The organism is Agrobacterium sp. T29, assembly GCF_006970545.1.
Taxonomy (GTDB): domain Bacteria; phylum Pseudomonadota; class Alphaproteobacteria; order Rhizobiales; family Rhizobiaceae; genus Agrobacterium; species Agrobacterium leguminum.
In genome coordinates this window covers 2,099,334-2,326,258 of the sequence record NZ_CP040640.1, presented here as the reverse complement: position 1 = coordinate 2,326,258, position 226,925 = coordinate 2,099,334, and the positions used below count along the sequence as shown (strand labels likewise).

The 226,925-nt window shown below is 60.6% G+C and carries 221 protein-coding genes, 1 tRNA gene, 1 pseudogene and 1 riboswitch (2 of these 224 cut by a window edge); of the genes and pseudogenes, 125 read left to right on the top strand and 98 right to left on the bottom strand.

The annotated features are described in order from the left end of the window. The 5 genes in view from FGF54_RS11775 to FGF54_RS11755 are tightly spaced (at most 24 nt apart) and all read left to right on the top strand, a layout consistent with a single transcriptional unit that may run on beyond the window. Positions 1-262: the final stretch of an ABC transporter substrate-binding protein gene (locus FGF54_RS11775; protein ID WP_142779756.1), read on the top strand. It extends 779 nt beyond the left edge of the window; only the last 262 of its 1,041 coding nucleotides appear in the window; the start codon falls outside the window, past its left edge; it ends in the stop codon at positions 260-262. Positions 263-286: 24 nt separating this feature from the next. Further along, positions 287-1,159, top strand: a complete 873-nt coding sequence (locus tag FGF54_RS11770; RefSeq protein ID WP_142779755.1) for an ABC transporter permease — start codon at positions 287-289, stop codon at positions 1,157-1,159. A 3-nt stretch (positions 1,160-1,162) separates the two neighbouring features. Next, positions 1,163-1,960: an ABC transporter permease gene (locus FGF54_RS11765; protein ID WP_142779754.1), complete on the top strand. Its 798-nt coding sequence runs from the start codon at positions 1,163-1,165 to the stop codon at positions 1,958-1,960. Beyond that, positions 1,957-3,651, top strand: coding sequence for a GMC family oxidoreductase (locus tag FGF54_RS11760; RefSeq protein WP_142779753.1), 1,695 nt, complete (start codon positions 1,957-1,959; stop codon positions 3,649-3,651). The genes FGF54_RS11765 and FGF54_RS11760 overlap by 4 nt, the downstream gene beginning before the upstream one ends. A 17-nt stretch (positions 3,652-3,668) precedes the next feature. Next, positions 3,669-5,093, top strand: coding sequence for an aldehyde dehydrogenase family protein (locus FGF54_RS11755; RefSeq protein WP_142779752.1), 1,425 nt, complete (start codon positions 3,669-3,671; stop codon positions 5,091-5,093). A 70-nt stretch (positions 5,094-5,163) separates the two neighbouring features. Here the strand turns inward: FGF54_RS11755 and FGF54_RS11750 are convergent, their stop codons facing one another. The 7 genes from FGF54_RS11750 to FGF54_RS11720 all read right to left on the bottom strand — a co-directional run bounded on the left by FGF54_RS11750 (position 5,164) and on the right by FGF54_RS11720 (position 10,853). Then, positions 5,164-5,874 (bottom strand): anti-sigma factor domain-containing protein, encoded by a 711-nt coding sequence (locus FGF54_RS11750; RefSeq protein ID WP_142779751.1) that lies wholly within the window; start codon positions 5,872-5,874, stop codon positions 5,164-5,166. Beyond that, the gene (locus FGF54_RS11745; protein WP_142779750.1) at positions 5,871-6,413 is read right to left on the bottom strand and encodes a sigma-70 family RNA polymerase sigma factor; all 543 of its coding nucleotides are present in this window, start codon (positions 6,411-6,413) and stop codon (positions 5,871-5,873) included. The genes FGF54_RS11750 and FGF54_RS11745 overlap by 4 nt, the downstream gene beginning before the upstream one ends. A 140-nt stretch (positions 6,414-6,553) precedes the next feature. Continuing rightward, positions 6,554-6,982, bottom strand: a complete 429-nt coding sequence (locus FGF54_RS11740) for a DUF2177 family protein (RefSeq protein ID WP_142779749.1) — start codon at positions 6,980-6,982, stop codon at positions 6,554-6,556. A 61-nt stretch (positions 6,983-7,043) separates the two neighbouring features. Next, positions 7,044-7,421, bottom strand: a complete 378-nt coding sequence (locus tag FGF54_RS11735) for a DUF2147 domain-containing protein (protein WP_059755206.1) — start codon at positions 7,419-7,421, stop codon at positions 7,044-7,046. 27 nt (positions 7,422-7,448) lie between these two features. After that, positions 7,449-8,681 (bottom strand): cyclopropane-fatty-acyl-phospholipid synthase family protein, encoded by a 1,233-nt coding sequence (locus tag FGF54_RS11730; protein ID WP_142779748.1) that lies wholly within the window; start codon positions 8,679-8,681, stop codon positions 7,449-7,451. Next, positions 8,668-9,486, bottom strand: coding sequence for a DUF1365 domain-containing protein (locus tag FGF54_RS11725; protein ID WP_142779747.1), 819 nt, complete (start codon positions 9,484-9,486; stop codon positions 8,668-8,670). Before FGF54_RS11725 ends, FGF54_RS11730 begins: the two co-directional genes overlap by 14 nt. Next, positions 9,483-10,853, bottom strand: a complete 1,371-nt coding sequence (locus tag FGF54_RS11720) for an NAD(P)/FAD-dependent oxidoreductase (RefSeq protein ID WP_142779746.1) — start codon at positions 10,851-10,853, stop codon at positions 9,483-9,485. The genes FGF54_RS11725 and FGF54_RS11720 overlap by 4 nt, the downstream gene beginning before the upstream one ends. Before the next feature lie 192 nt (positions 10,854-11,045). Here FGF54_RS11720 and FGF54_RS11715 point away from each other — a divergent pair, with 192 nt between their 5' ends. From FGF54_RS11715 to FGF54_RS27790, 3 genes are all read left to right on the top strand, one after another. Beyond that, entirely contained in the window at positions 11,046-11,831 is a 786-nt protein-coding gene (locus tag FGF54_RS11715; RefSeq protein ID WP_142779745.1) for a DUF1295 domain-containing protein, read from the top strand. Further along, complete coding sequence (locus FGF54_RS11710) at positions 11,828-12,853, top strand: cyclopropane-fatty-acyl-phospholipid synthase family protein (protein ID WP_142779744.1); 1,026 nt, start codon at positions 11,828-11,830, stop codon at positions 12,851-12,853. The genes FGF54_RS11715 and FGF54_RS11710 overlap by 4 nt, the downstream gene beginning before the upstream one ends. Before the next feature lie 359 nt (positions 12,854-13,212). Then, positions 13,213-13,566 carry a hypothetical protein gene (locus FGF54_RS27790; RefSeq protein ID WP_168207950.1) on the top strand — a complete coding sequence of 118 codons (354 nt, stop codon included), beginning with the start codon at positions 13,213-13,215 and terminating at the stop codon, positions 13,564-13,566. A 276-nt stretch (positions 13,567-13,842) separates the two neighbouring features. Here FGF54_RS27790 and dsbG read toward each other — a convergent pair whose 3' ends face one another. The 3 genes from dsbG to dsbD form a co-directional block, all read right to left on the bottom strand. Further along, a complete protein-coding gene (dsbG, locus tag FGF54_RS11700; RefSeq protein WP_142779742.1) occupies positions 13,843-14,646 on the bottom strand; it encodes a thiol:disulfide interchange protein DsbG in 804 nt (267 codons plus the stop codon). Between the two features lie 87 nt (positions 14,647-14,733). Next, complete coding sequence (locus FGF54_RS11695) at positions 14,734-15,342, bottom strand: DsbA family protein (protein WP_371733887.1); 609 nt, start codon at positions 15,340-15,342, stop codon at positions 14,734-14,736. Positions 15,343-15,404: 62 nt separating this feature from the next. Beyond that, positions 15,405-17,216, bottom strand: a complete 1,812-nt coding sequence (gene dsbD / locus FGF54_RS11690; protein WP_246666945.1) for a protein-disulfide reductase DsbD — start codon at positions 17,214-17,216, stop codon at positions 15,405-15,407. A gap of 125 nt (positions 17,217-17,341) precedes the next feature. Here dsbD and FGF54_RS11685 point away from each other — a divergent pair, with 125 nt between their 5' ends. The 3 genes from FGF54_RS11685 to FGF54_RS11675 all read left to right on the top strand — a co-directional run bounded on the left by FGF54_RS11685 (position 17,342) and on the right by FGF54_RS11675 (position 20,141). Then, entirely contained in the window at positions 17,342-18,001 is a 660-nt protein-coding gene (locus FGF54_RS11685) for a response regulator transcription factor (RefSeq protein ID WP_065656201.1), read from the top strand. Further along, positions 18,001-19,359, top strand: coding sequence for an ATP-binding protein (locus FGF54_RS11680; RefSeq protein ID WP_142779740.1), 1,359 nt, complete (start codon positions 18,001-18,003; stop codon positions 19,357-19,359). The genes FGF54_RS11685 and FGF54_RS11680 overlap by 1 nt, the downstream gene beginning before the upstream one ends. Positions 19,360-19,439: 80 nt before the next feature. Beyond that, on the top strand, positions 19,440-20,141 hold the full coding sequence (locus FGF54_RS11675; protein ID WP_246666944.1) for a L,D-transpeptidase: 702 nt from the start codon (positions 19,440-19,442) through the stop codon (positions 20,139-20,141). A gap of 62 nt (positions 20,142-20,203) precedes the next feature. On the opposite strand, the gene FGF54_RS11670 is transcribed toward FGF54_RS11675, so the two are convergent. Then, complete coding sequence (locus tag FGF54_RS11670; RefSeq protein ID WP_168208075.1) at positions 20,204-21,052, bottom strand: LysR family transcriptional regulator; 849 nt, start codon at positions 21,050-21,052, stop codon at positions 20,204-20,206. Positions 21,053-21,155: 103 nt separating this feature from the next. Between FGF54_RS11670 and FGF54_RS11665 the strand changes: the two genes are divergently transcribed. After that, positions 21,156-22,490, top strand: a complete 1,335-nt coding sequence (locus FGF54_RS11665; RefSeq protein WP_142779738.1) for an aspartate aminotransferase family protein — start codon at positions 21,156-21,158, stop codon at positions 22,488-22,490. Here the strand turns inward: FGF54_RS11665 and FGF54_RS11660 are convergent. Beyond that, positions 22,487-24,592, bottom strand: coding sequence for a PAS domain-containing sensor histidine kinase (locus tag FGF54_RS11660; RefSeq protein ID WP_142779737.1), 2,106 nt, complete (start codon positions 24,590-24,592; stop codon positions 22,487-22,489). The genes FGF54_RS11665 and FGF54_RS11660 overlap by 4 nt on opposite strands. Beyond that, entirely contained in the window at positions 24,589-25,323 is a 735-nt protein-coding gene (locus FGF54_RS11655; RefSeq protein WP_142779736.1) for a response regulator transcription factor, read from the bottom strand. Before FGF54_RS11655 ends, FGF54_RS11660 begins: the two co-directional genes overlap by 4 nt. A gap of 239 nt (positions 25,324-25,562) precedes the next feature. Here FGF54_RS11655 and FGF54_RS11650 point away from each other — a divergent pair, with 239 nt between their 5' ends. The 4 genes from FGF54_RS11650 (at position 25,563) to FGF54_RS11635 (ending at position 31,089) form a co-directional block, all read left to right on the top strand. Then, on the top strand, positions 25,563-26,561 hold the full coding sequence (locus FGF54_RS11650) for an ABC transporter substrate-binding protein (RefSeq protein WP_142780226.1): 999 nt from the start codon (positions 25,563-25,565) through the stop codon (positions 26,559-26,561). A 114-nt stretch (positions 26,562-26,675) separates the two neighbouring features. After that, on the top strand, positions 26,676-27,701 hold the full coding sequence (locus tag FGF54_RS11645) for an ABC transporter substrate-binding protein (protein WP_003503939.1): 1,026 nt from the start codon (positions 26,676-26,678) through the stop codon (positions 27,699-27,701). Between the two features lie 98 nt (positions 27,702-27,799). Continuing rightward, the gene (locus FGF54_RS11640) at positions 27,800-30,031 is read left to right on the top strand and encodes an iron ABC transporter permease (protein ID WP_142779735.1); all 2,232 of its coding nucleotides are present in this window, start codon (positions 27,800-27,802) and stop codon (positions 30,029-30,031) included. Beyond that, entirely contained in the window at positions 30,028-31,089 is a 1,062-nt protein-coding gene (locus FGF54_RS11635; protein ID WP_142779734.1) for an ABC transporter ATP-binding protein, read from the top strand. The genes FGF54_RS11640 and FGF54_RS11635 overlap by 4 nt, the downstream gene beginning before the upstream one ends. 75 nt (positions 31,090-31,164) lie before the next feature. Here the strand turns inward: FGF54_RS11635 and FGF54_RS11630 are convergent, their stop codons facing one another. Next, on the bottom strand, positions 31,165-33,201 hold the full coding sequence (locus tag FGF54_RS11630) for an NADH:flavin oxidoreductase (protein ID WP_142779733.1): 2,037 nt from the start codon (positions 33,199-33,201) through the stop codon (positions 31,165-31,167). Positions 33,202-33,342: 141 nt separating this feature from the next. Here FGF54_RS11630 and FGF54_RS11625 point away from each other — a divergent pair, with 141 nt between their 5' ends. The 4 genes from FGF54_RS11625 to FGF54_RS11610 all read left to right on the top strand — a co-directional run bounded on the left by FGF54_RS11625 (position 33,343) and on the right by FGF54_RS11610 (position 37,132). Next, entirely contained in the window at positions 33,343-33,984 is a 642-nt protein-coding gene (locus tag FGF54_RS11625) for a TetR/AcrR family transcriptional regulator (RefSeq protein WP_168208074.1), read from the top strand. A gap of 160 nt (positions 33,985-34,144) precedes the next feature. Then, a complete protein-coding gene (locus FGF54_RS11620; protein ID WP_142779732.1) occupies positions 34,145-34,819 on the top strand; it encodes a response regulator transcription factor in 675 nt (224 codons plus the stop codon). 35 nt (positions 34,820-34,854) lie between these two features. Then, positions 34,855-36,252 carry a HAMP domain-containing sensor histidine kinase gene (locus tag FGF54_RS11615; protein ID WP_210247415.1) on the top strand — a complete coding sequence of 466 codons (1,398 nt, stop codon included), beginning with the start codon at positions 34,855-34,857 and terminating at the stop codon, positions 36,250-36,252. Positions 36,253-36,502: 250 nt separating this feature from the next. After that, on the top strand, positions 36,503-37,132 hold the full coding sequence (locus tag FGF54_RS11610; protein WP_142779730.1) for an outer membrane protein: 630 nt from the start codon (positions 36,503-36,505) through the stop codon (positions 37,130-37,132). A gap of 132 nt (positions 37,133-37,264) precedes the next feature. Here FGF54_RS11610 and FGF54_RS11605 read toward each other — a convergent pair whose 3' ends face one another. Together FGF54_RS11605 and FGF54_RS11600 are read right to left on the bottom strand one after the other, a co-directional pair. Continuing rightward, the gene (locus FGF54_RS11605) at positions 37,265-37,654 is read right to left on the bottom strand and encodes a hypothetical protein (protein ID WP_020810134.1); all 390 of its coding nucleotides are present in this window, start codon (positions 37,652-37,654) and stop codon (positions 37,265-37,267) included. Positions 37,655-37,777: 123 nt separating this feature from the next. Next, positions 37,778-38,209 (bottom strand): MarR family winged helix-turn-helix transcriptional regulator, encoded by a 432-nt coding sequence (locus FGF54_RS11600; RefSeq protein WP_004433168.1) that lies wholly within the window; start codon positions 38,207-38,209, stop codon positions 37,778-37,780. Between the two features lie 206 nt (positions 38,210-38,415). On the opposite strand from FGF54_RS11600, the gene graD reads away from it, so the two are divergent. The 7 genes from graD to FGF54_RS11565 all read left to right on the top strand — a co-directional run bounded on the left by graD (position 38,416) and on the right by FGF54_RS11565 (position 45,107). Beyond that, positions 38,416-38,955, top strand: a complete 540-nt coding sequence (graD, locus tag FGF54_RS11595) for an FADH(2)-dependent resorcinol hydroxylase reductase component (protein ID WP_020810141.1) — start codon at positions 38,416-38,418, stop codon at positions 38,953-38,955. A 93-nt stretch (positions 38,956-39,048) separates the two neighbouring features. Further along, complete coding sequence (graA, locus tag FGF54_RS11590; protein WP_137003987.1) at positions 39,049-40,278, top strand: FADH(2)-dependent resorcinol hydroxylase oxygenase component; 1,230 nt, start codon at positions 39,049-39,051, stop codon at positions 40,276-40,278. Positions 40,279-40,324: 46 nt separating this feature from the next. Then, positions 40,325-41,308 carry a gamma-resorcylate decarboxylase gene (tsdA, locus tag FGF54_RS11585; protein WP_059755140.1) on the top strand — a complete coding sequence of 328 codons (984 nt, stop codon included), beginning with the start codon at positions 40,325-40,327 and terminating at the stop codon, positions 41,306-41,308. A gap of 3 nt (positions 41,309-41,311) precedes the next feature. Further along, entirely contained in the window at positions 41,312-42,367 is a 1,056-nt protein-coding gene (graC, locus tag FGF54_RS11580; RefSeq protein WP_142779729.1) for a maleylacetate reductase, read from the top strand. A 12-nt stretch (positions 42,368-42,379) separates the two neighbouring features. After that, positions 42,380-43,267, top strand: coding sequence for a hydroxyquinol 1,2-dioxygenase (graB, locus tag FGF54_RS11575; RefSeq protein WP_142779728.1), 888 nt, complete (start codon positions 42,380-42,382; stop codon positions 43,265-43,267). Next, the gene (locus FGF54_RS11570) at positions 43,264-43,602 is read left to right on the top strand and encodes a YciI family protein (RefSeq protein WP_142779727.1); all 339 of its coding nucleotides are present in this window, start codon (positions 43,264-43,266) and stop codon (positions 43,600-43,602) included. Before graB ends, FGF54_RS11570 begins: the two co-directional genes overlap by 4 nt. 218 nt (positions 43,603-43,820) lie before the next feature. Beyond that, on the top strand, positions 43,821-45,107 hold the full coding sequence (locus FGF54_RS11565; RefSeq protein ID WP_168208073.1) for an aromatic acid/H+ symport family MFS transporter: 1,287 nt from the start codon (positions 43,821-43,823) through the stop codon (positions 45,105-45,107). 99 nt (positions 45,108-45,206) lie between these two features. Here the strand turns inward: FGF54_RS11565 and FGF54_RS11560 are convergent, their stop codons facing one another. The 3 genes from FGF54_RS11560 to mprF all read right to left on the bottom strand — a co-directional run bounded on the left by FGF54_RS11560 (position 45,207) and on the right by mprF (position 50,739). Further along, on the bottom strand, positions 45,207-46,535 hold the full coding sequence (locus FGF54_RS11560; RefSeq protein ID WP_142779725.1) for a telomere resolvase: 1,329 nt from the start codon (positions 46,533-46,535) through the stop codon (positions 45,207-45,209). Positions 46,536-46,756: 221 nt separating this feature from the next. Further along, positions 46,757-48,142 carry a virulence factor gene (locus FGF54_RS11555; protein WP_059755126.1) on the bottom strand — a complete coding sequence of 462 codons (1,386 nt, stop codon included), beginning with the start codon at positions 48,140-48,142 and terminating at the stop codon, positions 46,757-46,759. Continuing rightward, on the bottom strand, positions 48,139-50,739 hold the full coding sequence (gene mprF / locus FGF54_RS11550) for a bifunctional lysylphosphatidylglycerol flippase/synthetase MprF (RefSeq protein ID WP_142779724.1): 2,601 nt from the start codon (positions 50,737-50,739) through the stop codon (positions 48,139-48,141). Before mprF ends, FGF54_RS11555 begins: the two co-directional genes overlap by 4 nt. A gap of 274 nt (positions 50,740-51,013) precedes the next feature. Between mprF and FGF54_RS11545 the strand changes: the two genes are divergently transcribed. Then, positions 51,014-51,307 (top strand): hypothetical protein, encoded by a 294-nt coding sequence (locus tag FGF54_RS11545; protein WP_020810151.1) that lies wholly within the window; start codon positions 51,014-51,016, stop codon positions 51,305-51,307. Positions 51,308-51,362: 55 nt separating this feature from the next. On the opposite strand, the gene FGF54_RS11540 is transcribed toward FGF54_RS11545, so the two are convergent. Then, positions 51,363-52,403, bottom strand: coding sequence for a dipeptidase (locus FGF54_RS11540; protein WP_142779723.1), 1,041 nt, complete (start codon positions 52,401-52,403; stop codon positions 51,363-51,365). Between the two features lie 235 nt (positions 52,404-52,638). Here FGF54_RS11540 and FGF54_RS11535 point away from each other — a divergent pair, with 235 nt between their 5' ends. From FGF54_RS11535 to FGF54_RS11505, 7 genes are all read left to right on the top strand, one after another. Next, a complete protein-coding gene (locus tag FGF54_RS11535) occupies positions 52,639-54,234 on the top strand; it encodes an ABC transporter substrate-binding protein (protein WP_142779722.1) in 1,596 nt (531 codons plus the stop codon). 2 nt (positions 54,235-54,236) lie between these two features. Next, the gene (locus tag FGF54_RS11530) at positions 54,237-55,250 is read left to right on the top strand and encodes an ABC transporter permease (RefSeq protein WP_168208133.1); all 1,014 of its coding nucleotides are present in this window, start codon (positions 54,237-54,239) and stop codon (positions 55,248-55,250) included. After that, on the top strand, positions 55,247-56,149 hold the full coding sequence (gene nikC / locus FGF54_RS11525; protein WP_004433196.1) for a nickel transporter permease: 903 nt from the start codon (positions 55,247-55,249) through the stop codon (positions 56,147-56,149). Before FGF54_RS11530 ends, nikC begins: the two co-directional genes overlap by 4 nt. A 3-nt stretch (positions 56,150-56,152) precedes the next feature. Further along, on the top strand, positions 56,153-56,983 hold the full coding sequence (locus FGF54_RS11520; RefSeq protein WP_080835913.1) for an ABC transporter ATP-binding protein: 831 nt from the start codon (positions 56,153-56,155) through the stop codon (positions 56,981-56,983). Next, complete coding sequence (locus tag FGF54_RS11515; protein WP_142779720.1) at positions 56,980-57,720, top strand: ABC transporter ATP-binding protein; 741 nt, start codon at positions 56,980-56,982, stop codon at positions 57,718-57,720. Before FGF54_RS11520 ends, FGF54_RS11515 begins: the two co-directional genes overlap by 4 nt. A gap of 227 nt (positions 57,721-57,947) precedes the next feature. Then, positions 57,948-59,459 carry a serine hydrolase gene (locus FGF54_RS11510; RefSeq protein ID WP_142779719.1) on the top strand — a complete coding sequence of 504 codons (1,512 nt, stop codon included), beginning with the start codon at positions 57,948-57,950 and terminating at the stop codon, positions 59,457-59,459. 84 nt (positions 59,460-59,543) lie between these two features. Further along, positions 59,544-60,440, top strand: coding sequence for a LysR substrate-binding domain-containing protein (locus tag FGF54_RS11505; RefSeq protein WP_142779718.1), 897 nt, complete (start codon positions 59,544-59,546; stop codon positions 60,438-60,440). Positions 60,441-60,447: 7 nt separating this feature from the next. Here FGF54_RS11505 and FGF54_RS11500 read toward each other — a convergent pair whose 3' ends face one another. The 9 genes from FGF54_RS11500 to FGF54_RS11460 form a co-directional block, all read right to left on the bottom strand. Further along, a complete protein-coding gene (locus FGF54_RS11500) occupies positions 60,448-61,314 on the bottom strand; it encodes a D-amino-acid transaminase (protein ID WP_142779717.1) in 867 nt (288 codons plus the stop codon). A gap of 20 nt (positions 61,315-61,334) precedes the next feature. Continuing rightward, positions 61,335-62,393 carry a P1 family peptidase gene (locus FGF54_RS11495; RefSeq protein ID WP_142779716.1) on the bottom strand — a complete coding sequence of 353 codons (1,059 nt, stop codon included), beginning with the start codon at positions 62,391-62,393 and terminating at the stop codon, positions 61,335-61,337. A gap of 142 nt (positions 62,394-62,535) precedes the next feature. Next, positions 62,536-63,495 (bottom strand): sugar kinase, encoded by a 960-nt coding sequence (locus FGF54_RS11490; protein ID WP_142779715.1) that lies wholly within the window; start codon positions 63,493-63,495, stop codon positions 62,536-62,538. Positions 63,496-63,516: 21 nt separating this feature from the next. After that, on the bottom strand, positions 63,517-64,575 hold the full coding sequence (locus FGF54_RS11485; protein WP_142779714.1) for an ABC transporter ATP-binding protein: 1,059 nt from the start codon (positions 64,573-64,575) through the stop codon (positions 63,517-63,519). Between the two features lie 100 nt (positions 64,576-64,675). After that, positions 64,676-65,497 carry a carbohydrate ABC transporter permease gene (locus tag FGF54_RS11480; RefSeq protein WP_026363927.1) on the bottom strand — a complete coding sequence of 274 codons (822 nt, stop codon included), beginning with the start codon at positions 65,495-65,497 and terminating at the stop codon, positions 64,676-64,678. 14 nt (positions 65,498-65,511) lie between these two features. Further along, a complete protein-coding gene (locus FGF54_RS11475; protein WP_142779712.1) occupies positions 65,512-66,450 on the bottom strand; it encodes a carbohydrate ABC transporter permease in 939 nt (312 codons plus the stop codon). Continuing rightward, the gene (locus FGF54_RS11470; RefSeq protein WP_142779711.1) at positions 66,450-67,781 is read right to left on the bottom strand and encodes a sugar ABC transporter substrate-binding protein; all 1,332 of its coding nucleotides are present in this window, start codon (positions 67,779-67,781) and stop codon (positions 66,450-66,452) included. The genes FGF54_RS11475 and FGF54_RS11470 overlap by 1 nt, the downstream gene beginning before the upstream one ends. A gap of 105 nt (positions 67,782-67,886) precedes the next feature. After that, a complete protein-coding gene (locus FGF54_RS11465; protein ID WP_020810165.1) occupies positions 67,887-68,543 on the bottom strand; it encodes a GntR family transcriptional regulator in 657 nt (218 codons plus the stop codon). A gap of 21 nt (positions 68,544-68,564) precedes the next feature. Then, the gene (locus FGF54_RS11460; RefSeq protein WP_142779710.1) at positions 68,565-69,449 is read right to left on the bottom strand and encodes a dihydrodipicolinate synthase family protein; all 885 of its coding nucleotides are present in this window, start codon (positions 69,447-69,449) and stop codon (positions 68,565-68,567) included. A gap of 307 nt (positions 69,450-69,756) precedes the next feature. Between FGF54_RS11460 and FGF54_RS11455 the strand changes: the two genes are divergently transcribed. From FGF54_RS11455 to rutF, 7 genes are all read left to right on the top strand, one after another. Next, positions 69,757-70,368 (top strand): biliverdin-producing heme oxygenase, encoded by a 612-nt coding sequence (locus tag FGF54_RS11455; protein ID WP_080850922.1) that lies wholly within the window; start codon positions 69,757-69,759, stop codon positions 70,366-70,368. A 461-nt stretch (positions 70,369-70,829) separates the two neighbouring features. Continuing rightward, on the top strand, positions 70,830-71,921 hold the full coding sequence (rutA, locus tag FGF54_RS11450; protein WP_059760061.1) for a pyrimidine utilization protein A: 1,092 nt from the start codon (positions 70,830-70,832) through the stop codon (positions 71,919-71,921). After that, complete coding sequence (gene rutB / locus FGF54_RS11445; RefSeq protein WP_003492071.1) at positions 71,918-72,658, top strand: pyrimidine utilization protein B; 741 nt, start codon at positions 71,918-71,920, stop codon at positions 72,656-72,658. Before rutA ends, rutB begins: the two co-directional genes overlap by 4 nt. 25 nt (positions 72,659-72,683) lie before the next feature. Continuing rightward, positions 72,684-73,070 carry a pyrimidine utilization protein C gene (gene rutC, locus FGF54_RS11440; protein WP_003492069.1) on the top strand — a complete coding sequence of 129 codons (387 nt, stop codon included), beginning with the start codon at positions 72,684-72,686 and terminating at the stop codon, positions 73,068-73,070. A gap of 13 nt (positions 73,071-73,083) precedes the next feature. Further along, positions 73,084-73,875 carry a pyrimidine utilization protein D gene (gene rutD, locus FGF54_RS11435; protein WP_168208072.1) on the top strand — a complete coding sequence of 264 codons (792 nt, stop codon included), beginning with the start codon at positions 73,084-73,086 and terminating at the stop codon, positions 73,873-73,875. Between the two features lie 16 nt (positions 73,876-73,891). Continuing rightward, positions 73,892-74,482 (top strand): malonic semialdehyde reductase, encoded by a 591-nt coding sequence (locus FGF54_RS11430; RefSeq protein WP_020810327.1) that lies wholly within the window; start codon positions 73,892-73,894, stop codon positions 74,480-74,482. Positions 74,483-74,508: 26 nt separating this feature from the next. After that, the gene (rutF, locus tag FGF54_RS11425; RefSeq protein ID WP_142779709.1) at positions 74,509-75,033 is read left to right on the top strand and encodes an NADH-dependent FMN reductase RutF; all 525 of its coding nucleotides are present in this window, start codon (positions 74,509-74,511) and stop codon (positions 75,031-75,033) included. Between the two features lie 272 nt (positions 75,034-75,305). Here the strand turns inward: rutF and FGF54_RS11420 are convergent, their stop codons facing one another. From FGF54_RS11420 to FGF54_RS11410, 3 genes are all read right to left on the bottom strand, one after another. Continuing rightward, entirely contained in the window at positions 75,306-76,751 is a 1,446-nt protein-coding gene (locus FGF54_RS11420) for an NAD(P)(+) transhydrogenase (Re/Si-specific) subunit beta (protein WP_003522629.1), read from the bottom strand. A 19-nt stretch (positions 76,752-76,770) separates the two neighbouring features. After that, positions 76,771-78,345: a Re/Si-specific NAD(P)(+) transhydrogenase subunit alpha gene (locus FGF54_RS11415; protein ID WP_142779708.1), complete on the bottom strand. Its 1,575-nt coding sequence runs from the start codon at positions 78,343-78,345 to the stop codon at positions 76,771-76,773. 197 nt (positions 78,346-78,542) lie between these two features. Beyond that, on the bottom strand, positions 78,543-80,426 hold the full coding sequence (locus tag FGF54_RS11410) for an MFS transporter (RefSeq protein WP_020809333.1): 1,884 nt from the start codon (positions 80,424-80,426) through the stop codon (positions 78,543-78,545). A 508-nt stretch (positions 80,427-80,934) separates the two neighbouring features. Here FGF54_RS11410 and FGF54_RS11400 point away from each other — a divergent pair. Together FGF54_RS11400 and FGF54_RS11395 are read left to right on the top strand one after the other, a co-directional pair. Next, complete coding sequence (locus FGF54_RS11400) at positions 80,935-81,969, top strand: aspartate-semialdehyde dehydrogenase (protein ID WP_003522626.1); 1,035 nt, start codon at positions 80,935-80,937, stop codon at positions 81,967-81,969. Between the two features lie 215 nt (positions 81,970-82,184). After that, a complete protein-coding gene (locus tag FGF54_RS11395) occupies positions 82,185-83,000 on the top strand; it encodes a lytic transglycosylase domain-containing protein (RefSeq protein WP_003522625.1) in 816 nt (271 codons plus the stop codon). A 157-nt stretch (positions 83,001-83,157) separates the two neighbouring features. Here the strand turns inward: FGF54_RS11395 and FGF54_RS11390 are convergent, their stop codons facing one another. Together FGF54_RS11390 and pdxY are read right to left on the bottom strand one after the other, a co-directional pair. Beyond that, positions 83,158-83,799, bottom strand: coding sequence for a carbonic anhydrase (locus FGF54_RS11390; protein WP_142779707.1), 642 nt, complete (start codon positions 83,797-83,799; stop codon positions 83,158-83,160). 175 nt (positions 83,800-83,974) lie between these two features. Next, entirely contained in the window at positions 83,975-84,850 is an 876-nt protein-coding gene (gene pdxY / locus FGF54_RS11385; RefSeq protein ID WP_142779706.1) for a pyridoxal kinase PdxY, read from the bottom strand. A gap of 225 nt (positions 84,851-85,075) precedes the next feature. Between pdxY and FGF54_RS11380 the strand changes: the two genes are divergently transcribed. After that, entirely contained in the window at positions 85,076-86,536 is a 1,461-nt protein-coding gene (locus FGF54_RS11380; protein ID WP_142779705.1) for a phosphatidylserine/phosphatidylglycerophosphate/cardiolipin synthase family protein, read from the top strand. Positions 86,537-86,585: 49 nt separating this feature from the next. Beyond that, complete coding sequence (locus tag FGF54_RS11375; RefSeq protein WP_078051654.1) at positions 86,586-87,431, top strand: endonuclease/exonuclease/phosphatase family protein; 846 nt, start codon at positions 86,586-86,588, stop codon at positions 87,429-87,431. A 46-nt stretch (positions 87,432-87,477) separates the two neighbouring features. On the opposite strand, the gene FGF54_RS11370 is transcribed toward FGF54_RS11375, so the two are convergent. The 4 genes from FGF54_RS11370 to FGF54_RS11355 all read right to left on the bottom strand — a co-directional run bounded on the left by FGF54_RS11370 (position 87,478) and on the right by FGF54_RS11355 (position 93,353). After that, positions 87,478-87,681 (bottom strand): hypothetical protein, encoded by a 204-nt coding sequence (locus tag FGF54_RS11370; RefSeq protein WP_065655566.1) that lies wholly within the window; start codon positions 87,679-87,681, stop codon positions 87,478-87,480. Positions 87,682-87,972: 291 nt separating this feature from the next. After that, positions 87,973-91,167 (bottom strand): efflux RND transporter permease subunit, encoded by a 3,195-nt coding sequence (locus tag FGF54_RS11365; protein WP_020809338.1) that lies wholly within the window; start codon positions 91,165-91,167, stop codon positions 87,973-87,975. Between the two features lie 131 nt (positions 91,168-91,298). Further along, positions 91,299-92,489 (bottom strand): efflux RND transporter periplasmic adaptor subunit, encoded by a 1,191-nt coding sequence (locus tag FGF54_RS11360; RefSeq protein ID WP_142779704.1) that lies wholly within the window; start codon positions 92,487-92,489, stop codon positions 91,299-91,301. A gap of 57 nt (positions 92,490-92,546) precedes the next feature. Continuing rightward, a complete protein-coding gene (locus FGF54_RS11355) occupies positions 92,547-93,353 on the bottom strand; it encodes an alpha/beta hydrolase fold domain-containing protein (RefSeq protein ID WP_142779703.1) in 807 nt (268 codons plus the stop codon). Between the two features lie 147 nt (positions 93,354-93,500). Between FGF54_RS11355 and FGF54_RS11350 the strand changes: the two genes are divergently transcribed. Continuing rightward, the gene (locus tag FGF54_RS11350) at positions 93,501-94,400 is read left to right on the top strand and encodes a LysR family transcriptional regulator (RefSeq protein WP_003522616.1); all 900 of its coding nucleotides are present in this window, start codon (positions 93,501-93,503) and stop codon (positions 94,398-94,400) included. Between the two features lie 9 nt (positions 94,401-94,409). Here the strand turns inward: FGF54_RS11350 and FGF54_RS11345 are convergent, their stop codons facing one another. After that, entirely contained in the window at positions 94,410-95,309 is a 900-nt protein-coding gene (locus FGF54_RS11345) for a LysR family transcriptional regulator (protein WP_142779702.1), read from the bottom strand. Between the two features lie 191 nt (positions 95,310-95,500). Between FGF54_RS11345 and FGF54_RS11340 the strand changes: the two genes are divergently transcribed. Both FGF54_RS11340 and FGF54_RS11335 read left to right on the top strand, forming a co-directional pair. After that, positions 95,501-96,682: an MFS transporter gene (locus tag FGF54_RS11340; RefSeq protein WP_142780222.1), complete on the top strand. Its 1,182-nt coding sequence runs from the start codon at positions 95,501-95,503 to the stop codon at positions 96,680-96,682. A 61-nt stretch (positions 96,683-96,743) separates the two neighbouring features. After that, entirely contained in the window at positions 96,744-97,577 is an 834-nt protein-coding gene (locus FGF54_RS11335) for an aldo/keto reductase (protein WP_065655562.1), read from the top strand. A 150-nt stretch (positions 97,578-97,727) separates the two neighbouring features. Here FGF54_RS11335 and FGF54_RS11330 read toward each other — a convergent pair. Continuing rightward, positions 97,728-97,802: transfer RNA gene (locus tag FGF54_RS11330), tRNA-Gly, on the bottom strand. Between the two features lie 385 nt (positions 97,803-98,187). On the opposite strand from FGF54_RS11330, the gene FGF54_RS27215 reads away from it, so the two are divergent. After that, the gene (locus tag FGF54_RS27215; protein WP_004443464.1) at positions 98,188-98,409 is read left to right on the top strand and encodes a hypothetical protein; all 222 of its coding nucleotides are present in this window, start codon (positions 98,188-98,190) and stop codon (positions 98,407-98,409) included. A 78-nt stretch (positions 98,410-98,487) separates the two neighbouring features. Here the strand turns inward: FGF54_RS27215 and dps are convergent, their stop codons facing one another. From dps to FGF54_RS11280, 9 genes are all read right to left on the bottom strand, one after another. Next, complete coding sequence (gene dps / locus FGF54_RS11320; protein WP_059758872.1) at positions 98,488-98,976, bottom strand: DNA starvation/stationary phase protection protein Dps; 489 nt, start codon at positions 98,974-98,976, stop codon at positions 98,488-98,490. A gap of 122 nt (positions 98,977-99,098) precedes the next feature. Continuing rightward, a complete protein-coding gene (locus FGF54_RS11315; protein WP_142779701.1) occupies positions 99,099-99,857 on the bottom strand; it encodes an ABC transporter ATP-binding protein in 759 nt (252 codons plus the stop codon). Then, positions 99,854-100,822 carry an iron chelate uptake ABC transporter family permease subunit gene (locus FGF54_RS11310; protein WP_142779700.1) on the bottom strand — a complete coding sequence of 323 codons (969 nt, stop codon included), beginning with the start codon at positions 100,820-100,822 and terminating at the stop codon, positions 99,854-99,856. Before FGF54_RS11310 ends, FGF54_RS11315 begins: the two co-directional genes overlap by 4 nt. Continuing rightward, positions 100,815-101,780 carry an ABC transporter permease gene (locus tag FGF54_RS11305; protein WP_142779699.1) on the bottom strand — a complete coding sequence of 322 codons (966 nt, stop codon included), beginning with the start codon at positions 101,778-101,780 and terminating at the stop codon, positions 100,815-100,817. Before FGF54_RS11305 ends, FGF54_RS11310 begins: the two co-directional genes overlap by 8 nt. A gap of 76 nt (positions 101,781-101,856) precedes the next feature. Continuing rightward, positions 101,857-102,792, bottom strand: coding sequence for a siderophore ABC transporter substrate-binding protein (locus FGF54_RS11300; RefSeq protein ID WP_142779698.1), 936 nt, complete (start codon positions 102,790-102,792; stop codon positions 101,857-101,859). Positions 102,793-103,151: 359 nt separating this feature from the next. Continuing rightward, positions 103,152-103,409: a hypothetical protein gene (locus FGF54_RS11295; protein WP_003522606.1), complete on the bottom strand. Its 258-nt coding sequence runs from the start codon at positions 103,407-103,409 to the stop codon at positions 103,152-103,154. Between the two features lie 127 nt (positions 103,410-103,536). Further along, a complete protein-coding gene (locus tag FGF54_RS11290) occupies positions 103,537-105,054 on the bottom strand; it encodes a tripartite tricarboxylate transporter permease (protein ID WP_020809148.1) in 1,518 nt (505 codons plus the stop codon). A 106-nt stretch (positions 105,055-105,160) separates the two neighbouring features. Then, on the bottom strand, positions 105,161-105,655 hold the full coding sequence (locus FGF54_RS11285) for a tripartite tricarboxylate transporter TctB family protein (RefSeq protein WP_142779697.1): 495 nt from the start codon (positions 105,653-105,655) through the stop codon (positions 105,161-105,163). Further along, a complete protein-coding gene (locus FGF54_RS11280; RefSeq protein ID WP_020809150.1) occupies positions 105,652-106,596 on the bottom strand; it encodes a tripartite tricarboxylate transporter substrate binding protein in 945 nt (314 codons plus the stop codon). Before FGF54_RS11280 ends, FGF54_RS11285 begins: the two co-directional genes overlap by 4 nt. A gap of 296 nt (positions 106,597-106,892) precedes the next feature. On the opposite strand from FGF54_RS11280, the gene FGF54_RS11275 reads away from it, so the two are divergent. Continuing rightward, entirely contained in the window at positions 106,893-107,861 is a 969-nt protein-coding gene (locus FGF54_RS11275; RefSeq protein WP_142779696.1) for an alpha/beta hydrolase, read from the top strand. Positions 107,862-107,873: 12 nt separating this feature from the next. On the opposite strand, the gene FGF54_RS11270 is transcribed toward FGF54_RS11275, so the two are convergent. Next, the gene (locus FGF54_RS11270; protein WP_371733885.1) at positions 107,874-108,971 is read right to left on the bottom strand and encodes an ABC transporter substrate-binding protein; all 1,098 of its coding nucleotides are present in this window, start codon (positions 108,969-108,971) and stop codon (positions 107,874-107,876) included. Between the two features lie 52 nt (positions 108,972-109,023). Here FGF54_RS11270 and FGF54_RS11265 point away from each other — a divergent pair, with 52 nt between their 5' ends. Together FGF54_RS11265 and FGF54_RS11260 are read left to right on the top strand one after the other, a co-directional pair. After that, positions 109,024-109,704, top strand: a complete 681-nt coding sequence (locus FGF54_RS11265) for a response regulator transcription factor (RefSeq protein WP_003491888.1) — start codon at positions 109,024-109,026, stop codon at positions 109,702-109,704. Beyond that, positions 109,701-111,095 (top strand): sensor histidine kinase, encoded by a 1,395-nt coding sequence (locus FGF54_RS11260; RefSeq protein ID WP_142779694.1) that lies wholly within the window; start codon positions 109,701-109,703, stop codon positions 111,093-111,095. The genes FGF54_RS11265 and FGF54_RS11260 overlap by 4 nt, the downstream gene beginning before the upstream one ends. A gap of 13 nt (positions 111,096-111,108) precedes the next feature. Here the strand turns inward: FGF54_RS11260 and FGF54_RS11255 are convergent, their stop codons facing one another. The 6 genes from FGF54_RS11255 to FGF54_RS11225 form a co-directional block, all read right to left on the bottom strand. Continuing rightward, positions 111,109-111,414, bottom strand: coding sequence for an addiction module antidote protein (locus FGF54_RS11255; RefSeq protein ID WP_065655553.1), 306 nt, complete (start codon positions 111,412-111,414; stop codon positions 111,109-111,111). A gap of 4 nt (positions 111,415-111,418) precedes the next feature. Next, positions 111,419-111,715, bottom strand: a complete 297-nt coding sequence (locus tag FGF54_RS11250) for a type II toxin-antitoxin system RelE/ParE family toxin (protein ID WP_035263680.1) — start codon at positions 111,713-111,715, stop codon at positions 111,419-111,421. 44 nt (positions 111,716-111,759) lie between these two features. Then, complete coding sequence (purU, locus tag FGF54_RS11245) at positions 111,760-112,644, bottom strand: formyltetrahydrofolate deformylase (protein ID WP_142779693.1); 885 nt, start codon at positions 112,642-112,644, stop codon at positions 111,760-111,762. Positions 112,645-112,861: 217 nt separating this feature from the next. Continuing rightward, positions 112,862-113,638: a YbaY family lipoprotein gene (locus FGF54_RS11235; RefSeq protein ID WP_059754584.1), complete on the bottom strand. Its 777-nt coding sequence runs from the start codon at positions 113,636-113,638 to the stop codon at positions 112,862-112,864. Positions 113,639-113,814: 176 nt separating this feature from the next. Next, positions 113,815-114,339: a heme utilization cystosolic carrier protein HutX gene (gene hutX, locus FGF54_RS11230; protein ID WP_142779692.1), complete on the bottom strand. Its 525-nt coding sequence runs from the start codon at positions 114,337-114,339 to the stop codon at positions 113,815-113,817. 9 nt (positions 114,340-114,348) lie between these two features. Further along, the gene (locus tag FGF54_RS11225; RefSeq protein WP_003522597.1) at positions 114,349-114,696 is read right to left on the bottom strand and encodes an antibiotic biosynthesis monooxygenase; all 348 of its coding nucleotides are present in this window, start codon (positions 114,694-114,696) and stop codon (positions 114,349-114,351) included. Positions 114,697-114,883: 187 nt separating this feature from the next. Between FGF54_RS11225 and FGF54_RS11220 the strand changes: the two genes are divergently transcribed. The 3 genes from FGF54_RS11220 to FGF54_RS11210 are packed head-to-tail and all read left to right on the top strand — an operon-like array spanning position 114,884 to position 117,641. Next, a complete protein-coding gene (locus FGF54_RS11220; protein WP_125145461.1) occupies positions 114,884-115,777 on the top strand; it encodes a hemin ABC transporter substrate-binding protein in 894 nt (297 codons plus the stop codon). Beyond that, a complete protein-coding gene (locus tag FGF54_RS11215; RefSeq protein WP_142779691.1) occupies positions 115,774-116,862 on the top strand; it encodes an iron ABC transporter permease in 1,089 nt (362 codons plus the stop codon). The genes FGF54_RS11220 and FGF54_RS11215 overlap by 4 nt, the downstream gene beginning before the upstream one ends. Continuing rightward, on the top strand, positions 116,859-117,641 hold the full coding sequence (locus FGF54_RS11210) for a heme ABC transporter ATP-binding protein (protein WP_065655547.1): 783 nt from the start codon (positions 116,859-116,861) through the stop codon (positions 117,639-117,641). The genes FGF54_RS11215 and FGF54_RS11210 overlap by 4 nt, the downstream gene beginning before the upstream one ends. A 16-nt stretch (positions 117,642-117,657) precedes the next feature. On the opposite strand, the gene FGF54_RS11205 is transcribed toward FGF54_RS11210, so the two are convergent. Beyond that, positions 117,658-118,014 carry a YbaN family protein gene (locus tag FGF54_RS11205; protein ID WP_142779690.1) on the bottom strand — a complete coding sequence of 119 codons (357 nt, stop codon included), beginning with the start codon at positions 118,012-118,014 and terminating at the stop codon, positions 117,658-117,660. Between the two features lie 269 nt (positions 118,015-118,283). Between FGF54_RS11205 and FGF54_RS11200 the strand changes: the two genes are divergently transcribed. The 5 genes from FGF54_RS11200 to FGF54_RS11180 all read left to right on the top strand — a co-directional run bounded on the left by FGF54_RS11200 (position 118,284) and on the right by FGF54_RS11180 (position 122,542). Continuing rightward, positions 118,284-118,679, top strand: coding sequence for a VOC family protein (locus tag FGF54_RS11200; RefSeq protein WP_003522591.1), 396 nt, complete (start codon positions 118,284-118,286; stop codon positions 118,677-118,679). Positions 118,680-118,702: 23 nt separating this feature from the next. After that, positions 118,703-119,416, top strand: coding sequence for a uracil-DNA glycosylase (gene ung / locus FGF54_RS11195; RefSeq protein WP_080850962.1), 714 nt, complete (start codon positions 118,703-118,705; stop codon positions 119,414-119,416). Positions 119,417-119,487: 71 nt separating this feature from the next. Next, entirely contained in the window at positions 119,488-120,564 is a 1,077-nt protein-coding gene (locus FGF54_RS11190; RefSeq protein ID WP_142779689.1) for a siderophore-interacting protein, read from the top strand. Positions 120,565-120,727: 163 nt separating this feature from the next. Beyond that, positions 120,728-121,672 carry a VOC family protein gene (locus FGF54_RS11185; protein ID WP_142779688.1) on the top strand — a complete coding sequence of 315 codons (945 nt, stop codon included), beginning with the start codon at positions 120,728-120,730 and terminating at the stop codon, positions 121,670-121,672. Between the two features lie 255 nt (positions 121,673-121,927). Continuing rightward, positions 121,928-122,542: an alpha/beta hydrolase gene (locus tag FGF54_RS11180; RefSeq protein ID WP_142779687.1), complete on the top strand. Its 615-nt coding sequence runs from the start codon at positions 121,928-121,930 to the stop codon at positions 122,540-122,542. A 200-nt stretch (positions 122,543-122,742) separates the two neighbouring features. On the opposite strand, the gene FGF54_RS11175 is transcribed toward FGF54_RS11180, so the two are convergent. Then, complete coding sequence (locus tag FGF54_RS11175; RefSeq protein ID WP_142779686.1) at positions 122,743-123,327, bottom strand: transglycosylase SLT domain-containing protein; 585 nt, start codon at positions 123,325-123,327, stop codon at positions 122,743-122,745. A gap of 599 nt (positions 123,328-123,926) precedes the next feature. Between FGF54_RS11175 and FGF54_RS11170 the strand changes: the two genes are divergently transcribed. The 3 genes from FGF54_RS11170 to FGF54_RS11160 all read left to right on the top strand — a co-directional run bounded on the left by FGF54_RS11170 (position 123,927) and on the right by FGF54_RS11160 (position 127,378). Then, complete coding sequence (locus FGF54_RS11170; RefSeq protein ID WP_142779685.1) at positions 123,927-124,778, top strand: acetoacetate--CoA ligase family protein; 852 nt, start codon at positions 123,927-123,929, stop codon at positions 124,776-124,778. Positions 124,779-124,794: 16 nt separating this feature from the next. Next, positions 124,795-126,570 carry a peptidoglycan-binding protein gene (locus FGF54_RS11165; protein WP_142779684.1) on the top strand — a complete coding sequence of 592 codons (1,776 nt, stop codon included), beginning with the start codon at positions 124,795-124,797 and terminating at the stop codon, positions 126,568-126,570. Positions 126,571-126,844: 274 nt separating this feature from the next. Next, positions 126,845-127,378 (top strand): transglutaminase-like cysteine peptidase, encoded by a 534-nt coding sequence (locus tag FGF54_RS11160; protein ID WP_142779683.1) that lies wholly within the window; start codon positions 126,845-126,847, stop codon positions 127,376-127,378. A gap of 91 nt (positions 127,379-127,469) precedes the next feature. On the opposite strand, the gene FGF54_RS11155 is transcribed toward FGF54_RS11160, so the two are convergent. Continuing rightward, positions 127,470-128,357, bottom strand: coding sequence for a DMT family transporter (locus FGF54_RS11155; protein WP_168208132.1), 888 nt, complete (start codon positions 128,355-128,357; stop codon positions 127,470-127,472). A gap of 241 nt (positions 128,358-128,598) precedes the next feature. On the opposite strand from FGF54_RS11155, the gene FGF54_RS11150 reads away from it, so the two are divergent. Both FGF54_RS11150 and FGF54_RS11145 read left to right on the top strand, forming a co-directional pair. Then, on the top strand, positions 128,599-129,897 hold the full coding sequence (locus FGF54_RS11150; protein ID WP_003522583.1) for an adenylosuccinate synthase: 1,299 nt from the start codon (positions 128,599-128,601) through the stop codon (positions 129,895-129,897). 70 nt (positions 129,898-129,967) lie between these two features. Further along, complete coding sequence (locus tag FGF54_RS11145; RefSeq protein ID WP_168208071.1) at positions 129,968-132,262, top strand: hypothetical protein; 2,295 nt, start codon at positions 129,968-129,970, stop codon at positions 132,260-132,262. A 438-nt stretch (positions 132,263-132,700) separates the two neighbouring features. Here FGF54_RS11145 and rpoH read toward each other — a convergent pair whose 3' ends face one another. From rpoH to FGF54_RS11125, 3 genes are all read right to left on the bottom strand, one after another. Next, on the bottom strand, positions 132,701-133,603 hold the full coding sequence (rpoH, locus tag FGF54_RS11135) for an RNA polymerase sigma factor RpoH (protein ID WP_003522581.1): 903 nt from the start codon (positions 133,601-133,603) through the stop codon (positions 132,701-132,703). 166 nt (positions 133,604-133,769) lie between these two features. Further along, positions 133,770-134,594 carry a class I SAM-dependent methyltransferase gene (locus FGF54_RS11130; RefSeq protein ID WP_142779680.1) on the bottom strand — a complete coding sequence of 275 codons (825 nt, stop codon included), beginning with the start codon at positions 134,592-134,594 and terminating at the stop codon, positions 133,770-133,772. A 274-nt stretch (positions 134,595-134,868) separates the two neighbouring features. Further along, positions 134,869-135,891, bottom strand: a complete 1,023-nt coding sequence (locus tag FGF54_RS11125) for an RluA family pseudouridine synthase (protein WP_035259711.1) — start codon at positions 135,889-135,891, stop codon at positions 134,869-134,871. A gap of 38 nt (positions 135,892-135,929) precedes the next feature. Here FGF54_RS11125 and FGF54_RS11120 point away from each other — a divergent pair, with 38 nt between their 5' ends. Next, positions 135,930-136,322, top strand: a complete 393-nt coding sequence (locus tag FGF54_RS11120; protein ID WP_035228055.1) for a hypothetical protein — start codon at positions 135,930-135,932, stop codon at positions 136,320-136,322. Then, positions 136,312-137,166, top strand: coding sequence for an RNA methyltransferase (locus tag FGF54_RS11115; protein WP_142779679.1), 855 nt, complete (start codon positions 136,312-136,314; stop codon positions 137,164-137,166). The genes FGF54_RS11120 and FGF54_RS11115 overlap by 11 nt, the downstream gene beginning before the upstream one ends. Before the next feature lie 219 nt (positions 137,167-137,385). On the opposite strand, the gene FGF54_RS11105 is transcribed toward FGF54_RS11115, so the two are convergent. Together FGF54_RS11105 and FGF54_RS11100 are read right to left on the bottom strand one after the other, a co-directional pair. Continuing rightward, complete coding sequence (locus FGF54_RS11105; RefSeq protein ID WP_065655533.1) at positions 137,386-138,615, bottom strand: hypothetical protein; 1,230 nt, start codon at positions 138,613-138,615, stop codon at positions 137,386-137,388. A 143-nt stretch (positions 138,616-138,758) separates the two neighbouring features. Continuing rightward, positions 138,759-139,355: a DUF1134 domain-containing protein gene (locus tag FGF54_RS11100; RefSeq protein ID WP_003522931.1), complete on the bottom strand. Its 597-nt coding sequence runs from the start codon at positions 139,353-139,355 to the stop codon at positions 138,759-138,761. A gap of 251 nt (positions 139,356-139,606) precedes the next feature. Here FGF54_RS11100 and chpT point away from each other — a divergent pair, with 251 nt between their 5' ends. The 4 genes from chpT (at position 139,607) to FGF54_RS11085 (ending at position 142,129) form a co-directional block, all read left to right on the top strand. Then, complete coding sequence (chpT, locus tag FGF54_RS11095; RefSeq protein ID WP_003522930.1) at positions 139,607-140,254, top strand: histidine phosphotransferase ChpT; 648 nt, start codon at positions 139,607-139,609, stop codon at positions 140,252-140,254. A gap of 87 nt (positions 140,255-140,341) precedes the next feature. Next, complete coding sequence (locus FGF54_RS11090; RefSeq protein ID WP_142779678.1) at positions 140,342-140,869, top strand: GNAT family N-acetyltransferase; 528 nt, start codon at positions 140,342-140,344, stop codon at positions 140,867-140,869. 213 nt (positions 140,870-141,082) lie between these two features. Beyond that, entirely contained in the window at positions 141,083-141,217 is a 135-nt protein-coding gene (locus tag FGF54_RS27730; RefSeq protein ID WP_256366663.1) for a hypothetical protein, read from the top strand. Between the two features lie 30 nt (positions 141,218-141,247). Beyond that, positions 141,248-142,129 (top strand): alpha/beta fold hydrolase, encoded by an 882-nt coding sequence (locus FGF54_RS11085; protein WP_142779677.1) that lies wholly within the window; start codon positions 141,248-141,250, stop codon positions 142,127-142,129. Between the two features lie 52 nt (positions 142,130-142,181). On the opposite strand, the gene FGF54_RS11080 is transcribed toward FGF54_RS11085, so the two are convergent. Then, positions 142,182-142,697, bottom strand: a complete 516-nt coding sequence (locus FGF54_RS11080) for a GNAT family N-acetyltransferase (protein ID WP_142779676.1) — start codon at positions 142,695-142,697, stop codon at positions 142,182-142,184. A 290-nt stretch (positions 142,698-142,987) separates the two neighbouring features. Next, complete coding sequence (gene ctrA / locus FGF54_RS11070) at positions 142,988-143,692, bottom strand: response regulator transcription factor CtrA (protein ID WP_003522926.1); 705 nt, start codon at positions 143,690-143,692, stop codon at positions 142,988-142,990. Positions 143,693-144,172: 480 nt separating this feature from the next. On the opposite strand from ctrA, the gene FGF54_RS11065 reads away from it, so the two are divergent. Together FGF54_RS11065 and FGF54_RS11060 are read left to right on the top strand one after the other, a co-directional pair. Further along, positions 144,173-144,523, top strand: coding sequence for a flagellar export protein FliJ (locus tag FGF54_RS11065; RefSeq protein ID WP_003491821.1), 351 nt, complete (start codon positions 144,173-144,175; stop codon positions 144,521-144,523). Between the two features lie 287 nt (positions 144,524-144,810). Continuing rightward, on the top strand, positions 144,811-145,014 hold the full coding sequence (locus tag FGF54_RS11060) for a DUF1059 domain-containing protein (protein WP_003522925.1): 204 nt from the start codon (positions 144,811-144,813) through the stop codon (positions 145,012-145,014). Positions 145,015-145,231: 217 nt separating this feature from the next. Here the strand turns inward: FGF54_RS11060 and FGF54_RS11055 are convergent, their stop codons facing one another. From FGF54_RS11055 to cysQ, 4 genes are all read right to left on the bottom strand, one after another. Beyond that, positions 145,232-145,513, bottom strand: coding sequence for a GNAT family N-acetyltransferase (locus FGF54_RS11055; RefSeq protein WP_142779675.1), 282 nt, complete (start codon positions 145,511-145,513; stop codon positions 145,232-145,234). Between the two features lie 223 nt (positions 145,514-145,736). Continuing rightward, complete coding sequence (locus FGF54_RS11050) at positions 145,737-146,012, bottom strand: DUF1153 domain-containing protein (protein ID WP_003491799.1); 276 nt, start codon at positions 146,010-146,012, stop codon at positions 145,737-145,739. 191 nt (positions 146,013-146,203) lie between these two features. Continuing rightward, positions 146,204-147,244, bottom strand: a complete 1,041-nt coding sequence (locus FGF54_RS11045; protein ID WP_142779674.1) for a DUF2793 domain-containing protein — start codon at positions 147,242-147,244, stop codon at positions 146,204-146,206. 319 nt (positions 147,245-147,563) lie between these two features. Further along, positions 147,564-148,352, bottom strand: coding sequence for a 3'(2'),5'-bisphosphate nucleotidase CysQ (gene cysQ, locus FGF54_RS11040; protein ID WP_065656759.1), 789 nt, complete (start codon positions 148,350-148,352; stop codon positions 147,564-147,566). Between the two features lie 334 nt (positions 148,353-148,686). Here cysQ and FGF54_RS11035 point away from each other — a divergent pair, with 334 nt between their 5' ends. The 7 genes from FGF54_RS11035 to FGF54_RS11005 all read left to right on the top strand — a co-directional run bounded on the left by FGF54_RS11035 (position 148,687) and on the right by FGF54_RS11005 (position 155,212). After that, positions 148,687-149,589, top strand: coding sequence for a branched-chain amino acid ABC transporter permease (locus FGF54_RS11035; RefSeq protein ID WP_004443357.1), 903 nt, complete (start codon positions 148,687-148,689; stop codon positions 149,587-149,589). A gap of 49 nt (positions 149,590-149,638) precedes the next feature. After that, complete coding sequence (gene livM, locus FGF54_RS11030) at positions 149,639-150,991, top strand: high-affinity branched-chain amino acid ABC transporter permease LivM (RefSeq protein ID WP_371733942.1); 1,353 nt, start codon at positions 149,639-149,641, stop codon at positions 150,989-150,991. Further along, a complete protein-coding gene (locus FGF54_RS11025; RefSeq protein WP_142779673.1) occupies positions 150,991-151,869 on the top strand; it encodes an ABC transporter ATP-binding protein in 879 nt (292 codons plus the stop codon). Before livM ends, FGF54_RS11025 begins: the two co-directional genes overlap by 1 nt. Further along, a complete protein-coding gene (locus FGF54_RS11020; protein ID WP_003522918.1) occupies positions 151,869-152,597 on the top strand; it encodes an ABC transporter ATP-binding protein in 729 nt (242 codons plus the stop codon). The genes FGF54_RS11025 and FGF54_RS11020 overlap by 1 nt, the downstream gene beginning before the upstream one ends. 182 nt (positions 152,598-152,779) lie before the next feature. Next, positions 152,780-153,133, top strand: coding sequence for a DUF6867 family protein (locus FGF54_RS11015; RefSeq protein ID WP_003522917.1), 354 nt, complete (start codon positions 152,780-152,782; stop codon positions 153,131-153,133). 119 nt (positions 153,134-153,252) lie between these two features. Further along, positions 153,253-154,371, top strand: a complete 1,119-nt coding sequence (locus FGF54_RS11010; protein ID WP_003522916.1) for a branched-chain amino acid ABC transporter substrate-binding protein — start codon at positions 153,253-153,255, stop codon at positions 154,369-154,371. Positions 154,372-154,495: 124 nt separating this feature from the next. Beyond that, positions 154,496-155,212, top strand: coding sequence for a polysaccharide deacetylase family protein (locus tag FGF54_RS11005; protein ID WP_142779672.1), 717 nt, complete (start codon positions 154,496-154,498; stop codon positions 155,210-155,212). 24 nt (positions 155,213-155,236) lie between these two features. Here the strand turns inward: FGF54_RS11005 and FGF54_RS11000 are convergent, their stop codons facing one another. After that, a complete protein-coding gene (locus FGF54_RS11000; protein WP_142779671.1) occupies positions 155,237-155,761 on the bottom strand; it encodes an AAA family ATPase in 525 nt (174 codons plus the stop codon). Positions 155,762-156,095: 334 nt separating this feature from the next. Between FGF54_RS11000 and FGF54_RS10995 the strand changes: the two genes are divergently transcribed. Continuing rightward, the gene (locus FGF54_RS10995; protein WP_142779599.1) at positions 156,096-157,025 is read left to right on the top strand and encodes an IS110 family transposase; all 930 of its coding nucleotides are present in this window, start codon (positions 156,096-156,098) and stop codon (positions 157,023-157,025) included. 148 nt (positions 157,026-157,173) lie between these two features. Here FGF54_RS10995 and FGF54_RS10990 read toward each other — a convergent pair whose 3' ends face one another. From FGF54_RS10990 to FGF54_RS10975, 4 genes are all read right to left on the bottom strand, one after another. Continuing rightward, the gene (locus FGF54_RS10990) at positions 157,174-158,103 is read right to left on the bottom strand and encodes a response regulator (RefSeq protein ID WP_142779670.1); all 930 of its coding nucleotides are present in this window, start codon (positions 158,101-158,103) and stop codon (positions 157,174-157,176) included. After that, positions 158,100-161,495 (bottom strand): ATP-binding protein, encoded by a 3,396-nt coding sequence (locus tag FGF54_RS10985; RefSeq protein WP_142779669.1) that lies wholly within the window; start codon positions 161,493-161,495, stop codon positions 158,100-158,102. Before FGF54_RS10985 ends, FGF54_RS10990 begins: the two co-directional genes overlap by 4 nt. Before the next feature lie 31 nt (positions 161,496-161,526). Beyond that, positions 161,527-162,297 (bottom strand): SDR family oxidoreductase, encoded by a 771-nt coding sequence (locus FGF54_RS10980; RefSeq protein ID WP_142779668.1) that lies wholly within the window; start codon positions 162,295-162,297, stop codon positions 161,527-161,529. Between the two features lie 222 nt (positions 162,298-162,519). Next, the gene (locus FGF54_RS10975; RefSeq protein WP_142779667.1) at positions 162,520-163,554 is read right to left on the bottom strand and encodes a glutamine synthetase beta-grasp domain-containing protein; all 1,035 of its coding nucleotides are present in this window, start codon (positions 163,552-163,554) and stop codon (positions 162,520-162,522) included. Between the two features lie 480 nt (positions 163,555-164,034). Between FGF54_RS10975 and FGF54_RS10970 the strand changes: the two genes are divergently transcribed. The 21 genes from FGF54_RS10970 to FGF54_RS10865 all read left to right on the top strand — a co-directional run bounded on the left by FGF54_RS10970 (position 164,035) and on the right by FGF54_RS10865 (position 181,461). After that, entirely contained in the window at positions 164,035-164,241 is a 207-nt protein-coding gene (locus FGF54_RS10970; protein ID WP_003520619.1) for a DUF2735 domain-containing protein, read from the top strand. A 356-nt stretch (positions 164,242-164,597) separates the two neighbouring features. After that, positions 164,598-165,887, top strand: a complete 1,290-nt coding sequence (gene urtA, locus FGF54_RS10965) for an urea ABC transporter substrate-binding protein (protein ID WP_035219970.1) — start codon at positions 164,598-164,600, stop codon at positions 165,885-165,887. A gap of 284 nt (positions 165,888-166,171) precedes the next feature. Further along, positions 166,172-167,785: an urea ABC transporter permease subunit UrtB gene (gene urtB, locus FGF54_RS10960; RefSeq protein ID WP_142779666.1), complete on the top strand. Its 1,614-nt coding sequence runs from the start codon at positions 166,172-166,174 to the stop codon at positions 167,783-167,785. After that, a complete protein-coding gene (urtC, locus tag FGF54_RS10955; protein ID WP_142779665.1) occupies positions 167,782-168,957 on the top strand; it encodes an urea ABC transporter permease subunit UrtC in 1,176 nt (391 codons plus the stop codon). The genes urtB and urtC overlap by 4 nt, the downstream gene beginning before the upstream one ends. Positions 168,958-168,964: 7 nt before the next feature. Beyond that, on the top strand, positions 168,965-169,726 hold the full coding sequence (urtD, locus tag FGF54_RS10950) for an urea ABC transporter ATP-binding protein UrtD (RefSeq protein WP_142779664.1): 762 nt from the start codon (positions 168,965-168,967) through the stop codon (positions 169,724-169,726). Positions 169,727-169,937: 211 nt separating this feature from the next. Further along, a complete protein-coding gene (gene urtE / locus FGF54_RS10940) occupies positions 169,938-170,633 on the top strand; it encodes an urea ABC transporter ATP-binding subunit UrtE (RefSeq protein ID WP_142779662.1) in 696 nt (231 codons plus the stop codon). A gap of 255 nt (positions 170,634-170,888) precedes the next feature. Then, the gene (locus FGF54_RS10935; protein ID WP_142779661.1) at positions 170,889-172,142 is read left to right on the top strand and encodes a PHB depolymerase family esterase; all 1,254 of its coding nucleotides are present in this window, start codon (positions 170,889-170,891) and stop codon (positions 172,140-172,142) included. Beyond that, the gene (locus FGF54_RS10930) at positions 172,049-172,900 is read left to right on the top strand and encodes an urease accessory protein UreD (RefSeq protein WP_168208070.1); all 852 of its coding nucleotides are present in this window, start codon (positions 172,049-172,051) and stop codon (positions 172,898-172,900) included. The genes FGF54_RS10935 and FGF54_RS10930 overlap by 94 nt, the downstream gene beginning before the upstream one ends. Before the next feature lie 105 nt (positions 172,901-173,005). After that, complete coding sequence (locus FGF54_RS10925) at positions 173,006-173,308, top strand: urease subunit gamma (RefSeq protein WP_031233386.1); 303 nt, start codon at positions 173,006-173,008, stop codon at positions 173,306-173,308. A gap of 9 nt (positions 173,309-173,317) precedes the next feature. Further along, positions 173,318-173,575 carry a DUF1272 domain-containing protein gene (locus tag FGF54_RS10920; protein ID WP_142779660.1) on the top strand — a complete coding sequence of 86 codons (258 nt, stop codon included), beginning with the start codon at positions 173,318-173,320 and terminating at the stop codon, positions 173,573-173,575. Between the two features lie 18 nt (positions 173,576-173,593). Then, positions 173,594-173,899: an urease subunit beta gene (locus tag FGF54_RS10915; RefSeq protein ID WP_020808767.1), complete on the top strand. Its 306-nt coding sequence runs from the start codon at positions 173,594-173,596 to the stop codon at positions 173,897-173,899. Between the two features lies 1 nt (position 173,900). Continuing rightward, positions 173,901-174,257 carry a GFA family protein gene (locus tag FGF54_RS10910; protein ID WP_020808768.1) on the top strand — a complete coding sequence of 119 codons (357 nt, stop codon included), beginning with the start codon at positions 173,901-173,903 and terminating at the stop codon, positions 174,255-174,257. A gap of 9 nt (positions 174,258-174,266) precedes the next feature. Next, entirely contained in the window at positions 174,267-174,683 is a 417-nt protein-coding gene (locus tag FGF54_RS10905; RefSeq protein ID WP_142779659.1) for a lysozyme inhibitor LprI family protein, read from the top strand. A gap of 4 nt (positions 174,684-174,687) precedes the next feature. Next, positions 174,688-175,332: a Urease operon accessory protein gene (locus FGF54_RS10900; protein WP_142779658.1), complete on the top strand. Its 645-nt coding sequence runs from the start codon at positions 174,688-174,690 to the stop codon at positions 175,330-175,332. Positions 175,333-175,336: 4 nt separating this feature from the next. After that, positions 175,337-177,046, top strand: coding sequence for an urease subunit alpha (gene ureC / locus FGF54_RS10895; protein WP_020808771.1), 1,710 nt, complete (start codon positions 175,337-175,339; stop codon positions 177,044-177,046). 9 nt (positions 177,047-177,055) lie between these two features. Continuing rightward, positions 177,056-177,739 carry a TIGR02117 family protein gene (locus FGF54_RS10890; RefSeq protein ID WP_168208068.1) on the top strand — a complete coding sequence of 228 codons (684 nt, stop codon included), beginning with the start codon at positions 177,056-177,058 and terminating at the stop codon, positions 177,737-177,739. A 143-nt stretch (positions 177,740-177,882) separates the two neighbouring features. Then, positions 177,883-178,419 carry a peroxiredoxin gene (locus tag FGF54_RS10885; RefSeq protein ID WP_142779656.1) on the top strand — a complete coding sequence of 179 codons (537 nt, stop codon included), beginning with the start codon at positions 177,883-177,885 and terminating at the stop codon, positions 178,417-178,419. A gap of 352 nt (positions 178,420-178,771) precedes the next feature. Further along, entirely contained in the window at positions 178,772-179,257 is a 486-nt protein-coding gene (gene ureE, locus FGF54_RS10880) for an urease accessory protein UreE (protein ID WP_003520598.1), read from the top strand. 3 nt (positions 179,258-179,260) lie between these two features. Continuing rightward, entirely contained in the window at positions 179,261-179,932 is a 672-nt protein-coding gene (locus FGF54_RS10875) for an urease accessory protein UreF (RefSeq protein ID WP_168208067.1), read from the top strand. A gap of 89 nt (positions 179,933-180,021) precedes the next feature. Further along, complete coding sequence (ureG, locus tag FGF54_RS10870; RefSeq protein ID WP_003520595.1) at positions 180,022-180,633, top strand: urease accessory protein UreG; 612 nt, start codon at positions 180,022-180,024, stop codon at positions 180,631-180,633. Positions 180,634-180,636: 3 nt separating this feature from the next. Further along, positions 180,637-181,461, top strand: a complete 825-nt coding sequence (locus FGF54_RS10865; RefSeq protein WP_142779655.1) for an MBL fold metallo-hydrolase — start codon at positions 180,637-180,639, stop codon at positions 181,459-181,461. Between the two features lie 72 nt (positions 181,462-181,533). Here the strand turns inward: FGF54_RS10865 and FGF54_RS10860 are convergent, their stop codons facing one another. The 10 genes from FGF54_RS10860 to FGF54_RS10805 all read right to left on the bottom strand — a co-directional run bounded on the left by FGF54_RS10860 (position 181,534) and on the right by FGF54_RS10805 (position 194,712). Further along, a complete protein-coding gene (locus tag FGF54_RS10860) occupies positions 181,534-182,223 on the bottom strand; it encodes a Crp/Fnr family transcriptional regulator (RefSeq protein ID WP_003520592.1) in 690 nt (229 codons plus the stop codon). 471 nt (positions 182,224-182,694) lie between these two features. Next, positions 182,695-186,015 (bottom strand): efflux RND transporter permease subunit, encoded by a 3,321-nt coding sequence (locus tag FGF54_RS10850; protein ID WP_142779654.1) that lies wholly within the window; start codon positions 186,013-186,015, stop codon positions 182,695-182,697. Positions 186,016-186,028: 13 nt separating this feature from the next. Then, positions 186,029-187,222: an efflux RND transporter periplasmic adaptor subunit gene (locus tag FGF54_RS10845; RefSeq protein WP_003520590.1), complete on the bottom strand. Its 1,194-nt coding sequence runs from the start codon at positions 187,220-187,222 to the stop codon at positions 186,029-186,031. Between the two features lie 586 nt (positions 187,223-187,808). Beyond that, complete coding sequence (locus FGF54_RS10840) at positions 187,809-188,801, bottom strand: ABC transporter substrate-binding protein (RefSeq protein WP_142779653.1); 993 nt, start codon at positions 188,799-188,801, stop codon at positions 187,809-187,811. Positions 188,802-188,821: 20 nt separating this feature from the next. After that, complete coding sequence (locus FGF54_RS10835) at positions 188,822-189,694, bottom strand: ABC transporter permease (RefSeq protein ID WP_142779652.1); 873 nt, start codon at positions 189,692-189,694, stop codon at positions 188,822-188,824. Next, positions 189,691-190,566, bottom strand: coding sequence for an ABC transporter permease (locus FGF54_RS10830; protein ID WP_142779651.1), 876 nt, complete (start codon positions 190,564-190,566; stop codon positions 189,691-189,693). Before FGF54_RS10830 ends, FGF54_RS10835 begins: the two co-directional genes overlap by 4 nt. A 210-nt stretch (positions 190,567-190,776) precedes the next feature. Then, complete coding sequence (locus FGF54_RS10820; RefSeq protein ID WP_142779650.1) at positions 190,777-191,574, bottom strand: ABC transporter ATP-binding protein; 798 nt, start codon at positions 191,572-191,574, stop codon at positions 190,777-190,779. Continuing rightward, positions 191,571-192,014, bottom strand: coding sequence for an NUDIX domain-containing protein (locus FGF54_RS10815; protein ID WP_168208066.1), 444 nt, complete (start codon positions 192,012-192,014; stop codon positions 191,571-191,573). Before FGF54_RS10815 ends, FGF54_RS10820 begins: the two co-directional genes overlap by 4 nt. Next, positions 192,011-193,468, bottom strand: coding sequence for a dihydropyrimidinase (gene hydA / locus FGF54_RS10810; RefSeq protein WP_142779649.1), 1,458 nt, complete (start codon positions 193,466-193,468; stop codon positions 192,011-192,013). Before hydA ends, FGF54_RS10815 begins: the two co-directional genes overlap by 4 nt. Then, entirely contained in the window at positions 193,465-194,712 is a 1,248-nt protein-coding gene (locus tag FGF54_RS10805) for a Zn-dependent hydrolase (protein ID WP_142779648.1), read from the bottom strand. The genes hydA and FGF54_RS10805 overlap by 4 nt, the downstream gene beginning before the upstream one ends. Before the next feature lie 260 nt (positions 194,713-194,972). On the opposite strand from FGF54_RS10805, the gene rutR reads away from it, so the two are divergent. The 3 genes and pseudogenes from rutR to FGF54_RS10790 all read left to right on the top strand — a co-directional run bounded on the left by rutR (position 194,973) and on the right by FGF54_RS10790 (position 196,463). After that, positions 194,973-195,614 carry an HTH-type transcriptional regulator RutR gene (gene rutR, locus FGF54_RS10800; protein ID WP_003520582.1) on the top strand — a complete coding sequence of 214 codons (642 nt, stop codon included), beginning with the start codon at positions 194,973-194,975 and terminating at the stop codon, positions 195,612-195,614. 254 nt (positions 195,615-195,868) lie between these two features. Further along, positions 195,869-196,192 (top strand): annotated as a pseudogene (locus tag FGF54_RS10795) (DUF2325 domain-containing protein); the annotation flags it as partial. Next, positions 196,173-196,463, top strand: coding sequence for a hypothetical protein (locus tag FGF54_RS10790; RefSeq protein WP_142780217.1), 291 nt, complete (start codon positions 196,173-196,175; stop codon positions 196,461-196,463). The pseudogene FGF54_RS10795 and the gene FGF54_RS10790, both read left to right, overlap by 20 nt. A gap of 105 nt (positions 196,464-196,568) precedes the next feature. Here the strand turns inward: FGF54_RS10790 and FGF54_RS10785 are convergent, their stop codons facing one another. From FGF54_RS10785 to uppO, 5 genes are all read right to left on the bottom strand, one after another. Beyond that, positions 196,569-196,964, bottom strand: a complete 396-nt coding sequence (locus FGF54_RS10785; RefSeq protein WP_168208065.1) for a DUF423 domain-containing protein — start codon at positions 196,962-196,964, stop codon at positions 196,569-196,571. Then, on the bottom strand, positions 196,961-197,362 hold the full coding sequence (locus FGF54_RS10780) for a group II truncated hemoglobin (RefSeq protein WP_059754443.1): 402 nt from the start codon (positions 197,360-197,362) through the stop codon (positions 196,961-196,963). The genes FGF54_RS10785 and FGF54_RS10780 overlap by 4 nt, the downstream gene beginning before the upstream one ends. Before the next feature lie 103 nt (positions 197,363-197,465). Further along, the gene (locus tag FGF54_RS10775; RefSeq protein ID WP_142780215.1) at positions 197,466-197,819 is read right to left on the bottom strand and encodes a DUF86 domain-containing protein; all 354 of its coding nucleotides are present in this window, start codon (positions 197,817-197,819) and stop codon (positions 197,466-197,468) included. Beyond that, positions 197,819-198,115, bottom strand: coding sequence for a nucleotidyltransferase family protein (locus FGF54_RS10770; RefSeq protein ID WP_003520575.1), 297 nt, complete (start codon positions 198,113-198,115; stop codon positions 197,819-197,821). The genes FGF54_RS10775 and FGF54_RS10770 overlap by 1 nt, the downstream gene beginning before the upstream one ends. Before the next feature lie 38 nt (positions 198,116-198,153). Next, positions 198,154-199,569, bottom strand: a complete 1,416-nt coding sequence (gene uppO, locus FGF54_RS10765; RefSeq protein WP_142779647.1) for a polysaccharide biosynthesis phosphomannomutase UppO — start codon at positions 199,567-199,569, stop codon at positions 198,154-198,156. Between the two features lie 257 nt (positions 199,570-199,826). Between uppO and uppM the strand changes: the two genes are divergently transcribed. Beyond that, positions 199,827-201,449 carry a polysaccharide biosynthesis protein UppM gene (uppM, locus tag FGF54_RS10755; protein WP_168208064.1) on the top strand — a complete coding sequence of 541 codons (1,623 nt, stop codon included), beginning with the start codon at positions 199,827-199,829 and terminating at the stop codon, positions 201,447-201,449. 22 nt (positions 201,450-201,471) lie between these two features. Here the strand turns inward: uppM and FGF54_RS27210 are convergent, their stop codons facing one another. After that, positions 201,472-201,681, bottom strand: a complete 210-nt coding sequence (locus FGF54_RS27210; RefSeq protein WP_003509414.1) for a hypothetical protein — start codon at positions 201,679-201,681, stop codon at positions 201,472-201,474. Between the two features lie 245 nt (positions 201,682-201,926). On the opposite strand from FGF54_RS27210, the gene uppL reads away from it, so the two are divergent. Next, positions 201,927-202,727, top strand: a complete 801-nt coding sequence (gene uppL / locus FGF54_RS10745; RefSeq protein WP_003520571.1) for a polysaccharide biosynthesis UDP-hexose transferase UppL — start codon at positions 201,927-201,929, stop codon at positions 202,725-202,727. 190 nt (positions 202,728-202,917) lie between these two features. Then, positions 202,918-203,166, top strand: a complete 249-nt coding sequence (locus FGF54_RS10740; protein ID WP_168208063.1) for a hypothetical protein — start codon at positions 202,918-202,920, stop codon at positions 203,164-203,166. A gap of 17 nt (positions 203,167-203,183) precedes the next feature. On the opposite strand, the gene uppJ is transcribed toward FGF54_RS10740, so the two are convergent. Beyond that, entirely contained in the window at positions 203,184-204,128 is a 945-nt protein-coding gene (gene uppJ / locus FGF54_RS10735; protein ID WP_142779646.1) for a polysaccharide biosynthesis UDP-hexose transferase UppJ, read from the bottom strand. Between the two features lie 8 nt (positions 204,129-204,136). Further along, positions 204,137-205,048: a polysaccharide biosynthesis endo-1,4-beta-xylanase UppH gene (gene uppH, locus FGF54_RS10730; RefSeq protein ID WP_246666942.1), complete on the bottom strand. Its 912-nt coding sequence runs from the start codon at positions 205,046-205,048 to the stop codon at positions 204,137-204,139. 177 nt (positions 205,049-205,225) lie between these two features. Here uppH and uppI point away from each other — a divergent pair, with 177 nt between their 5' ends. Both uppI and uppG read left to right on the top strand, forming a co-directional pair. Further along, positions 205,226-206,296 carry a polysaccharide biosynthesis UDP-hexose transferase UppI gene (uppI, locus tag FGF54_RS10725; protein ID WP_142779645.1) on the top strand — a complete coding sequence of 357 codons (1,071 nt, stop codon included), beginning with the start codon at positions 205,226-205,228 and terminating at the stop codon, positions 206,294-206,296. 2 nt (positions 206,297-206,298) lie between these two features. After that, positions 206,299-207,378 (top strand): polysaccharide biosynthesis glycosyltransferase UppG, encoded by a 1,080-nt coding sequence (gene uppG, locus FGF54_RS10720; RefSeq protein WP_168208131.1) that lies wholly within the window; start codon positions 206,299-206,301, stop codon positions 207,376-207,378. A gap of 41 nt (positions 207,379-207,419) precedes the next feature. On the opposite strand, the gene FGF54_RS10715 is transcribed toward uppG, so the two are convergent. Next, complete coding sequence (locus FGF54_RS10715) at positions 207,420-208,490, bottom strand: GNAT family N-acetyltransferase (protein WP_168208130.1); 1,071 nt, start codon at positions 208,488-208,490, stop codon at positions 207,420-207,422. Between the two features lie 541 nt (positions 208,491-209,031). Between FGF54_RS10715 and uppW the strand changes: the two genes are divergently transcribed. The 9 genes from uppW (at position 209,032) to FGF54_RS10670 (ending at position 218,785) form a co-directional block, all read left to right on the top strand. Further along, a complete protein-coding gene (uppW, locus tag FGF54_RS10710) occupies positions 209,032-210,402 on the top strand; it encodes a Wzy-type polysaccharide biosynthesis protein UppW (RefSeq protein WP_142779643.1) in 1,371 nt (456 codons plus the stop codon). Positions 210,403-210,577: 175 nt separating this feature from the next. Further along, positions 210,578-211,357, top strand: a complete 780-nt coding sequence (locus FGF54_RS10705) for an ABC transporter ATP-binding protein (protein WP_020808861.1) — start codon at positions 210,578-210,580, stop codon at positions 211,355-211,357. A 40-nt stretch (positions 211,358-211,397) separates the two neighbouring features. Beyond that, positions 211,398-212,168: a transporter substrate-binding domain-containing protein gene (locus tag FGF54_RS10700; protein ID WP_020808862.1), complete on the top strand. Its 771-nt coding sequence runs from the start codon at positions 211,398-211,400 to the stop codon at positions 212,166-212,168. Positions 212,169-212,190: 22 nt separating this feature from the next. Further along, on the top strand, positions 212,191-212,913 hold the full coding sequence (locus tag FGF54_RS10695; RefSeq protein WP_078051708.1) for an ABC transporter permease: 723 nt from the start codon (positions 212,191-212,193) through the stop codon (positions 212,911-212,913). A gap of 12 nt (positions 212,914-212,925) precedes the next feature. Beyond that, positions 212,926-213,615, top strand: coding sequence for an ABC transporter permease (locus FGF54_RS10690; protein ID WP_065655092.1), 690 nt, complete (start codon positions 212,926-212,928; stop codon positions 213,613-213,615). A gap of 19 nt (positions 213,616-213,634) precedes the next feature. Beyond that, positions 213,635-214,546 carry a homocysteine S-methyltransferase family protein gene (locus tag FGF54_RS10685; RefSeq protein WP_127757924.1) on the top strand — a complete coding sequence of 304 codons (912 nt, stop codon included), beginning with the start codon at positions 213,635-213,637 and terminating at the stop codon, positions 214,544-214,546. A gap of 131 nt (positions 214,547-214,677) precedes the next feature. Continuing rightward, positions 214,678-215,250, top strand: coding sequence for an NADPH-dependent FMN reductase (locus tag FGF54_RS10680; protein WP_137003911.1), 573 nt, complete (start codon positions 214,678-214,680; stop codon positions 215,248-215,250). Position 215,251: 1 nt separating this feature from the next. Beyond that, positions 215,252-216,454 carry an MFS transporter gene (locus FGF54_RS10675; protein WP_142779642.1) on the top strand — a complete coding sequence of 401 codons (1,203 nt, stop codon included), beginning with the start codon at positions 215,252-215,254 and terminating at the stop codon, positions 216,452-216,454. Between the two features lie 381 nt (positions 216,455-216,835). Continuing rightward, on the top strand, positions 216,836-218,785 hold the full coding sequence (locus FGF54_RS10670) for a methyl-accepting chemotaxis protein (RefSeq protein WP_142779641.1): 1,950 nt from the start codon (positions 216,836-216,838) through the stop codon (positions 218,783-218,785). Positions 218,786-219,133: 348 nt separating this feature from the next. On the opposite strand, the gene FGF54_RS27205 is transcribed toward FGF54_RS10670, so the two are convergent. Further along, positions 219,134-219,274, bottom strand: a complete 141-nt coding sequence (locus tag FGF54_RS27205) for a hypothetical protein (RefSeq protein ID WP_104679577.1) — start codon at positions 219,272-219,274, stop codon at positions 219,134-219,136. A 260-nt stretch (positions 219,275-219,534) separates the two neighbouring features. Next, positions 219,535-220,167, bottom strand: coding sequence for a TetR/AcrR family transcriptional regulator (locus tag FGF54_RS10665; protein ID WP_142780210.1), 633 nt, complete (start codon positions 220,165-220,167; stop codon positions 219,535-219,537). Between the two features lie 75 nt (positions 220,168-220,242). On the opposite strand from FGF54_RS10665, the gene FGF54_RS10660 reads away from it, so the two are divergent. Further along, complete coding sequence (locus FGF54_RS10660) at positions 220,243-221,055, top strand: alpha/beta fold hydrolase (protein ID WP_003520550.1); 813 nt, start codon at positions 220,243-220,245, stop codon at positions 221,053-221,055. A 78-nt stretch (positions 221,056-221,133) separates the two neighbouring features. Next, on the top strand, positions 221,134-221,562 hold the full coding sequence (locus FGF54_RS10655) for a GFA family protein (RefSeq protein ID WP_142780209.1): 429 nt from the start codon (positions 221,134-221,136) through the stop codon (positions 221,560-221,562). Positions 221,563-222,132: 570 nt separating this feature from the next. On the opposite strand, the gene FGF54_RS10650 is transcribed toward FGF54_RS10655, so the two are convergent. After that, positions 222,133-223,020: a LysR family transcriptional regulator gene (locus tag FGF54_RS10650; RefSeq protein WP_142779640.1), complete on the bottom strand. Its 888-nt coding sequence runs from the start codon at positions 223,018-223,020 to the stop codon at positions 222,133-222,135. 2 nt (positions 223,021-223,022) lie between these two features. Then, entirely contained in the window at positions 223,023-223,859 is an 837-nt protein-coding gene (locus tag FGF54_RS10645; RefSeq protein ID WP_142779639.1) for an acyl-CoA thioesterase, read from the bottom strand. A 98-nt stretch (positions 223,860-223,957) separates the two neighbouring features. Further along, positions 223,958-224,169: riboswitch (cobalamin riboswitch) on the bottom strand. Positions 224,170-224,460: 291 nt separating this feature from the next. Between FGF54_RS10645 and FGF54_RS10640 the strand changes: the two genes are divergently transcribed. The 3 genes in view from FGF54_RS10640 to FGF54_RS10630 are tightly spaced (at most 27 nt apart) and all read left to right on the top strand, a layout consistent with a single transcriptional unit that may run on beyond the window. Then, a complete protein-coding gene (locus FGF54_RS10640; RefSeq protein ID WP_142779638.1) occupies positions 224,461-225,444 on the top strand; it encodes a DUF1852 domain-containing protein in 984 nt (327 codons plus the stop codon). Between the two features lie 27 nt (positions 225,445-225,471). Continuing rightward, positions 225,472-226,500 (top strand): methionine synthase, encoded by a 1,029-nt coding sequence (locus FGF54_RS10635; RefSeq protein ID WP_142779637.1) that lies wholly within the window; start codon positions 225,472-225,474, stop codon positions 226,498-226,500. A gap of 26 nt (positions 226,501-226,526) precedes the next feature. Continuing rightward, positions 226,527-226,925 carry the 5' portion of a flavin reductase gene (locus FGF54_RS10630; protein WP_142779636.1) on the top strand. It continues 102 nt past the right edge of the window, so the window shows 399 of its 501 coding nt (coding positions 1-399); its start codon is at positions 226,527-226,529; its stop codon lies beyond the right edge, outside the window.

Here is a 226,925-nt window from a genome sequence, read left to right as displayed (position 1 = left end):
CGCGCCGAACCTCGAAACGGCTGTCAAGTTCGTCAATGCGGCGCTGACCCCTGAAATCCAGGCGAATTTCCCGGCCTATATCGATTACGGTCCAGGCAATCCTGAAGCGTACAAGACCGGCAAGATTTCGCCGGAACGCGCTGCCGAAATGCCGAGTTCGCCGAACAATGCCGCACTTCAGGTTCTGGTGTCGGACGAGTGGTGGAGTTCACCGGCCGGCGAGGAGGCGCAAAAACGCTGGGCGCTGTTCATCCAGAAATAATCATCGGCCTGTGGAGGGTCACTGATGGCACAGTCGAAACGAAATCCGTCGGCGCTGCATGAGCAGCGTGAACAACGGCTCATGCTGATGCTGCTGGCGCCAGCCCTTGCGGTCGTCGTCGTTCTGCTGGTCCTGCCGCTTCTGTGGCTGGGTTGGCAGTCGATCCGGCAGGATGGCGGCTTTACGCTCGCTCACTATCAGCGGTTCCTGACGGATTCCGTCTACTGGATGACCTTCCTTCAGACCTTCCGCATTGCGGCGGTTGTCACGCTTATGACCGTCCTCCTCGGCTATCCCGTCGCCTATGTGGCGGCGGGCCTGCCTCAGCGCTGGAGCGTGCTTGTTCTCGCCATGGTGCTGCTGCCTTTCTGGACATCCGTTCTGGTGCGCGCCTATGCCTGGCTCATCCTGCTGCAGCGCAACGGCATCATCAATTCGGCGCTGACGGGATCGGGCCTGATCGATGCGCCGCTCCGGCTGGTCAACAACGAATTCGGCACGGTCATGGCGACGATCCACATCCTGCTGCCCTTCATGGTGCTGCCGCTTTATGCGACGATGAAGAAAATACCCACGGAACTGACCATGGCCGGCGCCAGCCTCGGCGGCTCACCCACGCATGTATTCTGGCGGGTTTTCCTGCCGCTGTCGCTGCCGGGCATGATCGCCGGCATGGTGCTGGTCTTCGTGCTCACCCTTGGTTTTTATATCACGCCGGAACTGCTGGGCGGCGGGCGCACCTACATGGTCTCCATGCTCGTTTCGCGCAACATCGAGGTTTATAACGAATGGGGCGCGGCCTCGTCGATCAGCGTCGTCCTGCTTGTCTGCGTTTTTCTGGTTTTCCGGCTGGCGAGCCTCATCATTCCGTTCGAACGCATCATGGGAACGAGGTGACGCATGAGCCTGTCGAAAATCCTTCTCTACGGTTTTGTGGCCCTCGTTCTCGCCTGGCTGATGATCCCCATCCTGATCATCGTGCCAATGTCCTTTTCCGGCGCACGCTTCCTTGCTTTCCCGCCGCCATCCTGGTCGCTGCGCTGGTATGAGGCTTATCTCGGCAGCGCCGCCTGGATGCAGGCAACGCGTGTAAGCCTGATCGTCGCCGTCTCCAGCGCCGTCATCGCCACCATTCTCGGGACTGCGGCGGCCTATGCGCTCAACCTCACGCAATCGCGGCTGGTGCGCAGCCTGCAGGCGCTGCTGCTTCTGCCGCTGATCGTGCCGATCGTCATCACCGCCGTCGGCGTCTTTCTGGTTTACGCACAGATCGGGCTTCTTGCCTCGCTGACCGGGCTGATCCTCGCCAATGTCATGCTGGGCCTGCCCTATGTCGTCACCTCCGTCCTCGTCGGGCTGCGCAAGTTCGACCACACGCAGGAGATGGTGTCGAGAAGCCTCGGCATGAACCGCTGGCGGACCTTCTTCATCGTCACCCTTCCGCAAATCCGCCCGAGCGTCATTTCCGGTCTCCTCTTCGCCTTCATCTCCGCCATCGATGAGACAGTGGTTTCGCTTTTCATTTCCGGCGGCGAATATCAGACGCTCACCAAGCGCATGTTCACAGCGCTGCGCGACGAGATCGATCCAACCATCGCCTCGATCAGCTCCTTGCTGACGGCGATCTCGTTCATCCTGCTGATGCTGGCGGCGATCAACGCCCGCAACACCGAATATTCGCAAGGACGGGCGACATGATCGTCGATCACCTGATCCTCGGCGGCGGATCGGCGGGCTGCGTGCTGGCCGCACGCCTTTCCGCAGATCCGCTGCGGACGGTCGTTCTGGTCGAGGCCGGGCGCAATATTTCGGCGGACGATATCCCGGATGAGGTGCGCAGCCGTTATCCCGGCCGTGCCTATCTCGATACGCGCAATATCTGGTCGCAGCTCACGGCGTTGATGGGCCATGCCCGTTCCAACGCGGCGTCCCGTCCACCGCGTCGCTACGAGCAGGCGCGGCTTCTGGGCGGAGGTTCGGCAATCAATGCGCTGATGGCCAATCGGGGTGCGCCGGCCGACTATGCCGAGTGGCAGGCGCTTGGGGCGGACGGCTGGGGCTGGGACGATTGCCTGCCCTATTTTCTGAAGATCGAAGCCGACAGGGATTTCTTCGGCCCGCTTCACGGCACGACCGGGCCGCTGACGATCCGGCGCATATCCGACGACAGGATTTCACCCTTCGTCGACCGAGTCATGAAAACGCTCGACCGCCGCGGCCATCCGATAAGGCCGGATCAGAACGGGCCTTGGGAAGACGGCGTCTTTCGCGGCGCCATCGCCGTCAGCGATAGCGGGGAGCGCTTGCCGACTTCGCTTGCCTATCTGACGCCGGACGTGCGCAAACGTTCTAATCTCAGGATCATCACCGAAAGCGTCGCGGACCGCATCCTGTTCGATGGTCGTCTGGCCACGGGTGCGAGATTGGCGGGTGCGACAGCGGAGACGATCCATGCGGCGGAAGTGATCGTCTCGGCCGGCGCCATTCACACGCCCGCATTGCTGATGCGCTCCGGTATCGGCCCCGTCGGTGACATCGCCGCCGTGGGGGGCAATGTCGTGGCCGGCCGCAGCGGCGTCGGGCGCAATCTGATGGAGCATCCTTCGATCGCCGTCGCTGCCTATCTGCCGCCGCAGATGCGGGTGCGTGACAGGGGAGAACACCACGAACAGGCGATCTGGCGTTTCTCGTCCGGTCTCGACGGCGCGCCGCAGGGTGACATGCATGCCGCCATTCTGTCGCGATCCGGCTGGCATTCCATCGGTTTGCGGTTGGGCAGCCTGTTCTTCTGGGTCAACAAGTCCTATTCGCGCGGCTTCGTGAAGGTTGTTTCGCTTGACCCCCATGTGGAGCCGGAGGTCGATTTCAGGATGCTGAGCGACGAGCGTGATCTGAGGCGGCTCAAGCTTGCGCTGCGGCTGGGGGCGGAGGCTCTGTCCGATCCTTTCATGGCGGGGCATGGCGGCACTGTTTTTCCATCGAGCTATTCGCCCCGTGTGGCGAAGGTCGCTGCACCGGGGACATGGAACGCGTTGCAACGGGGTCTTTTCTCGGGTCTTCTGGATGTGGCGGGTCCGCTGCGCCCCGCATTGGTGCATTCGGCGATAACACTCGGCACGACCATGCGGGGGCTGCTTGAAGACGACGCGGCGCTGACGGAATTCGTCCGCCGCCATGTGGGCGGCACGTGGCATCCTTCGGGAACGTGCCGCATGGGATCGGCTGACGATCCCATGGCGGTGACGTCGTCCACGGGCCGCGTGCACGGCGTGGAAGGATTGAGGGTCTGCGACGCATCGCTGATGCCGTCGATCCCTTGCGCCAATACCAACATTCCCACAATCATGATCGCGGAGCGGATCGCCGACTTTATCCTGGCCGGCCGCTGAGATCATTGGAGACGGATATGGACAACTATCTCAAATTCTACATCGACGGCGCCTGGGTCGATCCTCTCGGCGGCCAGCGTCTATCCGTCGTCGACCCCGCCACCGAAGAGCCTTTCGCGGAGATAGCCATGGGATCGGCGGCGGATGCCGAGCGCGCCATCGCCGCCGCGCGCCGCGCCTTTGCTGCCTTTTCGCAGACGACGCGGGAAGAGCGCCTCGGCCTGCTCGAGCGCATTCTTGAGATATTGAAACGTCGGCAGAACGAGATCGGCGACGTGATCTCTCATGAGATGGGCGCTCCCCGAAAAATGTCGCGGGATGAGCAGGCGGGTATCGGCGTGGCGCATTTCGAGCAGACGATCCGCGCCATGCGTGATTTTCCGTTCGAATACATGCAGGGCACGACCCGCATCGTCCATGAGCCGATCGGTGTCGTCGGCATGATCACGCCGTGGAACTGGCCGATCAACCAGATCGCCTGCAAGGTGGCCCCGGCGCTCGCCACCGGCTGCACCATGGTGCTGAAACCCTCGGAAATCGCGCCCCTCAACGCCATACTTTTCGCCGAAATCCTGCACGAGGCCGGTGTTCCCAACGGCGTGTTCAACCTCGTCAACGGCGACGGCCCAACCGTGGGCACGGTGCTGGCGAGCCATCCCGATATCGACATGGTTTCCTTCACCGGCTCGACACGCGCCGGCATTTCGGTCGCGCAGGCGGCGGCCCCGACGGTGAAGCGCGTGCATCAGGAACTGGGCGGCAAATCGCCCAATATAGTGCTCCGAAGCGCTGACCTCGACGCTGCCGTGCGCGCCGGCGTGAGCAGGTGCTTTGCCAATTCCGGCCAGTCCTGCAATGCGCCGACCCGTCTTCTCGTCCCTGCGGAGCAAATGGACCGGGTGATTGGCATCGCCCGTGCGGCGGCGGAATCGGTCCGTGTCGGTGCACCCGGCGATGCCGAAACGGATATCGGGCCGGTTGCCAGCAAAACGCAATTCGACAAGATCCAGAGCCTCATCCGCAAGGGAATGGAGGAAGGGGCGGAGCTCGTTGCCGGCGGGCTCGACCGGCCAGCGCATCTGAACAGCGGCTATTATATACGGCCGACAGTCTTTGCGCGCGTTACGAACGACATGACGATCGCGCGTGAAGAGATTTTCGGGCCTGTGCTTGCCATTCTCGGTTATGGCAGCGAGGACGAGGCGGCGGATATCGCCAACGACACGCCCTATGGGCTGGCATCCTATATTCAGGGCGCACCCGAGGAGGCGCGTGCCTTCGCACGACGGCTCAGAACCGGCATAGTGCGCCTCAACAGCTCCGCCTGGGATGGGGCCGCGCCCTTCGGCGGCTACAAGCAGTCGGGCAACGGTCGGGAATATGGCAAGTTCGGTCTGCACGAGTTCACCGAAATCAAGGGCATCGTCGGCTTCGGAGACTGACCGTTACGACCCATCTCGTATCGTGACGCGTTCATCGGGACTCGCCTCGAAATCGGGAAGCGTTAGACCTTCATCCCCATCGCGCCGTGCCGACGGCGATAACAGGGCCGGTTGCCTGACCAGTCGGCGAGCCGCCGAAAGGTTCGACGCTGATCGCGAAGGTGGTGCCTTCGGTGATGCTGTTGCGCATGTCTGGGGGGATTATAAGATCGCCATTCGTGCCGGGCTGGAAGACGCCGAGCGAGCGGGTCTTGCCGCCCTCCATCACCAGCCACAGTTCCAGCGATTTTTCATCGGTCTTGCCGGTTGCAACAGGCACAATGCGCATCCGCCCGGATTCCGCATCGTAGGAGGCGAGGAGATTAACCTGGCTGTCGGTCGTTGCAAGTTCGGCCACCAGCGGGGTGGCGCCCTGCCATTTTTCGGGGAAGGCGGCGTAAACGATGGCGGCCACGGCGGTTGCGCTGGTGGCAACCGAGATCCAGCGCCAGAAGGACGCGGAATTCCAGAGGCTGCCATTGGTATTGACGGTCCTGCCGCCGAACAGGCGTTCTTCGATACGCGCAAGAACAGTGGCGCTCGGTGCCTGCTCCTGGTAATCGGCATTGAAGTCGGAAAATTCCGCCTCCCAACGCTGCACCAGCTGTGCGAAGGCCGCGTCGTCCTGCATGCGTCGTTCCAGTTCACGGCGCTTTTCGAGCGGCAGCACGCCCAGGACATATTCACCGGCGAGGATGTCGTCGCGCGAATGCTTGCCGCCGCTCTGTTCGCCCGTCGTCATCGCTGCATGCACTCTCTGAGTTTGAGAAGACTGCGTCGCAGCCAGGTTCTGACCGTGTTGAGCGGCACGCGCAATTCTTCGGCGAGTTCGAGATAGCTCAAGCCCTCGACATAGGCCCGGCGCACCGCCTGTGCGTGTACGGTCTCAAGCTCGCGCATGCAGTCTTCGATCCTGCGGCCTTCATCGGCGAGAACGATCTGCTGCTCAGGATCGCGGACGCTCTCGTCGGCAAGATCGTAGGCTTCCTCAATGTCGTCGGTAATGGGCTTGCGGGCGCGGATCGTGTCTATTGCATGGTTTCGGGCAATGGCGGCAAGCCATGTGGCGGGTTTGCCGGCGCTGGCGGCAAATGTTCGGGCCCGCTGCCAGACCTTGATATAGACTTCCTGCAGCGCCTCCTCGGCTTCCGTTCTGTCACGCAGGATTTTCAGGCAGATCGCGAAAAGCTTCGGACTGGTTGCCTGATAAAGCGAGACGAATGCTGAACGATCACCCATGCCGACGCGGTTGATAAGGCCTGCGATCTCTGTGCCCTGCATTCGAACCTTCCTTGCTGCGCCTCCTTTATAGGGTCGTCTTTCGCAGGAAGACAAGAGATGCATGCTCATGCTGCGAACCTGGCAACGACTGGGCCGCAGGGTTATCGGACTTAAGCGGCCGGTAAGAGGGGATGTCGTCATCATAGGCCCGCCGGATTTTCCAGCGGGCCGATCAGCCGCACCGTGATGAGATAGCCGATTGTAGCCGCTGCCGCGGAGACGAAGGTTCCCCATAGAAGATCGGCGACGGTCAGGGTCGTGGACCAGCTTTTGAGCGTCGCCTGATTGGTCAGGTCGTAAGTGGCATAGGCCATGAAGCCGACCACTGCGCCATAAAGCAGCGCGGTCGTCCATTCCCCTGTCTGAAAGGCCGGACGAACCGCAAGAAAGGTCAGGCCGGCGGCATAGATGAGGTAAAAGACGACCGCCGGAGCAAGCCGAAAGTTTTCTGCCAGAAGATCGCCGATGGCCGGTCGGTACAGGCGCGACGCCATCGTGCTCAACCAGATGAAATCAATCACCAGAAAGGCGACGAGGGTAAAAAGGTAGGCTGCGAAATAGGTTTTCATTGGTGGTTTCCTTTACAGGGAAGGAAGCGACGATATGGGTCGAAGCAACGTGGAGATGTGGCTAGTCGATCCTTGTCCAATTTATGCCCTTGCACAGCAGACCGGCGACGATACAGCCTTTCGTGGTCATGCCGGTGCCGTTTATTGTCACTGTTATCCTGTAGGATTTATCCCGCTGGGGGTCGAAAGCGGTGCCGGAATAGCTGCCTGCCTCTGTCTGCTTTATGTCCATAATCAGCCGGTCCCCGGCCTTTTCCTTCGGAGTGCCCGGCTTGATCCAGGTGTTTGTGGCACAGATATTTTCACCGCAGGGCGCGATCAGTACTTTCGCCTTGCCGTCTCCGCGCGCCCAGTTGCCGTCGATATCGGCCGCCGTCGCGTTGGACGCGACCAGCAGTGGCCATAGGACGGAAGCAACCGTCAATCCGTTGATCATCATTGTCTCTCTCCGCAGTTTGGTCCCGCCTTATCTGTGTTCGATCGTATAGAAGCCGACGTTTATGCTCCCCTCGGCAAAGCCTGCCTCGCAATAGCAAAGGTAATAATCCCAAAGCCGTCGAAAGCGGTCATCGAAGCCGAGCAGGGAAATCGTCTGCCACCGCGCATGAAAACGCTGGCGCCACTCGGCGAGCGTGAGCGCGTAGGACTGGCCGAAAAGTTCCCTATCGGTGAGCTTCAGGCCGGTTTTGCCGACCGCCTTTTCGAGCGCGGCATTTGAGGGCAGAAAGCCGCCGGGAAAGACGTATTTCTGGATGAAATCCGCCTTACGCCGATATGTATCGAAGCGGCTTTCTTCAATCGAAATGATTTGCAGCACCGCACTGCCGCCCGGTTTCAGGCATCTTTTCAGCGTTTCGAAATAGCTCGGCCAATAGGCCTCGCCGACTGCTTCGAACATCTCGACGGAGACAATCCTGTCGAATTGGCCGTTCAGGTCGCGGTAATCCTGCAGCCTCAGATCGATGCGGTCTGTGCTGCCGGCTTTTTCCGCCGCATTTTTTGCCCATTTTAGCTGGGAGGGGGAGAGTGTGATGCCGGTGACGTTGGCTTTGGCCTGCGTGGCAAGGTGAATGGCGAGTGCGCCCCAGCCGCAGCCGATCTCCAATATGTTCTCGCCGCCGCTCAATTGCAGTTTATCGACGATACGTTCCAGTTTTTTAAGTTGTGCGGCTTCGAGCGTAGACGCCGTGTCATCGAAAATCGCCGAAGAATACAGCATGGAGGGATCAAGCCACTGCCGGTAAAACTCGTTGCCGAGATCATAATGCGCTTCGATATTGCGGCGGCTGCCGCGTCTGGTATTGGCATTCAACCCGTGCGCAGTGCGGTTGAGAAGGCGCATCGGCAGGCTGCCGCGCATTGACCTTGCGAACGCCTCGCGATTTTGGGCCGCAAAGCGGATTAGCGCCGTCAGATCTGGTGTGGTCCAATCGCCTTCGATGAAACCCTCGGCAAAGCCGATGTCGCCGTTCAGCAGCATTCGCCGGATCGCGCGCCAGCTATGCAGGACAAGGATCGCCTCGCTGCCATTCGTTGCGCCGGATTTTTCAATGATGCGGCCGCCGGGAAGAATGACATTTAATCTTCCCCTGTCGATATTGCTCAACAGCCGGTTGATGAGCCACATGCCTGGGCTGATGCGGTCGTTCAGGCGCGTATTCTTCGCCGATAATTCCGTGAGATTGTCAAACGGGGTCATGAATTTTGGCCTCGATTTGCGACGATGAAGGATGATGGAAGGAGACTGGACCGGCAGGCGGCAGCGGCCGTTTTCTGAACTGCACGCCTTTCAGCCAAATTTTCAGGGCCTCCCAATGAATGCCCAGAATGACCTTGAGCGTCAGGAGGGGAATGGCGAAGAAAGCTTTCAGAAGCGCACCGTCCGTCAATTCGACACGCCGGGCCAAATGCCGCGCCGTCAGGACCAGGCCGTCATTGTCGAAAGTATCGATGACGATTTTCAGCCTGTCGCCGGGCGGGGCGACGCGGAAAACATAGTGGAGATCCATGTCCATGAATGGAGAGACATAAAAAGCCTTGTCGCATCGCTGGACGATCTCGGTCGATTTGCCGGCTTCCACCGGGATCAGGTATGAGTGTCTCCCGCCAAACGTGTTGTCCACCTCCCAGAGGATAGCTTTGAGCGACAAGTCGCGCCCGTAGCAGAAGAAGACACTGAGTGGGTTGAAGGCCCAGCCGAGTACGCGCGGCATGGTGAGCAGACGTATCGGGCCTCCGTCCACTGCCATGCCTGCCGCCGCCATGGCTGCCTCGATCTGCTGGCGCAGCCCGATGGCGCTGCGGTTGCCGCGGTCCCTGCTGTGAAACGAGAACAGGTTGAACCGGTCTACGGAGAAAAATCGCAATTTCCGGTCGAGCATGTTCAACTCATCGAGGTCGAGGAGCAGCGAATAAATCCGGTAGGCGAGCTTATGGGTTTTCGGCTTGAAACGCGCATGCGTTACATGGCCGGGAAAAAGCGCCGAGGTGAGGGGAGGCGTCATGCCATCGCCTCCATGATTTCCGTGTCTGTCGCAATCGTCGCCAAATCCAGACGGATGATCCGGTTGTTGTCGTCAGCAACCTTCCATGGACGGGATACGCCGCCAAGATCTTCGGCGACGGCAAGGCCGGCCTGAAGACCATCTTCATGAAAACCGGATCCGAAATAAGCGCCGCAGAACCAGGTGTTTCGCAGACCCTGCAAGGCCCATAGCTCCTGACGCATCTGTTCGGTGCCAGCGTCAAAAACCGGATGGTGATAGGTTTCCTCGGCGATGATTTTTCCTTGATCCGGTTCCCGCGCCGGGTTCAGCGTTACGAAAATGTCCGGGATTTCGCCCAGCGGCTGAAGCCTGTTCATCCAGTAGGTAATGCTCGGCAGGCTCGTTTTAATGCGCGTGTCGGCCACATAGTTCCAGCTTGACCAGGCAGCGCGGCGGCGCGGCATGAAACGGCTGTCGGTGTGAAGCACGGCGCGGTTTTGGGTGTAGGCAAACGCGCCAAGAATGCGCCGTTCGGCGCGTGTTGCGTCCGCGAGCATGTCGAGCGCCTGATCCGCATGGGTTGCTATTACCACGTCATCGAAGCGCATGGCTTTGCCGTCCGCAGTGGTGATTTCGACGCCGTCCGGCAGGCGGTGGATGCGCTTAACCGGCGTCGAGAGGAGAATTCGATCCGCAAACGGCGCCGTGATGCGTTTCACATATTCGCGCGAGCCGCCGACGACTGTGCGCCAGACCGGCCGATTGCGCAGCAACAGCAGGCCGTGATTGCGGCAGAATTTGATGAAATGCGCCGCCGGATAACGGCCGACCTCCATGGCCGGCGTGGACCAGATGGCCGCAGCCATGGGGTAAAGATGATCGTCGCGAAACGCTGAACCATACCGGTTGCGGGAGAGATATTCGTCGAGAGACAGATCGCCCATCAAATGCAGATCGCGTGGGGCATTGCGGTAAAAGCGCAAAAGGTCCGCAAGCATCGCCCAGAAACGTGGCCTCAGGATGTTGGACTTCTGGGCCAGCAGGCCAGGGCCCGTTCCGCCGGAATATTCGAAGCCGCCATCATTCAGAGAAACGGCGAAAGACATGTTCGAAGCTGCAGTCGCCACGCCCAGTTGCTGGAAAAGCGCAGTGAGATTGGGATAGGTCTGCTCGTTATAGACAATGAATCCGGTATCGACATGGACTTGTCCATGGTCCGTGCTGAACGTCACCGTATTGGTATGGCCTCCGATGCGGTCAGCCGCTTCGAAAACAGTTACATCGTGTCGTTGCGACAAAAGCCAGGCCGCTGACAAACCTGAAATTCCCGTTCCGACGACGGCGATGCGGCGGCTTTGTTCTTTTTTCGCTTCGGTGTCGACCATTTTTCCTCGCTATAGCACTGCCAATCCAGTCTTGGGGACTGCGACATGTACGAGGAGGCCGCCCGATCAGTTTCACCGGCGCATCGATTTTTTGAAATTTTGTCCGGTGCCTGAAACTATTTTGCGGGTCCGCTCGTATTTGCCATCACGAAACCCGACCTCAAACCATTCAAAATGGCGAGCGAATTAGTGATGTTTTCTGTAGTCGTGACGCTTGCCATTCTCATGTCGCTTCTGATGGCGGGCGCTTGGGCGTTGCAGAGAGCAACCGGTTCAAGCGGCTGGATCGACGCGGTCTGGGCTGCGAGTGTCGGGCTTGGCGGAATTTTCGCTGTTGTTTTCGCCGGCGGAGATGGCTGGCGGCGCGGTGCTACACTTCTCCTGGTCGTTGTCTGGTCCCTGCGGCTTGGCGGCCATATCGGCATGCGCACGCGAGGAGGCGGGGAGGATCCCCGCTACGCAAAGCTTATGGAACAATGGGGGAGCGCTGCCCTGCGGCTATTCATCTTCCTGCAGATACAGGCAATCGCCGCTTTCGTGCTCGTTCTTGCGGTCTATCTTGCGGCAAGCAACACCCATGTGTTTCCGCGTATGGTTGACGTTATCGCCATGGTGGTTGCCCTTGGCGCGCTGGCAGGCGAAGCGCTCTCCGACGCCCAGCTCTGGAAATTCAGAAAGACCGCAGCGGCAAAAAACAGTGTCTGCGAAACCGGGCTGTGGCGTTATTCCCGCCATCCCAACTATTTTTTCGAATGGCTTTTCTGGTGCAGTTTTCCGCTGTTGGCCATTCAGGGGGCGGCCTTGTCATGGGTATCGCTCGCCGCGCCGGCGATGATGTACTGGCTGCTTGTCCACGTCTCCGGGATTCCGCCGCTTGAAGACCATATGCTCCAATCGCGCGGGGAAAAATTCCGCGCCCTTCAACAACGCGTCAACGCCTTTTTTCCGGGGCCGCGCAAGAACGAGGACAGGCCATGAACATGCTCGCACTCGCCATCAACGCCGCCGAGCGCGCGCCGCTCAGCGACAGCGTGACGCTCGCCGGAATAGATATGCTCTGCGCACGGACGAAGCGGCGGCTTGCCGCCATTACAGCGGATGCGGAAGAGGCTTTCGCGGCGGATATGGTGAAGTTTCCCGTCGCCAGCCATACCGACGATGCAAACAAACAGCATTATGAAGTGCCCGCGGCATTTTTTGCGCTCGTTCTGGGAGAGCAGCGCAAATACTCCTGCTGTTATTATGACGATGCCACGACGACGCTGGATGAAGCTGAAAATATTGCTTTGGCCAAGACCTCGGCCCATGCCGGCCTTGAGGACGGCATGGATATCCTGGAACTCGGCTGCGGATGGGGTTCGTTATCCCTCTATATGGCCGGCCGTTTCCCAAATGCGCGCATCACGTCAGTCTCGAACTCCGTGTCGCAGCGCGAATATATAATCGGTCGTGCCCGAGAACGGGGTTTTTCAAACCTTTCTGTAGTGACGGCCGATATGAATGATTTCACGACGGGCGATCGTTTCGACCGTGTCGTATCCGTGGAAATGTTCGAGCATATGTCGAATTGGCGCGTGTTGTTCGAGCGTGTTCACTCGTGGCTGACGCCGGAAGGCAGGTTTTTCATGCATGTGTTTAACCACCGCGACCGATCCTATCGTTTCGACCACAACAATCCTGCCGACTGGATCGCCCGGCACTTCTTCACCGGCGGCATCATGCCGGCCTTCGACCTTCCACATCGCTTCAGTCAGCTTTTCAGCGTTGAGCGGGAGTGGCGCTGGTCAGGGTTGCACTATCGTCGGACAGCGCTCGATTGGCTCGAAAATTTCGACGATAAAATTGACCGTATCCGGCCCATTCTGCAGCAAACCTATGGTGCCGACGCCCGGCTGTGGGAAAGGCGATGGCGATTGTTCTTCCTGGCGACCGCGGGGCTTTTCGGGCATGAGGGCGGTGACGTTTGGGGTGTGGGGCACTACTTTTTTAAGAGGGTTTAGTGTTGGCGCCACACAATCGGCGTCGGCACGTTCTAAAAACCGCGCTCGAAACGTTTGCCAAAACGAACGTTTACATCCCCGCAATAATGAATAGGCTGGCCGCATCTTTTGAGCATGTCAAACGTTCTTGCAGAGAGAGCGGCTGGAGAAAGTCATGAGTTCAGTTACGCCGAAACTGGATAGTTGCGGCGCCTAGCCCATCCATATCCCCGACGCCATTCAGGAGCATGGGGCTCTTCTTGTCGTGTCTGCTAGGGAGCGTTTCGTGGTGCAGTTTCTTTCCATTCGGTTCCTTCCCGGAAAGCTACTATTATTCGGACGCCGACCTGGTCGTGTCAAACGCCGCCGCGACGCGTGCCATGGCGCTCAAGATGGAAGTTGTCACGACCCTACCGGAGAACTTTTCCTGCTCCAAACCATGGGTGCGTGAGACGGTGCGCGGTTGGATGTCTAATGCTGGACTGTGGTTGTCGCGCAAGCAGCGCCGGACGTTTCGTCAGCCGCGGCTGCGACGCGAAGCCTATGGCGATATGCTGGCCGATATTAAGGAGCGTCAGGACCAGCAGGCCAAGCCGACGATAAAGAGTAACAGCGACAAGAATGGCTACGTCAAGCATGCCCGTAGGCCGGGCCGGCGGAAGGACATCATGAGCGATCCAACGGTGATTGCAGAACGAAAGAAGGCGCTGTTGCCACTCGATGCTGCCGAATAGCGCATCGATAAATTGTCTCAAAGCTGAAGCCGAAGGGGTGTATCTACCATCCGCCCCGATCTGAAAAGTCTCCGTGGATTCAGGCCCCCGCAACCAAACATCCAAAACTTCCGCAGCAAACGCTACGGGAGTTTTTTGTTGTCACCAAGCGGGCAAGATTGATGACGGCCACACGCAACATGGCGGGGCTGCTTATATAATAGTCATCCCTGAACTTTACTTATTCGATGCGTTTGATTTGCGGTTCCCCGGAGCGTCTCTTTCTCGAATTCTCAATCATCTCGGACCCAGAATCATTTCGAGCGCTGAATCTTGCGGAATGCCCGCAACGGTTCCGATGGCGCCATCGGCTTTTTTGAAGATGATTGCGGGCGTGCCTCCGAAACCAAGTTCGGTCATGAGATTGGCGTTGCGGTCGAGGCTGGCCGTGGTCTGTTCCTTCATGGACTGCAGGGGGGCGATGCCGCCATCCTTGTGCTTCAGTTCGTTTTCCTTCAATGCCTCCGAAGGAGACCTCGCTTCGAGTATGGCGGCGGCCTTTGCAGGTGAATCCTGTCTGATGACGCCGACCATGATGTGTCGCAACTGAACCTTGCCGCTGTTGATCCATGGACGCGCCGCCTGCCAGAATTTGTTGCAATAGGGGCAATTGGGATCGGTGAAAGTGTAGACGATCCGGGGTGCATCGGCCTTTCCATCCTGAACCCAGGTTGACTGGGAAAGCTGGTTCCAGCCATCTTCCAGGATCGGCTTCTCGACCATTTTCTTCATTTGCGACGCAGCCATGTCCTGGCCCGTGGCGTCGACCAGGGTGCCGACGACAACGTGTTTATTGTCAGGGGTCAAATAGATCGCGATCGGTTGTGCTCCGGCTTTTGCGGCAAATCCTCTCGGCCCTCCCGGAACATCCATTTCTCCGAGGATATTAATGCCCTGAAGCTCGATAGAACGAAGAATTTCCGGAAGTCCGTCGTTCGATCCACTCTTAGCCGTATCCTGCGCCGGGGAAGGGGAGGCAAGCAGCAGGCTCGACAGAAAGGCAGCGATCGGGAAATTTCGTGTAGGATAATGATGGGGCATCGAGGGGTTCCTTAGGACGATTTCGACTGTCAACTTCCTGACAGTCGAGATGAAAGGGAGGGGCGTCGTTCCGGGGAGATTTGCGAACTATGACCGGGCCTGTTTGATGGCGGCCCTGAGGCCTTTCTCATCCAGAACACCGGGATAGATCGTCTTGCCGATGACGAAAGATGGCGTGCCGACAAAGTTGAAGGCGAGCGCCTGGCGATAGTTTCGATCGAGCAGTGCGGAGATTTTCCTGTTGTTGCTGTTCACCGCTGCGGCGATGTCTTTCATCGCCAGCCCGGCGCCGGTCAGGGCCTTTTCGACATCGTTTTCGGAAATACGCGCTTTTGTTTTCATCAGCGCTTCCATGGCGATTTCATATTGACCGATCTGGGCGGCCCCCAGCACCGCCTGTGCCGCGAAGACAGATGCGCCGCCGAAGATCGGCCAGTCCTTCAAAACAAGCCTGATGTCGCCGTCATTTGCGACAACCTTTTTCACCATGGCATGCGAGGTCTTGCAGTAGGGGCATTGATAATCGAAATATTCGACAATCGTGACCTTGCCTTTGGGATTTCCAAGCACGGGTGCGTCCCTGTCGAAGAACACCTCGTCCGTGCTGACCTGCTGCGCGAAGCCGTCTCCTGCAGACAACAGCGCCCCGCTAAAAGCCGCCATTCCGCCGGCCATGAAATCGCGTCGTGAAAACACCAGAATTCTCCTTGTTGGATTATTGGATGCCGGCAATGCGGCAGGATTGATCGCGACGTCGTTCACGGAGCCGATCCCTGCGCCCTGCGAGCCGATGCTGCCAGATCTGCGGCCGAGAATTCGCCGATCAGCCGTGTTGCTTCCGGCTCCTTTCGGTTGCTGTCGAGAAAAACCATCGTGGGCGGACCGACCACCTTCAATGTCGAAAGCAACGCCTGTTTATTCGCGTCCAGTTTTGTCAGGTCCAGGCTGACGAGGTTCACTCCCTTCAACGCTTCAACCACATCGGGTGCGGTCAGAAGTGAGCGCTCGATCGTGCGGCAGGTCACGCACCAGTCCGCTGTCACATAGAGGAGTGTCGGTTCCTGTGGCGGCGAGCTGTCGAGCCGGGCTTCCAGGCTTGCGATGGAGGAAATCTTCTGGAAATCGCTTTTCTTTATCGATGCGAGCGATCCGGAGCCGCTGGAGGAATTCAGCGGCTTCAGGGGAGAGAGCGGGTCCGTTGCACCGATGCCGAGACCGACGAAGATCAAGATTGCCCAGATGATGGATGCGAGACCCGTCGTGCGGGAAAGCACGCTCACACCGGACTTCGGATCGCCGGCCCCTGCACCGAAAGCAAAAACGCCGAAGGAAAGGGCAAGTATTGCCCATCCGAGCAATGTCAGCCGTTCGGGCATGAGCGGCATTGCCAGCCAAAGCGCGGTGGCCAGAAACATGAAGCCGAAAATCTGGCGCACTTTTTCCATCCACAGCCCTGCTTTCGGCAGCGCCTTGCCGCTTGCGGTCGCCATGATGACGAGGGGAATTCCCTTGCCCAGTCCAAGGGCAAATAGTGCGGCGGCACCGATGACGACATCGCCGGTGCGGGCAATGTAGAGAAGCGCACCCGCCAGGGGAGCCGTGACGCAAGGTCCGATGAGCAATGCCGAAGAGAAGCCGAGCAGCATCGCGCCGGGAATCGTGCTCGCGCCCTGCGGCGATTTCGCAAACCGGGCAGAGATCACGGCTGGAAGCTGAATGTGGAAAAGGCCGAAATTTGCGAGTGCGAGGACGGCGAACAGGATGGATATCGCGGCTACGGCATAGGTCGATTGCAGGGCGATCTGGAGGTTTTGCCCTGACCATGCGGCGGCCATTCCCATCAGCCCGAAGGCGGATGCAAGCGCAAGCGCATAAGACACGGACAACAGGAAGCCGCGCCGCGCGGTCAGTTTTTCGCCTTCCCGGGCGAGCATGGCCGCAACGATCGGATACATCGGGAAAACGCATGGCGTGAAGGCGAGCAGCAATCCGAAGCCGAGAAATCCGGCAAGAAGCAGGATCAATCCACCATCCGCCAGCAGCAGATCGACCGCCGTTTGTGCGCTATCCTCCGCCAGTGAAAATTCTTCCTGTGTGGCGTCCATGGAGACGCCGGCCGAAGCCTGTGCGGCTTTAGCGAAGCTGTTTTGGGAAAACACACCTTCAGCGCCCACGGTCAGGCTTGCCATGTCGACCGTTTTGGTGGTCGGCGGATAGCAGAGCCCCTTGTCCTGGCAACCCTGATAGGTAAGGCGGAATTTTGCCGGCGCTTCGGTGATCGATGCCGTTGCGGTCTTGTAGTAAATCTCGGTAAAGCCGAAACTGGGGTCCTCTTTCATCTCGCCGGGGAGGGACTGGATTTCCAGTTTGCGTCCGTCCTCGCCTTCTGCGCTGAGATAGTCACGGTAGAGATAATAGCCGTCATTGATCGCCCAGCGAATGATGGCGCGGCCGTCATTTCCTCGCTCGACCGTTGCCTTGAACGCCTGGTCCATGGCAAGTGGTGTTTCCAGCGCGGCCGCCGGGGAGACGACCCTGAAAAGCGCCAGGATCACAAATGTGAACGCCAATATGCGCATCCGGCATATCCTTTCATGTATTCTTCAGTGCCGGGACTGATCTCGCCGGGAGCTTAAGGCAGGCTTAAGCTGGGGCGCGCATGGCAAAATTGGATGGACCGCTTGCGGAGGCATGATTGCGAATTCTCATTGTCGAAGATGATCCGATCCTGCTCGACGGGTTACGGGAAGGTTTGAAGCTGAGCGGCTTTGTCGCGGACGGCGTGACAACGGCCGCCGATGCGTCGGAGGCGCTGGCGACGGATAATTTCGATGCGGTCGTTCTTGATCGAATGCTGCCGGACGGTTCCGGGCTGGATGTTCTGAACGGCTTGCGTCGCAGTGGAAACCGGATCCCCGTCCTGCTCCTGACGGCCAAGGATGAGGTTGGAGACCGCATCGATGGTTTGGATGCGGGCGCCGACGATTATCTTGGCAAACCTTTCGATCTGGATGAGGTTGCCGCCCGTCTGCGGGCGATCATGCGCCGCGCCGCCGGGCGGGCGAGTGCGCAGATCAGCCTGCGAGGGCTGACGCTGGATCCCGCTTCGATGCAGGTTCTTCGGGATGGGTCGACCGTAATCCTGTCGCGCCGCGAGTTCTCGATCCTTCATGCGCTCATGGAAAGTCCCCAGGCAATTCACTCCAAACAGGCACTGGAAGAGCGTCTCTACGGCTGGCAGGAGGATGTGGAGAGCAACACGATCGAGGTGCATGTGCATAAGCTGCGCGCCAAACTTGGAAGCGCCGCCATCGAAACGGTGCGTGGGGTTGGCTACAGATTGGGGATGCCCTGATGCGTTCGATCCGGTTGCGGCTTTTTGCGATCCTGCTGGCGACGACGGGAGCCCTCTGGCTGCTTGCCGTCATGTGGACCTATTTCAGCGTGCAGCATCAGGTCGAGCGGGTGCTGGACGCGCGACTGATGGAAGCCGCCCGTATGGTCAGCTCGCTCCTCACCGATCACCATATCGATGTGGCTGCCGCCGTGGACGACACGAAAGCCACTGACGCCGCCTCGCCGTTCGATCTCCAGGAGGACTACCGACGGCAACTCTCCTGCCAGATCTGGTCGCTTCAGGGGCAACTCGTCAGCCGGTCGGAAAGCGCGCCGCGTGAATCGCTCACAGACAATCGCGACGGGTTTAGCGAAACCATCGTCGATGGTGTCCGCTGGCGTGTCTTTGCGGTTGTGAATCCGAACCTCAATGCCCGTGTTCTTGTGGGCGACAGTCTGGAGATACGCGACAGGCTGGTTGCCGATGTGGTCAAGGGGCAGCTCGTTCCGGCCGTTGCCATTTTGCCGATCCTTGCGGTGCTGATCTGGCTGAGTGTTGGACAGGGGCTGGGACCGCTCAACAGGATCGCCATGTCACTGGGGTTGAGGTCTGCGGATGAACTGCACGCCATCGAAAACAGGGACACGCCCAGCGAAATCAAGCCCTTGCTCAGATCGCTGAACTCCCTCTTCCTGCGGGTGGAGGCAGCCCGTGAGCGTGAGAAGACGTTTATCGCCTATGCCGCCCACGAGTTGAAGACCCCGCTTGCCGGATTGAAGACCCAGGCTCAGGTGGCGCTGCGGAGTAAGGAGGATGACGTTCGAGACAAGGCGCTGGCGCATATTTCGACGAGCGTTGACCGGACCGGGCGTCTTGTCCGCCAGCTTATCGATCTGGCGCTCGTCGATTCTGCGGATCGCGGCGACGGGATCGAGACGGTGCGGCTCGCAGGGATAATGGAGGACATTCGTTCCGATCTTGAAGCCCAGAGCAGCAGGCGTGGCATCTCCGTGAAGCTTCGCATGCAACCGGATGAAATGGTGACCTTGAGAAACGTGAATCTCCTGCGTCTGGCCCTGCGCAACGTGATCGAGAATGCGATTCAGTATTCGCCGGAAGGCTCAAGCGTTGAGATTTGTGCACTGAAGAACGGTCTCAAGGTCGAAATCGACGTGACGGATCAAGGGCAGGGCATAAATCCGGAAGATCAGGCGACTGTCAGGGAGCGGTTCAAGCGAGGACATTCGGCCCATGGCGAGGGCAGCGGCCTTGGCCTGGCGATTGTCGACATGGCGATGCGAAAGCTCGGCGGGGAGCTTGATTTTCGTCAGGTTGATTCCGGTTTCGTCGTGGCGCTCATTCTGCCGCAGGAGTGACCGGACTACGATTTAAGGCAGCCTTAAGGTTGGAGCTTCAGCCACGTTTTATAGGCTCCAACCAATTCCAGTAGGCTCCCATGATTCGTCCAATTGTTTCTCCTCGCAGGCCGATGGCCGTCGCGTTGACAATCTTCCTCACCGCTTGCGCAAGCAATGCCGACCGTATTCCCGGCGCTGCGCCGCGCCCTTCCAATGAGCGTGTCGAAGATCGGGAGGCAGCCCCAATCGGAACCGACCCGATGCTTATGTATGGCGAAAAGACGGATGCCGGTTTTCATATTGCCGGCATTAATACCGGAAAAATGAATCCTGAATTCGTGCGACAGGTCGTAAGTTATGCCACGGACGAAAAGCCCGGTACGATCATCGTCGATCAACGAGCGCGTTTCCTTTATCTGATTCAACCCGGCAATAAGGCGATCCGATATGCCGTTGGTGTCGGCCCTGTTGCGCGCGCCTTCGATGGTGGCGACGCGATTATTGCGAGAAAAGCTGCCTGGCCTCGGTGGATCCCAACACCTGAGATGGTCGCAAGGAACCCTGCGCATTACGACCCGAACAAGGATGGAGTCGATGGCGGCCCGTCGAACCCGATGGGTGCTCGAGCGCTGTATATGCATAAGGATGGCAGGGACACATATTATCGCGTTCACGGCACGAATGATCCAGGCTCAATCGGCAAGGCTGTATCGGCCGGCTGCATTCGCCTTTTGAATCAGGATGTCATCGACCTCTACAACCGGGTAAAGCCCGGTGCCCGGATCGTTGTACAAGGATAGGTGAAGCCGCTTGATAGTCTGGCGAAGTTCCAGAGGATTCCGAAGCCCGGATTAACCTAAGGCTAGAGGCTGAGACCTGGAAGAACGGTGCGGATGTGATTGCCCAGCGCCTTTGCTGCCGAAGATGTCTGCGTATCGGCAAACTCGATGGCAATGCCGATCGTCGGCAGGGGTGGTAGCCCGCTTTTGACGATATGAAGGTCGGCTGGAACGGCTGTCCTTGTCAGCACGCTGATGGCGTGGCCGGAGCGCGCGATTGCGATGAGGCCGGAAAGGCTGTTGCTGGCGAAGGCGACGCGGTAGCGGCGATTGGCGGCTTCCATGGCGTCGCATGCCGCGCGGTGATCCAGCGTCACGGGTGCGGAGAGCGCCAGCGGCAGCACATCCTTGGTGATGAGATCCGGCTCCGGCCTGTCCGCCACCCAGACGAAGCTTTCCCTGCGGAGCACGTCGCGGTGATCCGGATCGGATTGCGAAACCAGCGCCATGTCGATCTGGCGGCGCTGCAGCAGCGGACGCAATTCCGTCGTGGGCGCACAGACCATGCGTAGATCGACTTTCGGGTAAGTGCCGAAGAAGCCTCTCAGCAGTTCCGGCAGGAAGGCGATGGAATAATCTTCAGGGCAGCCAAGGCTCACGGTTCCCTGCAGCGTTGCCTCGCCCATATCGGCAAGGATTTCATCATGCCGGGCAAGCAGGGCGCTGGCATGGGCAAGCAGTCTCTCGCCCGCCGCGGTCATACGCACTCCCGAACCCGTTCGCTGCAGCAGAGTATGGCCGACCAGCTCTTCCAGCCGCTGCATCTGGGTGCTGAGCGCGGATTGGGTGCGCCCGATCTGCGCGGCGGCGACGCTGATGGAGCCGGCGCGAGCGACAATGATAAAGTTCTTCAGCAGCGTAAGGTCGAGCATGGCGATATCAAAATTATCGATATCGGAGTAAAATACTATCAATTGGACTGAAGTGGCAATGGGTTGTTATGTTTCGGCAAGATAAACTCTTGGGGAATGTGCCATGGACAAGCTTGCGAAGAACTTCGCCTCGCTCAATGACGAACCGGCTTTCTGGGAGGCCGCCAATAAACATCTGACCCGCTACGGACCGGCCTTCGAGGAGATCATCGTCGAACGGGCTGAGGGAAGTTTCGTCTATGATGCGGATGGGCGCGCCATTCTCGATTTCACCTCCGGCCAGATGAGCGCTTTGCTCGGGCATACCCATCCGGATATCGTCACCACCGTCAACCGGCAGATGGCATCGGTCGCACATCTCTTTTCCGGCATGTTGTCGCGCCCGGTCGTCGACCTGGCGGCGCGGCTGGCGGCGCTCGCGCCGGGTCTCGATCGCGTGCAACTGCTGACCACCGGGGCTGAATCCAACGAGGCGGCGATCCGCATGGCGAAGCTCGTGACCGGCGGGCATGAGATCGTCGCTTTTGCGCAGAGCTGGCACGGCATGACCGGCGCTGCGGCCTCCGCCACCTATAGCGCCGGCCGCAGGGGCTATGGCCCGGCCACGGCCGGTTCACTCGTTATTCCCGCGCCGAATGCCTATCGTCCGCGCTTCAAGAATCCCGATGGATCGAATGACTGGCAGGCAGAACTCGACGATGCCTTCGAACTGATCGATCGCCAGTCGACCGGCAATCTTGCCGCCTTCATTGCCGAACCGATCCTGTCGAGCGGCGGTATCCTCGAGCTGCCGGTCGGTTATCTCGCTGCGCTAAAGAAAAAGTGCGAGGAGCGCGGCATGCTGCTCATCCTCGATGAAGCCCAGACCGGCGTCGGCCGGACCGGGCATATGTTCGCCTTCCAGCGCGATGGGGTGACGCCCGATATCATGACGTTGTCGAAGACGCTCGGCGCCGGCCTGCCGCTTGCGGCGGTGATGACGAGCGCAGAGGTCGAACAGAAGGCCTTCGAGAGGGGTTTCCTGTTCTATACGACTCATGTTTCCGATCCCCTGCCGGCCGCTGTCGGCGTGACGGTTCTCGATGTGGTGGCGCGAGATGGTCTGGTGGAACAGGCGATTGCCCGCGGAAACCGTTTGAAGGAGGGGCTGCTCTCGCTGCAGCAGCGGTTCGAATGCGTTGGAGATGTGCGCGGGCGCGGGCTTTTGCTCGGACTTGAAGTCGTCGCCGACCGGCATACGAAAGCCCCCGGTTTCGAACTCGGTGCGCGCATCATGCAGGAGGCGATGTTGCGCGGCCTCAGCATGAATATCGTCAAGCTGCCCGGCATGGGCGGCGTCTTCCGCATTGCGCCGGCGCTGACGGTATCGGATTCGGAGATCGACCTTGGGCTGGAGATACTGGCGGATTCGATCGAATCCGCACAGCTTGCCCGCTAGGTGTGACCGGCATTTGCCGGGAACGTCAGTTCAACCCTTGCGCCTTCGCCGGGTCTGGAACTGATATGCGCTTCGCCGCCGCTCTGGCGCACGAAACCGTAGACCATGGCGAGGCCGAGACCTGCACCGCCATGGTCGCCCCGCGTGGTGAAATAGGGCTCAAAGGCCTTGTCCACAGCCTCCGGCGTCATGCCGATCCCCTCGTCGGTGACGGCGATCACCAGCGTATCTTTGCCGGAGGCGGCCTCGATTGAAATCAGGCCGCCATCGGGCATGGCGGCTGCGGCGTTCAGGCAGAGATTGAGGATGGATTGTTCGAAAAGGGCCGGGTCCAGCGGTATCGAGGGAAGATCGTCGTCGATATCGAGCGCGATCCGGCATTTGGGGCCGACGGCGATTTCGAGAATATCGGCCATGCCGCGCAGCAGGCTTGCGACATTGATGACGCTTGGATGAATCGGCTGCTGACTGCCGATGGTAAGCATGCTGCTGGCCAGAGAGCGGCCGCGGTCCGCCGCCTTGCGGATGCGGGCGATATGTCGCTTCTGGCGATCGTTGAAACCGGCTTCCCGCTCCAGAAGTCCTAGACTGCCGGTGATGATGCCGATCATGTTGCCCACCTCATGGCTGACCTGATGGGTCATGCGCATGATGCCATCAAGCCTCTGGGCTTTGACGGCTTCCGCTTCCTGACGATCGAGAGCGGTGACATCGCGGGCGAGCAGCACGATGCCGCCGTCCGGCTGGCGTGACATCGATACTTCGATCACCCGCTGATCGTCGGTGCGATGGCGCAGGACTGCGCGGTCGAGCAATTCCCCCGGCTCTGCATCGAAGGGCAGCAGAGCCGGGTCGATTTCCGGGATCGGTTCGACAAACCTCCGAAGCGGCAGTTTTCGCGACGAGCCGGAGCGTCCGACGAGCTCGATGATGCGACGGTTCATGGTGATGGGCCGGCCGGCCGGATCGAACAGCGCAATTCCCTCGTTCATGGTGCGGAAGGTCGAGCGGATGGTGCGGGCTGCCGCTTCGGCCGTACGCCTGAGGCGCGAGACGCGGTCGACGCTGTCATGGAAGGCGCGAAACGCATCGAGCAGCCGGATCAACTCCGTCTCGGGGCCGGTATAGGAGGGCGGGCCGACATCCTTATCTCCCTTGGCGAGGGCGTTCATGCCATTGGAGAGCGTCACGATCCCGCGCGAGATACGCATCACCGAGCGGATCGAGAAGATCGCCACGATGAGAACCAGAAGCGAGGCGACGGCGACAATGATCAGCAGCCGGTTGAGAGCATCGGAAGTCGAAATCAGGTCTTCGTTCAGGCTGCGCGCAACCGCATCGCCCTGGGTCTCGGTCACATGGGAAAGATCCCGCGAGACGGTGTGAAGCCGGGAGACCGAGGCGCGGATGGCGAACATTTCCAGAAGATAGCGGCTCTGGGCTTCGAAGACCCGCTCGTAGGGCTGCAACTCGGCCACGGGCAGGCGCTCGCCGGGATAGCCCTGTTGGCGCGCCGTCGTTTCCGCCACGTAGCGGCGGCGCAGTTCGCCAAGCTGGAAGAGGCTGTCGGATGCGGATGCGGCCTGTACGATGCCGTTCATTCGCCGGCGCAGTTCCGGATCGAGGATGCCCTGACCGGTGGCGATTTCGCCGAGCGCTGCTGCCGCTTCCGCCTTGTGACCCTGTGCCGCATCGGCGTCCTTCGCAAGATCGAGCGTCTGTTCCCGGATGATCTGGAGGAGTTCGACGATGCGTTCGCTGGCAAAGCCACGGGTGATCCGTTCGCCGCTGTCCGGTCCTGTCATTTCGAGCAAAATATCGACCTGCTGGACCACCGAGCGGCTTTCGCTGGAAACGCGATAGGGCGAGGCGGCGTTCATCAGGAACGGTGCGCTGGAGACGAGATCGGAGACCTGCCGCGAGACCAGCGACGCCTTGGCGAGACTGGAAAAGGCCTGCAACCCATAGGCCGCCATTTCATCGCGGGCGCGCTGCAGGCCATAAATGGCGATGGCGGAAAGGCTGAAGACGAGGAGGCAGGTAAAGACAATCGCAAAGGGCAGGCGAAAGGCGATGGAGGACAGGAAGGAGCGGCTGATCACGGGGAAAGCTCGCCCTCATCGGTGTGGAGCACGTAACCCTTGCCGCGCCGCGTCTTGATATGGCGCGGCAGGTCGGGATTGATCTCGATCTTGCGCCTGAGCCGCAGCACCAGCACGTCGACATTTCTGTCGATATAACGGTCGCTTTCCGAACCCAGCCTGTCGAGAATCTGGGAGCGGCTGACGGGCTGGTTGGGTGTTTCCGCCAGTATTTCCAGAAGCGCGAATTCGGCGGTGGTCAGTGTACGGCTGGGATCGCTCAGGCAGACGGCGCGGCGTGCATCGAGATCGATTGCCCAGTCGCCAAGGCGAAGCGCCCCGCGCCCATGATCGCTGTCCTTTTCCTGTTTTAGCGAAGGGATCGTCCGGCGCAGTACGGCTTTGATCCGGGCCGTGAGTTCGATCGGTTCGAAGGGTTTGACCACATAATCGTCGGCGGCTGTTTCCAGACCGAGAACCCGGTCGGCGGCGCTGCCAGCGGCGGTAACCATGACGATGCCGATATCGATCTGGCTGCGCAGCCGCTGAGCGAAGGTGCGTCCGGACGTGCCAGGCAGATTGTGATCGACCAGCACAAGCTGCATCCTGTCCCTTGCCAATATCTCGTCCGCCTCCTCGGCGGAGCGCGCGCAGGTGGGCAGCCAGCCCTCCGCCTCGATGAGGTCCGAGATGAGCTCGGCCATATCCGGATCGTCCTCGACGATCAGAATGCGAACCTTCTGATTAAGCACTGCACTTTCCTCCCGCCATCATCATAGGCATGGCGGCGACGATCTTCAAAGGCTCGCTGGTTATCTCCCCTGTCATAATTGTAATATCTGTAATCTTGTTCGGCGGTGCGGTGAAAGATTGGTAACCATTCTTCGATTGCGGTGCGGACAGGATGTGACATGCTGTAGGTGGAGACTGGAACGGGGAGGTTCCGGGCAGGGAGGCTTAATTGAAAGCATTGACCGCACTTGCGACAAGCATGGTCCTATGGCTGTGCGGCGCAGGGCATGGCATGGCCGAGCCGAAGTTGAACGTCCTTTGCGGCGTCGACGAGGCCTGGTGCTTGACCATGCAGCGGGCTTTCGAAGCCAGGGCCGGTCTCGAAATTTCGATGGTGCGCAAGAGCACCGGCGAAATTCTCGATCAGATTCGTGCCGAACGATCCCATCCCACTGTCGATGTCTGGTGGGGCGGTACTGGCGACACCCATTTGCAGGCGGGTTCTGAAGGGTTGCTGGATGAATACCGACCCGTCCACCAGCAGGATTTGCTGCCGTGGGCGCAGAATTTCTCGGTGATGTCGGGATCGCGGTCTGCGGGAATTTATGCCGGCGCGCTGGGCTTCGCCTATAATTCGGAACTGCTTGCGAAGAACAATCTGCCGGCGCCGACCTGCTGGAAGGATCTGGCGAAGGATGTCTATCGCGGCCATATCCTGACCGGCAATCCGAACTATTCAGGCACGGCCTTCACCATGCTGGCCACTCTCGTCCAGCTGTTTGGCGAGGAGGAGGCTTTCGGGTTCATGGCGAAGCTCAACCAGAACGTCGTGAGCTATACCAAGGTTGGTGCAGCGCCCGTCAAGGCGGCGGCGCGGGGCGAGATCATGATCGGGATTTCCTTCATGCATGATGCCGTGACCCAGAAGATCGAAGGTTTTCCGCTGGTGATCGTCGCGCCGTGCGAGGGCACCGGTTATGAAATCGGGGCTGTCAGCATCGTCAAGGGCAATCGCAATGCGGCCGTTGCGCAGGATTTCGTGGAATTTGCGCTGAGCCCGGAAGGGCAGGCGACAGGGGCCGCGGCCGGCCAGAACCAGGTGCCTTCCAATGCCCGGGCGACATTGCCGCTGACGGCGCCTGACATATCGATGATCAAGATGGTGGATTACGACTTCGCCACCTTCGGACAGCCGGAAGAGCGAAGTCGGTTATTGAGCCGCTTCGACAGCGAAATCCACCCGACCCAGACCCAGTAGGGCCAAAAACCAACACCTCAAAAAGACAGCGCGCGCGCCGCAAGGTGCCGCGAACGGCAGCGCCATGTCTGCGCGCGGCCCAAGAATTCAGACGCAAGCTACAGGAGGATAACCATGCGACTGACGATACTTTCCACCCTGCTTTTTGCCGGCACGGCACTGAGCGCCGTTTCCGCGCAGGCGGCGGGCGAACTGAACCTGATCTGCTCGGCCGATGTCGTCATCTGCGAACAGATGAAGGGCGATTTTGAAAAGTCACACGACATCAAGGTCAATATGGTGCGCCTGTCTTCGGGCGAGACCTATGCCAAGGTGCGCGCGGAAGCCCGCAACCCGAAGACCGATATCTGGTGGGCCGGCACCGGCGATCCGCACATGCAGGCGGCGTCCGAGAACCTGACGCTCGAATACAAGTCGCCGATGCTGGACCAATTGCAGGACTGGGCTGTGAAGCAGGCTGAAAGCACCGGCTACAGGACCGTCGGCGTTTATGCCGGCGCGCTGGGCTGGGGCTACAACACCGAAATCTTCAAGTCCAAGGGTTACAAGGAGCCGAAATGCTGGGCCGACCTGCTGGCGCCGGAACTGAAGGGCGAAATCCAGATCGCCAATCCGAACTCGTCCGGTACCGCCTATACGGCGCTCGCGTCACTGGTGCAGATCATGGGCGAGGATCAGGCGATTGATTATCTGAAGAAGCTCAACGCCAATATTTCGCAATATACCAAGTCCGGCTCGGCACCGGTCAAGGCGGCGGCGCGCGGCGAAACGGCGCTCGGCATCGTCTTCATGCACGACGCGGTGGCGCAGACGGCGGAAGGCTTCCCGGTCAAGTCCATCGCGCCCTGCGAAGGCACGGGTTACGAGATCGGCTCCATGTCGATCATCAAGGGCGCCCGTAACCTCGACAATGCCAAGACCTGGTACGATTGGGCGCTGAAGCCTGAGGTCCAGTCGCGCATGAAGGACGCCAAGTCCTTCCAGCTTCCTTCCAACAAGACGGCGGAAGTGCCGAAGGAAGCGCCGAAGTTCGAGGACATCAAGCTCATCGACTATGACTTCAAGACCTATGGCGACCCGGCCAAGCGCAAGGCGCTGCTGGAACGCTGGGACCGCGAGGTCGGTGCGGTCGCGAACTGATCTGAACCGCTGATCTTCACTCCGGCGACAGGCATCCCGGCTTTTTAAGCCGGGGTGTCCGCCACTCTTTCATCGGCATGAAACAAGCGAGGTCGGCCATGACACGTGGCAATCGCAGGCTGGACATCGTCCTGGCGCTCGGGGCTTTTGCCCTCATTCTTCTTCCCTGGTATCGCATCGAAGGCGGCTTTTTCAGCCTCCGCTGGCTTTCCGGATTTTTCTCGTCGGCCAGCAATGCGCCCGGTGTGCTGCAAATATTGTCCTATGGAAAACCATGGCTCGTCGGCGTTGTCCTCTTCTTCCTCGCTGCATGCCTTGTCCGGTCCATCCGTGATCCGATGCGGCGCGGCGGGCTGCTTGCCGTCATCGGCGCTGCCGGGCTCGTTTTCCTCGCCTTGCAGGGGCTGGCCATCGGCTTTACCGGCTGGAGCTGGACGGTGAGCGAAAACCTCTTCGGCATGCTTGCCGATGGCCAACCCTCCATGGGTGCGGGTGCCGTCGTCATCTCGTTCGTCTTCGTGCTGCTTTTCGCCTTAGGGCTTGCCGAACGGGGCGTCATGAAAGGCGATGCCTTCGTCGTCGGCGCCATTTCCGTTCTGGTTTTCCTCGTCACGGTTTTTGTCTTTTATCCGATCGGCAGCATGCTGGTCGCCTCCGTTCAGGATTTCGATGGCTCCTTTAATGCCGATGGCTTCATCCGCAATATTCAGGATCCCGGCATCTGGAGCCTTGGCTGCGTGGCGGGCGAAGAGCGTTGCGGCGTTGCCTGGCGGACGCTATTTCTGGCACTGATGACCGCCTTCGGTTCGACCGTGCTCGGTCTCGGCTTCGCGCTGATCGCCACCCGCACCCGCTTTCCCTTCAAGAAGGGCCTGCGGCTTCTGACGGTTCTGCCGATCATCACACCGCCTTTCGTCATCGGCCTTGCCCTGACGCTGCTTTTCGGTCGCGCCGGTGTCGTCACCGAGTGGCTTTCCTATCTCTTCGGCATCGAGCCGGGCCGCTGGCTTTATGGTATGACCGGCATCTGGATCGCGCAGGTCCTTTCCTTCACGCCCATCTCGTTTCTGGTGCTGATCGGCGTGGTCGAAGGCGTCAGCCCGTCGATGGAAGAGGCCTCGCAGACGCTGCGCGCCGACCGCTGGCGCACCTTCTGGCAGGTATCGCTGCCGCTGATGAAACCCGGTCTCGCCAATGCCTTCCTGATCGGCTTTATCGAGAGTATGGCGGATTTCGGCAATCCGCTGGTGCTTGGCGGCACGCATGGCGTGCTGTCGACGGAAATCTTCTTCGCCGTCGTCGGTTCGCAGAACGATCCGTCGCGCGCCGCGGTTCTGGCGATCATCCTGCTGTGCTTCACGCTTTCGGCCTTCCTTGCCCAGCGTTTCTGGCTGGCGGGCAAGAATTTTGCGACGGTGACGGGCAAGGGCGACAGCGGCGCGCATATCGCGCTGCCGCGCGGCCTGTCCATCGGCGTTCACGCCGTCGTGGTGCCGTGGATGGTCTTCACCATCGTTGTTTATGGCATGATCCTTGTGGGCGGTTTCGTGAAGACATGGGGTCTCGACAATTCCCTGACCCTAGACCACTACGTCCGCGCCTTTTCCATAAGCTTTTCCAATGGCTCGATCGCCTGGACCGGCGTGGCCTGGAACTCGTTCTGGACGACCATGAAGATCGCACTGGTTTCCGCGCCGCTGACCGCCGCCGTCGGTCTTTTGACCGCCTATATCATCGTGCGGCAGAAATTCGCCGGGCGAAACCTCTTCGAATTCGCGCTGATGATGAGCTTTGCCATTCCCGGCACGGTCATCGGCGTCAGCTATATCATGGCCTTCAACCTGCCACCGGTGGAAATGACCGGCTCGGCGCTGATCCTGATCGCCTGCTTCGTGTTCCGCAACATGCCGGTCGGCGTGCGCGGCGGCATTGCGGCGATGAGCCAGCTGGACAAGAGCCTCGACGAGGCCTCGCTGACGCTGCGGGCCAATAGTTTCCGCACCATCCGCAAGGTCATCCTGCCGCTCTTGAGGCCCGCAATCACGGCCGCACTGGTCTATTCCTTCGTGCGCGCCATCACCTCCATCAGCGCCGTCATCTTCCTCGTCAGCGCCGAATACAACATGGCGACCTCCTATATCGTCGGCCTTGTCGAGAACGGCGAATATGGGGTGGCGATTGCCTATTCCTCCATGCTGATCGTGGTGATGATCACCGTCATCACAGGCTTCCAGCTCATTGTCGGCGAGCGTCGCCTGCGGCGCGAAAACCGCGTCGCCGGCCTGCCCTCCGCTTCCTCCGTTCCTCTCGCTCAGGAGAAAACCGCATGATTTCCGTAAAACCCGGCTCCGTCACCTTTCAGAATGTCCGCAAGACCTTCGGCGCCTTTACCGCCATTCCCGACCTGTCGCTCACCATCGAGCCCGGTACGCTCGTCACCCTGCTCGGTCCCTCCGGCTGCGGCAAGACGACGACGCTGCGCATGCTGGCGGGCCTCGAGCATCCGACCTCGGGCCGCATCCTCATCGGCGACAAGGATGTGACCATGCTGCCGGCCAATGAGCGCGATGTCTCGATGGTCTTCCAGTCTTATGCGCTTTTCCCGCATATGACGGCGCTCGACAATGTCGCCTACGGCCTGCAATCCTCCGGGCTGCGCAAGGCGGAAGCGCGGGAAAAGGCGGAAGAGGGCCTGAAGCTCGTCGGCCTTGCCGGCATGGGCCATCGCCTGCCTGCCGAACTTTCCGGCGGCCAGCAGCAGCGCGTCGCGGTCGCCCGCGCTCTGGTGCTTGAGCCGCAGGTGCTGCTGCTGGATGAGCCGCTTTCCAACCTCGATGCCCGCCTTCGCCGCCGGGTCCGCACCGAAATCCGCGAATTGCAGCAGCGGTTGGGTTTCACCGCGGTTTACGTGACGCATGATCAGGATGAGGCGCTGGCCGTTTCCGACCGGATCATCGTGATGAAGGACGGCGAAATCGCCCAGTCGGGTGCGCCACGCGATCTTTACGAGACCCCGGCCTCCGCCTTCATTGCCGATTTCATGGGCGAGGCGAATGTCGTCGGTTGCGAGGTCATCGGCGTTGAGGGTGCCGATGCGCTGATCCGCGTCGGCGGGATCGATCATCGGGTCGCGGCCCGCAACGCCCGGCCAGGTCCCGCAGAGCTTGCGGTCCGCCCCGGCTCGATTTCCATCGGACAACCGGGCGGGCAGGGGCTTGCCGGCCGGGTGCTGCACAGCGCCTATCTCGGCGGTCACGTCGAATATGAGGTGGAAACCGATATCGGTACGCTTTTCATCGTCGACCATGCCGTGGAGACCAGCCTGCCGGCGGCGAGCGATGTGACGTTGGGGTTCAAGAACCGGGGCATTGCCTTGATTCAGGCCTGAAGCCGCTGCCGATCCCGCATTCCTGTCGCGACAGAGGCAGTTTTGGTCTGCCTCTGTCTGTCGGGAACGCCAGCCTCAAATATCCTTTGCCAGACGAAGCGCATCGTAGATCGCCGCATGGGTATTGCGTGCGGCGACCGCATCGCCGATCCGGAAGAGCCGGTAGGCGCCTTCCGGGTTGCGTTCGACCGCTTGGGCGGCTCCCGCAAGCAGGGCGTCGTAGGAGATTTCTCCGAGGTTTTTCGAACCGGGTTTGAGTTCGAAATAAAGGTCATCCAGCGGGATCGTGCCGTGGTTGACGACGATCTGGTCGACGGTTCTCGATTTCGTCACGCCGCCATAATCGCTGCCGACATGGGCAATGAGCTGGTTGCCGTTTCTTTCTGCCGCTTCCAGCCGGTAGGTAACGGTGAAGGTGACATCGCGTTTCTGCAGCGAGCGCATATAGGGAACGAGGTTCATCGCCATGACTTCCGGGGCAAAAGCGCGGTCGGGCGTCATGATCTCCACTTTCGCCCCGGCTTTTGCGAGACATTCGGCGGCCTGCAGACCGGCATGATCGCCGGCATCGTCGAAAACCAGCACATTCGTTCCCGGCTTAACGTCTCCTGAAATGATATCCCATGCCGAGACGACGAGATCGTTGCCGCTGGAAAGCACATCGGTATGCGGCAAGCCGCCGGTGGCGATGATGACGACGTCAGGGTTCTCCGAAAGAACCGTGTCCGCTTCGGCCCAGTTGTTGAAGTGGAAGGTGACGCCCAGCCTCTCGCACTGGCTCATGCGCCAGTCGATGATGCTGATCATCTCACGGCGGCGTTCGCTCTGCGCCGTCAGCCGGATCTGGCCGCCGGGATTGTTGGCGGCCTCGAACACGACGACCTCATGGCCGCGTTCGGCACAGACACGCGCGGCCTCGAGCCCGGCCGGTCCGGCGCCGACGATCACCACCTTCCGGCGTTCCGCCGCTTTGGGTATCTCGTGCGGCATGGTTTCCTCACGGCCCGTTGCCGCATTGTGAATGCAGAAGGCGAGACCGCCCTGATAGATGCGGTCGAGACAATAATTGGCGCCTACGCAGGGGCGAATATCGTCCTCGCGTTTTTCCATGATCTTGCGCACGATATGCGGATCGGTCATGTGGGCGCGTGTCATGCCCACCATGTCCACCTTGCCGGCGGCGATGGCGTGGCGGGCGGTGGCGACATCGGGGATCTTGGCGGCGTGGAATGTCGGGAAACTGGTCGCGGCGCGGATTTCACCGGCGAAATCGAGATGCGGCGCATTGGCCATGCCCTGAATGGGGATGACGTCGGTCAGGCCCGGGTCGGTGTCGATATGACCCCTGATGACATTGAGATAATCGATCAGGCCGCTATCCTTCAGGCGTCTGGCGATTTCGATGCCCTCTGCCTTTCCGGTGCCGCCCTCAAGACATTCGTCGGCGGTATAGCGAACGCCGAGAATGAAATCGTCGCCCACGCGTTCGCGCATCGCCCTGAAAACGTCGAGACAGAAGCGCATGCGGTTTTCGAGCGGGCCGCCATAGGAGCCGTCCAGTTCGTTGGTCAGCGGCGAGACGAACTGGTCGATGAGATGGCCATAGGCTTCCAGCTCCACTCCGTCCATTCCGCCTGCCTTCATGCGTTCGGCGGCGTCGGCGAAGTCCTTGATGATACGCTCGATATCCCAGTCCTCGATCTTCTTCGGAAAAGCCCGATGCGCCGCTTCGCGGTGATGTGACGGCGCAAGGATCGGCAGCCAGTCGCCCTTGTCCCAGCGGGTGCGGCGGCCGAGATGCGTGAGCTGGATCATGATCGCAGCACCCTCTTCATGCACGGCGTCGGTCATTTCCCGGATCCATGGGACGATCTCATCCTTGTAAGCGAGCAGGTTGTTGAAGACGGGCGGGCTGTCCCTGGAGACAGCGGCGGAGCCGGCCGTCATTGTGAGCGCAACGCCGCCCTTTGCCCGCTCCACCGTGTAGGCGCGATAACGTCCCTTCGGCATGCCATCCTCGGGATAGGCGGGTTCGTGCGAGGTGACGATGATGCGGTTGCGCAGGGTGAGGTGTTTTAGCTGGTAGGGCTGAAGAAGGGGATCGCTCGACATAGCCTGCTCCAAAAGGGTTTCTGTCTCAAGGCTAAGCGGGAATGTACACTTATGTCAATTTACAAAACACAATTGTCTTTCCTTTTGACACGGGTATACATCCCGCTTGTCGCGAAGAGACCGATTTGCTACGAACGCATCATGGAAGCGACATTGAACGACACTGGCTGGCGTGGATCGCAGGAAGGGTGGCTTGAGGCCGCCTATCAGGCTTTGCTGGAATCGGGCGTGGATTCCGTCAAAATCCTGCCATTGGCGAAAAAGCTAAACCTGTCGCGCACGAGCTTCTACTGGTTCTTCAAGGACCGGGAGGAATTGCTGGCCGCGCTTGTCGCCCGCTGGCGGGAAAAAAATACCGGAAGCATCGTCCGGCAGTCGGAGGCCTATGCCGAGACGCTGGCCGAAGCCATGCTGAATGTTTTCGACTGCTGGCTGGATCCCGCGCTTTTCGACAGCAGATTTGAATTCGCCGTTCGAAGCTGGGCCCTTCAGTCCGCAGAGATTCTCGCGGAGGTTCGCAAGGCCGACGAGATGAGAATGGCGGCGCTTGCACGCATGTTCGTGCGGTTCGGCCACAATGAAAACACGGCGGATGTGCGTGCCCGGACCACCTATCTCGTGCAGATCGGCTACATTTCCATGCAGTCCGAGGAAGATGTGGCGGTGCGGATGCAGAGGATTCCGGACTATATCGCCATCTACACCGGTGAGATGCCGCAGCAGCGCGAGCTTGACCGGTTTTATGCCAGACACGGGTACAGGCCTGCAACGGCGCAACCGTGACATTTCCGGAGTGAGGTCAGCGTAAAAAGCACGCAATGCCGTCGGATTATGTGCTGTAAGGTGGTAGAAGTCGAATTGTCTGCCCGCCCTCCTGCAATGTAGCTGCAACATTTCTCGACCAGTGGTGGGGATGGCAAGAATCCATCTCCGGGGGAAGTCATTGCGAATCTTGCTTCTTGAGGATGAACCCGAAATGGCGCGCGCGCTTCTTGAAGCCCTGCGCCGGCGCGATGTTCTTGCCGATCATGTCAGCACCATCAGCGATGCTGACGCCCTTGCGCGGGACGGGTCTTACGATGTTCTGGTTCTGGATCGCCGCCTTCCCGATGGCGAAGGGCTTAACCTCGTGGCTTCGCTTCGCCGGAGCAGACATACCGTGCCCATCCTTGTTTTGACGGCGCTTGGAAGTGTCGATCACCGTGTCGACGGGCTCGATGCCGGAGCGGATGATTATCTTGCCAAGCCCTTTGCAATCGAGGAGCTGCTCGCTCGCCTCAGGGCTCTCCACAGACGCGGCCCTTCTCTTTCCGACAAATATGCGCATTTCGGAAATCTGAGCATCGATCCGCGCAGCAATGAAGTCAGCATTGCCGGCTCCATCATCGAGTTGCGGCGTCGGGAATATCTGGTGCTTGAAGCGCTGATGCGGCGTCCGAACCGCATCGTCACGCGGTCGAACCTGATCGAGGCGGTCTATACGCTCGATGACGAGATCGAGTCCAACGCTCTCGATGCGCACATTTCCCGTATCAGGAAGAAGCTGGCGCAGGCTGACGCCACCGTGGAGATAAGGGCCGTGCGGAATATCGGTTATCTCATCCGGTTGAAGACATGAGACAGGAGCGCAATCGATCCCTGCGATGGGGGCTGATGAAGCGCCTTTTCGCATTGCAGGCGTTCCTGCTCGTCCTTTTCGTCATCCTCCTCATCGGCTGGATATGGATCATCGATCCACGGCTCGAAGGTGCGAATGAAGAGGCTGCCCGTATCGTCGCGGAGAGCGTGACGAAGGACGGACAGGGCAGGCCGCAACTGTCGGCGACGCCGGAGCTGGCGGAGCTGAAACGGCGCTATCCGAATCTCTGGTTTGTGGTGCGTGACGCCAATGACATCGTATTGCAATATGGCGCGGTCCCGCCGCCCGCCCTGTCGGCCGTATTTCCCCGGAGTTTTGACCGTGCGCGTCTGGAGGCGGCCGGAACGCTCCGCGCCACCGTCGAAAACCGCGATACAGCCGCCGGGCGGCTTCAGTTCATTGCCGGGACGGAGGAAGGAATTCCCAATGACGGTCTGAGTATCTGGATCAATGTTCAGCTGGATCTGGAAAAGGATGCCGAGGGCGCCATTCGCTGGCTGACCGTGCTGCCGGCGCTGGGTTTCATCATCCTCATCGCCGTCGTGCCCATGCTGATCCTGACGGGCATCGCGACACTGCTCGTGACCCCGCGGGCGGTCGGCCGTTCCCTGAGCGGGCTGATGGAAACCGTGAAGCAGGCGCAATCCATCGATTTCGAGAACCGGTCCGAGCGTATCGACCGTTCGAAAGTTCCCCTTGAAATCATCCCGCTGGTGGATGCCTTCAACGTCGCGCTGTCGAGGCTCGATGACGGGTATAATCGCCGCAACCGCTTTCTCGCCGATGCGGCGCATGAGCTGAGGACGCCGATCGCAATCGTACGTACCAGAGCCGACCTCTTGCCCGATGACGCGCTGAGCCGTCAGATCAGGGCCGATATCGACCGCTTGACCCGCGTTGCGCATCAACTACTGGAGATGCAGGCGGTGGGTGCGGTGAAACTGCCGGCGGAGCCGCGCGATCTCAACAAACTCGTCGAGCGCATCGCGACCGATCTCGCCCCGATTGCGATGGATGCCGGTTACGAGTTCGATTTCGAGCCCGGCGAGGGCGAAGTCGTCTTCACGGTGCAGACGTCGATTATCGAGATGGCGGTCGTCAATCTCGTGCGCAACGCGATAGACCATGCCGGCGGCAGGGGCGCAATTACGATCCGGGTCGATCCGGCGGGGGCCATCGAGGTCTGCGATGAAGGGCCGGGCATACCTGTCCCGGAGCGCGCGCAGGTATTTGAGCCGTTTCACCGCATCAATACGAACTCGCCCGGAGCTGGCCTTGGGTTAAATCTGGTCCAGAAGGCGGCGGAGCTTCATTGCGGCCGTGTTCTATTTCTCGACCTCAATCCCAGCTTTTGTGTCCGGCTCGAAATTCGGTCGATAGTTTCGAAAGGCGCTGCGACCGCGCTGCGATAATGAAATTTCTTACGATTCGGTTAAGAAAATAGACCTAACTTATTTAAATAAATAAATAATTTCTAATAAAATTCGTTCCATGCAATGCAGGCGCAATTCTCGCGGGGAAAATCCCCTTATCTGCTGAATGCATCCGCACGTGATGTCGGCCGGCGCAGCAGACTAACGGGAGCCGGTTTCCGGTTCTTCAACGCGAACTGAAACTTGGCTGCGCCAGAAGATGGCGCATCGGTTTCGTCTGGAGTCATTCATGTCGATCGTCAAGAAATCGCTTGTCGCCGTGACCATCGTCGTCGCGGTTGCTGGCAATGCGCATGCCGCTGATCTCACCAACTACAATACGCAGCAATCCTTCGATTACGGCAGTCCGCCGGCCTTCTCCTGGGGCGGGGCCTATGTGGGTGTGCATGGTGGCGTCGCCTCCCCGAAATTCAACCCATTGGCCAGCGGCCGCGGCCTGACGGGGGGTGTGCAGGCTGGGTATAACTTCCAGTTCGGTTCCGGCGTGGTCGGTGCGGAACTCGAAGGGTCCTATCTCGGGAACGAGGCGCGTGTGCCGAACGGTCGTTTGCGGGAGCGTTTCCGGGGCGCGGCCAAGATGAAGGCCGGTGTGGCGCTCGACCAGACGCTGGTTTACGGCACCACCGGCCTGACCACGACAAAGTTCAGGGACGGAAACGGCGTGACAGGTCCCGATGGCCGGAAACAGGGCTATCTGGTCGGCGCAGGCGTCGAACAGAGTTTCGGCGGCGGCCTGTCGGCGAAGTTCGAATATAATTATGTGAGCACCGGAAATGTGGCCACGACGACCGCCAGCGGCAAATCGAAAACCGATGTCAGCGATCATGTCATCAAGGCCGGTCTGAATTATCGCTTCTGATCGGCCCTTCCCATGACAGATTCCAGGGAGAATTTTCAAAAGAACCCCGCCGCTTTCGGCCTGGAAGCGGCGGTGAAAAAGGGCGGGGCGCGGCACAGGCGGAACCGGGCTGAAATTTGCATCCCGGATCGGTCATTCGCATTCGAGCGAAGGTTGCCGGAAGCTCGTAACATACCATTCGGCCCCGGAATTGCGGGTGTAGAAGGTATAGAAGCAGTCGATGCGCTCGATATAGGCCGGCGTTTCGGACACTTCGTAACGTTCGCCACGCCGTGTTGTCCGCACTTCGCCACTCGACGATCCGGCGACAGCCTGCGTCTTGTTCTTCCGCCATTGATAGGCCTGCTGGCCGGGACCCAGACTGTAGATATTGTCCGGCGGCCCATAGTCCAGCATCACGCTGGTGATGGGCGCGCCGATATAGCTTTTCATGACAGTCGAGGCGCAGGCCGTGAGCAGTATCGATGCGCCGGCGATAAGGAAGATTGCTGCCGGGACTGCAAGGGAAGATCTGTTGGACATGGAAGTTCCTTTCTGCGGTGACCTTCGCAGGGATAGGAACCGGTTATTGCAAGTACATTGCACGGGAAAAGCGGGGCGAGGCGGGTGGCTGCCGCCGAAGCGTCGATGCCCGAATTGCCGGTATCAGAGGCCGGCAATGTTCCGGCCGATATGGCGCAGTATGCTTTTGAAGAGTTTTACTTCGGCCGGGTCGAGGCCTTCGATTGCGGTTTTTTCGAACATGGCGGCGATGGGCATGAGTTCATCGGCCAGTTCCTCTCCCTTCGGGGTGAGGGTGATGCGCACGATGCGCGCATTGTCGAGCGGCCGTTCGCGGCTGACGAGGTTACGCCGGACCATCAGCCCCACAAGCCGGGACAGCGTGGAAATCTCCACCGACACCATGTCCGAAAGCTCGGTCAGCGTCTTGCTTTCCTGCTGCCGCAGCGTCGCCAGCACGCGATACATCGGCAGGGTGATGTCATAGGAGGCCAGTCTTACGGAAAAGCGCTCGCCAAGCCGAACGCCCACCCAGTTGAGCAGGTAGGGTACCGAATCGGTGAATTGATAGGACACGAGCAAATCCCCGTTTGAGAACCATCTGCGCAGATGCTGATGTGCGCCTATCGGCTGTACCGGCACAATCCATCCGTTTCAATAGCTTCGCCCCATAAGACAGGGGAATGCGGCGTTCTGCCTTTCACAAAAAATGACGAAAAACATTTGCATTGACAAATGTTGCAAACGCAAATAAACAAGACTGCAGGATTTGGGAGGATCTCATGACATCAGCATTGTTTGGCCTGAGCAGCCTTGCGCCTGAAGGCGTCGGTCAGAATTTCCGTTCAACGATGCGCCGTTTCCCGGCGACTGTGACGGTTATCACGGCCTGTGCTTCGGGTGATCAGCGCGATCACGGCATGACGGTCACGGCCGTCACTTCGGTCTCAATGGAGCCGCCGTCCCTGCTGGTTTGCCTGAACAATCGCACCCTGCTGCATGAACTGCTGCTGTGCCGGCCCGATTTCATCGTCAATGTGCTGACGCAGGATCAGATTGCCCTGTCGGACGCCTTCAGCGGCAAGGTGTCGCCGGAAGAGCGTTTCCGCGACGGTCAATGGCAGCGCCACGACAATGGCGTTCTCTATCTGCCCACGGCCCATGCCGCCATCGCCTGCCGCCGGGTTGCGGCCATGCCTTACGGAACCCATACCGTCTTCATCGGGCAGGTTGTTTCGGCCGATGTCAGCGAGACGACACGGCCGCTTCTTTACGAAAACGCCCAATATTGCGCCGCAAGCCCCGCGAGCCTGCCCGCCTGATCATTGCCGCCCAGATAATCCCGGCGGGATAACGCCCGGCCAGCAACATCCGGCCAGTAAAGTCCGGCCAGTAAAGTCCGCAAGGAGACAATCATGAACGATATGAGCCATGCGCCGCTGCCGGCGCAAACGAACCCGCGTGCCCGCCTCGCAAGCCGCGTTACCGGCATAGCCGATCTTTTCCGGGCAAGCGCCAGACAGACGGAGGAGGCCCGGCGCGTTCCGGCCAGCCACATCGAGGCGCTACGCGGCATCGGTTATTTCGATATCGTCAAGCCCCGCGCCTTCGGCGGCAAGGGCGGAGATTTCGCCGAGCTGGTCGAGGCCAATATCGAGCTTTCGGCCGCCTGTGCGTCGACCGGCTGGGTCGCCGGCCTGCTGTCGGCCCATCAATGGCTGCTGGCGATGTTTCCGGAAGAGGCGCAGGCCGATGTCTGGGGTGAAAACCCCGATGCACTCCTGTGCGGTTCCTATGCGCCGGTGAAGATGGCGGAGCTCGCCGATGGCGGTTATCGCCTCAGCGGCAAATGGGCTTTCGCCTCGGGCTGCGAAAACGCGCAATGGTCCCTCTGCGCCGCCATTCTGCCGCCGCAGGGCGAGGGCAAGCCGGTTCCGGCCTTCCTGCTGGTTCCCGCCGGGCAATATGTGATTGAAGACACCTGGCATGTTGTGGGCCTGGCCGGCACGGGGTCCAAGACGCTCGTTCTCGATGATGTCGTCGTTCCCAAACACCGGGTTCTGACCTTTCCGGACGCCACCAGCGGAAAGACGCCCGGCGGGCATTATTATGCGGAGGAAGGTCTGTTCAACATGCCGCTTCTGACCGGCATTCCCTCCTGTCTCGCGGCGGCAGGCGTCGGCGCGGCCAGGGGCGCGCTTGCCGCCTATGTCGATCACGTCGGCGGCCGGGTGACGCGCGGTGCGGTGGCGGGCGGCAATAATCGCATGGCCGAATTTCCGACCATCCAGCTGCGCGTCGCGGAAGCAGCGGCGAGCGTCGATGCGGCTTGCGAAATATTGCTGCGCGATGTTGCCCGCGCACAGGCGCTCTCGCAGGCAAGGATCGAAGGCCGGGCGGAATTTACGGTGGATGACCGTCTTCTCAGCCGTCGCGGCCAGTCCTTTGCGGTGTCTCTCGCCCTGCGCGCCGTGCAGGCGCTCAACGACTCCACCGGCGGCGTCGGGCTCGATCTTTCCAACCCGGTGCAACGGGCGTGGCGGGATGCGAATGCGGTCGGCCGCCATATCAGCATGAACTGGGACGCCGTGGGCACCATGATCGGCCAGAGCATGCTCGGGCTGGAACCCAAGGGTCAATATTGATCGCCTCTCGGGCGGCAAATCAAAGAGTGAATTCGGAGGAAACCACATGCAAGGCAAGGTCGCTCTCGAGGAGCATTTCGCAATCCCGGAAACGCTTCAGGATTCGGCCGGGTTCGTACCCGGCGATTACTGGAAGGAACTGCAGCACCGCCTGCTCGACATTCAGGATACGCGCCTGAAGCTGATGGATGCGCATGGCATCGAAACCATGATCCTGTCGCTGAACGCGCCGGCGGTGCAGGCCATTCCCGACAGGAAGAAGGCGATCGAGATCGCGCGGCGGGCAAATGACGTCCTCGCCGAAGAATGCGCCAGGCGGCCGGATCGTTTCCTCGCCTTCGCAGCCCTGCCATTGCAGGACCCTGATGCGGCGACGCAGGAGCTTCAGCGCTGCGTCAACGATCTCGGTTTCGTCGGCGCTCTCGTCAACGGTTTCAGCCAGGAGGGCGATGGCCAGACGCCGCTTTATTACGACCTGCCGCAATATCGTCCATTCTGGGGCGAGGTGGAAAAGCTCGATGTGCCCTTCTACCTGCATCCGCGCAACCCGCTGCCGCAGGATTCTCGGATTTATGACGGCCATCCCTGGCTGCTCGGCCCCACCTGGGCTTTCGCGCAGGAAACGGCGGTGCACGCATTGCGTCTGATGGCGTCCGGCCTGTTCGACGAGCATCCGCGCCTCAACATCATCCTCGGCCATATGGGCGAGGGCCTGCCCTACATGATGTGGCGCATCGACCACCGCAATGCCTGGGTGAAGCTGCCGCCGCGTTATCCGGCCAAGCGCCGTTTCGTGGATTATTTCAACGAGAATTTCCACATCACCACCTCGGGCAACTTCCGCACCCAGACGCTGATCGACGCCATTCTGGAAATCGGTGCGGATCGCATCCTGTTTTCCACGGACTGGCCCTTCGAGAATATCGATCACGCCTCCGACTGGTTCAACGCGACGACCATCGCCGAGGCAGACCGGGTGAAGATCGGCCGCACCAATGCGCGCCGCCTGTTCAAGCTCGACGGGCGTTGAACCATGCAGCCTTTCGTTTATATGGCCGCGCCCGCCCGCATCGTCTTCGGCGCGGGCAGCTCGGCGGGCGTGGCGGAGGAAATCCGCCGCCTCGGCCTGTCGCGGGCGCTGGTGCTTTCCACGCCGCAGCAGAAGGGCGACGCGGAGGCGCTTGCCGCCCGGCTCGGCCGGCTTGCCGTGGGTGTCTTCTCCGATGCGGCCATGCATACGCCGGTCGAGGTGACGAAAAACGCGGTCGAAGCCTATCGCGCCACCGGAGCGGATTGCGTTGTGGCGCTCGGCGGCGGTTCCACCACCGGTCTCGGCAAGGCCATTGCGCTGCGCACCGATGCGGCGCAGATCGTCATCCCGACCACCTATGCCGGCTCCGAGGTGACGCCCATTCTCGGCCAGACGGAAAACGGGGTGAAGACCACCATGCGCGGGCCGGAAATCCTGCCGGAAGTGGTGATTTACGATGCGGAACTGACGCTTGGATTGCCGGTCGCCATCAGCATGACGAGCGGGCTGAACGCCATGGCGCATGCGGCGGAGGCGCTTTATGCGCGGGACCGCAATCCCATCGCTGGCCTGATGGCGGTTGAGGGGCTGCGAGCGATGATCGAGGCGCTTCCCGGCGTGAAAGCTGCGCCGCAGGATGTCAAAGCGCGCGAGACCGCGCTTTATGGTGCGTGGCTGTGCGGCGCGGTGCTTGGCGCCGTCGGCATGTCGCTGCATCACAAGCTTTGCCACACGTTGGGCGGCAGTCTCGATCTGCCGCATGCGGAAACCCATGCGGTGCTTCTGCCGCATACCATCGCCTATGTGGAACAGGCGGTGCCGGATCTGCTCGCGCCGCTCGCCGCTCTTGTCGGCGGCAGGGCAGGGGCGGGGCTCTACGATTTTGCCGCCCGGCTTGGCGCGCCGTCGAGCCTTGTCGCTCTCGGGGTCCGGGCGGACGATCTCGACCGCATGGCGGAGCTTGCAACGGCCAATCCTTACTGGTGCCCGCGGCCAATCGAAAAAACTGCGATCCGCGACCTTTTGCAACGCGCCTTCGAGGGCGCGCGGCCGGAGTGATGGGAGGAGACGATGGATATGAAGATAAGCAATGATGATGGCTACTTCGTCGAGGAACGTTCGGCTGAAACCGTGATCGCGCGGATGCGCGACTGTGACGATCCGCGTCTGAGGGAAATCATGGCGGTGGTGACGCGCAAACTGCATGAGGTGGTGAAGGAAATCGAACCGACCGAGGAGGAGTGGATGAAGGCCATTCATTTCCTCACCGAGGTCGGCCAGATCTGCAATGAATGGCGGCAGGAATGGATCCTGTTTTCCGATATTCTCGGCGTCTCCATGCTGGTCGACGCCATCAACCATCGCAAGCCGAGCGGCGCGTCGGAATCGACCGTTCTCGGCCCCTTCCATGTCGCGGATGCGCCGGAAATGCCGATGGGTGCGAATATCTGCCTCGATGGCAAGGGTGAGGATATGGTGGTCACGGGCCGTATCCTCGATACCGAGGGAGCGCCGGTCGCCGGCGCGCGTATCGATGTCTGGCAGGCCAATGACGAAGGTTTTTATGACGTGCAGCAGAAGGGCATCCAGCCCGATTTCAACCTGCGCGGCGTCTTCATCACCGGCGAGGACGGGCGCTATTGGTTTCGGGCCGCCAAGCCGAAATATTATCCGATCCCCGATGATGGTCCGGTCGGGCAGTTGCTGCGCGCCATGGGGCGGCATCCTTACCGGCCGGCGCATTTGCACTATATCGTTTCGGCCGAAGGCTTCACCACGCTCGTCACCCATATCTTCGATCCCGACGATCCCTATATCCGTTCGGATGCGGTCTTCGGCGTAAAAGAAAGTCTGCTCGCCGATTTCCAGCGGGTGGAGGATGCGCAGAAGGCGCGGGATCTGGGTTTCATCGGCGACTGGTTCTGGTCGGTGAACCACGATTTCGTGCTCGCCCGATGAACGGCGGGAGCGACCGAACCCGGCTTTACGTGCGTTTCGCCGAAAGCGATCCCGCTGCGGCCGCGCAACGGGCGGCGCAGATAGAGGCCCACAAGGCCCATCTGCGCAATGGCGAGGCGATGGCGGAAGGGTTCAAGATTCTTGTCTCCGGTCCGATGAGCGCGGTTGCCGACGGCCCATCCGCCGCCCTCATTATTGCGCAGGCGCGCTCGATCGAAGATGTCATCGCCTTCAGCGATGCCGATCCATTCGTCATTCACGGTGTTTATAACCGCATTCATATTTTGAGCTGGACGCCGACGCTGTCGACGATTTCCGGGCTGGGGCCCGGCTGAATTTCGTCGGCGCGATGCGCCTGGCACTTGTTAATATTTCATTTGCAATTTTTGCAAATGCAACATTTAATCGAAGGCGGGTGATGCTGGCGATATGTGCTTGACAGGAGCAGGACACATATCAGTGTGGAGCACGCCGGGCACTCACGGAGGATATCGCAGGAACGGGAGACGCTTATCCATACCGGATGGCGCGTTCATGCGTGAAAGGGAGGAACATGTCCACGAATTATCTGAGCGCCGCGTCAGCGCGGACGAAGAACCCGGCCGGCGTTATTGCGACATGCGGCCTGATGATCATGTTTGACGGTTACGATTTGGTCGTTTACGGCGCCGTCGCACCGGCACTCTTGAAAGAAAGCGCATGGGCGCTCAATCCGGCCATGGTTGGGCGCGCCGCCGCGCTGACGCTGGTGGGCATGCTGCTCGGCGCGCTATTTGCCGGCACCATGGCCGACCGCATCGGCCGCCGCAAGGTGGTTCTTCTCAGCCTCGCCGGCTTTTCGGCGATGATGATCGCCTCGGCCATGACGCCGAATTTTCTCGCCTTCGAAATCACACGCTTCTTCGCCGGTCTCGGGCTTGGCGCGCTGTTGCCGACGGTCACCGCGCTGGTGCTGGAATTTTCGCCGCCGCATCGCAGGGCGCAGGCCAATTCCCTGTCTTTCCTCGGTTATCTTATCGGCGGCATCATTTCCGGCGTCATGGGCATCCTTCTTCTGGAGACCTATGGCTGGCGGCCCTTGATGCTGATCGGCGGCCTGCCGCTTATTCTTATGCCGATCTTCATGCGGTTCCTGCCGGAATCGCCCGAATGGCTGGCAAGCAAGGGGCGGCAGGCGGAGGCTGACGGCATTTGCGACAGCTACGGTCTGCAACGCATCGTGCCGCATGCGAAAATTCAAAAGGGCGGCGTCGGCGCGCTGTTCTCGGAAGGCCGGCTGCTCTCGACGCTGAATGCCTGGGGTATCCACTTCTGCTCGCTGCTTCTCACCTTCGGTATGGTCAACTGGCTGCCCACCATCATGAACAAGATGGGTTATGATATCAGTTCGGCGCTCAGCTTTTCCGTCATGCTCAATGTCGGGGCTGCGATCGGCATTCTCATCGGCGGGCGGTTTGCGGATAAGGGCAACGTCAAGGTGGTCGTGGCGATCCTGTTTGCCATCGGCGCCGCCTCGATCTTCGCCCTGACGGTGAACAAGGGTCCGCTTCTTTATGCCTTCGTCGCCCTTGCGGGTGCGGGCACCATCGGCACGCAGATTCTCGCCAATGTTCTGGTGGGACGGCTCTACCCCGTTCATATTCGCGGCACGGGTCTCGGTTTTTCGCTGGCGGTCGGGCGGCTCGGCGGCATTGCCGGCCCGATGATCGGCGGCCTCGTACTGCAGCGGGGTCTGGCGCCCGAGTGGAATTTCTACATTTTCGGCTCGGTCGCACTTGTGGGGCTGATGCTGACGGTATTGACCCTGCTTTACCGCACCTCCGGTGACGCGCGGGTTTGATGAATGAAACGGCCGGCCGCGGAGGACTGAAATCCGCGGCCGGAGCATTTCCGACAAAGCTGCCGAGCGGTTTTACACCCGGAAAATGACGTTAACGCATCACGCCTTGCGGGACACCGGCGCGATTGTCGCCATCTGCTGCAACGTCCGTTCGTTGATGCGTTTGGCCCGTGCCAGCGCATCGTCGCGATCTTCCGGCAGTGTATAGGTCATATAGGACAGCGAGGTTTCGAGGTCGTTGTTGTTATGTCCGAGAATGGCGGCGAAGTAGCTGTTCTTGGTCACATGCGGCGGCGCGAAATTGTGAAAGGCCACCTCGGCATAGAGGTGCCGGAGGCCATAGGGCTTGGGAAGCTCTTCCTTCGGCCAGAGATCCTCGAACAGGTTAAAAACCGTGTCCCGGAGCAGCAGGCGGGTTTCCGACGAAAAATCGTCGATCGACATGCCATGCCACAATTTTCCCTGTCCGCTTTCGCGCAGGCGCCTATAGGCGGCCAGAATGGTTTCCGAACGGGCAAGCACCGGGATTTCATAGGTAATCCCGAATTTCGTTCCTTCGCCCTGTTTCGTCTTGGCCTGGCCGTTGAACAGGAGGCTCCATTTGGAAACGCCCTTGCCATAGGGGGCAGGTGAAAATTCCGCCTGGGTGAAGACCTCGTAGGGGCGGCGTCCCGTCATGCCGATCAGGCCGATGCCGATCATCAGGGGATCGGCGGACAGGAGCTTATCGGCGCAAATCTTCAGAACCTGCCGGTAATTCTCGAAGGTGATCAGCGCGCCGTGCTTTCTGGCGATCTTCTCCATCTTCACCCGGCGTGCATCGTCATACATCGCGGCATCGCCGGTGGCGATCTTCAGCATCGGATGGTCGTCGCCGAAGGCCTCGCGGATGGCGTTGCGATATTTGGTGATGTAGGAGATGATCGTGGTCTGGGCTCTGCCCTTCATGGTGCTGATTTCAGCATTCCACAGGGTCTGCATCTCTTCTTTCGTTCCCATGCCGTTCATCGCCGCAATGAAATCCGCGATGCGCAGCAGAACGGTCGGCTTGCGACCGGCGGTATTGAACTCCGCCCGCTCGATTTTTTCGACGATGGAGGTCGCCACGCCGGTTTTCGTATAGTCGGCGCGCGCGATATAGGTGTTCAGCCGCTCGCGCAGCTTCTTCATGTTGCAGATGGCAAGCGGTGTGCTCTTGACGCCGAACTCGGCCTTAAGCGCATTGCGATATTTCATGATGTAGAGTTCGAGCGTCTTTTCGGTGCGGCCATTGTCGAAATGGTAGCGGACCTCGGCATCCCACAGATCGCGGATTTTTCTGTTGCGCAGCGTGTCATCGCTCTTCATCGCCTCTTTGACCTGGCTGACGAAATGATCGATGCGTTCCACGAGGACTGGTGTTTTCGTCTTTCGCTTTGAAGCGGGCATGCGGCGGCTCCCTGAACCCGTCCGGAAATATAAAATCCATGGTTGGCGATCAACAGCAGCACGGTTGCGGAAATGTGATGAACATCCACTGCAGGCCGGTTTCTTTTGAATAATAGTTTAAGCGATTCCGCAAGCACGGCCGCGACGCGAAGAAGCATCGGCGATGCGTTCGCCGTCAAAGATTATCCGAGATGCGGAATATCGGCCTGTGATGATGCAGGCTATTTCGGCAGCCGGGTCTTCAGCGAGGTCACGATACGCTTGGCCAGTCCCTCATAGTCCTCGTCAAAATGGTGGCCGCCCTCGATGCCGACCGCTTCCACGCCCTTGGCTTTCAGGCCGGGGCAGGGGTCTTCATCTTCTTCTTCCGTGCCATAGATGCATTGCACCAGCTTCGGATCGATCTTGGCGATGTCATCCACCGTCTTGCCGCCCTTGCCTTCACCGGCAACGCCAAGCCAGCCTTCGACGGAAATCTCGAAATCCACTTCGGTCGAAAGTCCCATCAGGGTCAGTTGCACGACATGCGACTTGTCGCGGTCCGGCAGCAGATTATAGGTGGCGGGAAGAATATCGGCACCGAAGGAATAGCCGATCAACACCACATTGCGGACTTTCCATTCCTTGCGATAGGTGTCGATGATGCGGCCGAGATCTGTGGCGACCTCCTGCGGTTTCTTTTCCTTCCAGAAATAGCGGAGCGAATCGACGCCGATGACGGGTATGCCTTCCTTCTGGAAGGCGCCGCCGACTTCCTCATCGAGATCGCGCCAGCCGCCGTCGCCGGAATAGATCACCGCCATGGTGTCCATCACCGGGCTGGTTTCCAGAACCTTGATCGGCAGGCCGAGCGGGCTGTCGGTGTCGCCTGCGGCGTCGATCTGGTCGGACAGGGTCTGGGTCAGAACCTCGTCCGCCTTGTCATCCACATCCGTCACGTCGATATCGGGATGCAGTTTGACGAGCGCATTGACGTGGTCGCGGCCCTTCTGATCCGCGGCAGGCGTGAACAGCACGCTGACGGGGGCGGGCAGCGGGCCGTCGGTCAGGCCATAGACCGTTTCGCCATCCGCCTTGTCCTTGGTGGCGGGGGTGCAGAGGATTTTCTCAAGCGGCAGGCCGGCCTTGGGGTCGACGGCGATGGCTTCCCGGACGGTGGAAACGGGGCTCTGCGCGATCATCGCCAGCGCCAGCGTTCCGCCCTTGCCGATGCCGGTGAGGATGGGCTGGCGATAGCTGCTCGTGCCGGCGGTGCGCTGAATCTGCTGCGAGAGCGACTCGATGTCCGAGATCATATAGATGCACTCGTCGTCATCGGCCTCGAGCGCCTTCAGATATTCCTTGAAGTCGATGCCGACCACGGCTGCGCCTTTTTCCACCAGTGCCTTGGCGCGGGTTTCATCGGCGGCCGTCCATCCGTCCGCATCGGAAATCAGGAAGACGCTGGCGAGGATATCGCCATCCGGCACCATGATGTGCCCGGCGGGGATCATGCCGGTCTCGTAAGCGGGCTTGTCCTGCGCAAAAACAGCGCCAGAAACGAACAAGGGGGAGGCGAACAGGGCGGAGGCGGCAAGAACCGCTTTCAGCATGCTGGATTTTCTCATTTTCCGATCACTCCTCTGACGCCGCCGCTGATGAGAACCGTCGCGTCCATTAGCGCCAGAGCGGCGTCTGCGCCGTTCTGCACGGCAAGGTAACGCGGTTCCCATTTCGGGTGGAACTTTGCCTTGAAAGCGCGAAGTCCCTTGAAGTTGTAGAAACGTTCGCCGTGTTCGAACAGCGTGCTGCCGATGCGGTCCCAGACCGGGGCCGCGTCGCGTTTCGACATGCCGGACATGGGCGCCATGCCAAGATTGAAGCTCTCATAACCCGCCTCCCGCAGATATTGCATGATGCTGACGAAGAGGAAATCCATCGCGCCGCGCGGCGCATCCGGCGAAAAGCGCATGAGGTCGACGGTGGCTTCCTTTTTCGTGTCCGTCACCATCAGGTTGGCGAAGGCGGTGATCTTTCCATCCTTACGCAGCACGGCGACGGGCTGCGACAGGATGTAGTCCGGCTCGAAAGCGCCGAGCGAGAAGCGTTTTTCCCGCGTGTTATGGTGCGCGAGCCAACCGTCGGAGACCTGTTTCAGGTCGTCCAGAACATCCGCGACATGCGCTTTTTCGACCACTTCAAAGGTCAGACCGTCGCGTGCGCCACGGCTCAGCGACTGGCGAAGGGTTGCGAGCTTGCCGCCTTTCAGTTCGAAGGCGGTAAGATCCACCAGCGCCAATTCACCGAGTTTGAAGGCGCGAAGGCCCGCATCGGCGCAATGGGACAGAAGATAAGGCGAAATCTGGTAGAAGGCGGCGCGTGCGCCCGCCGAACGGGCGGCTTCCACGAATTGCCAGACGAGATCGGGGAAATCGTCCTCATCGCCGACCGGATCGGCGAAGGCGATCCAGGAGCGGCCCTGGATGCCATACATGATGAAGGCGTTGCCGCTTTCGGAGAACATCACGTGTTTGTCGCCCATGCGCACCAGATTGGCGTCGGCCGCATCCTGTTTCATGACGATGCCGGTCGCACTCGTGACGTCGTCGGCCTTGATGGCGTCCGGCCTGAAGGCCACCGGCCGCATCAGGCTGAAGATGGCGATGGTGGAGGAGGCAAGCACGAGGCCGAGAAGGGCGCGCAATCCGCGCGGCGCTTCCTCGGAGAATTCGAACTGCCACCATAATGTCTGGCTGTAATCCGTATCGCGATAAACGAAGAGCAGGATTGTCGCCGCGCCCGCAATGATGACGGCCATGGCGGCGAGCCAGCTTGGGCCCAGCGCCTGCTTCACCAACGAGGCATGGCGGTTAAAGCTGCGCATATTGACGGAGAGGGCCGCGATGAAGACGCCGAGGATGGCGGCTTCGAAGACCGCAATGGCCTTGAGGAGCGAGAGGACCAGCGCCAACGAGGCGGCGACCAGCGCAATCCACCAGGCGCCGTCCAGCCGCTGCCCGAGGCCGCGCGAGGCGACGACAAGGACGAGGCCGAGAATGCTTGTGAGAAAATGCGCCGCCTCGACGATGGGAAGCGGCACGAAATTGGAGAGGAAATCCAGATTGCTGTCCGGTGTCGGCGTCACACTCGAGAAGATCAGCATGGTGCCGAGGATCATCGCGAAGGTCGATAGCAGCGGCGGTGCGAGCCTGACGGCAAGCTGGCTGATATCGGAGACAACAGGCTTTGCCGCGAACTGCTTCATCTCCGAGACGAGCATGACCAGAATGGCCACCACCAGCGGCAGGACGTGATAGATCACGCGGTAGAGAACGAGGCTTCCGAGCAGCTGATCGACGCTGATGGCGTTGCCAAGCCCCGCAACCATGACGGTTTCGAAGACGCCAAGGCCGGCGGGCACATGGCTGAGCACGCCGAGGCCGACGGCGGTGGCGTAGATGGCGAAAAATGTCGGCCAGCCGAGATGTGTGTCGGGCAGCAGGACATAAAGCACGGAGGCGGAGGCGGCGATATCGAAAGCGGAGACCAGGAACTGGCGCGACGATGTCCGGCTGTCCGGGAGACGAAGCCGCCATGCGCCGAGCCGGATGGCGCGCCCGTTGCGTCCGACATAGGCGGCCGCCACGAGAATTGCGATTATGGCAAGCGCTGCACCCCTGAGAATAACGGCATCGACGCCGATGATGGCGGCGATGCGCGGTGCGACGATGAAGGTGGAGATGGCGCTGACCGAAAGCAGCCCAAGCCCGAAGGACAGCGTGACGAAGGCGATGACGCGGGCGATTTCGCCGGGTGACAGACCCAGCCGGGAATAGGCGCGAAAGCGGATGGCGCCACCGCTCAAGGGGCCGAAACCGGCAGTATTGCCGATGGCATAGGCCGCAAACGCAGTTGCCGCCATGGGCGGAAAGGGCAGCTTGCGGCCGATATATTCGATGGCATTGGCGTCGTAGAATATCAGCGCCAGAAAGCTGAGCGCGGTGAAAACGATGGCGAGCAGCACCGCCGAGGCCGAGGTCTGCGTCAGCGCATCGATGACGTCGTCATAACGGACTTCGGAGGTCAGGTGATAGATGGCGAAAGTCATCATCACGAAGACCAGCGTAATGGCGATCGCGGTCAGATAGGGGCGGTTTCTGGCAAAAAAGCTTTCAACCGCAGATTCCGTAACATCGGTTTGTGTAATTTCGCTCTTGTCTGCCATTTACTTTGCCCAGCGCCAGTTCCTGTTGGCGAACCACAGGATTGTGTCGCTAATTCGTTTAGGTTGAGGAAATGTGATTAGCAGAAAAGCATGAAGTGTCGATGTGAAGTTTGTGGCCGATCATGCGTGAATTTCACCGGTTTGGGGCGGAAAATGCAACTATGGAATGCATGATTGACGGGATTGTTCCGAATGACGCCAAATTGACCGTTGCGGTTGCTTGGTGGTGCCGTTTGATGCGACTACACGCTCCTTTCGATTGAAGGAGATGCCAATGAACACGCCCACAAGAATAGTCGTTTCGCTCGTCGTCGCCCTCGTGGCGGGCGGCGGATACATGGCGGTGGATAAGATGCGCGGTGCCGAATGGGTCGTTTCGCCGCAACAGATCGCGGAGGCCAAGGCGAAAGGGCAGATGGGTTATGAATCCCGTCCGGGCACCGTGACCGTATTGCCGATCCGCAGCGAGACGGCGGATGTGCTGCCGATGAAATGGGCGATGATCGGTGTCGTCGCCGGGCTTCTGGCTTTCCGGGCGACCGGCAAGAAAAAAGCGGCAAAGGCTTAAGGGCCTGCCGCTCACATCTCCGGCGCTTTGCGCCGGAGATAAATTGCAATATGCCTCACGCGCCCCAGGTTTTTTCCAGCACACGGATCCAGTTGCCGTGGCAGATTTTGGCAAGCGCCTCGTCGTCATAACCACCCTTGCGCAGGGCTTCGACCAGCAATTGCAGATCGGCTGCGTCCTTCATGGCGGCGGGAATGGTGGTGCCGTCGAAATCCGAACCGAGCGCGACGTGATCGATGCCGATGCGGTTGACGATATAGTCCACGTGGCGGACGAGTTCGTTGAGATCGGTATCCGGATTTTTCACGCCGTCCTGCCGAAGGAACAGAACGCCGAAATTGATGCCGGCAAGGCCGCCCGTGTCGCGGATGGCGTCAAGCTGCCTATCCGTCAGGTTGCGGCTGTGATTGCACAGCGCATAGGCGTTGGAGTGCGAAGCCACCAGCGGCGCGTCGGAAATCTTGGCGATATCCCAGAAACCCTGCTCGTTCATGTGCGACAGGTCGACCATGATCTTCAGCTCGTTGCAGGTCTTTATCAGCCGCTTGCCGGCATCCGTGAGGCCGGGGCCGATATCCGGCGTCGAGGGGAAACGGAAGGGAACGCCGTAAGCGAAGATGTTCGGGCGGCTCCAGACCGGCCCGAGCGTGCGCAGGCCCGCTTCGTAGAGAACGTGGAGAGCATCCAGATCGGCGCCGATCGCCTCCGCACCTTCGATATGGAAGATGGAGGCGAAAGCGCCTTTCGCCATGGCGTCGCGGATATCGGCGGCCGTGCGGCAGACTTTGAGCGCGCCTGCGGATTGTTTCTCGGCCCGGAACAAAAGGCCGGCCATGGCAAGCGTCGCCTTCAGCGCATCCGCTTCGGCAGGTGTCGGGTAGTCGCCGTTGGCGTCCTTGTCCATGCTGGGCGAAGGCACATAGGCGGCGCAGAGGCCACCGGCCAGCCCGCCTTTCTTGGCGCGCGGCAGGTCGATGTGGCCGACGGTATCCCCTTCGATAAGAAGCGTTTCGGGGGAAGCATTGCCCGATCGCCATAACCGCAGCAGCACGTCGTTGTGGCCGTCGAAGACGGGTACGGTTTTTTGATCGGTCATGGTCATTCACCTTCGGAAATGGGATTGCGCGAACGCGCGTGCGGACGAGTTTTCTGAATTGGTAGAGGAAAGGTCAAGGCGGGAGCAAATGCAATCCGTGCATAGGCTCTGCCAAATTTGGAATTGGTCGGGCCTCGTTTGCTCATGGTAATCGCGGGAAAACATAAAAAAAATGACTGGATTGGGGCAAACCCATACCGTTTTCCGAAAAATAAGGTCCGAAAGGGGATTTTCGATGATTTCAAGACGCAACCTGCTGATTGCCGGCGCTGCCGTTCCGTTCCTTTCTTATGCGCGCATTCCGGCCTTTGCCGCGACGCCGAAGGATATTCTGGTTGTTGCGCAGCAGCTGGACAATATGACGAGCCTTGACCCGCATGAAGGTTTCGAAGCCGTCGGCGGTGAAATCATCTCCAACATGTATCAGAAGCTGGTGCGCGCCAACCGTGAGGATTCGACCAAGGTCGATCCGGTCATCGCGAAATCCTGGGAAGCCGATGCGGACAGCAAGGTCTTCACCTTCACGATCGGTGACGAAGCGACCTTCGCGAGCGGTGCGAAAGTGACCGCGGAAGACGTCGCCTTCTCGCTGCAGCGCGCCATCAAGATGAACAAGAGCCCGGCCTTCATCATCAGCCAGTTCGGCTTCACGCCCGACAATGCCGAAACGACCATCGTTGCCGCCGACGACAAGACGGTGAAGCTGACGACGGCAAAGCCGACCGCCATCTCCTTCCTGCTTTATTGCCTCTCCGCCAATATCGGCGCGATCGTCGAAAAGAAGGCGGTTCTCGCCAATGCTTCCGGCGAAGACCTCGGCAATGGCTGGCTGCAGAAGAACAGCGCCGGTTCCGGCGATTTCGTTCTGCAGGCCTGGAAGCCGAGCGAAAGCGTAGCACTCACCGTCAATCCGAACGGTCCTTACAAGGGCAATATCAAGCGCATCATCCTGCGCCACGTCACCGATCCGTCTTCCCAGCTTCTGATGCTGCAGAAGGGCGATATCGACATTGCCCGCGACCTGACGTCGGAACAGCTGCGCACCGTCAAGGACGATGCGAATATCGAGCTGGAGCGCAAGTCCATTGCCTCGCTGGTGCTGATCTCGCTCAACCAGGGCAATGAGAACCTCGCCAAGCCGCAGGTCTGGCAGGCGATCAAGTGGGCGCTGGACTACAAGGGCATGCAGGAAAACATCGTGCCGCTGACGCACGAAATCCACCAGAGCTTCGAGCCGAAGGGCTTCCCCGGCGCCGTCAACGACATCCCGTACCAGCGCGACGTCGAAAAGGCCAAGGCGCTGATGGCGGAAGCCGGTCTTGCCGATGGTTTCGAGATCAGCATGGATCACTATTCCGCCCAGCCTTACCCGGATCTGGCGCAGGCCATTCAGGCAAACCTTGCCGACATCGGCATCAAGGTGCGCCTGCAGTCGGCTGAAAACCGTCAGGTTCTGACCAAGATGCGTGCCCGCGAGCACCAGATGGCGCTTTCCGCATGGGGCACGGATTATTTCGATCCGCATTCCAACGCCGATGTCTTCAACATCAACAAGGACAATGGCGACGACGCCAAGTCGAAACCCTTCCTGTGGCGTTCGCGCTTCAAGAACGACGACTTCGCCGCCAAGGCGGAAGCTGCCCGTGACGAGAAGGACCCGGCAAAGCGCGTGGAGCTTTATGAAGCCCTGCAACGCGAGCACATGGAAAACAGCCCCTTCGTCTTCATGTTCCAGACCACCAAGACGGCAGCCTTCCGCAAGGGTGTTTCCGGCTTCGAACTCGGCGTTCTCTCCGAGGGCAATTCCTACCACGATGCGAAGAAAGCGTGACATTGAACAAGCGCGTTAAAAGCATATCGTCGATACTGAGCAGCGTCCTTCTGACGCTGTTCGGTTTGATGATCATCACCTTCATGATCGGGCGTGTGATGCCCGTCGATCCCGTCATCGCGGCGGTCGGCGACAACGCGCCTGAAGACGTCATCGTGCGCGTGCGTGCGGAAATGGGCCTCGACCAGCCGCTGGTCGTGCAGTTCTTCCATTATGTCTCGCAGGTCCTGCACGGTGATTTCGGCAATTCGATCCTGACCCGCAACCCGGTCTGGATCGATATCAAGCGCGTTTTCCCCGCCACGTTCGAACTTGCCACCGCAGCTCTCATCCTTGCTGCGCTGATCGGCATTCCGCTCGGTGTCTGGGCCGCCGTGAAGCAGGGCAAGCTGACGGACCAGATCATCCGCGTTGTGTGCCTTGCCGGCCATTCAGTGCCGGTCTTCATGCTGGCGCTGATTTCGCTGCTGGTGTTTTACGCCACGCTTGGCGTCGCACCCGGACCGGGCCGGCAGGACATCATCTACGACGGCATGATCACGCAGGTCACCGGCCTGATGACGGTCGACACGCTGCTTGCCGGCGAATGGGACGCATTTTACGACGCCATCGCCCATATGGTGCAGCCCGTCTGCATTCTCGCCTATTTCAGCATGGCCTATATCACCCGCATGACGCGCGCCTTCATGATCGACGCGTTGAAGGGCGAATATGTCATAACCGCCCGCGCCAAGGGGCTTTCGGCCATGACCGTCATCTGGGGCCACGCCTTCCCGACGGTCGCCGTGCAGCTCGTCACAGTTCTCGCACTCACCTATGCCGGTCTTCTTGAAGGTGCGGTGGTGACGGAAACCGTCTTCAGCTGGCCGGGCCTTGGCCAATATCTCACCGTCTCGCTCATGAACGCGGACATGAACCCCGTCGTCGGAGCAACCCTGTTGATCGGCTTCATCTATGTCGCCCTCAATCTGCTCGCAGACGTGCTTTACAGAGTTATGGATCCTCGCGTTCGATGATGTTAGCTAATTTCAGAAACTGGGCGCTGGATGAGACGCCACATTCGCGAACACAGGCTGCCTGGGGCAACCGGTATCGCATCTGGCTCAATCTCAAGTCCAACCCGCTGGCGGTGATCGGGCTTACGATCATTGTTCTCTTCATCGCGCTGTCGCTGCTGGCGCCGCTGCTTGCCCCTTACGATCCGGCGACGCAGAACCTCGGCAATCGTCTGGCGTTTCCGAGCGCCGAACACTGGTTCGGCACGGATGAGCTCGGTCGCGATATTCTCTCGCGCATTCTCTATGGCGGCCGCGTCACGCTCGGCATGGTCATCGCCGTCGTCGTTCTCGTCGCGCCCATCGGGCTCGCCATCGGCTGCATCGCCGGTTATTTCGGCGGCATTGTCGATACGGTGCTGATGCGGGTGACGGATGTGTTCCTCGCCTTCCCCCGCCTCATCCTCGCGCTCGCCTTCGTCGCGGCACTGAAGCCCGGTGTTGAAAGCGCCATTCTCGCCATCGCGCTCACCGCATGGCCGCCCTATGCGCGTCTGGCCCGCGCCGAAACCATGACGGTGCGCGGCAGCGATTTCGTCGCGGCCTATCGCCTGACCGGTGCTTCCGCCTGGCGCATCATCGCCCGGCATATCGCACCGCTTTGCGTGCCGAGCCTTATCGTGCGCATCACGCTCGACATGAGCTCGATCATCATCACCGCCGCCAGCCTCGGCTTCCTTGGCATGGGCGCGCAGCCGCCTTCGCCGGAATGGGGCGCGATGATTGCCACCGCCAAGCGCTTCATCTTCGAACAATGGTGGGTTGCCACCATTCCCGGCATCGCCATCTTCCTCGTTTCGCTCGCCTTCAACTTCCTCGGCGATGGCCTGCGCGACGTTCTCGACCCGAAGGGACATTGAGCCATGCTGGTCGAAATCGAAAATCTGAAGATTGCATTCCAGACCCGCACCAGCCGTTTCGAGGCGGTGCGTGGTGTTTCCATGAAGCTCGGCACAGAAAAGCTCGGCATCGTCGGCGAATCCGGCTCCGGCAAGAGCCTCACAGCGCGCGCGCTGATGAAGCTTCTGCCCTCCAATGCCGATATCCGTGCCGACAAGCTCTCCTTCGATGGCATCGACGTGCTTTCCGCCGGTGAAAAGCAGATGCGCCAGATCCGGGGAAAACGGGCGGGTTTCATTCTTCAGGACCCGAAATATTCGCTGAATCCGGTCAAGACCATGGGTGCGCAGATCGCGGAAGCCTGGCGCGCCCATAAGGGCGGCAGCAAGCGTGCCGCGATGGAAGCGGCAATTGCCCTGCTCGATCAGGTGAAGATCCGCAATCCGCGTCAGGTCGCCTCGTCCTATGCGCATGAGGTTTCCGGCGGCATGGGCCAGCGTGTGATGATCGCCATGATGCTCGCGCCCGATCCTGAGCTGCTGATTGCCGACGAGCCGACCAGCGCGCTTGATGCGACGGTACAGGCGGAAATCCTGCGGCTGATCGAGGAGCTGGTATCTGAACGCGGTATGGGTCTCATCCTCATCAGCCACGACCTGCCGCTCGTTTCGCATTTCTGCGACCGCGTGGCCGTCATGTATTCCGGCCGGGTGATGGAGGAGCTGAAGGCTTCCGAACTCCTGAAAGCCGAACATCCCTATACAAAGGGACTTCTGAACTGCATTCCCTCGCTGACGCATCCGCGCGAGCGTCTTCCCGTTCTCAACCGTGATGCAGCGTGGTCCAGCCAATGATCGACGTCGATAATCTCCGTATCAAGTTCGGCGACCGCGAAGTGGTGAAGGGCGTGTCCTTTTCGGTGGAAAAGGGCGGCAGCTTCGGCATCGTCGGCGAAAGCGGCTCGGGCAAGTCCACCATCCTGCGCGCCATGGCCGGCCTCAACGAAAGCTGGGAAGGCCGCATCGCCTTTGCCGGCAAGGATGCACCGCTGCGTCGCACGCCGGAATTCTTCCGGCAGGTGCAGATGGTGTTTCAGGATCCTTACGGGTCGCTGCATCCGCGCCAGACCATCGACCGCATTCTCAGCGAATTGCCGCTGGTGCACGGCATGGACAATATCGAAAAACGCATCCAGCAGGCTTTGTCCGATGTGGCCCTGCCGCAGGCCGTGCGCTTCCGCTTCCCGCACCAGCTTTCCGGCGGCCAGCGCCAGCGCGTGGCTATTGCCCGTGCGCTGATCGCGGACCCGCAGGTGCTGCTGCTCGATGAGCCGACTTCGGCGCTCGACGTGTCGGTGCAGGCGGAAATCCTGAACCTGTTGCAGGACCTGCGCGCAGCGCGCAACCTCACCTATATTCTCGTCAGCCATAATCTGGCTGTTATCGCGCATCTGTGCCCGCAGGTTGGCGTGATGCTGAACGGGGAAATGGTGGAGCAGCTGAGTGCGGACGATCTGCGCGAAGGCCGCACGAAACATCCGCATACGGAAGAGCTGCGCAGCCTGAGCATCCGGCTGGAAGAGCCGGCTTAACGGCCGGTCACCTAGCCTCCGTTACACATGGATCGAGCGGGTGCCGCCCGCTTCTTCTCCCCGAGGGGGAGAAGTCCGCGGCAGCGGGATGAGGGGGCCAGCTCTCCGAATTCCAGCAACGTTGCCCCCTCATCCGACCCTTCGGGCCACCTTCTCCCCGGCGGGGAGAAGAAACAAGCGGTGACGTCAGGGCAAGCCGCGTCAAAACGAAGACACGAGACCGAACCATGCCACAGCAATTCGACTGGAACGCCGCTTCAACCCTTTCAGAGAGCTTCGTCTCGCAATGGGCGGGCAACGAGCCGGGTGGGGCGGTCATCGGTTTTGATCTCGATGGCATCCGTTTCGCCCATGCCGGCGGTGTCGAGAGCCTCTCGACCTTCGCACCCTTCACGCCGCAGAGCGTGGTGCGGTATGCCTCGGTCACCAAACATGCCTTCTGCGCCATGGTGCTTGCGCATTCCGATCTGATCGGCCTCGATGACCCACTCGGTAAACATCTGCCGGAGTTGCAGCCGCCGCTCCGCGACGTCACGGTGGGGCAGGCGCTGGATATGAGCGGTGGCCTGCCGGATACGCGTGAATGCCTCTCGCTGCTTGGCCTTTCCGTCTATACCGAAACGAAGGCCGAACCGCTTCTCGCTTATCTCTCGCGGCTCACCCGGCTGAATTTCCCTGCCGGCAGTGAGGTGTCTTATTCCAATACCGGTTATCGTCTGGTGGAAGCGGCGCTGGAGCGCCGGGGTTTCCGTTTCGATGATTTTGTGCAGCAGCAGATTGCCGGCCCCTTCGGCGTGTTCCTGAAGGCGCCCGATGTCTGGAACGATCCGGTCGATGGCCTCGTGCCGGGCTACTGGAAAGCCGAAGACAACTGGCAGCTTTCGGCCGCCGGTCTGCATATCTCCGCTTCGGGCAGTCTTGCCGGCAGCGCCGAAGCGCTGACCCGATGGCTGCAGGGCCTGATGCGGGGCGAGGGCAGCTTTGCGGGCGTTCTGGAGAGGCTTTCTGCTGAACGTTCGTTGGCAGATGGGCGGATGAGCGAATATGGCCTCGGCCTGCGCTGGTCGCATCTCGGCGACAGGCGGTTTGTCGGTCACGGCGGTTCGCATCCGGGCTACAAGACTTATTTCCTGCTCGATCCGGAAAACGGCACGGGTTTCGTCGTGGTGTCGAACCGAGAGGACACCAACGGCTTCAAGATCGCGCTGGAAAGCATGGCGGCTCTCACCGGCCTGCCTTTGCCCAAGCCCGCCGCCAGCCTGCCGGAAGGCCTTTACGTGACCGAAAGCGGGCCGTGGTGGCTGGAAATCAAGGGCAGCACATCCACCTTCATCGATGGTGACGATACGCTTTATGAGGACGTGGATGGCTGGGTATCGTCGCGTTCGGCATCGTCGCCCATGCGTCTCAGACTTGAGGGCGATGCTATCGTCGGTGAGGCCGGTCACGCCGCCCGCCGTTTCCTGCCGGTCGGCGATCATGCGGTGCCGGATGATCTTTCGGGCTCGTGGCGTTCCGATGAGGGCGCCGAATTTTCGATCAGCGGCTCCTCATTGATGATGGGCATCGGTCCTACGCGTCGCAGCATGCCTCTGAAGGCGCTCGGCAATGGCCGTTTCCTCTTCACGCTGATTGACGGGCCGTGGACGAAGCGCGTCTGCCTCAATCGTCTGGGCGATGACCGTATCGAGCTGGTTTCCAGCCGGGCGCGGATGATCGAATATTCAAGGGCTCTTTAAAAGAGTTTCATTCACATCCCATTGCTCCTAATAAAGACGCTTTCCGAATGAACGGACAGGATATTGTTGGTGGGAGTGTGAGCCGTGGAAGTCAAATGGCTCGAGGATTTCCTGGCGCTGGCCGGAACGCTCAATTTCTCGAAGGCGGCGGATGAGCGGCATGTGACGCAATCCGCCTTCAGCCGGCGTATCAAGCAGCTGGAGGCCTGGGTGGGCGCGACGCTGGTTGACCGCGCCTCCTATCCTTCCCGGCTGACCGAGGCGGGCGTGAAATTCGTGCCGGTGGCGCAGGAAACGCTGAAGCAGCTTTATCATGCCCGGCGCACGCTTCTTCAGGAAGAGGGAGCGGATGCCAGAACGGTGCGGCTGACGGCGTTGCATACCCTGTCCTTCACCTTCTTCCCGGATTGGCTGAAACGGGTGAACGAAAAGGCGGGACCGCTGTTTTCAGTGTTGAGGCCTGATTCCGGCAGCATGGAGGAAAACCTCAATTCGCTGGTGGATGGGCAGAGCGATTTCCTTTTGACCTATGCCCATCCCGAAGTGCCGATGCTGCTCGATGCGCAGACCTTCGAGTTCCGGGTGCTGGGTGCGGAAAACATCATTCCCGTTTCTGCGCCGGCGAAAGACGGTTCACCGCCGCATGAACTCGTGGAAAATGCTCGAAAACCCTTCGCCTATCTGGACTATGAAAAGGCCTCGTTCTTCGGGCCGTTGCTGCGCGATCTCCTGAGCGCGCGTCTGCCGCAATTCGAGCGGGTGCATGAGGGCAGCATGTCGGTGGGGCTGAAAGCCATGGCGATGGCCGGCTGGGGTGTCGCCTGGGTGCCGGAAAGCCTGATGCGGCAGGAGCTGGACAGCGGCGCACTAGTGCGCGCCGCCGATGACAGTTTTGATATTGCCGTCGATATCCGGCTTTATCGTTCCAAGGAGAACCGCCGGCCCGTTGTCGAGCGTATATGGGCGGTTCTCGAAGGCTGATGTTTGCTTAAATCGCCGTGCGGCGGGCGTTTTCCAGATAGAGCGCGCGCAGACGGCTGACGAGCGGGCCGGGCTTGCCGTTACCCACTGGCTTGCCGTCGATCTTCGTCACCGAGACCACGAAGTTGGAGGCGCTCGTCAGGCAGGCTTCATCGGCATTCAGCGCCTCTTCCAGCGTGAAGGGCCGCTCTTCCAGCGTGAAGCCGGCTTCCCTGGCCAGTTGCAGGGCGGCGAGGCGGGTGCAGCCGGGCAGGGTCTTGTTGCTGTTGCCGCGGGTGATGATCTTCTTGTCGCCGGTGATGATATAGGCGGTGGAGGAAGCGCCTTCGGTCACGAAACCATCCTCGATCATCCACGCCTCGTCACAGCCTTCGGCCTTGGCGATGCGCTTTGCCATGACCTGCGGCAGAAGGCAGACGGTCTTGATGTCGCGGCGTTCCCAGCGCTGGTCGGGAACGGATTTGACGGCGATGCCGGCTTCTTCGACCGGGGTGCCGATCAGCTTCTTGGCCTGGGTGAACATGACAAGCGTTGGCTTCAGATCGGCGGAGAACAGGAAGTTGCGGTCTTCAGCACCTCGCGTCAGCTGCAGATAGATCATGCCTTCGATGAGGTTGTTGTCTGCGATCAGGCGGCGTTCGGCCTCGACGATCTCTTTCGTGGTGACCGGTAGCGGCACGTCGATTTCGCGGGCGCTGCGTTCCAGCCGGGCCATGTGCAGGTCGCTGTCGATCAGCTTGCCTTCCAGAACCGAGGTGACTTCATAAATGCCGTCGCCGAACAGGAAACCGCGCTCGAAGATGGAAAGGCGGGCGTCCGCTTCGGGCAGGAATTCGCCGTTGACGTAAACGATGCGACCGGATGGGCTAGTCATGAAAACTCCGTCTGGAAAAGTCAGGCTGAAAGAAGGGTTTTAAGGGCGTCGATGGAAATGGCCTCGACCGTGGAGGCCTTGCCGGTGCCGGCATTAAAGCCGGTTGTCGTGGTTGCGGCGCAGAGCGAGTTGAGGATCGCCTCCTCCGTCGCCTCTATCGCGGCTTCGAAGAGCGGCGAAATCGCATCGTTGGAAAGTTCTGGATAGTCTGCGACGGCCTTTCGGCGCGTGGGCGTGCGCCGCAGCCGCTCATCGGTGGAAAATGCCAGCGCGTAATCGCCAGAACCATTGCTGAGCGCGGCACCCGTGCGTGCCAGCCCGCCGAAGCTTCTGGCGGCCAGACGCTTTAGATTGCGGGACGACAGCGGCGCATCGGTTGCGACCACGATGACGATGGAGCCGTCCTTGTCCTTATGCTCCGGGCTGACATAGGGCTTGCCGCAGACCAGCAGATGGCCGCCGTAATTGGACTGGACGAGAATGCCGAGCGTATAGGTCGTTCCGGCGATGGTGACGATGCGGGATGCGGTGCCGATGCCGCCCTTCATGCCAAAGGCCACCGTGCCGGTTCCGGCACCCACGCCGCCCTCGGCCACCGGGCCTGTGGCCGCGTTTTGTAGCGCGGCCGAAATTTCCTCGATGGTCGGGCGGCCGGCACGGATGTCGTTCAGGCGGGAATCGTTGGTTTCGCCAACGACGGCATTGATCGAGACGACTTTCTCATTGCCCGGCTGCGCCAGCGTATGGCGATTGGTCGCCTCGATGGCCCGGCCTGTCGCCAGCGTATTGGTGAGGATAACAGGTGTTTCGAGTTCGCCGAGTTCCTCGATCTGGGTCGATCCGGCAAATTTGCCGAAGCCGTTATAGACGGCGAAGGCGGCGGGCACCTTGTCCTGAAAGAGATTGCCGCCATGCGGAAGGATCGCGGTTGCGCCGGTGCGGATCGTGTCGCCTTCGATGACGGTCGAATGGCCGATGCTCACGCCTTCGACATCGGTGATGGCGTTGAGCGGGCCGGTCTCGAAATGGCCGGGCCGGAAACCGATATCGCGCAGTCTCGGGCGGGTCGTCTGATGCATCGGGCGATCACTTTTGCGGAATGCAGGCTGAAATTGGAGCGAGCGCGGCTTGCGAAAAGCTTTGCCTGTCCGAACGTTAGCCTAGTTCTCCGCGAAACGGCATCGCAAAAATGGAATAGTTTTATGCGGGCAATGGATGCGCTCAGGAGGCGCGTTGCGTGGGTTCGTCTTCACGCTCCAGCCATTGCCGCAAGGCTTCTTCGGTCTCTTCGCGCGTGGGTGCGCCGATGCGGCCGCCGAAGATCGTGCATTTCAGCGCGGCGGCAACGGAGGAGAGCCGGATGGCCGCACGGCTTTCCATCCCCTCAGCCATCGCCAGTGCAAAGGTGCCGTGAAAGATATCGCCCGCCGCCAGCGTATCCACTGCCTTAACCTGCATCGTCGTCTGGAAATGCACGGTCGGATCGCCGGCCTCCGTCCACCAGCAGCCCGCCGGTCCGGCGGTGACGGCGATGAAGGTTTGCGGATAGCGGGCGTGTAGCACCGGTAGCATGTCTTTTACAGTTTCGGTGCCCGTCAGCCGGGCGGCGGCGGGTTCGGAAAAAACGATATGGGTTGCGGCGGGGGCCAGCTTCTCAAGGGTTTCGACGGGTGCAACGTCGCCGTCGAGAATGGCTGGTTTGCCCAGAGTGCGTGCCACAGTCAGCACATCGAGCGCCAGTTCCGGCCAGCGCACATCCACCAGAACGGCATCAAAGGGGGCAATATCTTCCGGCGTGCAGGAGCGTTTTTTCTCATGCAGCCGATTATCATAGAAAGGCACGATCAGCCGCTCGCCGCGGTCATCGATGATGATCGTCGAGAGTGCGGAGCGCGCACCGGCGGCAAGGGTCATGCCGGCAACATCGATGCCGCTTTCGGCGAGATCGCGCAGGATGCGGGTGCCGGTTTCGTCATCGCCCACCGCGCCCCAGAGGCTGGCGCGGCCGCCCATGCAATGCACGGCATAGGCGGCGCTCGACGCCATGCCTTCGGCGATCTGCAACATTTCGTAGGGCAAAACCTTGCCCTCACCCTTCGGCATGTCATGTACACGAAACAGGGTGTCCAGCACGGCGGCACCCACGCAGAGCACATGCTTACCGCCCTGTTTGTCTGCCATGCTGTTCACTCCTGTCACCTGTCAGATACGCTTGCCGCTGTCCTTGTCGAACAGATGCACGGTTGCCGGATCGATGGCAATGTGGATCGTATCGCCGAAGCGGACATTGAGGCGCTCGCGGAACAGGCAGGCGATCTCGTCGCCCTTGCAGTTCAGCTTGGCGTAGATTTCCGAGCCGGTGCCTTCGACCAGTTCGACCCGGCCTTCGATGCCACTCTCGGCGGCGCGGATGTGTTCCGGCCGCACGCCGTAGACGAGATCGCGGCCGCCAAGCGTGCCGAGATCGGCATTGGTGGGCAACGGCAGGCTGAGGCCCTTTGCGGTGCGGAACACACCTTCTTCGACGCGGCCGCGAATGAAATTCATGGCGGGCGAACCGATGAAACCGGCGACGAAGAGATTGGCGGGATTGTCGTAAAGCTCGAGCGGCGCGCCGATCTGCTCGATGACGCCATCATGCAGCACTACGATCTTGTCGGCCATGGTCATGGCTTCCACCTGATCGTGGGTGACATAGATGGTGGTGGTGCCGATGCGCTGGTGCATGGCCTTGATCTCGCCGCGCATCTGCACACGCAGCTTGGCGTCTAGGTTGGAAAGCGGCTCATCGAACAGGAAGACCTGCGGATCGCGCACCAGGGCGCGGCCCATGGCGACACGCTGGCGCTGGCCGCCGGAAAGCTGGCGCGGGTAACGGTCGAGCAGCTTTTCCAGCCCCAGAATGGCGGCGGCCCTGTCGACCTTGGCCTTGGTTTCCTCGGCGCTCACCTTCTTCAGCTTCAGCGCGAAGCCCATATTGTCCTTGACCGTCATATGGGGATAAAGCGCGTAGTTCTGGAACACCATGGCGATATCGCGGTCGCGGGCGGGCAGGTGGCTGACCTCGCGCGCGCCAATGTGGATTTCGCCGTCGCTCAGCTCTTCCAATCCGGCGATCATGCGCAGCAGGGTGGATTTGCCGCAGCCGGAAGGGCCGACGAGCACGACGAATTCGCCATCCTTGATGTCGATATCGATGCCGTGGATGATGTTGACCGCGCCGAAGCGCTTCTGGACGTTTAGAATGTTGACCGGTGCCATGTGCAGGTTCCCGTTATGAGCAATTCCAGCAAAAGTGCGTCGCGGTTTTGCGTCCGGAATTGCGTTAAAAGAGTAAGGGCATGGAATGCCCTTCGTTGGTTCAGCCGCCCTTGACGGCGCCGGCGGTCAGGCCCGCCACGATCTGTTTCTGTGCGAACATGGTGAGCAGCAGCACCGGCAGCGTCACGATCAGAGCTGCGGCGGCAAGCGGACCCCAGCTCACCTGTTCGAAGGAGAGCATGTTGTAGACCGCGACCGGCAGGGTGCGCGTTTCGCGGCTGGCCAGCACGATGCCGAAGACGAAGTTGTTCCACGAGAAGATGACCGCGAGGATGAAGGAGACGACGATGCCGGGCTTGGCAATCGGTAGCGCCACCAACCGGAACACCTGCCAGGAGGATGCGCCGTCGATGCTTGCGGCCTCTTCCAACTCCTTCGGCGTGGTCTCGAAATAACCGATCATGATCCAGACGACGATAGGCACCGTCACCACGAGATGGATGATGATCTGCGGCCAGAGTGTGCCGAGCAGGTTCAGCCATTGGAACAGCAGAAACAGCGGAATGAGGAAGGAAAGGCCAGGCGTCATGCGGGCGATCATGATGACGACGGCGGATTTTTCCGCCTTCAGCCTTGCGATGCCGTAGCCGGCGGGCACACCGATGACAAGCGCCAGAATGGTGGCCGCACCGGTGACGAGGACCGAATTCCAGAAATAGAGGAAGAAATTATTCTCCTCGAACACCTTCACATAATTCGACCAGGCGAAACGTTCGGGAATGAGGATCGGCGGATAGGCTCCGTTGTCGATTTCATATTTCAGCGATAGCGAGATCATCCACATGAAGAACAGGATGACCGGCGAGATCATCACCAGCGCCACGAAGAACAGGCCGATGCGATCAAGCGTCTTGCGTTTCAGAATCTGGCGGCTCATCAGCGATCCTCCATCTCGTTCCATTGCGAGCGCTGGCGCACCATCAAAAGCACGAAGGAGAGCGCCACGATGATGACGAAGAAGACGACGGCCATGGCCGAGCCGTAACCAATGTCGTAATAGGCGAATGCCGTATTGTAGAGATAGATATTGATGGTTTCGGACGCCGTTCCGGGTCCGCCTTGAGTCATCGCATAGATGATGTCGAAGCTTTTTACGGCGTCGATGGAGCGGATGATGACGGCGATCATCAGGAACGGCGCGATCATCGGCATGGTGAGATAACGGAACTTTTGCCAGGCATTCGCGCCGTCGATTTCCGCGCTTTCATAGGGCTCGCGCGGCACGGCAGCGAGACCACCAAGCACGATCAGCATGACAAGCGGCGTCCATTGCCAGGTCTCCACCAGCACCAGCGAGGGGATGACGGTGGACTGGTTGTAAATCCATTCCAGCGGGCCGATGTGGATGAAGGAGAGCAGATAATTCAGCACGCCGAGCTGCGGGTGGAACATCATGGTCCAGACGAGCGCGATGGCGACCGGGGTCGCCATCATCGGCATGACGAAGACGCCACGCAGGAAACCGCGCAGCGGAAATTGCGCATCGAAAACCAGCGCCGCCAATGTTCCGAGGAATAGTGGGGCGACGACCGACAGCACGGTATAGATGAGCGTGTGCCAGAGCGATTCCCAGAACCGGGCGTCGCTGGCGAGCCGGATGTAGTTCTCGAAACCGATAAAGCTCTGCTCCTGTCCGAGCGTCCAGCGATGTGCGCTCATCCAGAGGGTGAACACCCATGGAAAAACGATCACGGCTGATATGACGACAAGTGCCGGTATGACAAAGGGCCAGTAGTTGGGAGCAAGCCTTGCCGGCCTGCTCCCTTCTTTACGACTGACGCCTGTTTTGGTGTTTTCGATGCTCACGGAGGCCATTATCCCTCGCTACGCGCCAGAACGGGTGCGAACTGTTCGGTTGCCTTCTTGAGTTCGGCTGCCGGATCTGCGCCGCCGATCATGTTGGTGAGGCCGACGCCGTAGATATCGCGGAATTCCGTCACCGGAATGATGACGGGCAGCGCAAGCTGCGAGACCTTGCCGGAACCGACGACCGCATCCAGCCAGGCAGCCGGCATCTTCACGCCTTCGCGCACCTTCTGGTCTTCGAGGATGGACTGGCGGAAGGGAACGCCCGCACCGGCCTGCAGGAGACGTGCACCCATTTCATGCGAAATCGCCCATTGGCAGAAGAGATAGGCAGCTTCCTTCTTGCTGCTGGCTTCGACAACGCCGAGACCATCGCCGAAGGTGCCGGCGGCCTGGGTTGCCGGGCCCTTCGGCATAACGCCGTAACCGACCTTGCCGACCACGCGGGATTTTTCCGGGTTCTCGATTGGCGGCGCAAAACCGACGCCATCGAACCACATGCCGATCTTGCCCTGCAGGAAGGCAGACTGCGCTTCCGCCCAGTTGAAGCCGGAGACGCCGGGAGGGGCGGCTTTGGTCATCAGGCGCTGATAGAGCTTGGCGGCTTCCACCGCTTCCTTGGATTCGGTAACGAGTTTGCCGTCCGCGCCGATGGGCTTTGCGCCGTAACCCAGCATCAGCGAGGTCCAGACCGGGGTATTGGCATTCTTCAGGCCACGCGCCACGAAACCGTAGGTGTTGGTTGCGGGATCGGTGATCTTTTCCGCCGCCGTCACCAGTTCCTCGAAGGTCTCGGGGTATTTCAGGCCCTTGGCTTCGAAGAGTTCCTTGTTCCAGTAGACGATCCAGTAATCCACGGAGAAGGGCAGCGAGCGCAGCACGCCGTCGCTATCCTTGGCAAACAACATGCCGGCTTCGGCGAAATCCTTTTCGACGAGCGACGGATCGGTCAGCGACGGGTCCTTCAGGAAGCCGCTGATATCGGCCAGCCACTTGCCCTTTTCGAACTGGCGCTTCTGGACGTGATAGCTCAGATGCACGACGTCGAAGCTCGGCTTGCCGGAGGAAAGCTCTATGACGACCTTCTGGCGCTGCTGCTGTTCCGGCGTTGCCTCGGCATTGACCTTGATGCCGGTCAGTTCTTCGAATTCGCCGAGATATTTGATCAGCGTTTCGCTGCGCGGGCTTTTGACGAGGTTGACCTCAAGCGTGGTGCCGGCGTGTTTTTTCCAGTTCACCGCTGCCGATGCCGGGCGAATGCCGAGCATCGCGCCGCCGCCAAGCGCCGCCGTGCCTGCCAGAAAGGCGCGACGCGTGGGGTTGAGCAATGAATGCGTCATGTCAGTTCTCCTCCAGATTAGCCGGAAATTCTCCTCACCCCGGCTTGTTGCTTATTTTCCTGCAATCCCGGCGCAGAGCCCTCTTCAGCCCCTGCCGGAATTGCCCTATACCGCCAGCGCCCTGTCCCTTGCGTTGCGGATATGGGCGGTCAGCCGCTCCACGGCGTCTTCGACGGATCGCCTCTCGATGGCCTCGAGAATGGCGAGATGTTCCTTCATCACCGACTTCACATGGCCGGCAATGCGGAAGCGCTCCTGATTGATGAGGCGCATCTTGATGGAATTGACCCGGTAGGCGTTCGAGATGATCGAATTGCCGAGCGCATCGATGAAGGCGTCGTGCATGCCCCAGTCCACCTGCTGCGCATGCTCGTCCAGTTCCGGGGATTCCCCACCGTTTTCAGCCGCTTCGGCAATATCGCGATGCTGTTTCAGGAGCTTTGCGATGGCCTCGTCGGAGGCCGAGCGGGTAAAGAGCGCCACGGCCTCCTTTTCGAGAAAGATGCGGAACTGGAACGCCTCGCGGATGAGGTTGAGGTCGATATGGGCGACCTGCAACCCCCGCTGCGGCACGGTCTTGATAAGGCCTTCCGCCTCCAGCCTTGGAATGGCCTCCCGGATCGCCCCCAGCGGCAGACCCGTCAATTCCACGAGGCGGCGTTGCGAGATGAACTGCCCCGGGCGAACGTCGCGCGAGAGAAGGTGATGCGTAAAGCTTTCATACGCCCGTTCCCGCAATGTCTGTTCGCCGGTATCTTCCATGCTCAACCTTTCAACGTCTGTTCAGGCGGCCTGTTTGCGAAACAGCGCGTCGAATGCGCCTTCGATCCGCCGCCGGTCTTCAGCCGAAATGGCGACGAGCGGCGCGCGTACATCCGCCCAGATATTTTCTCCTGTCGTGTGTGATACCAGCACCTTGACCGCTGGCGTAACCGGAAATTTCAGAAGTTCCACAACAAGATCTTCGACGCGCTTGTCGTCCTTGCCATCGACGGCCATGGCGCGGACTTCCTGTGTCAGGAAATTGGCGACACCGGAGATCGCGCCCTGGCCGCCGAGACGGACACCCTTCGCCAGATCGCGCTCATCGCCGATCAGGATGGCGAGATCGCCATGTTCTTTCAGCAGGCGCTCGGTATGGCTCCAGTTGCCGGAGGAATCCTTGACGCCGGTGACGATGCCGGGGAATGCCTTTTTCAGCCGTCCAACCAGCTCGACCGACAATGTCACCATGGTGACGGAAGGGATGTTGTAGACGAGAATATCGCGTGCTTCCTTGCCGATCTTTTCGAACACCGCCGAGAACCAGGCAAACAGGCCGTCATCGCCGACATTCTTGAAATAGGAGGGTGGAGCGAGAAGAATATTGCGGGCGCCAGCCTTCAGGGCCTCGGCCGATTGCTCGGCCGCATCCTCGATCGAATCCACCAGAACGCCGGTGACCAGACGGGAAGGTGCAACGCCCGCTTCGATGAAGCGGGAAAGAATGACCTGCCGTTCACGGCTGCCGACGGAGCATCCTTCGCCCGTGGTGCCGAAGAGTGTCACGCTGTCGCAGCCATTTGCGAGGCAGCGTCGGGCATGGGCGATCATGGCGTCGATATCGACCGTTCCGTCCTTTTTGAAAGGGGTGGTCAGGGCTGCCGAAAGGCCAAATTTCTGGGTCAAGTAAGATGCTCCTCGAAGGTGATTGCGCATTGATAACGCGCTGACATGTTAATTGTAAAGAGGTAATTGCAGTTTGATTGTTCGGAAGATGGGAATCGAGGAATTCGCTTCGTCGTGCGTTGAGCGGCAACGCTGCGAGGCGTTGGGATGGAAGGGTTGTACAGAGGCAGGGGATGCCGCTTTACCGTGGCGACAGCGGGCTTATGCTCTTTGCAAGGCGAGCGGATAAATGCGAAAATAAAATTTGACTGTTGGAGTAAAGATTTTTATCAGCAATCTGAATATTAGGGATAAAGGGACCATCATCATGACCATTGCGGAGCCGTCAGCGCCTGTAGCAGACATTGAGCAGAGCCGCGTCAAGCGCCTGAAAGCTGCGACGCGCGGCGCGCATGGCGATCTCGATGCCTTCATCATGGCATCGAAGCCGTTCGAGAGCCGGGAGAACTTCGGCAAATTCGTGGAAACGCAGTATCTTTTCCATCGTGACCTCGATGTCTTCTTCTCCAATGCGACGCTTGACGGCCTGCTTCCCGATCTCAAAGGCCGCCGCCGCCTCTCCATGATCGAGCAGGACCTTGCCGATCTCGGTCTTCCCATTCCCGAAACGGCCGAACCGCGCTTCACCGGTGAAACGCCGTTCGATCTGCCGGAGGCCATGGGTTGGCTTTATGTGGTCGAAGGCTCCAATCTCGGCGCTGCCTTCCTGCTGAAAGATGCGGCCAAGCTTGGTCTGAATGAAGACTTCGGGGCACGCCATCTGGCCGGTGCTCCGGAAGGACGCGGCCTGCACTGGCGCACCTTTACCGCTGCGCTCGATGAAATTTCGCTGACGGTCGAAGAGGAAGAGCGGGTCATCGCCGGTGCGGAAGCCGCTTTCCGGGCCGTGCATGCCTATGCGCGGCAGCGCCTCGTCTGAGATTTCGGCATAGCTTTGCGGCAACTCCTCTGAGAGCGCTTGGAATGCTGCGTGTGCATGGATGTTTGGCCGGGTTTTAGCACCCTCGCGGCGTCACCCCGGACTAGATCCGGGGTCCAGCGCGATCAAGTCCTTGATCGCAAAGACTCATTCCTCACGGCGCAGACGCGCCGTGGCTGGATGCCGGATCTAGTCCGGCATGACGGAGGAGAGCTTCCGGATTTTGTACGACGCTCCGCGACCGATGTAAGAGCCGCCCATTTCCCGCAGATTGCGTTCGATACTTGCCGAATAAACAGGCAAATAATTTTACCAAATGATAAAATTTTTATCTTTTGATAAAAATAATTCGCCTCCAAAATTTTATCCATTTGATAAAATTATTTTATTTGGTCTGGCACAGAACCTGCTACTCTTTTGCCAAGTCAGGAGACACCTGATGCAAAAAAGGGAACAGCAAGATGGAAGTTGGTGTTTTTATCCCGATCGGGAACAATGGTTGGCTGCTGTCAGAAAACGCGCCGCAATACAAACCGAGTTTCGACCTGAACAAGGCCATCACGTTGAAGGCGGAGCAATATGGTTTCGACTTCGCTCTTTCGATGATCAAGCTGCGCGGTTTTGGCGGCAAGACCGAGTTCTGGGACTATAATCTGGAATCTTTCACGCTGATGGCGGGCCTTGCCGCCGTCACCTCCAAGATCAAGCTGTTCGGCACGGCCGCTACGCTGGTCATGCCGCCGGCCATCGTTGCCCGCATGGCGACGACCATCGATTCCATTTCCGGCGGCCGTTTCGGCATCAATCTTATTACCGGCTGGCAGCGGCCGGAATACAGCCAGATGGGGCTTTGGCCGGGCGACGATTATTTCGGCGACCGCTACGAATATCTCGGCGAATATACCTCCATCTTGAAAGAGCTGCTGACGGAGGGCCAGTCGGACTACAAGGGCAAGTTTTTCCAGATGGAGGATTGCCGCATGAAGCCGGTGCCGCAGGGCGACGTCAAACTCATCTGCGCCGGTTCCTCCAATTCCGGCATGGCGTTTTCGGCCAAGTTCGCCGATTACAGCTTCTGCTTCGGCGTCGGCGTCAATACGCCGAAGGCCTTCGCGCCCACCAATGAGCGGCTGCTGGCGGCAACGGAAAAGACCGGCCGCGAGGTTAAATCCGTCGTGCTGACGATGGTGCTTGCCGAGGAAAAATCCGAGGATGCCTGGGCGAAATGGGAGCACTACAAGGCGGGTGCGGATGAGGATGCGATCAAGTGGCTCGGCCTGCAAAGCGCTGTCGACACCAAATCCGGCTCCGACACCAATGTCCGGCACATGTCCAATCCCGTCTCGGCGGTCAACATCAACATGGGAACGCTGATCGGCTCCTATGAGGAAGTGGCGGCCATGCTGGACGAGATGAGCGAAGTGCCGGGAACGGGCGGCGTGATGTTGACCTTCGACGACTTCCTCGAAGGCGTCGAGAAATTCGGCAAATATGTGCAGCCGCTGATGAAGAGCCGCGCGCATGTTCAGGCTGCACTGGAGGCTGCGGAATGAGTGAAGCCGTCGTGGCGGGTTACAAGGGGCCGGAAAGCCGTTCGGAAAGCGTGACGCTTCCCGCCCGGCCGGAGCCGATCACCCTGAAACCCAGCGAGACCGCCGTTGTCGTGGTCGACATGCAGAACGCCTATTCGACCGAGGGCGGTTATGTCGATCTGGCCGGTTTCGATATTTCCGGGGCCAAGGGCACCATCGCCAACATCAAGAAGACGCTGGACGCCGCACGGGCGGCGGGCGTTCAGGTCATTTATTTCCAGAATGGCTGGGACAAGGACTATGTCGAGGCGGGCGGGCCGGGTTCGCCCAACTGGCACAAGTCCAACGCCCTGAAGACCATGCGCAAAAGGCCGGAGTTGCAGGGCCAGCTTCTGGCAAAGGGCACGTGGGACTATGCCATCGTCGACGAGCTGCAGCCGCAGCCCGGCGATATTCTGGTGCCGAAGACGCGTTACAGCGGTTTCTTCAATACCAATATGGACAGCGTGTTGCGCGCCCGCGGCATTCGCAATCTGGTGTTTGTCGGCATCGCCACCAATGTCTGCGTGGAAAGCTCGCTGCGCGATGCCTTCCATCTCGAATATTTCGGGGTGATGCTGGAGGATGCCACGCATCATCTGGGCCCGGACTATATCCAGCAGGCGACGGTCTACAATGTCGAGAAATTTTTCGGCTGGGTCGCCACCGTCAATGATTTCTGCGGCGTCATCTCGCAGGCCGCGCCCGTCAGCGCTTGATATCCAACCACAAGAGGAGAACGAAATGCCGAAGAAGATCGTTGTGCCCGCCGGCACCAGCAAACCCATCGCTCCCTTTTCGCCGGGAACCCTTGCCGATGGCGTGGTTTACGTTTCCGGTACGCTGCCTTTCGACAAGGACAATAATGTCGTGCATGTGGGCGATGCGAGCGCGCAGACCCGCCATGTTCTGGAGACCATCAAGTCCGTCATCGAGACCGCCGGCGGCACGATGGAGGACGTGACGATGAACCACATCTTCATCACCGACTGGGCGAACTACCAGGCCGTCAACACGGTCTATGCCGAATATTTCCCCGGCGACAAGCCGGCGCGTTATTGCATCCAGTGCGGCCTCGTAAAGCCTGACGCGCTGGTGGAAATCGCCACCGTCGCCCATATCGGCAAATAGGGCGAAACGGCAGATGATGCATTTCGAGGTTCATGGCCGGACTGATCCTGAGGCGCCCACAATCCTGCTGTCATCGGGGCTGGGCGGATCGGGCGCCTATTGGGCGCCGCAGATCGAAGACCTCTCCGATCATTTCCGGATCGTCACCTACGACCATCGCGGAACCGGCAGGACTGGCGGCGAAGTGCCGCTGAATGGCGGCATATCGGCGATGGCGGATGATGTGCTGGAAATCGCTTCGGCGCTGAACCTCGAGAAATTCCACTTCATGGGTCATGCGCTCGGCGGCCTGATCGGACTCGATATCGCGCTGCGCCAACCCGGTCTCATCGACAGGCTCGTTCTTATCAATGCATGGAGCAAGGCCGATCCGCATTCCGGGCGCTGCTTCGATGTGCGGATCGAGCTTCTGGAGAAATCCGGCGTCGAGGCTTTCGTGAAAGCCCAGCCGCTGTTTCTCTATCCGGCTGCGTGGATGTCGGAACATCAGGAGCGGCTGGCGCGGGACGATGCCCATGGCATCGTGCATTTTCAGGGCAGGGCGAATGTGCTTCGGCGCATCGCGGCGCTGAGGGCCTTTGACGTCGATAGTCGCCTTTGCGAGATCGGCAATCCGGTTCTGGTGGTGGGCACGAAAGACGATCTTCTGGTGCCCTACACCCGCTCCCTGCGTCTCGCTGAGGGTTTGCCGCAGGGCGAACTCTGCCTTCTCGATTTCGGGGCGCATGCGGTCAATATTACCGAAGCTGACCTTTTCAACGCTCGGCTTTTGCAGTTTCTGCTACCGGCAACACGAACATTCTGACGGGATTTTTAAGACAATGACCACAGCACTCGACGACAAGGCACTTGCAGCACTTTTCACCGCGGCCCGCACCCATAATGGCTGGGCTGACAAGCCGGTCGGCGACGAGACGCTGAGAGAGCTTTACGATCTGACGAAGATGGGTCCGACCTCGGCCAATTGCTCGCCGGGGCGTTTCGTGTTCGTGCGCAGCCAGGAAGCGAAAGAAAAACTGCGGCCGGCGCTTTCTTCGGGCAATCTTGAAAAGACCATGGCAGCACCCGTCACCGTGATCGCCGCCATCGACCGCGAATTTTACGAGAAACTGCCGATGCTGTTTCCGCATGCCGATGCCCGTTCGTGGTTCACCTCCAGCCCGGCCGTGGCCGAGGAGACGGCCTTCCGCAATGCCACGCTGCAGGCGGGTTATCTCATCCTTGCAGCCCGCTCATTGGGACTGGATACCGGAGCAATGTCCGGTTTCGACAAAGGCAAGGTGGATACGGCGTTTTTCGCAGGCACGACGTGGAAGTCCAATTTCCTGATCAATCTCGGCTATGGCGATCCGTCGAAGCTTTTCGGACGGTTGCCCCGCCTTGGCTTCGAAGACGCCTGTGTGCTGGCTTGATGGCCTGTTAAGGAAGGATGGGTTAGATGCAGATGATGTCTCTTGAAAAGGAAGCGGAAATGGAGACGAAGACTGCACAGCAGCGCAGCCTCGATTATAGAAACGCCATGGCGCGGCTCGGTGCGGCGGTCAATATCGTCACCACGGACGGGGCGGCAGGCCGTGCAGGCTTTGCAGCGACGGCGGTTTGCAGCGTTTCCGACAACCCGCCCACGCTTCTTATCTGCCTCAACCGCAATTCTTCCGCTTACAGGGTGGTGAAGGCCAATGGCGTCGTCTGCGTCAACACGCTCGCCGCCCATCACGAGGTGCTGAGCACGCTTTTCGGCGGCAAGACGCCGGCGGAAGAGCGTTTCGCCGCCGGGAGCTGGGGTGTGCTTGAAACCAGCGCGCCGGTTCTGCAGGACGCGCTTGTCTCTTTCGACTGCCGCATTCGCGAGGCGCATGACGGCGGCACGCATGATATTCTGATCTGCGAGGTTGTGGATATGAAGATCAATGCGGGCGATGAGGCGCTGATGTATTTCAACCGGCGTTACCGGGTGCTTTGAGCGCGGTCTTTTGAAAGTTGGAAGTGGCGGCAGTCTATCGACAAAGTGCCGCGAAACGGTTCCGTTTGGCGCGGCCGTAGCATCCGCACACCGTCACCCCGGACTTGATCCGGGGTCCAGCGCGATCAAGTCCTTGATCGCGAGAGAGTCCATTCACGGCGCAGACGCGCCGTGGCTGGATGCCGGATCAAGTCCGGCATGACGGACGAAACGTATCGTCGTTTCTCAGAAATTCGAAGGCGTTTCCGGCCTCCCGGAAACGCCCTTTTCATTTACTTGATCAGCGGCAGAAGATCGTTGATCGACTTCTTGGCGTCGCCGTAGAACATGCGGGTATTGTCCTTGTAGAACAGCGGGTTCTCGATACCGGAGTAACCCGTGCCCTGGCCGCGCTTGGAGACGATGACCAGTTTGGACTTCCACACTTCCAGAACCGGCATGCCGGCAATCGGCGAGTTCGGATCGTCCTGGGCGGCTGGATTGACGATGTCGTTGGAGCCGATGACGATCACGACGTCGGTGTTGGGGAAATCGTCGTTGATCTCGTCCATTTCCAGCACGATGTCGTAGGGCACCTTGGCTTCGGCCAGCAGCACGTTCATGTGGCCGGGCAGGCGGCCTGCGACCGGGTGGATGGCGAAGCGCACGGTCTTGCCGTCGGCCCGCAGCTTGCGGGTCAGTTCGGAGACCGCGGCCTGCGCCTGCGCCACCGCCATGCCGTAGCCGGGAACGATGATGACGCTGTCGGCGTCATTCAGTGCTGCGGCCACGCCTTCGGCATCGATCGCCACCTGCTCGCCCTCGATTTCCATCGCCGGACCCGTCGTGCCGCCGAAGCCGCCGAGGATGACCGAGATGAAGGAGCGGTTCATCGCCTTGCACATGATGTAGGAGAGGATCGCACCCGAGGAGCCGACCAGCGCACCGGTGACGATCAGCAGATCGTTGCCGAGCGTGAAGCCGATGGCCGCCGCCGCCCAGCCGGAATAGCTGTTCAGCATCGAAACGACGACAGGCATGTCGGCGCCGCCGATGCCCATGATCAGGTGATAACCGATGAAGAAGGCGGCAAGCGTCATCAGCACCAGCGTCCATGCGCCGGCGCCGTTGCAATACATGATGAGCAGCACGAGCGACAGGATCGCAGCGCCGGCATTGAGCAGATGCCCGCCCGGCAGCTTCTTCGCCTTGCCGTCCACCTTGCCGGCAAGCTTGCCGAAGGCGACGACCGAGCCGGTGAATGTGACCGCGCCGATGAAGACGCCGAGGAAGACCTCGACCTTCATGATCGCCAGTTCAACCGGCGTCTTGTGGGCGAGAATGGCGGAAAAGCCGGTCAGCAGCGAACGCGCGGTCTCATCGAGCGAGGCGACATGCGCTTCCTCGATATGGGCGTTGAAGCCGATGAAGACGGCGGCGAGGCCGACGAAGGAGTGAAGGGCTGCAACAAGCTGCGGCATTTCGGTCATCTGCACGCGGCTTGCGACGAAGTAGCCGAGAACGGAGCCGCCCGCCAGCATCAGCAGCACCACGAGCCACTGCCCGACGCCCTTGCTGATCTCAGGGCCGAAGACGGTGGCGACGATGGCGAGACCCATGCCGACAATGCCGTACCAGACGGCGCGTTTGGCGCTTTCCTGTCCGGAAAGGCCGCCAAGAGAAAGGATGAAAAGAACGGCTGCGGCAACATAGGCCGCGGAAACGATACCAATGGTCATTGAATGTCCCCTACACGGCTCAGGACTTCTGGAACATGGCGAGCATGCGCCGTGTCACGAGGAAACCGCCGACGATGTTGATCGTCGCGATCAGGACGGAAAGCGAGGCGAGGATCACCACCAGCCAGTTGCCGGAACCGATCTGCAGCAATGCACCGATGATGACGATGCCGGAAATCGCGTTCGTCACCGCCATCAGCGGCGTGTGCAGCGAGTGGCTGACATTCCAGATGACCTGGAAACCGACGAAGCAGGCCAGCACGAAAACGATGAAGTGGCTCATGAAGCTTGCCGGCGCGAAAGCGCCCACCAGAAGCAGGATCGCCGTACCGACGGCGAGCAGACCGACCTGGCTTTTCGTCTGCGCCTTGAAGTCCGCATGTTCCTTGGCGTGCTTTTCCTCGGGCGTGAGTTCTTTTGCTCTTTCCTTCGGCTTCTGCGCGGCAATCGCCTGAATTTTCGGCGGCGGCGGGGGATAAGTGATTTCACCCTGATAGGTGACCGTCGCACCGCGGATGACGTCGTCTTCCATGTTGTGAACCGGCTTGCCGTCCTTTGCGGGCGTCAGATCGGTCATCATGTGGCGGATGTTGGTGGAATAGAGCGTCGAGGCCTGTGTCGCCATGCGGCTCGGGAAATCCGTATAGCCGATGACGATGACGCCATTGTCGGAAACGACACGCTGGTCGGGAACCGTGAGGTCGCAATTGCCGCCGCGTTCGGCGGCGAGGTCGATGATGACCGAACCCGGCTTCATCATCGCCACCATGTCGGCGAGCCACAGTTTCGGGGCGTCGCGGCCCGGAATGAGCGCCGTGGTGATGACGATATCGATCTGCGGCGCGAGTTCGCGGAATTTTTCGAGCTGCTTCTCGCGGAATTCCGGCGAGGAGGGGGCGGCATAACCGCCGGTGGCGGCGCCGTCCTGCTGCTGATCGGCGAAATCGAGATAGACGAATTCCGCGCCCATGGATTCGATCTGTTCGGCCACTTCCGGGCGAACGTCGAAGGCATAGGTGATGGCGCCGAGCGATGTGGCCGTGCCGATGGCGGCGAGACCGGCGACGCCTGCGCCGATGACCAGAACCTTGGCGGGCGGCACCTTGCCGGCGGCGGTGACCTGACCGGTGAAGAAGCGGCCGAAATTATTGCCGGCCTCGATGACCGCACGATAACCGGCGATATTGGCCATGGAGGACAGGGCGTCCATCTTCTGGGCGCGGGAAATGCGCGGCACCATGTCCATGGCGATGACATTTGCGCCCTTTTCCTTCGCCTGCTCCAGAAGGTCCTTGTTCTGGGCGGGATAGAAGAACGAGATCAGCGTCTTGTCCGAAGACAGGCGATCAATCTCCGACGTTTCCGGCGGACGAACCTTGGCGATGATGTCGGAACCGGCGTAAAGCGCATCGGCGCTGTCGACGATCGTCACACCGGCTGCGCGATAGGCGTCGTCGGAAAAACCCGCCGCCTTGCCTGCACCGGTTTCAAGAATGCAACCATATCCGAGTTTCTGCAATGCCTGGGCGCTGTCGGGCGTCATGCCGACGCGCGCCTCGCCCTCATATAATTCCTTAGGTGTCCCGATTCTCAAAATGGCTCTCCCTCTGCCTGATAATATAGGGGGGTCATAACCTATTCAGGGGGGCTTTGTCTCCATATTGATTTTGTCTTGCCTGCGACGGAATGACAGCCCGCTGCGACAGTCTTGTTCGATATGCGGACGTACCGCGCAATAAAAGAACCCGGCGCTGAAGCGCCGGGTTCCGAAAATGTCAAACAGGGTATGGCTCAATCCATGGCGTGGATATCGCGATCCTTGGTTTCCGGCAGGAACAGCAGGCCGACGACCAGCGTGATGCCCGCGAAGATGATCGGGTACCAGAGGCCGTAATAGATGTCGCCCTTCGCCGCGCTCATCGCAAAGGCGGTGGCGGGCAGAAGACCGCCGAACCAGCCGTTACCGATGTGGTATGGCAGCGACATGCCGGAGTAGCGGATGCGGGTCGGGAACAGTTCGACCAGCAGGGCCGCGATCGGGCCGTAGACCATCGTCACGTAGATGACGAGGACGGTCAGGACCGCGATGATGACGACCCAGTTCACGGCGGCCGGGTCGGCCACCATGGAGAAGGTGCCGCCGCCGGCTACGGTGTAGACGGCCATTTCCGCGGCACCAGCGGCTTCTGCCGGTGTCAGCAGCTTGTCCGCCACCAGCTTGTCGGTCGCGACCATCTTCTTGTCGGCAGCGCGAACGGCCTCCGCATTGAGGTTAAGCTCCGGGTTTGCGGCAATGAAGGCATCCAGTTTCGCGTCCGGCACCTGCGCCGCGCCGCGCACCAGCGGGTAGCCGCCATCGTGAAGCGCCATGTTGACCTGCTTCTGGAAGGCCTTGTCCTTGGCTGCCGCATCCGCGCCGGCGGCGGCCGCGTCGTAGCTGGCGATGGTCGCATCGCCGATCTTGATGCTGGCCGGCTGGCCGGCTGCTCCTGCAACCACGTCATAGGGAACGGAATTGCGCGTCAGGAACGAGGTAGCGATATCGCAGGATGTGGTGAACTTCGCCGTGCCGGTCGGGTTGAACTGGAACTTGCAGTCGCCGGGGGCAGCGGTCACGGTGGCGCGAACGGTGGACTGGGCTTGCGCAAGCGCCGGGTTGCCGGCCCATGTCAGTGCCTTGAACAGCGGGAAGTAGGTCAGCATGGCAAGTATGAGACCGGCCATGATGATCGGCTTGCGGCCGATCTTGTCGGAAAGCCAGCCGAAGATGACGAAGAAGCTGGTGCCGAGGATGAGTGCCGCCGCTACCATGATGTTGGCGGACTGGCCGTCGACCTTCAGAATGCTCTGCAGGAAGAACAGCGCGTAGAACTGGCCCGTATACCAGACAACGGCCTGGCCGATGACGGCGCCGACAAGCGCGATGAGCGCGATCTTGGCGTTTTTCCACTGGCCGAAGGCTTCGCTGAGCGGCGCTTTCGAGGTCTTGCCTTCTTCCTTCATCTTCTTGAAGGCGGGGGATTCATTCATTTTCAGACGAATCCAGACCGATACGCCGAGCAGCAGAACGGAGACGAGGAAGGGAATGCGCCAGCCCCAGGCTGCGAAGGCTTCCTTGCCGAGTGCGAACTGCACGCCGAGAATGACCACCAGCGACAGGAACAGGCCGAGCGTCGCCGTCGTCTGGATCCACGACGTGTAATAGCCCCTGCGGCCGTTCGGCGCGTGTTCGGCCACGTAAGTTGCCGCACCGCCATATTCACCGCCGAGCGCCAGGCCCTGCAGCATGCGCAGAACGATCAGGATGATCGGGGCGGCAATGCCGATCTGCGATGCGCCGGGCAGGACGCCGACGAGGAAGGTCGAAACGCCCATGATGAGGATGGTGATGAGGAAGGTATATTTGCGGCCGACAATGTCGCCCAGACGGCCGAATACCAGCGCGCCGAAGGGGCGCACGAGGAAGCCGGCGGCGAAGGCCAGCAGCGCAAAGATGTTGCGTGTCGTTTCCGGATATTGGCTGAAGAAGTTCGCGCCGATATAGATCGCGAGCGAGCCGTACAGATAAAAATCGTACCATTCGAAGACTGTTCCGAGAGAAGAGGCGAAAATCACCTTCTTCTCTTCACCCGTCATTGGACGGGCGGCGCCGCTCACGGCTGCAATATCTGCCATTGTCTGTCCTCCACAGATGTCCCAATTGGCGCATTGCGGAGCCCATCTCTCTCCTCCGGACTCCCCATAAGGGTGCAATGCGCGGAGTGTCAGAGTGACAGAAAATTAACTGCAATAAGAGCGATGCTTTCGGATTATGACTTTAGTCTAATGCAAGGCGTCCCGAAAACGTCGCGAGGCCGATTTGACGTCTTGCGCAAGACGTCTCCAAACGCGCCTTTTTTCTTGACACAAACAAGAAACCTTCTAATAGCTTCTCGCGAAGAAGGAGCATCACCTTGCGCATGCATGTTGCAGACATGTTCGTCATGGAAGGACCGGCACAATCCGCCGGCGATGATCCGCGCCTTTCTCATTCTACCCGAATTACGGCCAAAACGACGATTAAAACCGTCTAACGTCTCTGGCCACCGCTCTCTCCCCGGTTTGGCTGGGGATCGAGGAAGCCGCGATCTGATGCGGGTTCCCACCTCACCAAAAAGAGGAGAGACAGAAAGAGAGCTTGATCATGGGTTTCAAAGTTGCAATTGCAGGCGCCACCGGCAACGTCGGTCGCGAAATGCTCAATATCCTGGCCGAACGCGGTTTCCCCGCCGATGAAGTCGTGCCGCTCGCTTCCGCCCGCTCGCAGGGCACGGAAGTCTCCTATGGCGACCGCACGCTGAAGGTCTCGAACCTCGAGAACTACGATTTTTCCGACACGGATATTTGCCTGATGTCGGCCGGCGGCGATGTTTCCAAGAAGTGGTCGCCGAAGATCGGCCAGCAGGGCTGCGTCGTCATCGACAACTCTTCCGCATGGCGCTACGATCAGGACGTTCCGCTGATCGTTCCGGAAGTGAACGCCGATGCGGTTGCGGGCTTCACCAAGAAGAACATCATCGCCAACCCCAATTGCTCCACGGCACAGCTCGTCGTCGCGCTGAAGCCGCTGCATGACTTCGCCAAGATCAAGCGCGTCGTCGTCTCCACCTACCAGTCGGTTTCCGGCGCCGGCAAGGAAGGCATGGACGAGCTGTTCCAGCAGACCCGCGCCGTCTTCGTGGCCGATCCGGTCGAAGCCAAGAAGTTCACCAAGCGCATCGCCTTCAACGTCATTCCGCATATCGACGTCTTCATGGAAGACGGCTACACCAAGGAAGAGTGGAAGGTTCTGGCCGAAACCAAGAAGATGCTCGATCCGAAGATCAAGGTAACCTGCACGGCCGTGCGCGTTCCGGTCTTCATCGGCCATTCGGAATCGGTCAATATCGAGTTCGAAAACGAGATTACCGCCGATCAGGCGCGCGATATCCTGCGCGAAGCGCCGGGTTGCCTCGTCATCGACAAGCGCGAAAACGGCGGCTACATCACCCCGGTTGAATCCGCCGGTGAGGATGCGACCTATATCTCGCGCATCCGCGAAGATGCGACGGTCGAAAACGGCCTCAACCTGTGGGTTGTTTCCGACAATCTGCGCAAGGGTGCGGCTCTCAACGCCGTCCAGATCGCCGAACTCTTGATCAATCGTGGTTTCATCAAGCCCCGCAAGGCGGCAGCCTGATACCATTTTTTAAGGTTCGTTAAGTATAACCCGTCTGTTCTGTGTGGGGCAGGCGGGTTTCATAATTGGCGACGATCACGGCCAGTTTATTTGCAGGCCTTGCTGCCGAAAGGCAATTTAGGCCGCCAAAAGACAGTTTTGGCACCTGAATCATACAGTATTGACGGTTTGGTTCTCGGGAAAAATTCCCCAAAGGATATCGAAGGCAGATTTTGATGCGGGCAATGAAGGTAATTCTGGCTGGTGTGGCCATGGTTTCGGTTCTGGCAGCGACGCCGGTTATGGCTGCGCAATGCGGCAACACTTCGGCGGGCTTCGATGCCTGGGTCGGCGCCTTCAAGCAGGAAGCGGCGGGCCGCGGCGTCAGCGCCTCGGTGCTCGACCGTGCTTTCTCCGGCGTCTCCTACAACCAGGCGACGATCCGCGCAGACCGCGGCCAGCACAGCTTCAAGCTTTCCTTCGAACAATTCATGCAGAAGCGCGGCGGTCAGACGATCATTTCGCGCGGCAAGACCATGAAGAAGAACAACGCTTCTCTCTTTGCTTCCATCGAGCGCGCCTATGGCGTGCCGGCCGGTCCGCTTCTGGCCATCTGGGGCATGGAAACCGGCTTTGGCGGCTTCATGGGCAACCAGCACACGCTTTCCGCCGTCGCGACGCTCTCCTTCGATTGCCGTCGTTCGGATTATTTCACCGAGCAGCTTTACGCGGCCCTCAAGCTCGTCGGCAGCGGTTCGCTCAACGTCAACGCCAAGGGTGCGGCCCATGGTGAAATCGGCCAGACGCAGTTCCTGCCGCTGAACGTCGTGCGTTACGGCGTTGATTTCGACCGCGACGGTCGTATCGATCTCGTCGGCTCGCGCGCCGATGCATTGGCCTCCACCGCGAACTTCCTTGTCGGTCACGGCTGGCAGCGCGGCGCCGGTTATCAGCAGGGACAGGCGAACTACGCCGCCATCCAGGGCTGGAACGCCGCAAGCGTCTACCAGCAGGCCATTGCCTTCATCGGCAAGGCGATTGACGGCCAATAAGGCCGCTTTCCACGGGCTAAAATTTCACTTCCGTCATGCCGGACTTGATCCGGCATCCAGCCACGGCGCGTCTGCGCCGTGGAGAAAGTCTTTTAGCGATCAAGGACTTGATCGCGCTGGACCCCGGATCAAGTCCGGGGTGACGAGGCTTTGAAAATTACAGATCCGGGCGACGAAAATCGCCCGTTTTGCTGTCCATCACCCACAATTCGCCGGTCGAAATATCGAACCATGCGCCGTGCAGCTTCACCTTGCCGGCGGTTTCCTGCGCCTTGACGAAGGGGAAGCCGCGCAGGTTGGCGATGGAGTTGCGGATGGAAACACGTTCCAGTGCCGTCTGCCGCTCGGAAGCGGTCATCACGTCATTGCTCTGGATCTGCTCGGCGGCCGACTTGACCATGTTCATCCATTTGCCGATGAAATCGCCGGGAGACAGCGGCTCGAGATTGGGATCGAGCGCTGCCTGAATGCCGCCGCAGCGGCCGTGGCCCATGACGACGATATCCTTCACCTTCAGAACCTGTACGGCATATTCGATAGCCGCCGAGGTGGCGTGGTACTGGCCATCGGGCTCGAAAGGCGGCACCATGTTGGCGACGTTGCGGACGACGAAAAGCTCTCCCGGTCCGCAGTCGAAAATGGTTTCCGGCGCGGAGCGAGAGTCACAACAGGCAATGAACAGGGTCTGCGGCTTCTGTCCGGTGTCGGCCAGAACGCGGTATCTTTCGCGCTCGTCGACATAGCGACCGTTCATGAAGTTCTTGTAGCCGTTGAGAAGGTTTTCCGGAAAATCTTTCATCTATCGCAGTACCGTTGTGGTTGGACCGAGATCAAGAAAAGAACTCGGTGCGTTGAAGACCAATCCTTTGGAGCATTTTCGTTTTTCTTCGAACCGCGAAATCGCTCCAACTCCTTGTTTGTCGCATTTCCGGACGGAAAACCGAGGGCCACTTTTCCTGGAAATGCTCTAGCCGCTATTTGCGCTTGCTGCGCGAAGGATGCAAGAGATGACGCATCTGCACCATGGCCATGGGTGTGGAGAGGCTGGAAGAGTCCGTCTCCAGCGTCAGTTCGTTCATCTCGCGTTTTTTGGTGCGGGCCAGAATTTCGAACACGCTGGCGGTTGCGAGCTGCAGCGCCTTTTCGTCATCCATGCCTTCCAGCAGGCGGGCGAGGAACAGCGCCGACATCAGGTCGCCGAGACCGTTCGGCGCATTCTCAATGGCACGATGTTCGGCAAGCAGCGCGTGGCGGCCGCTGAGATAAAGATTGCCGGTGCCGCCCGTCATCATCGGCACGGCCGAGGTGACCAGCATTTTCGGCGGGCCCAGCGCAAGCGCGGCATCCATGATGGCATTGTTGGTCTCGAGCTCCGCGCCGCTCATCCAGGCGAGTTCATAACGGTTCGGCGTGGCGACCGTGGCAAGCGGGATGAGGTGATCGCGAATGGCTTCGGCGGTTTCAAGGGGAATGTAAAGCCCGCCCAGATCGCCCATGACCGGATCGCAGGCGTAAATCAGCGACGGGTTCTTTTCCTTCAGATTGCGGATCAGTCGTGCGGTGGAGCGAACCTGCGCCGCGCTACCGAAATAACCGGTCAGGACAGCCTTGACCTCGCCGATCCATTTGGCGTTTTCGAGGTCGGTCATGGCCTTGTCGAAATCGTTGTCCTGAAAGCGCATGCGGGTGGAGGGGCCGTGGCCGGGGTGCCAGGGCATGACGATGGTGGGCACCGCCCAGACGGGATAACCGAGTGTCTCCAGCGCAAAGACAGCGGCGCGATTGCCGACGGAACCACGCATGACATGGCTGGAAATGACGATGACGGCGCCCTGTGTATTTTCCTGCATCACGGCCTTCTTGCTTTCAAACGAGGCAGAAAGCCCGCAAGTGCACCCCGCCTTGCCACTGCCCAAAGATCAAGATGCGCTCTCATGACATATCGCAAGGCCGGTTTCCACCGTTAATCCCGCAAGGGTCTGTCCCGCAAAAGCATGGCGCGGTCAGGTTCTTTGTCTCTGCCAGCGCTGCCTGCCTGTCATTGCGAGATTGCCGAAGTACTCTATAGTTGTACCATGCTCGATCTCGTCATTGCCTATTGGCCGCATATCCTTGCCGTTCTCTCGATTTTGATGGGAACCGTGGCCGCCGTGCATGCCACGATGACGAAGGAGGAGGTCCGCTCCGCGCTCGGTTGGGTCGGCGTCATCGTGCTGTCGCCCATCGTCGGCGCGGTCATCTATGCCATTGCCGGCATCAACCGCATTCGCCGGTCCAATATCACCCAGCAGCGGTCCTTCATGCAGGACGAGATCATGGATCGCGTGGCGCGTCTGGATGCGAGCGGCGACATGATCGCTGCGCGCTTCGGACGCCGGTTCGAGGCGATGAAGACGCTGGGCGACCGGGTGACGCGCCATGCGCTGACGACAGGCAACGGCATCGAGCCGCTGGTGACGGGGGATGCCGCCTATGCCGCCATGCTGGGGGCCATCGACGAGGCGAAGCGGTCGATCATTCTCGAAACATATATTTTCGACAATGACCGGATCGGCGCCCGCTTTGTCGCGGCGCTCGAAAGGGCGAAGTTCCGCGGCGTGGAGGTGCGGGTGCTGGTGGATGCGGTGGGTGCGCGTTACTCGGTGCCGAGCATCCTGCCGACGCTCAGGGAAAAGGGCATCGTCTGCGATGTCTTCAACGGCAATGTCATCATGGGGCTGCGGCTGCCCTATGCCAATCTGCGCACCCACCGCAAGATCCTCGTGGTGGACGGGCGCATCGCGTTCAGTGGCGGCATGAATATCCGCGAGGGGTTCACCCAGGAATTCGGCGGCGAAAGCCAGTCGCACGACACGCATTTCAAGATCACCGGGCCGGTCGTATCGGATTTTTTCTCCATCGCGGCGGAGGACTGGCGTTTCACGACGAAGGAACTGCTGGACACGCCCGTCTGGGATATCGCCATTCCCGATGGTGTGCCGGGTTCGCAGATCGTGGCGCGCGTTTCCTCCTCGGGACCGGATAAAAGCATCGAGACCAGTCACAAGATGCTGATGGGTGCGTTTTCCGTCGCCCGTTCCTCCATTCTCATCATGTCGCCCTATTTTCTCCCCGATCGGGAGCTTATTTCGGCGCTCATAACCGCAGCAAGGCGGGGAGTTGTTGTCGATATCATCGTGCCGAAAAGCAACAATCTGGTGCTTGTGGACAGGGCGATGACGGCGCAGTTCGACCAGATGTTGAGGAATTACTGCCGCATCTGGCGGGCGACGGGGGCTTTCAATCACTCCAAGCTTCTGGTGATCGACGGGCGCTGGAGCTACATTGGCTCTTCCAATCTCGATCCGCGTTCGCTGCGGTTGAACTTTGAGATCGATCTCGAAGTTATGGATGAGGAATTCGCCGCGACAATCGGCGAGCGCATCCGGGATGCACGGGCAACCGCCTTGCCCGTGCGGCTCAGCGAACTGAATGCGCGGCCATTCGTTGTCCGTTTTGTGGAGCGTGTCCTGTGGCTCGCTTCGCCTTATCTTTAGAGTGCGGTGCGCCCGGCAGGGTGCTGCGCGAGACCGGAGGCATCGACGCGTGAAAAAGAACGGTTTGCTGGATGATGAAAAAACGGCTTTGACGAAAAACACCAGCCTGTCCGCCTTCGTCATGCAGTCGCTGCGCGACCGCCGCCAGCGCCAGAATGCGGCGCCAGCGACGAAAGATCATTCCTTCCCCGTCATCGCCTCCTACAATGTGCATAAATGTGTCGGCCGCGACCGCAAGTTCGATCCCGATCGCACCAGCCGCGTCATTCAGGAAATCGGCGCTGACATCATCGCCCTTCAGGAAGCGGACAGCCGTTTCGGCGAGCGTACCGGTCTGCTCGATCTCGCGCGGCTGGAGCGGGAAAGCGGCCTCATTCCCGTGCCCGTGCAGGCCGGCGTGAAGGCGCATGGCTGGCACGGCAATGTCGTGCTGTTCAAGGAAGGCGCGGTCAGGGATGTGCATACGCTGAAATTGCCGGGGCTGGAGCCGCGCGGCGCGCTCGTCGTGGAGCTGGATCTAAAGCGGGGCGGCACGCTGCGGGTCATCGCCGCCCATTTCGGGCTTCTCAGACATTCCCGCGCCCAGCAGGCGAAAGCGTTGATCAGCCTTCTCGAAGCGCGCAACGAATGCGCGACCATCCTCATGGGAGACCTGAACGAATGGCGTCTCGGCAACGGGTCGTCGCTCAATACGTTCCGGGATGCTTTTGGCGCTTTGCCGCCGGCCGTGCCGAGTTTTCCGTCCAACCTGCCGGTGCTGGCGCTCGACAGGATCATCGCCAATCGTGAAGGACTGATCGAGCAGGTGGAGGCGCATGACAGCGCACTGGCGCGCATCGCCTCGGATCATCTGCCGCTGAAGGCGGCGGTGCGGACCGACCTGCTGCCGGCCTGATCCGGTCGCGTCATGGTGTGCCTCATAAAGGCGCCAAAAGGCCGGATTAAACCCGTTGCGCCACCGTCATGTGGCTGCGCGAGCGCGCTTCAAGCAACGACGTGCGAATGGCTTCCATCAGCCGCTCGCGATTATTTCTGGTCTTGCCTCTGTCGAGATTTTGCGCGGCAAGCGCGAGATCGAGACCCTCATGCATCACTATCGAATAGGCAACGGTCGTTGCCCAGTTTTCGTAGTCCTGCTCCATCATGTCGCCCCTGAACTAAATCATTTAGTCCGAATCACCCTGTTCTTTAAAAATACCACAAAATACAAAGCATAAAATAGAATTGTTTCTTTTGATGTTCATCAATATGGCTGGATATATTGCATTTCTGACGCCTCCGATGCGGCGTAAATTATCTAGTGTTGCCTTGTAAGTATTTGAAACTGATTCTATTTCAGAAAACCCGCATGAACGTTTTGTGTCATAAAAAACGCCGCGCATCGGGGGATGCGCGGCGGGCTTGCTTTGAAGGTGGCGGTGGATGGGAGTGCGGTCTCAGCCGGCCTTTTCGAGCTTGTAGTCCGAATTGGCCGGTTCTTCCTGCTTGTGCTGGATGAGCGGACGATTGCCCGCCAGCCTGCGCACCAGCACGTAGAAGACCGGTGTCATGAAGATGCCGAAGAACGTTACGCCGATCATGCCGGAGAACACCGCGACACCCATGGCCGCACGCATTTCCGCACCTGCACCGGTGGAGACGACCAGCGGCACCACGCCCATGATGAAGGCGAGCGAGGTCATCAGGATCGGGCGCAGGCGAAGCCGGCTTGCCTCGATGGCCGCCTGAAGCGGCGTTCGTCCTTCGAATTCCAGCTCCCGGGCGAATTCCACGATCAGGATCGCGTTTTTCGCCGAGAGACCGACAAGGACGACAAGGCCGATCTGCGTAAAGATGTTGTTATCCCCTCCCGTCAGCCAGACACCCGTGAGGGCCGCAAGCACACCGAGCGGGACGATCAGGATGATCGCAATCGGCAAGGTGAGGCTTTCATATTGCGCGGCGAGCACGAGATAGACGAGCAGCAGCGCCAAGGGGAAGACCACGATGCTGGAATTGCCGGCCAGAATCTGCTGGTAGGTCAGGTCCGTCCATTCGTAGTCGACGCCTGCGGGCAGGGTTTCGGCAAGGATTTTTTCAATCGCCGCCTGTGCCTGTCCCGAGGAGAAGCCCGGCGCCGGACCGCCGTTGATATCGGCCGCAAGGAAGCCGTTATAACGGTTGGTGCGCTCCGGCCCCGTCGTCGCATTTACCTTCAAGAGCGTCGACAGTGGGATCATCTGACCCGATGCGGAGCGAACCTTCAGGCGGCCGATATCTTCGGCATGCGCGCGGAACTGGGAATCCGCCTGAACCCGCACGCTGTATGTCCGTCCGAAAGCATTGAAGTCGTTGACATAGAGCGAGCCGAGATAGATTTGCAGCGTCTGGAAGACGTCGCTGACGGAGACACCCAGCTGTTCCGCCTTGGCGCGGTCGAGATCGGCGAAGAGCTGCGGCACGTTGATCTGGTAGCTGGAGAAGATACCCGCCAGCTCCGGCGTCTGATAGGCCTTGCCGATCACTGCCTTCGTCGCTTCATCCAGCGTCTGGTAGCCGTAGCCGGCGCGGTCTTCGATCTGCAGCTTGAAGCCGCCCGTCTGGCCGAGACCGTTGACCGGCGGCGGCGGGAACATGGCGATGAAGGCATCCTGAATGCCCGCATATTTCTGGTTCAGCTGCATGGCGATGGCGCCGCCGGACAGTTCCGGTGTCTTGCGCTTTTCGAAGTCATCGAGAACCGCAAAGACGATGCCGGAATTAGAGCCGATGGTGAAGCCGTTGATCGACAGGCCGGGGAAGGCGATGGCGTGGCTGACGCCGGGTGTTTCGAGCGCGATGTCACTCATCCGCTTGATGACGCTTTCGGTGCGGTCGAGCGTTGCGCCGTCCGGAAGCTGGGCGAAGCCGATCAGGTACTGCTTGTCCTGCGCCGGAACGAAGCCGCTCGGGACGGTGGTGAACATGCCGTAGGTGGCGGCCACCAGCGCCATATAGACCATCATGACAAGGCTCTTGCGCGTCACCAGCCCGCCCACGGTCTTGCCGTAGCCGTTGGAGGCGGCACCGAAGGCGCGGTTGAAGCCGCGGAAGAACCAGCCGAGGATCTTGTCCATGAAGCGGGTCAGCCAGTCTTTCGGTGCGCCGTGCTCCTTCAGCAGCAGGGCTGCCAGAGCGGGCGACAGCGTCAGCGAGTTGATCGCCGAAATGACGGTGGAGATGGCGATGGTCAGTGCGAACTGCCGGTAGAACTGGCCGGACAGGCCGGAGATGAAGGCAAGCGGCACGAAGACGGCGACCAGAACCAGCGCAATCGCGATGATCGGGCCGGAGACTTCGCGCATGGCCTTATAGGTGGCGTCACGCGGCGAGAGCCCGTTTTCGATGTTTCGCTCGACGTTTTCGACGACAACGATGGCGTCATCCACCACGATGCCGATGGCGAGCACGAGACCGAACAGCGTCAACGCGTTGATGGAAAACCCGAAGGCATACATGACGGCGAAGGTGCCGATGATCGAGACCGGAACGGCGATTAGCGGAATGATCGAGGCGCGCCAGGTCTGCAGGAAGAGGATGACGACAAGCACCACGAGGCCAACGGCCTCAAGGAGTGTATCGACAACCTTTTCGATGGACGAGCGCACGAATTTCGTCGTGTCGTAGACGATCTCGTATTTCACACCGTCAGGCATTGCCAGCTGCAGATTATCCATCGTGGCGCGGACATTGTCGGCGATTTCGATGGCGTTGGAGCCGGGAGCCTGCAACACGGCGACAGCCACGGCGGGTTCGCCGTCGAGCAGCGAGCGCAGCGTGTAATCGGCCGCACCGAGTTCGATGCGGGCGACGTCACGCAGGCGGGTGATTTCACCATTGGCGCCGCTCTTGACGATGATGTTGCCGAATTCCTCCGGCGTGGTCAGACGGCCCTGGGCATTGACGTTGAGCTGCAGGTCGACACCGTTCGGGCTCGGCGAAGCGCCGATGACGCCGGCTGCGGCCTGCACGTTCTGCTGGCGGATGGCGTCGGAGACGTCGCTGGCTGCCAGATCGTGCTCGGCCACCTTCTGCGGGTCGAGCCAGACGCGCATGGAATAGTCGCCTGCGCCGAAGACCTGCACCTGGCCGACACCTTCGATGCGGGCAAGCCGATCCTTGACGTTCAGCGTCGCATAGTTGCGCAGATAGGTGATGTCATAGGCGTCGGTCTTCGAGACGAGGTTGACGACCATGATGAAGTCGGGCGAGCTCTTGACGGTGGTGATGCCAAGTGCGCGGACTTCCGCCGGCAGGCGCGGTTCGGCCTGCGACACGCGGTTCTGCACCAGCTGCTGCGCCTTGTCTGGGTCGGTGCCGAGCTTGAAGGTGACGGTCAGCGTCAGCACGCCATCGGACGTCGCCTGGCTTCCCATATAGAGCATGTCCTCGACGCCGTTGATCTGTTCTTCCAGCGGTGTCGCGACGGTTTCGGCGATAACGGTCGGGTTCGCGCCGGGATAGGTGGCGCGCACGACGACGGATGGCGGAACGACTTCGGGATATTCCGAAATCGGCAGGGCGCGCATGCCGAGTAGGCCTGCCACCACAATCAGGATCGACAGAACGCCGGCGAATACCGGCCTGTCGACAAAAAATCTGGAAATATTCATATCCAGTCCCTCTCCGGGTCTTTGGGAATGCGAAGGCCGTTCCGGCGGCAATCCTGCCGCCGGTGAAGGCCGGTTCTGTCTGAAGGGGCGTCTCGCGAAAGCGCGGGACGCTTGCTGATCAAAGAGGCGGGTTACTGCGAAGCAGCAACCTTGTCTTCCGCCTGCGGTGCGATGGTCGCGCCGGGGCGAATGCGCTGCAGACCGTTGACGACGATCGTATCACCGGCGGCGAGGCCGCTTTCGATGATGCGCTGGCCATCGGCCGGTGCGCCCGGCTTGATCTGGCGATAGCTCACCTTGTTTTCGGCATCGACCACGAAGACGAAACGCTTGTCCTGATCCGTGCCGATGGCCCGGTCGCTGATGACGATGCGGTTCTCCGGCTTCGGTTCACCCATGCGTACCCGCACGAACTGGCCCGGAATGAGCCTGCCGTCCGGATTTTCGAAGACGGCGCGGACACCGATGGTGCCGCTTGCCGAATCCACCTGGTTGTCGATCAGGTGCAGCGTGCCCTTGATCGGCGTGCCCTCATCCGAAAGCGTGCCGATTTCCACCGGGATCTGTTCGAGGGCGGGCAGGGCGCCGTCCGTCTGCGGCAGTTCGGCAAGCGCCTTGGCCACGACGCCTTCGCTGGCGTTGAAGCTGGCATAGATCGGGTTGATAGATACCAGTGTCGTGAGCGCCGGCGAGGTCGAGCCGGCGGCGACGAGGTTGCCGGCGGTGATTTCGATGCGGCCGACGCGGCCGGAAACCGGGGCGAGGATTTCGGTATAACCGAGATCGAGCTGAGCCGTGGTCAGCGCTGCGCGGGCGGCGCGAAGCTGGGCTTCGGCATCCGCAAACGAGCTTTGACGCTGGTCGAGATCGCTCTGGGAGATGGTGCGATTGTCGGAAAGCCTGCGGCCGCGGTCGAGTTCCGTTTTGGCAAGGCTGACCTTGGCTTCGGCGGAAGCAACCTGGCCTTCAGCACCCGCAACGGCGGCCTGATAAGGGGCCGGATCGATGGTGAAGAGAGGATCGCCTTCCTTCACCAGCGCGCCTTCGCGGAAATGCACGGCCTTGATCTGGCCGGCGACGCGGGATCGGATCTGCACCCGGTCAACGGCTTCGAGACGGCCGGAAAACTCTTCCCAGCGCATCACGTCGCGGCTTTCCACCTTGGCGACGGTAACCGGGATTGCCGGTGTTTCGGCAGGCGTGGAGGCTGCCGTTGCATCGCGGCTGGTGGGGAGGTCGAAAAACAGTGCTGCTGCTGCAACGGACATGGCAAGTCCGATGCCGGCACCCGTCAGGGCCCGGCGCTTTGTGTTCAGCGTCATGGGTATCTCCTTGGCCCCCCGATCGGGAGCAGGTCGTTCATAAATAAATGCGAATTTTCAGTGTTTTAACTGGTCAACGAAAGTCTTGAACTCCGAACAGACGGAGGAAACCCATCCGCCGCCCTCTCCTTTATAAAGCCCCGTCCAGCCGACGCCGGCGGGGAAAACATGCTGCCTAACGCTGACACCCGAGGCGATGAGGCGGTCTCCATAATTGACCGTTTCGTCGCGCAGAGGATCATCCTCGGCGGTAAAGATCAGCGCCGGCGCCACCCGGTTCAGCCGTGTGCACTGGCAGGGCGCGGCATAGGGGTGGAAAAACCCGCACGCCTTGGCAAGGTAATGGCTCCAGCCATCGGCCCAGCGCTGACGCATGCCGATCCTGTCCGCATCGCGGAAGGATTCCGTCGTCATCATCGGGTCGATCATGGGCGACAGAAGAATCTGGCCTGCGAGTTTGCCCGGCATGCGGTCGCGGGCCTTCAAGGCAAGCCCCGCCGCCACATTGCCGCCAGCCTCTTCGCCGGCCACGAACAGCAGCGATTTCGCGCCGCCATAATGCTTGCGGTCCCGGCTCAGATGATCGAGCGCCTCATAGGCGCAGTCGATGACCATCGGAAACTCGTTGCCGGACGGCTTGCTGTAGTCGGCTTCCACGACCACTGCGCCGCTTTCCGCAAGCGCGCGGGCCACCGGAAGCTCCGGGCAATTGCCGCCCGGCTCAAGGCCGGGTTCCAGAAACGATCCGCCGCGCAGATAAAGCACGACAGGCGGATGGCTGCAGAGGCAGGAACCTTCATAACGGCGCACGGAGAGCTTCGACGCGGACGTCTCGCTACCCATATTTTCCCAATGCGCGTTCATGAACCCAGATCCTTTGCGCCGCCACCAATAAGCGGATCATATTGCAAAATCTGAAATCCATATTATTGTTCGGATCGAAACGATCAAGCATGCAAATTTGAAAACACTATTCCGAAATAACGGATAATCATATCTCCGAGGCAGTGAATGGATCAGCTCTCCGCCATGCGGGTTTTTACGCGGGTCGTGGAAACCGGCAATTTCAGCCGCGCCGCCACCGCGCTGAACATGCCGAAAACCACTGTTACCAATATGGTGCAGGCGCTGGAGGCGCATTTGCACACCACACTTCTCAACCGCACCACGCGCCGGGTGATGCTGACAACGGACGGCGCTCTCTATTATGAGCGGGCCTCACAGATTTTGTCGGAAATCGAAGAACTTGACGGTAGCATGTCCAGCGCGCAGGTGCAGCCCTCCGGCCGGTTGCGGGTGGAAATGGCCGGTGTCTTCGCGGACCTGGTGGTTATCCCACATCTTTGCGAATTTTACCAGCGTTATCCGCAAATCCGTCTCGATCTCGGTGTCGGCGACCGTCTGGTCGATTATATCGCGGAGAATGTCGACTGTGCGCTGCGGGTCGGCGTGCTGCGCGATCAGTCGCTGATTGCCCGTAAAGTCGGCGAACTGCGGTTCGAGACATTCGCCTCGCCGTCCTACATCGAGAATTTCGGCATGCCGCAAGAACCGGAGGATCTGGAGAAGGAGCATTATTCGGTGGGCTACCTCAATGCCACCACCGGCCAGATCATGCCGGCCTCCTTCGACAATGGCGTGCGCAGCGTCGAGCTGACCCCGAATTATGTCGTCTCGGTCAATGACAGCCGCACCTATCTCAATGCCGCGCTGGCCGGCATGGGCATCGTGCAGCTTCCCGTCTTCATGGTGAAGGATGCGCTTTCGCGGGGCGAGCTGGTGCCGGTGCTTTCCGAATGGCGGCGCGAGGCCATGCCGATCTATGTGGTCTATCCGCAGACCCGGCATGTAACCAACAAGGTCCGCGTTTTTGTCGACTGGCTGGCCAAGCTGGTGCACGGTCTGGTCTGAGGCGGCCAGTCACCGCCCGACCCTTGCTGCGACAAAATCGATGAAGGCGCGAACGCGGGCGGCCAGATGTTCGTGACCGGCATAAACCGCGTGGATCACTTCCATCTCCTCTGCATTATAGTCTTCCAGAACCGGCATGAGCAGGCCCGCCTCTATATCCGGCTCGATATGAAATTCGCCGACTCTTCCCAGCCCCAGGCCCGTCAGGCAGAGCCTTCGCATGGCCATGCCGCTGTTGATCGAGACATTGCCCGTTACGGGCAGTCGGTAAACTTCGGTAGAACCGGGGTTGCGAAACGCCCATTCATTGAGGCTGCGGCTGAAATTGAAGCTGAAGCAATTGTGCCGCGCCAGATCCTGCGGTTTTTCCGGCATGCCGTGTCGTTCGATATAGGCGGGGGAGGCGACGATGACGCGACGGACTTCCTTCAGCTTTCTCGCCTTCAGGGATGAATCTCCCATCGCGCCCGAGCGGATGGCGATATCGGTGCGTTCCTCGATCAGGCTGATGACGCCGTCGGTCAGCGAGATATCCAGCTCGATTTCCGGATAAAGCGACAAAAATTCCGGTGCAAGCGGCAGGAGATAACGTTCGCCGAAGCCCAGCGTGGCGTTGACGCGCAAAAGGCCGCGCGGCACCACCTTGCCGCCGCTCGCCACGATCTGCTCGGTCTCGGCTATGTCGGCGAGAATGCGCCTTGCCCGCGCAAGATAGACTTCGCCCTCCGGTGTGAGCGTGACAAGCCGGGTGGAGCGGGCAAGCAGCCGGGTGCCGAGGCGGTCTTCGATGCGTGTGACAAGCTTGCTCACCGCCGAGGGTGAAAGCTTCAGCCTGCGCCCGGCGGCGGAAAAACTGCCGAGTTCGGCCGCCGCTACGAAGACTTCCATTTCTCCGGCCCTGTTGTCCATCGCCGCACCGCCTGTGAAATCAATTCAAAGGTATTTATCCGACCTTGCCGATTATCATGCAAGTCCCCTTCGCCCATATTGCGTCCATAGATTTGATCCAACCGGACAGCATCGCTGTCCAAATGATCCAACCGGACGGCATCGCTGTCCAGAACGCCCGCGATCCCGCTCCGGGCGAAGAGGTATTCGTCATGCCATTGGCTATATTTGCCCTGACGATCGCGGCCTATGCGATCGGCACCACGGAGTTCGTGATTGTCGGCCTTCTGCCGACGGTCGCGACCGATCTTCACATTACCCTGCCGCTTGCCGGCCTCATCGTCAGCGTTTATGCGCTGGGCGTCACCTTCGGTGCGCCGATCCTGACGGCGCTGACCGGCAGGATCGAAAGAAAGCCACTGCTGCTCGGCCTGATGGCCCTGTTCGTCATCGGCAACAGCGCTGCGGCCCTGTCGCCGAGCTATGAGATGCTGCTTGTCGCCCGCGTCATCGCCGCTTTCGCCCATGGCGTCTTCTTCTCGGTCGGCTCCACCATCGCCGCCGATCTCGTGCCGGAAAATCGTCGCGCTTCGGCCATTGCCATGATGTTCATGGGGCTGACGGTTGCCATCGTCACCGGCGTTCCGCTCGGCACCTATATCGGGCAGGTCTTCGGCTGGCGTGCGACCTTCTGGGTCGTTGCCGCCCTTGGCGTCATCGCCTTCTTCGGCATTGCCACGCTTCTGCCGAACACGCTCAAGAAGGCGCCGCCGGCGAGCCTCTTCGATCAGGTCCGTGTTCTCGGCTCCGGTCGCCTGCTCATCGTTTTCGCCATGACCGCGCTCGGCTACGGCGGCACCTTCGTCGCCTTCACCTTCCTTGCGCCGATCCTGCAGGATGTCACCGGCTTTTCGGAAAAGAGCGTCAGCCTGATCCTCGTGCTTTATGGCATCGCCATTGCAGCCGGCAATATCGGCGGCGGCAGGATCGCCAACCATAACCCGGCCAGGGCGCTGATCGGCCTCTTCCTGGCGCAGGCCATCGTGCTGCTCGTCTTTTCCTTCACCGCCTTCTCGCCGGTGCTGACGCTCATCACGCTTGCCGCGCTCGGCTTCCTGTCCTTCGCCAATGTTCCCGGCCTGCAGCTTTATGTGGTGCAGCTTGCCAAGGAACATCGCCCCGGCGCTGTCGATGTCGCCTCGGCGCTCAACATCGCCGCCTTCAACCTCGGCATCGCCATCGGCGCATGGCTTGGCGGTCTGGTGGTGGAAACGCCGATGGGTCTTGCCGCAACCCCGTGGGTCGGCGCCATCCTCGTCGCCGTGGCTCTGCTCTTGACCCTCTGGAGCAGCACGCTCGACCGCCGCGCCGCGCTGACCCTGAAAACCGCCTGAACTTTCCATAAAATTCCCGGCCGCTCCCAAGTCGGCCGGGCCACTTCAAAGGAGAAAATATATGTTTGATGTCACCGCAAATGGCGCGTCGATCCCGGCGCTGGGTTTCGGCACGTTTCGTATTCCCGGTGCCGATGTGCTGCGCATCGTTCCCCATGCGCTGAAAGCCGGTTTCCGCCATATCGATACCGCCCAGATCTACGGCAATGAGGCCGAAGTCGGGGAAGCTATCGCTGCTTCGGGTGTGGCACGGGGCGACGTGTTTCTCACCACCAAGGTCTGGGTCGAAAACTACAGGCACGATGCCTTCCTCGCCTCCGTGGATGAGAGCCTGAAAAAGCTGAAGACCGATTATGTCGACCTGCTGCTGCTGCATTGGCCGAACGAGGCGGTTTCGCTTGCCGAACAGATCGGTGCACTGAACGCGGTGAAGGAAGCGGGCAAGGTTCGCCATATCGGCGTTTCCAATTTCAGCACGGCGCTGATGGCCGAGGCGGTGAAGCTGTCCAAGGCCCCGATCGTGACCAATCAGATCGAATACCACCCCTATATCGATCAGGACGTGGTTATCGCCGCGGCAAAGGCCGCCGGCATGTCGGTGACGGGTTATTACGGCATGGCCGATGGCAAGGTGTTTACCGATCCGGTGCTGAAGGAAATCGCCGCAGGCCGTGGCAAGTCGGTGGCGCAGGTGGTGCTGCGCTGGCTCGTGCAGCAGCAGGGTGTCATCGCACTGTCGAAAACGGTCAGCGAAGCCCGCGTCGATGAAAATCTTGCCATCTTCGATTTCGAGCTTTCCGCCGATGAAATGGCGGCGATCCGCGCGCTTGCGAGACCGGATGGCCGCATCGTTTCGCCGGAAGGGCTTGCACCCGTCTGGGACAAGGCTGCCTGACAATGAGAGCCGGGGAGGGAACGCTCTTCCCGGTTTGCCCGTGCGTGGGAAGTCCTCGCGCATTTCGCGCGGCGATGCGCGTCACAGCCCATGGAAACGTCGCGTTTCACATCGGGTGCAGTGAAGATTTATCTGCCTGTTCTGGAAATTTGGAGCGGGCGAAGGGATTTGAACCCTCGACCCCAACCTTGGCAAGGTTGTGCTCTACCCCTGAGCTACACCCGCTCAAATCCACCGGTCCGGGGTAGTTCGCTGAACCGTGGGCCGCCGAAGCGGCGACGGGTGCTATATCGCTCAATCGTTTTTGGAATGCAACAGTTTCTTTTGCGGTTTCGGTGGAAATCCGCCTGTGTGCGGATTTATCTGAAATCTGGCGGCCATCACGGGCTGAAGCGCAGGGAATTTCCGCTGAAGATATTGTTTCAGCTGGGTTTTATCTCCCTGTCACGGGGGTGGCAGCCGGCGGGAAGGCCAGAAAATAACCTATTTACATTTGGTTAAAATCTGATTCGACAAGTGATTCGTTCGGGTGTACAAATTTCCTGTCCACGAAAAAATCGAAACGATATTGGGAACGATACTTGGCATATCATCATCGGGAGGATGAGCCTTGTCGTACGCAGCTTTTGAAAGAGTTGGCGCACAATTGTCGCCAGAGCAGATCACCGATCTACAGAATATTTTCGATGGCGTATGTTTCGAGTGCCTTCAAGATCGCAGCAGCCATGTTGCCAATGAGTGCGCAGCGGTTTTGATCCGAAGCGCCCAGCGCGGCATTCTCGACCATGAAATGTTGCGCGACATAGGGCTTGCGGTCTTACGTCGGCATTGATTGCGCCATTCCGTTAAAAAAAAGCGCCCGGGTATCTCGGGCGCTTTGCTGTTGGGAGAGGCGAGAGCCGTTTCCCGCTCAGCTCTTTTCCTGCACATGCGCTTCGAGGAACCACAGCGACTTGTCGAGATCGCGCGAGGCGGCGGTGAAGATATCCGCCGTCGTCGGGTCGCCGGCCTCGTCGGAATCGTCGATAGCCTTGCGGATCATGTTCGCGACTTCGCCATAACGCTCGATCAGTTCGTCGAGATGGTCGTGGATCTTGTAGATATCGGTCGGATAGGCCTTGAGCTTCGTCGTGGACGAGACGGCTTGCAAGCTGCCGAGTGCCGTGCCGCCAAGCTGAACAACGCGCTCTGCGATGGTGTCGCCATGATTGTCGAGTTGGGTGCGGAAAGTGTCGAGAAGTTCATGCACGGCGATGAATTGCGGGCCCTTGAGGTTCCAGTGCGCCTGCTTGGTGATGAGTGCAAGGTCGATCACCGAGGCCAGCGATTCGTTCAGAATGCCGATCACGGTCGACTTGGCGTTGGAAGGCAGGTCGTTCTTCGTCTTGTGCGTCTTCATCGATGTCTCCTGAAGTTGCGGACGGAATGCCGCTTTGGAAAAGTCCGTCGTTTAACGTCCGGGCCTGTGGCCCTGTTCCATGCTAAGCACCGGGACAGTAAAAATCCTGCACAATCATCATGTCATTCGTAAAACAGGCAGATGCGCCGGCCGTCTATCTCATTGACGCGGATCGGCATGTCATAGATGTCCTTGAGGACGTCCGGACGGATGATCTCTTCCGCCGGCCCCTGATGGCAGATGCGGCCTTCGCGCATGGCGATGATGGTGTCGGAATACCAGGAGGCGAAGTTGATGTCGTGCAGCACCAGAACCACGGTCTTCTTCAGCTCGTCGGCGGCGCGGCGCAGGATCTTCATCATGCCGGAGGCGTGTTTCATGTCGAGATTGTTGAGCGGCTCGTCGAGCAGCACGTAATCGGTATCCTGGCACAGCACCATGGCCACGAAGGCGCGCTGGCGCTGGCCTCCGGAAAGCTCGTCCAGAAACCGGCCGGCAAGGGTTTCGAGGTGCAGATATTCCAGCGCCCGGTCGATATGGACCTTGTCCTCGATGGTGGGGCGGCCCTTGGAATAGGGGTAACGGCCGAAACCGACGAGGTCGCGCACTGTCAGGCGTGAGGAGATGTGGTTGTCCTGCCGCAATATGGAGAGCCGCTTGGCCAGCGTATCGGAAGGGGTTTTCGTGACATCCAGACCGTCGACGGTCACCGTTCCGGCATCCATCGACATCAGCCTTGCGACGATGGAGAGCAGCGTCGATTTTCCCGCACCATTCGGCCCGATGATGGAGGTGACGCCGCCTGCCGGAATGGAGACGGAGACGCCATCGACGACGAGGCTGTCGCCATAGGATTTGCTGATCTGACTGGCGATGATCATCGCGCACCCCGCTTCAAAATAAGACCGATAAAGACGATGCCGCCGAGAAATTCGATGATGATCGAGAGCGCCGTATCGAAGGCGAAAACCCGCTCCAGCACCACCTGGCCGCCAACGAGGCAGATCACGGCAATGAGGATCGCCGCCGGCAGCACATAGGCGTGTTTGCCGTTGCCGGTGAGATAATGGGCAAGGGCTGCGACCAGCAGGCCGAAGAACATGACCGGGCCGACCAGCGCCGTTGAGACGGCGACCAGCACCGAGACCAGCACCAGGATGATGGTGACCGTGCGCTTATATTCAACCCCGAGGCTGATGGCCGTCGCGCGGCCGAGCGAGAGGACGTCGAGCGTGTGCATGAGCCTGAGCCCGATGATGGTCACCACGCCGATGATGATGGCGGAGACGGCAAGAAGCGTCGGATCGATGGAATTGAAGCTGGCGAACAGCACATCCTGCAGCACCGTATATTCATTGGGGTCCAGCACGCGTTGCATGAAGCCCGAGAGGCTGCGGAAGAAGACGCCGAAAACGATGCCGACCAGCACCAGAAGATGCAGGCTGCGTTCCGCGCCGACGAAAAGCCAGCGATAGAGCAGGGCGGAAAAGGCGACGAGCAGGCTGGTTTCAGCGAGAAACTTCAGTTGCGGATCGATCATGACGACGGTTGCCGAGCCGAAGACGAAGATCAGCCCGGTCTGCATCAGCACATAAAGCGAATCGAAACCCATCACCGAAGGGGTGAGGATGCGGTTGTTGGTGACCGTCTGGAACAGCACGGTGGAGACCGCGATGGCATAGGCCACCAGCAGCAGCGACAGAAGCTTGATGCCGCGAAACGGCAGCACGAAGCTCCAGCTGCCCTTGGCGCCCAGCGTCATGAAGGCAGCCATGGAGATGAGTGCGAATGCCGCAAGCACGAGCAGAACGGTTTTTGCACGCCGGTCGGGATGTCTCTCACGCATGGTGGCGTTTCCGCAGCAGGAGATAGAGGAACAGCGCGCTGCCAATGACACCGACCACGGTTCCGATGGGTATCTCGTAAGGCGCGCGCACGGTCCGGCCGATGATGTCGCAGGAAAGCACGAAGACCGCGCCGAGCGTCGCCACCCAGGGCACGGAGCGGCGCATATTGTCGCCGATCATCAGGCTGACGACATTCGGCACGATCAGCCCGAGAAAGGGGATCATGCCGACGGTGACGACGACGACTGCGCTGACCAGCGAGACGATGGTGAGGCCGAGCGCCATGACCCGGCGATAGTTCAGACCGAGATTGGTGGTGAAATCGCGGCCCATGCCGGCCACGGTGAAGCGGTCGGCGGCGAGATAGGCGGCGATGGCGAAAAGGAAGCCGATCCAGAGCAATTCATAACGGCCGCGCAGCACGCCGGAAAAATCCCCCGTCATCCATGCGCCCAGCGATTGCAGGAGATCGAAACGATAAGCGAAGAAGGTGGTGACGGCGGAGATGACGCCGCCCAGCATGATGCCGATCAGCGGCACCAGCAGCACGTCGCGCAGCGGCACTTGCCTGAGGATACGCAGGAACAGCGCGGTGCCGGCGAGCGCGAAGACGGCGGCCACCAGCATCTTGCCGAAGATCGGCGTATCCGGCGCCAGCAGGGTGACGGTGAGAAGACCGAGGCCGGCGGATTCGGTGGTGCCCGCCGTCGAAGGCTCCACGAAGCGGTTGCGCACCAGCATCTGCATGATGAGCCCGGCAATCGCCATCGAGCTTCCGGCCAGTATCAGCGCCAGCGTGCGCGGAATGCGGCTGACGAGCAGCACGCGCAGCGCGTCCGCGCTGGTATCAGGCGAAAAGAGCGTGGCGAGCGAGACATTGCTGACGCCGACGAACAGGCTGGTGATGGCGAGCACCAGAGCCAGAAGAAGGGCTGATATCAGTGAAAGGGACTTCACGTTGGCGGTTTCCGGAAAAGGCGAAAGCTCCCGGTAGCCTCAAGCCATCGGGAGCCCTGATGTTGTTCGGCAGGGGTTATTTCTTCTCGGAGACGGCCTTGTAGACCTGATCGAGCAGGGTGGAGAGCGCCGTATAACCGCTGCTGACGATATAGGCCGCCTGCGGATCGAGATAAACGATCTGCTTTTTCTTCCAGGCATTGGTCTGGTGCACCAGCTCGTTATCCAGCACCTGCGCGGCCGCCTTGCCGGGGTCGGTGGCGCGGCCGATGCCGGCATCGCGGTCGATCACGAACAGCCATTCGGGATTGACCTCGGCCAGATATTCGAAGGAGACGACATCGCCGCGGTCGAAACGGTCGTCGATGTCGGCTGCAACCGGCTTGAAGCCGATTTCGGTGTGCAGCCAGCCGGTGCGCGAACTCGGGCCATAAACGCCGACCTTGCCGGCATTGGTGACGAGGATCATCGCCGTGCCGGAATTGGGTGCGATTTCCTTCAGCTTGGCGACTTTTTCATCGATGGCGGCATCGAGCTTCTTGGCTTCTTCCTGCTTGCCGAAGATATCGCCGAGCTTGGTGATGTTGGCTTTGACGCTACCGATGAATTCCTTGGAATCCACCGACATGTCGATGGCGGGCGTGATCTTCGCAACGTCTGGATATTTCGCCCGCGAACGGCCGCCGACGATGACGAGATCGGCCTCGGCCGCATTGATCGCCTCATAATCGGGCTCAAACAGCGTGCCGACCTTCAGATATTTGCCATCGGCATATTTCTGCAGATAGGTGGGCAGGTTGGAGCCGACGACACCGGCGGGCTCGACGCCGAGCGCATCGAGATTGTCGAGCGAGGGAATATCGAGAACCAGAACCTTCTTCGGCGCCGCCTTCAGCACGGTTTCGCCCTGCGCGTGCTTGATCGTCATTTCTTCGGCACTTGCCGTCATCGCGCCGAGGCTGAAGGCCGCTGCCGCCAGCAGCCGAAGGGGGAAGGTGAAGTTGATGGCCACTGATATGTCCCTTGCACTATGTTCCGAGCCGGCGGAAGCGATCCCACCGGGTTAACTTGATGTTGGCGATCAGCTTTATTGGCAAGGTCGGCGGAAATCAAAATTATGTTTTAGAACGGTTCTGAATTGCGGTGAGCGGGAAAGGGGGAGCCGCGCGTAGCAAGACTCGTTGTGATCGCCGGACGTAGGACGCAGCCTAGCCACGACATCCGTCATGCCGGACTTGATCCGGCATCCAGCCGACGCGCGTCTGCGCGGCGATGAGGGTTCTTTCAGCCCAAGGACTTGGGCTGGCTGGATGCCGGATCAAGTCCGGCATGACGGGGTCTCAATAGCAGCAACAGGCAAGCAGGTTTCCATCAATCCGGCGGCCAGTCGCCGACGATTTCACGCCTCTCCAGTTTCAGCGACCGATCCGGTTGCACGCGGTAGGTTTCGATCGCCAGCCGCCCGTCGCCCATCACGAATTCATTGCTGAGCGTGCTGCCGATGGGGGATTTGGTGAGTTTGGTGCGCGGCTGTCCGCCATAGGTGATGCTGCCGGGAATGGGCTCGACATCGGGGGCGGTGGTGCAGCCGGCAAGCGCCAGAACCATCATGATCGCAATCGTGCGCATGTCTTTCTCCTGCGGTTGGCGCAATTCTATCATGGGCGTGCGTGCATCACACATCCCGTTGGCGTGAATAAAAAAGGCCCCGTATCCGGAGATACGGGGCCAGTTGCCTTGGGAGGCTCTTGGTTTCTCAGTCCTCGTTGGCGGCAAGCTGCGTCAGCACCTCGCCACGGCCGCGGATACGCATGATGAGCGGGATGATGAAGGCGGCGGCTGCCACGATGAAGAGACCAACGGCGATCGGCGAGGTGAACAGCACCGTCGGATCGCCCTGGCCGATGGCGAGCGCGCGGCGCAGCTGCTGCTCGGCGAGCGGACCGAGGATGAGGCCGACGACCGCAGGCGCAATCGGATAACCGAAGATGCGCATGATATAGCCAAGGATACCGAAGGCGAGCAGCATGCCGAGTTCGAAGACCGACGGGTTGGCGCCAATGGTGCCGAGCGTCGCAAACAGCAGGATGCCCGCATAAAGCCAGGGCTTCGGAATGGTCAGCAGCTTCACCCACAGGCCGACGAGCGGCAGGTTCAGAACCAGCAGCATCAGGTTGGCGATGAACAGGCTGGCGATCAGGCCCCAGACCAGCTGCGGATTGGTGGCGAATAGCAGCGGGCCCGGCTGAAGGCCATATTGCTGGAAGCCGGCGAGCATGATGGCGGCGGTCGCCGTCGTCGGCAGGCCGAGCGTCAAGAGCGGAACCAGCGTACCGGCGGCGGACGCATTGTTGGCGGCTTCCGGACCGGCCACACCTTCGATGGCGCCATGGCCGAATTCTTCCGGATATTTGGTCAGCTTCTTTTCGGTGGCGTAGGACAGGAAGGTGCCGATTTCAGCGCCGCCCGCCGGCATGGCGCCGATGGGGAAGCCGATCAGCGTGCCGCGCAGCCAGGCTTTCCAGGAACGTGCCCAGTCCTGCGCGCTCATCCAGACGGAGCCTTTCACGGCTTCGACCTTGTCTGGGCCGGTGCTGCCCTGGGCGACGATGAACAGCGTTTCGCCGATGGCGAACATGGCGACCGCAAGCGTCGTTACTTCGACGCCGTCGAGCAGGTCGGGAATGCCGAAGCTCATGCGGGTCTGGCCGGTCAGCTGGTCGATGCCGACGATGGCAAGCGCAAAGCCGATGAACAGCGAGGTGAGGCCGCGCAGCGCCGAATCCCCGAAAGCGGAGGAAACGGTGACGAAGGCGAGCACCATCAGCGCAAAATATTCACGCGGGCCGAAGACCAGCGCCAGCTTGACGATATAGGGCGCGATGAAGGCGAGAGCGATGGTGGCGATGAGGCCGGCGACGAAGGAGCCGATGGCGGCGGTGGCCAGCGCCGGACCGCCTCTACCCTTGCGGGCCATCTTGTTGCCTTCGAGCGCGGTCACGATCGAGGCGCTTTCGCCCGGCGTGTTGAGCAGGATCGAGGTGGTCGAGCCGCCATACATGCCGCCATAATAGATGCCGGCGAACATGATGAGCGAACCGGCGGGATCGAGCCTATAGGTAACGGGTAGAAGCAGCGCCACGGTCAGCGCCGGGCCGATGCCGGGCAGAACGCCGACGGCGGTGCCGAGCGTGACGCCGATCAGCGCATAGAGCAGGTTCATGGGTTGGGCGGCAACCTCAAGACCGTGCAGCAGGAATTCAAAGGTACTCATGGACAGATGTCCCCCAAGTGGACCCGATTGGCGGGCGGAACGGCTGGCTTTTGCGTCATCGCGCGCCAATTGTTCCTGTGATCTCGAATTGTGGTCGGAATGGCTGTTAGAACAACAGCCGTTCCAGAGGCCCGGCGGGCAGCGAAAGCTGCAGCAGCCGCGCGAAGATGAACCAGATGAAGAAGCTCAGGGCGATGCCGATGGGGATCGAATACCAGAGCTTGCGTTTGCCGAAGGCGCGCGCCGTAAAGGCGAAAAGCAGGCCGGTGGCAATGGAAAAACCCGCGACGTTGAGCAGCAACATCTGTGCGGCAAGGCCGGCGACGACCCAGATAACCGGGGCGATTTCCTGTTTGTCGCGTTCGGGAAAATCGCCGCGCCAGGCCTCAACGGCCGTCCACAGCGCCAGGCCGACAAGACAGAAGCCGATGGCATAGGGCACCGTCGCCGGGCCGACCGGCGAATAACCGGTGACGCTGGCGAGACGGGCGCTATCCCAGAAGATCACGCAGGCGATGATGACGAGGAAGATGGCGATCGCCAGCGCCGCCCAGTCAGGGCGGCGCTTTTGATGCTGCGAAGGGTTGGAACCCTGGCTCATTTTACCAGTCCGATGTCTTTGAGGATGGCGGCGGTGGCGTCGGTATCCTTGGCGAGCTGCGCCTTGAATTCGTCACCGGCGAGATAGGTGTCCATCCAGCTCTTGGTCTTCAGGGTTTCCTGCCACTTGGCGGACTTCACCAGCTTTTCGATGTCGGCATTGACGGCCTTTTCCTGCTCCGGCGTCAGGCCGGGAGGAGCGGCGACCATGCGCCAGTTCTGGACGACGACATCAAGGCCGCTTTCCTTCAGCGTCGGCGCATCGACGCCTTCCAGCTTCTCTTCGCTGGAAACCGCGAGCAGGCGCAGCGTGCCGGCCTTTACCTGGCTTTCGAATTCGCCGTAGCTCGAAATACCGGCCGTCACCTGCGAACCGAGGATCGAGGCGAGCGCTTCGCCACCGCCGGAATAAGCGATGTAGTTGATCTTGGTCGGGTCGACGCCGGCCGCCTTGGCAATCAGGCCAACGGCGATATGGTCGGTGCCGCCGGCGGAGCCGCCGCCCCAGGAAACGCTGCCCGGATCCTTCTTGAGCTGGTCGACGAGGTCGCCGATGGTCTTCAGCGGCGAGGATGCCGGAACGACGATGGCTTCATATTCGCCGGTCAGACGGGCGATCGGCGTTACTTCCTTAAGCGTGACGGGCGCGTTGTTGGTGAGGATCGCGCCGACCATCACGTAACCGCCGACGATGAGGGCGTTCGGGTTGCCCTTCTGCTGGCTGGCGAATTGTGCAAGACCGATGGTGCCGCCAGCGCCCGGTACGTTCTGCACCTGAACGCTCTTGGAAATGCCTTCTTCCTGCAGCACGGTCTGCAGGGAACGCGCGGTCTGGTCCCAGCCGCCGCCGGGATTGGCCGGCGCGATGATGGTGTAATCCGCTGCAACCGCCGGAAGAGCGATCACGCCCGCCAGAAATGTGCCGATAAGAAAATGTTTCACTTAGAAAACCCTCCTCAGGATGCCCTTTTGGGCGTCGTTTTTCGTTTATGCGGGGGGCTTTGAGGGCGCATCTGTCCGGCGCTGAAATAACAGCGCGGGGCCTTGGCGATCGTCCCAGATTTCCTCCCGCATCTTCTTCCGCCTCCACGGAATGAAGAAGGATTGCAGAGCATCACAAAAAGCTGTCATCTAACTGACGCTACGCAAGTCCTTGCGCATTTACTCTCTATTAATTTCTGTTGGGCGTCTACTGTGGCGTGTGGGATCAGGCGGACTCGAAGAGAAGGTGGGTTTGATTGTCATTCACCGAGAAAGATTGGAGCGTGGCGCGCTCCGGCTTTATCCTCAGTGGCAGCCTGTGCCTGCCCGTCGGCGACGGCCCCTTTCCCATCGTTCTTATTCTTCAGGGCAGCGGCAAGGTCGATCGTGACGGCAATGTGGGCGGACGTGGCGCTGGCCTTTATCGCAATCTCGCGAGAGCACTTGCCGGATACGGCGTCGCGAGCTACCGCTATGACAAGCGCGGTGTCGGCGCCAGCGGCGGCGATTTTCTTTCCGCCGGCTATCAGGACCTCGTTGACGACGCCGAGGCATGCTGGCAGGCACTCGCCGCTGCACCATTTGGCAATCCCGGCCGCATGTATATGCTCGGTCACAGCGAGGGCACAGCCATTGCCGCCCAATTGTCTTCGAGGGTAGCCCATTCGCCGCGTGCGCTCATCCAGCTTTGCCCCTTCGATGATAGTGCGGAGACGATGCTAATCCATCAGGCGGAGGTGATAGAGCGTGAACTGCCCGCAGTGCCTGGCCTGCTGGGTTTGCTGCTGCGCCTCGGACGCCGTTTCAGCGGTCCCTACGACTTGCACATGCGGCGCAAGCTGGCGCATGTGCGCACGCTTGACGGCGGCACGATCCGTCTCGGCCCCACGCGTGTCAGCGCCCTCTGGCTGCGTGAGTTGATCGATCTGGATATCAACGGTCTCTACCGCGCCGTGCCTTGCCCCATGCTGATGATCGCGGGTGAAAAGGATCTGCAATGCACCCCTGAAAGCGCCGGGCGTCTGGCCGGGCTGGCATATGCGCCGACGGAGTTCCATGTGGTGCCGAACATGATCCACCATCTTTCCATATGTGAAGGGATGCCGGCGCTTCTGGATATGCGCGATATCGACGCGCTTCCGCTTGCGCCGGAATTGCTGTGCCTTCTCGAAGACTGGTTCGCGCGCGAAGGAGCTGAGGCCCACACGCCAGCGGCGCCGGCCTGAAGCACATCCGCCCTATTGCGAGCGCAGCGCCTCATTCCAGCGCTCGATCAGCCGGCTGCGTTTCACCTGATCCAGATAGACCATCAGGCCGGGGCTGACGGGGACGGGGCGCAATTGCGCGCCGTGGATGGCCTGCATGGTGTTGGCGGTGTTTTCCCCCGCCACTTCCGGGCTGACGGCCGGGATCTGCAATTGCCGGGCCATGATCGTCTGGCCCTCCTTGGACATGAAAAATTCCAGATAACGGCGGCCGAGCGCCGGGTTGGCGGCGGCTTCCGGCACCAGACCGATGCGCGACATGACGACGGTATAATCTTTCGGCAGCACGATGCCGACATCGGGGTGGCGTGAGGCCCAGTCGGCCGCATAGGAGCCGAGAATATTGTAGCCCAGCACGAAGCGCCCGTCGGAAACACGCTCGAGAATGGCCGAGGAAGTGGAATAGACCTTCACGCCCGCCGCGCCCATGGCCTTGATGACGTTCCATATATCGCCGAACTGCTCCTGATCGCGCGACATGAACAGGAAACCGACGCCGGAGCGTTCGATGTCGTAAGTTGCGATGCGGCCATGCACCTCCTTGGCGTGGCGTTCGAGATAATCGACGAATTCGGCGCGGCTGGCTGGCGGTTCTTCGGTGGTGAAGCTCGGCTTGTGATAAACGAAAACCGCCGGCTCGAAGGTCAGCGCATAGGCGGTGTTGCGCCAGTTCGCCCAAGCCGGCCAGCGGGCGCTCATGGCGAGGTCGGAACGCTGGGCATAACCGTCATTGCTCAGCTTCACCTGCAGATCCATGGCCGAGGAAAAGGCGAAATCGGCGGTCTTTTTGCCGGCGTCGGTTTCCTTCACGATGCGGTCATAAATCTCGCCGGTCAGCATATCCTCATAATGGACGGCGATATCGGGATTGGCCTTCTGGAAACCCTCGATCATCGGCGTCGCCAGCGGTTCATCCAGCGAGGAATAGACCACCAGCGTCTCGGCATCCGCCTTGCCGGAGGCTGCCGGAAAGATGGCGACTTGCGCAAGGGCGGGCGAGGCCATGCAAAGACAGAGACAGAGAAGAAGGCAGATACGCATGGAAAAGATCATGCAGCAGGCGCTGGCCATTCACAAGCGCTAAGGGTCTGGTTAAACTCGGCAATGCTGTGGGAGGGACGATTTGCGTATTTTGCTGGTCGAGGACAATCAGGTGCTGTCGGAGGGGCTGTCGGCGCTGTTGCGCGGCAGCGGTTATGCCGTGGATGTGGTGTCCGATGGCGCTTCCGCCGATGCGGCGATTGCGGCGGAAAGTTTCGACCTCGTCATTCTCGATCTCAACCTGCCGGAAATGGACGGTATCGAGGTGCTGCGCTCCATGCGTTCGCGCCAGGACAAGGCGGCGGTGCTCATCCTGACGGCGCGCGGCACGCCGGAGGAAAAGGTCAAGGGGCTCGATCTCGGCGCTGACGACTACATGATCAAGCCTTTCGACATCACCGAATTCGAGGCGAGGGTGCGGGTGCTGCTGCGCCGCAACGCCGGGCTGCGCTCCTCGGCGCTGAGTTTCGGTAAGGTGCTTTTCGATCTCAATTCCCGCACCTTTTCGGCGGATGGGCGTCCGCTCGATATTCCGGCGCGCGAGGTGGCGCTGCTCGAAGTGCTGTTCATGCGGGCCGGCAAGGTCGTCGCCAAGGAGGCCATCGTGCAGTCGCTGACCGGCTTCGACGACGATATTTCCGCCAATGCCATCGAGCAATATGTCAGCCGCCTGCGCAAGCGGCTCGCGCCGCACGGGCTGACGGTGAAGACGGCGCGCGGCATCGGTTATTATCTCGAAAAGCTGCCGGAGATGGCTGAATGAGACAGGCCGCCTATTCGCTCAGGCGGCGACTTTTAGGCTGGCTTCTCATTTCCACCGCCATCATCGGCTGCGTTGCGCTGACCGATACCTGGCGCGAGGCGGTCAATACCGCCAATGTCGTCTCCGACCGGGTGCTTTCCGGTTCCGCGCTCGCCATTGCCGAGCGGGTGGTGGTGGCCGAGGACGGTTCGCTGGAAGTCGATATTCCCTATGTCGCACTGGAAATGCTGACATCGGCCGCGCAGGACCGGGTGTTTTACCGTGTCGACGGGCCGAACGGGCAATTCCTGACCGGCTACCAGAACCTGCCGACGGTGGAGAACCCGAAGGGCGATACCCCCGCCTATCGCGATGCCGTGTTCCGCGACGAGCCGATCCGCATCGCTGCGATCCGCCGTTTCGCTTCCACGGGCATCAATTCCGTGCCTTTTTCCGTAACGGTAGCCGAAACCACCATTGCCCGCAGCCAGCTGGCGCAGGCGATCATCCTGCGCTCTGCGCTGCGCCTGCTGTTGATGATCGTCGGGGCGGCGATCATCGTCTGGATCGCGGTGACGATTTCGCTCAGACCGCTTTACCGGCTCAGCGAAGCCATTGCCGAGCGCAGCCCGAACGACCTGCACCCCATCCGCCAATCCGTGCCGGTGGAGGTGGAAAACCTGGTGGAGACCGTCAATTCCTTCATGGTGCGGCTGCAATCGGCGCTCGATGCGCTCCGCCATTTCACCGGCAATGCCAGCCACCAGCTGCGCACACCGCTTGCCATCATCAGCACCCAGCTTGCGCTTTCCGCCCGCGCCGCGAGCCTTGAGGAAGCGCAGGCGGCGGCGCTGAAGGGCGGGGCGTCCGTGGCCCATGCCGAACATATCCTCGCCCAGCTGCTGCGCATGGCCAACATCGATGCCGCCGGTTCGAGTGAAAAGCATGATTTTTCCGCAATCGATCTCGTGGCCGTTGCGCAGAATGTGACGGCCGATTTCGTGCCGCGTGCGGCCGAAGCCGGCATCGACCTCGGTTTCGAAGGCGAGGGGGAGGTCGCCATTGCCGCCGAGCCGCTCCTGATCGGCGAACTGATCGGCAATCTCGTTTCCAATGCCATCAACTATGCCGGTCGTGGCGCGGAAGTCACCGTCCGCGTCGGCAAGGAGACGGACGCCGTCTGGCTGGAAGTGGAGGATAACGGCCCCGGCATCCCCCCGGAAAAACGCGCCATGGTGCGCCAGCGCTTTGCCCGCGGCGAAGCCAATGCCGCCCCCGGCGCCGGCCTCGGCCTCGCCATCATCGAAGAGATCGCCGGGCTATTCGGCGGGCGGCTGACGCTGGAGGATGGCGCGGAGGGGCGTGGGCTGAGGGCGCGGGTGATGTTTGGTGGCGTGGAAAAGGCGCCGTAGCCCGCCGGGTTTATCAGGCGGCTGTGTCTGCAGGCGATTTCGCCACCAGCGAGAGCCTGTAGCCCAGCGCGTCGGCGACCTTGGCAATCGTCGCCAGTTCCGGATTTCCGTCGCCGCTCAGGGCCTTGTACAAGGTCTGGCGGGGAAGGCCAGTTTGCCTCGAAAGGTCAGTCATACCCTTGGCCCGCGCCACGACGCCCAGCGCATGGGCAAGCTCCTGTGCGTCGCCGCTTTCTGTGGCGTCGGCGATGTAAGCGGCAAGCGCTTCGTCACTATCAAGGTAGCGGGCAGCATCGTAATCGCGTGTCACAAGTGGCATGGTCTCACTCCTTGAGCGCTCTGGCCAGTTTCTTGGCTCTGGCGATGTCGCGGGACTGCGATGCCTTGTCGCCGCCACACAGCAATATGATGACGACATCGCCGTGCCGGACAAAATAGACCCGATATCCGGGTCCAAGGTCTATCCTGAGTTCGCTGACGCCTTCGCCAACCGGTTTCACGTCTCCGGGATTGCCGTCCGCCAGCCGGTAAATGCGCCGTGCTATGCGGGCGCGCGCCTGCACATCGCGCAGACCCGCCAGCCAGTCGGCAAACTCGCTTGTTTCCCGGATCGTGAGCATGGCGCAATGTAAACTGTGGTTGTCATTTCGTCAATGCGAAGGGTTCACCCCATCCGCTCGGAAGCATAACTTCCCGGGCTTGGCGGGAAGACGACGGTGCGGTTGCCGTTGATGAAGGTGCGGTGGTGGATATGGGCGTGGATGGCCCGGGCCAGCACCTGGCTTTCCACATCGCGGCCGAGCGAGACATAATCGTCGGCCGATTGCGCATGGGTGATGCGCACCGTGTCCTGCTCGATGATCGGGCCTTCGTCGAGATCGGCGGTGACGTAATGGGCCGTCGCGCCGATCAGCTTCACACCACGCTCATAGGCCTGCTTGTAGGGGTTGGCGCCCTTGAAGGAGGGCAGGAAGGAATGGTGGATGTTGATGATTTTGCCCGACATCTTCCGGCACATGTCGTCGGACAGAACCTGCATGTAGCGCGCCAGTACCACGAGTTCCGTGCCGCTGGTCTCGATCAGGTCCATCAGCTGGGCTTCGGCTTTGGGTTTATTCTCCTTCGTCACCCTGATGTGGTGGAAGGGAATGTCGTGGTTGACGACGACCTTCTGGTAATCGAAATGGTTGGAGACGACACCGACGATGTCGATCGGCAATGCGCCGATCTTCCAGCGATAGAGCAGGTCGTTGAGGCAATGGCCGAAACGCGACACCATCAACAGCGTCTTCATGCGCTGGCCGTCCGGATAGATATCCGCCTCCATGCCGAATTTTTCCGCCACCGGCCTGAAGCCGTCGGTGATGGCCTCAAGGGTGGCGCCTTCTTCGGAGATGAAGGAGACGCGCATGAAGAACTTGCCGGTCTCAAGGTCGTCGAACTGCGAACTGTCGACGATGTTGCAGCCTTTTTCCGCCAGATAACCGGAAATCGCAGCCACAATGCCACGGGTCGATTTGCAGGCTACGGTCAGAACATAGGATGTCATTCGTTTTCCCTCAAAGACGTCGCGCCGGCATCAACCGGCGCAGTTCGGCGCGTTCCATAGCGCAGCTCTGCGGCGGAGCAAAGCGTCAAGACGAACGCAGCCAAAGTCATAGGGCGGGAAAGGGCAGTGCGCCGTGCCGGAAGCGACATGGAATGTTCCATGGCCAGCACAGTTGGGCCAGCACGGCGACGCAGGGTGTTTCGGCAGGTTGCCGGTCTCAGGCGCGGCGCAGGCGCATCGCCGTGCGGCCGCGGCCGTCGAGCAGTTCCAGCGTGCCGCGGCGCGGCTCCAGCCTGAAGGAGCGAGCGCCTTCCAGCGCTTCGATGAACTGCCGTTCCTGGCGCATGATGTCAGGCGCGCAGGCCATCTGGGTGGAAATCATCCGGCCGAAATCGACGCGGTTGCGGCTGATCTTCACCTCGCCGCCGATGCCGTTGCAACCGGCATTGCCGGAAACGCGGCCCTCGCGGGTAATTTCCAGCGTTGCCTGACGGCGGCCGCGAACCCGCTCGCCACGGATGTCCTGCACCAGCCAGCGCCCGTCGATACCGGCTTCCGGCTCCGGCCGGCCCGGGCCCGCGCCGACGCGCTCCAGTACCAGATCGGTATCGTCGCGACCGCCGGTCAGCACCGAATAACGGCGGGTGGTGGTGAAGAGCAGCCGGTCGCGGTCGCGGATTTCGGCGCTCAGCGCATAGGAGCGGCGGCCACGGATGTCGCGGTCATCATAACGCAGCACGAAGGGCACCGGCACCTGCCCGCGCGGGCGGATGGTGGTTTCGGCAATCGTCTGCGACGGCGCATCCGCCAGCGAAACGTCGATCAGGCGCACGGTGACGGTCGCGCCCGGCGGCAGGGCAATGCGCTCGCGATAGGAAACGCTGCCGCGCAGGCTTGCCGGTGCGGCAGCCGCGCCGCCCGCTGCAAAAAGCGGCGCAAGCGCAACAAGCCCTGCGAAACTGCGGCGCGAAAGAAGAGGTTGGCGGTCGGTCATGGTGCTTGCTCCGTGCTGGTGCCGATCAAATTTCAGCGGATGATAAAAAACGGCACTGAACGGGCGATGAACCGGTGGTTGTTTTCTCACGCGTGAGCCGGAGAGGTCCCGGGCGAATGATGACGCGTGCGATTATGAAAGCAGTGGGGAGACAGCTGGCAGCCTCCCCACGGGTATCAGCCGCGGAAACCGTCCCGCAGCGCTTCGAACTTCGCGAGTTGCCCGGCCAGCAGTTCCTTGTTCTCGTCACGGCGGACGAAAATCTTGAACATGGCGCTGCCGGCGGCGTTCATGAACCAGACGGAACAGGAGCGGCGGCCGTGGAAGCCGCGGTCGACGAAGGTGATGCCGGCGCAATTGTCCTTCTTGATGTGACCGCCGATGGGGCTGTCGCCGTGGATGTTGAACCAGCCGTGGCTTTCGCTGCCTTCCGGCAGGTGGCCCGGCACTTCGAACACGATATCGCCGGTCTGTACGATCATCAGGACTTCGCCCCAGCCGCGCATCTCGTTCCAGATGGCGTCGAAGCGGTCGGCGGCAGCGGAAACAGCGGCACCTTCCGGCAGGATCGCCAGAATTTCGGCAGGCGTTACCTCGGCCTTGGCGGCGATGGCCTCCACGATGCCATCGGGCTTTTTGGCGAGCGCAGCGGCGGCGCGGGCCTGCCTGTCGTCGTCGGTCTTTTGGGCTGCAATGCTCATCGGGCGGCCTCAGGCGGCAATCGAACGGCGTTCGCCGTTCTTGTCTTCATGGATGATGACGTCGAAGCCTTCGAAATGCGGGCCGGAGAGATATTCCACCTTGCCGCGGTTTTCGCCGGCCTTGGCGTGGGCGGCGCGGAACTGCTCGGATTTCGTCCAGGCGAGGAAATCGTCCTTGGTGGCCCAGACGGTGTGCGAGGCATAAAGCGTGTGGTCATCCGCCTTCGGGCCTTTCAGCATGTGAAATTCGATGTAACCCGGCAATTCGCTCAGATGCGATTTGCGCTCGCGCCAGATGGATTCGAAGGTTTCCTCATAACCCGGTACGACGCGAAAGCGGTTCATTGCGATAAACATGAAATTCTCCCTTTAAGTTTCCAGTTTGAGTCAGGATATCCAGCCGCAGGGAGGTTGGAAAGGGGTTCACGACAAAGCGAACAAATTTACTCCACTTATCGATTGCGCCGCCCATAAACATGTGTAAAGAACTCAAGATTAATTGGCGCGGGCAAAGCCGCGCCGGGTCGTGTTTCAGGATAGCGCCATGTTGAATTCCCGCCTTCGTTCCTTCGTTTTCGCCGCCCTCGTGCCTGCCGCAATCGCCTTTGCAGCACCTGCCGCCATGGCTTCGGACAAGGGCAATCCGGAAGCGAAACGCATCGTCGCGGTGGGCGGCACGGTCACCGAAATCCTTTATGCGCTGGGCGCAGGAGACCGCGTCGTTGCGCGTGACAGCACCAGCAGCTATCCGGCCGATGCATTTGCCAAGCCGGATATCGGTTACATGCGAGCGCTTTCGTCGGAAGGCATCCTGTCGCAGAAGCCCGACCTCATCCTCTCTGAGGACGGGTCCGGTCCGGCCGATGTCATCGCCATCCTGAAGGCAAGTGCGGTGCCTTTCGTCACCGTCGATACGCCGCCGAGCGGCGACGCCATCCCCAAAAAGATCGAGGATGTCGGCGCGGCAGTCGGGCTTTCTGACAAGGCGAAGGCGCTGGCTGCCGAGACCAAGGCCGGGCTCGATGCGCTCGCCAGGGATGTCGCCGCCGTCCCGGAAAAGGGCAGAAAGCGGGTTCTCTTCGTGCTTTCCACCGCCGGCGGCCGCATCATGGCGGCGGGCAAGGATACCGAAGCCGCCGCGATCATCGAAATGGCAGGTGGCATCAATGCGGCTCAGGAGATCACGGGTTACAAGCCGCTGACGGATGAGGCGGTCATTGCCGCGGCACCCGACGTGGTGCTGACCATGGCGCGCGGCGACCACGCCGCCAAGGCGGATGAGACTTTCGCGCTGCCGGCCTTCCAGTCCACGCCTGCCGCTGCCAGCAAGGCGCTCATCAGCATGGATGGGCTTTATCTCATCGGTTTTGGCCCGCGCACGCCCGCTGCGGGCCGCGAGCTGGCAGCCAAGCTCTATCCTGAGGTGGTGAAGCCGTGAGCCTTGCAGCCTTGAGTTCCGCTGAAGGCAGGGTTGCGGGCGACAGATCCCGTCAGGGGGTCGTCACCCTCGCCGTGCTCGTCGGCATCCTGCTGTTTGCCTGTGGCGTGTCGCTGGTCAGCGGACCCACTGGCGTCGGCATGTCCGAACTCTGGGCTTATTTCACCGGCGGCGCGGATCAGCTCGATGCGCGCGACAGGGTCATTCTCGAGGCGGTTCGTCTGCCTCGCACGGCGCTTGGCATATTGATCGGCGCGGGGCTTGCCGTTTCGGGGGCGATGATGCAGGGCCTGTTTCGCAATCCGCTGGCCGATCCCGGCATTGTCGGCGTCACCTCGGGTGCAGCGCTCTTCGCGGTCGCGGCCATTTCTCTCGGGGAAGGGGCGCTTGCCACCGTCGCCGTGTTTTTCGGCCCGCATTTTCTGCCGCTGATGGCGTTTTTCGGCGGGTTGCTGAACACCTGGGTACTTTACCTGATCGCGACGAAGGATGGCGCCACCTCCACCACCACGCTCATTCTGGCCGGCATCGCGGTGGCGGCGATCAGCGGTGCTTTGACGGGGCTGATGATTTTCATGGCCGATGACCGGGCGCTGCGCGATATTACCTTCTGGTCGCTCGGTTCGCTCGGTGGTGCAACGCCCGCCAAGGTCCTCGCGACCCTCCCTTTCATCATCGTTGTTCTCGCCATCATTCCCTTCGTTGCCCGCGGGCTGGATGCGCTCATTCTCGGCGATGCCGCCGCCTTTCACATGGGCGTTCCGGTGCAGCGGCTGAAGCGGATCGTCATTCTGGCCGTTGCCGCCGCCTGCGGGGCAAGCGTGGCGGCGGCCGGCTCCATCGGTTTCGTCGGCATCGTCGTGCCACATCTTCTGCGGCTCGCCATAGGCCCGTCGCACCGCTTCCTGTTGCCGGCCTCCGCACTTGGCGGGGCGGCACTTCTGCTTCTGGCCGATAGTTTCGCCCGCACCGTCGCGTCGCCGGCGGAACTGCCCATCGGCGTCGTCACGGCGCTCATCGGCGCGCCGGTCTTCCTGTTCCTGCTATTGGGACGCGGCGGCTTTTCCATGCGGAACATGTCATGATCCGGGCCGAAAACCTCACCCTCATCCGTTCCGGCCGCCGGCTTCTCGATGCGGTCAGCGTCGATCTGATGCCCGGCAAGGTCAATGTCATCATCGGCCCCAACGGTGCGGGTAAATCCACGTTGATGAAGGTTCTCTCGGGCGAGATGCGCGCCGAGGGCGGTTCGGTGACCTATAACGACATCGACCTGCCGGCCTTCACGCCCGTCCAGCTCGCCCGTCTCAGGGCCGTGCTGCCGCAGAGCACCCAGCTTGCTTTCCCCTTCACCGCGCTCGAAATCGTGCGGATGGGGGCTGTCGCACAGGGGTCCCGCGCGCCCGAAGAGCAGGCCCGCCGCGCGCTCGCCAAGGCCGGGCTGCGCGGTTTCGAGCAGCGGTCCTACAACATGCTCTCCGGCGGCGAGCAGCAGCGGGTGCAGTTTGCCCGGGCGCTGGCGCAGGTGCCGAACCCGATGGAAAATGGCGAGGCGCGGGCGCTCTTCCTTGATGAGCCCACCGCAAGTCTCGATATCGGCCACCAGATCGCCGTGCTGGAAACGGCGCGCGATTTTGCAAGCGGCGGCGGGCTGGTGCTCGCCATCCTGCACGATCTCAACCTTGCGGCGGAATTTGCCGATCAACTTATCGTCATGCATGGCGGCCGGGTGACGGCGAGCGGCCCCTCGCTGGAAACCATCAGCGACGAGACGATCGCAAGGGTCTATGGCATTGGCGGCGTCGTCGGTCGGCTGCCGGCACGGCATATTCCTTACGTGCTGCCGCAGTCGCGCCACCGTTAAGGACCTGTCCTTCGCCTCAGCTTTCCGGCCGGGTGGCGATGAAAAGCGCGGAGCCGAGCATGACGGCGGCGACGATGGCGGCCCGCAGCGGCGGCGGCTCGCTCAGAAACCAGAAAGCAGCGTAACTGAGGGACATGGCGGAAAGTGCTGCGACCTTGGCATTGCGGGCGATTGCGCCGCGTTCGCGCCATCGCCGCAGCGAAGGTCCGAATCTGGGGTGGGCCAGCAGCCATGCCTCGAGTTTTGGCGAGGAGCGGGAAAAACACCAGAGCGCCAGAAGCAGGAACGGCGTGGTGGGCAAAACGGGAAGAAACGCGCCGACAATGCCGGTCGCGACCATAAGCCAGCCAAGACAGAGGTATAAAAGGCGCATGCCTAGCCGGTATCATGAGTTCTCTACTCATGATAGAGCGGGGGCATGAAATCTGTCATCCCTGTTGCCGCAGGCCCTTGTCGCAGAGCCTTACCGCACGGGGCGAAGCAGAGGTTTTCTCCATCACATTTATCGTGATCGGCGTTTGGCCCGTCGGTCTAAAAGCGCCTTTAGGGTTGAAAGCGAAGCACGCAGTCTTTATCCCCTTGGGCCGCGATGCCCGGAGCATAACCGGGCCGTCAAAGGTTAAGAAGAAGAAGGAAAACACCATGGCCAAGCTGATCCACTCGATGGTCCGGGTGCTGGACGAAAAGCGTTCGGTGGAATTTTACAAACAGGCTTTCGGGCTTGAGGTTGCGGAACGCGCCGAGTTCGAAAACTTCACGCTGATCTATCTCAGCAATGCCGAGGGCGATTTCGAGCTGGAACTGACCGTCAACCGGGGTCGCGAAGTGCCCTATGCGCTGGGCGACGGTTATGGTCACCTCGCGGTCAGCGTGGCCGATGTGGATGGCGAGCATCAGCGCTTCACCGAGATCGGCCTTTCCCCCGGAAAAATCATCGAAGCCGATTATAAGGGCCAGCCTTTCGCGAAATACTTTTTCATCTGCGATCCGGACGGTTACAAGATCGAAGTGCTGCAACGCGGCAACCGGTTCAAATAAGCGCGATTATGGGAGAGGCGGGCATGGCAGAGGCAGGCGTCAAACTCGAGGATAGCTGGAAACGCGTTCTTTCCGGCGAATTCGCCAGCCCCTATATGCTCAAGCTGAAGGAGTTCCTGCTTGCCGAAAAGACCGCCGGCAAGCGCATCTTCCCCAGGGGTGCGGAATATTTCCGGGCGCTGGATCTCACGCCTCTCGATGAGGTCAAGGTCGTCATTTTAGGCCAGGATCCCTATCACGGGCTCGGTCAGGCGCATGGGCTGTGCTTTTCCGTCCAGCCCGGCGTGCGCATCCCGCCTTCGCTCGTCAATATCTACAAGGAATTGCAGAGCGATCTCGGCATTCGCCCGGTGGGGCACGGCTTTCTGGAAAGCTGGGCGAAACAGGGCGTGCTTCTGCTCAACAGCGTGCTGACGGTGGAAGAATCCCGCGCCGCCTCGCATCAGGGGCAGGGCTGGGAAAGGTTCACCGACGCCGTCATCCGCGCCGTCAACGACGAATGCGACCATGTCGTCTTCCTGCTCTGGGGTTCCTATGCCCAGAAGAAGGCGGCCTTCGTGGACCAGCGCAAGCACCTCGTGCTGCGCTCTCCGCATCCGTCTCCGCTTTCGGCCCATAATGGCTTTTTCGGCAATGGCCATTTTTCCAAGGCAAACGCCTTTCTCGCCTCCCATGGCCGCCAGCCGATCGACTGGCAATTGCCGGAAACGGTGGGAAGCGACAAAAACCTTCTCTAGACACTCATAAAATACCTTTACGCTTCGCGGTTGTCGGGATTAAAGATAACCGGACTGCAAAGTGAAGGATTATGCCCGTGTCTCTCCTGTCCGCCGAAACCTCCGTCTCGCTGCCCGATCCGCTGTCGATCGTCGATGCTTTCGAGGATCATTTTTCCGAGCATATGGAGATGGAACGCGAAGGTGCTACGGTGCGGTTCAAGACGGAATACGGCCATGGCAGCTTCAGCGCCGAGGGCGGCCGTTTCGCGGCAAGGGTGAGCTGCATTTCCGAACATATATTGATGTCGGTAAAGGCCATGGTGGCCGAGCATATCGTCGAGTTTTCCGGCGAGACGGGGCTGGATTTCCGCTGGAGCGGCCATGGCGCGCAACAGCGTGAGCTGCCCAATCTCTTCGTCGGCAAGGTCGCCCGCGCCTATAATCTGACGCCGCATATGCGCCGGCTGGTGGTTTCCGTCGAAAGCGGCATCGAAAGGCTGCTGACCGGCGGCATGCATGTGCGCCTGCTTCTGGTGCCGGATCAGGCCCGCGCGCCGGTCTGGCCTTATCTTGCGCCCACCGGCGCCATCGTCTGGCCGGCGGGCGACGATCTTCTCACACGGCGTGTCTACACCATCCGTTCCGGCGATATCGCGCGCGGTGAAGTCGATATCGACTTCGTCATGCATGAGGGCGACCACATGCCGGGCGCGACCTTCGGCGCGACGGCGAAGCCCGGCGATGTTCTCGGCATCATCGGCCCGAGCGGTGTCTGCCCGGAAGCCGAGCGTTATGTCTTTGCCGGTGACGAAACGGCGCTGCCGGTGATGCTGCGCATGGCGGCCGAAATGCCGGCCGGGAAAAAGCTCAGCGTCTATGCCGAGATCGACGATGAAGCCGAACGGCAGGAGATCGTCTGCGCGGCAAATGTCGAGTGGACATGGCTTTATCGCCGCGGCAAGCCCGCCGGCACCGCCGGCCTCATCGAAAAGGCGCTGCGCGACCACGCCTGGAGCGCGGATCATGACGGCCTGCATGTCTTTGTCGCCTGCGAAAAATCCGAGGCGAGGGCGGCAAAATCCTTCCTCACCGACGAGATTGCTTTCCCGAAAGCATCGTTGCGCGCTGTCGGCTACTGGACCCTGGGCGTCGCCGACGATCATTGAGCTGCCCTATTGGGCCCGTTGAACAGTCGGTTTTATCGTTCATCATTCGGGAACAATCCGTTCCCGTTGTCCTCTCTATGCCTGAGAGCGCTGTTACCCCATCTTTACGCCATGAACAGGGCAGGCCCCAACCGTGAGGCCCGCCAGGCAAAAGGGGTTTATCATGCTCAACCAGATCAAGGGCCTGCACCACGTCACGTCCATGGCGGCGAGCGCGCGCCAGAACAACAGTTTTTTCACCGATACGCTCGGCCTGCGCCGGGTGAAGAAGACGGTCAATTTCGACGCGCCTGACGTCTATCATCTCTATTATGGCGATGAGGTCGGCACGCCCGGCTCCGTCATGACCTATTTCCCGTTCCCGCATATCGCCCGTGGCCGTCCCGGCACCGGGGAAGTGGGCACCACGTTGTTTTCCATTCCTGAGGGGTCGCTCGGTTACTGGCAGGAGCGTCTGTCGAAGGCTGGCGTGGATGGCCTGAAAGCCGATGAAGCCTTTGGCGACAAGCGCCTGCATTTCGCCGGGCCGGATGGCGATGGTTTCGCGCTGGTCGAGGTCAGGGACGACAATCGTGCGCAATGGACCGGCAACGGCGTTGGCAAGGATCAGGCGATCCACGGCTTTCAGGGCGCATCGTTGCGTCTTCGCGATGAAGGCGCGACCGCCGAGCTTTTGAAATTCATGGGCTATCAGGAAGTGGATCGTCAGGATGGCGTTCTGCGCCTCGGCATTTCCGGCGGCAACGGTGCCGACTTTATCGACATCGAAACCATGCCGAATATTTCTGGCGCGCGGCTGGGTGCGGGGTCCGTGCACCACATCGCCTTTGCGGTCGAAAACCGTGAAAAGCAGCTGGAGGTGCGCAAGGCGCTGATGGATACCGGCTATCAGGTGACACCGGTGATCGACCGCGATTATTTCTGGGCGATCTATTTCCGCACGCCGGGCGGCGTGCTGTTCGAAGTGGCCACCAACGAACCCGGTTTCGACCGCGACGAGGACACCGCCCATCTCGGCGAGGCGCTGAAGCTGCCGACCCAGCACGCGCATCTGCGCTCCGTGCTTGAAGAGCATCTGGAGCCGCTGGGGGACGAGAAGGGGGCTTAACCTCTCAATAGCGCTTGGCAGGACGTTGCGACCTGCTTCTTCTCCCCGCCGGGGAGAAGGTGGCCCGAAGGATCGGATGAGGGGGTAACGTTGCCGGATTTCGGAGAGCTTGCCCCCTAATCCCGCTGCCGCGGACTTCTCCCCGGCGGGGAGAAGACACAAGCCGCGTCCGTTCGCTTCATATGATTGCTCCGCTTGGCCGAAGAGGCCTTGCGGAAGCCGTTGAACCTCTTCCTTTCAGAAAGGATCTTTCCCATGACCAGGGATAGCTACTTCCACAAATCCCGCGCCGGCGCTGACGGTGCACCGCTTTTTGTTTTGCTGCACGGCACCGGCGGCGATGAAAACCAGTTCTTCGATTTCGGCTCGCGCCTGCTGCCTGAGGCGACCATTCTCTCGCCGGTCGGTGATGTTTCCGAACATGGCGCGGCGCGGTTTTTCCGGCGTACGGGCGAGGGCGTCTACGACATGGCCGACCTTGAACGGGCAACCGGCAAGATGGCGGATTTCATCAGGGCGAACCGGGAGCATTATCAGGCTGGCCCGATCATCGGTCTCGGCTTTTCCAATGGTGCGAATATTCTCGCCAATGTGCTGATCGAACAGCCCGAGCTTTTCGATGCGGCGGTGCTGATGCATCCGCTCATCCCGTTCGAGCCGACGATCTCCCCGGCCAAATCAACGCGCCGGGTGCTTATCACGGCGGGTGAGCGCGATCCGATCTGCCCGGTGCCGCTGACGAAGTCGCTGGAAACGAGCCTTCAGGCGCAGGGCGGCACGGTGGAAACGGTGTGGCATCCGGGCGGGCATGAAATCCGCTCGGGCGAGATCGATGCGGTCAGGGGGTTTCTGGCGGCTTATGGAGGGTAGCTTTCTGTCCGACCTCATTCTTCACCGTCATGCCGGACTTGATCCGGCATCCAGCCACGGCGCATCTGCGCCGTGAAAAGAGTCTCTTGCGATCAAGGACTTGATCGCGCTGGACCCCGGATCAAGTCCGGGGTGACGGAGAGGGTAGGTGATCTGCCTTTCCACGTCGCATGCAGACAAATGGTCCTACTACTCCAACTTCAGCGATATCCGCATTGCTGCAACTGCGCCTCGTAACGCAGCGCCATGTTGGCGGAGCGGCGGGCGGCCTTCTGGACGGAGGAATTGTTGCGCCAGCTGCCCTTCGCATAACCGGCATGGCCGGAATAATAGGCGAGGTAGAGATTATAGGGGTCGTTCAGCGAAATGCCGTTTTCGCGCCGGCTCTTGGCGTGATACCAGCCGACGAAGTGGATGGCATCGGTGAAATCGGTGCGGCTTGCCGACCAGCGGCCGGTTTCACGCTGGTAAACGCTCCATGTGCCGTCCAGCGCCTGTGCATAACCGTAGGCGCTCGACTGGCGTGTCCAGGGAATGAAACCGAGAAGCTTGGTGCGCGGCGGCCGCGCATAGGGGCGGAAGGCGGATTCGGTGTAGATCGTCGCCATCATGACAGGCACGGGCACGCCGAATTCGCGCTCGGCCGCTTTCGCATCGCGCCGCCAGTTGTTGAAGATGCCGTTCCGTTGCTCGAAAATCGCACAGGCATTGGTCACCTGCGACGGTGCGGTGGCGCAGCCGGCCAGAACGAGCATCAGAAAAACAACGGCAAATACGCCACGCATAACGGAACCCTTTCGTTCCGCTATTCTTAAATTGCTAACCATTAACGTCGGGTTTTAAGACAAGGTTAATTCAAATGCCGCCGATCGGCCGACCGTTAACCCGCTGAAAATTCCTGTGGCCGGGATGGGGCGAGGCCGCTTCCGGGCGCCTTTTTTCAAGAAGCGTTCATCCCCGCGCGTCCACGGTCCCGCCGGCCCGGCTATACTTGGCCCATCCCGGTCATCAGGCGTGCGCGCGGCGCAAGGTGGACGGGGCAGGCGGCCAAAACCGGGGAGTTTCCCGATGTCACGGTTGAGGCGGCCGGCATATGCCCATCCTCCAAACAGGAACCGGTTTGGCGGGCGGGTCATATGTTCCAACCCGGGGCCGCATCGTCTGCAAACCCTGCAATACCCCTTGATACCCCCGCAGCGATGCGGCCCTCTTTATCGTTTTCCAACGTTGCTTCCGAATTCGGGGCGGCGGGGATCGGTTATGGTTAAAAAAAACGCAGCGATTTTTCAATATTGAGGTGTATTGCGTCACGTTTTCTCTTTACAATTGCCGCCAAGGGTGTAGCGTAATCTTTAGGAATTATACGTCGCTGGCGGGGGCTATAGTGCGACTTTCAAGTAATTTTTTGTATCTTTTTTTTGTAATAGTGTTTTTCCTGCAGGGTTGTACGGCCACGGGCCTGCGCGAATTCGAGCTCTACCGGCAGGCTTACGAGGCGCAATTTGCCGAAGCGAACGCACTTCTTGTGGATATTGCCAAAGCCGAGCGAAAGGCGTGGTTTGATATCAACGGCAAGGACAAAAACTTTGCTCCGGATGATGCGGCCTATTATGTGGAAAGCGTCGAGCCGCCGCTCACCGCGTCATTGCGTCGATCGCTGCAGGCTCTCAACGACTACAACGCCGCCCTCGTTGCTCTGGGAAAAGGTGAAAATGCCGCTGCGGCCGTTGATCGAGTTACCGGTTTTGCGCTGAACATCAAAAGTGCTTCAGCGGCGATAGGGGCAATTGACGGGAAAACCGCTCCTCCGGTGGTTGCTCAGGCCGCTTTGACACTTTCTCCAGGGGTGGCGCAGGCGAAAATTGCCGCCGAAGCCCTGCTGGCGGCGGCGGGCCGAGAGGAGTTTCGTCGCCGTCTCGTCGCCAATGGCAAGCACATGGATGCTTTCCTTGTCGCCCTACGGGACGCGACGCCTTCCATGCATTTACTGCTCAATGCGGGACAGAATCGCTATTCCACCGATGGTGGCAGCGCGGCCACGCGAAACGCGGCTTTTGAGAGCAACCGGCTTCGTCTGGCGGGATGGGTCTTGTTGATTGACCAGTCGCGGGTGGCTCTCGCAAGGGCGCTGGCCGCCGCCTCGGCTCCTGCCGGTGTCAGTATCAGCAGCCTCAACGACGCCTCGATCGAACTTCGCGTGCTTGCAGAAAAAATAAGGTCGGAACGCCTCAGATAAAGCCGGGGGACGTGCAATGCTCGATGCCGCAGAACTCACCAAGCGCCTCAATGCTCAACTTGATGCAGCCTACAATGAATATGATGTAGCCAAAGCAAAGGGCGACGAGGCGGGAATGAAAATGGCGCTCGCCCGTCAGGAAATCCTGATCCCGGCAATTTCCCTCCTCGCGCTCGGAGCATATGATCGCGCAGTCGCGCTTCTCGCAGCAAAAGGTGTGGAATTTGAAGGTAAAGCCGCCGCAGTCCGGGCCTCGCCATTGCCTGCGCCGGCAACCGACCCCTTCGAGCCGCCGGAAAAGGTCGAGTTTTCAGATGCCCAGCTGGATGCGGCGGCGGCGAAACAACCGTCTGCCGAGCCGGCGAAGGTTGCGGCCGGCAAGCCGGCGGGTTGGTCCGAGGACTATCAGACGCTTTGGGATACGATGGAAATCCGTGCTGAATGGCGCGACGATGCGGAATTTGCAGCGCGTAAAGCGGTTGAAAACCAGAAGCGCTATGCCGCCGTCGTTTCGGGGACCACGGTGCCCTGGTGGTTCGTGGCGATTGTCCATTGCATGGAATGCGGGTTCAAGTTCGATCGTCATCTGCTGAACGGCGACCCCTTGAGCGGGCGCACGGTGCGGGTGCCTGCGAACCAGCCGCCTTTCGGGTCGCCACCCTATGACTGGGAGACGGCAGCGCGATATGCGATGACCTATGAAGAGCTGGACAAGATAACCGACTGGTCCCTGCCCAACGTCTTGAACCGATGGCACCGCTATAATGGTGTCAAAAACGAATATCAGCGGCGGAAAATTCCCACGCCTTATTTGTGGAGCGGTTGCTATCACTACGACAAGGGTAAATACACCCGCGACCGTTATTTCGATCCAGAGGTGCCATCCAAACAGGTCGGCGCTGCCATCATCCTGAAGACGCTGATCGAAATGGGGGCTGTATCGCTCGGCGCCACGAATGTGCTCAAAGCCAATCCCCTGGCGGCGACGGAGAATTTGTCGCTTCTGTCTCACGATTTGCCCGGAGCCGCGTTCAAATCCATCGAGCAGGAACTCGCCTTTCCCGGCGCGTTGAAGCTTGGCTCCTCCGGTGCGGGTGTCAAGCGCTTGCAGGAATGGCTGCATCTGAACGGCTATTACACCAGTGTCGATGGCGATTTCGGCGCCTCCACCGAGACGATGCTGGACCGTTTCGGAAAGGCGCAGGGGCGAAGCGGTGCGACGATGCTGGACGAGGAGTTGTGGGCAGTCCTGACCGCTCCGCTTCGCCGTGCAGTGGCGAAGGTCGTTCCCGGTGCGTCTTTTGAGGAGACCGTGCTGAAGGTTGCTCGGCAGCATATTGCCGAACGGCCGAAGGAGGCCGGCGGCAATAATTGCGGTCCATGGGTGCGTGCCTATATGCGCGGAGCGGATGGGGCGGATCAACTCTGGTGCGCTGGTTTTGTCTCGCTCATCTTCGAACAGGCGGCGCGGGACATGGGTATCAAGGTGCCGCTTAAGCGCCAGGCCGGCGTCGATGCGCTGGTTGCGGACGCGAAGACGAGCGGGCGGTTTATTGCTGAAAGCGAAGTAAACACCACACTTCTTCGCGCATCCAGGCTGCGGCCGGGTTATCTTTTCGTCATCCGTAAAGATGCGAAGGACTGGACCCATGTCGGTTTCGTTCTGTCCATCGGGCCGACGAGTTTCGACACCATTGAGGGCAATACAGGCGGGGAGGGCGGCGTGGATGGCGATGAGGCCCGTCAGAACAACAGAAGTTATCCCTCGCGTGATTTCATAAGGCTTATTTGATTCTTCTTTTTCAGAAGATTCAGCCATGTGCATATCGCTAAACAGCGGGCTTTTGCCCGCCGTTTTTTCGGTGTTTCAGGGCGGTAAAACTGAAAAAAAAGCTGTCCGCTGTACAAAAATGAAAACCGATAAAATTGTAGCAATCGGCTTAAAGCAGCTGAAAACAGTGCTGTGCCATTGTGGGATCACAGACGGGGAGCGGCCCTTCAAGAGGCGCTCCACAAAACAGAAATCGAGACCGGCACAAGCCGGCGGATCGCAAACGGGGTATGAAATGCTGAAGAAGATTATTGCTGCCGCCATCTGCGGAATTGCCGTTGCTTCCATGTCCAATCATGCCGATGCGGCTGGCGCTGCCGGTTTTGCCCGTGGTTTTGCCGCCGTCGAGAAGTCTGCGGTGACACAGATCGGTGTTTCGGCGCCGGGCGGTTTCGATGGCTGCGTTCTTTCCGCCGGCCAATGCGTCTCCACCATCGCCGCGCCGCTGACCGGTGAGCGCCACGAGGAACTGCTGCGCGTCAACCGCGATGTGAACGCCACCATGGGCGCGCTCGACGATTATTTCTCCGGTTTTGCAACCGATGTTCCGGCAACGCCGTCGTTGAGCCTTGGCGATTGCGGTGACTGCGCCGCCATCAAGCGCACGGCCCTTGCCGGCGCCGGCTGGTCCTCCAGCGCGCTGCGTCTTGCCTTTTCGCTGAACAATGACGGATCGCTCGAAAAAGTGCTGATCGTCACCACCGACAAGGGCGATATCGTCCTTGGCAACGCCGTCTTTTCTCCGGCCGAGCGCGAAACCGCGCTCTGAGCTTTCGTTCGAGCATCGGAAAGATTTTCGATCCGATGCTCCATTCTTTCATGCCTGCCAGACTGCGCCGGTTTTCCTGACCCTGTTGGTTTCAGGAAGCCGGCGATTTTTTTCGTTCCGCGACGGCAATGCCCGCCAGCGCCATGATGAGAGCGACGATCTGGTAGGTATGCAGCGTCTCGCTGAGCACGATAACCGATAGCAGGGTGCCGAAGACGGGCACGAGGTTGATGAAGAGGCCGGCGCGGTTGGCGCCGATCTGTTCAACGCCCTTGATATACAGGATCTGCGCGACGAGAGAGGCGAAAATGGCGGCATAGACCACCAGCACCCAGCCCTTCTGATCCGGCCAGACAACACTCTCGCGTGAGATTTCCCAGAAGATCAGCGGCACCGAGGTAACGAGGGCGAAGAAGGCGGGGATGGCCATTAGCGTGCGCCAGTCGACCGCCGGTTTCCACCGCAGGATGACGGTGTAGATGGCATAGACCAGCACGGCGAGCAGCATGATCGCGTCGCCGACATTCATTTCCAGTTGCAGCAGCGAGACCGGATCGCCATGCGAGGCGAGCAGCGCGACGCCAGCGATGGTGAGGCAGAAGCCGGCGATCTGGCCGAACAGCACACGGGTGCGGAACAAGATGAAGTTCAAGACGAAGATGACCATGGGAATGCCGGCCTGGATGACGGCGGCATTAATGGCCGAGGTGTGTTGCAGAGCCGTGTAGAGAAACACGTTGAAGGCGGTGTAACCGACGCTGCCGAGCACGAGGAAATAGGGCAGGCGTTTTTTCACCACCGGCCAGTCTTTGATAAGCTGCGGTACGGAAATGGCGAAGATGATGGCGACGGCGAAGACCCAGCGCAGGAAGGTGAAGGCCATGGGGCTGATGTGGCCGACGGCCAGCTTGCCGGCAACGGTGTTGCCGCCCCAGCAGAGCGTGGCGATGATGAGGGCGATATAGGCTTTGGAGGGCACGCTGATGTTTCGCTTCTTCACGGGGCGGGAAAACGGCTAAGGGGTGAATGGCGGTCTTGCGCCCGCGCCTGGCCCCCACGGGGCGAGATAATGCGGGAAATCCGCGCCTTGTCACGGAAAAAGCAAAATTCTCCATAAGAAACAGGGTCGCTTTCCGTAAAACAACACAGTATACATTCGCGGGTTTGGGTTTCCCATCGGGTTATCGGGCGCGCAAGCGCCATGAGCAGGAAAGCAAGAAATGACGAATGTTGTGGTGGTCGGCTCGCAGTGGGGCGACGAAGGCAAAGGCAAGATTGTCGACTGGCTGTCCGAGCGGGCAGATGTCGTCGTGCGGTATCAGGGCGGCCATAATGCCGGCCATACGCTTGTCATCGATGGCATCAGCTACAAGCTTTCGCTTCTGCCGTCCGGCGTCGTGCGTCCCGGCAAGCTCGCCGTCATCGGCAATGGCGTCGTGGTCGATCCGCATGCACTGATCGCTGAAATCGGCCGTCTGGAAGCGCAGGGCGTGAAGGTTACCCCGGAAAACCTGCGTATCGCCGACAATGCCACGCTTATTCTTTCGCTGCACCGCGAGCTGGACGGCATGCGCGAAGACGCGGCCTCGAACAGCGGCACCAAGATCGGCACCACCCGCCGCGGCATCGGCCCGGCCTATGAGGACAAGGTTGGCCGCCGCGCCATCCGTGTGATGGATCTCGCCGACATGGAGGCGCTTTCCGCCAAGGTCGATCGCATCCTGACGCATCACAATGCGCTTCGCCGCGGTTTCGGTGCAACCGAAGTCTCGCATGAGACGATCATGGAAGAGCTGGGCTCGATTGCCGAGCGCATCCTGCCGTTCAGCGAAACCGTCTGGCTGCTGCTCGACAAGAAGCGCCGCGCCGGCGCGCGCATCCTGTTCGAAGGTGCTCAAGGCTCGCTGCTCGATATCGACCACGGCACATACCCCTATGTGACCTCTTCCAACACGGTTGCCGGCCAGGCCGCCGCCGGTTCGGGCATGGGTCCGGGTTCGCTGGGTTACATTCTCGGCATCACCAAGGCTTACACCACCCGTGTCGGCGAAGGTCCGTTCCCGACGGAGCTGAACGACGAGATCGGCCAGTTCCTTGGCGAAAAGGGCCATGAATTCGGCACCGTCACCGGCCGCAAGCGCCGCTGCGGCTGGTTCGACGCCGCACTGGTGCGCCAGTCGGTCGCCACCAATGGTATTACTGGCATCGCGCTCACCAAGCTTGACGTTCTTGACGGTCTCGATGAGCTGAAAATCTGCGTCGGCTACAAGCTTGACGGGCAGGAAATCGACCATCTTCCGGCAAGCCAGGGCGCGCAGGCGCGCGTCGAGCCGATCTACGTCACACTGGAAGGCTGGAAAGAATCCACCGTCGGTGCCCGAAAATGGGCGGATTTGCCTGCTCAGGCAATCAAATATGTCCGTCAGGTCGAGGAATTGATCGGGGCGCCTGTCGCGCTTCTGTCGACAAGTCCGGAGCGTGACGACACCATACTTGTGACTGATCCGTTTGAGGATTAATGTCCTCTGCGATCTAGATTCATAAACCATATCGGGCCGGTACGTCGCCGGTCACGACGAGAAAGTGCTTATGGCGGATTTTGTAGCAGTCATTCGCAAGGCCGTGGATGGCTTGGCGAACAATACTCCCGAAAACCGGGCGAAGGTTTACGACAAGGCGCGCAGTGCGGTTGTGCGCCAACTCGAGAATATGAAGCCACGTCCGCCGGAAGAATTGTTGCGCCGGCAGATCGCCAAGCTGGACGCCGCCATAGCCGAGGTGGATAGCGAATATGCCGAGGCGCTTCCGGCGCTGGAGGATGATGACGCTGTCTCTCCCGCTGCGGAAGAGACGGCGGCATCCTATTACCAGCAGGATGCTGCCGACGAAGACGAGGCCCGCGCCGCCGAGCCGGCAGAGGATGCCGACCGGGAAGAGGCGCGGCACGAGCCGGCCTACGAAGAGCCGGCATCCGCTGAACCCGCGCAATCGGAGCCGGCTTACGAAGAAGCGGCCGAAGAGGAAGAGCCCCGGCACGCTGACACCGCTGCCGATGAGGAGCAGCATCACGGCGACCGCGCGCCGGAAGAGCTTTATGATGCGCCGGAAACGGTTCATGCCGCTCCCGCCCCGGCACACGGCTCCAACGAAGCCGTCGGCACCTATTTCACACGGACGGATGAAGAGCCGGCTCACCAGCCGGAGCCTGAAACGGCGCTCGGCGCTGCCGATGATTCCGTTCCCTCCCATTGGGCGCAGCCGGTGGATGAGGATGACTGGCGCAAGCTCGATGAAGCGCAGGACGACGATGTGCGTCCGGCCGCCGAGGAATATGAAGAGGTTCGCAACGAGACCGACGAACGTCCGCTTGTTGCCGGTTATGCCGCGCAGCATTACCAGGAGCCGGAAGTAAGTTTCGAGCCCGCCCCTTACGAAAAGGATGAGCGGCGCGAGGCGGACGACCATTTCGGCCCCGCCGCCGTGGAGCATGCTCCGGCGTTTGGCGGCCGGCACGATTTTGACGACCATCGCCAGCCGGAAGAGCAGGCTCCGAAAAAGGCGGCCGTGGTCGAGGATTTCTCGTCCTATTTCCAGGATGCGGATATTGCCATTCCCGCCAAGGACGCGCCGGCGCTGCCGCGCGCGGATAACGATCTCTTCGGCGATCAGGCAGCGGCAAAGGACAACAAGGAACGCACGCCCTGGGACGATCTGGACGAGCTGATCGGTTATGACGGCGCGTCGTCCTCCACCCGTCAGGCTTCGGGCGAAACGAATGGCGTGGGCGCTGCCGCCGCAACGCCCGCCTATATGGTCAAGAAGAAGCCGCGCCGCAATTATGCGTCGCTGGTTCTGGCCGTTGTCGGCGTGGCGCTGCTTGCCGGCGGCGGTTATGCCGTGTGGATGAACCGCGATGCGCTGAACGATATGGTCGGCGGGCTGGTCAGTTCCGCACAGAACGGCGGCACCAGCCAGACGGCTTCGAACGGCACGGGTGAGGCGCAGACTTCGACACCGCCGGCGACCCAGCAGCCGCCCGCCACGGGGCAGCAGCCGACAACCCCGACCAACCATCAGGCCCCGACCCATGGCGATGACGGCTCCGTCACCGGCACCAAGTTCACCCAGCGGCTTCTGGCCGACGGCACCGAGCGTGACGAGGGACCTGCCGCCGGTGCGAACGGCCAGCCGGTCACCGCCGAAGGCCAGTCGGTCTATGAGCAGAATGTCGCGCCGCCGCCTGCGGGCGAGGCTCCGGCCAACAATGCCGGTGCGCCCGCTGGAACACCTGCTGGCACGCCGCCGGCGCAGCAGCCTGCCGCCGCTGCCGGCGACCGCATGTTCCTTTATGAGGAAGTGCTGGGCCAGACGGTGCCGACCGCCATTCAGGGCAGCGTTTCCTGGTCGCTGCAGCAGGAAAATGACGGTGAGGGCAAGCCTTCTCCGACCGTGCAGGGCCAGATCACCGTTCCCGGCCGTGGCCTCAGCGCGCTGATCACCTTCAAGCGCAATACCGATCCGTCGCTGCCGGCCAGCCATCTGATCGAGATCGTCTTCTCGGTTTCGCCCGGCTTCGAAGGCGGCGCTATCGACAGCGTCCAGCGCATCGCGATGAAGAGCACCGAGCAGGATCGCGGCAACGCGCTGATCGCGGTTCCGGCCAAGATCACCGACGATTTCCACATGATCGCGCTCAACGATTTCCCGGATGCGATGAAGACCAATCTGGAGCTTCTGAAGAGCCGCAACTGGATCGATATCCCGGTTTCCTACCGCAACGGCCGGCGTGCGCTGCTGACCCTGCAAAAGGGCAATGACGGCATCGCCGCCTTCGACAAGGCGCTCAGCGAATGGGCGGCGGCAACGCCGGCGACCGGGCAGTGATGATTTAAGGGCGGCTCAGGCCGCCCTTTTTGTTATATGGCAAAGGGCGACGTGCTTGTGGAATGGCTGCGGCGTTGTCTTTGCATTGTCGGGTGATGTGGGTGGGTGCGGCTCACCCCCCTCTGCCCTGCCGGGCATCTCCCCCACAGGTGGGGAGATCGATATGCCGCGAGGTCGCGGCCAACTCAACGGTCAAGGATGAAGCGGCGGTAGAGCGTCTTGCCAATCTCCCTCCTTGTGGGGGAGATGCCCGGCAGGGCAGAGGGGGGTAAGCGGCATACTCCGAAATGCGGATATTTTCCCTACCGCTTCTCCTCCAGCACAATCGTGGGTCTCAGAGGCAGAGCATTTCCCGCCCGCCTTTTACAAATAAAAAATCCCCGGCCGGAGGCCGAGGATGATTCACGGTCAGCGCATTGGCGTCAGGAGCGCGTCCACTCACGCATCCACCACGCGCAGCGCACGCGCAGCTTCCAGCGCTTCCTTCTGCACCGCTTCCTGCACCTTCTCGAAGGCGCGAACCTCGATCTGGCGCACGCGTTCGCGGCTGATGTCGAACTCGGAGGAAAGTTCCTCCAGCGTCACCGGGTCTTCGGCAAGCCGGCGGGCTTCGAAGATGCGGCGTTCGCGGTCGTTCAGCACGCCCATGGCTTTCGCCAGCATGCGGCGGCGGGTTTCCAGTTCGTCCTGCTCGATCAGCACGTCTTCCTGGCTGTCATGGTCGTCCACCAGCCAGTCCTGCCATTGGCCGGACTCGCCTTCGGAGGCCTTGATCGGCGCATTGAGCGAGGCGTCGCCGTGCAGGCGGCGGTTCATCGAGATGACTTCTTCTTCCGACACCTGAAGCTTCGTCGCGATTTCCTTGACGTGCTCCGGCTTCAGATCGCCATCGTCGATTGCCTGGATGCGGCCTTTCAGCCGGCGCAGGTTGAAGAACAGACGCTTCTGGTTGGCGGTCGTGCCCATCTTCACCAGCGACCACGAGCGCAGGATATATTCCTGGATCGAGGCCTTGATCCACCACATGGCATAGGTGGCGAGACGGAAACCGCGCTCCGGATCGAACTTCTTCACCGCTTGCATCAGGCCGACATTGCCTTCGGAGACGACTTCGCCGATGGGCAGGCCGTAACCGCGATAACCCATGGCGATCTTGGCGACGAGACGCAGGTGGCTGGTGACGAGTTTATGCGCGGCGTCGCGGTCGCCATGCTCGGCATAACGCTTGCCAAGCATGTATTCTTCCTGCGGCTCCAGCATCGGAAATTTACGGATTTCGTCGAGATATCTATTGAGACCGGCTTCGCCGGCTGTAATCGTAGGCAAACTATTGCGGGCCATAAAGCACCCCCTTATCTATGGTCTGGAACGGCACCCTCTTTGATCGGCGATCAACCCGCCGGAGGCACACCGTAAGCTGCGGGTCGTTACCGACCCCGCACGAACCCATGTGACAGATATGTACGCGCCCGCCGCGTTTCAAGCGAACGCTGCGTTCACACATGCGTTATGTCGGGGCGACACCTTCTTTGACCTGTTTAACTTTCGAACGGTAGATTCGTTCCGAAAAACCGCCAAGGCCGGAGCGCACCATCAGCTCATACATTACCCGCCGGCGCATGGGATTGTGCAGACGCACGACCTTGGAGCCAAGGAACTGCGTCTCCACATGGGCAAGCGCCTGCAGATCGGGATCGGCGGCAATCGCGTTCGCGTAGGTTGCGTGAAATTCCCGGCGGCAGACATAGGTTTTGTATTTCGTCATGCCGAAGCAGACCAGGCTGTGGCCATGGGTGCGCAGGAAATCGGCGACGCCCACCGTCACTTCCGGCCAGGCGGGATTGAAAGTGTCGTCGAAGACGATGACGCCATGCGGCGCGATCACTTCCATCGCCAGTTTCGCATCGGCCAGCACGTGGTGCAGGTTGTGGCCGCCATCGATGCTGAAGAAGCGGGCGGGGCCGATGCGGGAGGTAATGTCGGCGGGTGCCAGCTGCGTGCTGTCGCCCCTGATGATCAGGTCCTCATCCATGGCGAAACCCAGCCGGCGACCGTTTTCCATCAGGCGTTCATATTGGTCGAGGCTGCCATCTTCGGGCGGATCGAGATCGAAGAGATCGATGCCCAGCACCTTTTCCTGCCTCCCGGCGAATTTGTGCAGCAGGAAATAGGAGCGGCCGTAATAAACGCCGATTTCCGCCATGCCGCCATGGAGGCCGCTTTTCGTCTGGGCCTGCAACAGCGCCTTGAAAACGAGCGCATCGGGCGGGTCGATATAGCCTTCGACGCTGCGCAACTCCTGAAAGATAAACCGGCGGTCTTCGATATTCATGCGATAGATCCCGTCATCATGCCGGTTCCGTTCGGGGGCGGATCGAACGAATGGCGTCCCTGCGGCTTTATTTGGCAGGCTTGAAATCGGCACGGTTCAATGGCGGCGATTTCAGGCCTTGCGGGGCCGAGGAGGTGTGACGATTGAAGCGAAATTGGGGCGGTCTATAAAAAGGACCGACTGCGGAATATCGCTATCCGCTAATCTTTTTTTATTATCCGGGGCTTCCGGTAAAATGCATGGCGCAGTTTTTTTGACGGCGCCATGCAGGTTTTCAGCCACGCAATGCGGCGGTCAGCGCTTCCATGTCATCCGGCAGGTCGGTTTCGAATTCCATCACCTCGCCGGTGCGCGGATGTTCGAAAGCGAGCAGATAGGCATGCAGGGCCTGGCGCGGAAAGCCGCGGACGGTGCTCTTTGCCGGTTCTTCGAGAAGGTTCGCCTTGGTGCGGAAGGCCGCGCCATATTCGGGATCGCCGATCAGCGGATGGCCGATATGGGCCATGTGAACGCGGATCTGGTGGGTGCGGCCGGTTTCCAGCCGGCATTCCACCATGGAGGCGAGGCAGGTGGCGTCCGGCCGCTCATGGTAACGCTCCATCACCTCGTAATGGGTGATGGCCTCGCGGGCATCGTCCGAATCCTCGTGCTTGACGGCGCGTTTGGTGCGGTCGGCGCTGCGGCCCAGTGCGGCGTCGATGGTGCCGCGCAGGGTGCGCGGGCGGCCCCAGACGACGGCCTTGTAGGCGCGCTCCAGCGGCCCGGTGCGGCCATGGTCGGCAAATTGCGCGGCGAGATGGCGGTGTGCATTGTCGTTCTTCGCCACGACCATGACGCCGGAGGTTTCCTTGTCCAGCCGGTGCACGATGCCCGGCCGTCTGACGCCGCCAATGCCGGAGAGGCTGTCGCCGCAATGGTGGATGAGGGCGTTGACCAGCGTGCCGGTCCAGTTGCCGGCGCCCGGATGCACGACGAGACCGGCGGGCTTGATGAGCACGATCAGGTCTTCATCCTCATATTCCACGTCGAGCGGAATGTCCTCGCCCTTGGGTTCCGGGTCTTCCGGCTCGGGCATGACGATTTCGATGCGATCCTTGGGATGCACCTTCTTTTTCGGCTCTGTCACCGGCTGGCCGTTGATGGAGACCGCGCCCTGCTCGATCAGCGCTTTCAGCCGGCTGCGGGAGAAGTCGCCGCCTACTTCGCCTGCCAGCCATGAATCGAGGCGGCCTTCGGCGTTTTCCCCGGCAATCAGGACTTTCCTTGCGTCTCCGCCTTGTTTAAAGGGGTCGTTCATTCTTATTTTTCCGATCCATCAGCATTTCAGGGAACCCGATGACGCAGATCGAGCAAGACGAACAGGAAGACAAGCCGCTTGATCCGGCCATGGAAAAAGTTCGCCGCAAGATGATCCGTTTGCAGATCGTGTCGGGCTCCGTGATGTTTATCAGCCTTATGGCCGTCTTCGGTGCGGTTGTCTACAAGGCGATGGGGCCGTCGAAGGCCGTCCAGACGCAGAGCGAAGCGCCGAACCTCGCCGTTCCCACCGGTAACGGACCGCTTGCCGTCACCGCCAGCCTGCCGCAGGGCTTCACGATCGACAATGTCAGCTATTCCGGCGGCGACATGCTGTTTTACGGGCGGCTCGCCAACGGCACCCGCAAGGCGCTGGTCTTCAACGTCGCGGCCGGCCGGTTCCTCGCCGATGTGACGGTCGATGGCCAGTGAGGCCAATACGCTGCTGGACGGGCGCGCGCTGATCCCGGTCGACGACCCGGCCGATCCGCGCATCGCCGCGTTTCGCGATATTCGCGAGCGCGACCTGACCGGGCGTCAGGGCCGCTTCATTGCCGAAGGAACGGTGGTGCTGCGCATGCTGGCCGCCGCCCATAAAGCGGGCGGCGCCTTTGCGGCCGAGAGCATCCTCATCCTCAGAAACCGGCTTTCGGGCGTCGCGGATATCCTTGCCGATTTCCCGCCGGATGTACCGGTTTATGTGGCTGAAGCGCAGGTGCTGGATGGCATCGTCGGGTTCCACCTGCATCGCGGCATTCTGGCGCTCGGGCGGCGGGTTCAGGATCGCGGACTGGAAGAGATGACGGCGGCACTTCCTGCGTCGTCTCTGGTGCTCGTTGGCTGCGGTATTTCCAATCACGACAATCTCGGGGCGATGTTTCGCAATGCGGCGGCGTTTTATGCCGATGCGGTGCTGCTGGACGAGACCTCATGCGACCCGCTTTATCGCAAGGCGCTGCGCGTTTCCGTCGGCTCGGTGCTTTCGGTTCCCTGGCATCGCGGCGGCGGGGCGGTGGAGATGCTGGAGCGGCTTTCCGAGGCCGGTTTTGCGATCTGGAGCCTTTCGCCTGGTGGCGAGACCGAGATCCGCGATATTCCCCGGTCCGAGCGCATGGCGCTGGTGATCGGCACGGAAGGCGAGGGGCTGCCGCAATCGGTGCTCTCGCGGTTTCATACGGCGCGGATTGCGCAGTCGCCGCAGCTGGATAGCCTGAATGCGGGGACGGCTTCGGGGCTGGCGCTTTATCAGATGGCGGGGGTTATGGGGCGGGTGTGATGCCGAGGCGTATGCGGCTTCACCCCCCTCTGTCCTGCCGGACATCTCCCCCTCAAGGGGGGAGATCAGCTGGGAGCTAACGCTCGCTCATTCGCAACGTTAGAGTTGGGCTGAAGAGTGCCGCATATCGATCTCCCCCCTTGAGGGGGAGATGCCCGGCAGGGCAGAGGGGGGTAAGCCGCACACTCAACGCGGGGTACAACCACACCTACCGAAGACCTAATGTTCCCGCTTCTCCATCACCACCTTCGCCCGCTTCGCAAGGCTCTCCCGCCCAGATGAACCGGAGGCCTTGGCCAGCAGCGCCGGGATGGGTGATTTTTCGCCCTCCTGTGCGGCGGTGAGCGCGATCATCTCGGCGGCGATCCTTGCGATTTCGCGGCGGATGGGTTCGTCATTGCCGGTGCCGCGCACGTTCAGCAGGCGTTCGGTGAGCGCGGTGCCCTGATTGCGGATATCCTCGATTTCCTGCTCCAGACCTTGCGACGCCGCTGGCTCCGTCACGACCGGGGGGGCTGGCTCCGCTGCGGCCATCGCCGGTGCCGCCTCTTCTTCGGCGGCGGGTGCGGTTTCAAGCGCGGCGGCGGGGGCAGGTGCCGGCGGTTGCGATGGGCTAGTCGTTTTCTCGACCGGCACGGCCGGGTTCGGCAGGCGAATGATCATGTCGTTGGCGCGGCCGCCGGTTGCGGCAAGCTGTTCCTTGAGGCGGGCGACTTCCTGGTTGCGCAGCGTCAGCATCGTGTCGAGATCGGCATTTTTCGCCATGAGCGTAGCGACCTGTTCCTCCAGCCGGGTGACCTTGCGGCTTTCGCGCGCAACCGCCGTCATCGCCTCCTTGTTGCGGGCCGCCACATCCTGCAATTCGCGGGTGGCGGTTTCGCCTTCCTTGCGGAAACGCGTGGCGCTCTGCTTGGCCTGCTCGGCTTCCAGATCGCGGGTGGCGGCGAGGATTTTCGAATCATCCAGCTCGCGTGTCAGATTGGTAAGGCGGGCGGTGAGATCGGACATCTGGCTGGCGCGCTCGTTGGCGGCCTGCTCCTGCTGTGCGAGGTTCGCCTGTATGATGCCGGCGTGTTCTTCGGCGGCATCAAGCGCTGCGCGCAATTCGCCGATTTCCAGCGTCAGTTCCTCGATTTTAAGGGAGAAGCTGCGGTTCTGCTCGCCAAGGCGATAGGCATCGCTGGAAGCGGCTTCGTTGGCGAGGCGCAGCGAGGTGTTCTTTTCCCGTTCCGTATCCAGTTCCTGGCGGACCTTGGCGTTTTCGGCGGCGTAGAGCGCACGCGCCATGTCCTTCTGGGCGCGCACTTCCTGCGGGCTGATGGGCATCGTCGCGCGTATGCGGTTTTCCGTATAGGCGACGATGCGGCGGTGGATCGCGGGTGCGATCAACAGGGCCAGCAGGGTTGCGGTGAGAAAACCCAATCCGAAGAGAATGGCATATTCGATCACGCGGGACAGTCTCCGAAACTCAGATACGCGCGCATTCGGAAAGAGGGGCGCGAAAGCACGTTACGCTATTATTGCAACCGTGGGGAGGGGTGTCGCACCGTCAAAACCGGCCCGTTATTTCCTCCCGCCCCGGCTTTAGTGAATCAGAAGGGGTTCCAGGTCGGCTGCTGGGTGAGCTTCAGGTAACCGACATTGATGCCGAGGCGCGCGCCGATGCCGGTGCGGATGGGGGCAAGCGTTACGTCGCTGCTCTTCAGATAGGTCATGCCGACGCCGGCGACGATGAAGGCGGAGCCGCTCACACCACCGTAACGGCGGTAAAGCGCATCGACGGAGGGCAGGTTGTAGACCAGCATCATGGCGCGGGTGCCCTGGCCGCCATAATCGAGGCCGAGGGAGGGGCCCTGCCAGAAGACGGGGTGCTGGCCGGCATTCTTGGTGTAAAGCGTGCCTTCGCCATAGGTGAGGCCCGCGACGAAGGCGCCGGAGCCTTCCTGGCCCAGAATGTAACCGTTTGGAAGACCGTATTGCTGGAAGGCGCGCTCCACCACCTTGGCAAGGCCGCCGGTGGTTTCACCGAAGAATCCGTGGCCTGCATCCACGACTTCCTGGAAAGAATATTGATCGCTGTTCTGGGCCGCGGCCGGTGCGACCCATATCAGGAGGCTCGCAAGGAGCGCGACAATCTTTCCCAGTCCGAGGCGTGCAATGGTGCGGGTTTTCGTAAGGCGCATCGTCATGTCCGTCCGTCTGTTTCGTTAGCGCATCGGTTCGAAAATCCGAATCGGTTTTCGAAAGGGCCGATGCCCAGAGTCAAAGTTCTACAGCATGTTTCGCGCATCCTTGCGGATACACGGGGCTCCAGTGTGGCCTGTTAAGGCATTTGGCATTTTGAAACCATCCTATTAACAATCGGTTTACCAAATATGGTGTCATTATGGCTTAACAATTTCCACACCGTCCGCGCCTCCCTTGCGCAGGAGAGAATTTTATGACCAGCAAACTCAATATCACGCTGTCCGGTCCCGATCTGGCGGCTCTTCTGTGCAGCCGTGTGTGCCATGATGTGATTTCTCCTGTCGGCGCCATCAATAACGGCCTCGAACTCCTGGACGAGGGCGGCACGGATGACGATGCGCTCGATCTCATCCGCACGTCAGCCCTTAACGCATCCGTGCGGCTGAAGTTCGCCCGCCTTGCTTTCGGCGCTTCCGGCTCCGCCGGCGCGTCCATCGACACCGGCGAGGCCGAAAAAGCCGCCCAGGATTTCGCCGCCGCTGAAAAGAAGGCGGAGGTGAGCTGGAACGGCCCGCGCGCCATCGTTGCGAAGAATCGTGTCAAACTTCTGCTCAATCTCTTCCTCGTGGCTTATGGCGCCATTCCGCGCGGCGGCAATGTGGATGTGCTGCTGGAAAGCCCCGACGGCGACGCCAGGTTCGAAATCACCGTCAAGGGCCGGATGATGCGCGTGCCGGCCAAGTTCGTGGAAATTTACGAGGGCAGGCTGGAAGAGGCGGTCGACGCCCATTCCGTTCAGCCCTATTACACGCTGCTTCTGGCCGAGGAGGCCAATATGGCGGTGGAATACAAGGTGCATGACGACCGCATCGTGTTTACCGCCAAGACGGTTGCCGAGTGACCGTTCAATCGCCGATCTGAATTTGTGAAAGGGCCGGGACCGCGTCTGCCGACGCGCCGGCCTTTTTTCGTTTTGGGGAGCACGTTCGTGGTTCGTCTGACAACAGCGCGTCTCATCCTTCGGCCACACGCCATCGCGGATGAAGCGCTTTATCGCGCCTTCTGGGGCGCGGATGTTCCGCAGATCGAAGGGGTCGTATCGATTGCGCCGCTGGACCCGGAACTCGCCTTCGCCCGGCTTTTGCGTTTTCTGGGCCATTGGTCCGCTTTCGGCTTCGGCCCCTTTGTGGTGGAAGAGCTTGCCACGGGGCGCATCGTGGGCGAGGTGGGCTTTGCCCATATGCGCCGTGGTAACGGTGAGGATTTCGACGGCGTGCCCGAGGCGATGTGGAAAATCGACGGGGCGCTGGTGGGCAAGGGTGTCGCGACAGAGGCGGTGGAGGCGGCGCTGCGATGGTTCGATGGTCGCGGGATTTCCCAGCGGACCGTCTGCATGATCAATCCGCTCAACAGCCCGTCGCTGGCCATAGCCGCCCGATTCGGTTTCCGGCCATTTCGCGATACGGCGTTCCGCGACAGCCCCGTTCGGCTTTTCGAGCGGATCGCGGATATCTAGAGCATTTCCAGTAAAAGTGCGAAGCGGTTTTACGTCCGGAAAATGCGTGAAAACAAAGAGGCAGAGCATTTCCAGTAAGAGTTCGACGCGGTTTTCTCCAGCACCCGGTGTTGCTGTCTCCAATCGCGTTTCAGGACGACCTGAAACCTGTTTGAGGTCTCGGCGGGCGGCGGATTGAACCAGGAGTTGGTCATATCAACTCCGGAGCATCCCATGCGCTATCTTCTTGCGGCGGTCATCGTCATTTTTTCCACTATCCAGTCCGCAACGGCGGAAAGCGGCATCGGTTTTAAACAGATCGAATTGCCGGATGAGGCCGGTTCGAGAACGCTAGCCGTTTCATTGTAGTACCCGGCCGCGCCGTCGGGCAAAAGCGAGATCGTCGGCGAAAATGCCGCCTTTTACGGCCTTAAGGTTCAACCGGGCGCTTCCCTTCTTGACGGTTCACGTCCTCTCATATTGCTGTCGCACGGTTTCGGCGGAAGCTGGCGCAATCTGAACTGGATTGCCGGTGAGCTTGTTCGGGAAGGTTATGTCGTGGCCGCCCCGGATCACGGCGGCGAATCGTTCACCGAAGAAAATGCGACCGAGATCGTTCCATTGTGGGAACGGCCGCGCGACATCAGCAGAACGCTGACCGCATTGCTCGGCGATGACCGATTCGCGGGCAGGATCGACGCGACGCGCATCGCCGTAATCGGCCATTCCCTTGGCGGCTGGACCGCAATGGAACTGGTTGGCGCGCGATACAGCGCCGATCTTGCCCTGAAGGATTGCAGCGGGGAGACGCGCCCGCCGCAATGCAAGGCTCCGCGGCTGCTCGCCAAAGTCGGGGTAGTCGGTGACGGCAAGGCCGATCCGCGTCTTTCGATGGATTTGAAGGATACCCGCATCCGCGCCGCCATCGCGCTGGATCTCGGGCCGGCCGCCGGTTTCCTGCCGGAGACGCTGCAAGCCGTCGGCGTGCCGGTTCTGGTTCTGGCCGCGGGTGTGGAGACACCAGAGATCGCCGCCATCAAGGCCGATTCCGACTATATTGCCCGGCATCTGCCAAAGGCGACGACCGTTTATCGGGAAATACCGGATGCCAGCCATTTCAGCTTCATGCAGATTTGCAGGCCGAACGGCGAAAAGATCGTGGAGGAGCTTTCACCGGGCGAAGGTTTCGTCTGCCGGGATGGCGGCGGCAGGGACCGCGCGGCCATCCATGCGCAGATCGCGCAGGCGATCCTCGGCTTTCTGAAAGCGGAAATGCGCTAAGTCGGGTTTTCCGGACGCCTCGTGGCCGGATGGTCCTGAGGCGTCCCTTTTTTCAAACGGCACTTACCGGATGGTGCCGATAAACGAGATCTTCGGGATCGGAACGGGGCGCTGCCGGGTCGAGCCTGCCGCCGATTCGTTCGGCGACGGCCGCGGATTTGCGGTTCTGCGGCGAGACGTAGCTGACAAGCGTGGGCAGGTTCAGGGTCTTGAAGGCCCAGTCGCGCAGTGCCGAGGCGGCTTCCGCCGCATAGCCGCGCCCTTCGTGGCCGTCGTAAAGCAGCCAGCCCAGTTCCTTTTCCGGAAACAGCGGACCGTGATTGATGCCGACCTGGCCGACACATTGTCCCGTTTCGCCAAGCTCGATCATCAGTGCGCCATGGCCGAAAAAGCACCAGTTGGCCTGATCGTGGCAGAACACGCCCCATGTCGAGGGCAGGTCGTAAGGCCCGCCGACACCGATGGAGCGTGGCGACGCCATGAAGTCTCGATAGGCGGGAAAGTCTGTGATCATCAGCGGGCGCAGCGTCAGGCGTTCGGTCTTGAGGGTAGGGGTAGGGTGGTTCATGTGCCGTTATCCTTTTGCGGCGCGTAGCCTAGCTCTTCTTCCCTCATTCCTGTGCCTGTCACAGGAATCTAGCCAGCCCAAGTCCTTGGGCTGAAAAGAGTCTCTCGCTGCGCAGACGCGCATCGGCTGGATTCCTGTGACAAGCACAGGAATGAGGGAGTATCCATGCGCCGGAATATGATCGTGTGTCGTGATATGCCAATGACACCGTTACCTGCGACCTTGAAATCGCAACAAAAAACCCGCCGTTTCCAGCGGGTCTTTTAAAAACTGTCCTGTTCCGGAATGGATCAGGCGGTTTCGAGGAATTCCGTCGCGCCATCCGGCTCGCGCAGAACATAGCCGCGGCCCCAGACGGTTTCGATGTAGTTTGCGCCGCCGGCGGCGTTTGCGAGCTTCTTGCGCAGCTTGCAGATGAAGACGTCGATGATCTTCAGTTCCGGCTCGTCCATGCCGCCATAGAGGTGGTTCAGGAACATTTCCTTGGTCAGCGTCGTGCCCTTGCGCAGCGAAAGCAGCTCGAGCATCTGATATTCCTTGCCGGTCAGGTGAACGCGTTGGCCGCCCACTTCAACCGTCTTGGCATCGAGATTGACGATAAGCTCGCCGGTGGCGATGACCGACTGTGCATGGCCCTTGGACCGGCGGACGATGGCGTGAATGCGGGCAACAAGCTCGTCCTTGTGGAACGGCTTCGTCATGTAATCGTCTGCGCCGAAGCCGAGGCCGCGAACCTTGTCCTCGATGCCGGCCATGCCGGACAGGATGAGGATCGGCGTCTTGACCTTGGAGAGGCGAAGCGTTCTCAGAACCTCGTAACCCGACATGTCGGGCAGGTTGAGGTCGAGAAGAATAATGTCGTAATCATAGAGCTTGCCGAGGTCCACGCCTTCCTCACCGAGGTCGGTCGTGTAGACGTTAAAGCTCTCCGACTTGAGCATCAGTTCAATGCTCTGCGCTGTCGCGCTGTCGTCTTCAATAAGTAGAACCCGCATAATTATCCCCTTTGCCGCCCGCGAACCGGTAAATCATTGCCTCGCGCGATGCGGATCCAGACGTTGCCTGATTTGCAGGCTGCCACCAAATGGTTAACAAATTCTAATTGCCTTTGGCAAGGTGTATCGAATTTATTAAGCAAAGTAGGCATTTCGCTGTTTTTGCACGTGAATCCACCATCGCCAAAATTGAAGCTTAACGTGAGGAAATCCCGTTAAGTGATTCAATCGACTCTTACATCGTCGGGTCCATTTTTTTGGACCTGGCATTTACCGACCCTTAAATGATCGTCGTTATCATTAACGATGCCCGTAAACGAAAGGTTAACGACGGCGGTTTTTTATTAACGTCGGGTAACTTTTGGGAATCATTCCGGGACAGGGGTCAACCCTTACGGAAAAACGGGCGGGTTAAACGGGCCGATCAGGGTGGCATAGTGCCTTTTTGATCCGGGTCTCGCTATCCATGGAGTATTGCGTATGAAGTCGCGTGACAGCCTGGTTCGCCTGAAGGAATTTCAGGTCAATGAAAAACGCCGGCAGCTTAACCAGCTGCAGCAGATGATGTCCGAGTTCGAGCGGATGGCAAAGGAACTGGTGCATCAGATATCTCTGGAAGAAAGCAAGTCGGGCATTACCGATCCGACACATTTCGCCTATCCGACCTTCGCCAAGGCCGCGCGCCAGCGGGCGGATAATCTTCAGGTCTCGATTCGTGAGCTGAAGGCCCAGCAGGAAGCTGCCGAAGCTTCGCTGGAAGAGGTGCAGGCCGAATATGAAAAGGCCGCCGCACTGGAAAACCGCGACGGAGCCATCCGCGCCCGCGCCTGACCTATAGGCGCAGGAATTTACGAAGATCGTCCTCATTGACGGCTGCCGGTGGATCAGGAGGCGGCTTTCAATGACGGGACGCCATGCATTTTTTCGAAAGGCCGCTCCTTCAGGGCGGCCTTTTGTTTCGCGGCATAGCCGGTGTTTCCCGCCGGGATGGTCAGGCCTGATTTCGATTGTCCGGAGGTGGGGAAAGGCGTATTTTACGGAGGTTCCGACCGTGAGCCGGAGGCTTTTACGCGCACGCGCCCCGTGCGGGTGCGGGCGGCACTTGCAGGGAGGAAAAAATGGCCCGCCAATATATCGATTGCCGCGAATTCCCCAGTGACAGCAGATGCACCGTCGCCATCTCCGCCGATTCTCCGGAGGAACTTATGGAAGCGGCCGTGCAACACGCCGTGGCCGTGCACGGCGCAAAGGATACGCTTGAATTCCGTGAAGAAGTCCGCCGGAGCATGCATGCCGGGACGCCGCCGTTGAAGGTGGCGTGATTGCTGGCACACCCGAATATCTCCGCCGTCATGCCGGACTTGATCCGGCATCCAGTCGGCGCGCGTCTGCGCGACGAGAAGAGTCTTTTCAGCTCAATGACTTGAGCTTGCTGGACCCCGGCTCAAGGCCGGGGTGACGGCGTGTGGATGCTCCGTTTTGGCCAAAACATCCGTCGATACGTAGATAACTGACATAACGCTCGTTATGTCTGCCCATTTACCCCTGAATAACATCCGCCCATTCGGCATGGCGCAATGTCTGGGCCTTGAAGAACGGGCAGAGCGGAATGATTTTCCAGCCGCCCTTGCGGGCTTCATCGATCGCATGCGCGGCAAGCGCCTGGCCGACGCCTTTGCCGCGCAGCGCATCGGGCACGCCGGTATGATCGATGATGATGAGGGAAGGGGAGGTGCGCGAATAGGTCATCTCCGCCTTGTGGCCGTCGATGGTCGCCGAATATTCGCCGTGCGATCCGGTTTCGGTTGTCTTGATCTCCATGATGAGCGCCTTCCACATTGCTGTTGGTTGTCGGCACTGTAACGGCTTGCATCCGAATTGAAACAGCGGGATAGCGAACGCAGCGGACACAAACCGGCGACAATCGCCGGCTTTGTGGGGCAGTCTTCAGGGGAATCCGCAATCGAACCGAAAACCCCGTCGATAATCCGGCGGGGCGTTCTGGAAACTCGGTCTGGGCGCGTTTTTGCGCCGGCGCACTGTTTTAGTGGCGATATTGCTGAATGCGCGTGGTGCGCAGGCCGGCAAGGCCATGATCGGCAATCGAGGACTGCCAGGACAGGAATTCTTCGACGGTGAGCGTATAACGCTCGCAGGCTTCCTCGAGGCTCAACAGTCCACCGCGTACCGCTGCAACCACCTCCGCCTTTCTGCGAATGACCCAGCGACGGGTATTGGCAGGCGGAAGATCCGCGATCGTCAGAGGGCTGCCATCGGGGCCGATGACATATTTAACTCGTGGGCGTATCATTTCGGTCATTGGACACTCTATACAAACTCAAGACCATATGACGGGAACTCTATCCCGGTACCTTTAAAAATTGCCTAAGCAGCTCGTGACAATTTATTAAGAATTTGAACGGTTTCGCCTGATTTGTTCGAGTCGCCTTATTTTGCCGGGAAAAAATTTTTCCAAAAATCGCAATTTTTCTCTCTCATCGGTTGTTTCCGTCAGAGTGCCGCAAGCGAAAGGCACGTTTTCCCGCCGCCCTGGGTAAATTCCGCCGTTCCCTCATGCTGCAGCCGCAGGCAGTCGCCGGCATCGAGGGAAAGGATGGAGGTTGCCGACTGCGATGTGCCTGATGTGGATGCATTGCCGGCGATACCGAAGCTGGCCGCCGCGCCATTGATGAAAAGCGTCACCCGGTGGCCGGAAGAGGAGACCACGGCGAGCATCAGGGCCGCCAGATAAGGGCCCTTTGCCGGCACCACGAGTTCACGCCCGCCGCCGCTCACCGCATCGCCGAGCGCAAAGCCGCCCTCGGCGATGGAGAGCAGGGAAAAACCTGCCGCCGCGCCATTGGCGGGTTTCGTCGTGCCCGCCGGCAGGCCGGCGACGGCGAGCGGGCGGTTCGGCATCGAGACCCGGCCGTCGCCGCTGCATAGAAGTGCGGTGTGCCATGAGGCGCCATCCTTGCTGGTCTTGATCGAAAACCCGTCAGTGCCGGCAAGGCCCATTTCCGCCCGGCCGCTCCAGCCGGACTGGAACAGCAGCGAGGCGGTATCGCCCTTGCCCGCCTTGTTGATCGTCATGCGGTGGCTGCCACCTTCTTCGGCGTGGGTGAAGAGGCTGGCGGGGGCGGTGAGCGCCAGCCGGTTGGTGGCGTCGGCCTCCGTGCCGATGCCCAGCCTTTCCAGCCGGCCGGCGGCCGGCAGCGGCATGTCGCGCCAGTTGCCGTCGCGCAGGATGCGATATTTGCTCTCGGCCGCAAACCATGCCGTCCAGCCGGGCTGCGGCGTGATCGAGAGCCAGGCGCCATCCTGCCGAAAGGCGAGCCTGCCGCCCTTGCCGGCCCAGTCGCCCGTGGCATCGGCGGAGAGGAGGAAACAATCCCCTTCCGCTGGGTTATCGGGCGGCGCGGTGACGATGGCCTTGATGACCAGTTGCACGATCGCATCCAGCCTTTGCAGGGCTTCGTTATGGGTGACGTGTTTCTGTGCCTGCGAGGGGAGGATATAGGGAAGCCGAAGTCTCGCCGTCTGTTCCGTCATGATGTGCCTTCCGCGCTGCGGTGTTTCGTTGCGGGGCATTGTGGGGTGGTGACGTGGGGTGGGGATGAGTGGGGATGGGATTTTTTTTGGGCCTTGGTGTGTGTGGCTTCACCCCCCTCTGCCCTGCCGGGCATCTCCCCCTCAAGGGGGGAGATCGACTCGCGGGCGCGTTTCGCCCATCTCAACGTTTGCGAATGAAGTGGCGGTAGCGCTTCCTGCCGATCTCCCCCCTTGAGGGGGAGATGCCCGGCAGGGCAGAGGGGGGTGAAGTGGCATACGCCGAAGCTCACCAATGGCCGCAGCAAACGCCGAGCGCCTGTTACCCCGCGTGTTCCACCGCCATCGCCCCTTCCGCAATGAAATCCGGATTGGCCAGCGCATCCTCGCCATCACCCCTCACCGCATATGCAAGCGGCCTGCCCTCGCAATCGAGCGTCCTGCCGCCCGCAGCGCGCAGCACGGCGTCGCCGGCGGCCGTGTCCCACATCATGGTGCGGCTGAAGCGGGGGTAAATATCGGCGGCGCCCTCGGCCAGCATGCAGAATTTCAGCGAGGAGCCGACGGAAATGCAGTCCTTCAGCCCGTGTTCGGCCACGAAGGCTTCCGTTTTCGCCGTGCAATGCGAGCGGCTGATCAGCGCCACGGGGGAAGCGCCGCGCTGGCGCGCGCGGATGGGGTGGCGCGACAGGATGGCGCCTTCGCCGGAAATGGCGAGCTTTTCGGCGGCGTTGTCCTCGCCCGTCCATGCCTGCCCGCGGCAGGGGGCGTAAACCACGCCGGCCACCGGAACGCCGTTGCGGATGAGCGCGATGTTGACGGTGAAATCGTCCTTGCCCGAAATGAATTCCTTGGTGCCATCCAGCGGGTCGACGAGGAAGAATTCCGCGCCGGTTTCCGGCAGGATGCCGCTCGATACCGCCTCTTCGGCAACCACGGGGATATCGGGAAAATGGGCGGCCAGCGCCGCAAGAATGATCGCCTCGGCGCGCTGATCGGCCTCGGTCACCGGCGAGCAGTCGTCCTTATACGACACATGCGGGCCGGCACGGTGGACCGCCATGATGGCCTGCCCGGCGTCCAGCGCCGCTTTCGTCAATATGTCGATCATCTCTTTGCCAATTGATCCCGTCTGCGGGATATCGCCGTTCCGATCTTCGCTACTCCTTTGCCCGCTGCCCGTCAAATAATGGCGTCGGACAATGCTGAAATAAGCATCCGGCCGTCATTTTTTCAGCACTTCCTGCCAAAATCATGGCTCTTTTGACCGGGAAAGCGGCAGTCCATGTGGAAATTCCAAATTTTGTGCAGGATCGCCCGTTTTTGACTTCACATTTTTAACGAACACGATATGCATTTTGGGGGTGGGGGTCTGCCTGCAAGGGCGCCCCTATAATTAACATAACGAGGCGTGGCCCATTTGAGGTCGTGCCCGGGGGAAAGACATGGAGTATTTTATCCAGCAGCTCATAAACGGGCTGACTCTTGGATCGATCTACGGCCTCATCGCTATCGGCTATACGATGGTTTACGGCATCATCGGCATGATCAACTTCGCCCATGGCGATATTTTCATGCTCGGCGGCTTCGCCGCGCTGATCGTTTTCCTGATCGTGACATCCTTTGTCGCCGGCATTCCGGTGGCGCTTCTTCTGCTTCTGATGATGGTCGTCGCCATGCTGATGACCGGCCTGTGGAACTGGGTGATCGAACGCGTCGCCTATCGCCCGCTCAGAGGCTCCTTCCGTCTTGCGCCGCTGATCACGGCCATCGGCATGTCGATCGCGCTGTCCAACTTCATCCAGGTGACGCAGGGTCCGCGCAACAAGCCGATCCCGTCGCTGGTGACGGAAAGCTATCATTTCGGCGCCATTACCGTGTCGCTGAAGCAGCTCATCATCATGGTCGTTACCTCGGTGCTGCTCTTCGCCTTCTGGTATATCGTCAACAAGACTCCGCTCGGCCGGGCGCAGCGCGCCACCGAACAGGATCGCAAGATGGCGGCACTGCTCGGCGTCGATGTCGACAAGACGATCTCCATCACCTTCATCATGGGTGCGGCGCTCGCCGCTGTCGCGGGCACCATGTATCTCATGTATTACGGCGTTGCCTCGTTCAGCGATGGCTTCATTCCCGGCGTCAAGGCGTTTACGGCGGCCGTTCTCGGCGGCATCGGCTCGCTTCCGGGCGCTGTTCTCGGCGGTCTGCTGATCGGCCTCATCGAATCGCTGTGGTCGGCCTATTTCTCCATCGCCTACAAGGATGTCGCGGCATTCGGCATCCTGGCTTTCGTGCTGATCTTCAAGCCGACCGGTATTCTCGGTCGTCCGGAAGTCGAGAAGGTGTGATCCCATGACCAATATCGCTTCCGACAACGCTGCTTCCAGCCCGAGCCTGATGGCGACGGCTGTGAAGGAGGGCCTGATTGCGGGCCTCATCTCGTTCGGCATGTTCATTCTTTATGTCGGCATCGTCACCTATCAGGATATCAACAACCAGCTGATCTGGGGCACCCGCTGGGGGCTTCTGGCGGTCTTCGTCGGCATTGCCGCTGTCGGCCGTTTCCTCGTCGTCGGCTTCATCAAGCCGTCGCTGGATCGTCGCAAGCTGGCCAAGGCCAAGAGCGGCGTGCTGGAGATTTCCGAAGAGAAGGGCTTTTTCCACAAGCACTTCCTGAAGCTGGCGCTGGTCCTGCTGCTGCTTTATCCCGTTATCGCCGTGCAATTGTTCGGCTTTCAGGGTTCGCTGAAATTCGTCGACAATTTCGGCATCCAGATCCTGATCTATGTGATGCTGGCCTGGGGCCTCAACATCGTCGTCGGGCTGGCCGGCCTGCTCGATCTCGGTTACGTGGCCTTTTATGCGGTCGGCGCCTATTCCTATGCGCTGCTCTCCAGCCATTTCGGCCTGTCCTTCTGGGTGCTCCTGCCGGTCGCCGGCATTCTCGCGGGCTTCTGGGGCATCATCCTCGGTTTCCCGGTTCTTCGTCTTCGCGGCGACTATCTGGCGATCGTGACGCTCGCCTTCGGTGAAATCATCCGCCTCGTGCTTTTGAACTGGACGGATGTGACCAAGGGCACCTTCGGTATTTCGGGCATCGCCAAGGCGTCCGTCTTCGGCATCTGGTCCTTCGATGTGGGCGCGTCGAACAATTTCGCCAAGGCCTTCGGCCTGTCGATGTCGTCGGCCTATTACAAGATCTTCCTGTTCTACGTGATCCTGCTGCTTTGCATGCTGACGGCCTATGTGACCATCCGCCTGCGCCGCATGCCAATCGGCCGTGCCTGGGAAGCGCTGCGCGAGGACGAGATCGCCTGCCGTTCGCTCGGTATCGATACCGTCATCACCAAGCTCACCGCCTTTGCGACGGGTGCGATGTTCGGCGGTTTCGCCGGCTCCTTCTTCGCCGCGCGTCAGGGGTTCGTTTCGCCGGAAAGCTTCGTCTTCCTCGAATCCGCCGTCATTCTCGCCATCGTCGTTCTCGGCGGCATGGGCTCGCTGACGGGTATCGCCATTGCGGCGCTGGTCATGGTCGGCGGCACCGAGCTTCTGCGCGAAATGGAGTTCCTGAAGCATGTCTTCGGGCCCGATTTCACGCCGGAACTGTATCGTATGCTGCTCTTCGGGCTTGCCATGGTCATCGTCATGCTGTTCAAGCCGCGCGGCTTCGTCGGCTCGCGTGAACCCACGGCTTTCCTTAAAGAACGCAAGGCCGTCTCCGGCAGCTTTACCAAGGAAGGTCACGGTTGATGGCTTCCGGAACAACTACAATGACACCCAATACGACTGGCGACACGATCCTCAAGGTCGAACATCTCTCGATGCGCTTTGGCGGCCTGATGGCCATCAACGACTTCTCCTTCGAGGCGAAGCGCGGCGAGATCACCGCGTTGATCGGCCCGAACGGTGCGGGCAAGACCACGGTCTTCAACTGCATTACGGGCTTCTACAAGCCGACCATGGGCATGATCACCATGCGCCAGCAAAGCGGCGAGGCGCATCTTCTCGAGCGCCTGCCGGATTTCGAAATCACCAAGAAGGCCAAGGTGGCGCGCACCTTCCAGAACATCCGCCTGTTTTCGGGGTTGACGGTTCTGGAAAACCTGCTGGTGGCGCAGCACAATGCGCTGATGAAGGCCTCGGGTTACACGATCCTCGGACTTCTCGGTCTGCCCGCTTACCGCCGGGCGGTGGATGCCTCTATCGAAAAGGCCAAATACTGGCTGGACAAGGCCGATCTGATCGACCGCGCCGACGATCCGGCGGGCGACCTTCCCTATGGTGCGCAGCGCCGTCTGGAAATCGCCCGCGCCATGTGCACGGGGCCGGAGCTTTTGTGCCTCGACGAGCCGGCCGCCGGCCTCAACCCGAAGGAATCGCTGGCGCTCAACGCGCTTCTGCGCGGCATTCGCGACGAGGGCACGTCGCTGCTCCTCATCGAGCACGACATGTCCGTGGTGATGCAGATTTCCGACCATGTGGTGGTTCTGGAATATGGCCAGAAGATTTCCGACGGCACGCCGGACCATGTGAAGAACGACCCGAAGGTCATCGCCGCCTATCTGGGTGTCGAGGATGATGAAGTGGAAGACGTGATTGCGGAAGAACTCGACGGAGGAGCGGCCTGATGTCCGGTGAACCGCTTCTGAAAGTCCAGGGTGTCGAAACCTATTACGGCAATATCCGTGCTCTGGCCGGTGTCGATGTCGAGGTCAAAAAGGGTGAGATCGTCAGTCTGATCGGCGCCAACGGCGCCGGCAAGTCGACGCTGATGATGACCATCTGCGGCAGTCCGCAGGCGCGCGCCGGCCAGGTGATCTTCGACGGCGAGGATATTACCCATCTGCCGACCCATCTGATCGCGCGCAAGCGCATTGCCCAGTCGCCCGAAGGCCGCCGGATTTTCCCGCGCATGACGGTGCTGGAAAACCTGCAGATGGGCGCCAATCTCGATAACCTGAAATATTTCAAGGAAGACGTCGAGAAGATCTTCGTGATGTTCCCGCGCCTGAAGGAGCGCCAGAGCCAGCGCGGCGGCACGCTTTCCGGCGGCGAGCAGCAGATGCTCTCCATCGGCCGCGCGCTGATGGCGCGGCCGAAGCTCCTGCTGCTGGACGAGCCGTCGCTCGGTCTCGCACCCTTGATCGTCAAGGGCATTTTCGAGGCGATCAAGAAACTCAACCAGGAAGAGGGGCTGACCGTCTTCCTCGTGGAGCAGAACGCCTTTGCCGCGCTCAAGCTTTCCGACCGCGCCTATGTGATGGTCAACGGCAAGGTGACGATGAGCGGTTCGGGCAGAGAACTGCTTGCCGATCCGCAGGTGCGCGCCGCCTATCTCGAAGGCGGACGGCACTGAAAGATTTTACTTGCGCCGGAAATTTTGCGGCGCAAGACTGCAAACGGCGGCCTGTCGTCCTTTCGGCCAAACCTTAAGGAACCATGGCGGGGTGCAAACAATAAAATGCCCGGCGGGAAAACGACGGGACGACAGACAAGGCAGGGTCAGGGCGTTTCAGCCCGGCACTGATGGGGAAAGAGATGCAGGGCCTTTTTTTCGAAACGGATAACGGCGTGCGGTATGTTCTGCGCGCGCTGGTTGTTCTTCTGGGTTTCTGGACGGCATGGCGCACGGGCAAGTCCGTGGCCGATGGCTGGGGCGGTTATACGCGGGTGGTGATCTATACGCTCGCTCTGGGTGTGGTGATGCGGTTTCTGCATCACGCGCTGTTCAACGGGCCGTTCATCAACGGCTTCTATTACGTGTTTGACGTCGTTCTTCTTCTGGTTTTTTCCAGCGTCGGTTTCCGCACGCGCCGGACGAGCCAGATGGTCAATAACTACTATTGGCTTTACGACCGGACATCGGCATTTTCCTACAAGAAGAAAGATTGACAGGCGGATTTTTCCGGCTGCACAATGCTCGTCAGAGTGGAACAGTTTCCTGTTCAGTGAAGGTGGGTACTGAACAGGTCCTTGCAATCAACCCATCCAAAGGAACTGGGAGTAAAGTAATGAAGAAGTCTCTTCTTTCCGCTGTTGCGCTGACCGCCATGGTCGCGTTTGGCGGTTCGGCCTGGGCCGATGTCGTGATCGCTGTCGGCGCACCGCTGACCGGCCCGAACGCTGCTTTCGGCGCTCAGATCCAGAAGGGTGCCGAACAGGCCGCGAAAGACATCAATGCCGCCGGCGGCATCAATGGCGAGCAGATCAAGATCGTGCTGGGCGACGACGTATCCGACCCCAAGCAGGGTATTTCGGTTGCCAACAAGTTCGTCGCTGACGGCGTGAAATTCGTTGTCGGTCACTTCAACTCCGGCGTTTCCATTCCGGCTTCCGAAGTTTACGCTGAAAACGGCATTCTCGAAATCACACCCGCCGCAACCAACCCGGTCTTCACCGAGCGCGGCCTGTGGAACACGTTCCGTACCTGCGGCCGTGACGACCAGCAGGGCGGCATTGCCGGCAAGTACCTGGCCGATCATTTCAAGGACGCCAAGGTCGCCATCATTCACGACAAGACGCCTTACGGTCAGGGCCTTGCCGATGAAACCAAGAAGGCTGCCAATGCCGCCGGCGTGACGGAAGTCATGTATGAAGGCGTCAACGTCGGCGACAAGGACTTCTCCGCGCTGATCTCCAAGATGAAGGAAGCCGGCGTTTCCATCATCTACTGGGGCGGCCTGCACACCGAAGCCGGCCTCATCATCCGTCAGGCGGCTGACCAGGGCCTGAAGGCCAAGCTCGTTTCGGGCGACGGTATCGTCTCGAACGAACTTGCTTCCATCGCCGGCGACGCCGTCGAAGGCACGCTCAACACCTTCGGTCCCGATCCGACGCTGCGCCCGGAAAACAAGGAACTGGTAGAGAAGTTCAAGGCCGCCGGCTTCAACCCGGAAGCCTACACGCTCTACTCCTATGCCGCGATGCAGGCGATTGCCGGTGCGGCGAAGGCCGCCGGTTCCGTGGAGCCGGAAAAGGTTGCCGAGGCCCTGAAGTCCGGCACCTTCCCGACCGCGCTCGGCGAGATTTCCTTCGACGAGAAGGGTGACCCGAAGCTTCCCGGCTACGTCATGTACGAATGGAAGAAGGGTCCGGACGGCAAGTTCACCTACATCCAGCAGGGCAGCTAAGCCCTTCTGCGACACCCTATCGAAGCCCGGCAGCGATGCCGGGCTTTTTGTTTGCGGTCTCGGCCACACTAGGGACAACAAGGCAGGAAACTAATCCTCTCGGGAACTGCAATGAGGGATGGCAATGACGACAAAACGAGCCGTGTCGCTCTTCCTTGTTCTCGCCGTGCTGGCGACGGCGCTTGTCGGCCTGCATTTCTTCAGCAAATCCCGGACGACGCAATTATTCGGCGGCATCATCGCAAGGGTTGAAACAGCGAGGCCGATGGTGGCGCTGACTTTCGACGACGGGCCGTCGGTGCGTTTCACCCCTGATGTCCTGGCGATCCTGAGGGAGCGCGGGGTAAAAGCGACTTTCTTTTTGACCGGTCAGGAGACCGAAGAAAATCTGCCGCAGGCGCGCATGATCGTTAGCGACGGGCATCAGATCGGCAACCATAGTTACACGCATTCCAACATGATGCTGATGGGGCCGGCGCGGATCGGGGACGAGATCGAGCGCACCGATGCGGCCATTCGGACTGCGGGTTATGAAGGCGAGATCATGTTCCGCCCGCCCTATGGCAAGAAGCTGCTCACCTTGCCCTGGTATCTTTCCCGGCATGACCGGAAAACCATCATGTGGGATGTCGAGCCGGAATCCTTTCCCGATGTCGCCGAGGATGCGGGCGCCTTCGCCAGACACGTCATCGAGCAGACCGGAAACGGCTCCATTATCATCATGCATGTCATGTATCGAAGCCGCAAGATATCCCGGCAGGCTTTGCCCTTGATCATAGACGGTCTGCGTCAACGCGGGTTTGAGTTTGTCACCGTCTCGCAATTGCTCGAAAATCGCTGAAGCCCATTCTCCTGCCAGAGCGCCTCAGTCGATCCGCGTCAGAATAAAGTCCGCACGTTCCCCTATGCCGGATTTCGGAAGCACGGAAATATCGTAGCCAAGCTCGTCATAGTCGCGGAGCAAACGCTCATATTCCTCGACCGCCGCATCGAAGCCATGCTTGCGCTCGCTGTCGCCCCTGTAGATTTCCGGCCATGGCGGGGTGAGGAAGACCAGACGATTATAGCGGTGTGCAACCCGCAGCGTCTCGATGAAGGCATCGCCGCTTACATGGCGAAGCGCTGAGGCGGCGTCGATCAGGCCGCGATCGAAGAAGACCGGGCCTTCCGGAGGGGCTTTTTGCCGGTCTTCGAGCGCCATGGCGATGGCGCGGCGGGCGAAGGCTTCGATGTCGATCCACGGCAGGGCCGTGCCGCCATTGCGGGTTTCTTCGATGACGATGCGGCGGCCGGGCTCTTCCACGGTGGCGAAACCGCGTTGGGCAAGCTCGGCGAGAAGCGTGGATTTTCCGCCGCCGGAGCAGCCGGAAAGGATGATGAAACGGTCCATTGGATTTCTATCCTGTGACAGGGTTCAGGTGGTTCGAACGGTGATTTTTGGGTGGGGGTTGCCACTTGTTTCTTCTCCCCGAGGGGGAGAAGGTGGCCCGGAGGGTCGGATGAGGGGGCAACGTTGCCGGATTTCGGGGAGCTTGCCCCCTTGTAACTTGATTTCGCCGCGCTGTGATAATCTCGCTGCTGCGGTGGCGGATGGAAGACCGATCCCCCCTGGGGACATTGATCCCGTGGATGAGCCCGGGTCTCCCTCCGCTTTTTCATCGAACCCGAACAGTCGCCGGGGCCGCTTGCGTGTGCGAAGCCCGATTAGGCAAGGATGGGATAAGATGGATAATAGTGTTGGCATCGACGTTTCCAAGGACCGTCTGGATGTGGCGTTCGCAGCATCGGGCACGGTGTTCTTCGTCGAGAACAGCCATGCCGGGATCGACGATCTGGTAGAGCGTCTCAAAGAGGTGCATGCCGATATCGTGGCACTGGAAGCCACAGGCGGCTTCGAGACGCTGGCCGTGGCACGGCTTTCGGCGGCAGGATTTGCGGTGATCGTGGTCAATCCGGCGCAGGTGCGCGCCTATGCCAATGCCATCGGTCGCCGGGCCAAGACCGACGCGGTCGATGCGGCGGTGATTGCCGCTTTCGTGTCTGCCACCAAGCCACAAATCCGGCCTCTGCGTGATCAGCAAACCCAGCTTTTATCGGCACTTGTCGAGCGCAGGCGGCAGATCGTGCAGATGATCGTGGCCGAAGAGAACCGGTTACGCATGGCGCTGGAGAAATCGACCCGCAAAAGCATTCAGCGCCTGCTTGCCGCCCTGCGCCGGGAGGTGGACAGCATCGATGCGGAAATGGACGATCACATCCGCAAATCCCCCGTGTGGCGGGTGCGCGAGGCGCTGCTGACCTCCGTGCCTGGTGTGGGGCCTGCAACGGCGCGCACGCTTCTTGCCGAGATGCCGGAACTGGGCAGTCTCGACCGGCGTCAAATCGCCTCGCTGGCGGGCCTTGCTCCCTGGACCCGGCAATCGGGCAAATGGAAGGGCAAAAGCTTCATCGGTGGCGGAAGGGGCAAGGTCCGGGCGGTGTTGTTTATGGCAGCGCTGGTGGCGGCACGGCACAATCCAGTCCTCAAGGCCTTTCGCGATCGTCTCGTGCAAGCCGGAAAGCCGAAAATCCTCGCTACCGTCGCAACCATGCGAAAGCTTCTGACAATGCTCAACGCCATCATCAGAGACAACAAACCATGGCAAAACGCTTGACATCAAAGACAGTCGCTCATCCCGCTGCCGCGGACTTCTCCCCCTCGGGGAGAAGAAACAAGCCGCAACCGCCCGGCCAATAAGCGGGTGGTGTGTACTCAAGCGGACAATATATGCTGGACGAACCTTAGCATATTAACGGCAATCGTCACCCCTGATGCAATATATGCGCCGCCTTCACGGCCGCCGATGCCCGGTTTTCCACCCCGAGCTTCACATAGATCTGCTCCAGATGCTTGTTCACCGTTCTTGCGGAAAGGCCGAGGATATCGCCGATATCGCGATTGGATTTGCCCCTGGCGATCCACAGCAACACTTCCGATTCCCGGGCGGTGAGGGAAAAATGTTCGCGCAGCAGGTGGTCGCCGGATTTCTCATTGGCGGCCGTGAGGCGGAAAAGGAATTCATCCGGCCCCATGGCGCCGAGGAAAGACAGTTGCAGGGCGGGCCGCCCGGCCTCGGTGATCGTCAACGGCACGTCGCGGCTGGTTTCCGCCGCCGCCCGTTCGGCGAGCCAGCGGCCAATATGGCTGGTGACGATTTCCATGCCGTCGTCGCGGCCGGTGGCGGCGTTGACGAGGCGCGTCGCCTGCGGCGTCGACCAGTGGATGGCGCCATTGGCGCGCACGGCAAGCAGGTGGCGGCCAGCGGCATCGAGCGCGACGCGGGCGCTTTGCGCCGAGCGGGCATTGGAAAGGTGCACGCGGATGCGGGCGCGCAGCTCGTCGATGTTGATCGGCTTGGTCAGATAATCGACACCGCCGGATTCGAGCGCCCGCACCACATGTTCGGTCTCGGTCAGCCCGGTCATGAAGATGACAGGCACCTGCGCCACCGCCGCATTGGCCTTCAGGCGGCGGCAGGTCTCGAAACCGTCCATGGCCGGCATGACGGCGTCGAGCAGGATGATATCGGGCGTGATGCGTTCGGCAATGTTGAGCGCGGCCTGGCCGGAGGTGGCGATGAGGGCGGAAAAGCCTGACTGTTCCAGTGCATCGGTGAGGAACCCCAGTGCTTCCGGGCTGTCATCCACCAGCAATACGATGTCTCTCGGGGCTGCCGCCGCCTGACCGCTCATGCCTTGCCGTCTCCCGTGTCGCTATCCGCAAACCGTTTGAGAAAATGCGCGTAACCGGCCAGATCGAAGGCCTGCACATAGGTGCCGAGCTCCTGCGTGAAGGGCAGGTTTTCCGTGTTGCGGGCAAGATCGGCGAGTTTCGCCTCGATGCCGCGTATGTAGCCTATTTCGCCGAGCCGCTGCAAATCCTGAATGTGAATTGCGCCGGGATGGACGATCTGCGCCACCGGCGGCGGCGATGGCGCGGGCGGCATATCCGCCTCGTAGATCCATTTCAGGCCGAGATGCACGGCAAGCCTGTCGCAAAGCTGGCGGATATCGACGGGCTTGGCGATGGCGTCATTGTGGTTGTCTTCTCCAGCACCCGCCACGGTCCCGTCGCCGATATTGGCCGAGAGCATGATGAGCGGGGCGGTCTGGCCGGCTTCACGCAGTTTCGTCACAAGCTGCCAGCCGGTCATGCCGGGCATGGAAATATCGATGAGGAAGAGATCGGGCTTCACGCCTTCGATGAGCGTCAGGCATTCCGGCCCGCTTTGCGCCGTCAGCACCACGAAATCCAGCGGCGAGAGCACCTGCCGCATCAGCTCGCGATGATCCTCATTGTCATCGACCACGACGATGGTGCGGCGCGGCCCGGAATAGGAGCGGATGGTTTTTTCCGCCGCCGGCGCCGTGCTTGGCCGGTGCACGGCAGAGAGCATGAGGCGCACACGGAAGGTGGAGCCTTCATCCTTTGTGCTGGAAACGGAAATTTCGCCGCCGAGCGTGTTGGTAAGGAGCCTTGTGATGGTCAGGCCGAGGCCGAGGCCCGGCATGGGGCGCACGCTGTCTGCCTCGCCGCGCTGGAAGGGCTCGTAGATGCGGGCGAGGTCTTTTTCGGCAATGCCGCGGCCGGTATCGGAAACGGTGAAACTCGCCACCTGGCTGCGATAACCGACATCGAAGGTGACGGCGCCCTCATCGGTGAACTTGATGGCGTTGGAGATGAGGTTGACGAGGATCTGGCGCAGCCGCTTTTCATCGGTGCGGACATATTGCGGCAGGGCCCGCGACCGGTCGTGGCGGAACTCCAGCCCCTTGGCCTGCGCCTGCGGGCGGAACATGTCGACGATCTGGTCGAGGAAATCCTGAATATTGATTTCGTTGGAATAGACCTGCAGACGGCCCGCCTCGATCTTGGAAATATCGAGAAGCCCATCGATCAGGCCGGACAGGTGATCGGCCGAGCGGCGGATGACCTTGATCGCCGATTGCCGGGGAGGGGGAATGGTGTCGTCGCGCTCTAGAATCTGGGCATAACCCAGGACGGCATTGAGCGGCGTGCGCAATTCATGGCTGAGGCCGACGACATAACGGCTCTTGGCGCGGTTGGCGGCCTCGGCCGTTTCCTTGGCGTCCTGAAGCGCGGCGTCGGTCTTCTTGTGGGCGGCGATTTCCTTGAGCAGCAATGTGTTCTGGCGGGAGGATTCCTCCTCCGCCACCACCCGGCTGTCATGGGCAAGCACGAGAAACCAGCAGACGATGCCGGCAATGACGGCGAAGACGAAAAACACGATGAGGATGGTGCGGTTCACCACATCGGCCGTTGCCGGCGAGGCGGTGCCGACCTGATGGGCGATCATCGCCAATATGCCGCCGATGGCGGTGACGGCAATGGCTGCCGCCATGCCATAACGTCCGAGCCGGGTGGCGAGTTTGGCGACCAGCTGATCCGGCAGGAAGGATTTCGCGACGGTGGCGACCTGATAGTTTAGCTTGGCCTTCGGCTTGCACATGTCATGGCAGCGGCTGTCCAGCGAGCAGCAGAGCGAACAGATCGGCGCGGCATAGGCCGGACACCACGCCATATCCTCCGGTTCGAACGGGTGTTCGCAGATGGAGCAGGTGATGCTGCTCTCTTCGCGCCATTTCTGACGCGGCTTGCGGGCGAGATAAAATTTGCCCTTCGTGCCCCAGGCAATCAGCGGCGAGGCGATGAAAGCGACGATCAGCGTCAGATAGGGCGCGAGCGATGCGGCGAGCGGTCCGAAGGCGCCGAAATGCGCCATCAGCGCGATGGTCGCCGAAAGTGCCATGGAGCCGACGCCGACGGGGTTGATATCGTAAAGATGGGCACGCTTGAATTCGATGCCGGGCGGGGCAAGGCCAAGCGGCTTGTTGATGAAGAGATCGGCCGAGATGGTGCAGAGCCACGCCATGGCGATGATGGAAAAGATGCCGAGTGTTTCTTCCAGCAGCCGGTAAATGCCGAGCTCCATCAGAAGCAGCGCGATCGCCACGTTGAAGACCAGCCAGACGACGCGGCCGGGATGACTGTGGGTGAGCCGCGAGAAGAAATTCGACCAGGCGAGCGAACCCGCATAGGCGTTCATGACATTGATCTTCAGCTGCGAGACAACCACGAAGGCGACCATCAGCAGCATGGCGGCGGTTTCGTTGGGGATCATGTAACCGAAGGCGGTGAGATACATCTGCGCCGGATCGGCGGCGCGATCCACCGAGACGCCGGAACTGAAGGTGAGCACCACGAGGAAGGAACCGGCGAGCAGCTTCGGCACGCCGACGACGACCCAGCCGGAGCCCGCCAGGAAAACCGCAATGCGGTGACGCAGGCGGCTTTGCCCCTCGGCCGGCAGGAAGCGCAGGAAGTCCACCTGTTCGCCGATCTGCGACATCAGCGCCAGAATGACGGCGGAGGCGGCGCCGAATTCCACGAGGTTGAAATCCGCGACCGTTCCAGGTGGACCGGAAGCATGGTGAATGCCGGCAAAGGCGCGCCACAGATCGTATTTTTCCCAGTCCATCAAAGCGATGAACACGAAGGGCAAAATGTTCAGCACGATCCAGAAGGGCTGGGTGACGATCTGGAAACGGCTGATAAGGCGCACGCCATGGGTGACAAGCGGAATGACCATGACGGCCGAGATGATATAGCCGATCCACAGCGGAATGCCGAGCGCCAGTTCCAGCGCGCCGGACATGATCGACGCTTCGATGGCGAAGAGCATGAAGGTGAAGGCGGCATATATCAGCGAGGTGATGGTGGAGCCGATGTAACCGAAGCTCGCGCCGCGTGTCAGAAGATCGATATCGACGCCGTGGCGGATGGCATAACGGCTGATCGGCAGGCCGACGGCGAGCATGGCGATGGCGGCGACGAGGATGGCGTAAAAGGCGTTGGTGGTGCCATAGGAGAGCGTGATCGCCCCGCCGATGGCTTCCAGCGCCAGAAAGGAAATCGCGCCGATGGCGGTGTGGGAAATGCGATTGGAAGAAAATTGCCGGGCGCTCTTGGCGGTGAAGCGCAGCGCATAATCTTCCAGCGTCTGGTTGGCGACCCAGCGGTTATATTCGCGCCTGACGGGGATGATGCGTTGTCGTGCGGCCATGCCTATCGAGCGCCTTTCCGCAACGGGCCTCTCACAGCCGCACCGACATGCCGCCATCCACCGTCAGCACATGGCCGTTGACGAAGGAGGCCGCGTCGCTGGCCAGAAACAGGGCAGCACCGGCGATTTCATCCGGCCGGCCCCAGCGCTCCAGCGGCACGCGCAGCCTGGCGAAGGCCACCATCTCAGGATTTTCGGCAAGGGCGGCATTGGTTTCGGTGGCGAACATGCCGGGTGCTATGGCGTTGCTGGTAATGCCGCGCGCGCCATATTCCACGGCAATGGCGCGCATCAGGCCGGTCAGGCCCTGTTTGGCGACGGGATAGATCGCATCCCCCGGCCTAACGATATGGCCGAGAATGGAGGTGATGGTGATGATGCGGCCGCGACCATTGGCGCTCATGGCCTCCGCCGCATCGCGCGTCAGCGAGATGGAGGAGGTGAGGTCGGTGCGGATGAGTTCCAGCACGTCCTCATCGCTGAATTCGGCAAGCGGACGGCGGTCGCGCGCGCCGACATTGTTGACGAGAATATCGAGATGGCCGAACTCGTCCACGATACGGCGAACAAGGGCGCTGCCGGCTGCGGTATCGACAATATCGAAGGCGGCGTAATCGGCTTTTCCGCCGGCCTTGCGCAACGTGTCGACCGCCTGTTCCAGCGTTTCGGCATTGCGGCCGGTCAGCCACACATGGGCGCCCGCTTCGGCAAAGGCGCTGGCAATTTCAAAACCGAGGCCGCGGCCGCTGCCGGTGATGATGGCCGTGCGGTTTTCGAGAGAGAATTTCTGGAGAATGCCCATCGTTCACCTTTCTGCCCGAAAGCACACGGCCTGCCTTGAGCACCGGGGCGAACCCTGTCCGGGTCAATTAAACGGCGATGCCCTCGCTCAAGGATGCGCAGCTCTCTGCGCCTCAATGACTATGCCGCATATGGTGACGGGCGAAAGGTCACCTGTCCGCTTGGGCGTTCGGTGGACAGAAAAATGGCGCCGCCCGGTTCGGGCGACGCCATCAGTTCGATATCAGGCAGCAGCCGACTTTGCGAGCGGCACTTCCGCGATCGTCTTCAGAACGACGGAAGCGATCTGGTAAGGGCAGCCCTGCGAGTTCGGACGACGGTCTTCGAGGTAACCCTTGTAGCCGTTGTTGACGAAGGAGTGCGGAACGCGGATCGAGGCGCCACGGTCGGCAACGCCGTAGGAGAACTTGTTCCACGGAGCGGTTTCGTGCTTGCCGGTCAGGCGCATGTGATTGTCCGGACCGTAAACGTCGATGTGCTCTTTCCAGTTCTTGGCGAAAGCGGCCATGAGGGCTTCGAAATATTCCTTGCCGCCAACTTCGCGCATGAACTTGGTGGAGAAGTTGCAGTGCATGCCCGAACCGTTCCAGTCGGTGTCGCCGAGCGGCTTGCAATGGAATTCGACGTCGATGCCGTACTGTTCGCAAAGGCGCAGCAGCAGGTAACGGGCGATCCAGATCTGGTCGGCGGCGCGCTTGGAGCCCTTGCCGAATACCTGGAATTCCCACTGGCCCTTGGCCACTTCGGCGTTGATGCCTTCGTGGTTGATGCCGGCTTCGAGGCAGAGGTCGAGGTGCTCTTCAACGATTTCGCGGGCAACCGAACCGACGTTCTTGAAGCCGACGCCAGTGTAATAAGGACCCTGCGGAGCGGGGTAACCCTGTTCCGGGAAGCCAAGCGGGCGGCCGTCCTGGTAGAAGAAATATTCCTGCTCGAAGCCGAACCATGCATCTTCGTCGTCGAGGATGGTGGCGCGGCTGTTCGAAGCATGCGGGGTGACGCCATCGGGCATCATGACTTCGCACATGACGAGCGCACCGTTGGAGCGGGCCGGGTCGGGATAGATCGCGACGGGCTTCAGCACGCAATCGGAAGAGTGGCCTTCGGCCTGCTGCGTGGACGAGCCATCAAAGCCCCAAAGCGGCAGCTGCTCGAGTGTGGGGAATTCGTCGAATTCCTTGATCTGGGTCTTGCCGCGCAGGTTGGGGACCGGCTTGTATCCGTCCAGCCAGATGTACTCGAGTTTGAACTTAGTCATTACGAACCTCTCATAGGTAACAATGCGAAGCCTTGAGGCCTCCCGTGGCTTTGGCCACCGAAGCGCATTCGCGTTCAAGGGCTGACCCCTTAGATGCATGCCGCGTGCCAGATTGGCGATATCAGGCGATTTTTTCGAAAAATCTTTCAGGGGCCCTGTCGCGCAGGAGCCTGGATATCGCGCGTAGCTGGTTCTGCTGCACTGCGGCAGGTAAATTCACCCCTCATGTTTCATCATTGAATCCTGATAGATAGCCGGCGTCTCCCGGCGGAATGCCCTGCTGCGGTGCAATGATTTCGGTTGCGCGCGAGGGATTGGCATTTGCCCCAAAAACCGGCGCTTTCGGAATGGTTTTTCTTGTAGATGAGACGATTAATGCCTATATTTTTCGCAAGGTGATTTTTTTTTAATCAAACGGAGCGAATCTGGCCTTTGCGGGTTAGCTCCAGACACAAAGTGCTTTGATGCAAACAGAGTGAGATGATCGAAATGGCAACTGGCATTCATCGCGAGACGGCAACGATCTATCAATTCCCGGTCGGCGGGCGCGCGGGTCTTTCCAAGTTCCGCAACAGCAGCCTCAGCGACCTCGAGCGTCAGGCGCAGGAGCCGCATATCGATTTCGGTTCGTGGTATCACGACGATGCTATCCGCGACGAAGAGCGGAACGACAAGCCGCATTCCTGATGGCCGCATTCCTGATGTGAGACCGTGCCGTGCATTTCTTCTCCCCGCCGGGGAGAAGGTGGCCCGAAGGGTCGGGTGAGGGGGCAACCCCTCCGTATATCGCGGCGCTCGCCCCCTCATCCCGCTGCCGCGGACTTCTCCCCGGCGGGGAGAAGAAACAAGCCGAGGCCTCCTGCTTCACAGACAAGCACCTTCAGGTTCAGCTTATTCCCAACCCCTCATGCATCTTTCGCCACCCCGCCTACGTCAATTGACGTATACGGTTTCGCTCTCACGAGATCGATAGTCCCTCCAGCAGCGGCCGCAGATGCCGCTGAGCCTCCACGAGAGGCCAAACAAGGAGAGGGGTTCTTCCGATGATATTCCGCAAGACGCTTAGTGCCGCGCTGCTTGGCGCGATCCTGTCCACCACCGCCTTCCACGGCGCTTTTGCCGCTGACGACACCATCAAGGTTGGCGTGCTGCATTCGCTGTCCGGCACCATGGCGATTTCAGAAACGACGCTGAAGGACGCCATGCTGATGCTCATCGACGAGCAGAACAAGAAGGGCGGCGTGCTCGGCAAGAAACTCGAAGCCGTGGTGGTCGATCCGGCCTCCGACTGGCCGCTCTTTGCCGAAAAGGCCCGCCAGCTGATTTCGCAGGACAAGGTCGCCGCCGTTTTCGGCTGCTGGACGTCTTCCTCGCGCAAATCCGTTCTGCCGGTCTTCGAGGAACTGAATTCGATCCTGTTCTACCCGGTTCAGTACGAGGGTGAAGAATCCTCGCGCAACATCTTCTACACGGGTGCTGCGCCGAACCAGCAGGCCATTCCGGCCGTAGACTACCTCGCCAATACCGAAGGCGTCGAGCGCTGGGTTCTGGCCGGCACGGACTATGTCTATCCGCAGACCACCAACAAGATCCTGAAGGCCTACCTGATGTCGAAGGGCGTCAAGGAAGAGGACATCATGATCAACTACACGCCGTTCGGTCATTCCGACTGGCAGACGATCGTGTCCGACATCAAGAAATTCGGCTCGGCCGGCAAGAAGACCGCCGTTGTCTCCACCATCAATGGTGACGCCAACGTGCCTTTCTACAAGGAACTGGCGAACCAGGGCATCAAGGCTGAAGACATTCCCGTCGTTGCCTTCTCGGTCGGTGAAGAAGAACTGGCCGGTCTCGATACCGCACCGCTGGTCGGCCACCTTGCCGCCTGGAACTACTTCCAGTCCGTCGATGCGCCGGTCAATGCCGAATTCATCAAGACCTGGCATGCCTTTACCAAGAACGACAAGCGCGTGACCAACGACCCGATGGAAGCCGCCTATATCGGCTTCAACGCCTGGGTAAAGGCTGTGGAATCCGCCGGCACGACGGATACGGACAAGGTTCTCGACTCGATCATCGGCGTTTCCGTGCCGAACCTTTCGGGCGGTTACTCCACCGTCATGCCGAACCACCACATCACCAAGCCGGTGCTGATCGGCGAGATCCAGGCCGACGGCCAGTTCGAAATCGTGCAGCAGACGCCGCAGGTCGTGGGTGACGAGTGGTCGGATTATCTGCCGGACTCGAAGGATCTGATCTCGGATTGGAGGAAGCCGATGTCCTGCGGCAACTTCAATGTGGCCAGCGGCAAGTGCGGCGGCAAGGGTAGCTGATAGGGAAGCGGTTGCCGCCCCCGTTGTTGGGGGCGGTTTTCTCATTGGAAACTGAGCAAGAATTACCCCCCTCTGCCCTGCCGGGCATCTCCCCCTCAAGGGGGGAGATCGGCAAGACGCTTTCTCGCCGCTTCATTCTCAAACATCGAGATAGGCGAGACCTCGCCACAGGTCGATCTCCCCCCTTGAGGGGGAGATGCCCGGCAGGGCAGAGGGGGGTGAGCGGCATTCTCAAGTGGCATTACCCAAAAACGCCCTGTCGTAAAACGCCCAAGGAACCCGACATGACGATCCGATCTTTTCTCGGAGCCATCTTCCTCTGGCTCACCCTGGGGATCGCAGCCCAATCCTTCGCGCAAAGCGAGCCGAAGGCGCTGATCGACCAGCTTGGCACGGCGGATTTCAAGCAGGCCGAAGTGCTGATCGGGCAGATTGCCGCCACGGGCGATGCGCGTGTCGTGCCGGCGCTCGAGGCTTTTGCGGCGGGCGATCTTTACGTGCGCAAGGCCGACAATCTGGTTTTCATGACGAAACCGGCAGGTTCCAATTTTACGCTGATCGACCCGCTGACGGGCGAAAGTGCGGGTGAAGCCCCCAAGGCCGCCGTCGCCAAGATCAAGGTCAACAATAATCTGCGCCGCGTCATCCGCGCCGCACTTGGCGGCCTGACCCTGCTCAGCCCGGAAAAATCCGTTCGGCTTTCCGCAGCAGACGCCGTTCTGAAAGCGCCAAGCGCGGAAAATCTCGAATTGCTGGAAGCGGCCATCGCCAAGGAGGCCGATACTGAGGTGCGGACCCGGATGGAGGAGGCGCGGGCTGTCTCGCTGCTCTCCTCCGAACGGTCGCTCGAACAGAAGAAAGAGGCAATCGCCACCATCAAGAGCCTTGGCGGGCGCGATGCCATCGGCATTCTGATGGCGGCCTCATCGTCGGTGGATCAGAGCCTGAAACCGGATATCGACAGCGCCATATCGAGCATCGAAAGCTCCCTTGCCTTCTGGGACTATGCGCAGAATGTCTGGTACGGCCTGTCGCTCGGTTCCGTTCTGCTGCTCGCCGCCATCGGCCTTGCCATCACCTTCGGTGTGATGGGCATCATCAACATGGCGCATGGCGAGATGGTGATGATCGGCGCTTACTCCACCTTCATGGTGCAGGAGGTGATCCGCACGCATTTCCCCGGCCTGTTCGACTGGTCGCTCGCCATCGCTCTGCCCGCCGCCTTTCTGGTGACGGCCTTTGTCGGCCTCGTGATGGAGCGCGGCGTCATTCGTTTCCTTTACGGGCGGCCGCTCGAAACGCTTCTCGCCACCTGGGGCATCTCGCTCATCCTGCAACAGGGCGTGCGTTCCATCTTCGGCCCCACCAACCGGGAAGTCGGCAGCCCGAGCTGGATGTCCGGCTCCTTCAGCGTCGGTTATCTCAATTTCACCTGGAACCGGGTGTGGATCGTCTGCTTCTCGCTTTCGGTGTTCTTCGCGCTGCTGGTTCTCCTGAAGCGCTCCGCCTTTGGCCTGCAGATGCGCGCCGTGACGCAGAACCGTCGCATGGCCTCTTCCATGGGCATTCGCACGCCGTGGGTGGATGCCTTCACCTTCGCGCTCGGTTCGGGCGTCGCCGGTCTCGCCGGCGTGGCGCTGTCGCAGATCGACAATGTCTCGCCCAATCTCGGCCAGAGCTACATCATCGACAGTTTCATGGTGGTGGTGTTCGGCGGCGTCGGCAATCTCTGGGGAACGCTGGTCGGCGCGTTGTCTCTCGGTGTGCTCAACAAGTTCCTTGAGCCGACGGTCGGCGCCGTGCTCGGCAAGATCCTCGTGCTCGTTCTCATCATCCTGTTCATCCAGAAGCGGCCGCGCGGTCTCTTCGCACTCAAGGGAAGGGCGATCGAAGCATGATTACCGGCTTCCTCCTGCGCGCGCTCGACCGCCGCATTTCCATCGCCATCGGCATCATTCTGGCCATCGCCGTGCTGGTGCCAGCCTCCAACCTGCTGCTGCCGGCCGACAGCGCGTTCCGCATTCCGACCTATATCATGTCGATGCTGGGCAAATATCTGGCCTATGCGCTGCTCGCGCTCGCGCTCGATCTCGTCTGGGGTTATTGCGGCATTCTCTCGCTCGGCCATGCCGCCTTCTTCGCGCTCGGCGGTTATGCCATGGGCATGTATCTGATGCGTCAGATCGGCACGCGCGGGGTTTATGGCCATCCGGTGCTGCCTGATTTCATGGTGTTCCTCAACTGGAAGGAACTGCCGTGGTTCTGGCAGGGTTTCGACATGTTCTGGTTTGCGGCGCTGATGGTGCTTGTCGTGCCGGGGCTGCTCGCCTTCGTGTTCGGCTGGTTCGCCTTCCGCTCGCGTGTCAACGGCGTTTATCTCTCCATCATCACCCAGGCCATGACCTACGCCCTGCTGCTTGCCTTCTTCCGCAACGACATGGGTTTCGGCGGCAATAATGGGCTGACCGATTTCAAGGATATTCTCGGCTTTCCCGTGCAGGCGGATGGCACGCGCGCCGTGCTGTTTGCCATGACGGCCGCGATGCTGGCGCTTTCGCTGCTGATCGCATCCGGCATCGTCAATTCCAAATTCGGCAAGGTGCTGGTGGGCGTGCGCGATGCCGAAAGCCGTGTGCGCTTCCTCGGCTTCCGGGTGGAAAACATCAAGCTCTTCACCTTTGTCGTTTCGGCCATGATGGCGGGTATTGCCGGTGCGCTGTTCGTGCCGCAGGTGGGCATCATCAATCCCGGTGAATTTTCGCCCGCCAACTCCATCGAAGTGGTGGTGTGGACGGCGGTGGGCGGGCGCGGCACGCTGATCGGGCCGATTATCGGCGCTGTCCTGGTCAATGGCGGCAAGAGCTATTTCACCGGCGCTTTCCCCGAATTCTGGCTGTTTGCGCTGGGTGGGCTGTTCATCGCGGTGACGCTGTTCTTCCCCAAGGGCATCGTCGGCACCCTGCAACACTATCTGGCCCGGCGGCGCGAAAAGCGGGTCGCGCTTGCGGCAGGCGACGTCCAGCCGGGCAATGACAGCGGCTCGACAGTGGCGCAACAGGCGGCGGAGTGAGGCGGATATGAACACGGTTTCCGAAAACAGAACGAAAAGCCTGCTTTATCTCGATGGCGTCTCGGTGTCCTTCGATGGTTTCAAGGCGCTCAATTCCCTCTCCTTCGTGGTGGAACCGGGTGAGCTTCGCGCCATCATCGGCCCGAACGGCGCTGGCAAGACGACGATGATGGACATCATCACCGGCAAGACAAGGCCGGATACGGGCACGGTGCTGTTCGAAGACAGCATCGACCTCACCAAAAAGGACGAGGCGGATATCGCCCAGCTCGGCATAGGGCGAAAGTTCCAGAAGCCGACGGTGTTTGAAAGCCATACCGTCTGGGACAATCTGGAACTGGCGCTCAACCGCAAGCGCGGCGTGTTCGCGACGCTGTTTTACCGGCTGACGGAGGAAGACAAGGCCCGCATCGAGGAAATCCTCGCTACCGTGCGCCTCGGCCACCGCCGCGGCGATCTCGCCGCCAACCTCTCGCACGGCCAGAAACAATGGCTGGAAATCGGCATGCTTTTGGCGCAGGAGCCGAAGCTGCTTTTGGTGGATGAGCCGGTGGCCGGCATGACGGATGCGGAAACCGCCGAAACCGCCGTGCTTTTGAAGGAAATCGCCAAGACCCGTTCGGTTGTGGTGGTGGAGCATGACATGGGTTTCATCCGCGAACTGGGGGTGAAGGTGACGTGCCTTGCCGAAGGTTCCGTGCTGGCGGAGGGATCGATCGATTTCGTGTCGAACGATCCGAAGGTGATCGAGAATTATCTGGGGCGGTGATGGAAGCGTCTGCGTTGGCCATACCCCCCTCTGCCCTGCGGGGCATCTCCCCCTCAAGGGGGGAGATCAGATGCCGCACCCGCCCGTTCCACTTCCAGGCTGTTGTGGAGCAGAGTTTTCGCCGCTTGCCGATCTCCCCCCTTGAGGGGGAGATGCCCCGCAGGGCAGAGGGGGGTAACGCCGCCCACCATACCGCCAATGGAGTTTCACCATGCTGAACGTCGACAACATCAACCTCCACTACGGCGCGGCCCAAGCGCTCCGCGGCGTTTCGCTGACGGCGGAGATGGGCAAGATCACCTGTGTCCTCGGCCGCAACGGGGTGGGCAAAAGCTCGCTTCTGCGGGCCGTTACCGGCCAGCACGCCATCAGTGCCGGGACGATCAGCTTTGAAGGGGCGGTGCTGGATGGGCTGGCGCCTTACCACCGGGCCAAGCGCGGCGTCGGCTACGTGCCGCAGGGGCGGGAGATTTTTCCGCTGCTCAGCGTGCAGGAGAATCTCGAAAGCGGCTATGCGCCGCTGCCGCGTAAGGAACGCTTCATTCCGGATGATATTTTCAGCCTGTTTCCGGTACTGCAATCCATGCTGGGAAGACGCGGCGGCGATCTCTCCGGCGGCCAGCAGCAGCAGCTCGCCATTGGCCGGGCTTTGGTGACGCGGCCGAAAATCCTCGTGCTCGACGAGCCGACCGAGGGCATTCAGCCGTCGATCATCAAGGATATCGGCCGGGCGATCAAATATCTGCGCGATTCCACCGGCATGGCGATCCTGCTGGTCGAGCAATATCTGGATTTCTGCCGCGAGCTTGCCGATTACGTCTACATCATGGACCGCGGTGAAATCGTGCATCAGGGCCTGGCCGAAACGCTGGATACGCCGGAAGCGCGGCGTCACCTGACAGTATAAATCGAGACTAAAACCTTTGTGCGCCGATCACGGCGTGCAAACGGCCGATTAATATTTTGAAAGCCTATGCGTCTCGACATGGCTTTCATGCGTAATTTTAGCATTTCATTGAATAATTGCCTGTGATATTGGCAGCGCAAATGCTGCATGCGAGACACAGGAAAAGTCTATTCGCACGCCGCGACAGTTGATCCCTTACATTCCACGCACGTCCGACGTATCGTCGGGGAAACCGTGCCCAATAAAGGCGTGTCAATGAATCAAGACTTTGCCATTGGCCGGGCCGCCCGGCTGTTCCGCTCCGCCCGCACCCTGTTTCTGGGTCTTGCGATGTGCGCGAGCGCCGGTGTCGCAGCGTCGGCATCGACCTGCGGTCAGTTGCCCGGACCCGGCATGGAACCGGGCAGGCATGATTTTTCCATTCTTTCCAACGGAGAAAAACGCGACGGCGTCTATTTTGTTCCCTCGGCCTATGACGGAAAAAAGCCGCTGCCTGTCGTGTTCGATTTCCATGGCTCCAACAGCAATCCGCATGGCCAGCTGAACCGCAGCGGCTGGGACAAGCTGGCGGAACGTGACGGTCTGGTGGTGGTGGCGCTGGCCGGCAGCCTGAATGGCGAATTGCCCGGCACCCATGCATGGAATGTTCCCGGTGTCACCAAGCGTCCGGGCGGGCTGGACGAGGTCGGTTTCATTCGCGATGCCATCACCATGGTGAAGGGCAAGTTCTGCGTGGATGAGGAGCGCTTTTACGGTTCCGGTTATTCCGGCGGCGGGCGCATGCTTTCGCAATTCATCTGCAATGGCAGCGCGGATTTCACCGCTGCCGGTTTCGTCGCCTCGCTGCGCGCGGGTTATCCGCTGGAGACCGAGGGCAAATGGGGACCGGATGCGGCAAGCTGCACGCCGGCGCGGCCGATGTCCATCATCGCCTTTGCCGGGCTGAAGGATCCCGCCAACCCCTATCAGGGCGGCGGCAAATCCTACTGGCAATATGGCGGCGAGACGGCGCTGAAGCGCTGGGCCGAGATGGACGGCTGCAAGGGCGCCGCCAAAAGCAAGGTGGGCGAAAGTTTCACCGTCAATTCCTATGATGTCTGCAAGGCCGGCGCACGCATTCAGTCCTATGTCATCAACGACTGGGACCATGCCTGGCCGCGCGCCACCATGAAGGCGGAAGTGCTGGCGGCAAGCGCCGTCGTCACCCGCAAACCGGGCGGCGAACAGACGCCGAAGGCGGAACCGGCCGTGGAGCGCAAGATGCCCACAGGCGAAGTGACGCGCACGGTTGATGCGGCCGAAAGAATGTGGGATTTCTTCCGCAATACGGAAGGGCAGCTGGTCGTGGATGCCGTCGTCAAGAAGGATTGCGGCGCAAAGGCCTCGTCCGCTTCCGCAACCGCTTCGGAGACCGCGTGCAGCCAGAACAGCAAGCCATCGGCCCTTCCGGTCGCCAAGACGCTCAACCTGTCCGGCAGCAGCGCGCCCGTGGCAGAGGACGCATTGTAACCAAGGCGGTTGAAGGGCGCAGCCGGCTGGAGGAACTGTTCCAGGAAGGCTGCGCCAAAATCCGCCTGCCGGAAACCTTTTCGAACGAAGCCGAAGCCATTCTCATCAATTCCTCCGGCGGCCTGACCGGCGGGGACGAACTGGAATGGCAGGCAGTTGCCGGCGCCGGCACCTCGCTGGTGGTGACGACGCAGGCCTGCGAGAAGGTCTACAAGGCATCCTCCGGAACCGCCACCGTTACCGCCCGGGTTTCCGCCGGGCCGGGCGCCAGATTGCACTGGTTGCCGCAGGAAACAATCCTCTTCGACCGCGCCTCGCTGACCCGCCGGCTGGAAGCCGATCTCGACCAGTCTTCCGAATTCATCGCCGTCGAAGCCGTGCTGCTCGGCCGCCAGGCCATGGGCGAGGCGATGGCGCACGGTCTTTTCCGTGACCGCTGGCGCATTCGCCACGGCGGCAGGCTGGTTCATGCCGAAGAGCTTCTGCTGGAAGGCGAGGTAGCGGCGCTGACTGCGAAACCGGCGGTTCTGGCCGGTCAGGTCGCCTTTGCGACGCTGCTTTATATCGGGCCTCTGGCCGAGGCGCTTCTGCCTAAAATCCGGGCTATTGCCGGGGAAAGCGGCGGTGCCAGCGAATGGCAGGGCAAGCTTGTCGTTCGGGTCTCTGCTGAAGATGGTTTCTCCTTGAGAAAATTGCTTTTTCCGATCATTTCGCTCTTGCGAAACGGCGCGCCAGTGCCGAAAGTCTGGAATCTGTAAACCCTTCGGATCGTCGGCAACCGGCGGCCTTCGGGGTCTGTCAACATGTCGGATCTGCTTGCCGCAACCATGCTTGCGGAACAGGTTCCAAGCTGCGGGACCACGATGAACCTTAGCCCAAGAGAAAAAGACAAGCTGCTGATTTCCATGGCCGCCATGGTGGCGCGCCGCCGGCTGGAACGCGGCGTGAAGCTGAACTATCCCGAAGCGATTGCGCTGATTACCGATTTCGTGGTCGAGGGCGCCCGCGACGGCCGCGCCGTGGCCGAGCTGATGGAAGCTGGCGCGCATGTCATCTCCCGCCATCAGGTGATGGAAGGTGTGGCCGAGATGATCCACGATGTGCAGGTGGAAGCGACGTTTCCCGATGGCACCAAGCTGGTGACCGTTCACGAACCGATACGGTGAGGGGCGAATATGGCGCTGGAGCTTCGGCCCAATTGCGAATGCTGCGACCGCGATCTTGCTCCCGACAGCCGGGATGCGATGATCTGCTCGTTCGAATGCACCTTCTGCGTCGATTGCGTGACGGATGTGCTTCACGGCGCCTGCCCGAACTGCGGCGGTGAGCTGGTTCGCAGGCCCGTTCGCCCGGCGGCGAAACTCGTCAATAATCCCGCGTCGACACGGCGCGTCCTGAAGGCCGAAGGCTGCACGGCGGCCAACGCTGCCTGAGACAAAAGGGGAAATACCATGAAACCCGGTGAAATCATTGCCGCAGAGGGCAGCATCGAACTCAATGCCGGCCAGCCGACCGTGACCATCGAAGTCGCCAATTCGGGCGACCGGCCGGTGCAGGTGGGCAGCCACTATCATTTCTTCGAGACCAATGCGGGTCTCCTGTTCGACCGCGACAAGGCGCGCGGCATGCGCCTCGATATTCCCGCCGGCACGGCGGTGCGTTTCGAACCCGGCCAGAAGCGGGAGGTGACGCTGGTGCCGCTTTCCGGCAAGCGCGAGGTTTACGGTTTCCGTCAACAGGTCATGGGGAGGTTATGAAATGGCGACGGCGCATTATCATGGAAGCTGCCAGTGCGGCGATGTGAGCTTCGAGGTCGATGCCGATCTCGACCATACCGTCATCTGCAATTGTTCGCGCTGCAAGCGTCTCGGCTCCACGCTGGCCTTTGCGCCGCGTGAGAAATTCACGCTGCTTTCCGGCGAGGACAAGCTGGCGGAATATCTCTTCAACAAACACAAGATCCATCATCTTTTCTGCTCCACCTGCGGCATCGAGAGCTTTGCTTATGCCGACGGGCCGGATGGCACGCCGATGGTGGCGGTCAATGCCAATTGTCTCGATGGTGTCGATCCCCGGGCGTTGAAGCCGCAGGCTTTCGATGGCGCGGCGGCCTGAGCGATGGAGATGAGCCGAAAAAACGTCCTTATGGCGGCCGTGCTTCTCAGCGCGACCGGTGGCCTGTCCATGCCGGCCGCCGCGCAGGGCGAGCCGGATTGCAAGGCCCCGCAGACGCAGGCGGACATGACCATCTGCGCCGGCAAGGATTACGAAAAGGCCGACAAGCAGTTGAACGCCGAATATCAGAAGCTGCGCAAGCTGCTCACCGAGCGCGACAGGACGGCGGATGCAGATGGCAAAGGTGCGACCGACGCGCTGGTGACTGCCCAGCGCGCCTGGGTGGCGTTCCGTGACGCCAATTGTGCGCTTTCAGGCTTTCAGGCCCGCGGCGGCTCGATGGAACCGATGCTGATTTCCTCCTGCCTCGCCGAGATGAGCGGCAAGCGGGCGGAAGAGCTGCGTCAGTTGTCGGAAGGTTTCTGAACGCATGGGGCGGCGCATCACGATCGTTGGAAACGGGGAACTGCCGCCGGGTGCCGCTGATTTCATCGATTGTTCCGATATCGTCATCCGCTTCAATGATTGCCGGTCGCTGGGGCCGGGCGGCACGCGCACCGATGTGGTGGCGGTGTGCAATACCGGGCGGCCGGGCCGCGAGATGGCGGAAGGGACAGACTGGCGCGAGAGCGACGGCGTGCGGCAGGCCTCCGCCATCTGGTCGGTGCGCGATCCTGCAAAATTTTCCGAAATGGAACCGGATATCCGCGCACGCTGGCCGGAACTGACCGATTTCTGCGCCGACTATACCGCCGGTTTTGCCGCCATCGCACGAGAAGTCGGCAAGGCTCACATCGTCATTCCGCGCGGTGTGCATGAAAGGCTCGATGCTGCGCTCGAAGCCTATGCGCCCATGCCCTATGTCTGCCCCAGCACCGGCCTTTTCGCCATCGCCCATGTTCTTGAGAGCGTGAGCGACGATGGCGACGAGGTGACCATTGCCGGTTTCAGCCACCAGGGCTGGAGTGGCCATCCATTTGCTGCCGAACAACAGCTGGTCGAAGCCCTTGCGGGCGAGGGCCGGCTGACACGAATTTCTCCCACATCGATTTTCTCCGCGTCCGAAGGAGCCTGAGCCCATGCCCTACAAGATTTCCCGCGCCGCCTATGCCGGCATGTTCGGCCCGACCGTTGGCGACAAGGTGCGTCTTGCCGATACCGAACTCTTCATCGAGATCGAGAAGGACCACACGATCTATGGCGAGGAAGTGAAATTCGGCGGCGGCAAGGTCATTCGCGACGGCATGGGCCAGAGCCAGGCGACGCGGGCCGAAGGCGCTGTCGATACCGTCATCACCAATGTGGTGATCGTTGACCATAGCGGTATCTACAAGGCGGATGTGGGCCTGAAGAACGGCCGCATCCATGCCATCGGCAAGGCTGGCAACCCCGATACGCAGCCGGGTGTGACGATTATCGTCGGCCCCTCGACGGAGGCGATTGCCGGCGAAGGCAGGATCCTGACGGCCGGCGGCATGGATGCGCATATCCATTACATCTGCCCGCAGCAGATCGAAGAAGCGCTGATGAGCGGCATCACCTGCATGCTGGGCGGCGGCTCCGGCCCGGCGCATGGCACGCTTGCCACCACCTGCACCGGTGCCTGGCACATCGAGCGGATGATCGAAAGCTTCGATGCCTTCCCGATGAATCTCGGGCTTGCGGGCAAGGGCAATGCCTCGCTGCCGGCCCCTCTGGAAGAGATGATCCTTGCCGGCGCGTCGTCGCTGAAGCTGCATGAGGACTGGGGCACGACGCCGGCCGCCATCGACAATTGCCTGACGGTGGCCGATCAATACGATGTGCAGGTGATGATCCACACCGATACGCTGAACGAAAGCGGTTTCGTGGAAGATACGGTCGCCGCCATCAAGGGCCGCACCATCCATGCCTTCCACACCGAAGGGGCGGGCGGCGGGCACGCGCCCGATATCATCAAGGTCTGCGGCAATCCCAACGTCATTCCGTCTTCCACCAACCCGACACGGCCCTATACCGTCAATACGCTCGCCGAACATCTGGACATGCTGATGGTGTGCCACCACCTGTCGCCGTCCATTCCTGAAGACATCGCCTTTGCCGAAAGCCGCATCCGCAAGGAAACCATCGCGGCGGAGGATATTCTTCACGATATCGGCGCGTTTTCGATCATATCTTCCGACAGCCAGGCCATGGGCCGCGTCGGCGAAGTGGCGATCCGCACCTGGCAGACGGCCGACAAGATGAAGCGCCAGCGCGGCCGCCTGAAGGAAGAGACCGGCGAAAACGACAATTTCCGTGTCCGCCGCTATATCGCCAAGTATACGATTAACCCCGCCATCGCCCAGGGTGTCAGCCACGAGATCGGCTCCATCGAAGTCGGCAAGCGCGCCGATCTGGTGTTGTGGAACCCGGCCTTTTTCGGGGTGAAACCGGAGATGGTGCTGCTCGGCGGCTCGATTGCCGCCGCCCCGATGGGCGATCCGAACGCCTCCATTCCCACGCCGCAGCCGATGCATTACCGGCCGATGTTTGCCGCTTATGGCAAGCTGCGGACCAATTCCTCGGTCACTTTCGTGTCGCAGGCGTCGCTCGATGCCGGCCTTGCCCAGCGCCTCGGCGTCGCCAAGAAGCTACTGCCGGTGAAGAATGTGCGCGGCGGCATTTCCAAGGCGTCGATGATCCACAATTCGCTCACCCCACATATCGAGGTCGATCCGGAAACCTACGAAGTGCGGGCGGATGGCGAGCTTTTGACCTGCGAACCGGCAACGGTGCTGCCGATGGCGCAGCGTTATTTCCTGTTCTGACGGCATTTCGTGTTGAGCCTTCTCACAAGGCGGATCGGCGGCGGCATACTGCTGATCCTCCTGTTGCTTCTGCTCGGCACTGTCGTGCCGCGCCCATTTTTCGCCGGGGATGTGAGCGACGGCGTGGCGGGTCGCGAAATCCTGCTGTTATCCAACCCGATCCATACCGATATCGCCCTGCCGGTTGACGACGATCTGCGGCGGGATTTTTCCGAATTGCAGGAGGGCGGCATTGCCGTCAACCATCCGGCGGCGGCCTATCTGGTGTTCGGCTGGGGCGGCCGGTCGTTTTATACCGAGACACCCACCTGGGCCGATCTGAAACCCATGCCGGTCCTGCGTTCGCTGACGCTCGACCGGTCGGTGATGCATGTGGATGTGACAGGGGATTTTCCCGCCGATCTTGCCGGGGTAAAGCGCCTTCGCATTTCCGAAGCGGGTTATCGACGCCTCGTGGCCGCCATTCGCGCAAGCTTCCTGCGGGACGATGGCGGGGGCGGGGGCAAGGTGCGGCTGATAGCCGGCGTTTCTTATGGTCTGACGGATGCGTTTTTCGAGGCGAATGGCCGGTTCAACGCCCTTGTCGGTTGCAACACATGGTCGGCTGCTATGCTTCGGGAAGCCGGCATTCGCACTGGCTGGTGGACACCCTTGCCGCCATTTCTGCGCTGGTCGGTGGCGCTGCATAATTGATCCTCGCAAGCCGCGGTTTTCCTCCGGCAAAGCCTATTTTTATGCTGCACCGCAGCGCGTCTTGCGCTATGGAAACGGCAAAAGAATTCCGCGCGGATCGATCCCAAGCGATCCTCGCAAAACGCCAGAACAGGAGACAAGACATGCTCGGCAAAAAAGTGCCCGCCGTAACCTTCCGCACGCGCGTTCGCGATGAGGCCGTCGGCGGCCCCAACCCGTTCCGTTGGCAGGACATGACCTCCGACGATTATTTCAAGGGCAAGAAGGTCGTTCTGTTTTCGCTGCCCGGCGCCTTCACGCCGACATGCTCGACCTACCAGCTGCCCGATTTCGAAAAGCTGGCGGGCGAGTTCCGCGCGCTCGGCGTCGATGACATCTATTGCCTGTCGGTCAATGACGCCTTCGTCATGAATGCCTGGGCAAAGGGCCAGAACCTCGAAAACGTCAAGGTCATTCCGGATGGTTCGGGTGAGTTCACCCGCAAGATGGGCATGCTGGTCGCCAAGGACAATCTCGGTTTCGGCATGCGTTCCTGGCGTTACGCCGCCGTCGTCAACGATGGCGTCGTCGAGCAGTGGTTCGAGGAAGAGGGCTATTCGGACAATTGCGAATCCGACCCTTACGGTGTTTCCGCGCCGCAGACCATTCTGGAAAACCTGAAGGCCCGCGCTGCGGCCTGATTTTGGTTTTGCGATTTTACGAAGGCCCGGCCGCAATGCCGGGCTTTTTCGTTTTCTGGGACGTGATTGTCTTTCGCGATGCCGCCTCATCCGCACACCGTCACCCCGGACGAGATCCGGGGTCCAGCGCGATCAAGTCCTTGATCGCGAAAGACTCCTCTCACGGCGCAGACGCGCCGCGGCTGGATGCCGGATCCAGTCCGGCATGACGGAGGAGAAGTTGCCGGACGCCTCAAGTCTTTCTGCCTGCAATGCCGGCCTTTTTCATGCCTTGCATTCATTCACCTTGAAATCACCCCGCCTATCCGGCAAAAATCAGGCCCCCAAGACTGTTTCTGAAACGGATCATCCCATGCTGCGCGTCACCTCCTATCATCCGGCCGGAACTCCTGCCGACGAAGCTTCCGGCTATGTCACCCTGGCGCATGACCAGCGGCATCTGCGCCGTAAGCTGCTGCATCTGCAAAATGACGAGATGGTGATGCTGGACCTGAAGGAAGCCGTGCTGTTTGCCCATGGCGATCTTCTCGTGGTGGAGAACGGCGACTTGATCGAGGTTCGCGCAGCGGATGAAAAGCTGTTCGAAATCAAGGCGAAGGACCGTCTTCACCTGATCGAGCTTGCCTGGCATCTCGGCAACCGGCATCTTTCCGCGCAGATCGAGGAAGAGCGTATTCTCATCCTGCGCGACCATGTCATTCGCGCCATGCTGGAAGGTCTGGGCGCCACCGTGCGTGAGGTGGAAGAGCCATTCCAGCCGGCGCGCGGCGCTTACCACGCCCATGGTGGCCATTCCCATGGGCATGACCACGGGCACCACCATCACGATCACGGCTGAGCCGTGAGTGAAGATCGCGGCGTCGCCGCGCTGCTGCGGCTTATGGCCTGGATGTCGCCTGCTTTTCCCGTCGGTGGTTTTTCCTATTCCGGCGGTCTTGAAAAGGCGGTGGAGGATCGGCGCGTCGGCGATGCGGCGGCCCTGCGCGACTGGCTCGAAACGCTGCTGCGCCACGGCAGCCTGTGGAACGATGCGGTGTTTCTGGCGCATGCCTGGCGCAGCGCCGGGAACGCGACCATCTTGAGCGAAACGGCTGATCTGGCGCGGGCGCTGGCCGGTTCGGCGGAGCGATACCGCGAGACGGTGCTTCTGGGCGATGCTTTCGTTGCCGCCGCCGGGGCATGGCCGCATGCGGTTCTGGACCTGCTGCCGAAAGACGTTCCCTATCCCATCGCCGTCGGGGCAGTCGCCGCCGGCCACGCGGTGCCGCTCAGGGAAACGATCGCCGCCTTTTTGCATGCCGGCGCTTCGCAGATCGTTTCAGCGGGCATCCGCCTCGGGGTCGCGGGACAGAAGGATGGCGTTACCATTCTGGCCGCAAGCGAGGCGATCATCACGGCGATGGCGGCGCGGGCGATGCAATCCACGCTCGACGATCTCGGCAGCGCGACGATCATCGCCGATACGGCAGCCATGCGCCATGAAACGCAGGGCACGCGGCTTTTCCGTTCATGAAAGGGCGGCACGGTCCTTGCATATATTGAAGCGTCCCGCTGAGGGACTATGGTGAAACAAGACCAAAGCATATCGAAGGGAACAGAGTGATGAAATCGGGTAATGGGCCGCTGCGCGTCGGCATTGGCGGGCCGGTCGGTTCTGGCAAGACGGCGCTGACGGAAAAGCTCTGCAAAGCGATGAGCGCCGATTATTCGGTCGCGGTCGTCACCAACGATATTTACACCAAGGAAGATGCCGAGGCGCTGGTGCGCATGCAGGCGCTGCCGTCCGAGCGTATCGTCGGGGTCGAGACGGGCGGTTGCCCGCATACGGCCATTCGTGAGGATGCGACGATCAATCTGCAGGCGATTGCCGGGCTCAATGCGCGCTTTCCCGATCTCGATGTGGTCTTCATCGAATCCGGCGGCGACAATCTCGCCGCGACCTTTTCGCCTGACCTCGCCGACATCACCATCTATGTGATCTCCGTCTGCCAGGGTGAGGAAATTCCGCGCAAGGGCGGGCCGGGCATCACCCGCTCGGACCTGCTGGTCATCAACAAGAAGGACCTGGCGCCCTATGTCGGTGCTGACCTCACCGTCATGGACAGCGACGCGACGCGCATGCGCAACGCCATGCCCTTCGTTTTCACCGACATGAAACGCGGCGACGGCGTGGATCGCATCGTCGGTTTCCTGAAAGAGCAGGGCGGTCTCTGACATATGGCTATCTCCCGCCGTTTCGGCGCTTACGAGGTTTCCCGTTTTGTCGACGGTGTCTACAAGGCGCCCGTCGTCCATCTCATCCATCGTCAGGGCGCCGAAGCGCTGGCTGCGGCCCTTGCCGGCCATCAGGGCGAAACGGTGGACATGGACGTCAACTGTTTCGCGCTGTCCGGGCCTGACGGCATCTGGCTGATCGATGCCGGTTGCGGCACGGCCTGGGGTGCAGCCTATGGCCATGCCCGCGCGGCGATGATTGCCGCCGGGATTCAGCCGGCCGATGTGAGGCGTGTCATCCTCACCCATATTCATGGCGACCATGCGCTTGGCCTCATCGACGGCGAGCGGCCTTATTTTCCCAATGCCGACATATGGGTTCCCGAGGCCGATCTCGGCTTTTTCAGCAGCGCTGAGGCGCGCAAGAGCCTGCCGCCCGCCCGTCAGGGCGGTTTCGACCTTGCTGCGCGGCTGCTCGACATTTGCGGCCCGATGCTGCGGCCGATCCCCATGGGCGCGGTCGCCGAGGGTATCGAGGCAGTCGCCATGCCCGGCCATACGCCGGGGCATACCGGTTATCTGATCGGCAGTGGCGACAAGCGGCTGTTATTATGGGGCGATGTGCTGCATGTCAGCGCGTTGCAGGTGAAAGATCCCGGCGTCGGCTTCGTCTACGATATCGATTCCGCGCTTGCTTATGAAACACGTCTCAAGGCGCTGGCCGAGGCCGCCGACCATGGCTGGCTGGTTTCCGGCGGTCATCTCGGCGGATTTTTCCGTGTCGAGCGGCAGGGTGACAGCTTCCGCTTCGTGCCGCAGCCGGACTGATTTTCCGATTTCGGACATGCAGAAGGGCGGAATGCCTGATGGCATCCCGCCCTTCGTCCTCTCCCGGTATTTTCAGATTTGCTTCAATGCGGCGACGTCATTGACCTGCACGATGCGTCCGCGCACGGTAACGCCAGCCTTTTTCAGTGCCGAAAAGGCGCGCGACAGCGCTTCCGGCGCGAGGCCGAGCTTGCCGGCGAGCAAGCTTTTCTGGAATGGCAGCCGCAGCGAAAAGGATGTTGCGTCGCGCGGGCCCTGATTGATGAGGTAATGGGCGACACGCTGCGGCGCTGTCTGCAGCCGGTCGTTGGCGATGCAATCCATGGTGGCCAGCAGGCTGTTGGACAGGCAGCGCATGACGGCCTTGGCGATGGCCGGCTCCTGATCGATCAGGCTGCGGATTCTCGCAAGTTCGAACCGCGCCACGGTGCAGCTTTCCGCCGCCTGCGCGCTGTAACGATAGGTATCGCTGCCGAAAATCAGGCATTCATTGAAGGTATCGCCGGGGCCGCTGACGCGCACATCCGCCTCGCGCCCGTGCCGGTCCAGCCGGTAAAGCCTGATATAACCCGACAGCACGCAGTAAAAATGCTGCGCCGCTTCGCCTTCCTTGAAGAGCACATGGCGGGCGTTCACATTGGTGATGGTCGCCGCCTCCATCAGCTTCAACGCTGCCGCATCATCCGCTATCCCGATCAAGGGTGCACGCAGCAGAATGTTCCTGTCCCTGTTGCTCAGCTTCACGGTCTTGTTCACGTCCATCCGGCTCCCGCTCATACCTTTTGCCGGGCTGTCCGAAGCGATACGAAACCGGGGATGTTCGTGTTCCCGCACGCCTATCTGAAAAGAGCTCATCGCATTATCCTTCGACCGGCAATTCCCGATGCGAGGGAGATTAGCAGTTCACCTGGAAAGCGAATTGATTTCGATCAAACAGGATTGCAGTCGCTATGGGGGAGGAAATGACTGGGCCATTCGTGCTTCAAAGCACGGTGGAGCAGATGGAGCGGGCGAGTGCCACATATTTCTTCTCCCCGAGGGGGAGAAGGTCGCGGCAGCGGGATGAGGGGGCAAGGGCTGAGATGTTCGGAGAGCTAACCCCCTCATCCGACCCTTCGGGCCACCTTCTCCCCCTCGGGGAGAAGAAACAGGTGGCGACGTTTTGCCCCTTAAACACCCCCAAAAGAAACGCCGGGCACAGGGCCCGGCGTCTCAATCGTTATTGTGCAAGCTTCACTCCGCAGCAAGCGGTGGCAGCCGCAATATGTTGCTGCCCTTGTCCGCGGCCTTGTCGCCGGTGCCCTTTTCCATGCTGGCGACGCGTGCCTCCAGCGAGGAGAGCGCCAGGCTGTTTTCGCGGGCGATCTCGGAGAGTTTCTCGTTGGAAAGGGCCTCTTCCTCCTCTTCCTTCTTGCCGACGAAGCGGCCGAAGAGGTGGGCGAGCAGGCGCGAAAGGTCGTCCATGATGAGGAAGAAGGCCGGCACCACGATGAGCGACAGCACCGTCGAGACGATGATGCCGCCGATCACCGCAATCGCCATCGGCGCGCGGAACGAACCGCCTTCGCCGACGCCGAGTGCGGAGGGCAACATGCCCGCCGACATGGCGATGGAGGTCATGATGATCGGGCGGGCGCGCTTGCGGCCGGCCTCGACCATGGCGTGCACCCGCTCCATGCCGTGACGGCGCATTTCGATGGCGAAATCCACCAGCAGGATGGCGTTTTTCGTCACGATGCCCATCAGCATCAGGATGCCGATGAGAACGGGCATGGACAGCGCGTTCTGCGTGATGATGAGCGCGACCGCCACGCCGCCGATGGCAAGCGGCAGCGAGAACAGGATGGTGAAGGGCTGGATGACATCCTTGAACAGCAGGATGAGCACCACCAGCACCAGCATTAGACCGAGCAGCATGGCGTTGACGAAGCCCTGCTGCATTTCGCCCTGCACCTTGGCGTCGCCGCTTTCGGCCAGGCGAACGCTTGCCGGCAGGTCGGTTTCCGACACGATGCGCTTGAACTCGGCCGTCGATGTATCGAGCGCCGTGCCGAAGGGCACGTCGGAGCCGATGGAGACGACGCGGTTGCGGTCGTTGCGCTTGATCGAGCTTGGGCCTTCCGAATAGTCGATATCGGCAACGCTATAGAGCGGCACCAGCGACCCGGAGGCGGTCTTGATCTTCAGCGCGCGGATGGTGGCGAGATCGCGGCGGGTATCGAGCGAGGCCTGCACGCGGATCGGAATCTGCCGGTCATCCAGCGAAATCTTCGTCAGCTGCGCATCGATATCGCCGATGGTGGCGACACGCACGGTCTGCGAAATCTGCTGTGGCGTGATGCCGAGACGGGCGATTTCATCCTTGCGCGGGCGAATCTGCAGTTCGGGGCGGGGCAACGCACCTTCCGAGCTGACATTGGCAAGGATGGGCGAGGCGCGCAGGCGGCTTTCGAGAATACCGACGGCGTCGTTCAGGTCCTTCTCGTTCGTCGAGAGGAAGTTGAAGGAGAGCTCGCGTTCCGCACGGTCGTTCAGCTTGATGATGCGGACATCCGGGATGCCGCGCACCTGCGCGAAAATATCCCGTTCCACATCCCATTGCGGACGTGTGCGACCCTTTTCCTCCACCTTGGGCAAGTATGGGCCGATGAGCGGGATGGAGCCGAGGCCCTTGTTGACCACCAGCTTGAGCAGCGAATGGTCGATGTGCTGGAGGATGACGTTGACGGTGGCGCGGCGAAGCTCCAGATCGCCCTTGGGCGAAGCGCCGCCGAGGATGAAGACGCTTTCGACGCCGTTGATGTCACGCAGGGCATGATAAATCTGCGTCGTCGTGCGGTCGGTTTCGTCGAGCGTCGCATTGGGCGGCAGTTCCACCGAAAGCGTCACGCGCGAGGCGTCGTCCGGCGGCAGGAAGCTGCCCGGAACGCCGGCAAGCAGAATGACGGAAGCGACGAGGAAGCCGATCGCGCCGAGCAGCGTCAGATAGCGCGCCCACCACTTGCGGGTGGTGGCGGTTACCATGCGCGTATAGGCCTTCATCAACCGGCTGTCATTGTCGTGGTGATCGTCCATCGCATCTTCGGCGCGCATCAGATAGGCCGCCATCAACGGTGTGATGAGGCGGGCCACGGCGAGCGAGAAGAACACCGAGAAGGCGACGGTGAGGCCGAACTGGATGAAGTACTGGCCAGGAATGCCGGGCATGAACGACACCGGCACGAAGACCGCGATGATGGTGAAGCTGGTGGCGATGACGGCGAGGCCGATTTCATCGGCCGCTTCCAGCGCCGCCCGATAGGGCGTCTTGCCCATCTTGATATGGCGGGCGATGTTCTCGATTTCCACGATGGCGTCGTCCACGAGAATACCCGTGGCGAGCGTGAGCGCCAGGAAGCTGACGAGATTGAGCGAGAAGCCCATGATGTCCATGATCCAGAAGGTCGGGATCGCGGAAAGCGGCAGGGCCACGGCGGCAATCAGGGTTGCGCGCCAGTTGCGCAGGAAGAGCAGGACAACGATGACGGCGAGGATCGCGCCTTCGATCAGCGTGTCGAGTGCGGCCTTGTAGTTGCCATAGGTGAAATAAACGGCGTCATCGACCATTTCGATCGACACATCCGGATGATTCTTGCGCACTTCATCGAGGCTTGCCGCCACGGTTTCGGCGACCGAGACCTCGCTCGCGCCCTTGGAGCGGAACACCGCGAAGGTGACGGCAGGGTTGCCGTTGAAGCGCGAGAAGGATTTCTGTTCCTGATAGGTGTCGGTGACCGTGCCGAGCTCGGAGAGCTTGACGAAACGGCCGTTGGAAAGCGCAATCGTGGTGTTGGCAAGCTGGCTCACATCGCGCGTGTCGCCGAGCGTGCGGATGGTCTGCTCGTTGCCGCCGACCTGGCCGCGGCCGGAACCGAGATCGATATTGGTGCCGCGCAGCTGGCTGTTCACCTCGGTGGCGGTGATGCCATAGGCGTCGAGCTTTTCGGGGCTCAGCGACACGCGCACCTCGCGGTCGGCGCCGCCGTAGCGGTCCACCTTGCCGATGCCGGACTGGCCCTGGAGCGAACGCTTGATCGTGTCATCCACGAACCAGGACAGTTCTTCCAGCGTCATGTTGGGCGAGGAGACGGCGAAGGTCTGGATCGCCTGTCCCTCGACGTCGATCTTGCTGACGACGGGCACTTCGATATCGGCGGGCAGATCGCTGCGGATCTTGTCGATGGCGTCCTTGGTGTCCTGAACCGCTTCTTCCGTCGGCTTTTCGATGCGGAAGACAACCGTTGTCGTCGACTGTCCGTCGACCACGGTGGACTGGATTTCGTCGACGCCGCTGATGGCGGCGACGGCGTCCTCGATCTCCTTCGTCACCTGCATTTCCAGCTCGGACGGCGAAGCGCCGCTCTGGGTGACCGTGACGGCCACGACGGGAACGTCGATGTTCGGAAAACGGGTGATGGGCAGCGTGTTGAACGCCTGCATGCCGAGGATCATCAAAAGCGCGAAGCCGAGCAGCGGCGCAATCGGGTTACGGATTGACCATGCGGAAAAGTTCATCTCATTCCCTCAGTCAGTTGGACGCAGCCGTCTGGGCTTCCACCGGTCTTATCCGGTCACCATCACGCACGAATGCTCCAGCTTTCTCGACAACCTTGTCTCCAGCGGCAAGACCGCTGACAATCTCGATAAAACCGCCGTCTTCGATGCCGGTCTCGATCTTCACCTGCTTGACGACGTCGCCTTCCACCTTGCGGGTGGTGGAGCCTTCACGCCCGGAGGTGACGGCCGACAGCGGCAAAGCGAGCGCATTCGTCTCCTCGACGATGATCGCCGCGCTGGCATACATGCCGGAACGCGCCGGGCTGTCGGTCGGCAGAACCACATGCACGGAGCCGAGGCGCGTCGTCGGGTCGACGGTGGGTGAAACGAGGCGCACCTTGCCTTCTATTTTCTCAGCTCCGCCGGCAACCGTCAAATAGGCTTTCTGGCCTGCCTTGACCTTCTGGATATCGGTCTCGGAGAGATCGGCGACGAGTTCTATCGCGCCGTCCTTGATGACGGTGAACAGCGGATTGCCCGCACCGCTGGCGATTGCGCCAACCTTGGCATTCTTGGCGGATACGATGCCGGCGACCGGGGTTTTCACGCCGGTGCGCGTCAGCTTCAGATCGATGTCGTCGATCTGCGCGTCAACGACCTTGATGTCGGCTTCGCCGGCGGAAACGGCCTGTTTGGCTGCATCAAGGCGGGCCTGCGCCACCTGAGCGGCCGCTTCGGTCTTTTCCGTCTCGGAGACGGAGCCGGAGCCGCTCTGGCCGAGCTTGGCGGCGCGGTCGCGCTGGCGAAGGGCGTCATTGAGATTGGCCTGCGCTTCCAGCACCTGCGCCTTCGACTGGGTGACGGAGGCTTCGGCCTTGGCCTTGTTGGCCTCAAGCTGGCTCTTTTGCAGCACGAGGCTGTCGGAAGACAGCACGGCTAGAACCGCATTCGCTTCCACCCGGTCGCCGATATCGGCGTTCAGCGTGTCGATGGACAGGCCGTCGACCAGCGGCTGGACGTAAATCTCATCCACGGGGCGGATCGTGCCGGTGGCGATGATGCGGTCCACGAGATCGCGTTTTGCCGCATGGGCGACGATGATGGAAGGCAGGTTCTGCTGTTTGACCGGCGCCTGCGCCTCTCCCTCGGCGGCTGCGGAGAGGGGAAGCGCCGTTGCGGAAAGAAGAAGGAATACAAAGCGGTTAAACGTGACTTTATGCTGCATGTGTCTTGGCTCGCGCAATATCCGATCGCATGTCCTGCAGCCCCAGGGCTCGTTTTTAAAAGGTCATGCGATAGCGAATGTGAAACAAGGGATCACAATACTTCCTTTTCGATCCTCCCGATTCAAACGCCCCTCAACGCGAATCTTAAGCACCTTTGCCCTGTGCTTATTTTACAAGATCAAATTTGGCAGTCTTGTGGGCGGGACTGTAATTCTTGTTGTCGTACAAATCAATCCGCATAGCCGCGATGGTTGATATACATTTTTGTATAGGTCGGGATATTGTAATTCGTCAAATGGGTTACCAGTGGAGTGTCCAGCTGATTGCATGTTCGCATCGTTCGTAAAGTTTCGCAAAATCTGTGCGTTTTGGCAAAACGTATCATCCGCATACCGTCACCCCGGACGAGATCCGGGGTCCAGCGCGATCAAGTCCTTGATCGCGAGAGACTCTTATAACGGCGCAGACGCGCCGTGGCTGGATGCCGGATCTAGTCCGGCATGACGGAGGAGAGGTCTTAAATTTTCTTCGTGAATCCGAACGCGCGGAAATACCGCGCGTTCGGTGATTTGGCGGTCGGTCCGACTATTTCAGCGCCGCATCGGTGATTTCGGTGGTGAAGGCGCCTGTCGGTTCCTTGGTGATGACCGGATCGGAACCGCCGCCCAGCAACGTCTTGACCGTGCGGTCATAGTCCGCCTTGTCGAGCGCGCCCTTCGAGCCGGCGGTCAGTTTTGCCACTTCGCCCATCATGCGCTTCTGGTGTTTTTCGGTCTGGGCGCCGGAGGCGTCGTTTTCGAGAACGATATCGGCGGCATCGTCAGGGTTTTCTTCCGCCCATTTCCAGCCCTTCATGGAAGCGCGGACGAATTTCACCATGTCTTCCTTGAACTTGGCGTCCTTCAGCTTGTCTTCCAGAACGTAAAGCCCGTCTTCCAGCGTCGCCACGCCTTCCGCCTCGTATTTGAAGGTGACGAGTTCCTCCGGCTTGATGCCGGCATCGATGACCTGCCAATATTCATTATAGGTCATGGTGGAAATGCAGGCGGCCTGTTTCTGCAGCAGCGGATCGACATTGAAGCCCTGTTTGAGAACAGTCACGCCATCGCCGCCGCCGGTGGTCGGGATTTTCAGGTGCGCCATCCACGACAGGAACGGATATTCATTGCCGAAGAACCAGACGCCCAGCGTCTTGCCCTTGAAATCTTCCGGCTTGGTGATGCCGGTCTCTTTCAGGCAGGTCAGCATCATGCCTGACGATTTGAACGGCTGGGCGATATTGACCAGCGGCACGCCTTTTTCGCGGGTGGCGAGTGCGGATGGCATCCAGTCGACGATGACGTCAGCGCCGCCGCCGGCCAGAACCTGTGCGGGCGCAATGTCCGGGCCGCCGGGCTTGATGTCGACATCGAGGCCTTCGGCTTCGTAAAAACCCTTGTCCTTGGCGACGTAATATCCGGCGAACTGTGCCTGGGTGACCCATTTCAGCTGCAGGGTGATCTTGTCGGCGGCCTGCGCTCCGAATGCGGTCAGGAGTGACGCGCCGGCAAGAAGCATGGATGCAAGTTTCATTTTCATCGCTGTTCCCTTTTTCATTATTACGTTCGTCCCCCACGGACGGACGGATGCCAGAAGGTGACGGCCCGCTCCGCGAGCGCCACGAGACCATAAAAGCCGGAGCCGGCGAGCGCGGCGACCGCGATTTCGGCCCAGACCATATCGACATTGCTGCGGCCCATTTCCGCCGAGATGCGGAAACCCATGCCGACGATGGGCGTGCCGAAGAATTCCGCGACGATGGCGCCGATCAGCGCCAGCGTGGAGTTGATCTTCAGCGCGTTGAAGATGAAGGGCCAGGCGGCGGGCAGGCGCAGCTTCACCAATGTCTGCCACCAGCCGGCGGCATAGGTGCGCATCAGGTCGCGTTCCATGTGGCTGGAAGCGGCAAGCCCCTGCACCGTGTTCACCAGCATGGGGAAGAAGGTCATGATGACGACGACGGCGACTTTCGACTGCCAGTCGAAGCCGAACCACATGACCATGATGGGGGCGATGCCGACGACAGGCAGAGCGGAGACGAAATTGCCGATGGGCAGCAGCCCGCGCTGGAGGAAAGGCGACCGGTCGATGAGGATGGCGACGGCAAAGCCGAGGCCGCAGCCGAGCACATAACCCGTCAGTACCGATTTGATGAAGGTCTGGCGGAAATCGGCCCAGAGGATCGGCAGGGAGCCGGCGAGCCGTGCGACGATGGCGCTCGGAGCCGGCAGCAGAATGGGCGGCACGGAAAAACCGCGCACCACGCCTTCCCAGAGCGCGAGGATGGCCAGCCCGAAGAGGAGCGGCACGGCGATGCGGCCGATGCGCTTTGCCGCTGGCGTGGAAACGTGGCGGCGCACCAGCCATTCGTTGAAGGCCCAGGCGGCAAGCCAGAACAGGATCGCGCCGAAAAACCAGCCGGGATGGGTCATGGCCGGGCTCCCATTCTCTTGAGGACGGCGGCATGGGCGATGCCGATGATAGACACCAGCAGCGCAGCCACACCGGCGGCCATGAACAGCGCCGCCCATATCTGCACCGTCTGGCCGTAATAGGAGCCGGAAAGCAGGCGCGCGCCGAGCCCGGCAACGGCACCTGTCGGCAATTCACCGACGATGGCGCCGACCAGTGCGATGGCGACGGCGATTTTCAGCGAGGTGAAGAGATAGGGCAGTGCGGAGGGCCAGCGCAGCTTCCAGAAAATCTGGCCGGGCGAGGCATTATAGGTGTGCATCAGGTCGAGCTGGATCGTCTCCGGGCTTCTGAGGCCCTTCACCATGCCGACGACGATGGGAAAGAAGGAAAGATAGGTGGAGATCAGCGCCTTCGGCAGCAGCCCGGAAATGCCGATGGAGTTCAGGACGACGATGATCATCGGCGCGACGGCAAGGATGGGGATGGTCTGGCTGGCGATGATCCACGGCATGACGGAGCGGTCCATGGCGCGGTTATGCACGATGGCGACGGCAAGCAGGATGCCGAGCGCAGCACCAATGGCGAAACCGAGCAGCGTCGCCGAAAGCGTGACGCCGGCGTGATAGATGAGGCTGCGCTTGGAGGTGATGGCCTTGTTGACGGTGGTGTCCCACAGTTCGGCGGCGATCTGGTGCGGGGCGGGGAGCACGGGTCGTTCCTGGGCGAAGGTTTGCGGCAGGAGTTCGAAGAAGCCCGGCGTTTGACCGGCGCGGGTGGCCTGATCGCGGGCGAAAGGCATGTTGAGGTAGACGACCGCGAGGTGCCAGAGGATGAGGATGGCGAGGAGGACGGTGAGGATGGGGAGGATGCGGTGGCGGAGGAGGGTCATGGGTTTTCGCTCCGCCGCTTACTCCGAGGGTGCGGCTTACCCCCCTCTGTCCTGCCGGACATCTCCCCCTCAAGGGGTGAGATCGACTCGTGGTTGGGTCTCGGCCATCTCAAAGCTTGAGAATTAAGAGGGGAGTGCGCCTCTTGCCGATCTCCCCCCTTGAGGGGGAGATGCCCGGCAGGGCAGAGGGGGGTAAAGCTTGCGATGACCTCACCCCTCATAGCTATGCCCCGCCTTCAGCCCCTCACGCACCCGATGCGCAATCGCCAGAAATTCCGGTGTCTCGCGAATCTCGAGCGGTCTTTCCCGTGGAAGGGTGGATGTGATCACATCCGTCACCCGGCCCGGCCGCGGCGACATGACGACGATCTTGGTCGAAAGATACACCGCTTCGGGAATGGAATGGGTGACGAAGCAGATGGTCTTGCCGGTCGTATCCCAGAGTTTCAGAAGCTGTTCGTTGAGGTGATCGCGCACGATCTCATCCAGTGCGCCGAAGGGCTCGTCCATCAACAGCAGGTCGGCATCGAAGGCGAGTGCGCGGGCGATGGAGGCGCGCTGCTGCATGCCGCCGGAAAGCTGCCATGGATATTTCTTGCCGAAACCGTTGAGATTGACGAGATCGAGCGTGCGCTCGATGCGCTCGCGCTGCTCGGCCTTGGTATAGCCCATGATTTCGAGCGGCAAAGCGATGTTCTTTTCGATGCTGCGCCAGGGATAAAGGGCGGCGGCCTGGAAGACATAGCCGTAAGAGCGGTCCCGGCGGGCGTTTTCCGGCGTCGTGCCGTTGACGGTGATGTCGCCCGACGTGTGTTTTTCCAGATCGGCGATGACCCGCAGAAAGGTGGTCTTGCCGCAGCCGGAGGGGCCGATGAAGGAGACGAAATCGCCCTTGCCGACCTCCAGGTCGACATTGGAGAGTGCGTGCACCGGGCCATCGCCCGTTTCGAAGGTGAGGCCGAGATTTCTGGCGGAAACGACGGAATAGGTGGAAGAGGCCTGGTTCATCTGGGCTTGGTTTCGCTTTCCGTCAGGGCCGCGCGCGCCAGCGGCAGCATTTGGGTTTCCGTAAGCCTTGCGATCGTTATGCCGGGGTGGTGGTCGAGATCGAGCCAGCGCACTTCCTCTATTTCCGCCTGCGGGGCGACCTCTGTCTGAAGCCTCGCGATGAATGTATGGGCGACGACGTCGGCCCCCGTCTCATTGGCGGCCTCCTCGCGAAAGACGCCTTCATAACGGGCGGCATTTTCGGGTAGCGTCAGGCCGATTTCCTCGGCAAGTTCGCGGTGAAGCGCCTGTTCCGGCGTTTCGCCCGGATCGATCTTGCCACCCGGCTGCATGAATTGCGTGGTGCCGCGCTTGCGCACCACAAGCATCTGCCGTCGCTCATTGAGGAGAACGGCTGCGGCGATGACGATTTCGCGTTTCGGCCCGGCGCTCACGGTCATACACCCGATGCCGGAATGCCGCTGCGCTCCACCCTGCGCGGCGCGACGAGTTCCTTCCAGGTGGAAAGCGCCCGGCTGACGGCCGGATAGGGATCGCGGGCGATGAACTGGCCGTGGCCCGGCTGCGTTTCGATGGTGGCCTCCTCGATGCTGACGAGACCGCGCGACAGGGTGTAGCGCGGCAGGCCTTTGACCTTCTGCCCTTCGAACACGTTGTAATCGATGGCCGATTGCTGGCTCGCCGCGCTGATGATCTTTTCCAGCGCCGGATCCCAGACGACGATATCGGCATCGCTGCCGACGAGGATCGCGCCCTTTCTGGGATAGATGTTGAGGATCTTGGCGATGTTGGTGGAGGTGACGGCGACGAATTCGTTCATCGTCAGTCGGCCGGTGGTTACGCCATGGGTCCAGAGCAATGGCATGCGATCTTCCAGCCCGCCGGTGCCGTTCGGTATCTTGCGGAAATCGCCGAGGCCGAAGCGTTTCTGCTCGGTGGTGAAGGCGCAATGGTCGGTCGCCACGCATTGCAGCGAGCCGGAAGCCAGACCCGCCCAGAGGCTGTCCTGATGCTGCCGGTTGCGGAAGGGCGGAGACATGACCCGGCGGGCGGCGTGATCCCAGTCGGGGTTGGCATATTCGCTCTCATCGAGGATCAGGTGCTGGATCAGCGGTTCGCCATAGACCCGCATGCCGTTCTGGCGGGCGCGGCGGATCGCTTCATGCGCCTGCTCGCAGGAGGTGTGGACGACATAAAGCGGCGCGCCCGCCATATCGGCAATGATGATGGCGCGGTTGGTGGCCTCGCCCTCCACCGAGGGCGGGCGGGAATAGGCATGCGCTTCCGGCCCGACATTGCCTTCCGCCATCAGCTTTTCCTGCATCTGCGCGACGATATCGCCGTTTTCCGCATGCACGAAGGGAATGGCGCCCAGTTCGGCGCAGCGCGAGAAAGAGGCGAACATCTCGTCGTCATTCACCATCAGCGCGCCCTTATAGGCCATGAAGTGCTTGAAGGAGTTGATGCCCTTTTCCCGGACGACCGTCTTCATGTCGTCGAAGACCTGCTCGCCCCACCAGGTGACGGCCATGTGGAAGGAATAATCGCAATTGGCGCGGGTCGCCTTGTTGTCCCATCTTTGCAGGGCATCGAGAAGCGACTGGCCGGGCTCCGGCAGGCAGAAATCCACCACCATGGTCGTGCCGCCGGCAAGCGCCGCGCGCGTGCCGCTCTCGAAGTCATCGGCGGAATAGGTGCCCATGAAGGGCATTTCCAGATGCACATGCGGATCGATGCCGCCGGGCATGACATAACATCCGGTGGCATCGAGTACCGTGCCGCCCGTCAGATCGGGCCCGATCTCGGTGATCCTGCCGCCTTCGATCTTCACATCGGCCTTATAGGTGAGGTCGGCGGTGACGATGGTGCCGTTCTTGATGATGGTGGCGGTCATTCCACGATCTCCGCAGTCTCAAGCACCGCATGCAGCAGCACGTCGCAGCCGGCAGCTGCCCATTCCGGCGAAATTTCTTCGGCCTCATTGTGGGAAAGCCCGTCCACGCAGGGGCAGAAGATCATGGTGGAGGGGGCGACCCTTGCCGTCCAGCAGGCATCGTGGCCGGCGCCGGAGATGATGTCCATGTGGCTGTAGCCGAGTTTTTCGGCGGCAGAGCGCACCCGGCCGACCAGAACCGGATCGAAGGTGACGGGATCGAAATGGCCGATGGCCTCAATCGAGCAGCCGACGCCGAGTTCTTCGGCGATCTGCGGCACCTCGCGTTCGAAGATGGCGCGCATGCTGTCGAGTTTCGCCTGTGAGGGGGTTCTAAGGTCGATGGTGAAGACCACCTTGCCGGGCAGCACGTTGCGGGAATTGGGCGTGAAGATCATCTGGCCGACGCCGGCGACGGCGCCCGGCTGGTGGGCCATGGCCACCTCCTGCACCTTTTCGAGAATGCGGGCGGCGGCAAGGCCGGCATTGACGCGCATGGCCATCGGGGTGGAGCCGGTATGCGCCTCCTTGCCGGTCAGCGTCACTTCCAGCCACCACAGGCCCTGGCAATGGGTGACGACGCCGATCTGTTTGCCTTCCGCTTCCAGGATCGGCCCCTGTTCGATGTGATATTCGAAATAGGCGTGCATGTTGCGCGCGCCCACCTCTTCCTCGCCCAGCCAGCCGATGCGTTTCAGCTCTTCGCCATAGGTCTTGCCGTCGGTATCGGTACGGCTATAGGCATAATCGAGATCGTGAATGCCGGCGAAGACGCCGGAGGCCAGCATGGCCGGCGCGAAGCGCGCGCCTTCCTCGTTTGACCAGTTGGTGACCGTGATCGGGTGTTTGGTTTTGATGTTGAGGTCGTTCAGGCTGCGCACCACCTCCAGCCCGGCCAGCACGCCGAGCACGCCATCGAACTTGCCGCCGGTCGGCTGGGTGTCGAGATGGCTGCCGATATAAACGGGAAGCGCGTCCGGGTCCTCGCCGGGGCGGGTGGCGAACATGGTGCCCATGCGGTCGACGCCCATCGTCAGCCCGGCCGCTTCACACCAGCGCTGGAACAGGCGGCGGCCTTCCGCATCCTCATCCGTCAGCGTGCGGCGATTATTGCCGCCGGCAATGCCGGGGCCAATCTTCGCCATATCCATCAGACTGTCCCACAGACGGTCGCCATTGACCGTCAAGTTCTTACCCGCCGCCATGAAGTGTCGTCCTCACCTGTTTTGTTTTTATCGAAGCAAAGCTTGTGCCGTTCCCTTTTTTGCCGGTTAAGATAACAGCCATTGCCTTGTGATGGCGATGGGGGATAAATTGACCGGCTGGTAAACATTGCAAATTCGCGGTGGCGTCAGCAAGGGATTTTCGTGACGAATCGCAGTAATTTTGCCTAAACTGTACGCGTAGATTATTTTTTAAGCATACTGTAACGGCAATTGCATGGAAAAGAAACAGAGAGCTGAGAATGGCCATACCGCGCGCAGCGAAAACACAGAAGCGGACCCGCATTCAGGAAGAAAAGCAGGAAGCGATTCTTGAAGCCGCGCTCAGTGTTTTTTCCACAAACGGGTTTCGCGGCTCCACCATAGACCAGATTGCCGAGGCGGCCGGCATGTCGAAACCGAACGTGCTTTATTATTTCCGCACCAAGGAGGCGATGCATCGCGCGCTGATCGAGCGGGTGCTGGACACATGGCTCGACCCGCTGCGCGCTTTCGATGCCGAAGGCAATCCCGAAAGCGAGATCCGCTCCTATATTCGTCGCAAGCTGGAAATGTCGCGCGATTTCCCGCGTGAAAGCCGCCTGTTCGCCAATGAAATCCTGCAGGGCGCGCCGCATATCGAAGATGAGCTGAAAGGGCCGCTGAAACAACTGGTGGATGAAAAGGCCGAGGTCATCCGCGCCTGGGTGAAGGCCGGGCGGATGGCCAAATGCGATCCCTATCATCTTATTTTTTCCATCTGGTCGACCACCCAGCATTATGCGGATTTCGATGTGCAGGTGCGGGCAGTGCTGGGCGAGAAGAATGGCGGCGAGGGCCGTTTTGAGGATGCGGCCCGGCATCTGGAGCAGCTTTTCATGGGCGGATTGCGGATAAACGGCTGAACGGAACCATTCTCTCGAATATGTGATCGATTCTTTATGTCAAAACATGAGGAAAATTATCACCTTTATACTTTACTCCAAAACTCATCTTTATTATGGTGCCGGCATCCCGAACGTCCGGGGCATTGAAAAATCAACCGGCAGGTGAGGGAATGGCACGCAAGGAAAAGAAGAAGGCCGAACGTGGCGGCAAGCAGGGCAAGGGCGCTCCCCAGACCGAGCGGGATGTGGCCGAACAGCAGCTTTCCGGTCCGAAAAGCTTTCTTTATGTCGGCGGCCGTGACTGTCAGGTTGCGCATCTTCGCCAGATCGCCAGCAATTTCGGCGCGGAGCTCATTCATCACGATGGCGGCCTGCGTGAAGCCGTCTCGCGCATCGATACTGTGCTTCCCTCCGTCGACTGCGTTTTCTGCCCGATTGACTGTATCAGCCACGATGCGTGTCTGCGGGTGAAGTCCGGTTGCAAGAAATTCGGCAAGACGTTCATTCCGCTGCGCAATGGCAGCAAATCCAGTCTGGAGCGGGCGCTGCAGACCATGAATGAACGGACCTCCAGCGATGAGCGACGAGCGCAATAATTTTAAGGGTGAAGAGCCGCCGGCGGAAGCCTGCCGTGTGGAACTGCACAAGATGGCCGAACAGGCCGCCGATCCGGCCCTGACGGATATCTATGAAATCATCGGTGAACGCGAAAGGCGCAACCGCCTTGCCAGAAGCGGTGGCAATGTTGTGACTTTTCCCTATCTGCGTACCCGCCAGCCCGGTGAAACGCCGTCCTTCGAGATCGGCGCGGCGGCCGAAGAGGGCCGCAATATCCTCTCGTTTCGCTGGACGCGGCGTAAGGGCTAAAGCTGAAGCATTTCCAGTCAAAGTGCGACGCGGTTTTACGTCCGGAAAATGCGTAAAACAGAGAAGTAGGGCACGTCCGACGGTTCGGTTTAAACCGGACGCGCTCTAGCCCTTCGGCTTCAGAAATGCCCCGGCGCACAGTACCAGCCATCCGGCGATCATGCCGAGGCCGCCCGTGGGTGCGGCGTAGGGAAACAGGCTGTGGCCGGAAAAATGCCGGGTGACGATATCGCCGACAAAGACCGCGGTGCCGAGGCCGAGGATCAGGCCCGCGGGAATGGCGGTTCTGATACGATCCGCGCCGATATGGAGCGCCACCAACACCGGCGCATGCGCCAGCGCCATGGCCGAGGCATTGCCGAGCATATAGGTTTCGCCGGTATGGGTGGCGGCGGCTGCAAGCATCACACCGGCCGCGCCCAGCAGGCCGCCCAGCAACAGAATGAAGGCCCGCAATCTTTCGCGGGGCAGGCTTGCGACGGTCGCGCTCTGCGTGGTCATTGGCTGTCCGCCTCCTGGTTCTGCATGTGAAAGGCCAGCCGCTCGACCGGTGTCCAGATGATCTCGCGCAGCTTCGGATTTTCGATGGTCTCGTCCATGGCGCGGCGGAAGCAGAGCAGCCATTCATCCCGCTCGGCGGGGCCGATAGGGGCGACGAAGTGGCGGCGGCGGAGCATCGGGTGGCCGTGTTTCTCGACATAAACGGGCGGTCCGCCAAGATATCCCGTCAGATAATCGTAAAACTTCGCCTCGCTGCCGGAAAGATCGGCCGGATGGATGGCGCGGCAATGCGCCGCTTCGGGCAGGGTATCCATCAATTCATAGAAACGCCGGGTCAGCGCCCTGACGGTCGCATCGCCACCGATCGCTTCATAAAGGGTAATGGTCTCGCCGCTCATAATCCGCCTCTTGTGGCCCTCCGGTCCTTATCGCTCCATGGAGCCGGAAGAGCAACAGGGCACGGGCGGGGTGCGACATTTGCGACACCGCGCTGATAAGTCCTCAGTTTTCATTTTCGACGGATCGTTGAAGAGCCCCAACAGCGATTTTGAGCGGCGCCACATGTTCGGTGACCACGGCCCAAACGACGTCATCCGCGATCTTGTGGTACTCATGACGCAGAATATTGCCGATTCCGCGAATCTGTTTCCACGGTACGTCCGGCGTAAGCTCCAGCAAGTCATCGGGTAGGTGACGGGACGCCTCGGAAACGATTTCGAGGGCGCGTTGCACGGCGAGTTTAAGGAGCCAATTTTGCTGGAAATCAGCGAGTGACAGACCTGCGGTGTGGGTCTCAATGCCGTTTATGGCCTCCAGAATTTCGGCGAGAACCGGCCCGACCCTGCGTCTGGTCATCAAAATATCCGGACGGCGGATTGCTCGATGTCATTCCGGAGCAGCGGGTGGAGGCTGTTGCGTGTCGTCACGTCGACTTCCACGGCCAATTCTTCTTCCAGAAACTGCTTGATACCGACGAGATCGATCAACGAAAAACGGCGGCCCGGATCATAGTCGATGAAGATGTCCAGATCGCTGGAGGCAAGGGCCTCATCGCGGGCCGTCGATCCAAAAAGATAGAGAGACGTCGCGCCCATGCTTTTCACTGCATGGGCGTGGCGCTTGAGTTTCCTTATTGCGTCCGTTCTCTTCATGCGCGCAGCTTACACCATCGCGTATGCGGCATCCACTCTCACCCAAAATTACGGATGAGATCGAGTCCCTTTTCCAGAAGCGTTTCGGCCTCATCCTGATTGGCCGCTTCGACGTAGCAGCGCATTTCGGGAGCATTGCCGGAAGGGCGGAAATGGATGGTGCTGCCATCGGTAAGCGCGACGCGCAGGCCGTCGATGTCGCTCAGCGTCTTCACGGTGCCGACCGGTGCGAGGAAGGCCTCGAGATTGCTGCGCGAGGCGCGCAGATGCGTCATCAGGGCGGCGCTCTTTTCCTGCGCGAAATTTTCCAGGCGGTCGGCGGCGGCGACCGGCAGGTTATAGGCGGCGGCGATCTGCGACAGCGACTTTTTCTGTTCTGCCGAGAGAAGCAGCACGGCGAGAACCGGCAGGAAGCTGTCACGCGTCGGCAGCGGCGAAAGCGCCCTGCCGTTAAGTGTGAAGGCGGAGGCCGTCAGCAGGCCACCATTGGCCTCGAAACCCATGACGCCGTTCTTGCCGGCGGCGAGCGCCTCAGCCATGCCCGCGATCACGAAGGGGGAGCCGACTTTGGTGCGGACGACGTCGAACGAACCGCTCGCCTCGATGCCGGAATTGGAGGTGACGGGGGTGACGACCACACCGGCGCCGAGGAAATTGGCGGTGATCAGGCCGATGAGGTCGCCGCGCAGCGGCACGCCGTTTTCATCGGTCAGCAGGGGGCGGTCGCCGTCGCCATCGGCGGAAACGATGGCGTCGAGACCGTGCTCCGGCGACCATTTCTTGAGAAGGGCCAGCGTTTCCGGCGAGACCGCTTCGGTATCGACAGGGATGAAGGTTTCGGAGCGGCCGAGCGGAACGACATCCGCACCATAATGGGCAAGCACGTCGACAAACAGATCGCGCGCCACCGTGCTGTGCTGGTAAACGCCGATCTTGAGGCCGGAGAGCGCCTTTTCCGGCAGCAGCGCGATGTTGCGCTCGTAGAAAAGTTCAGCTGCGGTGGCGGAATGGTCTTCGGCGGTCGCCGCTTCGTCGCTGATGCCTTCCGCTTCGATTTCGGCGGCAAGAGCTGCGATCGCCGTCTCGTCCTGCTTGTCGATTTCACCGTCCGGGCGGTAGAACTTGATGCCGTTGCGGTCGGCCGGGATATGCGAACCGGTGATCATCAGCGCGCCGGCCTTCAGCGACAGGCCGTAAAGCGCCAGCGCCGGTGTCGGCACCGTGCCGCAATCGAACGGGGTCAGGCCGGCTTTTTTGAGCGCGGCGATGCAGGTGGCGGAAACATCCGGGCTCGAATCGCGGAAATCGCGGCCGACGAGAATGGGATCGCCCGCCTTTGCCTGGCCCGATGTGAGAAGGTGCCTCGCAAATGCCGTGGCATAGACGGCCGAGGCTTTTCCTTTCAGATCGACGGAGAGGCCGCGAAGGCCGCTCGTTCCAAATTTCAGGCTCATTCCAAACTCCGTTTCGATAAAATCTTTGAGGGTCAAATGGATAATGCAAAAATATAACGGTTGAAAGAACCGTATCGATCCATTCGAGTCAATCATCCCTTTCAACGTGGCCGCGAATAGGCGATGATGGCGGGACTGATGCGGGTAACCTAAAATTCACCCGTCATATTTAAACTTGTCCGTCGATAGCGGCTCTGGCGACGATGGGAACCCTCTGTTGCCGGCCTTTTTGTGGTTCGTTCGAGTTGGATTGGCTGATGTACAGGCTTCAAAAGGCGGGACATAAGCAGGCACGTCCGCTCGATGAAAAAACGGCGCCTGCCGCGAGAACCCATGGTTCCCTGCTGGACGATCTGGTGGATGAGGACGAGGTTTTCGAGCGCACGGTGTTGAAGGAGCATCTGGAGCCGAAACCGGCGAAGACCGTTGCCGAGCCGGCTGCGGCCGAGACACCGGTGAAGGCGGCTTCGCCGAGCGGCAGTCTGGCGGCTGCGCTGCCGGGCCTGAAACATATCGACAGGATCGGTGTGGATGACGTCATCCTCTGGCTTCGCAAAGGCATCGTCTGGATCGTGCTGGCAATCGTTCTCTGCGTTGCCGGCGCGCTGACCTATGCCTCTATGACGCCGCCGCGCTACAAGGCCTATACGGATATCGTCGTTAATCCCTCCAACCTGAATGTCGTCAATGACGGGGTGTTTTCGCCCAACCAGCAGCGCGACACGCAAATTCTCGAGGTGGAAAGCAAGCTGCGCACCATCACCTCGCGCAACGTGCTGGCGCGGGTGGTGGACGAGCTGAAGCTCGATAAGGATCCTGAATTCATCAGTCCGCCGCCGCTCGCCCGGCTGAAGGCGATGTTCTCATCGAAACCGCAAGATGACGACAACCGGGTCGGCGCGCTTCGTTCGCTCGGCGACCGGGTGGCGGCGGAACGCGACCCGCGCTCCTTTGTCGTGACGCTTTCGGTCTGGACCAATGACGCGGAAAAATCGGTGACTGTCTCCAAGGCCATCGTGAAGGCTTTCGAAAGCGAGCTATTCCAGACAAACTCCGACAGCAGTCAACGCGTCGTTGACGATCTCAGGAAGCGGCTCGAGGAAATGCGCGAGAATGTGACCGCCGCCGAAAAGCGCGTGGCCGATTTCCGCCGCGAGAACGGCCTGCAGGAAAATAACGGCCAGCTCGTCAGCAATCTGGCTTCCGGTGAGCTAAACGCTCAGGTGCTTGCGACCCAGCAGCGCCTCATTCAGGAAGAATCGCGCCTCAAGCAGATGGAGGCGGCGATTGCGCAGAACCGCACCCAGAGCGACGCCATATTCGATAGCCAAACGATGAATACGATCCGCGCGCAATACAGCACGCTGCAACAGCAGATCGGTGCGATGACGCTGACCTATGGCGCGCGCCATCCGCGTCTTGCGACCGCGGGTGCGGAGCGGGCGATGCTGGAACAGGGAATGGCGGATGAGGCGCGGCGTATCCTTCAAGCGGCAAAGATCAATGTCGCGGAGGCGCGCTCCTCACTCGATGCCCTGCGGCTGAAAGCGGTGGCGGAACGCGCCAATGTCTTTACCGACAATGAGGCGCAGGTGCGGCTGCGTGATCTCGATCGTGACGCCCGCTCGGCGGCGGCGATCTATGAGACTTATCTCACCCGCTCGCGCCAGCTTGCCGAACAGCAGTCGATCGATTCTACCAATGTGCGGGTGATTTCGCAGCCGGTTGCGCCCAATTCCAGAAGCTGGCCGCCCGGCAAGCTGACGTTCCTGATTGCCGGTGGCATGGGCGGCCTGTTCCTTGGTCTGGCAATTGCCGTGGCGCTCGGCCTCTGGGGTTATCTTCGCCGGGACGATCACGCGGATGTTGCGGCGCGGTAAGACAAAGCGGCTGCGTGTCGCCTTATTCTTCCGAAATCAGACCGTCATAAACTTCGAGCAGCGCTGCGGCGATGGCCGCGCCCAGCGCATTGCCGGCATCGCGAATGCCCGCCTCGTCACCGTCGCGAACCGAAATGGCAAGGTCTGACGCTTCGTTGGCGACGATTTCTTTCGCCCGTTCTATCGCCCAGAGGCCGAAATCGCCGCGATTGTCGATCGAGATTGTTTCCATGGCCGGAGCCCTTCCGTGGTTTGATTTCCGCGTCCCTTAACCCATCGGCTGGAAAACCGGAATAGGCAGAAAATGTGGCGCACAACCTTCAGGCGTGTAAAATGGCTGCCGCATACGGGGATTTATAAAAATATTAATGATAGTTCTTCGTAGTGTTTGAAGCCTTATACCCTAAGCATAAGCGTGAATATAACAATGAAACGATGCCTATCTTGGACACCGGACAGATTATGACAGGGAGAGAGATGCCGGATGCGGAGGGGACTGGCCAGGTCTGGCCGGTTATTCCGCTTGCGGCGTTGCCCATTACCGACGCGACCATCGACGAAACGGCGCGGGATTTCATCCTGCGCGCGACGACGGCGCGTGCGGCCGGTGCAAGACCGTTTTATTCGACATCGGCAAACGGTCAGGTCATCGCGCTCTGCCATCACGATAGGGAATTCGACGCCATGCTGCGGCAGGCGGACCAGATTCATGCCGATGGCATGTCGCTGGTGATCTTTTCCCGCAAATTCTGCCCGAAGGCATTGAGAGAACGGGTTGCGACCACGGATCTCGTTCATGCGGTTGCGAAGCGTGCCGAAGAGACGGGCAGCCGTTTCTATTTCCTCGGCGGCTCCGAAGAGGTGAACCGCGCGGCGGTCGAGGAAATGCAGAGGCTTTATCCGCGCCTCATATTTGCGGGGCGGCGCAACGGTTATTTCAGCCGGGCCGAGGAAGAGGCGATCCTCGCCGATATCGCGGCATCCGGGACGGATATTCTCTGGGTGGGCTTCGGCATACCGCTGGAGCAGCGTTTCGTCTCGCGCAATCTGGACAGGCTTTCCGGTATCGCCGTGATCAAGACCTGCGGCGGCCTTTTCGATTTCCTCGCCGGCAAGAACAGCCGGGCGCCGCAATGGATGCAGGATATGGGGCTGGAATGGCTCTACCGGGCCATGCTCGAGCCGAAGCGGCTCGGAAAACGTTACCTGCTGACCAATCCTATCGCCATATATTCGCTGCTGAAGTATCGCTTCGGAGCTTCGGGACAAGGTCGCTAGATCATCGCGACAAGCCGTTGCTGCGCGAAGAATAAAGCGCGCCTGCGCCTCCCGCCCGACAATATAAGATTTTCCTAACGTATTGAATGGATGCGCTGCGTCGCTGAAATCCGTTGCAACTGCGAACATCTGCGCTACACTGCATCAATATTACAAATTTATTCGAATCATAGATTTATTGAGGCCACCAATGGTGATTACGTCCATTTCTCTTTTCATATATGGAATTGGCACCGTTACCTCTCTCGCCATGACCTATATCGAAGGCGCCCGCCGCGGCAAGGACTGGGATTTTTATCGCGTCACCGGCATTGTCCTTTGTTTCTTCTGGCCGGTGCTCGTGCCGCTCCTCGTCCTCGCGACGGCCTTGTCGTCGTTCGGTTTCCAGAAACGGTTCACGAATACGATCTCGCTCGGCAGGCAAAAAACCCTTAGCTGAGCCGAAGCTATCCCGCTTCAGCTCTTCTTCGCCGGCGCCTTGTAGGGCGTGAGCGTAATGCCGAGGCTTGCCATCACGCGGCCGATGGACATCAACGGCGGATGCGTGGCTGGCAGCAGGGTTCCGGTTTTCACGAAGGCGGAAACGGCGCGGACAAGAGACAGGCACAGGCTGACGGCGTTTTTGGCGGCGAGCAGCAGCCCGCCTTTAAGGCCCGGGCGTCGGGCGCGGTCGATGCTGTAATTGATGATGCCGGTGCGGAGCGAGCGCTCCATGATCCAGCGCGGCGCCATGCGGTTTTCCGGCACATATTCGATGATGAGCGCTTGCGCATTCCAGGCGAATTTGAAACCGGCCTTGCGGCAGCGGGTGAAGAAATCCATGTCGCCGCCGCCGAGGAAGTTGAAGCGCACGTCGAATTCCGGTTTCGCTAGCGTCTCGAAAACCCGCCGTGAGATCAGGCAGTTGCCCGATCCGTGGATTTGCTCGACGGGGCCGGTCGGCGCTTCGATGGAGCCGAACAGCGGATGCGAGAGAACCGCCTTCGAAGCCGGTGCGTCGAATTCCCGGTTGACCGGTCCGCCGACGATATCGACGCCGAAGGATTTCGCCGCCGAAACCATTTCGGCAAGCCAGACGGGGGAGGCGGCCTCGTCGTCATCGATCATCAGGAACCACTCAGCCGCAGCATAGCTTTGCCGGGCGGTGCGGAAGGCGGTGTTGATGGCGTAACAATTGCCCTGCGTCGGTTCGACCAATGCCTCGCCGGCCATGCCGCTTTCGGCGAAAAAGGCGCGCGCGACCGCAAGACCCGCCTGGCCCGCGCCGTCATTATCGACCACGACGATGGCGAAGGGAAAATCGACCTTCTGGGCTGCGAGCGATCGAAGCGTCTTTTTCAGGCCTTCCGGCCGGCGGAAACTCGGAATGCACACCACCGCTTCCGGCATGATCTCGGACATGGAAACTCCTAAATTCCGGCAAGCGCTGCGGCGGAAAAAACGACGGCCCTGAGGCTCTGGCGCGGGCGATTGAGGAAGGTATCGGCCAGCGCCGAAAAGGCCTCGCGGTAGCGGCGGGCGCGGAAAGCCTGCGCCACGGTATAGGCATTCATATGGTTTTCGGACCGGCGGCGAAGCCGCCGCAGCTCCGGCGGCGAAACGGCAGCGACGATGGCCGGGTCGGAAAACACGGCCTCGATTGCCGGTTCGCAATCCCGGAAGGTCAAAAGCCGGTTCATCATAACGCTCGTCCTGTGCACGCGGTAATCCAGCACATGGCAGCCGGGCAGGTAAACGAAACGGCCGGCGGCGGCGAGCCTGCACCAGCCATACCAGTCTTCGGCATAACGCAAAGTCTCGTCGAAACCGCCGAATTCCTGAAAGGTGCGGGTCCTGACCAGCATGATGCCGCCATTGACGATGAAGTTGCCGCCGAGCAGCGGCTGGAGAATGAAACCATCGGGTTTTTCCCGGCGGCGAATGAGGTTGCGCCGACCGATCTTGACGCCGTTTTCATCGATGCGCTCGTAATCGCCATAGACGGCGACGACATCCGGCCCGGAAATGCCGGCGCAAAGGGCCGCGATGGCGCCCGGTTTCAGGCGATCGTCGGCATCGAGAAACATCGTCCATTCGCCGCGCGCCTGTGACAGGCCGAAATTGCGCACGGCGGAAACGCCCTGCCTTCCCTGCGGCCGGGCAAGCAATTTGACGCGAGGGTCGGAAAAACCTTCCACCTTTTGTGCGGTGGTGTCGGTGGAGCCGTCATCGACCACCAGCACTTCGCCGATGGTCTCGCCCTGCAGCAACACGCTTTCGATCGCTTCCACGATGTAACGCTCGCCATTGCGAACGGGAATGACAATCGAAACGGAAACCAAGACTTCAAACTCCATGCGGCGTGGGCCAAGAATTCGCACAGCGAAGTTACTACCGCATTAAGCGGGTCCGGCCAATTATGACGTGGTATAACGTCGGTTAACCTTGCAAATCTTTAATATCCTTTTCCTATGATCGGAATGTTATGTTTTGGGAATAAAGGTTGCGGAGGCGGGTGCATGCGGATCGGGCGGCGGAATTTTATGGGCGGTGCGGCAAGCGCTGGCCTGCTGCATGCCGTGGCCGGCCCGGCCTTTGCCGCGCAGAAGAAAGCGGCGAGCAAAACCGCCCCGTATGGCGCGGCCGTTTACCTGCCGGATCTCACCGCCGATAGCCGCATCGGCGAAGCGGTGGTGAAATATTGCTCGCGCATCACCCCCGTTACCGAAATGAAATGGGAGGTCCTGCGGCCTTCGGCGGAGGTATTCGATTTCGCCGCCGCCGATGCAATCGCCAATTTCGCCCGTCAGCACAAGCTTTCCATGCACGGCCATCCGCTGATCTGGTATGCCTCCAACGCGCCCTGGCTTGCGAGCATCGGCGGCGGCGTGAAGGTCGAGAAGCTGATGGAGACCCATATCGTCACGGTGATGGAGCGTTATAAGGACGTGATCCATAGCTGGGACGTGGTCAATGAGCCGATCCCCGACGTGCCGGGCAATGTGCGCGCGCGGCGCGATGCCTGGTATTACGGCGCCGGGCCGGACGCCATCAAGAAGGCTTTCGAGATCGCCCATGCCGTCGATCCGAAGGCGCAGCTCGTGCTCAACGAATATGACGTGGAATTTGCCGCCGAGAAATCGCCGGCCAAGCGCGCGGCCTTCCGCAATCTCATTCTCGAACTGCTGGAGAAGGGCGCGCCGATCAACGCGGTCGGCCTGCAGGGGCATTTGCGCGGCGGCTGGCCGATCGCCAAGGACGAGCTTGCCGCCTTCACGGCGGAAATGCGCAGTTATGGTCTTGCCGTTCTGGTAACGGAGCTGGATGTGATGGACCAGACGCTGCCCGCGCCGGAGGCCGAACGCGATATGCTGATCAACGGCCAGGTCCGCGAGTTTCTGGAGGCGGCTTCCGCGGGCGGCGCGCTTTCCTCCATCACCACATGGGGCATCTCGGATCAATATAGCTGGATCCGCTGGGCCTATCCGCGCCGGGACGGCACCGCCAACCGGCCGCTGCCGCTGGACTGGAGTTTCAACCAAAAACCCATGATGGCCATCATCAATGAATTCCGGAACCGTGGTGCATGACTATGAATGCTGAAATGCCGCTTCCTCCCGTGCAAAAGGCGCTGCAAATCAACCTGCACCCCTTCGATGCCCCGCATGCGGCCCTGACCCTGCCGCATCAGCTCAGGGTCTGGGGCGGACAGGTGGACCGCATTCTCCTCACCGTCGATACGGGCCAGGTGGGGGCCGGCCGCTACAAGGGCAACGGTTTCGATGCGGCGCGCCAGCGTCTCTTCGACATGCTGGAGGAAATGCAGACCAATTATCCGCATCTGCATGTGGATATCGTCGATTACAGCGATGCGGCGCGCAGCGCCGTGACGGAAACCTTCTTTCCCCGCTCGCCGATCCCCTATCCCGCCAAGGCTTTCGATGGTGGGCCTTTCCATGTCTATTTCTACGGGCTGAAGCGCGCCAGTGCCCGTTATGTGCTGCATATGGACAGCGACATGATGTTCGGCGGCGGCAGCCAGAGCTGGTTCGGCGAGGCCATCGCACTTCAGAAGGCCAATCCGGATGCGCTGTGCATCACGCCCTTTTCCGGGCCGCCGACGGTGCGCGGCGATCTGGATATTTCCCGCCATGTCGGCATGCCCGGCGTGAAGAACATACCTGCGCCGCGCAAGCTGCCGTCGCGCATTCCCACCTGGCGTTTCGCCACCGTTTCCACCCGGCTTTTCATGATCGACATGGAACGTTTTGCGAAACGCATCGGCTCGCTGGAACTGCTCAGGCCCGATGTCAAACGGCGCATCCGCTCCTATGCCTATAACCAGCAGCCTGTCTCGATGCCCGCCGAGGAGGTGCTGAGCACGAACATGATGCGCACGGGTGTTTATCGCCTCGATTTTCTCGGCACGGGCAAGGGCATGTATTCACTGCATCCGCCCTATCGCTCGCCGGAATTTTATGCGGCGCTGGCCTCCATCGTCGAGCGCATCGAAAAGGGCGATATTCCGGAAGGCCAGCTCGGCGATTTCGATATTAACGGGTCGATGGTGGACTGGACCAGCGCGCTGGCGGCCAAGACGCGCTCCAAACGTTATGCGAAAGCGCTGCGCCATCTCATCTCGGCCAATGTCGGACGGTTCAGCAAGGCTTGAGGGTTTCGATCCGTTTTCCGTCGTGAGGCGGGGCGGGGGGCTCAATAGTCGGTGATGAGCTTGCTCCAGCTCTCCGAGCACAGTCCGCCAATATAGATGTCGCCGGCCAGCGCCCTTTCCCGCAGGGCGTCATCGCGCGTCGCCATGCAGAAATAACCGTCATGGCGGAAGCTCATGTGGTTCTGGCGGTAAAGCGCGTTGATGAGAAAGGGCTGCGCCATGCCGGTGACATGGGCATAGTTCTCGTCATCGAAATGGCGGAACAGGGTGTTGAGCACATCGTTTTCGCAACCGGCATCGCAGACGAGATTGAGCACATAGGCCGTTCTCCCCCGCTGGCCGAAAAACAGCGCAGCGCCCATGGCATGGCCTTCGGCATTCTCGATCACCACGCCTTTCAGTTCGCCGAGGCTTTCATTGGTCCTGCTCATCTCTATCAGCCAGTGGAATTCCTCGTGAGACCATTCCGGGCGAATGGAAAAACGCTCGATCATCGCGAGCGCCCTGTGTCGGAAGGTTTCGTAATCCACGGTTCTCACCGTGGCGCCGGCGGCCTCCTGCGGTCTCAGACCCTTTTTCCACCGTCGCAGGATTCCATCCACAAATCCGAGCGCGGTGAGCGCCAGCGTGGTTTTGGCCAGTTTCGAGCGGCGCGGCATGCGCAGCGCGATGGTGCAGAAGGGCTTGAGCGCCTTGTGCCATTGCAGGCTTTCAATCGGCAGCATGTTGCCGCCGGTCGCCACCCAGTGATCGGCGCTGACGGGTGAAGCCGTATCCGAGAACAACATGTCGTGTTTGGAGGCCCGCATGCCGCGGGACAGACGCGCTGCGCCGAGTGCGCCGCGTTTCCCGTCCGATGCGAAGGCGCAGAGCAGCCGTGCGGTGATGGTTTTTCCATTCGCAACGAAGCGCATGGGCACGGCGAGGATGACGCTGGTGACCCCGTTCTCCCCGGCATCGTAGATAACGCTGCCGTTTTCCGGACTGAAGGCGGGACTGCCGAAAAACAGTTTTTCGATATAGGAGCCGAAATCGAAGTTCCGCTCCTGCCCGGTCTTCCTGAAAGCGCTGTTGAGCACGGCCTCGACAGCCGGAACGTCTTCCCTGCGCATGGGGCGGATGCCGGACACACCGATTTGAACCGGGCGTTGTGTCAAGTGACCGCTATCGCCATCGTCCATATGGGTGTGTATCGGAACGTCCACCGTCGGCCCCCACCTTTTGTGCATTGACGAAATCAACCATAGGCAGCGTATATTTGAATGTATTAATATAGATATAAAACCTGCAATCCGGTGGGATCGAAAGTATCGGATTTGGAATAAATCATATTAATATCAATATATTAATCTGTATAAGCCGCATCGGTTGAGGTTAGCAAAATACGCTCAAGCAAGCAACCTTTGGATGAAATATGATAAATTTTTGTAGGCGATTTTTTGGGGTCTGGCGTCAATTTTGGCAAGCTTCCGTCTTGTCCTTTGTCTCCGGGCTCCGATTTCCCGAGGAAAAGCGCACAATCGCGGTGCTATTTTCCCGTGCATAATGGATAACTAAAAAATAGGATTTGCGCGGGATATTCGTATTATCGAATATGCGAAGCACGAGTTTCAATGCGGGTGGCTTCAGGAAAGAGGGAGAGAAAAACCCCTTATGGATGCAGCGCATGGCGAACAGGGGCGTGGCTACTGGCGGGACGCGTTGTTTTACGTGACGTTCCTGTTTTTCACGGTCGGCTTTTCGCCCTATATCTCGCTCTCATCGACCTATCAGGGCTCCGCCATGGCGGCCGGGTCCAACCTGCTCAACCAGTTGACCGCGATTATCCTGTTTTTCAGTTTCCTGGCCTTCATGGCGAAGGAGCGGTCGTTTTCCATCCTCTTCATGCCGCGCCTGCTGATGGCGGCGATTTTCGGCTGGTTTGTCCTGACCTCGCTTGCGGGCGAAGCGCCGCTATTTTCGCTCAGGCGGCTGGTCATGTGCGCCATCATCTGCGTGCTTGCCGGCGGCTTCCTGCAATTGCCGCGCACCGAGCGGCATTTCACGACGCTGCTTGCCACATGCGCCCTGATCATATTGTTCCTGTGCTATTTCGGAATCACCGTGCTGCCCTCGCGCTCGATCCATCAGGCCAGCGATGCGCTGGAGCCTCTGCTGGCGGGGGATTGGCGCGGGGTTTTCCGCCATAAGAACGAGGCCGCCTCGGTCATGGCGGTGTTGATTATAGTCGGTATTTATCTCTGCAAGCGCTGGTCCTTCATCGGCGGGCTGTCGGTGCTGTTGCTGTCGCTGGTCTTTCTGGTCAAGTCGGGCGGCAAGACCGCGCTCGGGCTGATGCCGATCATTATTGCGGCAGGCTGGTTCATCCTGCGCTGGCCGCGCTGGCGTTATACGGTCGTGACCCTGTTTCTGGCGGTTTTTGCGCTGGTGACCGTCGGCACCACGGTCGATCCCGTCTTTTCGCAGATGCTGACGAAGCTGGGGCTCGATGCCAGCTTTACCGGCAGAAGGGATATCTGGACCGTCGCCATCGATTACATCCGTCAAAGCCCGCTTCTGGGATACGGCTATCAGGCCTTCTGGCGCAGCGACGCCCTGATGTCGAGTTTCACCGAGAACAATACCTGGGCGACGACCGCGCCGGATTCGCACAATGGTTATTTCGACCTTCTGCTGGCCGGCGGCGTGCCGGGTCTGGTGCTGGTGATGGTGTGGATCTATCTCCTGCCGCTGCACTATCTCGGCAAAATGAACGAGGCCACGCGCAACAGTCCGCTGACGCGGCTTTATGTCGGCGTATGGCTTTATGTGCTGCTCTACGGCTTTCTGGAAACGCTGTTTTTCCTCAGCACCGGCTTCGTCTGGTTCTTCCTCATCGTCGCCGTGATGGGCCTGCATCTTCAGGCCAATGCCAGCCTCGTGGAGGACGAGGCGGAGGGGGAACCGGAGAGAGCCGGCGGTGGAGCGGGCATTGCCCCGACACCGCTGCGGGGGCAGGCCTCCCCTGTCGTTCGCTCCAGGTGATATTTTGAAATGATTTTTCGTCATAAATATGTAAAAGAGCCGATTGTTGCGCGCGTCTGCGGCTATTTTCGCTAAACATGCGCGGCTCAAGTCTTTGTTATTGTGCACGTCGCACTGCGGAAACCCCGGCTATTGGCGCGGCGGCACTGAAAAAACGGATCGGCTAGGTCAATCGATGGCAGATACAGGCGCCTGCGCGCTCGAGGCGGATGACATCCACAAGAGCTTCGGCACGCATGAAGTTTTGAAGGGCGTTTCGCTGCAGGCCCACAAGGGCGATGTCATCTCGATCATCGGGTCTTCCGGTTCCGGCAAAAGCACCTTTCTGCGCTGCATGAATTTTCTCGAAACGCCGGATCGCGGCCGCGTCATCGTCAATGGTGAGGAAATCGCCACGAAAACCGGCCGCGACGGCAAGGCCGTGCCGAAAAGCTGGCGGCAGGTGGAAAAACTGCGCACCGGCCTCGGCATGGTGTTCCAGAATTTCAATCTCTGGGCCCATCGCACCGTTCTCGAAAACGTCATCGAGGCGCCCGTTCATGTTCTCGGCGTCAGGCGGCAGGAGGCAGTTGAAAAGGCCGAAGCCCTGCTGAACAAGGTCGGGCTTTATGACAAGAAAAACGCCTATCCGGCATTCCTGTCCGGCGGGCAGCAGCAGCGCGCCGCCATTGCGCGTGCGCTCTGCATGGAGCCGGCGGTGATGCTGTTCGACGAGCCCACTTCGGCGCTCGATCCGGAACTGGTGGGCGAGGTTCTGAAGGTCATTCGCGATCTGGCCGAGGAAGGTCGCACCATGCTGCTCGTTACCCATGAAATGCGCTTTGCGCGCGATGTATCCTCGCAGGTCGTGTTTCTGCATCAGGGCCGGGTGGAGGAGGCGGGGCCGCCGGCGCAGGTGTTCGGAAACCCCTTGAGCGCCCGCTGCCGGGAATTTACCGGCGCGCTCGCCAATTGACCCTTTTGCCTGACAGTCCGTTTTAACAGGAGAGACTTGAATGAAATTTTTCGCCACGCTGCTTGCCGGAACGGCATTTGCGTTTTCCGCCTTCACCGCCAGCGCCGAGGTGCGCTTCGGTATCATGAACGAGGCCTACCCGCCCTTCTTCGCCAAGGATGCCAGCGGCAAGTGGCAGGGCTGGGAAATCGATCTCATGGACGCCGTCTGCGCGGAAATGAAGGAAAAATGCTCGATCGTGGAGCTCTCCTGGGACGGCCTCATCCCGGCGCTGCAGACGAAGAAATTCGACGTTATCTGGTCCTCCATGTCGAACACGGAAGAGCGTCAGAAGATCATCGATTTCACCGATAAATATTACAACACGCCGAGCAAGCTGATCGGCGCCAAGGGCGAAAAGGCGGGTGCGACGGCCGAGGACGTCAAGGGCAAGACCATCGGCATTCAGGTGGCGACGATCCAGTCCGAATATTACAAGAAATATTTCGCCGGTGTCGCCGATGAGAAGACCTACCAGACGCTGGACGAGGCGTTTCAGGATCTCGCGGCCGGCCGCATCGACTACGTCTTCGGCGATTCCATTGTTCTCGACGCTTTCGTGAAGAGCGATGCGGGCAAGGATTGCTGCGCCGACATGGGTGATGTCGCCGACGACAAGGAAATCCTCGGTCTCGGCGTTTCCGGCGGCCTGCGCAAGGAAGACACCGAACTCAAGGCCAAGCTGAATGCGGCAATCGCCGCCGTGCGCGCCAGCGGCAAATATGACGAGATCACCAGGAAGTACTTCAGCTTCAATATTTACGGGCAGTAATTCGGTCTGATCGGTCACGCATATGGCAAGCCTTGAAACCACGTTGCAACTTCTGTCTCCCTATCCTCCGGGATGGGGCGGCACCCTGTTGAAGGGTGCGGCATCGACGCTTGCCATTTCCGCCGGCGCCTATCTGATCGGCCTTGCCATCGGCATGGCCGGGGCGCTCGGCAAGCTTTCGGGCAACAGGCCTCTTGGCCTGCTGCTCAACCTCTATACCACCGCGATCCGTGCGGTTCCCGAGCTGATCCTTATCGTCGGGCTTTATTATGCCGGGACTGACGGTCTCAACCGGCTCCTGCTGCTGGCCGGCATGCCGCCGCTGGAGGTGAACGGTTTCGTCGCCGCCGTTGCGGTTTTGGGTTTCGTGCAGGGGGCCTATATGACCGAGGTGCTGCGCGGGGCGATCCTTGCCATTCCGAGCGGCCAGATCGAGGCGGCGCGCGCCTTCGGCATGTCGCCCGCTTTGCGTTTCCGCCGGGTGGTCTTGCCGGCGCTTTTGCCGAACGCCTTGCCGGGGCTCGGCAATCTCTGGCTTGCGGTGACCAAGGACAGCGCCCTGGTGGCGGTCGTCGGTTATCAGGAACTGGCGCTGGCGACGCGTCTCGCCGGGGCCAGCACCAAGCAATATTTCCTGTTCTTCCTTGCCGCCGCCCTGCTTTACCTTGCCATCACGCTCGTTTCGAACCTCGTTTTTTCGCTGATCGAGCGCCGCGTGCGGCGCGGCCAGCCGGCCCTGGCCTGAGGAGGGGACGGCATGGATTTCTCATGGGTCGCGAAATATTGGCCGCTGCTTCTTTCGGGTGCATGGCAGACGGTGGCGCTGCTCGCCATCTCCGTCAGCATCGGGTTTCTTCTGGCCATCGGGCTTGCGTTTGCGCAGGTGAGCGGCGGGCGGGTGACGAAAATCCTGGCGCGGGCCTATTGCACCTTCTTCCGGGGCACGCCGCTGCTCATCCAGCTCTGGCTGCTTTATTACGGCGTCGGCTCGCTTCTGCCGATGATCCCCGGCCTGCGCCAGAGTTTCATGTGGCCGGTGCTACGCGAAGGGTTCTTCTTTGCGGCCGTCAGCTTCACGCTGAATTATGCGGCCTATGAGGCGGAAGTTCTGCGCGGCGCGCTGCTGGCGGTGCCGAAAGGCGAGCTGGAGGCGGGCAGGGCGTTCGGCATGGGCCGTTTCACCCTCATTCGCCGCATCTGGCTGCCGCGCGCCATCCGCATCGCGCTGCCGACCATTGCCGGCGAGGTGGTGATGCAGCTTAAAGCCACGCCGCTTGCTTTCACCGTGACGGTGATGGACCTCTACGCCGTCGCCTACAAGGTGCGGCAGGATACGCTTCTGGTCTATGAGCCGCTGATCGTCGTCACCGTCTTCTATCTCATTCTCACCGCCATCATCGCCCGCTGTTTCGGCCTTGTCGAACAGCAGGTGCCGGTCAGGCGATAAACATTCAGGGAGTATGACCATGAGCACAATCCGTATCCTCGACGGCGGCATGAGCCGCGAATTGCAGCGGCTCGGGGCCGAGTTGAAACAGCCGGAATGGTCGGCGCTGGCGCTTATCGACGCGCCCGATATCGTGCGGCAGGTCCATGCGGAGTTCATCGAAGCCGGCGCCGATGTCGTCACCACCAATTCTTATGCGCTGGTGCCCTTCCACATCGGCGAAGAGCGTTTCCAGAAGGATGGCGCATCGCTGATCGCCCTTTCCGGCAGGCTGGCGCGCGAAGCGGCGGATGCTTCCGGTCGCAGGGTGCTGGTGGCGGGTTCGCTGCCGCCGATTTTCGGTTCCTATGAGCCGCAGAATTTCGATGCCACGCGGGTGCAGGCCTATCTGAAGGTGCTGGTCGACAATCTCGCGCCTCATGTCGATGTCTGGCTCGGCGAGACGCTCAGCCTGATCGCCGAGGGCGAGGCGGTGCGCGAGGCCGTTGCCGCGACCGGCAAACCGTTCTGGATTTCCTTCACACTCAATGACGATGCGGTTGCGGCCGGCGGCGAGCCCGCGCTTCGCTCCGGTGAAACGGTCAGGGCGGCCGCCGAATGGGCGGCGCAATCGGGTGCCGCCGCCCTTCTGTTCAATTGCAGCAAGCCGGAAGTCATGAAGGCCGCCGTCGAGACGGCCGCCGCCGTCTTCGCGGAAAAGGCTGTTTCGCTGGAAATCGGCGTCTACGCCAATGCCTTTGAAGGCGAGCAGGGCGATTCCGCCGCCAATGAAGGGCTGCATGGCACGCGCGCCGATCTGACCGGCGATGTTTATTCCCGTTTTGCCTGCTCCTGGGCGGATGCGGGCGCGACCATGATCGGCGGCTGCTGCGGCATCGGTGCGGCGCATATCCACAGGGTTGCGACAGCGCTGCGACGCGCGGCCGCCTGAAGCACCCCACGCCACTGCAAGAGACGGATGCGGCAGGTTTTGAACCTGCCGCTTTTTTTATGCGCAGCTATTGACCTCAACTATAGTTGAGGAATTATCAGGACATGGAACACACTGTTGAAGGACGTTCCATGAGCGACAATACACTTTCCATCCGCATCATCTTCGGCAGCGCCCGCAATCCGCGCTTCTGCGATGTCATCGGCAAATGGCTGCTGGAGCGGCTCGAGGCCCGGCCGGGACTGGAGCTTGCGGTCATCGACCCGCGCGAACTCGATCTGCCGCAGGACCACGCGCCCGAGCGCGCCGCGGTGCGGGAGCTTCGGCAAAGCCTCGATGGCGCCGATGCCTTCATCGTCGTCACACCGGAATATAATCGCAGTTACCCCGGCGCGCTGAAGGTGCTGATCGATTCCGCCTATGACGAATGGGGCGCCAAACCGGTGGCTTTCGTATCCTATGGCGGGATTTCCGGCGGCCTGCGCGCCGCCGAGCAGCTTCGTCCCGTTTTTGCGGAACTGCATGCGGTGACGATCCGCGATGTCGTCAGCTTCGCCAATCCCTGGGATCGTGTCGATGCCGCGGGCCAGTTCGACGCCGGTGTGCCGGCTGCGGGCGCGCTGGAGACGATGATGAACAAGCTCGGCTGGTGGGCGCGTGCGCTGAAACAGGCGCGGTCCGCAACGCCTTACAAGGGGGCGTGAGATGGCCGAAAAATCCCTCGCCCTGAAAGTGACGCTGCTGTTCGTCGCCACGCTCACCATCATGGCCGGAACCACGGTCGCACCTTCGCTGCCGGCCATCGAGCAGACTTTCCTGTCGACGCCGCATGTGGATATCATGAGCCGCATGGTGCTGACGCTGCCCTCGGTCTTCGTGGCTTTCTGCGCGCCCATTGCCGGGGTGCTGGCGGATCGCTTCGGCCGCAAGCGACTGCTGCTCGGCGCGATCCTGCTTTACAGCCTTTCCGGCATGTCCGGCCTTTTTGCCGATAGCCTTGTCGGCCTGCTCGTCGGGCGCGCCTTTCTGGGGCTGGCGATCGGCGCCATCATGACGATCGGCACGGCGCTGGTGGGCGATTATTTCGAAGGCCCGGCGCGGGAGCGTTATCTCGGCCTGCAACAGGCCTTTACCCAGATCGGCGGCGTGGTTTTTGTGGTGGCGGGCGGTTTGCTGGCGGATCTGCACTGGCGCGCGCCCTTCGCGGTCTATGCCGTCGCCTTGTTCATTCTGCCGGCGGCCCTGTTCTTTCTGACGGAACCGGTGAGGAGCGACAGCCGTATAAAAGCCGGCGGCGAACAGGACTTTGCAGTCAACTGGCTGCTGGTGGGTGTGCTGGCGCTGGTGGTATTCCTCGTCAATGCCCTGTTTTATACCATTCCCTCGCAATTGCCTTTCTTCCTGCGGGAGCTCGGAGTGTTTTCCGGCAGTATTGCGGGATACGCCATCGGCATTTTCAATCTGGCCGGGGCGCTGGCGGCGCTCAATTTCGGGCGATTGCGGGCAAGGGCCAGCGTGACCGCCATCATTGCCGCCGGGCTGGTGTCGATGGCGACGGGTTTTGCGTTGCTCGCCATGGCCGAGGGGCTGGTCGCCATGCTGTCATCGCTTGCGGTGGTGGGGTTTGGCCTTGGCGTGGTGATGCCGGGCATCATGTCCACCACCATCATGCTGGCGCCGCTCAGACTGCGCGGGCGTATCGCCGGCATCGTCACCGCTTCGATGTTTCTCGGGCATTTCATCTCACCGCTGGCAAGCCAGCCATGGATTGCCCGCTTCGGTTTCGCCGCCGCCTATCGCGACATCGCCATGATATTCGCCGCCATGGCCGGACTTGCCGTCATGGCCGCCATCTTGCAGCGATGGGCGGCCACGCGAAGGGCGCGGCCCTTTGCGCCGGGTGGTTGACGACCGGTCTGCAGGGGCAAAAAACACCCGTGCTTTGCCAACCGTGGCGTGAAGGAATTGTAAAGTTTTTGACTATAATCATTTTACTGGAAAATGACCGGGAGCGACGGCTGAAAATTCGCTCGCTTCCGCTTTTTTCAGGGAATTCGGCCTGGCGTTCCCGCCTGCTGGCGGGCCGCCGCGCCAACCGTGGTGAGCGGCCTCCCCGTATTGGAAGGGACGGGCAGCTTTCCGCGGCGCATGCATGATGCAGATGCGGCCAGAGCCTATGATGTGGCTAGCGAAGTCTCGATGATCGGGGCGTTCGACGTGCAATGTCAGTCTTGCCGAACACCTCCGGCACGGGGAAGGAGCGGTTTTTTCAATGACGTGAGGCTTTCCGTGTCTTTTCTTCAAAACGCCAGTATCCGCACCAAAATCCTGTCGCTCATTCTTCCGCTCTGCATCGTCGGCCTTGGCGCCGCCGCCTTCATGTCCACCCGCTACAAGGAAGCGGACACGGCCTACTCGCTCTTTATCGCCAACGATAACGCCGCTCTGGTGGAGCTTGCGCGTGCCAACCGAAATCTGGTTGCCCTGGCCTATGGCGCCTATCAGGTCATGGCGTATGACGTGAACGGGCCGGAGATAAAGGCCGCCAAGCAGGCCTACAGTGACAGCAAGGGCGCGCTCCTGCAGCGTCTCAATAATGTGAAGACTGTTTTTCCGGAAGAGTCCGCCGCCATGGACGCCTTCATCGCGCAGTCGCAGGCCATAACCGCCATGACGGATAAGGCTGTCGAACTTGGTATGGCAAACCGTAATGAGGAATCCGCTGCCCAGCTGCTCAAGGCGGACGCCTCCATTCAGGCGACTTCGGTTGCCCTGACGGCGCTGCTGGACAAGCTCGCCAAGGGCGTCGTCGAGGGAAGCGACGAGCTGACGGACCAGACCAATTCTACCATCTTCACCTCGCTGGTGGTTGTCGGCATCGCTTTTGCGGTCGGCATCATTCTGGCGCTGTTCGTGGCGTCCCGCGGCATCACAACCCCTATCGCCCGCCTGCGCGAGCGGATGGTGTCGCTTGCCGGCGGCGAGACGGCGACGGAAATCGACGGCATGGCACGCCGCGACGAAGTGGGCCAGATGGCGAAGGCCGTGCAGGTCTTCCGCGAAAACGCCATCGAGCGCATTCGTCTCGAACAGGAAACCGAAGCCAATCGCAGCCTCTCGGAGAAAGACCGGATCGAGCGCGAGCAGCAGAAGGCAAGGGAGGCGGCCGACGTCAAGTTCGCCGTCGACAATCTCGCAGCCGGTCTCTCCAAGCTTTCGGAAGGCGATGTTTCCTATCGCATTGGCCAGCCGTTCACCGCCACGCTCGACGCCGTTCGCAACGATTTCAACATGTCCGCCGAAAAGCTGCAGGCGGCCCTGACCAAGGTGGCCCAGAACGCCAGCGGCATCGGCGCGGGTGCGGATGAGATCAAATCGGCCGCCGACGATCTGGCCAAGCGCACCGAGCAGCAGGCTGCGGCCGTGGAGGAAACCGCCGCCGCTCTGGAAGAAATCACCACGACGGTCAGGGATTCCACCAAGCGCGCGCAGGAGGCGGGCCTGATCGTCAGCCGTGCCAAGGCGGGCGCCGAACAATCCGGCGAGGTGGTGCGCCGCGCCGTGGTCGCCATGGAGCAGATTGCGAAATCCGCCAATGAGATCAGCAATATCATCGGCGTCATCGATGAGATCGCCTTCCAGACCAACCTTCTGGCGCTGAATGCCGGCGTGGAAGCCGCGCGTGCGGGCGAGGCCGGCAAGGGTTTTGCCGTCGTCGCCCAGGAAGTGCGTGAGCTTGCCCAGCGCTCCGCCCATGCCGCCAAGGAGATCAAGGCGCTGATCAATACCTCGAACGATCAGGTGCAGCAGGGCGTTCAGCTGGTGGGCGATACCGGCAAGGCGCTGGCGACCATCGTTTCGGAAGTGCAGGAAATCAACCGGCACGTCGTCTCCATCGTGGAGGCCGCGCAGGAACAGTCTTCCGGCCTGCAGCAGATCAATACGGCGGTCAACCAGATGGATCAGGACACGCAGAAAAATGCGGCCATGGTGGAAGAAACCAATGCCGCAAGCCACAGCCTCGCCAAGGAAGTGGCGTCGCTCAACCAGCTGCTCTCCCAGTTCCGGCTTGCCGACGGCGCCTATCAGCCAAAGAGCCAGCCTGCGCCGGTCCGCAGCGCCGGTGGCAGCGACAAATATGTGGCGTCCCCGGTCCGCGCACTGGGCCGCAAGATCGCCTCGGCGTTTTCGGGCAATGCTGCTGTGGATACGGCAAAGGGCGACTGGCAGGAGTTCTGAGCGGCGGTCCGTTTCCAGCATGCGTTTCGGCGGGGAGGCATCCCCGCCGGCGTTCAACGACGATGTGGCGCAATCGAAAGCCGTTCTGGCAAAATCGATGTCCACCGTGCGAAACGCAACATCTTCGCGACGGCTAGAGTACGTCCGGTCAAAACGGAATCGGTGGACGTGCTCTACCTCTTTGTTTTCACGCATTTTCCGGACGTAAAACCGCTTCGCACTTTTACTGGAAATGCTCTAGATCATCCGCATCGGCAACCATCGCCATGGGGTTCCCCGGCACCGGTTCACGCGCGAAAACATCCATCCGATGAAATCTGAACTTTTCGCTGCCCGACCGGCGGGCGCTTACGGGCCGCTCGGGCCCTTTTCCTTCTTCGCCTGATCGTGATGCCACTTGATGGCGAAGAACATGCCCGTGCCCAACACGATAATCTTGAACGGAAAGAAGACCAAGGGGAACAAATCTACCCAATCCCATTCCATCATCTGAGTATTTCCAGTCTGTTACTTGATACAATCTATCGAGGATAGGGCTACCTCAAACCGGCTGCTTCAACAACGCCAATTCATGCACTCGGGCAGGGGCCTTTTGACGCAGCCCGAGCAGGATCGTTTCATCCGGGGCCCTTGAAGCTTACCCTCGATATGTTTCCTGTGATTGTTTCAGGGGTAGTGTGAAACGCTGAAGCCCCCGAGAAATGGCACGTCGCGCCGGGTGATGATGATCGCGCTCTGATCGATCTCGCTCACGTCCCTTCCTCCGCAACGCGAAACAGAAGCCGAATATACCGCTCCAAATGAGCAAGACTTTCGCGCGCCAGCTCCGCGTCATTCCCCGCCTTCGCAAGGACAAATCCTCCTTGGATAACAGTCTGCGTGTATCGAGCCAAACTTTCGGCAGTCCAATCGTCCGTAATACCGCGCTGATGGCGGGCCAGTTCAATGTCGGCCTCTAGCGTCGATGCATGACCGAACATGCTGGCTCCGCACGCATCGCGGATGCTGGGGAAGGTCATGTAGGTCTCTTGAGCCATCGTTCCGACCAGACAGCTGGACTCCGCAAGATTCTCCGTGATGATCGCTCTGCGAAAAGCGACATAGGCAAGCACCCGCCCCAACGCGTCGGGAGGGTGATGATAGGGAGCCGCGGCGAAAAAGTCCGAGGTGGTTCTGCTCCAAAATTCGGCAGCTGCAACTCCCAGGGCTTCCTTGCTGCCGAAGCTGTGGAAGAATGCCCCTTTGGTTACCTCAGCCGCCTTGCAAAGATCATCAATGCTCGCCGAGGCGAAGCCTTTGGCGCGGATGGTGTCGCTTGCAGCTTTCAGGAGCCGGGCTCGGGCATCGCCGCGCTCGGGAGCATGTTTGGTTGGCCTTGACATGTAAATATTCATACCTTACGGTCGGTATTTGTCAATGGTATAGCGCGCATAACTCTCGAAAACACGGAATTCGATATGAGTTTATATGACGACGACCTTACCCGGTTTGCCGAGCATGGAGCCGTCCTTCTCCCCGCTCCCGATCGAGAGGATCGCGTGGAGCATGAGGGAGCGCTGATCTGGTATGCATCATTTGGCAGTGGTCCTCCCGTCATCCTGTTGCACGGCGGACTCGGCCACAGCGGCAATTGGGGATATCAGGTGCCGGCCTTGGTAGCGGCGGGCCACCGCGTCGTGACGATCGACAGTCGCGGGCATGGCCGCAGCACCCGCGATGATAGGCCATATTCTTATGAACTCATGGCTTCTGACGTCATGGCTGTGATGGACCACCTTTCGCTCGACAAGGCTGCCTTCGTCGGCTGGAGTGACGGTGCCTGCGTCGCTCTGGTACTTGCCTCCAAGGCACCAGCACGCGTGGCAGGCGTCTTCTTTTTTGCCTGCAACATGGATCCTGGTGGCACAAAGCAGATCGAACCGAGTCCGCTTCTCGATCGCTGCTTCAGTCGACACAGGAAAGACTACGCCATGCTCTCCACCACGCCAGCCGACTTCGACCGGTTCGTCAGCGCGGTGGGGCTGATGATGCGAACCCAGCCGAACTATACCAAAGAGGACCTTGGCGCTATCGAGGTGCCGGTGATCGTCGCGCTCGGCGAGCATGACGAATTCATCAAGCGAGAGCATGCCAACTACCTGGCTGACGCTATTCCGGGGGCGGAATTAATCATTTTGCCCGGCGTTAGTCACTTTGCGCCGCTACAGCGTTCGGACGAATTCAACGCGATGGTCCTTGCCTTCATAGCCAAGGTATCGATCTCGGATTAGGACCGATGACCATTGGCTGGCGGTCGCAGCGACGCAGCCGTCTGCGAGGAGTCAATGATCACGACTGCGGAGAAAGAGATGAGCGGGAAGAACCGTAAGCGCCGATTGCTGGGGAGCTGCTTATGCCAAAAAGTCTGCTATCAGGTCACCGACGCGTTCATCTTCGCAGCAAACTGTCATTGCGGAGCTTGTCGCCGCACAACGGGGTCCGCGTTCAAGGCATTCGCCCGCATTCACGGCGAAGAACTGACCGTCATTCGGGGTGAAGGGGACATCTCCTCATTCGCGAAAGGCCAGTTCAACGATGAGCATTGCAAAACATGCGGTTCCCTGCTGTTCTCTCGCGTTGACGGAGGGTGCGATCACGTCACGATGGGGACGCTGATCGATGCTCCGTCGACTTCACCGACGGACCACATCTTCGTCGGTTCGAAAGCGCCCTGGTTCACCATCACAGACGCACTGCCCCAGCACGAAGGACACGTGACGCGGAAGGAAGCCGATTAGGCTTGAAGCATGGACCAGTTTCCAGCCGGCGGGCCCCACACCTGTAGGGCACGGTCACCGCTGTACTGGCCTCTCGTGGCTGCGTGCGGATCATGGAGCCGGTTGATCACTCTACCCTGCACGAGGTCGCCTGAGATTAAGTGCAGTCTTAGGGTAGTGGGCGGCCGGAGCATCTTGGATTTCGGGGAAATGACTGCTTTGAAGGCTAGAAGTATTGGAGATTAATGGCTGACATGCGCGTGCATAGCGGTCGTCCAAAACCCATATCCCACATTTGCGCAGGGTCAAAATCGACTATTCGACCAGAAACGATTCAAACTTTTTCATCGCCAAACGCCCCCGTTTCCACACTTTTTCGTGCGGTGGTCGTTCGCGTTCTTTGCACGGGCGCACATTCGGCGGTTATCGGCGGCCCTAGGGGTAGTCGGCGGTATTTGGCGCGCCGCGCCGGGTGATGATGAGAACTATGTCTACGCCATAGCCCTCCTTTAGACCAAATCGGACTCACGCCGTGCGTTGCTGTGCTATGTTTCTGATCTCGGCTATCCAATCCGGAAGGAGAATGACATGTCACGCCGACGTCTGGCGTGAGGTCGCGAGAAACCCGTTGATGAAATCGACCGCGTCGTCACCGCTTCTGAGGCCGAGATGGATACTTTTCCGAATGCCACTCTCGCCAATTCGGACGGCGCGGACGCCGAGCGCTGTTTCCTCACGACGCAGCAGCCAGTTCGGAATGGCGCTAACGCCGCGGCCTGCCGCCACGAGTTGAAGCATCATTTCTGTCGTCTCGACATTGCGGTGGTGGCGCGGGCGGCAATTGGCGGGCACCAGGAATTGCGTAAACACATCCAGCCGCTCCGGCGCTACCGGATAGGTGAACAGCGTCTCGTCTAGCATGTCAACAGGCGCGGCATACTGCCTCGCCGCCAGAGGATGATCAACCGGCACGGCAAGAACCAATTCGTAGTCGAACACCGGGAGATAATGGATGCCCGGCGCCTCGATCGGATCTGGCGTGATCAGGATGTCAATCTCGTATCCCGTCAGCGCTGCAACTCCGCCGAATGCAAATGACGTCGTCAGCTCCAGGTCTACGTCCGGCCATTCCATGAGGTAGGGCTTCGTCACACCCATCAGCCACTGGTGGCAGGGATGGCACTCCATTCCGATCTTGAGTGACCCTCGTTGGCCATAGCGGTAATCCGACAGGATATCCTCGGCCCGCTCGATCTGCGGCAGAACGCGTTGTGCCAGTATGACGATGTAACGGCCGGCTTCTGTGAGACGGAGGTTGCGGCCATCCTTCTCCCACACCGCAACGCCATACCGTTCTTCCAGCTTGCGGATCGTGTGGCTGAGAGCGGACTGGGAAACGTTCAGCCGCTCCGCCGCAGCTGTCAGGCTGCCCAAGCGGTCGACTTCGCGCAGGATCGTCAGATGCTGCCTGTCCAACATGGCTATGCATCCCTCTCGTCAAGGAGTGCGACGTCCAACGCGCCGCTATCGCGGACTGGAACTGCCCGGTGGTCAGTATCGACCGCAACCATGGTGAAATGACCGGTTGCCGTAATGTGCCTCTCACCCGTCAGAAGGTTTTCGGACCAGAGTTTCGTTTCGATGGACATGGAGCTGCGGCCCACGCGCTCGACGCGTGCTTCCGCCTCGACGATCTCACCGATCTCGATCGCTCTTGCGAAATCGATACGCTCGGATGACGCCAGGACGACCAGCTTGCCGGAGTAGCGCGACGCGGCGACGAATGCGGCTTTGGTCATGTAGGCGATCGCTTCGCCCCCGAACATCCGGCCGACGCTGTTTGCCTGATCGGGAAAAACGATCTCGACCATGGCAACGGCATCCGAGGTGTTCTGGGTTCCTGCTGGAATAAGTTCGGGCAAGGCATAGCTCGCGGCGTTTTCGCCCTCGGGTACCGCGACCATATGGAAGATGCCGCGCGTACAGGTATGCCGCTCGCGACCTACGATCGTCTCCGCCGCCATTTCGACCTCAACGGTCAGGGAACGGCGTCCAGCCCTGACGGGCCTCGCCGAGAATTCAACGATGTTGCCGACGCGGGCGGGTTGCTTGAAATCGATCCGCTCGCAAGAGGCGGTCACGAAAGGCGTCCGCCCGAAACGGGTCGCCGCAATGAAGGCGACACGATCCATGAGCGCCAGTCCAGCTCCCCCGAACAGGGTGCCATGATGGTTGGTATCTCCGGGAAAGACGATATCGATGAGGCGGGTTATCGAGCTTTGCCGGGCAGGCTTTGCTATCGCGGCTGTTTCGGTCATCTGCACTGCCATCTGGTTACGGCAGGGCAGGAACATGACGCAGAGACGATGGCACGGGAATGCCGATCGCGAAAGCGGCACTCCGGGACACCCCGCCCGTGGACGTTATCTACCGTGGCAGGTCTCCTGGCTTACGGGTCTTCGCTCTGGTCCGTCTTCCCGAGGCTGGCCCCAGTGACTGGCATGGACTTTCGCTCGCCGCTTACAGTTGCGGGGGCAGCTCCGGCTTCAGGCTGTAATCCAAGCCTTCACCGAATTCCCTCTTAGCTCCGGACTTGTCATCCGCAGAACCACGATGACGAACCAATGTCGCATGTGGCCGAAGTGGTCAAGGTTTGAATGCAAGGCTGGCAGGCTATGGATCATGATTGCCGGGCGCTTTGATAGCTCGACCTTCATGCCAAATCATGAACACGGCTCATGCTTCCGTGAGATAATACCATTTTTCCCCGATCGATCGCTCAGGCATAAAACGCGCACGGCTCTCAGTTTGGACAGCTTAGACGCTGCCACCCGGAGACAATGAGAAATGGCACCCGATGTATCCTGAATATAACTCAATGAATTCAGTTTTATATCGGCCAAAGGGCGTCGGATCGCGATGAAGAGAGACTTTGATTTCACCATTAAGAGAATTCCTTTTGATGAGGATTATCGCCCCTCGGACAATACTCGGATCACGACCAACTTTGCCAATCTTGCCAGAGGGGATAACCGCCAGGAGAACCTTCGCAACGCGTTGAAGATGATCGACAATCGTTTCAACGCTCTAGCATATTGGGATAACCCGAAAGGCGACCGTTATTCCGTCGAACTCGACATCATTTCCGTTGAAATGAATCTTGGTGCCGAAGGCCGGAATAATGCCTTCCCGCTGATCGAGATCCTGAAAACGACCATCGTCGATCGAAGGACCGGCGAACGCATCGATGGCATCGTCGGAAACAATTTCTCATCCTACGTCCGCGATTACGACTTCAGCGTCGTGCTGCCTGAATACAACAAGGATCGCCCCGCATTCAGCGCTCCGAACGACTTTGGTGATCTGCATGGCAATCTGTTCAAAAGCTTCCTGAACTCGGATGCTTACAAAGCTCATTTCCATAAGCCCCCGGTCATTTGCCTGAGTGCTTCAAGCAGCAAAACGTATCGACGGACTGAAAATCAGCACCCTGTATTGGGTGTCGAGTACGTCCAGAATGAATTCTCGTCTACCGACCAATACTTCCAAAAAATGGGATTGCAGGTCCGCTTTTTCATGCCGCCGAATAGCGTAGCGCCTTTTGCCTTCTATTTTCTCGGCGACCTGCTCAGTGATTACACCAATCTCGAGCTGATCAGCACGATCAGCACGATGGAAACTTTTCAGAAAATCTATCGGCCTGAGATTTACAACGCCAATTCCGCGGCGGGGGCTTTTTACCAGCCGAGCCTGAAGCATCAGGACTATTCGCTGACCCGTATTGTCTACGATCGCGAAGAGCGCAGCCGGCTCGCTGTCGAACAGGGACGGTTTGCCGAAGAGCACTTCATCAAACCCTACAAGACCGTTCTTGAACAGTGGTCCGCCAAATACGCCGCCTGATCAACCAAAAACACAAGGTCATCTATCTTGAAAACACTGTTGCCCACGTCGACCGCCGGCAGCTTGCCAAAACCTTCATGGCTTGCAGAACCTGAGAAGCTTTGGTCACCCTGGAAACTGGAAGGTGACGAGTTGATGGCAGGCAAGCAGGATGCCCTACGCCTGTCCCTGGATGACCAACGGCAGGCTGGCATCGATATTGTCAGTGACGGCGAGCAGACGCGCCAGCATTTCGTCACGACCTTTATCGAACATCTCGACGGCGTCGATTTCGAGAAGCGCGAGACCGTCAGAATCCGAGATCGCTATGATGCGAGCGTTCCGACAGTCGTTGGCGCCGTGTCGCGCAAAAAGGCCGTTTTTGTCGAAGATGCCAAGTTTCTGCGTCAGCAGACCAAGCAGCCGATCAAATGGGCTTTGCCCGGCCCCATGACGATGATCGATACGCTCTTCGACGCCCACTATAAGAGCCGTGAAAAACTCGCCTGGGAATTTGCAAAGATCCTCAATGAGGAGGCAAGGGAACTGGAGGCTGCCGGCGTCGACATCATCCAGTTCGACGAGCCCGCGTTCAACGTCTTCTTCGATGAGGTGAACGACTGGGGCGTTGCGACCCTCGAAAAGGCAATCGAGGGGCTCAAATGCGAAACTGCCGTCCATATCTGCTATGGTTACGGCATCAAGGCCAACACCGACTGGAAGAAGACTCTTGGGTCGGAGTGGCGGCAATACGAGCAAACATTCCCCAAGCTGCAAAAATCCAGCATCGGCATGATTTCGCTCGAATGCCATAACTCGCATGTTCCAATGGATCTCATCGAACTTGTTCGAGGAAAGAAGGTGATGGTTGGGGCGGTCGACGTCGCAAGCAACACCATTGAAACCCCAGAGGAAGTGGCCGTTACCCTGCGAAAGGCGCTGCAATTTGTCGATGCCGACAAACTTTGCCCCTGCACCAATTGCGGCATGGCGCCCCTGTCTCGTCGAGTCGCCAGAGGCAAGCTGAACGCTCTCGCGGCAGGCGCGGAAATCGTCCGAAGAGAACTCTCGGCCTAGCGTTGGCCTCACAGCAGGAGGCCGACATGAATATGGTGAACCACCGCTTCGACATCGTGGATAAAACCACTTTTCGCAACGGCATGTCACGCCTCGGCTCGGCGGTTAGCGTCGTCACGACCCTATCCGCCGGCAAGCGTTGCGGCTTTACGGCCTCGGCGGTGTGCAGCGTCAGCGACACACCGCCGACACTGCTTGTCTGCATCAATCGTGCGAGCTCGTGTTTTCCTGCTTTTGAGAATGCTCGCCATTTCTGCGTCAACACCCTGATGCCGGGTCAGGAGTACCTATCGAACCTCTTTGGTGGAAAGACCTCGACGGAAGATCGATTTGCTCTTGGCGATTGGAGAGAAGGCCTCACGGGAGTTCCGGTCCTGGCTAACGCCTCGGTTAGCTTCGAATGCGAGTTGACCAATGCCGTTGAC

Bases quoted from the DNA above. Each gene is read 5' to 3' on its own strand.
- FGF54_RS11770 (WP_142779755.1), top strand. From the start codon at position 287: ATGGCACAGTCGAAACGAAATCCGTCGGCGCTGCATGAGCAGCGTGAA.
- FGF54_RS11765 (WP_142779754.1), top strand. From the start codon at position 1,163: ATGAGCCTGTCGAAAATCCTTCTCTACGGTTTTGTGGCCCTCGTTCTC.
- FGF54_RS11760 (WP_142779753.1), top strand. From the start codon at position 1,957: ATGATCGTCGATCACCTGATCCTCGGCGGCGGATCGGCGGGCTGCGTG.
- FGF54_RS11755 (WP_142779752.1), top strand. From the start codon at position 3,669: ATGGACAACTATCTCAAATTCTACATCGACGGCGCCTGGGTCGATCCT.
- FGF54_RS11750 (WP_142779751.1), bottom strand. From the start codon at position 5,874: ATGACGACGGGCGAACAGAGCGGCGGCAAGCATTCGCGCGACGACATC.
- FGF54_RS11745 (WP_142779750.1), bottom strand. From the start codon at position 6,413: ATGCAGGGCACAGAGATCGCAGGCCTTATCAACCGCGTCGGCATGGGT.
- FGF54_RS11740 (WP_142779749.1), bottom strand. From the start codon at position 6,982: ATGAAAACCTATTTCGCAGCCTACCTTTTTACCCTCGTCGCCTTTCTG.
- FGF54_RS11735 (WP_059755206.1), bottom strand. From the start codon at position 7,421: ATGATGATCAACGGATTGACGGTTGCTTCCGTCCTATGGCCACTGCTG.
- FGF54_RS11730 (WP_142779748.1), bottom strand. From the start codon at position 8,681: ATGACCCCGTTTGACAATCTCACGGAATTATCGGCGAAGAATACGCGC.
- FGF54_RS11725 (WP_142779747.1), bottom strand. From the start codon at position 9,486: ATGACGCCTCCCCTCACCTCGGCGCTTTTTCCCGGCCATGTAACGCAT.
- FGF54_RS11720 (WP_142779746.1), bottom strand. From the start codon at position 10,853: ATGGTCGACACCGAAGCGAAAAAAGAACAAAGCCGCCGCATCGCCGTC.
- FGF54_RS11715 (WP_142779745.1), top strand. From the start codon at position 11,046: ATGTTTTCTGTAGTCGTGACGCTTGCCATTCTCATGTCGCTTCTGATG.
- FGF54_RS11710 (WP_142779744.1), top strand. From the start codon at position 11,828: ATGAACATGCTCGCACTCGCCATCAACGCCGCCGAGCGCGCGCCGCTC.
- FGF54_RS27790 (WP_168207950.1), top strand. From the start codon at position 13,213: ATGGCGCTCAAGATGGAAGTTGTCACGACCCTACCGGAGAACTTTTCC.
- dsbG (WP_142779742.1), bottom strand. From the start codon at position 14,646: ATGCCCCATCATTATCCTACACGAAATTTCCCGATCGCTGCCTTTCTG.
- FGF54_RS11680 (WP_142779740.1), top strand. From the start codon at position 18,001: ATGCGTTCGATCCGGTTGCGGCTTTTTGCGATCCTGCTGGCGACGACG.
- FGF54_RS11675 (WP_246666944.1), top strand. From the start codon at position 19,440: ATGATTCGTCCAATTGTTTCTCCTCGCAGGCCGATGGCCGTCGCGTTG.
- FGF54_RS11670 (WP_168208075.1), bottom strand. From the start codon at position 21,052: ATGCTCGACCTTACGCTGCTGAAGAACTTTATCATTGTCGCTCGCGCC.
- FGF54_RS11665 (WP_142779738.1), top strand. From the start codon at position 21,156: ATGGACAAGCTTGCGAAGAACTTCGCCTCGCTCAATGACGAACCGGCT.
- FGF54_RS11650 (WP_142780226.1), top strand. From the start codon at position 25,563: ATGGTCCTATGGCTGTGCGGCGCAGGGCATGGCATGGCCGAGCCGAAG.
- FGF54_RS11645 (WP_003503939.1), top strand. From the start codon at position 26,676: ATGCGACTGACGATACTTTCCACCCTGCTTTTTGCCGGCACGGCACTG.
- FGF54_RS11640 (WP_142779735.1), top strand. From the start codon at position 27,800: ATGACACGTGGCAATCGCAGGCTGGACATCGTCCTGGCGCTCGGGGCT.
- FGF54_RS11635 (WP_142779734.1), top strand. From the start codon at position 30,028: ATGATTTCCGTAAAACCCGGCTCCGTCACCTTTCAGAATGTCCGCAAG.
- FGF54_RS11630 (WP_142779733.1), bottom strand. From the start codon at position 33,201: ATGTCGAGCGATCCCCTTCTTCAGCCCTACCAGCTAAAACACCTCACC.
- FGF54_RS11625 (WP_168208074.1), top strand. From the start codon at position 33,343: ATGGAAGCGACATTGAACGACACTGGCTGGCGTGGATCGCAGGAAGGG.
- FGF54_RS11615 (WP_210247415.1), top strand. From the start codon at position 34,855: ATGAAGCGCCTTTTCGCATTGCAGGCGTTCCTGCTCGTCCTTTTCGTC.
- FGF54_RS11610 (WP_142779730.1), top strand. From the start codon at position 36,503: ATGTCGATCGTCAAGAAATCGCTTGTCGCCGTGACCATCGTCGTCGCG.
- FGF54_RS11605 (WP_020810134.1), bottom strand. From the start codon at position 37,654: ATGTCCAACAGATCTTCCCTTGCAGTCCCGGCAGCAATCTTCCTTATC.
- graD (WP_020810141.1), top strand. From the start codon at position 38,416: ATGACATCAGCATTGTTTGGCCTGAGCAGCCTTGCGCCTGAAGGCGTC.
- graA (WP_137003987.1), top strand. From the start codon at position 39,049: ATGAACGATATGAGCCATGCGCCGCTGCCGGCGCAAACGAACCCGCGT.
- tsdA (WP_059755140.1), top strand. From the start codon at position 40,325: ATGCAAGGCAAGGTCGCTCTCGAGGAGCATTTCGCAATCCCGGAAACG.
- graC (WP_142779729.1), top strand. From the start codon at position 41,312: ATGCAGCCTTTCGTTTATATGGCCGCGCCCGCCCGCATCGTCTTCGGC.
- graB (WP_142779728.1), top strand. From the start codon at position 42,380: ATGGATATGAAGATAAGCAATGATGATGGCTACTTCGTCGAGGAACGT.
- FGF54_RS11570 (WP_142779727.1), top strand. From the start codon at position 43,264: ATGAACGGCGGGAGCGACCGAACCCGGCTTTACGTGCGTTTCGCCGAA.
- FGF54_RS11565 (WP_168208073.1), top strand. From the start codon at position 43,821: ATGTCCACGAATTATCTGAGCGCCGCGTCAGCGCGGACGAAGAACCCG.
- FGF54_RS11560 (WP_142779725.1), bottom strand. From the start codon at position 46,535: ATGCCCGCTTCAAAGCGAAAGACGAAAACACCAGTCCTCGTGGAACGC.
- FGF54_RS11555 (WP_059755126.1), bottom strand. From the start codon at position 48,142: ATGAGAAAATCCAGCATGCTGAAAGCGGTTCTTGCCGCCTCCGCCCTG.
- mprF (WP_142779724.1), bottom strand. From the start codon at position 50,739: ATGGCAGACAAGAGCGAAATTACACAAACCGATGTTACGGAATCTGCG.
- FGF54_RS11545 (WP_020810151.1), top strand. From the start codon at position 51,014: ATGAACACGCCCACAAGAATAGTCGTTTCGCTCGTCGTCGCCCTCGTG.
- FGF54_RS11540 (WP_142779723.1), bottom strand. From the start codon at position 52,403: ATGACCGATCAAAAAACCGTACCCGTCTTCGACGGCCACAACGACGTG.
- FGF54_RS11535 (WP_142779722.1), top strand. From the start codon at position 52,639: ATGATTTCAAGACGCAACCTGCTGATTGCCGGCGCTGCCGTTCCGTTC.
- nikC (WP_004433196.1), top strand. From the start codon at position 55,247: ATGATGTTAGCTAATTTCAGAAACTGGGCGCTGGATGAGACGCCACAT.
- FGF54_RS11520 (WP_080835913.1), top strand. From the start codon at position 56,153: ATGCTGGTCGAAATCGAAAATCTGAAGATTGCATTCCAGACCCGCACC.
- FGF54_RS11515 (WP_142779720.1), top strand. From the start codon at position 56,980: ATGATCGACGTCGATAATCTCCGTATCAAGTTCGGCGACCGCGAAGTG.
- FGF54_RS11510 (WP_142779719.1), top strand. From the start codon at position 57,948: ATGCCACAGCAATTCGACTGGAACGCCGCTTCAACCCTTTCAGAGAGC.
- FGF54_RS11500 (WP_142779717.1), bottom strand. From the start codon at position 61,314: ATGACTAGCCCATCCGGTCGCATCGTTTACGTCAACGGCGAATTCCTG.
- FGF54_RS11495 (WP_142779716.1), bottom strand. From the start codon at position 62,393: ATGCATCAGACGACCCGCCCGAGACTGCGCGATATCGGTTTCCGGCCC.
- FGF54_RS11490 (WP_142779715.1), bottom strand. From the start codon at position 63,495: ATGGCAGACAAACAGGGCGGTAAGCATGTGCTCTGCGTGGGTGCCGCC.
- FGF54_RS11485 (WP_142779714.1), bottom strand. From the start codon at position 64,575: ATGGCACCGGTCAACATTCTAAACGTCCAGAAGCGCTTCGGCGCGGTC.
- FGF54_RS11475 (WP_142779712.1), bottom strand. From the start codon at position 66,450: ATGGCCTCCGTGAGCATCGAAAACACCAAAACAGGCGTCAGTCGTAAA.
- FGF54_RS11470 (WP_142779711.1), bottom strand. From the start codon at position 67,781: ATGACGCATTCATTGCTCAACCCCACGCGTCGCGCCTTTCTGGCAGGC.
- FGF54_RS11465 (WP_020810165.1), bottom strand. From the start codon at position 68,543: ATGGAAGATACCGGCGAACAGACATTGCGGGAACGGGCGTATGAAAGC.
- FGF54_RS11455 (WP_080850922.1), top strand. From the start codon at position 69,757: ATGACCATTGCGGAGCCGTCAGCGCCTGTAGCAGACATTGAGCAGAGC.
- rutA (WP_059760061.1), top strand. From the start codon at position 70,830: ATGGAAGTTGGTGTTTTTATCCCGATCGGGAACAATGGTTGGCTGCTG.
- rutB (WP_003492071.1), top strand. From the start codon at position 71,918: ATGAGTGAAGCCGTCGTGGCGGGTTACAAGGGGCCGGAAAGCCGTTCG.
- rutC (WP_003492069.1), top strand. From the start codon at position 72,684: ATGCCGAAGAAGATCGTTGTGCCCGCCGGCACCAGCAAACCCATCGCT.
- rutD (WP_168208072.1), top strand. From the start codon at position 73,084: ATGATGCATTTCGAGGTTCATGGCCGGACTGATCCTGAGGCGCCCACA.
- FGF54_RS11430 (WP_020810327.1), top strand. From the start codon at position 73,892: ATGACCACAGCACTCGACGACAAGGCACTTGCAGCACTTTTCACCGCG.
- rutF (WP_142779709.1), top strand. From the start codon at position 74,509: ATGCAGATGATGTCTCTTGAAAAGGAAGCGGAAATGGAGACGAAGACT.
- FGF54_RS11420 (WP_003522629.1), bottom strand. From the start codon at position 76,751: ATGACCATTGGTATCGTTTCCGCGGCCTATGTTGCCGCAGCCGTTCTT.
- FGF54_RS11410 (WP_020809333.1), bottom strand. From the start codon at position 80,426: ATGGCAGATATTGCAGCCGTGAGCGGCGCCGCCCGTCCAATGACGGGT.
- FGF54_RS11400 (WP_003522626.1), top strand. From the start codon at position 80,935: ATGGGTTTCAAAGTTGCAATTGCAGGCGCCACCGGCAACGTCGGTCGC.
- FGF54_RS11395 (WP_003522625.1), top strand. From the start codon at position 82,185: ATGCGGGCAATGAAGGTAATTCTGGCTGGTGTGGCCATGGTTTCGGTT.
- FGF54_RS11390 (WP_142779707.1), bottom strand. From the start codon at position 83,799: ATGAAAGATTTTCCGGAAAACCTTCTCAACGGCTACAAGAACTTCATG.
- pdxY (WP_142779706.1), bottom strand. From the start codon at position 84,850: ATGCAGGAAAATACACAGGGCGCCGTCATCGTCATTTCCAGCCATGTC.
- FGF54_RS11380 (WP_142779705.1), top strand. From the start codon at position 85,076: ATGCTCGATCTCGTCATTGCCTATTGGCCGCATATCCTTGCCGTTCTC.
- FGF54_RS11370 (WP_065655566.1), bottom strand. From the start codon at position 87,681: ATGATGGAGCAGGACTACGAAAACTGGGCAACGACCGTTGCCTATTCG.
- FGF54_RS11365 (WP_020809338.1), bottom strand. From the start codon at position 91,167: ATGAATATTTCCAGATTTTTTGTCGACAGGCCGGTATTCGCCGGCGTT.
- FGF54_RS11360 (WP_142779704.1), bottom strand. From the start codon at position 92,489: ATGACGCTGAACACAAAGCGCCGGGCCCTGACGGGTGCCGGCATCGGA.
- FGF54_RS11355 (WP_142779703.1), bottom strand. From the start codon at position 93,353: ATGAACGCGCATTGGGAAAATATGGGTAGCGAGACGTCCGCGTCGAAG.
- FGF54_RS11350 (WP_003522616.1), top strand. From the start codon at position 93,501: ATGGATCAGCTCTCCGCCATGCGGGTTTTTACGCGGGTCGTGGAAACC.
- FGF54_RS11345 (WP_142779702.1), bottom strand. From the start codon at position 95,309: ATGGACAACAGGGCCGGAGAAATGGAAGTCTTCGTAGCGGCGGCCGAA.
- FGF54_RS11340 (WP_142780222.1), top strand. From the start codon at position 95,501: ATGCCATTGGCTATATTTGCCCTGACGATCGCGGCCTATGCGATCGGC.
- FGF54_RS11335 (WP_065655562.1), top strand. From the start codon at position 96,744: ATGTTTGATGTCACCGCAAATGGCGCGTCGATCCCGGCGCTGGGTTTC.
- dps (WP_059758872.1), bottom strand. From the start codon at position 98,976: ATGAAGACGCACAAGACGAAGAACGACCTGCCTTCCAACGCCAAGTCG.
- FGF54_RS11315 (WP_142779701.1), bottom strand. From the start codon at position 99,857: ATGATCATCGCCAGTCAGATCAGCAAATCCTATGGCGACAGCCTCGTC.
- FGF54_RS11310 (WP_142779700.1), bottom strand. From the start codon at position 100,822: ATGCGTGAGAGACATCCCGACCGGCGTGCAAAAACCGTTCTGCTCGTG.
- FGF54_RS11295 (WP_003522606.1), bottom strand. From the start codon at position 103,409: ATGCGCACGATTGCGATCATGATGGTTCTGGCGCTTGCCGGCTGCACC.
- FGF54_RS11290 (WP_020809148.1), bottom strand. From the start codon at position 105,054: ATGAGTACCTTTGAATTCCTGCTGCACGGTCTTGAGGTTGCCGCCCAA.
- FGF54_RS11285 (WP_142779697.1), bottom strand. From the start codon at position 105,655: ATGAGCCAGGGTTCCAACCCTTCGCAGCATCAAAAGCGCCGCCCTGAC.
- FGF54_RS11270 (WP_371733885.1), bottom strand. From the start codon at position 108,971: ATGGCCAGCGCCTGCTGCATGATCTTTTCCATGCGTATCTGCCTTCTT.
- FGF54_RS11260 (WP_142779694.1), top strand. From the start codon at position 109,701: ATGAGACAGGCCGCCTATTCGCTCAGGCGGCGACTTTTAGGCTGGCTT.
- FGF54_RS11255 (WP_065655553.1), bottom strand. From the start codon at position 111,414: ATGCCACTTGTGACACGCGATTACGATGCTGCCCGCTACCTTGATAGT.
- FGF54_RS11250 (WP_035263680.1), bottom strand. From the start codon at position 111,715: ATGCTCACGATCCGGGAAACAAGCGAGTTTGCCGACTGGCTGGCGGGT.
- purU (WP_142779693.1), bottom strand. From the start codon at position 112,644: ATGACATCCTATGTTCTGACCGTAGCCTGCAAATCGACCCGTGGCATT.
- FGF54_RS11235 (WP_059754584.1), bottom strand. From the start codon at position 113,638: ATGACCGACCGCCAACCTCTTCTTTCGCGCCGCAGTTTCGCAGGGCTT.
- hutX (WP_142779692.1), bottom strand. From the start codon at position 114,339: ATGAGCATTGCAGCCCAAAAGACCGACGACGACAGGCAGGCCCGCGCC.
- FGF54_RS11225 (WP_003522597.1), bottom strand. From the start codon at position 114,696: ATGTTTATCGCAATGAACCGCTTTCGCGTCGTACCGGGTTATGAGGAA.
- FGF54_RS11220 (WP_125145461.1), top strand. From the start codon at position 114,884: ATGTTGAATTCCCGCCTTCGTTCCTTCGTTTTCGCCGCCCTCGTGCCT.
- FGF54_RS11210 (WP_065655547.1), top strand. From the start codon at position 116,859: ATGATCCGGGCCGAAAACCTCACCCTCATCCGTTCCGGCCGCCGGCTT.
- FGF54_RS11205 (WP_142779690.1), bottom strand. From the start codon at position 118,014: ATGCGCCTTTTATACCTCTGTCTTGGCTGGCTTATGGTCGCGACCGGC.
- FGF54_RS11200 (WP_003522591.1), top strand. From the start codon at position 118,284: ATGGCCAAGCTGATCCACTCGATGGTCCGGGTGCTGGACGAAAAGCGT.
- ung (WP_080850962.1), top strand. From the start codon at position 118,703: ATGGCAGAGGCAGGCGTCAAACTCGAGGATAGCTGGAAACGCGTTCTT.
- FGF54_RS11190 (WP_142779689.1), top strand. From the start codon at position 119,488: ATGCCCGTGTCTCTCCTGTCCGCCGAAACCTCCGTCTCGCTGCCCGAT.
- FGF54_RS11185 (WP_142779688.1), top strand. From the start codon at position 120,728: ATGCTCAACCAGATCAAGGGCCTGCACCACGTCACGTCCATGGCGGCG.
- FGF54_RS11180 (WP_142779687.1), top strand. From the start codon at position 121,928: ATGACCAGGGATAGCTACTTCCACAAATCCCGCGCCGGCGCTGACGGT.
- FGF54_RS11175 (WP_142779686.1), bottom strand. From the start codon at position 123,327: ATGCGTGGCGTATTTGCCGTTGTTTTTCTGATGCTCGTTCTGGCCGGC.
- FGF54_RS11165 (WP_142779684.1), top strand. From the start codon at position 124,795: ATGCTCGATGCCGCAGAACTCACCAAGCGCCTCAATGCTCAACTTGAT.
- FGF54_RS11160 (WP_142779683.1), top strand. From the start codon at position 126,845: ATGCTGAAGAAGATTATTGCTGCCGCCATCTGCGGAATTGCCGTTGCT.
- FGF54_RS11150 (WP_003522583.1), top strand. From the start codon at position 128,599: ATGACGAATGTTGTGGTGGTCGGCTCGCAGTGGGGCGACGAAGGCAAA.
- FGF54_RS11145 (WP_168208071.1), top strand. From the start codon at position 129,968: ATGGCGGATTTTGTAGCAGTCATTCGCAAGGCCGTGGATGGCTTGGCG.
- rpoH (WP_003522581.1), bottom strand. From the start codon at position 133,603: ATGGCCCGCAATAGTTTGCCTACGATTACAGCCGGCGAAGCCGGTCTC.
- FGF54_RS11130 (WP_142779680.1), bottom strand. From the start codon at position 134,594: ATGAATATCGAAGACCGCCGGTTTATCTTTCAGGAGTTGCGCAGCGTC.
- FGF54_RS11125 (WP_035259711.1), bottom strand. From the start codon at position 135,891: ATGAACGACCCCTTTAAACAAGGCGGAGACGCAAGGAAAGTCCTGATT.
- FGF54_RS11120 (WP_035228055.1), top strand. From the start codon at position 135,930: ATGACGCAGATCGAGCAAGACGAACAGGAAGACAAGCCGCTTGATCCG.
- FGF54_RS11115 (WP_142779679.1), top strand. From the start codon at position 136,312: ATGGCCAGTGAGGCCAATACGCTGCTGGACGGGCGCGCGCTGATCCCG.
- FGF54_RS11100 (WP_003522931.1), bottom strand. From the start codon at position 139,355: ATGACGATGCGCCTTACGAAAACCCGCACCATTGCACGCCTCGGACTG.
- chpT (WP_003522930.1), top strand. From the start codon at position 139,607: ATGACCAGCAAACTCAATATCACGCTGTCCGGTCCCGATCTGGCGGCT.
- FGF54_RS27730 (WP_256366663.1), top strand. From the start codon at position 141,083: ATGCGCTATCTTCTTGCGGCGGTCATCGTCATTTTTTCCACTATCCAG.
- FGF54_RS11080 (WP_142779676.1), bottom strand. From the start codon at position 142,697: ATGAACCACCCTACCCCTACCCTCAAGACCGAACGCCTGACGCTGCGC.
- ctrA (WP_003522926.1), bottom strand. From the start codon at position 143,692: ATGCGGGTTCTACTTATTGAAGACGACAGCGCGACAGCGCAGAGCATT.
- FGF54_RS11065 (WP_003491821.1), top strand. From the start codon at position 144,173: ATGAAGTCGCGTGACAGCCTGGTTCGCCTGAAGGAATTTCAGGTCAAT.
- FGF54_RS11060 (WP_003522925.1), top strand. From the start codon at position 144,811: ATGGCCCGCCAATATATCGATTGCCGCGAATTCCCCAGTGACAGCAGA.
- FGF54_RS11055 (WP_142779675.1), bottom strand. From the start codon at position 145,513: ATGGAGATCAAGACAACCGAAACCGGATCGCACGGCGAATATTCGGCG.
- FGF54_RS11050 (WP_003491799.1), bottom strand. From the start codon at position 146,012: ATGACCGAAATGATACGCCCACGAGTTAAATATGTCATCGGCCCCGAT.
- FGF54_RS11045 (WP_142779674.1), bottom strand. From the start codon at position 147,244: ATGACGGAACAGACGGCGAGACTTCGGCTTCCCTATATCCTCCCCTCG.
- cysQ (WP_065656759.1), bottom strand. From the start codon at position 148,352: ATGATCGACATATTGACGAAAGCGGCGCTGGACGCCGGGCAGGCCATC.
- FGF54_RS11035 (WP_004443357.1), top strand. From the start codon at position 148,687: ATGGAGTATTTTATCCAGCAGCTCATAAACGGGCTGACTCTTGGATCG.
- livM (WP_371733942.1), top strand. From the start codon at position 149,639: ATGGCGACGGCTGTGAAGGAGGGCCTGATTGCGGGCCTCATCTCGTTC.
- FGF54_RS11025 (WP_142779673.1), top strand. From the start codon at position 150,991: ATGGCTTCCGGAACAACTACAATGACACCCAATACGACTGGCGACACG.
- FGF54_RS11020 (WP_003522918.1), top strand. From the start codon at position 151,869: ATGTCCGGTGAACCGCTTCTGAAAGTCCAGGGTGTCGAAACCTATTAC.
- FGF54_RS11015 (WP_003522917.1), top strand. From the start codon at position 152,780: ATGCAGGGCCTTTTTTTCGAAACGGATAACGGCGTGCGGTATGTTCTG.
- FGF54_RS11010 (WP_003522916.1), top strand. From the start codon at position 153,253: ATGAAGAAGTCTCTTCTTTCCGCTGTTGCGCTGACCGCCATGGTCGCG.
- FGF54_RS11005 (WP_142779672.1), top strand. From the start codon at position 154,496: ATGACGACAAAACGAGCCGTGTCGCTCTTCCTTGTTCTCGCCGTGCTG.
- FGF54_RS11000 (WP_142779671.1), bottom strand. From the start codon at position 155,761: ATGGACCGTTTCATCATCCTTTCCGGCTGCTCCGGCGGCGGAAAATCC.
- FGF54_RS10995 (WP_142779599.1), top strand. From the start codon at position 156,096: ATGGATAATAGTGTTGGCATCGACGTTTCCAAGGACCGTCTGGATGTG.
- FGF54_RS10990 (WP_142779670.1), bottom strand. From the start codon at position 158,103: ATGAGCGGTCAGGCGGCGGCAGCCCCGAGAGACATCGTATTGCTGGTG.
- FGF54_RS10985 (WP_142779669.1), bottom strand. From the start codon at position 161,495: ATGGCCGCACGACAACGCATCATCCCCGTCAGGCGCGAATATAACCGC.
- FGF54_RS10980 (WP_142779668.1), bottom strand. From the start codon at position 162,297: ATGGGCATTCTCCAGAAATTCTCTCTCGAAAACCGCACGGCCATCATC.
- FGF54_RS10975 (WP_142779667.1), bottom strand. From the start codon at position 163,554: ATGACTAAGTTCAAACTCGAGTACATCTGGCTGGACGGATACAAGCCG.
- FGF54_RS10970 (WP_003520619.1), top strand. From the start codon at position 164,035: ATGATCGAAATGGCAACTGGCATTCATCGCGAGACGGCAACGATCTAT.
- urtA (WP_035219970.1), top strand. From the start codon at position 164,598: ATGATATTCCGCAAGACGCTTAGTGCCGCGCTGCTTGGCGCGATCCTG.
- urtB (WP_142779666.1), top strand. From the start codon at position 166,172: ATGACGATCCGATCTTTTCTCGGAGCCATCTTCCTCTGGCTCACCCTG.
- urtC (WP_142779665.1), top strand. From the start codon at position 167,782: ATGATTACCGGCTTCCTCCTGCGCGCGCTCGACCGCCGCATTTCCATC.
- urtD (WP_142779664.1), top strand. From the start codon at position 168,965: ATGAACACGGTTTCCGAAAACAGAACGAAAAGCCTGCTTTATCTCGAT.
- urtE (WP_142779662.1), top strand. From the start codon at position 169,938: ATGCTGAACGTCGACAACATCAACCTCCACTACGGCGCGGCCCAAGCG.
- FGF54_RS10935 (WP_142779661.1), top strand. From the start codon at position 170,889: ATGAATCAAGACTTTGCCATTGGCCGGGCCGCCCGGCTGTTCCGCTCC.
- FGF54_RS10925 (WP_031233386.1), top strand. From the start codon at position 173,006: ATGAACCTTAGCCCAAGAGAAAAAGACAAGCTGCTGATTTCCATGGCC.
- FGF54_RS10920 (WP_142779660.1), top strand. From the start codon at position 173,318: ATGGCGCTGGAGCTTCGGCCCAATTGCGAATGCTGCGACCGCGATCTT.
- FGF54_RS10915 (WP_020808767.1), top strand. From the start codon at position 173,594: ATGAAACCCGGTGAAATCATTGCCGCAGAGGGCAGCATCGAACTCAAT.
- FGF54_RS10910 (WP_020808768.1), top strand. From the start codon at position 173,901: ATGGCGACGGCGCATTATCATGGAAGCTGCCAGTGCGGCGATGTGAGC.
- FGF54_RS10905 (WP_142779659.1), top strand. From the start codon at position 174,267: ATGAGCCGAAAAAACGTCCTTATGGCGGCCGTGCTTCTCAGCGCGACC.
- FGF54_RS10900 (WP_142779658.1), top strand. From the start codon at position 174,688: ATGGGGCGGCGCATCACGATCGTTGGAAACGGGGAACTGCCGCCGGGT.
- ureC (WP_020808771.1), top strand. From the start codon at position 175,337: ATGCCCTACAAGATTTCCCGCGCCGCCTATGCCGGCATGTTCGGCCCG.
- FGF54_RS10885 (WP_142779656.1), top strand. From the start codon at position 177,883: ATGCTCGGCAAAAAAGTGCCCGCCGTAACCTTCCGCACGCGCGTTCGC.
- ureE (WP_003520598.1), top strand. From the start codon at position 178,772: ATGCTGCGCGTCACCTCCTATCATCCGGCCGGAACTCCTGCCGACGAA.
- ureG (WP_003520595.1), top strand. From the start codon at position 180,022: ATGAAATCGGGTAATGGGCCGCTGCGCGTCGGCATTGGCGGGCCGGTC.
- FGF54_RS10865 (WP_142779655.1), top strand. From the start codon at position 180,637: ATGGCTATCTCCCGCCGTTTCGGCGCTTACGAGGTTTCCCGTTTTGTC.
- FGF54_RS10860 (WP_003520592.1), bottom strand. From the start codon at position 182,223: ATGGACGTGAACAAGACCGTGAAGCTGAGCAACAGGGACAGGAACATT.
- FGF54_RS10850 (WP_142779654.1), bottom strand. From the start codon at position 186,015: ATGAACTTTTCCGCATGGTCAATCCGTAACCCGATTGCGCCGCTGCTC.
- FGF54_RS10845 (WP_003520590.1), bottom strand. From the start codon at position 187,222: ATGCAGCATAAAGTCACGTTTAACCGCTTTGTATTCCTTCTTCTTTCC.
- FGF54_RS10840 (WP_142779653.1), bottom strand. From the start codon at position 188,801: ATGAAAATGAAACTTGCATCCATGCTTCTTGCCGGCGCGTCACTCCTG.
- FGF54_RS10835 (WP_142779652.1), bottom strand. From the start codon at position 189,694: ATGACCCATCCCGGCTGGTTTTTCGGCGCGATCCTGTTCTGGCTTGCC.
- FGF54_RS10830 (WP_142779651.1), bottom strand. From the start codon at position 190,566: ATGACCCTCCTCCGCCACCGCATCCTCCCCATCCTCACCGTCCTCCTC.
- FGF54_RS10820 (WP_142779650.1), bottom strand. From the start codon at position 191,574: ATGAACCAGGCCTCTTCCACCTATTCCGTCGTTTCCGCCAGAAATCTC.
- FGF54_RS10815 (WP_168208066.1), bottom strand. From the start codon at position 192,014: ATGACCGTGAGCGCCGGGCCGAAACGCGAAATCGTCATCGCCGCAGCC.
- hydA (WP_142779649.1), bottom strand. From the start codon at position 193,468: ATGACCGCCACCATCATCAAGAACGGCACCATCGTCACCGCCGACCTC.
- FGF54_RS10805 (WP_142779648.1), bottom strand. From the start codon at position 194,712: ATGGCGGCGGGTAAGAACTTGACGGTCAATGGCGACCGTCTGTGGGAC.
- rutR (WP_003520582.1), top strand. From the start codon at position 194,973: ATGGCCATACCGCGCGCAGCGAAAACACAGAAGCGGACCCGCATTCAG.
- FGF54_RS10790 (WP_142780217.1), top strand. From the start codon at position 196,173: ATGAGCGACGAGCGCAATAATTTTAAGGGTGAAGAGCCGCCGGCGGAA.
- FGF54_RS10785 (WP_168208065.1), bottom strand. From the start codon at position 196,964: ATGACCACGCAGAGCGCGACCGTCGCAAGCCTGCCCCGCGAAAGATTG.
- FGF54_RS10780 (WP_059754443.1), bottom strand. From the start codon at position 197,362: ATGAGCGGCGAGACCATTACCCTTTATGAAGCGATCGGTGGCGATGCG.
- FGF54_RS10775 (WP_142780215.1), bottom strand. From the start codon at position 197,819: ATGACCAGACGCAGGGTCGGGCCGGTTCTCGCCGAAATTCTGGAGGCC.
- FGF54_RS10770 (WP_003520575.1), bottom strand. From the start codon at position 198,115: ATGAAGAGAACGGACGCAATAAGGAAACTCAAGCGCCACGCCCATGCA.
- uppO (WP_142779647.1), bottom strand. From the start codon at position 199,569: ATGAGCCTGAAATTTGGAACGAGCGGCCTTCGCGGCCTCTCCGTCGAT.
- uppM (WP_168208064.1), top strand. From the start codon at position 199,827: ATGTACAGGCTTCAAAAGGCGGGACATAAGCAGGCACGTCCGCTCGAT.
- FGF54_RS27210 (WP_003509414.1), bottom strand. From the start codon at position 201,681: ATGGAAACAATCTCGATCGACAATCGCGGCGATTTCGGCCTCTGGGCG.
- uppL (WP_003520571.1), top strand. From the start codon at position 201,927: ATGCCGGATGCGGAGGGGACTGGCCAGGTCTGGCCGGTTATTCCGCTT.
- FGF54_RS10740 (WP_168208063.1), top strand. From the start codon at position 202,918: ATGGTGATTACGTCCATTTCTCTTTTCATATATGGAATTGGCACCGTT.
- uppJ (WP_142779646.1), bottom strand. From the start codon at position 204,128: ATGTCCGAGATCATGCCGGAAGCGGTGGTGTGCATTCCGAGTTTCCGC.
- uppI (WP_142779645.1), top strand. From the start codon at position 205,226: ATGCGGATCGGGCGGCGGAATTTTATGGGCGGTGCGGCAAGCGCTGGC.
- uppG (WP_168208131.1), top strand. From the start codon at position 206,299: ATGAATGCTGAAATGCCGCTTCCTCCCGTGCAAAAGGCGCTGCAAATC.
- FGF54_RS10715 (WP_168208130.1), bottom strand. From the start codon at position 208,490: ATGCGCAGGGAAGACGTTCCGGCTGTCGAGGCCGTGCTCAACAGCGCT.
- uppW (WP_142779643.1), top strand. From the start codon at position 209,032: ATGGATGCAGCGCATGGCGAACAGGGGCGTGGCTACTGGCGGGACGCG.
- FGF54_RS10705 (WP_020808861.1), top strand. From the start codon at position 210,578: ATGGCAGATACAGGCGCCTGCGCGCTCGAGGCGGATGACATCCACAAG.
- FGF54_RS10700 (WP_020808862.1), top strand. From the start codon at position 211,398: ATGAAATTTTTCGCCACGCTGCTTGCCGGAACGGCATTTGCGTTTTCC.
- FGF54_RS10695 (WP_078051708.1), top strand. From the start codon at position 212,191: ATGGCAAGCCTTGAAACCACGTTGCAACTTCTGTCTCCCTATCCTCCG.
- FGF54_RS10690 (WP_065655092.1), top strand. From the start codon at position 212,926: ATGGATTTCTCATGGGTCGCGAAATATTGGCCGCTGCTTCTTTCGGGT.
- FGF54_RS10685 (WP_127757924.1), top strand. From the start codon at position 213,635: ATGAGCACAATCCGTATCCTCGACGGCGGCATGAGCCGCGAATTGCAG.
- FGF54_RS10680 (WP_137003911.1), top strand. From the start codon at position 214,678: ATGAGCGACAATACACTTTCCATCCGCATCATCTTCGGCAGCGCCCGC.
- FGF54_RS10675 (WP_142779642.1), top strand. From the start codon at position 215,252: ATGGCCGAAAAATCCCTCGCCCTGAAAGTGACGCTGCTGTTCGTCGCC.
- FGF54_RS27205 (WP_104679577.1), bottom strand. From the start codon at position 219,274: ATGATGGAATGGGATTGGGTAGATTTGTTCCCCTTGGTCTTCTTTCCG.
- FGF54_RS10665 (WP_142780210.1), bottom strand. From the start codon at position 220,167: ATGTCAAGGCCAACCAAACATGCTCCCGAGCGCGGCGATGCCCGAGCC.
- FGF54_RS10660 (WP_003520550.1), top strand. From the start codon at position 220,243: ATGAGTTTATATGACGACGACCTTACCCGGTTTGCCGAGCATGGAGCC.
- FGF54_RS10655 (WP_142780209.1), top strand. From the start codon at position 221,134: ATGAGCGGGAAGAACCGTAAGCGCCGATTGCTGGGGAGCTGCTTATGC.
- FGF54_RS10650 (WP_142779640.1), bottom strand. From the start codon at position 223,020: ATGTTGGACAGGCAGCATCTGACGATCCTGCGCGAAGTCGACCGCTTG.
- FGF54_RS10645 (WP_142779639.1), bottom strand. From the start codon at position 223,859: ATGACCGAAACAGCCGCGATAGCAAAGCCTGCCCGGCAAAGCTCGATA.
- FGF54_RS10640 (WP_142779638.1), top strand. From the start codon at position 224,461: ATGAAGAGAGACTTTGATTTCACCATTAAGAGAATTCCTTTTGATGAG.